The sequence below is a fragment of the Cupriavidus sp. TMH.W2 genome (assembly GCF_050847365.1).
Lineage (GTDB): Bacteria > Pseudomonadota > Gammaproteobacteria > Burkholderiales > Burkholderiaceae > Cupriavidus.
Window position 1 is genome coordinate 2,440,770 of record NZ_CP193793.1, and the last position, 222,863, is coordinate 2,663,632.

Below are 222,863 nucleotides of genomic sequence, written 5' to 3' on the forward strand. Positions count from 1 at the left end.
TGCTTGGGCACGGTGGCCGTGATCTACCTGCTCTACCTGTGGATCATCCTGCCGGTGCTGCGGTTGCAGGATGGCCTGCGGCGCATGGCTGCGCGCGAGTTCTCGCTGCGCCTGCCGGTGGAAAGCCGCGACGAGTTCGGCACGCTCAGCGAAGGCTTCAACCGCATGGCCGGCGAGCTGCAGGGTCTGTACCACGACCTCGAGACCCGCGTGGCGCAGAAGACCGCCGAGCTGGAGCGCCACAACCGTGACCTGGAAACCCTGTATGAGATGGCCGCCTTCCTGAATCAGGCCGTCGATGCCGAAGCCATGGCGCAAGGCTTCCTGGCGCGCGTGACGCGCCAGTTCGACGCGGATGGCGGCAGCGTGCGGGGGCTGGACAGCCGGCACGGCAGGATGCGCCTGCTGGCGGCGGCGGGGCTGCCCGCCGAGCTGGCCGAAGCCGACGCCTGCGCCTCGGCCAGCGCCTGCCATTGCGGCGACGCCACGCGCGAGGCCGTAATCGCCATCGCCGACCTGCGCGCGGCGCAGCGCGCCGGCCCCAGCGCGCATGAGGAAACGCCATGCGGCCGCGAAGGCTTCCGGTCGCTGGCGGCATTCCGCATCGAAAGCCAGCGCGGCGCCACCGGCATGTTCGCGCTGCATTTCCGCGCGCCGCGCAGGCTGCCGCCGTCGGACCGGCAATTGCTGCAGACGCTGGCGCAGCACCTGGGCACCGCGCTGGAACACCTGCGGCTGTCCGCCACGGCGCGCCAGCTGGCCGTGGTGGAAGAGCGCAATCTGGTGGCGCAGGGCCTGCACGACAGCATTGCGCAGGGCCTGAACTACCTGAACCTGCAGGTGCAGCTGCTGGACGACGCAGTGGCGCGCGACGACCTGGACGAGACCCGCGAGCTGGTGCCGATGCTGCGCCATGGCGTGGAAGAGAGCTACCAGGACGTGCGCGAGCTGCTCAACAACTTCCGCTCGCGGCTCGGCACCGGCGAGTTGCGCCCGGCGGTGGAAGAGACCGTTGGACGCTTTCGCCGGCAATGCCGCACCGAGGCCACGCTGGCCATCGATGAAAACGGCCGCGCGTGGCCTTTGTCGCCGGAGCAGCAGCTGCAGGTGTTGTTCATCCTGCAGGAGGCGCTCTCCAACGTGCGCAAGCACGCCATGGCGGCGCACGTGACGGTGGCGCTCAGCCATGGCCGCGCCTTCCGGCTGGTGGTGCAGGACGACGGCGAGGGCTTCGATCCGGACGAGCTCGCCACGCGCGCCGACGCCCATATCGGCCTGAACATCATGCGCGAGCGCGCCGCGCGCCTGGGCGCGCAACTGCATGTGCGGGCCTGCCCCGGCAGCGGCGTGCGCATCGAGCTGGTGCTGCCGGCCGGCAAGCAGGCCGCCACGATCCCGGAACGCTCCACCAGCCCCCCCAGCACAACCGAGACCCAGCCATGACCATCCGCATCCTGCTGATCGACGACCACACCCTGTTCCGCTCGGGCATCCGCGCGCTGCTGCAGCGGCAGGCCGACTTCGAGATCGTCGACGAGGCCGCCGACGGCGTGGAAGGCATCAAGCGCGCCAAGCGGCACCGCCCCGACGTGATCCTGCTGGACCTGAACATGCCCGGGCTGTCCGGGCTGGAGGCCTTGCAGCTGCTGGTGGAAGACCTGCCGCAGACGGCCGTGATCGTGCTGACGGTGTCCGAGGAAGCCGAGGAACTGGCCGCCGCGCTGCGCGGCGGCGCACGTGGCTACCTGATCAAGAATATCGAGACCGAGGCGCTGATCGCCGGCATCCGCCGCGCCGCCGCCGGCGAGCCGGTGATCTCCGACAGCATGACGGCCAAGCTGGTGGCGCAGTTCCGGGCGCCCGCGCCGGCCGCCGCGCCACGCCAGGATGAAACGCCGCGGCTGACCGCGCGCGAGCGCGAGATCGTGCAGGGCCTGGCGCGCGGCGCAAGCAACAAGGAGATCGCACGCGACCTGGGCGTGGCCGAAAGCACGGTCAAGATCCACGTGCAGAACATCCTGAAGAAACTCAACCTGGCCAGCCGGGTGCAGGTAGCGGTCTATGCCGTCGAACACGGGCTGAACGCCACAGGCTGAGCGCGGCTTCGCAGTGCTGCCGCAGAGCCGCCGGTACGGGTAGCGCCGGCACCACCGCGGTCATGCGGCGCGGCACGCCACCCCTGATGCGCCAGGCGTCGTCCGATTCCTACACCGATATCAGCCCCTGCCCGGGAGGATGCCCGCGCCCCTTGATCTACGCTGAATTCAGGCGGATGGCTCCCCGGAGCCGCCTCGGTCCGGAAGCCTTGCGGCTTCCCCGATCCACGAACAAGGAGCACGCCATGGGAATCGGCACCATCCTTCTGATCATTCTTGTCTTGCTGCTGCTCGGCGCACTGCCGGCCTGGCCGTACAGTACCGGCTGGGGCTACTGGCCCAGCGGCGGCCTGGGCCTGATCGTCCTGATCGTGCTGCTGCTGGTGGTGCTGGGCCGGATATAGCGCCCGGCGCGCAGCGGGCGATGCACGCCGGCCGGCGGGCCGCGCTGGCACAGGAGGCTGCGCGCGCCGCTACCGCTTGTAGCGGCCGCGCCTGGGACCTATAACAAAGCGCGGGCGTGCACCGCTGCATCGCCCGGTCCTGTCCACTCTTCGCAAGGAGACTCAGATGCCAGCAAAATCCAAGGCGCAACAACAGGCCGCCGGAGCGGCGCTCTCCGCAAAGCGCGGCGAAAAGAAGGCCGGATCGCTGAAGGGACCTTCACGCTCGATGGTCAAGTCGATGAGCGACAAGGAACTCGACAAGATGGCTTCGACCAAGACCAAGGGCATGGCGAAGCACAAGTCGGACAGCTGATCCACAGGCGCCGGACTCTTGCGGGAGGCCGGGAGACCCTGACACAGGGTAGTTGAAAACACAGGGCAGGCGCACGCCTGCCCTGTGCCTATCCGGCGCCGGCCTTCCTGCCCTTCCCGACCTTGGCCGCCTTCGCGGCCTTCTCCACCCTTCCTGCCACCGCCCCCCCGCAATAGCCCGGCAAGCGCCGGGCCCCGGCGCTGCGCGCCAGCTTGATCGACTCGGCCAACGCCAGCCCGAAGCCCGCGATACTGCCCAGTTCCTGCTCCACGCGGTCGCGCAGGAAACCGGCCCAGCAAAAGTCGCCATACGCGCTGCCGGGCTTGCGGTACGCACCCGCTTCCCGCGTGAAGGCAGCCAGGCTGCGATAGGGATCATCGCGCATGCCGCGTACCGTCGACGGCAAGGCTTTGGGGCCGAGCCGCTTGCCGCGCTCGTCGTAGGGGTGGACATGGCCGAGACGGCGCATCCGCTTCCAGAACGCCGCCGCGCCCAGGCGGCTGAAATCCTGCAGCACGAGCACCGGCGCCCACTGGTAGCCAAGGTCCAGCCAGGCGCGCGCCCAGTGGTGGTGGTCGACGATGTAAAGCTCCCCGCCCGGCCCGGCCACGGTCTTGATGCGATGGCCACGCATGAAGCGCCGCAGCGCCTCGAGATCTTTCAGACACGCATGGCGCTGCGTGACTTCCATCTTGTGGCAGACGTGGATGTAGCCCAGTGTCAGCTGGGTCGGGCGCAGCCGCGCCAGTTCGGCGATGGCCTTGCTGCGCGGCAAGGCGAGGGGCGTGCCCGCTTCGCTCTGGTCGCCCGGCCCGGCGCGACGGTCAGTCGTGCTCGACACGTTTCTGATTGACGAAGTGCTCCAGCTCGCTGCCCGGGTCTTCGTTGCCGGTGCTCTCTTCGGCAACCGCCTCGCTGGCCAGCGGGCGCGGCCAGAACTCGCCCTCGCCATCATGCACGGGCTCGCCACGCCAGGCGGGATCGAAGTCCGTCCACTGCCCGCATTCCCAGTGCGCTTGCGCGCGCTCCAGCCTGCTGGCGCCGGCCTCGCGCAGCACGTCCACCGCCACCGAACCCAGCCCGTTGTTGACGCACGCAGCCAGCATGACGTTGTCGGCCGGCTTGTCCGCGGCCATGTGGCTGGCACCGTCCTGCGGCACCGACATGATGGATACGTCCCATATGGAGAATCCGCGCGCGAACAGGGTCCGCGCCGCGTCCTCGGCACTGGCAAGCGTTTCGAAACGTCCCGCTACGATCGATGACATGATGGCTTCCTGAAAACTTCGATTGGTTGTGCCTGCTGCCATCCGTCTTGCAAAAGCCACGCCTGCACTGCGGAATGGCGGCCAGTGCCCACGAAGCGCATGCCGCGCAACGAAAGCCGCCGGCGCATGCAATATTTGCAAAGGCGGCCCCGGAACTACATGCGCCCCCACCCGCGCCGGCCCGGCGCGTCAGCCGCTGACGACCTCGCCGCCGTTGATGTGCAGGATCTGCCCGGTGATATAGCTGGCCGCGTCCGACGCCAGAAACACAAACCCCCCCGCCACCTCGAACGGCTGGCCGGGGCGGCCCATGGGCGTCTGCCTGCCGAACTGCCCGACTTCCTCCGCGGTGAAGGTCGACGGGATCAGCGGGGTCCAGATCGGCCCCGGGGCAACGCCGTTGACGCGGATGCCGCGCTCAACCACCTGCAGCGCCAGCGAGCGCGTGAAGGACACGATCGCACCCTTGGTGGCAGAGTAATCGACCAGGTGCTCGCTGCCGCGATAAGCGGTCACCGAGGCGGTGTTCAGGATCGACGCGCCGGCTTTCAGGTGCGGCAGCACGGCACGCGTCAAGTGGAACATCGCAAAGACGTTCGTGCGGAAGGTGGCCTCCAGCTGGCTGGCATCGACCTCTTCCAGCGAAGCCTTGGGGTGCTGCTCTGCAGCGTTGTTGACCAGGATGTCGAGCTTGCCGTACTGCTGCAGCGTCTGCCGCGCCACCGCTTCGGCATGGGTGTGGTCGCCCAGGTCGCCGGCAATCGCCAGGCATTTGCGCCCGGCCGCCTCGACCAGTCCGACGGTTTCACGCGCGTCGGCATGCTCGTTGAGATAGGCAATGGCGACGTCGGCGCCTTCACGCGCAAAGGCCACCGCAATGGCGCGGCCGATGCCGCTGTCGCCGCCGGTAACCAGCGCTACCCGTCCGTTGAGGCGCCCGCTGCCCACGTAGTCGTCCGCGCCGCTGTCCGGCTGCGGCTGCATCGCGGATTCCAGGCCGGGCTGGCGTGACTGATGCTGGGGCGGGACGCTGTTAAGCGTGGACATGGCGGTCTCCTGGCTGCAAGGCCGCGCGTCGCGGCCCATACAAAGTTGCCCGGGTGGCGCGCAAGTTCCATGCCGCACGCCGCGAGGCTGCAGCCCGCAGCGCCGCCATGGCTTGCGGTGGCAAGACTGCCGTGCTGCCCGTAACCCTTACATCGCCCGGCAATCCTTACAGCGCGCCATCCGGCCAGGCTGAGCGGCTCCGCCACCGCGCCGGGGCACGGATTTTGCGGCCATTGGAAGGCATCAACGTCAACGGCCTCCGGCGCGCGGCGCACTTGCCTGGCAAGCAGTGCCCTGACCCCGGGGGCCCCACAGCCAGGAGGCAGATATGTTCAACTTCCGCAATGACCGCGGCAGCCGCAGCCGCCCCGAAGCGCAGCGGCGCGAACGCAGCCAGGCGCAACGCTTGCGCGACGAGAGCCGGGGCAGCGGCTCGGAGGACTGGGGACAGGAATGGGGCGAGGACTGGCGCGGCGAGAGCGGCGGCGAGCGCCGCAGCCACTATGGCGGCTATGAAAGCCGCAGTGAGCAGCGAGGTAACGAACAGGGACGCGGCAGCGAGTCCGCGCGCCACGGCGGCCCCTGGCCCCAGCAGGACACGCCCGCGGGCCAGCAGCGTGGCAGCTGGGGCGAGCGCGGCTACGGCGCTGCCGACATCGGCGGCACCGGCCACCCATACAGCGGCGGCTATGGCGGCTACCGCAACGAGGAACGCGAATCGGGCTACGGCTATGGCGACGAAGACCGCTTCGGCCCGCGCGGACGCCGCAGCGGACTCAGTGAACGCGACGAAGACTGGGGCGAACGCGGCGGACGCGCCATGCACTGGCGCGAAGGCAGCGAGCACGACCGCGCGCAGCGCGGCGGACAGCCCAGCTATGGCGGCGGCTATTTTGGCGACGCCGCCAGCGGCGGCCAGTCCTACAGCGGCGGCCAGCGCGTCTATCCGGACGATCCAGGCTACCGCCGCCGCACGCCCTACGCGGCGCAGGCGGGCGCAAGCGGGCCGCAAGGCGGCCTGCATGCCGGGCGCCGCGCGGTCGGCCCCAAGGGCTATCGCCGCTCTGACGAGCGCGTGCGCGAGGATGTGTGCGAGCGCCTGGCCATGAACCCGTATGTCGACGTGGGCGAGGTCAGCGTGGAAGTTGCCGACGGCGTGGTGACGCTGGACGGCACCGTGCGCGAGCGCCGCGAGAAATACGTGGTCGAGGAGATCGCCGATGCGGTATTCGGCGTGGCCGAGGTGGACAACCACCTGCGCGTGCAGCGCCAGCCCGGCACCGCATGGGCCGCGGGTTCCGAAGTGGGCGGCGATGAGTCGGCTGGCGCTTCGGGCACCGCCTCGGCCAGCGGTACGTTGCCGGACCGTGTGCTGAACAAGAGTTGAGCCCGACGATGCCATCCGCCCAGGCGCGAGCGCGGGCCGCGCGCTCCGGCATGCGCCGCGCGCCGCGCAAGCTCGCGCCAGACAGCAAGCTGATGGTGCCGCTGGAGGCGCTGCACCCGACGCAGATCACGGTAGGCGGCTACCACGTCGCGCAGAAGGTCCATGTCACGCGGCGCGTGCCGCCCGAGTACCGCGCTGCCTTCCTGGACCGGCACCGCGTGCACGTGGTGATCGGTCCGGAACAAACGCTGTACGTGGTCGACCACCATCACTGGGTGCGCGCCTGGCATGACCTGGGGCTGACGCAGGTGCCAGCCATCGTGCGGGCCGACCTGAGCGACATGGACGTGCCCGCATTCTGGCGCCATATGGTGGCCAACCATATGGTCCATCCCTACGACGAGCAGGGCCGCCGGCGCCCGCTGACCGAATTGCCCGAGGCCATCCACGACATGCGCGACGACCCGTATCGCAGCCTGGAGGCCTTCGTGCAGCTCGCTGGCGGCTATCGCAAGGTCAAGACGGCATATCTGGACTTCCGCTGGGCCGACTTCTTCCGGCGCCACGTGCCCGGCCCCTTTGACACGCCGCATCACTTCGCGTTCGCGCTGGTGTGCGCCTTCCGGCTGGCCCACTCGGCGCAGGCGCGGGATCTGCCGGGGTATATCGGCGCGTTGCGGTGCTGATGGCGGGGTGAGCGGGGGTCACCCGTTCCCGCCGCCCTTGCCGTTGCTGATGGCGTGCGGCCCGGATCCCAGCAGTTGCAGCAGCCGCGCCTCGTCCGCGCGCAGGCGCGTCGCGCATGGCGCGCGCCCGCCCGCTTGCAGCGCGCCGGCAAGGTAGGCATCGATGACATCGGGGTGCACGTAGCACTTGCGGCAGATCGCAATGGTATTGCGCAGCTGTCCCGCCACCTCGCGGATAGCGTCAGTCACTGCCTTGCGCCGTGCGGTCTCGCTGGCAGGCGCGGGCAACTTGCGCAGGATCGCCAGCGCATGCACGCTGCCGGCCCAGGTGCGGAAATCCTTGGCGGTGAAGCCTCCGCCGGTGACTTCCTGCAGGTAGGCGTTGACGTCCGCCGAGCCGATCTCGCGGATTTCGCCATCGGTGTCGCGATATTTGAACAGGCACTGGCCGGGCAGGTCGGCGCAATTGCGCACGATGCGCGCGAGCCGCGGGTCATTGACCGAGACGTCGTGGCTGATGCCGCTCTTGCCGGTGAACTGGAAGCGCAGCCGGCTGCCGCGCACCGTCACGTGGCGGCGGCGCAGCGTGGTCAGGCCGTAGGTGTGGTTATGCCGTGCGTAACGCGGCGAGCCCACGCGCACCAGCGTGGCATCGAGCAGCAGCACCACCGCGGCCACCACTTTCTCGCGCGGCATGCCGTTGCGGCGCAGGTCGCGCGTCACGCGCGCGCGCAGGCGCGGCAGCGCGGCGCCGAAGGCCGCCAGCCGCGCATACTTGTCCGTGTCGCGCAGCGTGGCCCATTGCGGGTGGTAGACATACTGCTTGCGTGCGCGCGCATCGCGCCCGGTGGCCTGCAGGTGGCCGCGCGGGTCCGGGCAGATCCAGACCGATTCGTAGGCGGGCGGAATCGCCAGCGCGGCGATGCGCGCCAGCGTGGCAGCGTCGCGCACACGCTTGCCGTCCGGGCCGGCATAGCTGAAGCCGCTGCCGTGCCGCCGGCGCGTAATGCCCGGGCTGCAGTCGTCGACATAGCGCAGCCCCGCGTCGCGCAGCACCGTGTCGAGGGTGGCAGTGGCTTCGGTGCCCGGCGGCGTGCTGTCCATGCGCGGGCGATGCTAGGACGCGCCCGGGGCGCTGGCCGGCTCTGGCTGCGGCGTCTCCAGCCCGGCATCGGGTTCGGGCGGCGCTGGCTTTGGCGGCGCCGGCGCTGCCGCGGCCTCGGCGGTAACCGGGCCGGCACGGGCCGCGGTGACCATTTCACGCAGCCAGTTGACCAGCAGCGCGTCGAAGCCCCCGCGCACTACGGTCAGCCTGGAGCCGCCATAAACCTGTTGCCCGCGGTTGTGGGCGGTCAGCCACTGGGTGCCGCAGTAGCAGGCCTGCAAGCCGGCCAGCGCCAGCTTGCCCACGCTGTAGGTCTGCGGCGCGTCCAGGTCGCGCTCCACCACCAGGCCGTGGCTTTCCACCCTCTCAGGCGTCAGTGCGGCCAGCGCCTCGTCCAGCGCGTGTTCGCTGTCGACCACCCACTGGCCCAACCCGCCGGCGCCGCGCGTGTCCTTCAGCCGGACTGGCCCCAGCGCCAGCAGGCGCAGTGCCGCGATGCGCGCATCGCTGAGCGCGAAGGCGGCAAAGCCTGGCAGCGTAGCCCCCACCACGCGCTGCACAAAGGCGTCGGACCAGCCGGGCGGAGCCGCGGCGCCGGGCGCCACCAGGCCATGCGTGATCGCCTTGGTGGCCACGAACGCATGTGGCACCAGCCCGCCGAAGAGATCGCCTTCGCACTGCACGCCCAGGGCATCGGCCAGCTCGCGCCCCACCAGGGTGTGCGCCGGCACGAGGTACGGCACGGGCTGTCTGGCATCCGGCATGGTGTAAGAGCCGGCAAAGGGCAGGCCCGCAATTTCCGCGACCTTGCGGGCAATATTGGCGAGGGTCGTGCCGTGGTGGCAGTCAGCCTGGGACAGGGTCTCGCAGCCATAGGCCATCACCGGCCGACGGCTCGACGGCGCTGGGGCCACGCTCGCCGCCGTCGGCGGCGGTTTTCGCTTTATCGCCTTGCTTGATCCGGTCACGGCCGGCTCCTATATGCTGGGCGTCGCTCAGGCGTCTTTGGAAGGAGGCCCTCTGCCGACACTAGGACCCTGCCACCGTGGCAGTAGCCGGACTGCTGCCGGCAGTCCGCGCCTCGTCCAGCGAATGGCTCGACTTGATGCCGGCTTCCTTGTCGGCCAGTTCGGCCAGGTGGCGATAGAAATTCACAAGCTGGCGCAGCTCTTCCTCGTCCAGTTCCTCGATCGACCCCAGCACGTGGCTGGCATCACGGTGCGAGGCGAGCAGCTCATTGAGCTTCAGGCGGACGGCGACCGCGGCCTTGGGCAGAGGAATCACAAGTCCTGAACGGCGCGCCGAAAAAGCGAAACGCCGGACCTGCCTCCGGCGCCTCGCTCCCCCGGCTTCAGGTCAATGGCTCAGCCCCATGGGTCATACCGGTCCGCCTCCCAATATGGCGAAACCCCGTAGTACTGGTGGATGCTGGTCGCCCACTGCGAATCCGCCATGGTGGGCCAGTGGTCCTTGTCAAACCCCGGCGCTGCCTTGAGCCGGTCCCGCTCGACGCCGAGCACGAAGCACTTGCGCCGCGTATCCAGCGTCAGCGCGGACCACGGCAACGCAAAGAGCTTCTCGCCGATGCCGAGGAAGCCGCCCATCGCCAGCACGGCGTAGGCGACGCGCCCTCCCAGCACGTCGATCATGATGTGGTCGATGGTGCCGATATCGTCGCCGGCAGGGTCAACCACTTTGTTGCCTTCGAGCGTATCGGCTGCCATCACAAACGGGCCGGGGCCCGGGGAATCGCGGTCAATGCCGCCGACGATGGATGCGCCGTGCGGCTGTTCGCCGTGGGATTCTGGTTGGACTGGGTTCATGGATGCCTCCTTTTGGCGTTTCCTTTGCGGGCAGGGTGGAGAAGCTGCGAAGCGGCCGGCGATGACGCGCGCTTCAGCGCTTGGACGGCTTGGCCGATGCGCCCTTGCGCTGGGCGGCCGGCTTGGCCCCCGCGGGCTGGTGCTCGCTGCCTCGCCTGAGCTTCCAGTCGACGTCATCGCGCGCGGTCTGCGTCTTCTTCTCGGCATGCATGGCTGCGCTCGGCGAGATCGGATCGCTGGCCGGGAATGTCATCTCCAGCGAATCGTCCACGGCGGCCTGATAGGTCCTGGCTTCCTTGCTGCGCTGCCTGCCGCCGGCGGCTGGCTTGCTGCCCGCGCTGGCCTTGCCCGCAGACGGACCGCTCATGCGGGCGGCCTGCGACTTGTCAGGCTTCGCGGATGCCATGGCCTTGGTTGACTTTGCGGCCTTGGCGGACTTCGCGGCTTTCGCCCCGGACGGCTTGTGAGCAGCCTGCCCGTCCCGGGCGGACTTGCGGCTGGCTTTGGGCATGGTTGTTCCCTCCTTGGTTGGGTCACTCATCCATGCAAGGGGCGGGCCAGACAGACGCGGGCCATGCGGGAGGCCACCGGCCGGTGTGCCGTCAACGCGATGCATGGCGTGAGCGGCCGCCCTGTCGGGCAAGCGGTACGCGTAGCGATGGCGCCACGCAGGTAAAAACTACACCGGTGTGCGCCGCGTCAGGCGCGGCGCATGTGGCGCGGGAACCTGACGGCAATGCAGACGCTGATCTTGTCGCTGTCGCAGCCGTCGGTCTCCGCGCTCACCGCAGCCCCGTGCATCTCCACCATGCGGCGCGTCAGCAGCAAGGCGCTGCTTTGCCGGGACGGGGGCGCGCCGCCCTGCGCCGGCCGGCGGCCGAAGAAATCCGTCAGCGCTGCCAGCCGGCTCGCACTGCGCTGCGGGTCCAGCGGCGGGCTTTCGGTAATGCGCAGCTTGACGCATTCGGCCTCGCTGGACAGGTGCACGCTGACCGCGCCGCCGGCCGGGGCGCGCCAGATGCAGTGCATCAGCAGATGCCGCAGCAGCGGGGCCAGGCGCACGGGGTCGCCGTCGATCCCAAAGGCGCTTGCCAACAAGCCTGGCGCTTGCGGCGCATCCTGCGATTGCTGCGCATTGCAAGATGGGGGCGATCCTGCAGCAGCGCCGTCCGTGGTCAGCGCAGACAGCAGCACGCCGCGCGCGTCGGCCGCGGCGCGGCGGTCGGCAATGGCCTGGGCGACCAGCGCCAGCAGGTCAATGTGCTGCCAGCCCGGCGTGCTCTCGTCGGCCAGCAGCCGCACCGCTTCCTCCATTTCCTCGATCAGCGCCAGCTGCTGCTGCATGCCGGAGCGGATGCCGTCCAGCGCGCGCTGTGCCGGCGCCGGCGCGGCATCGAAGGCGCGGTCCAGTACATAGGCCCAACTCTGGATGGCGTTCAGCGACGAGCGCAGATCGTGCGCGGACTGCTCGATCAGCGCGCTGACCTCCTGCACGGTGCGCACGGCCTCGGCGCTGCCAATACCGGGGGCTTGCGCGTCGAGCGCGTCGGCTTTGACTGGATCCGCATTGATTGGATTCGCGATGCGCGAAGCCTCGGCAGACGGGTCAGTAGCGTCCGGCAGCCCGGACTGCGGGGATTGCTGCGTCATGTGCATGTCGGCCGCATCGGCCGGTGGGCATAACAGGCCGGATTGGCCGGGGTTGCTGCAATGCGAAGCAAGAAACGTGCTGCGCGAGCCGCAGCCGGCGCCAGGCTTGTACCCCCGAAACCCGCCATCCCCATAGCCACAAGCCCTCGCGCTCGCCGTCACCCGGTTGCCGACGAGCCCGTGTCGTTGCGCGAGGCGCGCAGCCACTCCGGCAATTCTCCACGGGCGGCATAATCTTCCAGCCGGTTGTACAAAGTCTTCAGGCTGATCCCCAGGATCTCCGCTGCATGCTTTTTCACGCCGGCGCACTGTTCGAGCGTGGCAAAGATCAGCTGGCGGTCGGCGTCGGCCAGCGACATGCCCACCGGCACCGACACTACCGCCGCGCCCGGTGCCTGCGTGGACGCGACCTGCAGCGGCACCTGCACTTCGGTGATGAGGTCGTCATCGGCCATGATGAAGGCGCGCTGCACAAAGTTGCGCAACTCACGCACATTGCCGGGCCAGGCGTGCAGACGCAGGCCGTCCAGCACCTTGGGCGCAAAGCGGCGTTGCGTGCCCTGCTCGGCGTTAAGCTGCTCCAGCATCATGTTGGCGATCTGGATCACGTCGTCGCCGCGCGCGCGCAGCGGCGGCAGTTCCACCGGGAACACATTGAGGCGGTGGAACAGGTCGGCGCGCAGCTTGCCGTCGGCCACCGCCTCCTCGGGGTTGCGGTTGGTGGCGGCCAGCACGCGCACCTCGGCATGGCATTCGCGGTTGGTCCCCACGCGCATGAAGGTGCCGGTCTCCAGCACCCGCAGCAGCTTGACCTGCAACTCGGCCGGCATCTCGGTGATCTCGTCCAGGAACAGGGTGCCGCCGTCGGCGCGCTCGAAATAGCCCTTGTGCTGGCGGTCCGCGCCGGTAAAGCTGCCGCGCTCGTGCCCGAACATCTCGCTTTCGATCAGCGTGGGCGAGATCGCGCCGCAATTGACCGCCAGGAACGGCTGGCGCCGGCGCGAAGACAGCTCGTGCACGGTCTGGGCGGCCAGCTCCTTGCCGGTGCCGCTTTCGCCGATCAGCAGCACGGTGGCTTCGGTGGGCGCCACGCGCGCGAGCTGGTCGTAGACCACCTGCATCACCTCGGAACTGCCCATGAGCCGGCCAAAGCGGCCATAGCGGCGCAGTTCGCCGCGCAGCGAATGGATCTCCGCGCGCAGCTCGCCCGTGGTGGCCAGGCGCTTGAGCACAGTCTGCAGGCGCGCCACGTTGATGGGCTTGACCAGGTAATCGGTCGCGCCGGCGCGCAGCGCTTCCACCGCGCTTTCCACGCTCGCGTAGCCGGTGGTCAGGATGACCTCGACACCAGCGGCGCCGACTTCTTCGAACAGTTCCATGCCGTTGCCGTCCGGCAGGCGCAGGTCAGCCACGATCGCCTCTGGCATGCGCCAGCCGATCTGCAGCCGCGCTTCGCGCAAGGTGCCGGCGGTGGCCGAGGTGAAGCCTTCCATGGCCACGATTTCAGCCAGCGCGGCGCATGCGTTTTCGTCGTCATCGACAATCAGGATGTGGGGCATACGATCCGTCAGTGAGACCTAATCGAAACTTGGCCAAAGCCGATGGGGCACCTGCTTCCGGAGGGGACGTCCGTCGGCACGCTCCATGCGTGGCGGGCACGACGGCACAGGGCGCGGCCCGGCTTTGGCTGCGGACTCTGGTCCACACGGCTGGTCCACACTGCGTACTGCAAGTCTAAGCCCGGGCAGGCACGGTCGTTTGCCGGTGTCCGTCTGACAAAGGGGTCGGAACTCTCCGCGCGGGTCCGCGCAACTATGGCAACCCCTCCCGGCAAGAGCTAGCATAGGAACTTCTCCCGACAACCGCACCCGAACCGAGTCTCCATCGCGAGCATCGGCCGCCAGCGCGCCAGTGACAGCCAGCACACCGCGGCGCAGCAATGCCGCTCCCGCTTCAAGCCAGCCTGCCGGCACGGCTGCGCCGGCAGGCGACACCGCGCCCCGCCGGGCCATGCCGTCGCAGGTGTCGCTGCTGCGGGAAAGCACATCGCCCGCGATGCAGCGCGTGCTGGCCCAGGTCGAGCGCGTGGCGCCCACCGACGTCACCATGCTGGCGGTAGGGGAAAGCGGCTCGGGCAAGGAAGTGGTAGCGCGCGCCGTCCATGAGCGCAGCGCCCGCCACAACGGCCCCTTTGTCGCTGTCAACTGCGGCGCCATCCCGCCCACCCTGATCGAGTCCGAATTATTCGGCCATGAGAAAGGCGGCTTTACCGGCGCGATCGAGCAGAAGGCCGGCTACTTCGAGCAGGCGCAGGGCGGCACGCTGTTTCTCGATGAAGTCACCGAAATGCCGCTCGAGATGCAGATCAAGCTGTTGCGCGTGCTGGAGGGCCGCACCTTCCACCGTGTCGGTGGCGATACGCCGATCACCACCGACGTGCGCATCCTGGCAGCCACCAACCGCGACCCGGTCGAGGCGGTGCGCGGCGGCCAGCTGCGTGAAGACCTGCTGTACCGGCTGGCCGTGTTTCCGCTGCATATCCCGCCGCTGCGCGAGCGGCCCGAGGACATCCTGCCGCTGGCACGCCACTTCCTGGCCGAATACAACGCCATGGAGCGCACCGACAAATCCTTCTCGGCAGGCTCGCTCGACCGGCTGGTCCGCTACGACTGGCCCGGCAATGTGCGCGAGCTGAAGAACGCGGTCTACCGCGCCTTCATCCTGGCCGACAAGGTCGTGGAGATCGGCAATCCCAACCTGGTCTCGCAGCCGCCGCGGCCCACCACGGTCGACGGCGTGGTCAACGTGCGCGTCGGCACCACGCTGGCCGACACCCAGCGCGAAATCATCATGGCCACGCTGGCGCGCTTTGACGGCGACAAGCGCCAGGCCGCGCGTGCCCTGGGCATCAGCCTGAAGACGCTGTACAACCGCCTGGACGCCTACCGTTCCCTGTGAGGCGGCGACCTGGGGCTTGCCGGCAGCGGCGTGGCCAGCGCGCGCGACAGCGCATCGATCGCCAGTGGCTTGGTCAGGTGCGCATGGAAGCCGGCCAGCTTGCTGCGGCGCTGGTCCTCGGCGCTGCCGCGCCCGGTCAGCGCCAGGAACTGGACCGCGCGGCCGCCGCAAGCCTTGCGCAACGCCTGCAGGACTTCATAGCCCGACATGTCGGGCATATGCAGGTCCAGCAGCACGCAGTCCGGTCGGAATTCGGAGGCCACGGCCAGCGCCTGCTGGCCGCCGTGGGCGGCGCGCGCCTCGTGGCCGAGCATGGTCAGCAGTTCCGCCATGCTGTCGGCCGAATCGGCATTGTCGTCCACTACCAGCACGCGCCGGCGCGGCATCTTCCCGGGTGGCAGCGTGCCGGCCTCGGGCGGGCGCGCCGTGGCGCGCGGCAGAATCACCGTGAAGGTGCTGCCCTTGCCCGCACCGGCGCTGTCGGCCTGGATCGCGCCGCCGTGCGCTTCCACCATGGCCTTGGCCAGGGCCAGCCCGATGCCCAGCCCGCTGGGGCTGCCGGTGTCGTTCTCCTGCGCAAACAGATTGAAGATGCGATCCAGCGCGGCGGGCTCCAGTCCGCGGCCGGTGTCCGAAACCGCCGTGACCACGCGCGCCGGCTCCACGCTCACACGCACGCTGACGGTACCGCCGCGCGGCGTGTACTTGGCGGCGTTGCTGAGCAGGTTCAGCAACACCTGCCCCAGCCGCGCGGCATCGGCGCGCACGTAGGGCGAAGTTTGCGGCAGCGACACCACCAGTTGCAGGCCGGCCGCCTCCAGCATGGGGCGGATCGCCTCGATGCTGGTGATCACCACGTCGTTGTATGAGGTCCGGGTCAGCTCTATCTTCATCTTGCCGGCGGTCACGCGGCCCACGTCGAGCAGGTCGTTCACCAGCCGCTCCAGCTGGCGCAGCTGGCGTTCGATGATCTCCGCGCAGCGGCGCACGCGCGGCGCCGTGTCCGGGGTCAGCGCGATCACTTCTACGGCATTGCGCACCGGCGCCAGCGGATTGCGCAGTTCGTGCGCCAGGATGGCCAGGAAGGACTGCAGCCGGCGGTTGCCGGCTTCGAGCGTTTCCAGCCGCAGCGCATCGCTGAGATCGCGCGCGGTCCACAGCAGCCCGGTCGGGCAGCCTGCCGCGTCGCGCACCAGCACCATGCGCGTATGGCAGCGCACCACCGAGCCGTCCTGGCGTGCCAGGCGCTCGTCGCCGGCCCATTGCCCGCAAGCGCGCGCGGCGTCCAGCGCGGCCCGGTCGCGTCCCGCGGCGGCATCCTGGCGCGTGTAGAGGCATGCCAGCGGCTGGCCCAGCGCCTGCGCCGCGGCGTAACCGGCAAGTGCCTGCGCGCCGACGTTCCAGCTGCGGATGGTGCCGTCGAGGTCAAGCTCGCATACCGCCGTGCCGGGAAGGTTTTCGGCCAGCAGCCGCAACCGGTCGTCTGCGAGCCGCGCATGCTCGGAGGCGGCCAGCTGCACCGTGGTATCGCGGCAAGACACGATAAAGCCTGCTCCGGCCACGCCTTCTGCCGTTGCGCCGCCATTGCCGCACGCGGTGCCCGCCGCATCGGCCATGCCGATGCGGCGCATGACGCAACTTGCGCTCAGCAGGCTGCCGCCGCGCCGCACGCGCCAGCCCTCGTCGCGCGCGCTGCCGGCCTGCGCGGCCGCATCCAGCCATTGCTGCGGCAGGCCGGCGGCAACGTCCTCGGGGCGGTGCAGGGAAGAAAGATGACGGCCGGCGATCTCCGCGGCGCTGTAGCCGAACACGCGCCGCGCCGGCTCCGGCCACGCCACGATGCACCCGCGCGCATCGATCTCGAACACCGCGCAGTCCTCCACCGCATCCAGCAGGCGCCGGTACTGTTGCGCCAGCTGGCCGCCAGCGTCCGGCGGCGGGCCCCCGGGTTCGGCCGTGAGTGTTGTGCGAACATCGTTTGCCGCTTGCGGCTCGGACATAAGCGCACCTTCGGTATGGTTGGCATGGGGACAGGCCGCGCGCAGGCCCAGATGCCCGCGAGCGCAGGCATCCGAGTCCATGATAGCCGTTGGCGGCCCATGCGCCATGCACCACCCGTTGCGCGCGACGCGGTCACGACGCGCCCGGTTGTCGTGCGGGCAGGCTAGCGCCTGCGCAACTGAACCATCGCAGCGACCGCGGCCGAAGCGCCAACCACCAGCGCCGTGGCCAGCATGGGATACCGCGCCGTGGCAGTGTAGGGACACGATTGCAGCGCGGCACGGGTGCCGGTGCGTTCCTGCAGTCCGCTGCCGCTGCCATACAGCGCATTGTCCTCGATCGGACCGGCCGGATGGCGCGTCTGCTGCGCGCGGCCCATGAAGCGGCGCATGAAGCGGTCGAAGGTGTGCGGCGCATGGTACGCGGCGGCCGAGAACGCCTTGGCGGCCGCGCCCACAAACAGTTCGCGGCGCGGATTCTCGGCGGCGAACAGGATGGCGTCGGCCGCCAGCGCCGGGTCATACAGCGGCGGCGGCAGGCGCGGCTCGACATCGAGGAAATTCTTGGCGTGCATGGCCAGCGGCGTCTCCAGCCCCGCCGGCTTGATCAGTGTCACGCTGACCTGCGCCTGCTCCTGCTCCAGTTCCAGCCGCAGCGAATCTGTGAATCCCTTGATCGCATGCTGCGAGGCCGCATAGGCGCTCTGCAGCGGCATGGGGCCATCGGCCGCCTCGCTGCCCATGTTGATGATGGTGCCGCCGTGCTCGCGCAAGTGCGCTGCCGCCGCCAGCGAGCCATGGACGGTGCCCCAGTAGTTGGTGTCGAACAGGCGCCGCTGGTCTTCCAGCGGCACATCGCAATGGCGCCCGAAAATCGTGACGCCCGCGTTGTTGATCCAGGTATCGAACCCACCGAAGCGTTCGATGGCGGCCTGCGCCACCCTGGCAACCTCTTCATGCTTGCCGACATCGGCCACGACGGTGATGACTTCGCTACCCTGCTCGCGCAGCTCTTCGGCCAGCTGATGCAGGGATCCCTCGCTGCGCGCCACCAGCACCAGGCGCGCGCCCTGCTGCGCCGCCTTGCGCGCAGTGACCAGGCCCACGCCGCTGCTGGCGCCGGTCAGGACCATGACCTGCGAGCCAATTTTCTTCAGGGTCGGTTTCATCTGCCGCCTCCTCGGGGAGGCCCGGCACCGCGCCGGGCGTGCCGGTTGGGATTCGCAAGGAGCGTTCCCGTCGCGCCCCGGCTGTGACGGCGGCAGGCCGGCGTCACAGCCACGGCAGATTTACAACAGCCGGTAAGAAGCACATGCCCGCCCGCTGTAGGACGGGCGCCGATTTCAGCCGCGGCATGTGCTGCCTAAGCTGGATGTATTCACGCAACCGGCGACAGTCATGGCCAAGACAACGCGACAGGACCCGGGCGGACGGCGCGCCGCGGCAAAAGACAGGGCCAGGCCCGCCGCCAAGACTGGCAGCAAACCCTCGGGCAAATCCGCAGCAAAATCCCCCGGCAAGCGCGCCGGCACCGCCCGCCCGGCGGCACGCGGCACGGCGGCGCTCGACCAATACCGCCGCATGCGCGACTTCAGCGCCACGCCCGAACCCGGCGGCGCCGCTCCCACCCGCGCCACGCCGCGCAAGCGTGCCGCCGCGCTGTCTTTCGTGATCCAGAAGCACGCGGCGCGGCGGCTGCACTATGACTTCCGGCTAGAACTTGGCGGCACGCTGAAAAGCTGGGCCGTGCCCAAGGGGCCGAGTCTGGATCCCGCCGACAAGCGCATGGCGGTCCATGTCGAGGACCATCCGATGGACTACGCCGGCTTCGAGGGCGTGGTCCCCGCCGGCCACTACGGCGCCGGCACGGTCATCGTCTGGGACCGCGGCACCTGGGTCCCGGCGGGCGATCCCGAAGCGGGCTACCGCAGCGGCAAGCTCAAGTTCGAGCTGCGCGGCGAGAAACTGCACGGCCACTGGACCCTGGTGCGCATGCGCGGCAGCCGGCAAAAGGAGCAGGACGCGTGGCTGCTGATCAAGGAGCGCGACCAGGCCGCCGTGCCCGCGTCGCAGTTCGATGTGGTCGAAGCCCTGCCGGACAGCGTGCTGGGCGGCACACAACGCAAGCCTTCGGCAAAGCGCGCCGGCAAGGCACCAGCGCCCGAAGCAGCCCCGCCGGAGACCGGCAGCGGGATCAAGGCGCTGAAGCCGCCACGCGGCGCGCCACGCGCGGCGTTGCCGCTGGCGCTGGCGCCGCAGCTGGCCACGCTGGTCGAAAAGCCGCCGCCCGATTCCGGCGCCTGGCGCTACGAGATCAAGTTCGACGGCTACCGGTTGCTGGCGCGCGTCGACGGCAAGGATGTGCGGCTGTTCACCCGGCAGGGCCATGACTGGACCAGCAAGCTGCGCGCGCTGGCGCGCGATGTCGGCGCGCTGGGCCTGGGCGAGGGCTGGCTCGACGGCGAGATCGTGGTGCTCGGCAAGCACGGCGAGACCGATTTCCAGGCGCTGCAGAACGCCTTCGATACCGCGCGCGTCGAGGGCATCCGGTACTTCGCGTTCGACCTGCCCTGGTTCGCCGGCCATGACCTGCGCAAGGTGCCGCTGGCACAGCGCCGCGCGCTGCTGCGCCGCATCTTCGAGCACAACACCTCGCCGCGCCTGCTGTTCAGCGAGGACTTCGAGGCCAGCGCGGGCGATATGCTCGATGCGGCCTGCCGCATGAAGCTCGAAGGCGTGATCGGCAAGCGCGCCGATTCCGTCTATGTCAGTGCGCGCAGCAATACGTGGATCAAGCTCAAGTGCACCCTGCGCCAGGAATTCGTGGTGGCGGGCTTCACCGACCCCAGGGGCAGCCGCGCCGGCATCGGCTCGCTGCTGCTCGGCGTGCACGATGCCGGCGGGCGCCTGCGCTATGCGGGCAATGTCGGCACGGGCTTCGACACCCGCACACTGGATGCGCTGCGCGCGCGGCTGGACGCGCTGCGCGCTGATTCAGCGCCCTTCGAAACCGTGCCGGCGGGGGTGCGCGGGCACTGGGTCAAGCCCAGACTGGTGGCCGAAATCTCGTTCGGCAGCTGGACCCGCGAAGGCCGCGTGCGCCATGCGGTCTTCCACGGCCTGCGCACCGACAAGCCCGCGGGCGCGGTCTCGGTGGAGCGGCCGGCGGCGCCCGCGGGCAAGACCAAGACCGGGGCCAGGCGCCCCACCGCCGTCGGCGGCAAGGTCTCGATCAGTCATGCCGGGCGCGTGATCGACGCCGAATCAGGTCTGAGCAAGGGCGATCTGGTGCGCTACTACGAGCGCGCCGCGCCGCTGATGCTGCCCCACCTGTGCGGGCGCCCGATCGCCATGGTGCGCGCGCCTTCGGGGGTGGCCGGCGAGCAGTTCTTCCAGCGGCACAGCGACACACTGCGCGTAGACGGCCTCAATGTGCTCGACCGCGACCTGTGGCCAGGGCATCCCGCGCTGCTGGAGATCGCTTCGGCCGAGGCGCTGGTGGCCGCGGCGCAGCTCAATGTCGTGGAGTTCCATACTTGGAATGCCAGCAAGCGCAGCATCGACCGCCCCAACCGGATCATCTTCGACCTGGACCCGGGCGACGGCGTGCCGTGGACGCATATGCAGGAAGCGGCTGCGCTGATGAAGGCGCTGCTCGATGAACTCGGCCTGGCCAGCTTCCTGAAAACCAGTGGCGGCAAGGGGCTGCATGTGGTGGTGCCGGTGACGCCGCGCGCGGGCTGGGACGAGATCAAGGACTTTGCGCACGGCGTGGTGCTGCATGTCGCCGCGACGCTGCCGCAGCGCTTTGTCGCCAAGAGCGGCGCACGCAACCGCGTCGGCAAGATTTTCATCGACTACCTGCGCAACGGCATGGGCGCCACCACCGTGGCGGCGTTCTCGGCGCGCGCGCGGCCAGGCCTGGGGGTGTCGATCCCGGTGTCATGGGAGGAACTGGACACGCTGACCAGCGCCGCGCAATGGACGGTGGCAAACGTCGGCCCCCGGCTCGATGCCCTGGAAGCCGACGACCCGTGGGCGGACTATGCCGGCAGCCGGCAGGCGATCACTCGGGCCGCGGCCCGTCTCGCGCGCGTCCGGTAGCCATTGCCCCATCGACTGACGGCACATTTCTTGCCCTTGGACAGTCATGGCCATGCCGCAATCCCACGGAGAAACGATGATGAGCGAACTCAGGATCCGAGGAGCCATCCGGGCCGCCGGCACTACCGGCGCGGCACCGCGCAATCGCCGCGGGCTGCGGCACCTGCTGATCTCGTGCGCCATGCTTTCCTTCACCGCCGGGCCGGCGCAGGCGCGGCTGCCCGCACCGACGCCCGAGCAGCAGCAGGCCGCCGAGGCCAAGAAGGCCAAGGAAGCGGAGGCGGCCAAGCAGCAAGCCGACGCACTCACACAAGTGCAGGACAAGATCGCCGCCCGCTTTGGCAAGGGCGCGACGCCCACTGCCGCCACCGAGCCCGGCAAGATCTCGCAGAAGGCGGTCGAAGCGCCGGGCACTGCCGGTCCGCAAGGTGGCACGTCCCCAAGCGCCGAGGCGCACAGCGGCGAGGCAGTCCGACGTTGAGGCCCGGCAGCGCCGGCACATCGACGCAGTGGCAGGCGCCCTCGGGCCGCTTGTCCGGCACGCCTCTTGCCACAGCGAAGCGGAACGCCTCTGCAAATACCGCAGCCATGTAGATGCACAAGGGGGATGGCGATGGATGCGTTGGACAGATATGCAAGAAATACAAGGACCTGGCGCTTCCGCCTGGTAATCTTTACACCCCGCACACGAGGACCTGCGCAGTTTTGCACCACGTCCGGGCGGGCACCGGGGCGCCCGCTGCGCCAACACTTCGGGCCGGCGCATACGCGCCCGTCAGCGTGAAGCCATGAAGCAGCAAGCCAACCGCGCGCCGCTGGTCCTCAATGTCGAGGACCGCGAGGGCCCGCGCTATGTCAAGAGCCGCATCCTGCATCGCGGCGGGTTTTCGGTGATCGAGGCCGTCACGGGCCATTCAGCGCTGTCGCTGGTGCGCCAGCATGCGCCGGCACTGGTGCTGCTGTCGGCCCGGCTGCCCGACATCAGCGGGCTGGAGGTGTGCCGCCTGCTCAAGGACGATCCGCAAACTGCGCGCACGCTGGTGCTGCTGACCTCGCCAGGGCTGGCCCAGTCGCGCGAGCGCGTCGAGGCGCTCAATTGCGGCGCCGACGGTTACCTGGTGGAACCCGCCGAGCCCGAAGAACTGCTGTCGAGCATCCAGGCGCTGCTGCGCCTGCGCGGCGCCGAGGACGCGTATCGCCGTACCTCGCGGGCCTTGCATGAACACGAGGACATGTTCCGCCAGCTGGCCGAATCGCTCGCCGACGTGGTGTGGATCCTCGACCCTGCCACGCAGCGGCTGCTGTTTGCCAGCTCGTCGTTTGCGGCGCTGTGCGGCCACCCGGCCGAGCAACTCATGGACGATCCGCGCCGCTGCCTGGACCGCGTGGCGCCGGCCGACCGCGCGCGCGTGGAAGCAGCCGTCGCCAGCATGCTGCGCGACGGCTTCATGGACATCGAGTTCCAGATCACCCTGGCCAGCGGTGAACCGCGCGAGATCCGCGCGCAGGCCTTTCCGGTGCGCAGCAGCGACAGCGCGCAAGCGGCGCCGGCCGGTGACGGCACCCCGCCATTGCGCATCGCCGGCACCTGCCAGGATGTCACGCTGCAGAACCGCGCCGGGCGCACGCTGCGCGATGAAGAACGGCGCACGGATCAGTTCCTCGCCATGCTGGCGCATGAACTGCGCAATCCGCTGGCACCGCTGCGCAGCGCGGCGGATCTGTTGCAGCAGCTGGCCCCGACACGCGCAGACATGTTCCGCGCGCGCGACATCATCGGCCGGCAGGTGCATCACCTGACCCGGCTGGTGGATGAACTGCTCGACATCTCGCGCTTCAACCAGGGCCGCATCACGCTGCGCCAGGACCTGGTGGAATTGCGCACCGCGCTCAATACCGCGGTTGAAGCCGTGCGCCCGGTGCTGGACGCCTACCGGCACACGCTGCGCCTGTCGCTGCCCGAACAGCCGCTGCCGGTGCGCGGCGACCTGGTGCGACTGACGCAGATCTTCAGCAACCTGCTGCAGAACGCCGCCGCGTACACGCCAGCGGGCGGAGAGATCGTCGTGGAAGCCGGCTTTGACGACAGCGCGCCCGGCGCGGCCCCCGACGCCGTCTCCGGCGGCCACGTCATGGTGCGTGTGCGCGACAACGGCGCCGGCATGTCCGAGGCGCTGCAGCGGCAACTGTTCGATCCGCTTGCGCGCCAGAACGGGGGCGAGGGCACCTGCCCGGAGCCGCCTCACAGCGCGTTCCCGCATGACGGCCCGGGCATCGGCCTGACCCTGGTGCAGAAGCTGGTGCGCTTGCATGGCGGCACCATCCGCGCCTACAGCGCCGGCCCGGGACAGGGCAGCACCTTCACCGTGATGCTGCCGGTGGAGCCGTGGCAGAACTGGCATCCGGGCTCAGGCAAGGCCGCCCCCCGCCGCGGCGTGCCGCGCCGGGTCATGGTGGTGGACGACAACGCCGACGCGCTGGAGGCGATGACGATGACGCTGCAGACCCTGGGCCATACGGTAGTGACCGCCCCGGACGGCCCGAGCGCGCTGGCGCGCGCCACCGATGCGCGCCCGGAGGTGGTGCTGCTGGACCTGGGCATGCCCGCCATGGACGGCTTCGAGACTGCCCGCCGCCTGCGCGCGCTGCCCGAGATGCGTGGTGCGACGCTGGTCGCGCTGACTGGCTTCGGCAAGCCGGAGGACCGCCGCCGCGCGCTTGAAGCGGGCTTTGACAAACACCTGGTCAAGCCCGCCGACCTGGACGCACTGACGCGGCTGCTGGACGAACTGGACGCAGGCCAGGCCTAGCGCCAGGCCGTGCCAGCGCCAGCCGCCGCAATCCCCCATCCCTGATCAAAAGGAGCTTTTCGTGCATACGACGCCTGACCCCGACATCCCTCCGCGCGCGCCCGAAGTCCCGCCGCAGGAGCCACCGCCGGGCCCGCCTCAACCCGTGGTCGACCCGCCTCCGGGCGACATGCCGCCACCGCCGCCGCAACGCGCCGGCGCTAGCGGCAAAGGAGCGATCAAGTGTCCCGCATCATCTGGAAAGGCGCCATTGCCTTTGGCCTCGTCAACATCCCGGTCGTCCTGCGGCCCGCGTCGCGCAATCAGACACTGGACCTGGACCTGCTAGACGTGCGCGACATGGCCCCGGTGGGCTACCAGCGCATCAACAAGAGCACCGGCAAGCCCGTCGACAAGGAGCATATCGTCAAGGGCTACCAGTACGCCAAGGACGAGTACGTGCTGCTCAACGAGGAGGACTTCCGGCAGGCCAATGTCGAGGCCACGCAGACCGTGGACATCGTCAGCTTTGTCGATGCCGAAAGCATTCCGCCGTACTACTTCGATACCCCCTACTACCTCGAACCCGACAAGCGCGGCGAGCGCGGCTACGCGCTGCTGCATGAGACCATGCGCCGCACCGGCAAGGCCGCGCTGGCGCTGGTGGTGCTGCGCGCGCGCCAGCACCTGGCGGCGATGCTGGTGCACGACGATGCGCTGGTGCTCAACACCATGCGCTTTGCCGACGAGGTGCTGCCCATCTCAGAGCTGCACCTGCCCAGGGCTGCCACCGGCAAGCCCACCGGCGCGCACGCGCGTGAAGTCGAGATGGCAGCCAGGCTGGTCGAGGACATGAGCGAGGACTGGGCGCCGGAGCAATACCGCGACACCTACCGCGACGACCTGATGGCGCGCATCGAGGAACGGATCGAATCCGGCAAGACCCATCAGCTGACCCCGCCGGCGCAAGCGGAAGAAGCGCCGCGCCAGGGTGCCAGGGTCATCGACATGGTGGCGCTGCTGCGCCAGAGCCTGGGCAAGCGTGGCAAGGAAGCCAGCGACGAGGAAGAGGCCGGGCCCGCGCGGCGCAAGGCCCCCACGCGGCACGCCGCGGCGCGCAAGCAGCCGCCCGCAAAGCGGGCCAGCTCAACGGCTGCAAAGCGTACGGGCAGCACCACCCGCACCGGCACTGCAACCGCCAGGCGCGAGTCGCATGCGCCGGCCGCGCGCAAGAGCCCGGGCACTACGGGAAGGAAGCGCGCGGCCTGAACGAGCACTGCGGTCCGCCAGGGCAGCCCTCAGCGCGACGTCGCCTTCAGATTGTCATTGACCGAGGTCACGCCCTCGATGCTGCGGATGGCATCCAGCGCCATGTCGTGCTGCTGTTGGCTTGGCACGGTGCCGCTCACGTCCACCATGCCTTGCTTCGTCTTCACATGGATGCCGGTGGACTTGAGGTCCTTGGTCGCCAGGAGCTTGGTCTTGATCCTGGTGGTGATCGCGCCGTCCTCGACGGCCTGCTTGGCCTTGTCTACGCTGGCCTCCGTGCTGGCGCCACGGTCCGGGTCGGCGCGCCCGGGCATGCCTGGCGCAGAATTGACCGGCGCCGCCGGCGCATTGTCCGCCGCGGCAAAAATCGGGCCGCTCTTGTCGAGCGCCAGCGCGCTGCCGGCAGCCGCTGCCAGCGCCGCGGCAGCGCAGGCCATCCGCGTGATGCGCGCGGTGGTTCGGATAAATCGCATGGCTGTCTCCTGTACGGGTCCCGGCGCGTCCCCCATGCCCAGCCCGGCAAACGGAACCACCGGCAAGGCATATCCCAGCAATCTCCATACCCGCCAGGCCGGCCTGCCATGCGCATGCCACCCGGTGGCGCCGGGTGTGTAAAACAGGCCACCCGTTGTAAAAGCGCCGCGCCGCAGCAGGTGCTGCATCGCGCGCACGGCACCGGCGCTGGCGGCGCTGCGGCGCTGTCGTTCCTGGCATGGCGATTGCGGAGCAGGGAATGCGGCAGTTCGCCGCGCCAAGGAGCTAGTAATGGGACAGCAGCAACAGCCGGGTCAATCGCAGTCGGGCCAGAAGCAGCAAGAACAATCGCAGACTGGCCAACGCGGCAGCCAGCAGCAACCGGGACAACAAGGCGGCGGTCAGATGGGTGACAAGGACCGCAAGCAGGATCAACAGCAACAGCAGGATCGCGGCAGCTCGCAACCGGGCCAGCAAAGCGGTCAACGCAGCGGCCAGCAAGGCGGACAGGGCGGGCAACACGGTGGTCAGCAAAGCGGACACGGCGGACAACGCCAGCAATAATCCTCGCTAGCCACGACAACAAGCAGCTATCCGGGTATGTGCGGCGGCAACATGCGGTGCTGCCGCAGGGGCATACGCCGGAGATTGGCAGGCCGGAACTCCCGTCGGGGGCTCCGGCCCTTTTTGCGCCCGCTCGCAAGGCAAGGTCCTGCGCGCGTCGTTCCGCCATCCCGTGTATGCTGGCCCTGACTTCACCCTCCAGCCTCCACCGGTCTTGTCCAGCCTTACCGACCCCGCCACCGGCCGCACCCCGCAGCAAGGCCGCGGACCGCTGAACCATCTCTGCGCCAGGCTGCGCGAGCGCGCCGGCGCACAGGTGCGCGCGCTGACCCGCAGCAACTCCGGCCTGAGCCTCGATTACGACCATCCGCCCGGCGATCCCGGCCTGTTCGGCCCGGATGCGGTCTGCTGGCGCGTGCATGCGGACTTTCCGGCAATGCTGGCAGGCGGCGTCAGCGCGCTGTTGCTGCAGACGCTGCATCCGCTGGCACTGGCCGGGGTGTGGGACCACTCGAGCTTTCGCACCGACATGCAAGGCCGCCTGGGGCGCACCGCGCAGTTCATCGCCGGCACCACCTACGGCAGCCATGCCGATGCCATGGCGCTGATCGAGCGCGTGCGGCGCATCCATGCCGGCGTGGTCGGCACCGCGCCGGACGGGCGGCACTATGCGGCCTCGGATCCGGCGCTGCTGACCTGGGTGCACGTGGCCGAGGTCTCGAGCTTCCTGGCGGGCTACCTGCGCTATGTCGGGCCGCTGGGGGACGCCGAGCAGGATCGCTACTACGAAGAAGTCGCGCGCATCGCACAGATGCTGGGCGCGGCCGACGTGCCGCGCTCGCGCGCCGAAGTGACCGCCTACCTTGAGGCCATGCGGCCCGCGCTGCTGGCCAGCGAACGCACCCGTGAAGTGGTGCGGCTGGTGAGAAAGATGCCGGTGGCCAACCCGCTGCTGCTGCCCGCGGTGCGCATCATGGCGGACGCTGGCATTGCGCTGCTGCCGCCATGGGCGCGGCACCAGCTCGACCTGGACGGACCTTCGCTCCGGCGCCCGGCAGCGCTGGCCGGCATGCGGGTGCTGGCTCCGGCACTGCGCTGGGCATTGGGCCCGGGTCTGGCCGCGCGCGCCCGGCGGCGCGTGGCCCGCGGCGCACCCGCCCCGGCCGGCTGAGGCTCTCGCCACCGTCCGCTGCGCGCTTGCGGCAGGGCCCTGCGGCGGCCCATGCGGGTTATCGGCGGTAAGCGACCATTTCTTGACGGGAAATGGGAAATAGCGGCAAAACCCACCGCATTTCGGAGAATTGCCTGCCCCGGAAGTGCCGTTAAATCTGCATCGGCATTCCGAACGGCCGGTCGGTCTTTTCAACCGCACCGGCCACAGCGCCACAGAGCGCGATTCAAACGACGCGGACAAAAAAAAAGCCCACGCGCGGGGTGCTCGTAGGCTTTCCAGGACTGCTCGAGCCAAGAAGCTCTTGTGGTGAATATAAACGCGCTTACATGAGGTGTAAATCCCGCTTCTATCAGGGGATTCCCCTAGGAAGTCGTGAGCTCGTTTACGCACTTTTAGTGTTTCTATCCCTGACGTCACTTTCAGGGCATTTTTCGCACGGGCTGGCATTTCCCTGCCAGCCCAGTCTCCACCCCGCCTGGCGGGCTGTTCCATGCGCACTGCGCGCGAGCTGGCGCGCATGCGGCTACAATAGCGCAGCAGCGAGAGCAACATTTTTGGTAGACCAAAGCCTCTAGACCTTGGGCGGCGTGCCGTTCGTCAATGCTTGTAAAGCTTTGTTACTCTCGGCTCTGAAGTACTCCCCTCCTCTTCTGGCAGCGCCAACCGTCGGCACCTGCGCGAAATCCCGGGGCCCGTGCGCCGGGCCTAGCGATGCCGCGGATCCGGCGGCCACCTCCGACGCCGTTACCGAGAGCGGATGTTTCTCCTGCCGCCCTGGCCGCGCCGCACCTCCGGCTGCCGGCCAACGGACTGTTATCAGCCGCCAGAACCCTTGCGGGCTCTTCCGGAGTCGTTGTGAAGAAGAAGGAAATCCGGCCCAAGCCACGCAGCCGAAAGCAATTGCAGCATCAGCAATATGCGGCATACAGCACCAGCCAGACCCCGGTGATCGTGCACCTGTCCAACGGCGCCCGGCTGCACGGGATGGTGCTGGCCTCCGACGACTACCTGCTGCTGCTCGGCCGGCAGCCGGACGACAGCCGGCCCACGGTGATCTACAAGCGGGCCATCTGCCTGGTCACGCCGGCCGATGCGCCGGAAGCGCTGGTGGTGGCGCCGGATCCGGCCAACGCGCCGGACTTTGTGCCTATCTATATCCCGCGCACCCGCAAGCGCCGCTAGGCCAACGCCGGCCCTGCACGCCCTTGCGCGCCCGCGCGGCGCTTCTGTCTGCCCTGCCGGGACCCCGCAAAACTATCGCGGAGATCACTCTAAACCTTTCCGGAGCCTGGTCGATAACCTTTGCAACGGAGGCACTACAGCACTGCAACGCAGTCGGCCAACGTTACGGCACCCGCCGGACTGTGTAAATCACTGCATATAGGAGTCGCAACCATGGCGTCCATTATCAATACCAACTCGTTGTCTCTGATGACTCAGAACAACCTGAGCGCGTCGCAATCGTCGCTGAACACCGCGATCCAGCGCCTGTCGTCGGGCCTGCGCATCAACAGCGCCAAGGACGATGCCGCTGGCCTGGCCATTGCCAACCGTTTCACCTCGAACATCAACGGCCTGACGCAAGCCCAGCGCAACGCCAACGACGGCATCTCGCTGGCGCAGACGACTGAAGGCGCACTGACCGAAGTCACCAACAACCTGCAGCGTATCCGTACGCTGTCGGTGCAGGCTGCTAACGGCTCGAACTCGTCCTCGGACCTGAAGTCGATCCAGGACGAAATCAGCCAGCGCATGTCGGAAATCGACCGCCTGTCGCAACAGACCGACTTCAACGGCGTCAAGGTGCTGTCTGCATCGGCCAAGCCGATCAACATCCAGGTCGGCGCCGCCGACGGCCAGACCATTGCTGTCAACCTGCAGCAAATCGACAGCAACAAGCTTGGCCTGACCGCCTTCAATGTGAACGGCCCGCAGGCGACCGGTACCTCGACCTTCAACGGTACTGCCCTTTCCGTTGCCGCTGACTCGGTAACGGCCGGCAATAGCACCGCCGCAATCAAGGCAGCGTATGGCCAGACCACCAGCATCACTGGCTCGACGGTAGGCGAACTGGCTGCGAACACGCTGGCAACGAAACTCGGCGTCGCCAACACCAGCGTGGCTGTCACCAACAACGCGGTGGTGGACGCCAAGGGCAATTGGTACGCAGAAATCAAACTCACTGCTGGCAGCGCAGCGGAAGCCTCCGCGCTGAACAATCAGGGTTTCAGCAACTTTACCAACGCCTCGTCCCAAGTCTTCTATGTTGGTATTGATCCGCAATCGGCCACGTTCTCCGGCGGCCCTCCCCCGACCAGCGCTGACTTCAAGATCGACACGTCGAAGATCGGCGTTTCGGACCTGACCAAGGGGGCCACGGCGAACCAGCTGTCCACCATTGACAGCGCCCTGCAGAAGGTAGACAGCCTGAAGAGCTCGCTGGGTTCGATCCAGAACCGCCTGGATTCCACCATCGCCAACCTGGGCACGACGATCACCAACCTGTCGTCGTCGCGTTCGCGTATCCAGGATGCCGACTACGCAACGGAAGTGTCGAACATGACCCGCGCCAACATCCTGCAACAAGCCGGCACCTCGGTCCTGGCCCAGGCCAACCAGACCACGCAAGGCGTGCTGTCGCTGCTGCGTTAATCGACTGACGCGTAGCACCGGTGCCGGGCCTCGTGCCCGGCGCTGTTGTGGAATGTTTCCCCAGGGCTTCGGTCCTGGGAAAACATTTCAAGAGACCACTGAGTCGAGACGATCATGGCTACTGCCGCTACCACTTCGTCCGCGCTGCCTCCTGCGCTGGCGACCCAGCTCACCGAGTGGCCGGACCGCCGCGTGACCGGTATGCCCGGTGAACGAGCCGCCGGCACGCCCGGCGCCCCTGCCAAAGACGGCAAGCGGCCATCGCCCTCGCTCGATGCAGCGCTAGAGCGCCTGACCGACGCACTGCGCACCGCCTCGGTCAGTGTCCAGTTTGAAATCGACAGCACCAGCCACCGCGTCATCACCAAGGTGATGGACAAGACCAGCGGCGAGGTGATCCGGCAGATCCCGACTGAAGAGCTGGTGCGCATCTCCGATGCAATGACCCAGCTGCAGGGCCTGTTCGTGAACCAGACCGCCTGAGCCGTCCCCCGGGCCTGGATTTGAAGTAGCACTCTGGAGTAGTAGACATGGCAACAATCTCTAACCTCGGCGTTGGTTCGGGGCTCGACCTGGGCTCGCTGCTCGACCAGCTCACCACCGCCGAGCAGGCACCGCTGACTGTCCTCAAGCAGCAGCAGTCCAGCTACCAGACCAAGCTGTCGGCCTATGGCCAGCTGCAGAGCATGCTTGCCGCATTCCAGGGAACGGCCAACCAGCTGTCCAAGCCGAGCTTCTTCAACGCAGCGACCGCCACATCCAGCAACACCAACGTCATGACTGCCACTGGCAGCAACACCGCCGCTGCCGGCAACTATGCGGTCAACGTCACCGCGCTGGCCCAGGCCCAGTCGCTGGTGAGCACAGGCCAGGTCAAGCAGGATGCGGCCATCGGCACCGGCACGATCCATATCGATTTCGGCGCGATTACCGGCGGCTCGCTCGACACCAATGCCGCCAGCCCCACATATGGCAAGTACACCGGGGCGAGCTTCACCGCCAACACAGGCTCGACCGGCTTCGACATCAAGATCGACAGCAGCAACAATACGCTGCAAGGCGTGCGCGACGCCATCAACAAGGCCAATGCCGGCGTCACCGCCAGCATCATCAATGACGGCTCAGGCGCACCCTATCGCCTGGTCCTGAACTCGAACAGTACCGGGGCCACCAACAGCATGCGCATCTCGGTCACTTCGAGCGACGGGACCAACGCGCTGTCCAATGTGGTTGCCAACGATCCGGCCGGCACGCAGAACATGCAGCAGACGGTCACCGCCCAGAATGCGGCGCTGACCGTCAACAATATCGCGATCCAGAGCGCCAGCAATCAGGTCTCTGGCGCCGTGCAGGGCGTGACGCTGTCGCTGGCACAGACCGGCACCAGCAATATCGTGGTCCAGCGCGACACCGCGTCGATCCAGAATGGCGTGCAGGCCTTCGTCACGGCTTACAACAACCTGCAGAATGCAGCCACCAGCCTGTCGGCCTATGATCCCGGCACGAAAACCGCCTCCCCCCTCACGGGAGACGGCGTGCTGCGCGTGATCCAGAGCCAGATCCGTGGCGTGCTCAACACACCGCAGCCGGGCAGCGGTGCCAGCGCCATCACCACGCTGACGCAAGTGGGCGTGACGTTCCAGCTCGACGGCACGCTGGCATTGGATTCGACCAAGCTGGCCAAGGCCCTGAAAGACAACCCGGCCGGCGTGGCCGCCGTGTTCGGCAATGACGACGGCAAAAGCGGCTACGGCAACCAGCTGAGCACGACCATCACGGCGCTGACCAGCAGCAAGGGGGCGCTGACGGCCGCCACCGATGGCATCAACCGCAGCCTGAAGGACCTGAGCAACCAGTACAGTGCGACCCAGGACCGCATCAACGCCACCGTAGCCAACTACCGCAAGCAGTTCACCCAGCTGGACGTGATCATGGCGCAGATGAAGAACACCAGCACCTACCTGACGCAGCAGTTCAACGCCCTGAACAGCTCATCGGGCAAGTAAGTCTTAACCGGGATCCGAACATCATGCACGCGCGCAACGCCATCAACGCCTACGCCCAGGTCAGCGTCCAGACCGGCGCCATGAGCGCCAGCCCGCACAAGCTGATCGCCATGCTGTACGACGGCGCGCGCGCGGCGATTGCGCGGGCCAAGTTCCACCTGGAAGGCGGCAACATTGCCGAACGCGGCAACGCCATCTCCAAAGCCATCGACATCATCGACAACGGCCTGCGCGCCGTGCTCGATCATGAGGCTGGCGGCGAGATCTCCGCCAACCTCGAGGCCCTGTATGAGTACATGGTGCGCCGCCTGATGCTGGCCAACCTGCGCCGCGACGCGGCCCTGCTGGCCGAGGTCGACACGCTGCTCGAAGGCCTGGCGTCGGCCTGGGCGCAGATCGACGACTCGGCCACGGCTGCCGAGCAGCAACCCGCCTTACAGGACAATTGACATGGCCTCCCTTCCCGAGTTTTCCCCGATCGTGGCCTGTTACGAGGAAGTCCTCGCACTTTCCGCGCGCATGCTCGAAGCCGCCCAGGCCGCTGACTGGGACACGGTCACCGCGCTGCAGCAGGGCTACCTGGCCCAGGTGGAGCGCCTGCGCCTGATGGACCATGAAGCACCGTTCTCCGATGCGGAGCGCATGCGCCGCTACCAGTTGCTGGACCGCATCCTGACGTATGACGCCCGCATCCGCGACCTGGCCGTGCCGCAGCTGAAACGGCTCGGCGAAAGGCTGGCCAGCTCGCGCCGCCAGTTTGAACTTTCCGCCGCCTACGGCGCCACGGCCTGACGCAGCCTGAGCGCTGCAGCGGGCGACACGCTCCTCTCATTCGGCTGCGGCTCGTCGTTCCCGCGCAGGCGGGAACCCAGTGACTATATAAGACGCTGGATTCCCGCCTGCGCGGGAATGACAGTCGTGCCTGAAGCCCTGAACCGTATTGCCGCCGCCTCCATTCTTTCGACCCGTATGACCGGCATCCATCTGCCTCCAGGCCTGGCACCCGGTCAGGCCCCAGACCCGCAATCCCTGCGCACTGCGATCGCCATCGACAAGCTCGCGGCGCTGCAACCCGTGCCCGAGGCCACGGAGGCGAATGTCCAGAACTCCACCGGCCAGGCGATCCGCCACAGCCAGAACGCCACCGGCCCCGGCGTTGCCGCGGGCCAGGCCACCTTGCTGCCGGGCACCTCGACGCAGGAATCACTGAGCGCGGCAGCGCGAGCCATCCTGGCAGTGATGGACGGTACCGAGGCGCAGCCGGTGCGCGGCGCCGGCCCGCTGCTGGCCGCAGCGCCCACGGCAGCTTCCGCGCAGGCCGCCGCGGCGGCTCTTGCCGATACACTCGGGCAGAGTGGATTGTTTTATGAATCGCATCTGGCGCAATGGGTTGCCGGCGCGCGCGAGTTGTCCGGCATCCGCCAGGAGCCGCAAGCGCAGGTCCCGGCACCGGCGCGAGCGACTCCGGGTGGCGCCGCGCAGGCCGCAACAACGCCACCATCCTTGCTACTGACCTATGACGGCGGCGCAGCAGCGGCAGAGCCCGCGCGGCCCTCGGCGCCGCCGCTGATTCCGGCCTCGCAGGTGCTGGCCGAGGCGCTGGCCGCGGCCGGCAATCCGCGCGTGGCCCACAGCCATGCGGCGGCGGAGCAGGCGCTGCGGCAAGGCACCGCCACCACGGCGGCCTACAGCCGCCAAGCCGAACCCGGCGCCCAGCGCCAGTCCGCAGCCGCGCTCGCCACGCAGGCCTACCAGACCACTGCGGAGGCTGGCGCCCGCACTGCTGCGCTGGACGCCCTCACCGCCCACGCGGCGCGCGCCCCGGCAAGCCTGCCGGACACCGGCTCGGTGGATGCCAGCCGGCAGGCCGCGGCAGCCGGCCCGGCCATTCATCCGGCAACCGAAAGCGTGGTCCGCCAGCAGCTGGAATTGCTCGCCACCCATCAGTTCCGCTTCTCGGGCGAGGCCTGGCCCGGCGTGCCGATGGAGTGGGAGCTATTGCGCGCGGATGCGGACAACCCGGCGCAGGCCCGTGGCGAAGCCGCCCGGCCGTGGTCAAGCCGCCTGCGGCTGCAGTTGCCGAGCCTGGGCATCGTCGAAGCCGTCCTGAGCCTGGGTCCCGCCGGGCTTGACGCCCGCGTGGCAACCCCCGAAACCGATGTCGCGGCACGTTTCATCGCGGCACGGCCGCTGCTGCGCAACCAACTGGAGGCGCAGGGCATCGTGCTGCAGCGCCTGAGCGTGCAGACTCAGGACAGCCTCGCCCAGGGAGAGACGCAATGAGCGAAGCGGCGGATGACCGCGGCACGGCGATCGCGCTGTCGTACCAGCACAGCGACAAGGCGCCGCGCGTGGTCGCCAAGGGCTATGGCGTGGTGGCCGAAGCCATCATCGCGCGCGCGCGCGAAGCGGGCGTCTATATCCACGATTCACCCACGCTGGTGAACCTGCTGATGCAGGTCGACCTGGACAGCCACGTGCCGCCGCAGCTCTATGTGGCCGTGGCAGAGCTGCTGGCATGGATCTACCAGCTTGAAGCGGGCCTGGACGCGGGCGCTGAAGCGCACGCCTGACCCGCCCCCCTTACGACAAAAGCCCCCGGCCGCTTGCGCGCGCCCGGGGGCTTTTCATTCAGGCAGCGGCGCACCCTTACACCGGCATATTCATCATCTCCTGATAAGCCGCCACCAGCCGGTTCCGCACCTGCACCCCGGTCTGGAACGACACGTTGGCCTTCTGCAGGTCGATCATCACGTCATTGAGCGCCACGCCCGGCTTGCCCAGTTCGAACGCCTCGGCCTGGCCGTAGGCGCGCTCCTGGGCGGCGTTGATGCGGCCCAGCGAGCGCTGCAGTTCGCCGGCAAAGCCGCCGCCGACCGGCGCGGCGGACTGGCTGGAGGGGTTGCCCGAGGCTGCCTGGGACATCCCGCGCAGTTGCTGCAGCATGCCCTCGATGGAAGAGATAGTGGTCATTTGGCTCGTCGGTGGCTTGTCGTATGCCGGCGTGCCGGCTCGGTTCGTCTTGTGGCGCGTCCCTTGCATCGCATGCCTGCCGGCAGGCAGGCAGGCCTCAGGCGGTTCGCACCCAGTTTCAGCCCCCGCAGAGTACCCCCCGCCCGCGCCGGCCCATGGGCCGAAATCGGACAAAAAACCGGGTCTATTCGCCCGATTGTCAGGCTCAGGTCTGGCCGATCATTGCCACCGTGCCGGAAGAGCGCGGGGCATCGCCCTGCGCAAGTGCCGGCAATCACCAGACAACCATCGATTCGGGAGTACGCGTGTTTTCTCTCCAGCGCAATGTGAGCCGTGCCGTGAGCCGAGCCGACGACCAAGGCGGTCAACATCGCCCATGCCGTCGCGAGCGTCGCGGCGACGGATCCGGAGCACGCGCATGACCGCGGCGGTGGCACTGCCCGGGCGCCCGGCCGAAATGCTGGAGCGCCTGAAGGCCAACCCTAAGCTGCCGCTGATGCTGGCCGGCGCGGCGCTGGCCGCCGCCATCGCGGTGGGCCTGCTGTGGTCGCGCAGCCCGGATTACAAGGTGCTGTACAGCAACCTGTCCGAGCGCGACGGCGGCGCGGTGCTGCAGTCGCTGCAGCAGATGAACGTGCCGTACAAGTTCGCCGAAGGCGGCGGCGCGGTCATGGTGCCGGCGGAGAAAGTGCATGAGACGCGCCTGCGCCTGGCTTCGCAGGGCCTGCCCAAGAGCGGCACGGCCGGCATGGAGCTGATGGACAACCAGAAGTTCGGCATCAGCCAGTTTGCCGAGCAGGTCAACTACCAGCGCGGGCTGGAAGGCGAGCTGGCGCGCTCGATCGAATCGATCGCGGCGGTGCAGTCCGCCCGCGTGCACCTGGCCATCCCCAAGCCGACGCTGTTCGTGCGCGAGCGCCAGAAGCCGACCGCATCGATCGTGTTGCAGCTGTACCCGGGGCGCGCCATCGATGAAGGCCAGGTCGCTGCAATCGGCCACCTGGTGTCGTCGAGCGTGCCGGAACTGACACCCAAGTCGATCTCGATCGTCGACCAGCACGGCAACCTGTTGTCGAACACCGGCAACGAGCGCATGCTCGACGCCACCCAGCTCAAGTACGTGCAGGCGCTGGAGCAGAACTACCTGAAGCGCATCGAAGCGATCCTGACGCCGATCGTCGGCAAGGACAACGTGCGCGCGCAGGTGACCGCCGACGTGGATTTCTCCGTCGTCGAGCACACTGACGAGAGCTACAAGCCCAACCAGGACCCGACCCGCACGGCGATTCGCAGCCAGCAGACCAGCGAATCGACCCAGCAGGGCGCGACGCCTCCGGGCGGCGTGCCCGGCGCACTGTCGAACCAGCCGCCCGCCGCCGCCGCCGCGCCCGTGACCACGCCGCAGACGCCGCGCGCGGGCCAGGCGCCCGGACAGGCCGGCGCCCCCGCCGCGGGCCAGCCCGGCCAGCCAGGCCAGGCGGCGCAGGGCGCCACTGCCGCCGCTTCCAGCGGCCCGAGCAGCAACCGCCGCGACTCCACCGTCAACTATGAGCTGGACCGCTCCGTGCGCCACGTGCAGCAGGCACCGGGCGGCGTGCGCCGGCTGTCGGTGGCGGTGGTGGTCAACTACCGCCAGCAGGCCGATGCCAAGGGCAAGCTCGTGGCCGAACCGCTGCCGCCGGGGCTGCTGGCGCAGATCCAGAACCTGACCAAGGAAGCGATGGGGTTCTCGGCCGACCGTGGCGACTCCATCAACGTGGTCAACAGCCCGTTCACCGCCGAGCGCGAAAAGGCCGAGCCCGAACTGCCGCTGTGGAAGCAACCCGACATGATTGAACTGGGCAAGACCCTCGCGGGCTACCTGCTGCTGGCACTGCTGGCCTTGTTTGCGTGGTTCAAGGTGGCGCGCCCGATCCTGCGCCGCTACACCACGCCGCCGCTGCCGGCGCCGGAGCCCAGGGACGAGACCGAGGCGGTGCTGCTGCCGCCGGAGGAGCCGGCCAGTCCGGAAATCCTGCGGCTTGCCGCCAAGTATGAAAGCGACCTCGCGCTGGTGCGCGACGCCGCACAGCGCGACCCGCGCCTGGTCGCCAGCGTGATCAAGAACTGGATTGCAGATGACAACCGCTAAGGGCATCTCTAAAGAGGTCCAGGCCAGCGGCCTGCAGAAGAGCGCCGTCCTGATGATGGCGATCGGCGAAGATGCCGCGGCCGAGGTGTTCAAGCACCTGTCGCAGCGCGAAGTGCAGGAGCTGGGGTCGGCCATGGCCACGCTCAGCTCGGTCACCCGCGAGGAAATGGCCGGGGTGCTGGGCGAGTTCCGCACCGAGACCGAGCAGTACCTGGCACTGAATGTCGACTCCGGCGCCTTTATCCGCAGCGTGCTGAACAAGGCGCTGGGCGAGGAACGCGCACAGTCGGTGATCGAAGACATCCTGGAATCGCGCGATCCGGGCGGTGGCATCGACTCGCTGAACTGGATGGACGCGACCGCGATCGCCGAGCTGATCCGCGACGAGCACCCGCAGATCATCGCCACCATCCTGATCCACCTGGACCGCCAGAAATCGTCCGAAGTGCTGGGCCTGTTCACCGACCGCCTGCGCAACGACGTGATCCTGCGCATCGCCACCTTCGGCGGGGTGCAGCCGGGCGCGCTGCAGGAACTGACCGACGTGCTGACCAAGCTGCTGGCGGGCCAGAGCCTGAAGCGCAGCCGCATGGGCGGCGTGCGCACCGCGGCCGAGATCATCAACCTGATGAGCACCGCGCACGAGGAAGCCGTCATCGACGGCGTGCGCCTGCACGACGGCGACCTGGCGCAGAAGATCATCGACGAGATGTTCCTGTTCGAGAACCTGATGGAGGTCGACGACCGCGGCATCCAGCGCGTGCTCAAGGAAATCGCCACCGAGTCGCTCATCGTCGCGCTCAAGGGCGCGCCGCAGGAACTGCGCGACAAGTTCATCCGCAATATGTCCACCCGCGCCGGCGAGATGCTGCGCGAGGATCTGGACGCGCTGGGCCCGGTGCGCGTGTCGCAGGTCGAGGCCGAGCAGAAGGCCATCCTGCAGGTGGTAAGACGCCTGGCGGATGCGGGCGAAGTGCAGATCGGCGGAGGCGACGATGCCTATGTCTGAGGCAAACCCCGAGCGCGGCCAGGCCGCACGCCGCGCGCAGCGCGGCGACCCGCTCTCCTCCCTTGCCGGCAACGGCGCAGCCGCCGACAGCGGTACCCCGGGCGGCTTTGCGCCGTTCGAGCCCCCGCGCCGCGCGCGTGGCGGCGCTGCCGGCTGGCAGCGCTGGCAGATGGGCTCGCTAGATCCCCGGGATACCGAGCTGCCAGAGGCCCTTGCCGCCATGCCCGCTGAGCCCGCGCCGCCGCCGATCGACTTCGAGGCCCTCGACGCGATGCGCGAAGGCGCGCGCAAGGAAGGCTATGCCCAGGGCTACACCCAGGGCCAGACGCAGGGCTACGGCGACGGCCACCGCGAAGGCTATGCGCGCGGCCTGGAAGCCGCCCGCAACGAGGCCGCGCAGCTGCAGGCGCTGGCCGGCAATTTCCGCAGCGCGCTTGGCGGCGTGGATGACCAGGTCTCGCGCGCACTGGTGTCGCTGGCGCTGGACGTGGCGCGCCAGCTGGTGCGCTCGGCGCTGGCGCAAGACCCCTCGGTCTTGCTGCCGGCGGTGCGCGAGCTGCTGACCAGCGAGCCCGCGCTGGCCGGAGCGCCCAGCCTGCTGCTGCACCCCGACGACGTGGCGCTGGTGGAAGCCCACCTGCACGGCGAACTGGCCGCCGCCGGCTGGACCGTGCGCGCCGATCCGTCGGTGGCGCGCGGCGGCTGCATCGCCAGTGCCGCCAGCGGCGAACGCGACGCCACGCTGCCCACACGCTGGACCCGCGTGGTCAAGGCGTTGGGCCGCGACGATCCGTGGGAGCCGCCGCATGCCTGACACCACCGCGCAAGCCACGCCCACGCCGATTGCAGACGCGGCGCTGGCCCACACGCAACGCTGGGTCGGCGCGCTGAACAGCGCCGCGGCCGGCATTGCCGGGCTCGACAGCAAGCGCAGCTGCGGCCGCCTGACGCGCGCCGCCGGGCTGGTGCTGGAAGCCGTAGGGCTGCGCCTGCCGGTAGGCAGCGACTGCCTGATCGAACTGCCCGCGGGACAATTCACCACTGACAGCAACGCCCCGCGCACCGCTGAAGCGGAAGTGGTCGGCTTTGGCGCCGACCGCCTCTACCTGATGCCGCAGTCAGACGTGGTGGGGCTGTTGCCGGGCGCGCGCGTCTACCCGCTGGAGCCGTCGCCGCAACCGGCCGGCACCACCACGCCGCGCGAGCCGGGCTCCAAGCGCCTGCCGGTCGGCGCCGGGCTGCTGGGCCGCGTGCTGGATGCCGCGGGCCGTCCGCTCGACGGGCTGGGCCCGCTCACCGCCGCCATGGAAGTGCCGCTGGCCGGCGAGCAGATCAACCCGCTGATGCGCGCCCCGATCGAGACCGTGCTCGACACCGGCGTGCGCGCCATCAACGGCATGCTGACCGTCGGCCGCGGCCAGCGCATGGGCCTGTTCGCGGGCTCGGGCGTGGGCAAGAGCGTGCTGCTCGGCATGATGGCGCGCTATACCAGCGCCGATGTGATCGTGGTCGGCCTGATCGGCGAACGCGGCCGTGAGGTAAAGGAATTCATCGAGAACATCCTCGGTCCCGAGGGCCGCGCGCGTTCGGTGGTGGTGGCAGCGCCCGCGGACACCTCGCCGCTGCTGCGCATGCAGGGCGCGGCCTATGCGACGCGGCTGGCCGAGTATTTCCGCGACCAGGGCCAGCACGTGCTGCTGATCATGGACTCGCTCACGCGCTACGCCATGGCCCAGCGCGAGATCGCGCTGGCCATCGGCGAACCGCCCGCCACCAAGGGCTATCCGCCCTCGGTCTTTGCCAGGCTGCCGACGCTGGTCGAGCGCACCGGCAACGGCCCCGAAGGCGGCGGCTCGATCACCGCGTTCTACACGGTGCTGACCGAAGGCGACGACCAGCAGGACCCGATCGCCGATTCGGCGCGCGCCATCCTGGACGGCCATATCGTGCTGTCGCGCAGCCTGGCCGAAGCGGGCCACTACCCTGCCATCGACGTCGAAGCATCGATCAGCCGTGCCATGACCGCGCTGATCCCGAACGAGCAGTTCGGCTCGGTGCGCCGCTTCAAGCAGCTGATGTCGCGCTACCAGCGCAACCGCGACCTGATCAGCGTAGGTGCCTACATGCCGGGCAACGACCCGGAACTGGATCTGGCGATCCAGCTGCACCCGCGCATGGAAGCCTTTTTGCAGCAGGATATCCACGAGCGCGCCGGCTACCACGACGCCATCGCCCAGCTTCACCGCCTCTTCGACAGGAGTGAACATGCTCAAGCATTCACCGCTTAACACGCTGGCTGACCTGGCCCAGACCGATACCGACACTGCCGCGCGCGAGCTGGGGCGGCTGCAGGGCTTGCGCACGCAGGCGGAGCTGCAGCTCAACCAGCTCACGCAGTATCGCCAGGAGTATCGCGAGCGCATGCAGGTAGTGGCCGCACAAGGCATGACCTCCAGCCGCTGGCAGGACTTCTCGCGCTTCCTGGATTCGCTCGACCAGGCCATCCGCCAGCAAGGCGCTGCGGTGGCCAAGGCCGAAGCGGACCTGCTCGCCGGCCGCAACCGCTGGCAGCACCAGAAGCGCCGCCTGAATTCATTCGACACGCTGATCGCGCGCGCCGAAGCGACGGAAGACCAGGTCGCCGCGCGCCGCGAGCAACGCGCCAACGACGAATACGCCGCCCGCCTGGCCCGCACCACGGCCAGCCGCCTGAGCGAAGCCTGAGCACCATCGGCCAGGCCAGACCCCGTAGCGAACCCCCATGATCGATATCAGCCAGATTGTCAGCAGCGCCGCCAATGCGGTAGCAGGCGCCAGGCGCGCCACCACCGAAGCGGCCGCGAGCGGCTTCGGCGGCGCGCTGTCGCGTGCCAGCGAAAACAACAAGGCTGCCACGCCGGCGCCCGCGGCTAAGGAGACGGCTGCGTGCGACCAGCCCGCATCGCGCCCGGCCGCGGCGCAAGCCGATGCCGGCAAGCCGCAGCAGGCCGCCGCAACCGGCAGGAAGCCCGCAGTCGGCCAGAAGGATAAGGACAAGGATCAGGAAGACACCACGGCGGCAACGCCGTCAGATGCTGCTGCTGCCGCCGCTGCAGCGGCCGCACTGGCGCAGATGCTTCCCGCCACCGCGCCGGCCAGCCCCTCCGCCACGCCAGCCGGCACGGCAGGCACCGCCGTTGCCGCCGTTACCGATGGCGGCGGCGCCGCGGCACTGCAGGCGGCGCTGGCAGCTGCCACGCAAACCCCTGCGGCGGATGCCCGGGCTGAAGCCAGCCCGGCTGCTGCCGTGCTCCCGCCGGACACGCTGCACGTGGCGACCACCGAAGCCCGGCCCGCGCAGCCTTCGGTAGCCGACACGCTGGCCACCATCGCCTCGCAGCGCGCCACGATGCAGGCCGGCGCCACCGCAGGCACCGACGGCAAGGCCGGCACCACGCAGGCCGTCGCGGGCCACATGCCCGCCGCCCCGCCACAGGACACCTCGGGTCAGAACGCCGCCGGTTCGGGCAACCGCCCTGACAGCGGCCTTGGCCAGCACCGCGCCGATCCGCTTGCCGCCAGCACCGGCGCGCCGGATGCCAAACCCGCGGCAATGCCGTTCGCCGCTGCGCCGGCTGCCGCCCGTACCGGCGAAACTACCGCGGCCAGCCCCGACAACACACAAGCGCTGGCCGCCGCGCTGGCCGGCCAGCCAACCCCGTCGGCAGCCGCCGCCGCGGCCGCTGCCGTCAGCCGCCCCGTGGTCGCCCCGCCGCTGTACGACAGCCAGTGGCCGCAGGCCCTCGGGCAGCAGATGATCCGCCTGGGCACGCAAGGCCAGCAAAGCGCCGAGCTGCAGCTGAACCCGCCCGACCTGGGACCGCTGAAGGTGGTGCTCAACGTGGTCAACGACCAGGCCCAGGCCCAGTTCGTCTCGCCCCACCAGGCCGTGCGCGCCGCGGTGGAGGCAGCGCTGCCGCACCTGCGCACCGCGCTGTCGGAGAATGGCATCCAGCTTGGACAGACTTCGGTGGGCGCAGACGGATTTGCCGGCCAGGCGGGAAATGGGAACGGACAGCAACAGCAGGCGCCGGGAAATGGGCGGGGGCAGTTCAGCCTGGGCACCGGTAACCTCGCATCTGCTGAGCCGGCACCAGCGGCCATCGCTGCGGCTCGGCCCATGCGAGTGCTTGGGCGTGGTGAAATCGATACGTTTGCCTGAGCACACGCTGCGCAGCGTGTGCAAGTAGGCCGCCTGACAGGCGGCCTTTTTCATGTCGAAGACCGGCACGCTACATTGCGCACCCGTTCCGGGAATCGTGCATTTCCTCACAATCCTGCAACCAGAGTTAACAGATTGCTGCTAGAATCAGTAAACATTTTTGCTTACCCTTGATCTCCCCTGAGGTGCAGGAGAATCCGGGTGAAGCAGAGCGAATTCCGGCGATGGCTCGCCGGCCAGGGCGCGACCTGCAGTGAAGGCGCGAAGCATGTGAGGGTGTATCTCAATGGCAGGCAGTCCACGCTGCCACGGCATCCCAGCCATGAGATCCGGGTTGCGCAAGGCGATTCTCAAGCAACTCGGCCTGTCATGAATCTCCAGTCTCACGCCCAGACGTGCCCTTGTCGTTACAGGAGTCCCAAAGTGCTGCGTTTCCCCGCCAACATCGTCCCGGATGGCAATGGCTTTGTCGTGTCGTTTCCCGATATTCCGGAAGCCCTGACCAGCGGCGACACCATCGAGCAAGCCCGCGAGATGGCCGCCGATGCGCTCGCCACGGCCATGGAGTTCTATTTCGAAGATGGCCGACCGGTGCCGCTGCCGTCGAAGGCAAAGCGCGGCCAGCATCTGGTTGAACTGCCGGCCAGCGTGTCCGCGAAGGTGCTGCTGCTCAACGAGATGATCGCGCAGGGCGTGACGCAGGCCGAACTGGCGCGCCGGCTGCATACACGCAAGCAAGAGGTACAGCGTATCGTCAACCTGGACCATGCGACCAAAATCGATACGATCGAGGCCGCCTTCCGGGCGCTGGGGAAGCGGCTGGAACTGACGGTCGCCTGACCGCCCCTGGGCGCCCGCAATCTCTCACTCCATGACTTTCGACCTGTTCGACGACCTGCCACCGAGCGGCCCTGCCACTCCCGCCGTCGAGCCCCTCGCCGACGGGGCGGCAGTCCTGCGCGGCGCGGCCCGGCCCGATGCCGAAGTGCTGCTGGCCGACGTCCAGGCAATCATTGCCATGGCTCCCTGGCGGCACATGGTCACTCCCGGCGGCCTGAAGATGTCAGTGGCGATGACCAACTGCGGCGCTGTCGGCTGGGTCTCCGACGCGCGCGGCTACCGCTATGACCCGATCGATCCGCTGAGCGCAAACCCGTGGCCGGAGATGCCGGCGAGTTTCCGGCAACTGGCCGCCACCGCCGCGGCGCAAGCGGGATTTGCCGGTTTCGAGCCGGATGCCTGCCTGATCAACCGCTATGCGCCCGGCACCCGGCTCTCGCTGCACCAGGACCGCGACGAGCGGGATTATGGCGCGCCCATCGTCTCGGTCTCGCTGGGGCTGCCCGCGGTGTTTCTGTTCGGTGGCATGCGCCGCGCGGACAAGCCGCAGCGGATACGGCTGGCGCATGGGGACGTGGTGGTGTGGGGCGGGCCGTCGCGGCTGGCCTTCCACGGCGTGGCGCCACTGGCCGATGGCGATCATCCGTTGCTGGGACGGCTGCGCATCAACCTGACGTTCCGCAAGGCGCTGTAGCCAGCATCGCCTTGGCACTTTGCCGGGTGTTTTCTACAGTCAATGGACTGTCCTGAACGCCACCGAGCAAAGGCCCACATCATGCATCTCGACGGTTCCTGCCATTGCGGCGCGATCCACTTCTCGCTCGAGTCCGATTCACCCTATCCCTATATGCACTGCCATTGCTCGATCTGCCGCAAGACAGCGGGGGGCGGCGGCTATGCGATCAACCTCGGCGGCGACGCCGCCACGCTGCGCGTGCGCGGGCGCAAGCACCTGGGCGTCTATCACGCGGTGCTGCGCGAGCCCGGCCAGCGCGCGCGGCGCTCGCCGGCGCAGCGGCACTTCTGCGTGAAGTGCGGCAGCGCGCTGTGGCTGTGGGACCCGCGCTGGCCCCATCTGGTGCATCCGCATGCATCGGCCATCGACACGCCGCTGCCGCGCCCGCCGGAGGTGGTGGAGGCTGCGCTGGATTCTGCCGCACCGTGGGTGGATGTGCCCAGGGGCAAAGGCCATGTGCACTGCGACACGTGGCCGGATGAATCGCTGGCGGACTGGCACAAGCGGCACGGCTTGTTGTCGCGCAGAACGGCTTGCGTTCGCGATATGAACGTTTTCATCGAGAGATCTTAGTCTTTCTTCCTGACGCGGCAGATGCAACGGTTTGCGCGCCGCACGCATTGCCTCGCGCGGCGCGCACCAGTATCTTCTGGCAACGACCACAAAGAACAAGCCAGGGAGAGCCATGCCGCAAGGCGCCGACGGGGCAGCCAGGGAGCGCCGCATCCAATCCGCACGCTGGGCCGGCATCGCCGCGCTGCTGGCTGCCGTGCTGTGGTGCATGCCGGTGGCCGCCCTGGCGTGGGTGGCCGGCAACGGCGGTGAAGCCACGGCTACCACCAGCGTGGTGCCGGCCAGCAGTACCTCGACGGGGCCCTACCGCGGCTACGTCGGGCCGCCGGCGCAGCCTGACAGCGGCGAACCCGCCAGCGCTGCCCCACGCCAATGGGACCGCGCGCTGCCGTTCTTTGCCCAGCGCGTGATCGACAAGGGTTATGACCTGCCCAATCCCTACGACATCGGCTATTCGTATTTCGACGGGCAACAACGTTATCAGCTCAGCGGACTGAGCGTATCTGCGGGCAGCGCGCCGCTGCGCGGTGCGGACTTTGTGCGCTTCGACCAGTCGCGCATTCGCAATACCTCGAACCAGGTCCAGGTGGGCGCGTGGCTGTTTCCGTTCATGAACATCTATGGAATGCTCGGCACGGTGCGGGGCAGCGGCGATATCGGCATCAGCTTTTCTTCGCTGACCGACCTGGAACGCTTCTTCGGCATCGATATCGGTTGCGGCGGGCGCCGGCCGCGCCCGGATTGCGGCAAGGCGGTCCGGCTGCCGACACAGCATGCCAGCTACAGCGGGCACTCGTACGGCGCCGGCTTCACGCTGGTGGGCAGCTATGGCGATCTTTTCTTCTCGCTGCCGGTGACGTTCACCGTGTCCGACATCTCCATGTCCGAAACGCCGGTCAAGTCGTTCAATATCGGCCCTCGCGTGGGCTGGAACTTCCGCCTGGGCCGCTTCGGCGTGCTGACGCCTTACGTCGGCGCGACATGGTTCCAGACCCATGCCAGCATCACCGGGCATTTCGACGTGCCGGTGCCGGGCACCGACCAGACGCAGCGGCTGAACTACAAGATCGATGAGAAGGTGGTGGGCACCTGGAGCGGTTCGGTCGGCATGAACTGGACCGTCAACAAGTACGTGGGGCTGCTGGTGGAAGTCGGCTACGGCTACAACCGCAACAACGTGATCGCTACCGGATTCCTCCGCTTCTGACGCAGGCAACACCATGTCCTACACCCTCCGCTGCCTTGCCGCCACCCTCGCCCTGCTCTGCGCCTGCGCCCCGGCGCACGCGGACGAGCCGGGCTGGATGGACCGGCTGCTGACCAGGCTTGGCGCGTCCAAACAGGTGGACCTGAGCCACGGCATGGACTGGGGCGTGCTGCCCGGGCCGTTCTACAACCCGGAGATGGGGCTTGGCATCGGCATGGCGGCGATCGGGCTGTACAAGCCGGCCAATGCGGCATCCGACACGCAGATTTCCACCCTGAACCTGCACGGCTTTGTCACCACCCGCGGCGCCATCGGGCTGGGCGTGGACAACACCACCTTCTTTGCCGACGACAGCTACCGCTTCGTGATCACCGGCGCGGTGGTCAATATGCCAACCTCCTATTGGGGAGTCGGCTATGACCGCGCCGTCAACGATGCCAACAAAGAAGGCTACACCCGGCGCGAGTTCTTCCTGCAGCCGCGCATGCTGATGCGCGTGCGTCCCAACACCTACATCGGCGCCGGCATCTCGGTGCAGAATGACGACGCCAACAGCCTGCAGCGCGGCGCCGCCAGCGCGCTCGCCACCGACCCCAACGGGCCGCACGTGTTCAGCTCGGGCGTGACCGCGCATTTCTCGTACGACACGCGCGACTTCCTGCCCAACCCCTATTCCGGCCAGGCGCTGATCGCCAATGCCGCGGTGTACCGGCGCGGGCTGGGCAGCAATACCGATTTCGAGACCCTGGAGTGGTCCTACGACCGCTACTACCGGATGCGCGAGCGCGATGTGCTGGCCTTCGACATCTATGGCCGCTTCAGCTGGGGCGACGTGCCGTGGAACATGCTGTCGCAGCTGGGCGACAACAAGCGCATGCGCGGCTACTTCCTGGGGCAGTACCGCGATCGCAATGTGATCGAGGCACAGGTGGAATACCGGCTGCATATCGCCGGCCGGCAAGGGATGGTGTTCTGGGCCGGCACCGGGGCGATCGCGCCCAAGCCGGGCGACCTGGCCTCGGCGCACTGGCTGCCCAATGCGGGCATCGGCTACCGCTTCGAGTTCAAGCCGCGCGTCAATGTGCGGCTCGATGCCGGCTTCGGGCGGCAGACACGCGGGGTCTACTTCCAGATCAATGAAGCGTTCTGACCAGAGCCTGTTGCCCATCAAATCCTGACTGTCGTTCCCGCGAAGGCGGGAACCCAGTGACTTCTTCCCCAAAGGGGATGTGACAGACGCTGGATTCCCGCCTTCGCGGGAATGACGGTCAATTATCGCAAGGGATCGATCAGGCCGGCAGGAACCCTTCGACCGTCAGGTAGCGCTCGCCGGTGTCGTAGTTAAAGCCAAGCACGCGCGCGTTGGCGGGCAGCTCGGGCAGCTTCTGCGCGATCGCGGCCAGCGTGGCGCCGGACGAGATGCCGACCAGGATGCCCTCCTCGCGCGCGCAGCGGCGCGCCATCTCGCGCGCGGGCTCGGCATCGACCTGGATCACGCCGTCGAGCAAAGACGTATCAAGGTTCTTCGGGATAAAGCCCGCGCCGATGCCCTGGATCGGGTGCGGCGCCGGCGCGCCGCCGGAGATCACGGGCGAGGCCACCGGCTCGACGCCAAACACCTTCAGCTGCGGCCACTTGTCCTTGAGCACCCTGGCGCAGCCCGTCAGGTGGCCGCCGGTGCCGACGCCGGTGATCAGCACATCCAGCCCCTCGGGGAAATCGTTCAGGATTTCCTGCGCGGTGGTGCGCACGTGCACATCGACATTGGCCGGGTTCTCGAACTGCTGCGGCATCCATGCGCCCGGGGTGGCGGCGACCAGTTCCTCGGCGCGCGCGATCGCGCCCTTCATGCCCTTCTCGCGCGGGGTCAGGTCAAAGGTGGCGCCATAGGCCAGCATCAGGCGGCGGCGCTCCACCGACATGCTGTCCGGCATCACCAGCACCAGCTTGTAGCCCTTGACCGCGGCCACCATGGCCAGGCCGATGCCGGTGTTGCCCGAGGTCGGCTCGATGAGGGTGCCACCCGGCCTGAGCACGCCGCGGCGCTCGGCGTCTTCCACCATCGACAGCGCGATGCGGTCCTTGATCGAGGCGCCGGGATTGCTGCGCTCGGACTTGATCCACACCTCGTGCCCGCTGCCAAACAGGCGGTTGATGCGGATATGCGGGGTATTGCCGATCGTCTGCAGGATGTTCTGGACCTTCATCGTGTTCTCCGGGGCGGGCGCGGTGCGGCCAGCCGGGAGGGCAGCGGCACCGCAGGATCGAATGACCGGGCGATTTTAGTGCAAAGCGCCCACCGGGCTGCTTGCAGCTTACTTGCGGAACACCAGGCTGAAGTTGTTGGCCGGCATCGGCACAGGCTCGTCGCAACGCATGCCCTGCGCCTCGCCCAGCGCGATCACGGCCTCCATGTCGCGCACGCCCCAGTCGGCATCGGTGGCGCGCAGCTGCGCGTCGAAGGCCGCGTTGCTGGGCGCGGTGTGCGCGCCGCCGCGGCGATAGGGACCGTACAGGAACAGCACGCCGCCCAGGCCCAGCAGCTTGCCGGCGCCCTCGAACAGCGCCTCGGCAGCGGCCCACGGGGCGATATGGATCATGTTGATGCACACCACCGCATCCGCGGCATCAATGCCCCACGGCTGGCGGCAGACATCCAGCGCCAGCGGCGCGCGCACATTGGCCAGGCCCGCATGCGCGGTCCACGCGGCGATCGACGCGCGCGCGGCGGCTTCCGGATCGCTAGGCTGCCAGCTCAGCCCCGGCAGCGCCGCCGCGAAGTGCACGGCGTGCTGGCCGGTGCCGCTGGCAATTTCCAGCACCGTGCCGCCCGCGGGCAGGACGTTGCGCAATACCGCAAGGATAGGCTCGCGGTTGCGCTCGGTGGCGGGCGCCATGCGGCGTGCGTCGGGATCGTGGGTCGAGCCGGTCATGATGGCATGCTCAGCGGGGGAAAGCGGCTAGCGTAGCAGATTCGGCGCGCGGGCGGCGGCGCCCGCCGGGATGCGATAGATCAGGCGCTCATACTTGCGCGTCGTGGCTTGCCCCACGACCACGCCACCCAGCGATTCGGCAATGCGGCGGCTGGGCCAGTTCTGCTCAGCGACGGGATAGACCAGATGCGATGGCGCCAGGTTAGCCAGCGCCCAGTGCGCCACTGCAGTCACGGCCTCCCTGCCGTAGGCATGGCCGTGGCAGTCCTCTCTGATCCAGATGCCCAGTTCCGGCGCAGTCGTGTCGGCATGATGGAGGCCGGCCAGCCCCAGGAACAGGCTGTCATCGGCACGGCGGATGGTGAAGACGAACTCCGAGCCGCCAGCCATGTTGGCCAGCCATCCTTGCCAGACCGCTTCGAATGCCCGCAGCGATGGCGCCGGCTCCCAGTCCATGAACCGGGCGAGGGTCGGGGTGATGCAGGGGAATGCCTCGATCGCGTCGTCGCCACGAAAGGGCAGCAGGGTGAGGCGCGCGGAGCGGATATTCGGATGCTGATCAGGCATGACTGGCAGCGAGGTCGGCATGATGCCGGAACTGCCATGTTAAACGATCGCGCCGCAATGAGAACGGCGGGCCGAAGCCCGCCGCCGTCATCCGCGCACTAACCGCGGCGCGTATCAGGCCTTGGCCAGCTTGACGCCGGTCGGATCGGCCGTCAGGTAGCCCACGGCAGCACCGAAGCGGTCCTTGTACCTGGCGCGCACCAGCGGGTCCAGCTGCGCCTTCACCTTGTCGTGCAGCGGCGTCTCCCAGTCACCGGCGTGCTGGAAGTTGCTCATCACATAGGTCCAGCCGTTGATCTCGTCCACCGCATGCAGGCCCGTGGATTCGGCGCCGACCGGGCACGACAGCACGCGGCTGAGCACCTTGGTGTCGACGTTGTAGGCCCACAGGAAGTTGTTGACGTGGGTGTTGCTGTCCTCGCCCACAAACAGCGTGCGCAGCTTCTCCGAGAACTTCAGGTTGTCCGGCGTGGCGATCTTGTCGGGGTTGGCAAAGTTGCCCAGCGCGTCCTGCTGCTTCATCTTGCCGCCGCCAAGGTCTTCGCTGATCAGCGCGGGCACGGCGGCCATGTCGGCCGGCACCCATTCGCTGCTGATGGCCGTGCCGGTCTTGTCGGCCTGGCCGCCCTTCAGGTTCAGCTCATAGACCGCGCCGGAGTAGGGGCCTTCCACCTGGATATCGCCGGCGTTGGCGGCATTGCCCTTGAGCATGCTCGACTCGATGCGGGACATCGCCGAATAGGCCTTTTTGTCCTTGATGTTGACGGTGGTGCCTTCCATCTTGGTGAAGCCCAGGCTGCCGCCAACCAGCGCGGCGTAGCGGTGGGTTTCCAGGAATGCCGCGGCCTTTTCCATGCCCGGCATCAGCTTCACCCAGTTCGGCTTGCCGTTGTAGAGGATGCGGGTGTAGCTGGCGTCGGCCGGGTCGGCGGTCTTGACGTCCATGATGTTGGCCAGCTTGATGCCGCCGTCGACCAGGGCGCGGATTTCGGCGCTGGTGGCGCTGCCCAGCCTGATCCACGACAGCGTGGCGCTGCCCGGGCCCACGCCCGAGGTCTGGTTCCACTTGGCCACGTACAGCGTGCCGGAGGACAGGTCGCGGGCGCGGTCGGCGATAAACAGGAACAGGCCGCCGTTGGTGGCATCGTCGCCCATCAGCACGGTGCGCTCGTCGGGCATGACCTGCACCAGCTCGTGCGAGATGCGGCCCAGGCAGTAGTGCTTCTTGATGGAGCCGGTGCCGTCCGGGTTGACCGTGACTTCGGGCAGGTGGCCGTAGTTGTAGGCGTTGGCGCGGGCCGGATCGCCGTACAGGTTCTGGCTGTAGCCCTGCAGCTGCTTGACCGCGTTGGCGTCCATCATGTCGGTCTCGTACTCTTCGCTCGACAGATGGGTGTTCCACGGCGACAGGCTGGCGCCGCAGGTGATCCACAGGCCGTTGACGCCCGAGGTGTCGACGTTGTGGTACTTGACCGGAGTCAGCTTGCCGGTGGCCGGGTCCTGGTCCAGCGTCACCACCGCGATCGGCGACGGCAGCAGGCCGTACATGCTGGCATTGCCCTGGTTGCGCGTGGTGTATTCGAACTGCACCACCGCGAACACCGTCTTGCCCTTGACGCCCGGGACGGTCGGGTTGGCCAGCGTCAGCAGCGAGCTGCCGTCCGGTGCATCGGAGAAGAACTGGCGTTCCTTGCCGGCCACGGAGGTGTCGATGATCGGCTTGTTGTTGATGTCGTAGTAGCCGCCGGCCAGGATGGCGCCGCCCTTGCCGTCCGGCACGGTGTCGCCGGTGATGAAGAACGGCTGGAAGGCCAGCTTGTAGGTCTGGCTGCTGCCGTCGCTGAACGACACCTTGAGGCTGGAGCCCACCGTGGTGGACGCCATGGCGTCCGGCGTGGCCAGCGTCGGCGCGCTCATGCCAACGAATTCGGCGGTGGTAAACGTGGCGGCCCGGGCCGGCGGAACGGGCGCGGCGACAGCGTCTTCGCCACCGCCGCAGCCTGCCACCAGGCCGACGGAGGTCAGGCCAAGCGGCAGCATCGGCGCGCCGGCCAGGATCTTCAGGGCCTTGCGGCGGCCAACTTTGGGTTGTTCAAGCATGGTCTCGATCCGGGAAGAGGAAGGGATATGTTGTTCACTGCGTATTTGCGCCGCTCCCGCAGGCGGGACCGGGCACCTGTTGGCACAGGCGGGCGGCGGGCGGCATTGCGCACAACCGGAGCGGATCGTAGGCCCCTTTTGTGACAGCATGTTGACTACATAAGACATTTACCCGGAGATGCCTGGGCCGCCGGGCCCGCTGCGGTACACTCCCCGTTTGCTTTGCCGCGGCCTGACAGGCGCGGATCCCTGCCCCAGCTTTCAGCCTCTTCGCTTGCCCACCTACACGCTAGCCGCCCCCGTTCACGCCGAGATCGAGATCCGCAAGAGCCGCTTCCTGGCGCTGGCGCGGCCCGTTGCCGACCGCGACGCCGCCATGGCGGCGCTGCAGGCGCTGCGGGCCGAACACCCGACCGCCACCCACGTCTGCTGGGCGCTGCTGGCCGGCGGCGCCTCGGGCATGTCCGACGATGGCGAACCCTCTGGCACGGCGGGACGGCCAATCCTGGAAGTGCTGCGCCACCATGACCTTGACGGCGTGCTGGCGGCCGTGGTGCGCTATTACGGTGGCGTCAAACTGGGGGCTGGCGGGTTGGTGCGCGCTTACACCGACGCCATAGCGGCAGCGCTGAAAACCGCCGAGCGCGTGGAACGCATCGCCTACGGCACCCTGACGGTGGCCGTGGACTATGCCGATGAACCGCGCGTGCGCCGCTGGCTGGACTATGAGGCGCAACCGGGCTGCACCCTGGCCGACACCGCCTACGGCGCGCTGGCCACGCTGGTCCTGCGCATGCCCGCGACACAACTGGACGCCGCGCGCGACGCACTGCGGGATGCGACCCATGGGCGCGCTCAGTTTCCGGAAGCGGAGGATGAGACGCATGGCTGAGCACGCTCCGACCCTGCCGGACGACAGCACCGAATTCACGGCGCACGTGCTGCCGGGAGACACCCGCTTCGCCGCGCCGGCCGGGCTGAGCCTGCTGGAAGCCGCACTGCTTGAAGGCGTGCCGCTGCCCAACTCCTGCCGCAACGGCACCTGCCGCGCCTGCGCCAGCCGGTTGCATGCGGGGACGATCCGCTACCGGATCGAATGGCCGGGGTTGAGTCTGGATGAGAAGGAAGAGGGGCTGATCCTGCCTTGTGTGGCTTGTCCGGCCAGTGATGTCGTGTTTGAGCCGGTAAGTCTCGGGTAGGCGTGATCAGATAAGGCGAACAGGCCCGGGGTACTGGGCAACGAGCTGGTCTGACGTCAGCAGCGTAATGCCTTCGACGGTCGCCTGAGCCACCAGGAGCCGGTCAAAAGGATCCTTGTGAATCGGGGGGAGGCAATCAATCGCCACCGCGTGTTCGCTGCCGATCGGGAGTTCACTGTAGCCGTTGTCAAGCAAGCCTCTGCGCAACACTCGGGCATCGACCTGAAAATCCGCGCGGCCAAGCCCTTGCTTGATCGCGACCTCCCATAGACTGGCCGCGCTGAAAAAAAGCTCTGTGTCCTCGTTACCTAGTATCGCCTGCGCGTCGGGCGACAAGCGCGCAGGGATCAAGGCCGCCCATAGCAAGAGGTGGGTATCGAGCAAGACTTTCATGACTCGCCGCCGAACATGGCTTCAATCTCACGCTGGCCCATGCGATCAAAGTCATCGGGCACCTGACCCTGGCCGGCCATGAACCCCAGCCGCTTGACCTGGTTAGCTTCCGGCGCATTCAAGGCAACGACCTTCACGAGCGGCTTGCCTGCCTTGGCAATCACAAATGGCTCCCCCTTGGCTGCCTGGTCAACCAGCCGGGAGAGATGTGTCTTCGCGTCGTGGATATTGACGGTTTGCATAGCGTCACCCGTTAAACTAAGTTTACTTAGTCTAGTCCGTCTGCATTCTCAAGGCAATAGCCGTTTATCTAAACTCCAACCGCCAGAAAAAACCGCAACGCCAGCTTCAATCCATCCGGCCCCGCCGGATCCGAAAACGCCTGCCCGCCGGCCCCGCCGCTCCACGCGTGGCCCAGTCCTTCCATCCGCACCAGGCGCAGGTAGGGCGACTTGCCCTCGGTCCAGTCGAACACATCCATGGCACGGCGCATGCCGCGCTGGATACGCCGTGCCGGCACCGCGGACAGCGGGTGCGCATCTTCCGGCTGCAGGTGCATCCACATGCCCGCCGCGGCGGTGGCGTTGCTGAAGTCGACCACGTGGTCGGCATCGCCATGCAGCAGCAGTAACGGCGGCGGGCGGCGCCCGGCCAGCCCGGACCGCAGCGCCTGCATGGCCTTGGCATCGGGTCCGCGCTGCCCGCGCATGGCGCGCGCAGCCTGGGCGGCATTGTTGGCGCTCCAGGGCGCCGCGCCAGAGTGCGAGCCGACCGCGGCAAAGCGCCCCGGATAGCGCAGCCCCAGCATCAGCGCCATCGCGCCGCCCGCGGACAGCCCCAGCACGCTGATGCGGTCCGCGGCAACCGGATGGCGGCGGCAGGCCTGGTCGATCAGTGCCATCAGCAGCCCGGCCTCGATGCCACCCTGCGCGGCGGGCCGGAACCAGTTCCAGCAGCGCTGGGCATTGGCCTGCGAGGCCTGCTCGGGCAACAACACCACCCAACCCGATTCCCGCGCCACCGCGGCCGCGCGCGTGACCGCGGCAAAGCTGGCGGCGTCCTGGCCGCACCCGTGCAGCAGCACCAGCAGCGGGGCGCGCCGCGACGCGGTGACGCCAGCCGGCACGAAGATGCGGTAGCGGCGCGGCGCCAGCGGGGTGCCCCAGGCACCCTCTTCCCAGCGGCCGTTGCCACGGCTTTGCGGCGCCTGCACCGGCGATACCACGCCCGACAGCGCGCGCTGCGTGGCGGCCGTGACCGCAGCCGATTGCTTCACCGCGTTGCGCACGATGGCCTCGGTCATCGGCCCGGTCAGGTTCTTGTTGACGGCGCGCTGCACCTGGCGCGCATTGCGGGCCGCGACCTGGTTCAGCGTGGACCAGAGTTTCGCGCCGGGTGAGCGGGGCATGCGGCATCCTGTCGGCTGGGGTAACCGCTACATCATATGCCGTGCGGCAGGCGCACCTTGCATGCAACGCGCGCCGGATGACTGCCTACAATGCAAGGGCTGTGTCGCGCCGAGACACGGACAGGAGGCAAGCATGAGCCATGAGACAAGCGAGTTCAGGCCCCTGGATCCGGGCCGCATCAACCTGATGGATCCGCTTGAAGTGCAGTACTGGTGCCGGGAGCTGGGCTGCAGCACCAGCGACCTGGAAATCGCCGTCGATGAAGCAGGCGACCATATCTCCGCAGTGCGCGCGCAACTGGAATCGAAACAGGCCGGCGCGCGGCCTGGCTGAAATCCCGAGACTAACGGTGGCAGGCAGACATCCCCGCCTGGGTGGGGATGTCTGTGGCGCCCTGCGCCCCCGGCTTGCCACGTGAGATGTCCACCCTGCGTCCGTTCCATGACGGCATGCGCAGCACGCATCAATCGTGAGCGTGCATGCAGCCCGTACTCCTGTTAAACGCAGTGCAGACCGGAGTTCAGCAATACCTTATTCGCTGGACGGCAGTTTTGCTGCATGATTTCCGGCCCGGGCAACGACCCGGCACTCAAGACTGGGACAGCTTGATAACACCATGTCGGAAAACAAGGGGTTGCCAACACTAGGACGCATCGAGAATGAACAACAGGCTGCCGATTTTCACGCTTTGCGCCACCTTGCTTGCACCTGCCGCGTGGGCCGGCAATGACCCGCACTGGAGCTACACGGGACCAACCGGCACCAGCCACTGGGCCGAGCTGGACCAGGACTACCAGACCTGCGCACTGGGCAAGCACCAGTCGCCCATCGATATCCGCACCGGCAAGGCCCGGCCCGCGGACCTGAAGCCGATCGGCTTTGGCTACGCCGCGGCGCCCGGCACCGTGGTCAACAACGGCCATACCGTGCAGGTCAACCTGCCCGCCGCTGGACAGATCGAGCTGGACGGCGTGCCCTACAAGCTGCTGCAGTTCCACTTCCACACGCCCAGCGAAGAGAAGATCAACGGCAAGACTTATCCGCTGGTCGCGCACCTGGTACACCAGAATGCCGAAGGCAAGCTGGCGGTGGTGGCCGTGCTGTTCAAGTCCGGCCGCGAGAACGCGGCGCTGCAGCCGGTCTTTGCCGGCCTGCCGGCCAAGGCCGGCGAGTCGCGCGAACTGGCCGCGCCGCTGGATGTGGCAACCCTGCTGCCGGCAAGCCAGGCGTACTGGGCCTTCACCGGTTCGCTGACAACGCCGCCGTGCAGCGAGGACGTGCGCTGGCAGGTGCTAAGGACCCCGGTTGAAGTGTCGCCGGCGCAATTGGCGGCGTTCCGCGCGCTGTATCCGATGAACGCGCGCCCGGTGCAGCCGCTGAACGGGCGCACGGTTCGGGTCAGTCGCTAAAAACTGCGCCCTGTTTGCGCCCTCTTTGCACGCGGAAGAGGGCGCAACCCCGCTGCGTGCTCAGGACAACCCCCGCATCGCCAGCTCCCCGCCCAGCACCAGCAGCCCGCAGAAGAACAGCTTGCGAAAGCGTTCGGCGCTGATCCGGTGGCGCAGCCACTGGCCCAGGAACATGCCGCCAAGCGCGGGCACCAGTGCCAGCGCCGATGCACCCAGCACCGGCATGTGCAGCAGCGACCCGCCCATGGCCAGGCTCACCGCCAGCGCGATGGTCGACACCGTGAACGACAGGCCCAGCGCCTGCACCAGGCTTTCCTTGTCCAGCCCGAGTCCCTGCAGGTAGGGCACGGCCGGGATCACGAACACGCCGGTCACTGCGGTGATGCCGCCCGTGACCAGCCCGACCAGCGGGCCGAGCCACCACTCCGCCCGAGCCGGCACCGTCAGCCTGACCGCCGCCAGCCCGACCACCGCGTACAGCACCAGCGCAACGCCCAGCGCGGCGGTCGCATGCGTCATCATGCCGGCGGGCACCAGCGCCGCGCACAGCCAGGTACCGGCGCAGATCGCCACCAGCATCGGCCACAGCCGCTGCACCAGCAGGCCGAAGCGCGGGCCGCTGAACAGTTGCACCACGTTGGTCACCATCGACGGCGCCACCAGCAGCGCGGCCGCCTGCGCGGGCGGCATCACCAGCCCCAGCATGCCCACCGCGACCGTGGGCAAGCCCAGGCCCACCACGCCTTTGACAAACCCCGCCAGCAGGAACGTCATGCCGATAAAGGCGGCCTGAGTGCCGATCGATGCCATCGTCATCGCCCCCTTTCTCAGCCTGCCTTGTGGTCGTGCACCGCGCGGCTGTCCGCCGGCGCCTCGCCGCGCTCGTCGAGCCCGTAGTCGCGCAGCACCTGCGCCACGCGCAGCCGGTAGCCGGCAAACACGCCGCCGCGCCCGGCCGCCTGCGCCTGGCGATGCGCCAGCGTATTGCGCCAGGCGATCACCGCGGCCTCGTCGCGGAAGAACGACAGCGACAGCAGCTTGTTGGGATTGATCAGGCTCTGGAAACGCTCCACCGAGATAAAGCCGTCGATGGCTTCCAGCTGCGGGCGCAGGTGCGCGGCGATGTCGAGATAGTTGTCCTGCCGGCCCGGCGCGGGCTCGACTTCGAAGATGACGGCGATCATGTTTGTCTCCCGGGTGATCAAAGGAAATGCGGAATGCGCGCGTTCAGCGACGGACGATAGCGGAATGCCCGCGCCAGCGCGACCGGATCGACGCCCCGCGCGCGCAGCGCCGCTACCGTGGCGGCAGCCAGCGCCTGCGCCAGCCGGTCGCCGGGACAGGCATGGCGGCCGTGGCCGAAGGTCCATGCCCGCTCACCGTCGGCAGGGCCGCTGCATGACGCCGCGGCCAGCAACACCAGCACCGCATCGCCCGCCTTGACGGCGTGGCCGCACAGTTGCGCATCGGCAGCCAGGAAGCGGCGCGTGTTCTGCACCGGCGGATCGTCCCGCGCAACCCGCGCCACCACGACGTCCAGCGGCGCCTCCCACTGCGGCTCGCCGCGGCCCAGCCGCAGCAATGTGCTGCCCGCCAGCGCGGCGGTCGCTTCGCAAGCCTGCACCAGCAAGCCGATGATGTTGGCGGCGACAGCCTGCGGGGCGATCCCGGCGCCGTGGGCGGCTTCCCGCAGCGCGGGCAGCGGACCGTCGCCGGGCGCTGCGTCGGCAAGCCACTGGCCCAGCCATTGCGCGGCCTGCGCGCCGGCTGCCACCGCCTGCCCATCGGCTAATGGCGACTGTGCCGCGGCAAACGCCGCGACACGCTGCGCGACTTCGACCGCCTTGCCACCGTCACCCGCAACAGGCAGCCCCAGCAGGTCAGCAACCGTCACGACGGGGAGCGTGAAAAGCCAGCGGTTGATGTCCTTGCCGGACATCGCGTTGCGGGCGGCCTCACCGGCATCCAGCATCCGCGCCAGCGCCACGGACCGCTGCGCCGCGCTGTCCGGGTCGATGCCCGCGAGCATCGGCATCAGCAGGGCCTTGAGCGGCGCATGCGCGGCACCATCGTTCATGCGCACCAACTGGCCGAACAATTCGCCCGCGGCAGTGCCCGCCAGCGACGGCGGCACCGGCTGCGCGGACGGGCGCACGCAGCAGTCGGGGTGGGCCAGCACGGCCGCGACTTCACGCCGTCCGGCGGCCACCCACAGGCCAAGGCCCTTATCGCGGAAAAACGGGAGGCTGGCAGCCAGTTCCCGATAGTAGGGATAAGGGTCGGGATGGGTGACGGCGCTGAGCGGGTCGATCTCGGCAATGCCGGCAACGGGGGCGGTCTGGGTCATGGAGGCGCGAGTGAAATGTCTGGGCAGTGTGACGATGTCAGCGCCGCAACGTCGGGCGCACATTCGCATCATGCCCCCGGGAGCCGAACCAAAGATTCATGGCGGCGTGAACTATCGAATGCGGCCGCCGGCGCTGCGTGCCGGCAAATGGTTGTATGCTTTGAGCACGGCGTGCCGGACGCCATGTGCGGCCACGCTGGCACTTGGCCTTCCCTACGTTGCCAGTCACGCCAGACCAAGTACGGCGGTGACGACATGAAGCGTGTTCACGCACTGTTTGTGACCGGCATCATGTTGGCGGCATGCGTATCAACGGGCGTCGACGTGAAGCCCGAGCAATTGTCAAACTTCCTGCCCGGCTTCTCCACCCTTGACGAAGTCACCGCACAGCTTGGGACGCCTTCGTCCCGTGCGACGCTGCGCAACGGGACGATGATTCTGGTCTATTCGTTCGCGACTTCCAAGCCCCACCCCGAGAGCTTTATTCCGTTTATCGGGCCGCTGTTTGCCGGCGGCGAGATCCGGTCCTCCACCGTCCTGTTCGAGTTCGACGAGAACGGTGTCCTGAGGAGCCAGCGCAGGACTACGTCGAGCGGGGCCTCGGGATGGAGCGTCCTGCCCCCCGGTGCTCAGCAATGAACGCCGACGGGGGTCTTCAGGCATCCATTCGCGCCAGCTCCGCTTCCGCGCTCACCGCTTGCGCCGCCGGCTCATCGTTCCTGTGCGCCAGCCGGTACAACACCGGCAACACCAGCAAGGTCAGCGCCGTCGACGACAGGATGCCGCCGATCACCACCGTCGCCAGCGGCCGCTGCACCTCGGCACCCGTGCCGGTAGCCAGCGCCATCGGCACGAAGCCGAGCGATGCCACCAGCGCCGTCATCAGCACGGGGCGCAGGCGCGTCAGCGCGCCATTGCGGATGGCATCGTCAAGCCCATGGCCTTCCTCGCGCAGTGAACGGATGAACGACAGCATCACCAGCCCGTTGAGCACCGCAACGCCGCAGAGCGCGATAAAGCCCACCGCCGCCGAGATCGACAACGGGATGCCGCGCAGCCACAGCGCCAGGATGCCGCCGGTCAGCGCGAACGGGATGCCAGTGAAGACCAGCAGCCCGTCCTTGACGTTGCCGAACATGGCGAACAGCAGCACGAACACCAGGCCCAGCGCCAGCGGCACCACCACGCGCAGCCGCGCGGTGGCGGACTGCAGCTGCTCGAAGGTGCCGCCCCAGCTGGTCCAGTAGCCCGCCGGGATCGGCACGCGCGCGCGGATCGCCGCCTCGGCCTCGGGCACGAAGCTGCCGATATCGCGCCCGCGCACGTTGGCGCTGACGACGATGCGGCGCTTGCCGTTCTCGCGCGAGACCTGGTTGGGACCCGGCGCGATCTCCACGCTGGCGACTTCGCTCAGGGGGATATAGCTGGTGCGCGCGGCAGCCTCCTTCGGCAGCGGGACCGGAAGGCGCCGCAGTGCATCCACGTCCTCGCGCACGGCCTCCGGCAGCCGTACCAGGATATCGAAGCGCCGGTCGCCGCTGAAGAAGGTGCCCGACACCTTGCCGCCGATGCCGATCGCGACCGCATCCTGGATATCGCTGAGGTTCAGCCCGTAGCGCGCCGCCTTGTTGCGGTCGATCTGCACCGTCAGCATGGGCAGGCCGGTGGTCTGCTCGACCTTCACCTCGGCCGCGCCGGGGATGTCCTGCAGCACCGCCGCGATGCGGTTGGCGGTCTGCTCCAGCACGGTGTTGTCGTCGCCGAACACCTTGACCGCCACGTCCGAACGCACGCCCGAGATCAGCTCGTTGAAGCGCAGCTGGATCGGTTGCGAGAACTCATAGTTGTTGCCCGGCAGCTTGCCGACCTCGTCCTGGATCGCAGCGATCAGCGCGTCGCGCGTGCGGCGGGGCTCGGGCCACTCGGACATCGGCTTGAGCATGATGTAGCCGTCGGAGACATTCGGCGGCATCGGGTCGGAGGCGATCTCCGCGGTGCCGGTGCGCGCAAAGACGCGCTCGATCTGCGGGAACCTGGCCTTCAGCGCGGTTTCCACCTGCTGCTGCATCGCCACCGACTGGGTCAGGCTGGTGCCGGGGATGCGCAGGGCCTGGATCGCCAGGTCGCCTTCATTGAGGCTGGGCACGAATTCACTGCCAAGGCGTGTGGCGATCGCCAGGCACAACGCCACCGCCACGCCGGCAAAGGTCAGCACCACCGGCGTCGCCGCCAGCGAGCGTTCCAGCAGCACCGCGTAGCGGCGGCGCGCCCAGGCCATCAGCCGGTTCTCGCGCTCGGCCACGCGGTTGCCGATGAACAGCGCCACCGCCGCCGGCACAAAGGTCACCGACAGCACCATCGCGCCCAGCAGCGCCAGCACCACGGTGAAGGCCATCGGGTGGAACATCTTGCCCTCCACGCCGGTCAGCGCAAAGATCGGCAGGTACACCACCATGATGATCAGCTGCCCATACAGCAGGGGCCGGCGCGCCTCGCGCGCCGCGGCAAAGACTTCATGCAGGCGCTCGCTGCGCGTGAGGGGCCGGCCGTGGCGTTCCTGCGCATGCGCCAGCCGGCGCACGCAGTTCTCGACGATCACCACGGCGCCGTCGACGATGATGCCGAAGTCCAGCGCCCCCAGGCTCATCAGGTTGGCACTGATGCGGTAATGCACCATGCCCGTGAACGTGAACAGCATCGACAGCGGGATCACCAGCGCGGTGATCAGCGCCGCGCGCAGGTTGCCCAGGAACAGGAACAGGATGGCGATCACCAGCACCGCGCCTTCCAGCAGGTTCTTCTTGACCGTGGCGATGGCCTTGTCGACCAGCGTGGTGCGGTCATACACCGTGACGGCCTTCACCCCCGCCGGCAGCGTGCGGTTGATCTCCGCCATCTTGCGGTCCACCGCCTGCGACACCGTGCGGCTGTTCTCGCCGATCAGCATGAACACGGTGCCCAGCACCACCTCGCGGCCGTTCTCGGTGGCCGCGCCGGTGCGCAGCTCGCCGCCGGTCTGCACGGTGGCCACGTCGCGCACGCGGATCGGCTGGCCCTGTGCGGTGCCGACGATCACGTCGCGGATATCGTCCAGCGACCGCACCTGCCCCGGTACCCGCACCAGGTACTGCTCGCCGCGGCGCTCGATATAGCCGGCGCCGACGTTGTCGTTGTTCTTCTCCAGCGCTCCGACCACATCGGCCAGCGACAGTCCATACGACGCCATGCGCTCCAGGCTGGGCGCGACCACGTAGGCGCGCGCGTGCCCGCCGATGACATTGACCTCGGTCACCCCGGGCACGTTGCGCAGCTGCGGGCGGATCACCCAGTCCTGGATCTCGCGCAGGTCCGACAGCGCATAGGGCGTGCCGTCCGGCTTGCGCGCGCCGGGATCGGCCTCGACCGTCCACAGGTAGATCTCGCCCAGCCCGGTTGATATTGGCCCCATGGCGGGCGTGATGCCGGCGGGCAGCTTGTCGCGCGCTTCCTGGATGCGCTGGTTGACCAGCTGGCGCGCAAAGTGGATATCGGTGCCGTCGCGGAAGATCACCGTCACCTGCGACAGCCCGTAGCGCGACAGCGAACGGGTCTGCTCCAGGCCGGGCAGGCCCGCCATCACGGTCTCGACCGGATACGTGATGCGCTGCTCGGTCTCCAGCGGCGAATAGCCCGGCGCGGCGGTGTTGATCTGCACCTGCACGTTGGTGATATCGGGCACCGCGTCGATCGGCAGCCGGGTGTAGCTGTACAGGCCCAGCGCGGCCATGCCCAGCACCGCCAGCAGGACCAGCCAGCGTTGCTCGATGGCAAAGCGGATCAGGCGTTCGAACATGCGCGCCTCCCGCTCAGTGCTCATGCCCGGCGCTGGCTTTACCCAGCTCGGACTTGAGGATGAAACTGTTGGCGGTGGCGTAGCGCGCGCCGGCCTGCAGGCCTTCGGTCACCTCCACCAGCTTGCCGCCGGTGCGTCTGGTCTTGACCGGCTGCACTGCAAACCCGCCCGGCACCGCCACGAACACCACGCTCTGGCCGTCGACCTGCTGCACCGCGTCGGCCGCCACCGTCACCGGCACCTGCGCGGGCGCGCCCAGCACGCTGACCGTGACGAACAGCCCCGGGCGCCAGGCCATGCCGGGATTGGCCAGCGTCACGCGCGCCTTGGCCGTGCGCGTCTGTTCGCCCAGCAGCGCACCGACGTAGGACACCTTGCCCTCGGCCTGCGTGTCCGAGGCGGTCGAGCGCACCGTGACCGCTTCGCCCACACGGACCTGGTCGAGGTCGCGGGCTGCAACCACAAACTCCGCCCACACTGAGCTCAGGTCGGACACGGTGAAGACGCTGGCGTCTTCCTTGACCGCTTCGCCCAGGGCCAGGTGCTTCTCGACCACGATGCCGTCAAACGGGGCACGCAATGCGAACTGGTTCAGGCTGCCGCCCTTGGCCGCATCGTTGTCCGTGGCGCCGATCGCGGTCAGCTTCTGCCGCGCGTTCTGCACCGCGATCTGCGCCTCCTCCAGCGCCGTGCGCGCCTGCTGGTAATCCTGCTCGGCGGAGATCTTCTCCTGCCACAGCGTCTTCTCGCGCGCATAGGTGGCACGCGCCAGCGCCTCGCGCTTCTGCGCCGACAGCAGTTCGCTGCGCTGCTCGGCCAGCGTCGTGCTGGCGATCAGCGCCAGCACTTCGCCCTTGCGCACCTGCTGGCCCAGGTTGGCCGGCACCGCCTGCGCCACGCCTGCCACGCGCGGCACCACGTGGGCGGTGCGGTCCTCGTTGAAGCGGATCTCGCCGGGGAAGTCGACGCTGCTGCGCAGCGGCGCCGCGGCAGCGGTGGCGACGCCGATACCGGCCTGCTCGATCTGCGCGGGCGTCAGCGCGATCAGATGCGGCTTGTCTTCGGCTTCCGGCTGCGCGGCAGGGGCGCTGGCGTCCGCATGTGCGGCGGCCCTCTCGCCTTCCTTGCCGTGTTCGGACTCGTCGCCTTGCCCGGCATGCCCGTGCCCGGCCTCGCCGCTGGCGTTGCCGCCCTTGCCGGTGAACAGGATCGCCGCGCCGCCCAGCAGCCCCGCGACCAGGATGGCCGCCACGGCGGCCCGTTGTTGCTTGCTCATTGCCATGTCTGCAGCTTCCGTATCAGTGTCCGAGGATGCGGTCGATGCTGGCCGCCGCGTCATAGGTGCGGGCCAGCACGTCCAGGTAGCGGATGCGCGCCTGGAACAGCGTGCGCTGGGCGTCCAGCACATCGAGGAAATTGAATTTGCCGGCCTCGAACCCGCGCGAGGCGGCGGCATAGGCCTGCTCCGCCGCGGGCAGCACCGAGGCCTGCAGCGTCTGCGCCGCGGCGCGCGCTACCGACAGCTGCGTCGAGGCCTGCTGCAGTTCGCCCTCCAGGCGGATGCGGGTGGCGGCATGCACATCCTGCGCGCGGTCGGCGCGGCGCAGGGCGGCGTACAGGTTGCCCTGGTTGCGGTCAAACAGCGGCAGCGGAATCGCCACGCCCAGCACGGCCATATTGCGGTTGGCCTCGTTGTCGCGCTTGGCACCCAGGCTCACGGTCACGTCGGGGTACTGGCGGCTGCGCGCCACGGCAACTTCAGCGCGGCTGCGCTCGGCCGACAGGCGGCTTGCCGCCAGCAGCGGCGAGTCTTCCAGCGCCGCTTGCAATGCCGCCGGCGCGGGCCGCGACGGCAGCGCATCGAGATCTCCCCGCGCCTGCGCGAATCGCGGCGCGGTATTGCCCCACAGCGCCGCCAGCGACTGGCGCGCGGACTGCAGCGCGCCGGTGGCCTCGGCCAGCTCCAGTTCGGCGTTGGCCTGCTCGACCCGGGCGCGCGTTGCTTCCAGCGGCGCGACCTTGCCGGCGGCCACGCGCCGCCCGGCTGCGGCGGCCGCCTTGCTGGCGATGCCGACCGAGCCTTCGGCCAGCTTGACGCGCTCCTGCGCCACCAGCACGCCGAAGAAGCGCGCGATCACGGCGGCGCGCAGTTCGGCCCGCGCGCTGCCCAGTTCCGCCTGCGCCAGCTCGCGCCCGCGTTCGGCCACGCCGATGCGGGCGGCACGCTTGCCGCCCAGTTCGATCGGCAGGTTGATCTGGCCGGTGGTGGAGCGCGAGGCCTTGCGCGTGTCTTCCATCAACACCGCCAGCTCGGGATTGGGCAGCACGCGCGCCTGCGTGACTTCGCCCTCGGTGGCGTCAAGCTCCTTGCCGGCGGCGGACAGCATGAAGCTGCCGGCTTCGGCCAGCGCCAGCGCGGCGTCCAGCGTCAGCGTGCCGGCAGGCTCTTGCCCGAGGGCGGGCGGGGATGCCGATGGCAGCGCCATGGCAGGGGGCAGCGTCTGCGCGACGCCGTGGATCGGGCTGGATAGAACGGCCGCCAGCCCGAGCGGCAGCAAAAGTCTTCGCATCGAATTGCACCAGGAAAGAAACCGGGGGAATTCGGCGAGACGCCTGACGTCAGGAACTCAGGGGGATCAGGAAGGAGTCGTCTCGCCGGCTAAGCGAGACGCGGCCACTGCGGACGGTCGGGCGCCCGCGCGCTGTGCGAAGAGAAGCCTGGCTGCGGCGCCGGTGGCGCCAGCTCCACGCGCCGCATGGTCTGCACGTCGGGCGCGTCGGCCCGCGCGAACGGCAGCGAGGCGATATGGCAGACGCCGCAGTCAGGATCCGGCACGCCCAGCTTGGCGTTGTCCTCGGCTTGCCCCGCGGCCTTGTCCTGCTTGCCGCCGTTAGCCTTGTGCTGGTGCTCATGGTGCCCGAGATGGGCCTTGGCCGAACCCGCCACCTCATGCCGGCAATACGCGGCCGCTCCCGCCCAGGCGAACTGGAGCGGCAGGACGAGCGCAAGAAGAATGAGGATAAGCCGTTGCATGAATGGGAGAGCCTGCGCTGCCTTGGCGCCCGGCATCACGACGGGGGGACAGCAGCGAGCCGCAAGTGTAACCGAGCCGCGCCGGCCATTCCGGCGACGGGGTCATTACATTTGCGTCATGCCACGGGCCGTATCCACCCCATCATCTAAATTCAATATTTTTGAACAAGTTATCCGGCAACTGGCCTGTTTCCGCCCCGGATGGGCTCCTATAGTTCTGTACATGAACGGCACGCACACAACGCAACGCCTTCTGACAAATTCAATAAACTCAAGGAGAACCATCATGACCAAGACCACCCGCCTCGCTACCGCCCTGCTCCTGTCGCTGGCCGCCCTGGGCGCCGCGCAAGCCGCCACCGCCGCCGAGCAGTTGCCCGGCGACAAGTATGGCTACAGCTTGCGCAGCACCGTGCCGGGCGACAAGTATGGTTATGATTTCCGCAGCCATGATGTGTTCACCGACGGCGCCCGCGCCGGCAAGTTCGATCCGTTCGTTGACGGCGCCCGCAAGGTGGCCGGGCTGGACCGCAGCGGCGTGTCGGCCGCCCCGGCGCGCAGCTTCGACACCTTTACCGAAGGCAGCCGTGCCGGCAAGTTCGATCCCTACGGGGAAGGCGCCCGCGCCTGAGCGATGTCCGCACCCCACCAGCAAAAAGGCCAGCGCAAGCGCTGGCCTTTTGTCATTCGTCGCGCCCCAGCCGGCGCACTAGCCACAGGCCACTGGGGCGCCGCCCTATTCCTGGTTCTCCAGTAACGAAAAATACCGTCCGATATCCCCCTCCTCGCGCAGGATCTCCTGCATCAGGTCTGCCAGCGGCATCTGCCCCCAACGCACCGCGCGCCGCAGCAGGTAAGGCGTAGGACTGTGCGGCTCCTGGCGCGCCAGGTAGTCGGCCACGTCCCGGATCAACCGGTAGGCGTGCGCGCGGTCCTCGATGCGGCCGCGCCCCAGCATGGCGGTCTGCTCCGGCAGCGCGGCGGGCAAGACCGGCATCGGCCGAGGCTCGTCCGCGGCGCCATGGCTGCCGGCCGCCGCCGGCATGGCGACGGGCCCGCCGCCGTGAGCGTAGCCGCTGGCCGTTTCGTTCCCGCGCAGCACCGCCACCGCCCGCACCAGCCGCGCGAGGCTGTCCGTCACGCGCGCCAGGCTTGGCGCCTGCGCGCCCAGCAGCGCGTCGATGCGCCGGTCAAACGCCGCCCATTCGGCGCTGGCGTCATGCAGGTCGCGCCACAATGTGTCCAACCCACGGCGGTCGGGCGCCTGCTGCGCGCGCTGCAGCAGCGGCACATGGCCGGGGCGCCGGCGTCAGGTCCGGCGCGGCGCTGCCCAGCGGGAAGTCAAAGCGCAGCAGTTGCGCCGCGTTGTCGGCACGCTCGCCCGGATCCGCGATGCGGTGGCGCGCAATGAACGACAGCAGCGACCACGGGTCGGCAAAGCGCCAGGTCAGGGTCTTGCCGTCGGTAGCCAATGTGCGCTGCTCGGCATCGGGCAACGCGACCATCGGCGAATCCTTGGCAAAGCGCAGTGTCAGCGTGACAGGATTGCCGTAGTCCCAGTGCAGCGAGCGCGGTGCATCGCGCATCGACAGGCTCTGCGCGCCGATCGCCAGGGTCCAGTCGATGATCTGGTTGCCGGCCAGTTCCGCGCCACGGTTGACGCGGAACTCCGCGCTCACGTCATAGCCCGCGGGCGCGCCCTCCTCGGCCGGATACAGCGGCGCAAGCAGCGTCCTGACCTGGTCGAAACTTCGGATTGCTGCAGCATCTCGTCCACGGCGCGCAGCCGTGCCAGCGCATCGCGCGAGACCAGCACATCAAGGTCATCCACGCGCGACATGGCATGCATGTCGCTCAGCATGGCCTTGATGCGCGCGATGCGGCCCAGCGCCGCCTCGAAGCCCGCACTGCCGCCGTCGGCCGGCAGCGGCGCCAGGATGGCCGCGGCCGCGACCTGGTCCGTCACCAGCCGCGCAAACTGCTGGTCGACGTTCTGCGCGATCGCATCGCGCCATGCGCCGGGCAGGCCCGCAAGGCCCTCGTCCAGGAAGCGCTTGCGCATATCCCCCAGTGCAATGGCCTGGTCCAGCTGCTGGCGGTCCCACAGCACCGCCGATCCCGCTGGCACCCTCGGCAGCGCCAGGTCGCGCGGCGGCGCCATGAACGGCTGGTTCAGCAGCGCGGCGAGCCGGCCGCGCAGCGCCAGCCGCTCGGGCGTGACCACGTAGCGGCCGTCCTTGTCCTGCCAGGCGATGCCGCTGTCGGGCCCGCTGAAGCGCTGTGCCAGCTCGCCGGTGAGGGCCTGGAAACCGCTTTCCGCGCGTGCGCGCGCACGTGCCGCTGCGTCCTCGCCAAGCAGGCGATTCTGCGCGGCAAGCGCAAGCGTGCGCTCGTAGACGGTGCCCGCCGCGAACTGCGGCTGCCTGATCCAGCCGCCCTTGCCGGCCGCCAGCAGTTCCTGCTGCGTGCCGATCGCCCCGACGATGCCGCGGTAGTCGGCAAGCACCCGGCTGAAGCCGCCGCCGCAAAGCCGCTGCTCAGCGCGCGCGAGACCGAGATCCTGGTCTTCATCAACAAGGGCTCGACCAACCGCGAGATCGCCGACGCACTGTCGCTGTCGCGGCTGACCATCGCGTCGCACGTGAAGAATATCTACAAGAAGCTGGCGGTCAAGACGCGCACGCAGGCCATCTTCGAAGCACGCGCCTATGGCGTGCTGACCTGAGGCGGGGCGCCGCCCCGCCGCTTCCGCCATTGCGCTGCACTCGGCGGGATCCCTTGCCGTGCAGCGAAGAATCCCCGCCCACCGTCATTCCCGCGCAGGCGGGAATCCAGCGTCTTCACGTCCCCTTCGGGGATAAAGCCACCAGGTCCCCGCCTGCGCGGAGACACCGGTTAGCTAACGCTGCCGTGAGTTCTCGAAACATCAGTAATTCGTGGGATTTTGTGATCAGCGGATCGGCGCCGCGGTGGAGGATTGTCAATCATCGCGCCCCAGCCTGCGCATAGCCTCGCGCAGGGTCCGCATCTGGGCGCTGAAGCTGGTGCAGGCGTCGCAGATCGCCAGGTGGGCGCGCATGCGCAGCCGCTCCCCCCATGACAGCGGCCGGTCCAGGCCCTTCATGGTGAGATGGTGCACCTCCTCACAGTTCGGCAGCAGGCGGCGCGCGGAGCGGGAAGGGCGGGAATCTGGCATGTTGGTCAGTGGCTTATCCGTTGCGTGTGCGGAAACAGGCTCAGCCGGCCTTGCCCGGCCGGCCGCGCTGGCCGAACCAGTGCAGTTCCAGGCATTCGCGCAGGCGCATGCGGGCGCGGTAGAGCATCGCCCAGGCATTGGTCGCGCTGATCTGCAAATGCTGACAGATTTCTTCGGTGTCCAGCTCCAGCCACTCGCGCATCATGAAGATCCGGCCGGTGCGCTCGGGCAGGCGGTCCACGCATAGCTGCAGGATCTCGAAGAACTCGCGGCGCTCGAACGCGCGCTCCGGGTCGCCCCAGTCGGACGGGGGGTCCTGGTAGTGGCCGTTGCGCGTGAACAGCGCGTCGAAGGCGTCGTCGTCGGACTGCGGCTGGCCCTCGGCATCGGTGGCCAGCGCCAGCCTGACCTCGCGCTTGCCGCTGCGCAGGGCGTCGATGATCTTGTGCTTGAGGATGCCGACCAGGTAGGTGCGCAGCGCGGACTGGCCGGCGAAGCGCTCAGGGTGCTCCAGCACGGCCAGCAGCGTGTCCGAGACGGCATCCTCGGCCACCGCGTCGTCGCGCAGCTGCAGGCGGGCAAAACGCAGCAGGTAGGGGCGTATGGCCTGGAGTTCGGCAGGATCAAGGCTCATCGGAAATCGGGGCGCGGTTGCCTGGGCGATGCGCCATGATACCCGCGCCGCGCCTTATCCCTCACCCGGCACGTGCAAGCGTGAGCTGGCCGATGTGGCCTGCTGGCGGCACGCTGCTTATACGGCCAGACACAAGTACTTGATCACAACGTAGTCGTCGATGCCGTAGTGGGAGCCCTCGCGGCCCAGCCCCGACTGCTTCACGCCGCCGAACGGCGCAACCTCGTTTGAGATCAGGCCGGTGTTGATGCCCACCATGCCGTATTCAAGCGCCTCCGCGACGCGCCACACGCGCCCGATGTCGCGGCTGTAGAAGTACGCCGCCAGGCCGGACTCGGTGTCATTCGCGTACTGGATTACCTCTTCGTCTGATGAGAACCTGAACAGCGGCGAGAGCGGGCCAAAGGTCTCTTCCCTGGCCACCTTCATGGCCTGCGTCACGCCCGTCAAGACGGTTGGCTCGAAGAAGCCGCCCCCCAGCGCGTGCCGCTTGCCGCCCGTCAACAGCCGGGCTCCCTTGGCCAGCGCGTCCTGGAGATGCGCCTCGACCTTCTGCACTGCAGCCTCGTTGATCAGCGGCCCGAGCACCACCCCCGGCTCGGTGCCGTGGCCCACCTTCAGCTTCCCGACCGCGGCGCCCAGCTTCTGCGCGAAGGCGTCATACACGCGCTCGTGCACGTAGAAGCGATTCGTGCATACGCAAGTCTGGCCGCTGTTGCGGTACTTCGACGCGATCGCACCTTCCACGGCCGCATCGAGGTCCGCATCGTCGAACACGATAAAAGGTGCGTTGCCGCCCAGCTCAAGCGACACCTTCTTCACGGTCGGCGCGCATTGCGCCATCAGCAGCCGGCCGACCGGCGTCGAACCGGTAAACGACAGCTTGCGCACGGTCGGGTTGCCGGTCAGCTCGCCGCCGATCGCCTTCGGATCGCCCGTCACGACACTGAACACGCCGGCCGGCACGCCCGCGCGTTCGGCCAGCACCGCCATCGCCAGCGCGGAAAACGGCGTCGCCTCGGCCGGCTTCACCACGATAGGACAGCCCGCCGCAAGCGCCGGCCCGACCTTGCGCGTGATCATCGCCGCCGGGAAGTTCCACGGCGTGATCGCGGCGCACACCCCGATCGGCTCCTTCGTGACGACAATGCGCTTGCCGGCGGCGGGCGTCGGCATGGTGTCGCCGTATACACGCTTACCCTCTTCCGCGAACCATTCGATAAACGACGCCGCGTAGGCGATCTCGCCTTTCGCCTCGGCCAGCGGCTTGCCTTGCTCAGTGGTCAGGATCAGCGCCAGGTCGTCCGCGTGCGCAAGCATCAGGTCGTGCCACTTGCGCAGGATCGCCGCGCGCTCCCTGGCCGTGCGCTGGCGCCATGCCGGCCACGCCGCGTTGGCCGCGTCGATCGCGCGGCGGGTCTCGGCCGCGCCCAGCGCGGGAACCGTGCCGATCAGCGCCCCGGTCGCCGGGTTGCGGACTTCAAACGTCTCGCCGCTGGCAGCGGCTTGCCATTCGCCATTGATATAGGCCTGCTGGCGGAACAGCGCGGGCTCGCTCAGTGCAAGCGTTTCTTGAATAGTGCTCATGATGGGTGTCCGATGAAGGGTGGGCGCGTTCGGCGCCGTACTGGCAGGCAAGGTTCAGGCTGGCACGCCCGCCGTTTCCTGCAGCACCTCATCCAGAATGCCGATGGCTTCGTCGAACACGGCGTCGGGAATCGTCAGCGGAAACAGGAAGCGAATGACGTTCGCATACACACCGCACACCAGCAGCAACAGGCCGCGCTCCAGCGCGCGCGCCTGCACGCGTTTCGTCATTTCGGCATCCGGCTCGTGCGTGCCCGCCTTGCAGAACTCCACCGCGACCATCGCGCCAGGGCCGCGCACGTCGGCGATCTGGGGTACGTCATCCTTCAGCGCGACGAGCTTCGCCTTGAGCTTGTCGCCGAGCACCGTTGCGCGTTCGCACAGCGCCTCTTCATCAATGATGTCCAGCACCGCATGCGCCGCCGCCACCGCGAGCGGGTTGCCGGCGTAGGTGCCGCCCAGGCCGCCGGGCGCCGCCGCGTCCATCACCTCGGCGCGGCCGACCACGCCTGACAGCGGCATGCCGCCTGCCATGCTCTTCGCCATCGTGGTCAGGTCGGGCACTACGTCATGGTGCTGCATTGCAAACAGCTTGCCGGTACGCGCAAAGCCCGTCTGCACTTCGTCGGCAATCAGCAGAATGCCGTGCTCGTTGCACAGCTTGCGCAGCCCGCGCACGAAATCGGCAGGTGCCGCGTAGAAGCCGCCTTCGCCCTGCACCGGCTCGAAAATCATCGCGGCGACGCGCTTCGGATCGATGTCGGCCTTGAACAGCGCGTCGACCGCGCGCAGCGAATCCGCCGTCGTCACGCCGTGCAGCGGATTCGGATACGGCGCGTGGAATACTTCGCCCGGAAACGGGCCGAAGCCAATCTTGTAAGGCGCCACTTTCCCGGTCAGCGCCATGCCCATCATGGTACGGCCATGAAAGCCGCCGGAGAAGGCGATCACGCCCGGTCGGCCGGTGAATGCACGGGCGATCTTGATGGCGTTCTCGACAGCCTCCGCGCCAGTGGTGAAGAAGGCGGTCTTCTTCGCGAAGTCGCCCGGCGCGCGCGCATTGATCTTCTCGGACAACTCCACGTAGGACGCATAGGGCACGATCTGGTAGGCGGTGTGGGTGAACCGCTCCAACTGGTCCGCCACCGCCTTCACCAACCTGGGATGGCGATGGCCGGTGTTCACCACCGCGATGCCTGCGGCGAAATCAATGAAACGGCGGCCTTCGACGTCCCACAGTTCAGCGTTCTCCGCGCGCTCGGCGTAGAAATCGCACATGACGCCAACGCCGCGCGGGGTAGCGGCGTTCTTGCGAGCTTGCAGATCAGCATTGTTCACGGTCATCGTTCTTCCGTCAGTTCGGTCAGAGGTTGTTCGGATCCATCGGCCGGGTGCCTGCCCGGCTCCCGCTGACGGAGACTATAATCAAACATGGCCCTAAAGATCAGAGCCATTTCCGTATTTTTATAGGAGCCAATTTTGCGCACGACCGTGTTGCCCGACTGGCTGGCGCAGCGCCTCGTTCGCGGCGGCGACGCGCAGCCGGTCTACCGGCAACTGCACCGGCTGGTCCAGCAGGCAATCCTGACCCGTGAGCTGCCGGCCGGCACGCGCATGCCGTCGTCACGGCTGCTTGCCGCCGAGCTCGGCATCGCGCGCAACACCGTGACGCAGGTGTACGAGCAGCTCACGCTGGAAGGCTATGTCACCTCGGCAACCGGCCGCGGGACCTTCGTCACTGACAGCGCGCCGGATGAAATCGTCGGCGCGCGCGACGCGGCCCGCCCATCGCATGGAACACCCGCTGCCCCGCAAGCCGCCGCGCGGCGTTTGTCCGCGCGCGGCTCGCGCCTGGTGGCGCAAGCAGGCGTATCAAAGCGGCAAAGCGGCGCCTTCATGCCGGGCGTGCCCGACGTGTCGCGCTTTCCGACGCGTGTGTGGACGCGCCTGCACAACAAGTACTGGCGGCGGCCGCGTCCCGACCTGCTGACCTACGCGCCGGGCGGCGGCCTGCCGTCGCTGCGCGTGGCGCTCGCCGACTACCTGCGCACATCGCGTTCGGTCCGCTGCGCCCCCGAGCAGATCATCATCACCACCGGAATCCACCAGTCCGTCGATCTCGCGGTGCGCCTGCTGACCGATCCGGGCGACGTCATCTGGACCGAAGATCCGTGCTACTGGGGCGTGCGCAGCGTGCTGCAGGTATCCGGCCTGACGACCAGGCCGGTCCCTGTCGATGCCGAAGGCATGGCGCCGACAGCGGAGGATCTCGCCACACCGCCCAAGCTGATGCTGGTCACACCGTCGCACCAGTATCCACTGGGGATGGTGATGAGCCTGGCACGGCGCCGGATGCTGCTTGAGTACGCGCGCCAGCACGGCGCATGGATCATCGAGGACGATTACGACAGCGAGTTCCGCTATGGCAGCCGGCCCCTTGCCTCCCTGCAAGGGCTGGATACGGCAGGGCAAGTGATCTACGTCGGCAGCTTTGGCAAGACCCTGTTTCCGGGCTTGCGCGTCGGCTACCTTGTCGTGCCCGAGGCTCTGGCCGAAAGTTTCGCAACCGCCAGCGCAGAGCTGTACCGCGAAGGCCAGTTGCTGCAGCAGGCGGTGCTCGCCGAGTTCATTGCGCAAGGGCACTTCGTCTCCCACATCCGGAAGATGCGTGCGCTGTACGGCCAGCGGCGCCAGACACTGCTGGATGCCATGGCGCATCGGTACGGCGACGCCCTGCCCGCCATCGGCGGCGATGCAGGCCTGCATCTGGTGATGCCGCTGCCAGAGGGGACGGACGATCGCGCGGTCACGCAAGCCGCGCTCGAGCGCGATATCGTCGTGCGCGCGCTGTCCGGCTACTACACAGATCCGGAACGCGCCAGGCAGGGACTGTTGCTTGGCTACGCCTGCGTGCCCGAGGAAGAGATCGGGCCGGCCTTCGACACGCTCGCGAACGCGATCGACGACGTGGCGTTCGCGCGGGCCGCCGTGGCTGCGGGTCCGCGTTCGAAACGGCCAGGCCGCTTTGCGGCCTGAACCGCCTATACTCCGCATGACACATTTCATCCGGAGCCGAACCATGGATTACACCCCCGGCATCAGCCAGCTCGCCGGCCTGCTCGCCGATCCCGGCCGCGCGGCCATGCTGTGGGCGCTGATGGATGGCAGTGCTCGGCCCGCCGGCGAGCTGGCGCTGATTGCCGGGCTGTCGGCTTCTTCCACCAGCGGACACCTGGCGCGGCTGGCCGAAGGCGGCCTGCTGGTGGCCGAGACGCGCGGGCGCAACCGCTACTACCGTCTGGCGGCGCCGGAAATCGGCGTGGCGATCGAGGCGCTGGCATCGGCATCGCTGGCCAGCCAGCCGCCGCGGCTGCGCGACGTGCCGGTGTCGCGCACGGCGCCGCCGGCGCTGCGCCAGGCCCGCACCTGCTATGACCACCTTGCGGGCGAGCTGGCCGTGGGACTGTTCGAGCGGATGACACATTCAGGCTGGCTGATGCTGGACGGACCGCGCGTGGATCTGAGCGGCGACGGCGCGCAGGCGCTGGTGGGACTGGGCGTGGACGTGGAGGCCGCCCGGCGCAAGCGGCGGCAGTTCGCCTGCACCTGCCCGGACTGGAGCGAGCGCAAGCCGCACCTGGGCGGCGCGCTGGGCGCGGCGCTCTTGGGCAGCCTGCTGGCGCGCGGCTGGGTCGAGCCCACGCGCACCTCGCGCGCGTTGCGCGTGACACCGTCGGGCCAACGCGAGATCATGCGCATCGCGGCATAGCGGACCACAGCAACAGGAGAAATCAAGATGGCCAAACCCCTGGACGACGACACGCAGGACGCGATTGCGCGTTTCTTCGCCCTGATCAACCTTGGCGACAGCGCACAGACCTCGGCGCAGCTGTCGATGTTTGAAGATGCCCTGCTCGATGCCGAGGACGATGACACCGATGGCCAGGAACTGCTATGGGTGATCCGCGAGGTCATCGACTGGCAGTCCGGGTTTTTTGTCGACTGGAAGGATGCCCAGTCCCTGATCGGCTGCCTGAACCAGCTGTGCGAACGGATGGACCTGGAGATCGACTGGGGCAGCGACGACCCCGAGGACGAGGCCTTCCTGGACAGCACCAGCGTGCCGGAGCTGATGGAGCTGGCGCACAACCAGCTGCGCGTGGCCGGCTATACGCTGTGGAACTGGGACACGGGCGGCGATGCCTACGGCGGCTGGATCACGCGCAGCGAAGACGACGAGGAGATGCTGGATCTGGCCGAGGTCCTGCACTTTGACGTGCGGCCGGCCGGGCAGCCTTACTGACCAATGCCCGGGAGCGGACGGCGCAAGGGCTAAGCGCTCTCGCGCCGCTTGCCGGCGGGGCGCCGCGCCTCCGGCACCCCCAGCGTCTGCTCCAGCACGTCCAGCAGCACCCGCACGCTGGCCGGCATATGCTTGCGCGCCGGCATCAGCACGTAGACCTTCAGCGGCGACGAGGCATAGCCCGGCAGCACGCGCACCAGTTGCCCCTGCCCGACCGCATCCTGAACGAAGCGCGGCGACAGCCGCGTCACGCCCAGCCCGTCCAGCGCCGCCTTGAGCCGCAGCTCGGCGTTATGGGTGCCGATGCGCGGCTCGACATCCAGGCGCGCGATCTCCATGCCATCGCGCAGGAACTCCCAGTGCCGGTCGTCGGCGTTGCCCAGCGTGGGCCAGCCCTGCAGGTCCTGCGGCGCGCGCGGCAGCCCGCGTGCCTTGATCAGTGCCGGCGCGGCATAGAAGGCGCGTTCGATCAGCACCACGCGCTTGCTGGCGAACGAGGTGTCGTGCAGCGCGGTATCGGTCATCACGAACGCCAGGTCGTAGCCGTGGCGGATCAGGTCGGGCTGGTCCCAGCTGACATCGACCTGCACGCGCAGGCCCGGGTGGGCGCGCAGCACGCGCGTCAGGCTCTCGGACAGATGCATGGAGCCGACTTCATACGGGGTGGAGATGCGCAGCAGGCCGCTGACTTCGGCGCTGTCCGAAGCGGCCTCGGCGCTGATTTCATGGAGCTCGGCAAACAGCGGCGCCACGCGCTCGTACAAGCGCTGGCCGCGTTCGGTCACGCGCACGCGGCGCGTGGTGCGCTCGAACAGGCGCACGCCGAGCTGGCTTTCCAGCCGCGCCACCGCGGCGCTGGCAGAAGACTTGGGCACCTCGGCCAGTTCGGCCCCCTGGGTAAAGCCGCCGCCTTCCACCACGCGGCAGAAAATCTCCCAGTCCTTCCATTCGATTGTCTTCATGCGGCGCCTCGTGGTTGCGGTGCGCCGCGATTGTCCCACAGGGCGAACAATGGCGCACCGCCCCGGATGCGCATCTAGCCGAACATGATCACCGAGCGCGCCAGCTCGCCACGGCGCAGTTCGTCGAAGGCATCGTTGATGCGCTCCAGCGGCAGGCGCTGCGCGATCAGTTCATCCAGGTGCAGGCGGCCGGCCATGTAGAAATCGACCAGGTGCGGCATGTCAACCGGGAAGCGGTTGGAGCCCATCAGCGAGCCCTGGATGCGCTTCTCGCCAAGGAAGTCGCTGCCGTACAGCTCGATCTTGACCCCCGGTGCGATCATGCCGATGATCGTGGCGGTGCCGCCCCGGCGCAGCATGGCAAAGGCCTGCTCGGTGGTCTCCTTCAGGCCGATGGCTTCGAAGGCATGGTGCACGCCGCCCTCGACCAGCGTGCGCACTGCCTCCAGCACATTGGCATGGCCCGCGTCGATCACGTCGGTGGCGCCGAACTTGCGCGCCAGTTCCAGCTTGGCCGGGACCCGGTCGATGGCAATGATGCGCCCGGCACCGGCGATGGCAGCGCTGTTGACCGTGGCCAGGCCGATGCCGCCGCAGCCGATCACGGCAACGGTCTCGCCCGGCTGCACCTTTGCGGTATGGATCACCGCGCCCATGCCGGTGGTCACCGCGCAGCCGATCAGCGCGGCGCGGTCCAGCGGCATGTCACGCCGGATCGCCACCAGCGCGTGCTCATGGATCAGCATCTGTTCAGCGAATGCCGACAGGTTCAGGAACTGGTGCATGGTCTTGCCATGGCTCGTCATCAGACGCGGCTCCTCGTCCTGGCGCCGACGGGTATCGGGCTCTGCGCACAATGACAGGTGGCCGGTCAGGCAATGCTCGCAATGGCCGCAATAAGCCGACAGGCAGCTAATCACATGGTCGCCGGGCTTGACCGTGCGCACCTCGGCGCCGACCTGCTCGACCACGCCCGCGGCCTCGTGGCCGAGGACGGCCGGCGTCCGGTGGGGGTAGGTGCCGTCGAGGAAATGCAGGTCCGTGTGGCACACGCCCACGGCGGCGGTGCGCACCAGCACCTCATGCGGGCCGGGCTTGCCGATGGCAACGTCTTCGATCACCAGCGGGGCCTTGGGTTGATGCAGGACAGCGGCTTTCATGGGCGTCCTCTGAGGCAGGCAACGATGCTGAAGACCTTACCCCCAAAAGGGGGGCAGGGAAAGCCGCAGGGCCACGCTGCGGACCCGTTTACAGCTCTTCCTTGATCGGTAGCGCACGCAACACGCCGATGCCCAGATGCTGCAGCGGGCCCATGCCGGGTTCGCTGTCGTAGACCATGAGCTGGCCTTTCTCGCGCGTGGTCCAGGTCAGGCGCCGGTTGCCGCCGTCGCCGTCGGTCTGCATGCCGACGCGGTAGGCCATGTCTAGCAGCACGTCTTCGGTGGTCTTGATCATGCGTTCGGCCAGCGCCGGGCTGTCCAGCACGATGCCCATCTCGGTATTGAGCCGGGCCGAGCGCGGGTCCATGTTGAGCGAGCCGATGAATAGCAGGCGCCGGTCGACGATGTAGTTCTTGGCATGCAGGCTGGCGCGGCTGGACGACAGCCACGAGCGCGAGCGCGAACCGCGCGCGGCCTTGCCGCGGTTTGCCAGTTCGGCGTAGGCGCTGGGCTTGAGCTCGTACAGCTCGACGCCCGCGGCCACCAGCGCCAGCCGGTGCGGCGCATAGCCCGCATGCACCGCGCTGACATCGGTGGCGGCAAACGAGTTGGTCAGGATGCGCACGCGGATGCCGCGCTTTGCCAGGGCGATCAGCCAGGCCTCGCCGTCGTCGTCCGGCACGAAGTACGGCGAGATCAGCAACACTTCCTTCTGTGCGCCGCCGATCATCTTCTCGAGCCGGGCGGTGGCGTCCCCGGGATCGTCGTCGGTCTGGTGCGTGATCTTGGCAGCCTTGTCGGACACCACCACGGCCTTGCCGCTATAGGCGGGCATATGGCCGCTCTCGATGGCCTTGGCCAGGCCCGACCCCAGCAGCTCCTGCACATAGGGGCTGGCTACCGCCTGGTCGCCGAGCGCTTCCAGGCCCTTGCGCAGGCTGCGCATCTCCACCGGCGCTTCTTTGCCTGCGGGGATCAGCGCCACCACCGGATACGACGACGGATCGTTCCAGTACTCGTCGAACACGGCCGACACCTGCGGCACGGCGGGTCCGGCTATCAACACATCGAGGTCGCTGAAATCCACGTCGGTGCGCGCGGAGAAGTACGCATCGCCGATGTTGCGCCCGCCCACCAGCGACATCTGGTTGTCCACCGTCATCGACTTGTTGTGCATGCGCCGGTCCAGCCGCTTGAAACCGGCCAGCATTTCCGGCCAGCGCACGCTGCGGCTGGCAAACGGATTGAACAGGCGCACCTCGATGTTGGGATGCGAATCGATGGCCGACAGGATCTTGTCCATGCCGTCCGTGTGCATGTCGTCCAGCAGCAACCGCACGCGCACGCCGCGGTCCGCGGCATCGAGAATGTCGCCCAGCACGGCGGCGCCGGTGCCGGTGGTTTCAAAGATATAGGTCTGCAGGTCCAGGCTGCGCTGCGCGGCGCGCGCCATGGCCAGCCGCGCGACCAGTGCATCGGGCCCGGACGACAGCGGGTAGAACAGCGACTCGCCGGGGCGCTGCGCCAGGCGCAGCGCCAGCACCTTGCCCAGCGGGGTGTCACTGGTGTTGACCAGGGCGGTCGAGGGCGCGCGCTGCGCCGACGCCGGCAGGCTCGCGCACCCTGCCAGCAGCGCAGCCGCCAGCGCAGGCCCCATCAGGACCGCCGCGAACCAACGCCGGCCACGGCTCGGACCGGCGCCGCGCGACCGGGTATCGAACGGATCTTGGCGGAGCGTCTGGAACATCCGTGGAGCCTCCCTGCGCCGGGATGGGATGGGGCCTGCTACTTCGCACGATATACCGCGCGCGCTGGCCCCGGCAGCGGTGTCATTCCTGTTCCGCGCCGGGTGTTTGTCCTACACCGGGGCACCAGGAAAGGACGCTGGGCTCGCTCGAAGCCGGCAAGTGGGCCGACTTCATCCTCGTCGACCAGGACCTGCTCAACGTCAAGCCGGCGGACTGGAGCGCTCGCTACAAGGCCAACTCGCTGTGCGACCCAAGCCGGACAAGTGGCAGTGTCCAGGGGTCTGGCTTCCGATCGATCAGCAAAAGGTCTGGCCGAACATGGCAATCCCGGAAATCCTTCCACTGGCCGCCAAGCGCATGGTCGCGAAGCTTGTCCGGCAGCGACACGTCGCTCGCCAGTGCAGTCAGGATCGCAAGCCAGTCACCAGCCGGGCTTTGCAGCAATGCTTTGAACGGCCCTTTGAGTTCGCGCTTGTAATCGCGCTTGAATTGGGTCGTCCGTTCAATCGTCCTCATCGTTGAGATCCGCCATCAGGTCGCTCACCGACCCGAACTTGCGGAGGCCGCCGGCCACCTATGTGGCGCCTTGACGCCCTATCCCATCCTAGGCATCATTCAGTTTTTTCCTAAATGCGAATTATTCGCATTTGTATCTACATTTACATACAGGCCCGCCTGTCTCCTGCTGTCCGTTCATGAGCCGTCAAGTCATCCACGCCGCGTGCCTGCGCGCACCCAAACGCCGCCCTCTCGCCGTGCTGGCGCAACTGTCCGTCCTGGCCGGCTTTCCGGCAACGGCCGCGCTGGCGCAGCAAGCCGCGGCGCCAGCGGATGCGCAGTCGCTCCCCGCGGTGACCGTCAGTGCCGCGGCAGTCGACGATTCCGGCCTGCAGCTTGAGAAAAAGGCGAGCACCGGCGCGCTGGGCTCGCGCACGCAGCTCGACACCCCGTACTCCACCACCATCGTTACCGGCGAAGACCTGGCCGACCGCCAGGTGGCCAAGCTGGGCGATGTGTTCACGATGGATGCGTCGGTCACCGACAACGGCAACAGCTACAACAGCTGGTCCAGCTACCTGAGCGTGCGCGGCCTGCAGATCGACTGGCAGAACGGCTTCAAGATCAATGGGCTGCCGTTCGTGGCCTACGGCATCACGCTGCCGTACGAGCACATGGAGCAGGTGGAACTGCTCAAGGGGCTGCCGGGGTTCATGTATGGCTTTGCCACGCCGGGCGGCATCGTCAACTATGTCACCAGGAAGCCGACGGACACCTTCACCGCCGCGTTCGAACTGGGCTACCGCGCCGCCAATGTCTGGAGCGAGCACGTCGACCTGGGCAGGCGCGCCGGCCCGGACAATATGTTCGGCTACCGCCTGAACGTGACGCATGAGGAAGGCACGCCCTACAACGCGCGCAACATCCGGCGCGACAGCGTGTCGCTGGGCCTGGACGCACGCCTGACGAAGGACCTGACCTGGACCTTCGACTCGGTCTACCAGGACCGCCGCGCCACCGGCCAGATGCCGTCGTTCAGCCTGTGGAACTACGGCGGTGCGGCGCTGCCGGGCCCGGTGTCCGGGCGCATCGCCAACTTCGCCGGCACCGACCAGCACCTGAACACCAACCTCCAGCTGTACAGCACCGGCATGCGCTACCAGGTCAACCCGGACTGGGCGGTCAGCACCAACTACAGCTTCACCAAGGTCGGCCGCAGCCGCAATGAAAGCACCTACAGCCTGCTGAACCAGGCCGGCGACTACAACGACCAGCGCTACGACACCGCGCAGGACCAGCAAGTGGGTCAATGGCAGGCGATGCTCGAAGGCAAGTTCCGGACCGGCCCGTTCGGCCACCAGCTGGTGGCGGGCCTGTCGTGGCAGAAGCAAATCGACCGCTATGACAACAACGGCTTCGGCGCCGTCATCGGCACTGGCAATATCTTCGAGCCCAACACCAACACGTACTACAGCGCGACCGCCTTCACCAAGGTGCGCAACAGCGACATCACGCAGAAGTCGGTGTTCGCCAGCGACACCCTGCAGCTCACCGAGCGCTGGTCCGTGCTGGCCGGCTTGCGCGTGACCAACTTCGAGCAGAACGGCTACGTGCCGGTGAGCTCCAGCTACAGCAAGAACGGCGTGATCACGCCCACGCTGGCGCTGATGTTCAAGCCCGTGCCCACCGCCACGGTCTATGCCAGCTACGTGGAAGCGCTCGAGCCCGGTTCGATCGTGCCGGACGGATACACCAACGCACGCCAGCTCCTGAGCCCGATCCGCAGCAAGCAGTATGAAATCGGCGTCAAGGCCGACCAGGCTGCCTGGAGCGCCACCGCGGCCGCCTTCCGCATCGAGCGCGGCGCCGAGTACGACAGCGTCAGCGGCGGCGTGCCGACGCGCCAGCAGGATGGCACCTCGATCTACCAGGGCCTGGAGTTGGCCGGCGTGTACCGCCTGGGCTCGCAATGGGAGTTCGGCGCCAGCGCGATGTACCTGGACTCGTATTACGACAAGGGCCTGGCCAACAGCGGCAAGCGCGTCGCCGGGGCGCCTGACCTGGTGCTGGCGGGACGCATCAGCTACCGCGTGCCGTTCGTGCCGGGCCTGCGCCTTGGCGTCGATGGCAAGTACACCGGCAACACCAGGCTGAACGCCGGCAATACGCTGGAAGCCGGCGGCTACACAGTGTTCAATCTCGGCGCGAGCTACAACACCCGCGTCGCCGGCAAGGACCTGACACTGCGCGCCGCGCTGAACAACGTGACCAACAAGCGCTACTGGGGCTTCCAGTATGAGAACTACATCCAGCCCGCGGATCCGCGCAGCGTGAGCCTGACCGCGAGGATTGCTTATTGAGATTCACCTGAGCGTGCCCGACGGCATCGCGCCGGACTCTTGCAACATCTTCAGCATCACCGCCCCCGCACCGGGCTGGCGCCGCAGGTAGCGGACCTGCAGCGGGGCCTGGCGCTTTGGCCCGAAGTCAGAGGCCCAGGATCTCGATGCTGTCGACGCGGTCCGGATAAAAGGCCACGTGCAGGGCGATCGCCGCCATCGCAGGGTAAGGCGCCTCGTAGCTCCACACCGCATTGCGCGACCGTTCGCCGCCGGCGGGGATGTCAAAGTAGCTGCAGTCGCCCTTGTACGGGCAGTACGTCGCGTGCGCGGTGCGCTCAAGCTGCGCCATGTCGACATGCTCGCGCGGAATGTATTGCACTGGCGGGTAGCTCGCCTCGGCCAGGGTCAGCGCGGCGTCGCTGTCGGCAATCGTAACGCCTGCCACCTTGACCACGACCCTGCCGGCTGTCGGCGTGATGGTGATCGGGTGGTCGGGACCGGGGATCTTGACGGGCTTGTCGGTCATGGGACGTCCTCCTGCAGGGCATCGCCACGGGGGCGATGCTGGCATTCTAGGCGCTCGCCGCCCGGCCTGCAGGCCGGGCCCGATGCTCCAGCCAGCCCACCGCTATTCGACCTTGACGTTGGCCCGCTTCACCAGCGCGGCGTAGCGCGTGGCCTCGCTGCGGAAGAAGCTGGCGGCAGCCTCTGGCGTGCCAGGGTCGATCACGGTGCCCTGCTGCTTCATGGCTTCCAGCACTTCGGGCGAGGTGAAGGCCCTGGCGAAGGCGTCATGCACGCGCTTCACCTCGGCCGGCGGCATGCCGGCGGGGCCCACCACGGCAAACCAGCCGGCCACGTTGTAGCGGGGCAAGCCTTGTTCGGCGATGGTGGGAAGGTCCGGCGCGGCGGCCGAGCGCTTGTCGCCGCACAGGCCGATGGCGCGCAGCGTGCCTGCCTTCAGGTGCGGCGCCACCGCGTTGAGCGCGACCACGCCCATTTCCACTTGTCCGGCGATCAGGTCGTTCATCATCGGCCCGGTGCCCTTGTACGGCACGTGGCGCGCGCTCGCGCCCGCCTCTTCCAGGAACATCTCGGCGGCCAGCTGGATGATGGTGCCATTGCCTGACGATGCGTAGTTGTAGCCGTCGGGCTTCGCCTTGAGCAGCGCCACCAGTTCCTTCACGTTCTTCGCCGGCACCTTGGGATTGACCACCAGCACCAGCGGCGTAGCGCCGAGCACGCTGATCGGGGTGATGTCCTTGATCGCGTCGAACGGCATCGTGCGGAAGACGCTGGGGTTGATGACGTGGTTGTTCGAGACCAGTCCCAGCGTGCTGCCGTCGGGCGACGCCTTGACCACGGCCGCGGCGCCGGTGATGCCGCCGGCGCCGGGCAGGTTCTCGATCACCACCGGCTGGCCAAAGGCCTTGCCCAGCGCCGGCCCTGCCGCGCGCGCGATGGCGTCCACGCCGGAGCCGGCGCTGATCGGCAGGATCAGGCGCACCGGCTTGCCGGCGCCACCCTGCGCGAGCGCGCCGACGCCGGGTGCCGCCAGCGCGGCGGCCACGGTGGCGGCCAGCGCCAGCCCAGACTTGAGAAGGATGCGACGGGGGTGCATGGGGTTGTCTCCGTATGGTTATCGCAGGATCTTTGCTGGCTGCCGCTGTGCCGCGGCATGCCGGTTGCAGCGCGGCTCAGCCGGTGCGGCCATGGCCGAGCTGCGACAGGATTTCCTCATTGTGCTCGCCTGCCCTGGGCAGCGGCCGGCGCACGCCCGGGCGGCGCCCGCCCATCAGCAGCGGCAGCAGCACCGTGGGCGCGGTCGAGCCGTCGTCGGCCTGCATCGGCACCAGCCCGCCGCTGGCAAGCAGGTGCGGATCGTCGAGCAACTGGTCCGGGCGCACGATCGGCGCGTACGGGATGCCGGCGGCTTCGAGCTTCGGCGCCAGTTCGTCGGAGCGATGGTGGCGCAGGATCGCGCCCAGCTCATCGAGCAGTCGCGGGCGCACCGCCACGCGCGAGGCATTGGTTGCGTACTCGGGCTTGCCGGGAAGCTCCGGATGCGCCAGCACGTGGCACAGCGTGACGAACTGCTTGTCGCTGACCGCGCCGATAAACAGCTGCTCGTCGCCGGCCAGCGTGAAGACGTCATACACACTCCACGCCGACACGCGCGACGGCATCGGCGGCGGCGCCTCGCCGGTCATCGCAAACTGCTGCATATGCTGCGAGGCCAGGAACACGCAGTTCTCGAACAGCGCGCTCTGGATCTCCTGCCCGCGCCCGGTGCGGTCGCGCTCGCGCAGCGCGGCCAGCACGCCGATGGCGCCGAACATGCCGCCCATGATGTCGTTGACCGAGGTGCCGGCGCGCAGCGGCCGCCCGCTGGGTCCGGTCATGTAGGACAGCCCGCCCATCATCTGCACCACCTCGTCCAGCGCCAGCCGGTTCTCGTACGGGCCGGGCAGGAAGCCCTTGTGCGAGACATAGATCAGGTGCGGGTAGTCGCGCGACAGCGTGGCGTAGTCCAGCCCCAGCTTCTGCATCAGCCCAGGCCGGAAGTTCTCCAGCAGCACGTCGCTCTGGCCCGCGAGCTCGGCCGCGGCGGCACGCCCTTCCTCGGTGGTGATATCGAGCACCACGCTCTTCTTGTTGCGGTTGAAGGCGCGAAAGAAACCGATGCCCAGGCCCGGCAGGTTGCGCGTCTTGTCGCCGCCGGGCGGCTCGACCTTGACCACCTCGGCGCCCAGGTCGGCCAGGATCATGCCGCAGGTGGGGCCCATCACCATATGCGTAAATTCGACCACGCGGATGCCGGCGAGCGGCAGGGGGGTGCTGTTGCTGTCTTGGGTCATCTTGCGTCTCAGGCAGCGGCGCCAGCGGGCTGGACCGGGAACGTCCTGGGCAGGCCGGCGCGCCACAGCGTGCCGTGCAGGGTTTCATCGTTGAGCCAGGCCGCCACATCTTCGCGCAGCGCGAGCAGGCGGCCGATATCGATGCCGGTGCCGATGCCCATGCTGCCGAGCATGTAGGCCAGGTCTTCGGTGGTGACATTGCCGCTGGCGCCGGGCGCATGCGGACAGCCGCCGATGCCGGCCAGGCAGGCGTCGAAGCGCGTCACGCCGACTTCCAGCGCGGCACAGACGTTGGCCAGGCCGAGCCCGCGCGTATCGTGGAAATGGCCGCACCAGAAGCGCTCGCCGGCGAGTTCGATGGCGCGCGCAAAGAGTTCGCGCACCATGCGCGGATCGGCGTAGCCGACGGTATCGGCCAGGCTGACGCGGTCGGCGCCGGCATCGAGCAGCGCCTGCATCAGGCGCAGCACTTCATCGGGATCGACATGGCCCTGCAGCGTGCAGCCAAAGGCGGTGCCGACACCGCCTTCGATCAGCGTCTTCGCGCCGCTGACATCGCGCGCGGCGCGGATGCGCGCCACTTCCGCCACCACCTCGTCCGGCGTCTTGCGCAGGTTGGCCAGGCTGTGCGCATGGCTGGCCGACAGCGGCACGATCATCAGGTCGGCACCGCTGGCCAGCGCATCCTGCGCGCCGCGCAGGTTGGGCACCAGCACCGACACAAACAAACCCGGCAGGGTGCGGGCGAACGCGACCAGTTGCGCGGTATCGGCCAGTTGCGGCAGCAGGTGCGCCGGCACGAACGAGCCCACCTCAAGCTCGCGCAAGCCGGCCGCGTAGGCGCCGCGGATCCACGCTTGCTTGCTGGCCGTAGTCAGGATGGTGCGGATGCTTTGCAGGCCATCGCGCAACCCGACTTCGCGGATGACTGCGTGGCGGGGAAAGGGAACAGACATGATTCATGGGCTTCCGGTTGCGCCCCGCCTTGGGGGCGACGGGATAACTCTATGAGTTTCTGTTCGAGATCTGAAGCGGTGATTTGTGCACGATAGCGTTCCAGACTGGAATGTCTGTTTGACGACTCATGACACTACCAAGGATTTCCCGGATGCATGATTGCGGGTAGCAAAACACGCTTACCATTCCATTCTGGAAATGCAATCCCCTTACGGCGCCCCCATGCGAGACCTCGACCTCACCACCCTGCGCCTGTTCGTCGCCGTCTGCGAAACCCGCAACATGGCGCGCGCGGGCGAGCAGGAGCACATCGTGGCGTCGGCCATCAGCAAGCGGCTGGCGCAACTGGAAGAAACGGTCGGCGCGACGCTGCTGGAGCGCCGCCGCCGCGGCGTGATCCCCACGCCCGCGGGCGAGATGGTGCTGGCGCATGCGCGCGCCATGCTGGCGGCGGCGGACCGCGTAGCGCGCGACATGGCCGACTACGGGGCGGGCGTCCGCGGGCAGGTGCGGCTGCTGGCCACGGTCTCGTCGATGGCGGAATCGTTGCCGGACGATATCGCCGCCTTCCTGCAGCAGCCGGCCAACCGCGACGTGCGCGTGACCATCGAGGAAAGCCTGAGCAGCGACCTGGTGCGCGCATTGCGCGAGGGCTCGGCGCCGCTGGGCATCTGCTGGGACGCGGCCGACCTGGAAGGCTTCCAGACCCGCCCCTACCGCACCGACCACCTCGCGGCGGTGGTACATGCCTCGCATCCGCTGGCGCAGGGCGCCGAATGCCGGTTCGAGGACACGCTGGACTACGACCATATCGGCATGCCGGCCCAGACCGCGGTGCAGACCATGCTGACGCGCTATGCGGCCATCCTCGGGCGCGGCATCACCTACCGCGCGGTGGTGTCGACCTTCGACGCCGCGTTGCGCTGCGTGCGCGCCAGCCTCGGCATCACCATCATCCCGGCGGAGATCGCCGCGCCGATCGCGTCCGCCTTCGGCCTGCGCGTGATCCCGCTGCGCAACGACTGGGCGCGGCGCCGCTTTGCGATCTGCTTCCGCGACCTGGAACTGCTGTCGCCGGCGGCGCGGCTGCTGGTGGCCTTCCTTGAACAGACCGCGGCGGCGGAAGCGGCGGCCGTCCCTGCGGACACCGCACCAGTGCGCAAGCCGCGGCGTGGTCGGCAATAGGGCCGGCCCGGCGCGACAGGTCAGCAACCGCTCGGAGCCGCGCTCCAGCCGGCGCGGGGCGAGCAAGCTCGACGGCCCTGCCACCGCCGCATTCCGACCCCGCCGGGGTGCCACCTACCGGCGCTGGGGCGGGGCCGCATGCACAGGTGCCTGCGGCTCGCGGACAGCAAAAATCCGGCCAGGCAACACAAAGCCCCGCAGCGCCAGCATCTCCAGCGGACCCTGGCCAATCGCGGTGCGCATCTGGTAGCGGATGGGATAGGTCATGTCCGCTGCAGCAGGCAGCTTCGCGATGCGTACCGTCAGGCTGTCCGGGTCCGTTGCGCCTTGGTCGGGTTTCGACGTCACCGTGTCCGGGACGGCCTGCCACGTCAGCTGATAGGTCGCACTGCTCAGCGGCTCGATATGCGCGCGCTCCAGCATCCGCACGAGTCCCCAACGGCCACCGAATTCATAGCTCTTGTTGACCCCGGCTTTCTCGGTGTGCCATTGCAGACGGGTCCCCAGGTCGTGCGGGGAATTACCCGGCCAGGTCATCGACTGCCAGGTCTCGCGCTGGTTGTAGTAGTGCAGCTTCTGCCCGTCGACGGTCAGGAGCGTATCGGTCAGGCCCGGCGTCGGGACAGGCTGGAACTCGAAGCGGTATTCAGGCTGGCCTTGCGCCAGCAGGTGCGCCGCGATGCGCTGCAGGATGTTGACCGCCTTGAGGAAGGCGGGATCGAAGGCCAGTGCCTGGCCGCTGGTAGCAACTGGCACCCATTGATCGCCCTGCAATTCCAGCACCCCGGCCAGTTGCGTGCCAAGGAAGGCGCCGATCAGCCCGCTCTGCGGGCGCAGGAAGCGCGCCAGTTCGGGTAGCGAAGCATCGTCGGTGTTGTCCGCGAACGGATAGCGTCCCGCAAATGCATGGTCCCACGTCATTGCGATGCTCTGCCGCCACGCCTCGTTCAGGCTCGCCTGCGCGGGCTGCAGCACGGTCTGCGTCGCCTGAGCGATCGGGCGCACGAACAGCGTCTCGCCCATGCCTGCCCATTGGCCGCCAAGACTGGCGGCCATCAGCTGCGCGTAGGCTTGCGTGTCGGCCAGCTCCGAGCCCTTTCCCTGGAATAGCGCCTGCGCCATCTGGCGGGCTTGCGCATCGGCATCGGCACTGTTGCTGACCTGCTGCAGGCGCAAGCGCAACGCCGTCGCCCGGTCGAGGAAGCGTTGCAGGCTCAGGTCACCGTTGCCGCCGGGATTGACGGATTGGCTCTGGCCCATCAGGCGCAGTACCGGTCCGAAGGCAGCGCCAAGCGGCCCCGCCGCATCCGGCTTGATCACGCCGGTTTCCGCCGACTTGCCCAGCAGGCTCTGTGCCTTCTCGACCAAGGTGTCGGAAATCGTTTCCTTGCGAGCTCCGGCGCCGCCCTGGTATTCCAGTGCCTTCATCAGCGCAATCACCGGCGACTGGCGCGCATCCGCCATCAGCTTGAGCTGATCGATGGCGCTCGGCAGCGTGGGCGCGGGCTCCCACTGCAAACTGTTCATGAAACCCTGCCAGCGGTCCGCGTAGTCGGCGAAGTACTGTTCGGTCAGGGCCGCCTGCAAGGCCTCGGCGGTGCGACGTGTTGTCGGTTGCGCCTGCGGCTCGCCATCGGCCAGCACCCAGTCGCTGGCAATTTCGCTGCGCTTGGCAGCGGTTTCGATCGCGGGGGCGACATAGCCCTCGTAAGCCTGACGCGTGAACACGGCGGGCACGATGGCGGCGCTGCGCAGCAGTCCTCGCGGATCGGTACCCGCGGTCAGCGATGCCAGGCTTTGATCGGGATACTTGCTACCGCCATGCTCTCCGAACGCGGTGAGGATGCCCTGGTAGACGGTCTCCTCGGCGTTGCGTTGCCCGATGACCGCCAGCAGAGTCTGGCGCGCGCCGGCCACCAGTTCAGGGCTGGGCCGGATATGCCAGGCCGGGTTGGCCTTCAGGTGATTGGCATAGAAGTTGAGCAAGCGTTCGGCAAGGTCCTGCCGCTCGCCGGGCGTGATCCGCGCCTCCGTGGACCAGTGCTGCGCCAGTTGCGGGGCCAGGAACGCTGCATCGGCGCGCTCGGGATTGGAGAGCATCAGGTAGGTCTTGAGTTCCTGGTGGCCACCCAACGCCCAGCGGCTGGTTTGCTCATCCAGCGAATCGGTCCGCATCTGCGCGAGGTCCGCCAGCGACGCCTCCAGCGCCTCCTGGATCGGCATGACCAGCAACCGGCGACTGGCTTGCGCGTATGGCTTCCACAGGGCGGCCAGCACCTCCGGGTCGCGATTCAACCCGAAGCGGGTCAGCAACGGCGCGTGATACTGCGTTCGGTACTCGAAGCGCTCGATCTGTTGCTGCAGCGCGAGCAGTGCCCTGAGGCGCTCGGCAGGATTGGAGGCCACCTGCATGTCCTGAATCGATTGCCGCACAGCGTGCAGGTCTTGCGTATTGCGCAGGCCGGATACCAGCATGCCGGCACCCCAAAGAACGACCGATGCCAGCGCAAGTACAGTGAGGACCGTAAGCGGATGTATCCCGATCCGGCGGGCACGATAGCTTGCGGCACGCCCGCCAATCTCTCGCCAGGTCGCGACTAGCGTAGCCGGTTGCAAGCCGGTCCCCTCCGGCGCGTGGATTGCGGCGGCCAGGCTGGCTACTTCGGTCGAAGCATCCTCTGCGGGCACGGGTACCGGCATCGAAGGCGTGGCGAACACCGGAGCGAACATGACGCCAGCCAGCGGTGCACGCCGCCAGGCCGATGCCTGCCATGCCGCCCACCGCTTCACGACGCCAGCCCGGTGCTCGCCGATGTAGGCCGAGATTCTTGCGATGAAGGGTGAATGTCTGGGTTCGGCACACCATTGCACGCCAAGCACAGCGGTACGAGCCTCCAGCGATACCAGCAAGTCATGCACGGTGCCGGCCGCGTCGTCACGTGTGCGATGCCTTGTCTCATCCAGGAATGCGCCAATGGCCGTAAATTCCCCCGGGTGCGCGCCCTGCATCTTCACGGCGTGGACGAACATCACCGGCGCAGCCCAGCCCAGTTCACCCTGGATCGCCGCCAGGGCACGCAGCGCCGGTGTTTCCTGTGCATCCGCATTGCTCCCGGATACCACTTGCACCATGGCATCGACCGGACAACGGTGGCGCAGCCTCCGAAGTTGCCTGAGCCATGTGGCCGCCTCGATGCCGGTAGGTGAGGCATGGACGAGAACGGCTGCCTCCGAGCGCCACACACCCGCCTGCTTCAGGCCGGGGGCGAGTTCGTCTATTGACGCATCATCGCCGCAAAGCATCAGCCACGGCATGCGCGAACGCCAGCGCCAGCCCAACACGCTGCGCAACTCATGGCGCAGGTCTTCCAGGCGGGCGTCGCGCCGGGGCTTTCTTCCCGATGGAGCGCGTGCCTCACCCGCCTCGCGGACAAATAGCCGCGCCGTGACCCGATCGGCACCGAGCAGGACGGCAACCAGGTACACGAGGACCGCGAAGACAACCACAATGGGAATCCACAGCAGCACGGTAATCCTGGCATCGCGCGAAATCAGGCCGAAGAACTCGCCATGGAACCACACAACGAGGGCCGCCAACGCTCCCGTTCCTGCCAGGACCAGGGGACCACCCCACAGGGACATGGTTCTGGAATGCTTCGAGGTAGCTATCTCGGCCTTCGGATCAGTGCTCGGATTCGTCATGCGGTGGTGTCAGGACGTGAAGGACCGCTGCCTGGGTACGGTCAAGGATGAGATGCGAGCCGGCATCGCGGGATTCGATGGCAGCCACAACGGAAAGCCACGGATCGGCCGCGCCGACATTACCGATGATGCGATCCACGTGGCATTGGGCTTCCATCTCGTCGAGTTGCGGCATCGATGCCGCATTCAGCGCGGCAAGCAGCGCGATGTCATGCTGGCTGCCCAGCCCGGTCATCCATGCCCGCTGCAACGCCGCGGGTTCGGCTTTCCCCCACCGGATCGCGTTGGCAACAAGATCGCCCAATGCGCCGGCTTCGTCTGCATAAGGGCGATGGAGTAAGCCGAGTACCTTCACCGATTCGGGCAACTGAAAACAGCCTGGATTGAGCAATACGGCAACACACCCTTCCGCGCTGTTGACCGGAGGACTGGCATCGTGCCATTCAGCGGCAATCACCAGCAGCGGCCGCCATTCGCGCAGGTCGAGCCATGCATCGGCAACCATCAGTGCGTCGGACGGCGGTACTGTCCGGCAGTCGAGATGCGCCAAGCCAATGCGGCCCAGCGCATCCTGCACTTGGCTCAGACGGATCGTCTTCATTTCGGCCTGAGCCAACACACGCACCGCCGGGGCATGACGAGGCCCATACTGGGACAACACCTGCAGGTGCTCCGCGAGCGGAACCAACGCATCGACCATTTTCAGGACAAGAGTGGAGACCGTCTCGAAGGTTTGCTGCACAGGCTCGTCCGGTTGGTCCCCGGCCGGTGAGTCGCCTTCCAGTGAAAGGACGGACAGCGAATCCTCATTGAACCGGTTATGGGCGATCAGTCCTCCAGTCGTGCGCGAGGCCCGCTGATCTACCAGAGGCTTTGCCGCATTCAACGCGCTTGAGAGATCCCGGTGTCCCTGAAGTGGCAGGCTATAGCTGACCCCCAGTACCTGCAACGGGCGCTGTGCTTCGCGCACACGCGCGTCGATCCATTCCTGCCTGTGGTCATTCCAATGACGGGCGCGATGCCACTGCACTTCGTATCCGACGCGCACGATGCCTAGCAGGATTAGAAAGACGCCATTCGGTATGCCAGCAATGCGCCACCAGAACTGGGCACCGCGTGCCGGCGCTCCTGCGGGCCACAGCAACAAGGCGATGGCCGCACCTACAACAACGCACAAGGCCCAGACACCGAGCCACGGCCAGAAGCGCAGACCGTGCGCCGGGTACGGAATCGCCTCACCACCCCGGGACAAATCGATCGGCATATTCAGGCGATATGGACATTGGGGAGCGACGAAATCAGGCGGCAGCCACACGCGCAGCGGTGGAGGTGCATGGCAACCGGTCGACCGTCCTGGTCGGAAAAGCCGTCATGGCCCTCGGCAATCGTCGTCGCACCGTGGCGGGCGCAATGCGCGGCATCACCCTTGCGCGCGACTGGCCGGTTCATGAATTTCATGGTCGGGGAGGCGGTGGTGACTTGGCCGCCGTTTTCGAGGGAGTCACCTAATCTGATCGGAGACCGCATCGTGGCTTCTCACTTTTTCAAGAAAAGATCTGCGCAGGATTTTTCATCGGCTTTCACCCTCCTATTTCGCTGTATATCCCAAACACCCGGATAGGCCGCATCACTGCAATCAACCACCCCATTTGGCGCAACATACTTTCCATCCACAGAAATGATGGAGGCACCCGCATGGCCGATACTAGAAAAACCATACTTCCTTAATCTCGATGGCTCTACTCTTCCCTTGTATGAACCATTTAATGAAATGAGATTTCTACTTGCACCAAGCCGTGCGACAGTCGCCAAGTATCGAAGCGGAGGTGACGCAATTAAGTCCAACGAAACATATATTCCACTTTCAATATTTACATCGGACAGGAAGCCGACTCCAGCAGGGATTAACTCAATATGCACCACGGAGTCTGCGCAGCCATATAATTGACGCCTCTGAACATAGCCTCGCTCCGATATGATTACCGCCGACGCGTCATAGCTCTCAACGGCATAAAGAGGACGCACATCAAGCGTACACGTATTGGGACTATTTCCATCCATCATAGTAATTAGATTACCGTCTATCTCGTATAGCCTTTCCGCCGAAGCACTATTTATCCCTCGAAAAATAATTATGACAAAAAGAAACAGGTGGAGAACATTTACCCCTATAAATATGCTTCGTTGTGCACGTCTATTGCTCACCACATCCGTCATAAAACGCTCACCGCAGAAGCGGGATTGTAAAAAATACTGCGCCAACACAAAACTCACCAACCTTGGCATCTATCGTCAAGTGAAAATCAATCTACATTTACTAACGACTAAGGTGCATAGGTAACGTCCCCGATGATACTCATCGCACTTACACGCTCAGACCTCGTCAATCTGAAATTCGGTGCCACCTCGATAGAATAACAAGTCAATCCATTTCTATTTGGACATGAAAAATATAGGTCTGGTATTGACATCACTTCACCATCACCGAAAATACTATTGACATAAGCAACCGTTCCACTAAAGCCACCCCCCTGATATTTTCGCTGCCAGGTAACCCTTCTGTAATATCTGCCTCCGGCATCCTCGGAAGCGATTACCTCTTTTGCTGTCATCTTTTGAATACCTGGCGTAGCGGCAAGTCCGTCAGACGCAACTGGAAAACTCGGTTTGCGACACCCGAATTCTAGGGTTGCCGGCACTTTCCTGTGTTGCCCATCGATAAGCAAATGAAAACGTATGGTGATTGAAATCTCGTTTTCTTCTACATTCGCGCGTGCCACCCTGAGGGTGGCGAAATTTCCTAATGTGTAACCACAGAATTCATGTAGGCGAGAGTATGCCCCTGATAAATCTATGACTTGCCGCGCATTAGTCGCAGATGACGTAAGACAGAGCAAGAAGAGGATAACAAGCCTCTGCATCAGACAAGCCTCCGCTCATAATCTTCGGGATATTGTTTAATCGAACCATCCGGGCACGGAAATGTACAAACGTCCCACAGCACCATTGCCGCATTCACAAATGCCACGGATCTATCGACCAGCCCATTCATATTGGGTGGTGATTGACCCGTAGTAGCCGGGAAATTCACGGACGCCGCACAATTTGTGAAATGTTGATTGTAGTACCACGTTTTGATCCCGGCGTTTGTCCAAATTGTTTCGCGGCGATTTCCATGGAGTATTTCATTCGCATCAGCATATTTGTTTGCACTATCGACTTGCAGTCGATCAGGGTGATCTTTTGATGGGACGGACTTGTTTGGCCATACCCAGTAGGCGCCAGCGCTCTGACTGGCATGGAATGGATTTATGCCAACCTCATCTCGCCACGCAATCTCCTGCTCACCAGGAGGAAGTAGCGGAGAACGCCCAAGATATTTGAAATATTTGTAATAATTGTTGTCTCCGTTCGCCATTTCTCCGTTGGCACTTGTTAGTTGCAGGAATCCGCGACCGTACCATCCACGGTGAAGCGTTGGATTGGCACCCCGCTGCTCTCTCAAGTCACCGAACCATAGTGTTTCCTGCGCAGAATTCCCGATAAAACAAGCCATTCTCGTCGGCGTATTAATTCCATACTTTTGCAAGGCGACGTTCAGCGCCGTTCGATTCCTTTTAATAAACGCTGTAGAAATATATGCCGATTCAAAATATGCGGATTTCGAGGAATTATGTGAGCCAGGCTTTCTAATAACTTTACACGGCACCAGTTGAGCCATCTCATTTTCACTTAGCCAGCTACATCGCCTGAGATGTCGAATAAAAGCAAGCGGATGAAAGAACCAAAACTTCCTCCCACCTCCTAGCGAAGTCTTCTCCAGAAACTGAAACTGCTCCAGGAACTTGACGAAATTGTCATACCCATTTGGATCAAATTCCTTGCGCTTCCCGAAGAAGCCATCTGGGTCCTTCAGCCTCCTGTAGCGCGCCTCGTTGCCGCTCGCGTCCCACTCGCTTGGCGCATGGCAAACGAAGCCCCGGAACCTCTCCCGCACCTCTGGATGGTTTGCTATGTACGCGGCCAGCTCGGCTTCCTGTTCATGGGCGGGGCGCATTCTCTCGGCAGGTGTCTCAGCGTCCTCAACCACAGCAACAATCTTGCGTAGCTCGTCGTAGTCACAAATGCCGTCCTCGCTGAATGGCGTATTGCCTTCTTCGATCTTCTGCCAGCCCAAAAAGAACGGGAAGTCTGCGTCGGATAACTTCTGGATTGCCGGCTGGCTGATGTCGATATAGCCCTGCTTGCCCGTCTCGAAGGGCACCGCCACCCAGGTCTTTTGGGCAGCGGCCGGCAGTATTGGGTGGTCGTTCAAGGTCCGGCCGAAGCGGAGCAGCTCGTAGCCATCGCTCGGGCATTGCGGATAGAGCGCGGTAGCGCGCTCGTACATCTTGTACTCGTAGTCGGCGCAGGCGTCCCGTACGGGCGCGGGAGTCAGGGGCGTGAGAGCGCCGTCCTTTTCAACCCAGGAACGCGTGTAGCGTTGTCCCTTGTGGAAATAGGCTTCAACGTACAGCTTGCTGCTGGTATCCAGCGTGCCCGACTGTAGTGACGGGAAATAAGCTGCTGCAGCGCCTGTCGCAAGGGGTGGCGTACTGACGAATGTCTGTCCACCCGGAACAACAAAGTAGCTATGCCCCCAAAAGTCCGTTGACGCCGGCGTAGTGGGATTCCTGTTTCCGAGTTGCACGGCATGGCCGGACTGTTCGAACCACGCCGTGAAGTCGTCCTCGGTCATGAAGATCTCGAAATGCAGATGCCGATGAGCGTGGCGCACACCTGCGTAGCCCAGTATGTCCTTGCGATAGACCTTAAGATTCCTGGGTACTTGCACGCCATCGGTCGAACAGGACAGCCATTTCGGCAGGACAGTGGGCGTTCCTGTGTCAGGTGGATTGCTCGACAATGGCCCGAGTGCATCTCGAATGCCGTCAAGGTCCCGTAGCTGCATGTACAGCGAATAGAAGGTGATGGTCCGGCCTTCTCCTGTGTCGGTGGAGTGCCTGAGCAGAACAAAGCCGGTGTTCGAGTTCAGGCTGTCGCTGCCGTCGCTGTTCTTTTTCCCATCACCAATGGGTCTCTGGCTGACACGATAGGCAACGACTTCCCCGTCGGCAATCGCGCGCACGGGTTCGTCTTGAAATGACGGTGCGAGATGCACTCCACAATGCCAACGCCGGTCAATTGCAATCGGGTAGACGCCATGATGGCCAAGTTCATACTGGTCGACGAAATCCATCATCGGATCGGTCCTGGCCGGATCCTTGGATGTCAGGCCTTTGGCCGGCAGGAAGGGAGGGCTGATGATCATGATTCAGTGGGACGATGGATACTGGTCGCTGCCCTGAAGGTGGCTGTCCGGCAGGTTCGGCAATGCGTAGCGTTGCCCGTCCGGGCCTTCGAATGTGAATGACGCGGCTTTCACCTTGAAGGCTCCGGCGCAATGGAATGTGGCACTGTGCTTGTCGAAAACCAGATGAGCCCCGCTGCTGCCGATCACGACCTTCCTGGCGGCGTTAATGACCACGTCTTCGCTCGCGCTTGCGATATGCACCTGCTTGTCGGCAAATAAATCGAGCGCCCCGTTCTGCGCCTGGATTTCCACCTTGCCCTTCGCCGCGAAGAGCTTGATGCCCAGCCTCGAGGCAAATAGCGACAGCGCGTCACCGGCGGCGATGGCGATCTTGGCGAGCGCGCTGACGTGGAAGCCGGCCTTCGTTGCGACATTGACGTCCCGTCCCGCAACGACCGATACGCGGTCCGGGGTGGCAAGAGCAATGCCATGAGGTGCGGTGAGCATCATGACGGCCTGCTTCAGCTCATTCACGCTGCTGCGCAGCCATGCGTTCTCGGCCTTCAGGTCAGCGATTTCGGCCTTGGACTGGCTGGCCGCGTTCGCCAGCGCCTGCGTCTGGGAGAGCACCGCGCGCATCTCTTGCATGGCCACAGTCATGTCGAGTTGCTGTCCGTTGGCTCGCTGTTGCGTCCACGCGGTAATCAGCAAGCCTCGGCCTGCCCGTACGGCACCCTGCGCATCGGTGCGCAGTTCGAAGCCTTCGCCGCGCTTCTCGTACTTGCCGTTGACCATATGGCCCAAGGTCAGCTGGCTCTTGCCCGAATGTTCGGTGGACAGACTGACGTGCTCCTGGCCCTTCCAGTCTTCCAGCTCAAACTCGTTGTCGCTCTGCGTGCGAATCACGTTGCGCGACAGCCAGCGGTCCTGATTGGTGATCAGGTCCCTGTGCTGGCTGTTGTGCTGCACATGGGCGATGTACGGCTTGTTCGGATTACCGTCGCGGAACGCGACGTCCACGTAGGTGCCGTCGATCAATGGGAAATGGAAGCCCGTTTGCAGCGCCCCGGCAAACGGCTTGGCAAGCGCCAGCGGCACGCTCTCGCCGCCGTTCGGCCATTCATCGAAGTCCAGGTCGAAGCGGACGACGTAACGGCCCTCCTGCGTCAGATAGGCATACTTGTATTGACCGGGCGACGTGATGCGCGCACTCAGGGTGCCTTGGATGCGGGGCCATTTGTCCTCCTCCAGCGGCAGCCGGTAGCGCCGGTCGGAGGGTATTGCCTTGTAGTGATTGCGGTAAGCCTGATCACGCCCGCCGCTGTGGCTGACCTCGATGACGACCTGGCCGTTGGGGGCGTCCGGAAGGGCTTCGTCCATGCGCAGGATACGCGCGGGGCGCAACGCCAGGACATTGCTCTCGCCCTCAAAGAGACATTGGCTGGCCAGCGCCGCTTCATGGCGCAACTGCGCCTCCCATTTCGCGCCGGCCTCGTCCAGATGGTGAGTACCGAAGACATAAGGCTGGCCATAGGTCGTGCTGTCCTTGCGGGCGACGTTGGCCTCCTGCTTAAGACGCTCCCACGCCAGATCCGGGTTGTAGTCCGCGACGCAGAAGGACTGCGGCACGGTTTTCGCATGAACGCGGATGTCGAATACGGCTTCGACGCCCGCCTCCAGCCCGGCGGTCTCTCGATACGGCACGCGCAGTTCAGGCTGGTAGATGTAGTGATCGATGTCGTCGCCGAATACGATCATCTCGCCGAACTTGCCGGGGATGAAATAGCAGTACAGGCCCTCCTGCCGCATCAGCAGCCGGACATAGTCCCAGTCCGTCATCTGATACTGAAGGCGGAACTTGTGCTCCGGGTAACGCCGGCGCGTCCTGAAGGCGAACTGATGGCCTTCGAGACCATGCCGGCGCAGGATCGCCTCGATGATCTGCGGAGCGGTCTTTTGCTGGTAGACCCGGCTTGCCTGGGTGAGTTCGAGCCGCGCCACGAGCGGCCTGAGGACGATTTCGTAGGCGATGAAATCACGGCTGCGCCGGATACGCGAAAACTCTGAAATCCAGCCGGCGAATTGGCGCGGTGCGCTGCCGTCGCCCGCGTCAATTGCGAAGGTGCCGTTCCGGTTGAGGTACTCGGCACGTTCCAGCGCTAGCGGGTGAGTAAGCTGAATGGTGACTCGATAGGGCTCACCCAGCCGCTCGACCGCATTGAATGACACGACCGACAGCCCCGGCGCGCTGGCCGCACCAGGGACGATCAGATGATATGCCTGGCGCCCAGGCACCCTGGCGCCGTATCCGTTGAATTCGTCGGGAGCGTCCATGTCTTCGCCGTTGTAGCCAACGGCCGATCATAGAAGTGGCCTTGGCGGAGACTCAATCGGACAATGCTTAAATTGGGGCGAAGAAATGCAGCGGCCGGTCTCCGCATGCCGCGGGCGGCGGTGGGTCCCCTCAGTAGACGTCGCGCCGGTAACAGCCCTCGTCGGCAAGCCGACGCAGCGCGTCTTCGCCGAGGATTTCAACGAGGGCGTCATGGACGCCGCCGGCCATGCGCTGCAGGCTGCCGCAGACGTAAATGGCCGCGCCGTCGGCCACCCACTGGCGCACCGTCTCGCCCTGGGCGCGCAGGGCGTCCTGGACGTAGCGCGGCGCTCCGCCGTCGCGCGACCAGGCGTGGTCCACGCGCTGCAGCGTGCCGTCGGCCTGCCATGCGGCCAGTTCGTCGGCAAAGAAGGCGTCATGCTGCGCCGAGCGTTCCCCGAACAGCAGCCAGTTGCGGCGCCGCCCGGCCGCGGCGCGGGCCTTGAGCTGCGCGCGCAGCCCGGCCAGCCCGGTGCCGTTGCCGACCAGGATCAGGGGCCGGTCGTCAGGGGGGTGGAAGCTGCGGTTGGCGCGGATGCGCAGCGCGATGCGCGCACCCACGGCCGCGTGTTCGGTCAGCCAGCCGGAAGCCAGGCCGAGGCGGCCGTCGTCATGGCGGGTCTGCCGCACCAGCAGTTCAAGCTGCCCATCCTGCGGCAGCGAGGCGATCGAATACTCGCGGTGCGGCAGCGGCGACAGCGCATCGACCAGTTGCTGCGGCGGCAGGCCTTGCATCGCGGCAAAGTGCGGTTCGGGCAGCGGCATGCGCGTGGCCATGGCCGCGGCCAGGGTGGTGTCATGGCCATCGCAGCGCACGGGCGTATTGCCATCCAGGCCAAGCCGCGCCAGCAGCCGGTCGACGTCGGCCGGCGCGTGGCACGGACCGATCTCGGCGATGTCGCCGGCTTGCCAGTCCATTGCCTCGCCGTCCTGCGGCACCATCATCAGGCGGAATGCCGGCGCGCCCTGGCTGCCCGGATTCAGGTGGTGGCGTTGCACCAGCCGCCAGTTGCCATAGCGCGGGCGTTCCCAGTCGGCGATCTCGGCGCCGCCGCTTAGCGCCGACAGATGGTTCTGCCAGTGGCGCAGCGCGCCGGCGTCGCCATTGTCGACTTCGATCAGGTCAAAGAGCGGCTGGGCGCGGTGGCGTCGCAGCCAGCGTTCAAGGGTATGGCCGAAGGCGCAGAAGCGCGCGTAGCTGCTGTCGCCAAGCGCGAGGATGCCGTAGCGCAACTGTTGCAGACCTTCGGCGCCCGCCGGCAGGCGGCGCGCAAAGCCGGACGCGCTGTCGGGGGCGTCGCCCTCGCCGGTGGTGCTGACCACGAACAGTGCCTGGCGGCACGCCCTCAGGCGCCGCGCGTCGACATCGGCCAGCGACAGCAGCTGCACCGGCATGCCCGCACCCTGCAGCGCGGTGGCGGTCTGCAGCGCCAGTTGTTCGGCAAACCCGGTCTGGGAGGCATAGGCAATCAGCGTCGCGCCGTCCTCCGTGCCAGCCAGTGCCGCCACGCTTGCGCGCCGCTGGCGGTGGTGGGCAACCACCGCGCTGCAGAAGCCCGCATAGGCGGCCACCAAGCCAGCCGCCATGGCCATGCGCGACGGCCCCAGCACGGACAGCGCGACGCCGCCGGCCACGGCGAGCCAGCTTGCGCCGGTGATGGCGGACGGCATGGCCTTCGCGCTCATGCCAGCATCGCGGCAAAAGCCGGGGAAAGATGTTCGTCGAAACCGCCCGGCGTGCGCACCAGGAAGCGCGCGGCGATGCCATGGCGGCGCGCGTGCGCCATGCCGGCCTCGGGGCCCAGCACGGTCAGCGCGGTAGAGAGCGCATCGGCCAGCATGCACTGCGCATGGATGACCGTGACCGAGGCCAGCGCGTGGCTGGCCGGATAACCCGTGCGCGGATCGATGGTGTGGGCGTAGCGGCGGCCGTCGCTGTCGAAATAGCGGCGGTAGTCGCCGGAGGTGGCGACGGACAGGCCGTGCAGCGCCACCAGCGTCTGCCCCGCGGCATCGCTGTCCAGCCCAGGGGGCGCTTCCAGCGCGACCCACCATGGCATGCCGTCGGGCTTGACGCCGTGGCCGCGCAGTTCGCCGCCGATCTCGGTCAGGTGGTGGTCCAGGCCCTGTTGGCACAGGTACCGCGCCACCGCGTCGACGGCAAAGCCTTTGGCGATGGCGCATAAGTCCAGCGACAAGCCGCCTGGCTGCCAGGCGCGCCGGCCCGCGGCATCGACTTCGATGCGGTCCCAGCCGCAGCGGCTGCGCGCAGCCTGCACCATGTCGGGAGACGGCGGCGCACTGCGCGCCGGGGCGGGACCGAAGCCCCACAGGTCGACCAGCGGGCCGGCGGTCGGATCATAGGCGCCGCCGCTGTCGCGCGCCACCTGCTGCGCGCATTGCAGCACCGCGAAGCAGTCTTCAGGCAGCGTGTGCCAGCTGCCCGGCGCCGCGCGGTTGAAGCGGCTGAGGTCCGAATCCGCTTCCCAGTTGCTCATCTGCGCGACCACGCCATCGAGCACGGCCAGGATGCCGGCGGCGATGGCGTCGGCATCCGCGGCCGGCGGCAGCAGCGCCGCCACCGACCAGGTCGTGCCCATGGTCGCGCCAGCCCAGCGCTGCAGCCGCGTATCGGCGGCCGGCGGCCGCGGGGGCGCGGTCAGCGCAACGGGTACCAGGACGCGGTTCAAACCCGGCAACCGGCTTATTGCGGCAGCACTTCCACCGTCACCGCATAGACGGCGCGGCGCGACCTGGCCTGCTTGAAGGTGGTCTTGTCGTCCTTTACCTCGGCCTCCATCCAGTACATGCCTGGGGCCGGCCACTTGACGCTGAACTTGCCGTCGGCGTCGGTGGTGGCGCTGAACTCCTGCAGCTGGTCGCGGTAGCGGGTGCCGCCCGGCACCACCGAGACCTTCAGGTTGCCGGCGGGCTTGCCGTCGAGCAGCAGGCGGAAGCTGGCGGTGTCGCCCGCGACCAGGTCGTTGGGGTGCGTGATCGGCGCCAGCTCCAGGCCGCGGCCGACGGTGCGCAGGCCCTTGTCGCTGGGCTTGCCGGCGGTGACGAAGGATTCGATGCGGCCTTCGGCCTGGGTGACCTGCAGGTCCTGCGCATTGGGCGGGACTTCGCTGGCGAAGTTCTCGGCGGTGCCGCGCCAGCGCCTGGTCTGGCCGTCGACCTTGTAGCTGGCGAAAAGACCGCTGTTGACCACCGCCACGCGGTACGTGCCCGGCTGGGTCAGGTGCAGGTCGAAGGTGCTGCGGTACTTGCCGGTGGCCGCGTTCTCGGCCTTGACGGCGCTGCCGTCGGGCGCGGTCACCTGCAGGTTGTCGAGCCGCATCGGCACATGCTCGAAATAGAACAGGTCGTTGGAGACGGCGGCGTCCACGGTCACCCACGGATCGCTGCCGGACAGCACGGTGGCCGACGGCAGCAGCCACTGGCGGTGCGCGTGCGCGGCCAGCGGCGCCAGGGCGGCCAGGGCAAGCACGGCGACGCGGGTGGCCATGCGGGAAGAGGCGGTGGACATCAGGGAGGGCTTCATCGTCTGGCTCTGGAAGAAATTACGGCTTCAGTTCGACGGTCACGCCGCCGAGTTCGTGTTCGCCCCTGGCGCGGGCGGTCTGTGCGGCTTGCGGCGGCCACGTGAACGGCACGCGCAGCAGCTCGCGCCCGCCCACTTCACGCGCGGCCTCCACCACCAGCTGGTAGTTGCCCGCGGGCAGCTTGCCCAGCGGCGCCTTGCCGTCGCTGAAGCTCACGCTGTGCTCGCCCGGCGCGCGCGTGGCGCCCGAGATGCCGTCGGCCGGCATGTGCAGGTCGCGCCCGGCCTTGCGCCACCACTGGCGCATGTCCTTGAGCCACTTGGTGCCCTCGCCGTCCTTGTGCTTGCCGTCGTACCAGACCGCCAGGGTCTGCACCGGGCTCTGGTCGGCGCGCTCGACCCACATCGACACATAGGGGCGGTGGTACTCGGCCACGGTCAGGCGCGGGAGTTCGACCTTGACGTTCAGGTCCGTGGCCAGCGCGGGGCCGGCCAGCGGAACCGCGGCCATGCCGGTCAGGGTGACGGAAAGCAGTCGGCGCATATCGGGAGAACCTTGTCAGTGAGATGCAGGGAAGAAAACGGTCGGAACGGTTGACTCAGTGGATAAACAGGATCGCCAGCAGCACCGGCACCACCAGCCCCAGCCCGACCAGCGGCCACGTCGCCACGCGCCCGGCCGCATGCAGCTTGAGCAGGAACAGGCCGGTCACGCTGAAGATCAGGCATGCCAGCGCGAACACATCCAGGAACAGGCTCCACGCGTGGCCCGTATTGCGGCCCTTGTGCAGGTCGTTCAGGTAAGAGATGGCGCCGCGCGTGGTCTTCTCGTACTGGGCTTCGCCGCTGTCGAGTTCGATGCTGATCCAGGCGTCGCCGCCCGGGCGCGGCAGCGCCACGTAGATCTCGTCGGCGGACCATTCGGCCTCGCGCCCGCGGGCGTCGATGTCCAGCGCCTGCGCCAGCCAGTCGGCCAGCGCCGCCGGCACCGGCGCCTTCTTCTCGCGCGCCGGGGCATCGCCGGCCGGCGCCTCGGCCCGCACCTGGTCGAGCACACGCGTGGGCATGGTGGCGCGGCGCGTCTCGACCGCGGGCCTGGCCTCGATCTGCGCGGCGTGGTTGAGCGTGAAGCCGGTGACGGCAAACAGCAGCATCCCGATCAGGCAGATCGCGGCGCTGATCCAGTGCCACTGATGGAGATGCTTGAGCCAGAAGGCACGGCGCTGCTGGCCGGAGGCCGGCTGGGTTTCGGTCATTGCGGTTGGTAGGTGTGCCGCCCCGAGTGGAGGGCTGGCCCTGGAGTCCCTTGTTGCAGAAGCGCCGTCTCGGACACTTCAATGGACTGAGGTTGTGCCATTGCCTGCACAATAGTCGATGAAAAGAGAAGGATAATCGTTCGCATTTGAATGCGCAAATGCCACGCTTCCCGCGCGGGTTACAGTGCATTACAAGTCTGGAGGCGGCGGCGGCAGGCGTTGAGACTGAAGCCAAGTCCGGCGGCCGTTGCCCGGGCTTGTGCTGACATGTGAGCGCTAATTGGCATCAGCGGTTGGCGCTTGCTCGTTCAGGCAACCAGTCCAGCCACCCATCCCGCCACGCCGCTGACCACCACCACCAGCCACGGCGGCAGCTTCCAAACCATCAGCGCCACCAGCGCCAGGGCCACCAGCACGATATCCAGCGGGCCGCGCACCGCGCTGGTCCACACAGGATTCCACAGCGCCGCAAGCAGCAGCCCGACCACGCCGGCATTGACGCCCGCCAGCGCCGCCTGCGCGCGCCGGTTGCGGCGCAGGCTTTCCCAGAACGGCAGTGCGCCGATCACCAGCAGCGCGCCGGGCAGGAAGATCGCCAGCGCGCATAGGAGCCCGCCAGCCAGGCCGGTTGGCGGCATTTGCATCGACGCCCCCAGGAAGGCGGCAAACGTGAACAACGGACCCGGCATGGCCTGCGCCGCGCCATAACCGGCCAGGAAGGTTCCCTTGCCGACCCAGCCCGGGGCTACTACCGCGGCGTCCAGCAGCGGCAGCACCACGTGGCCGCCGCCGAAGACCAGCGCGCCGGCGCGGTAGAAGGCATCGAACACGCGCAGGGCAGGATCGGCGGCCAGCTGGGCCAGCATCGGCAGGCCGGCCAGCAGCGTGGCAAACAGCACCAGGGCCAGCACGCCGGCGCGATGGGTGACCGGCAGGCCCAGCGGTTCATGGGCGCCGGCAAGGGCCGGCCGGACCAGTGCGATGCCGGCGGCCGCGGCGGCGGCCATCACGGCCACCTGTATCCACGGACCCGGCAGCGCCAGCACGGTGCCGGCAGCAATCAGCGTGATGGCGATGCGTGCAGGGCCAATGCACAGGCTGCGCGCCATGCCCCAGACCGCCTGCGCCACCACCGCCACCAGCTTCAGCCCGTGCAGCACACCGGGCGCCGCGGCCATGCCGTAATGTGTCACGCCCAGCGCAAACAAGATCATGAGCAGCGCCGAAGGCAGCGTGAAACCCACCCAGGCTGCCAGCGCGCCGCCGTAGCCGGCACGCGCCAGCCCCAGCGCAATGCCGGTCTGGCTGCTGGCCGGGCCGGGCAGGCACTGGCACAGCGCCACCACGTCGGCATAGGCGGCCTCGCTCATCCAGCGGCGTCGGCGCACCAGTTCCTCGCGGAAATACGCCAGGTGGGCAACCGGTCCGCCAAAGGACGTCAGCCCCAGCCGCAGGAAAACCAGGAAGACGGCAAACGGCCCGTGGTGGCTGCGGCTGTCTTCGGACTGGCTGGGCAAGGTGGCCATATCGTGTGCGGAAGCGGTTGGATTGCGTCATGAGGCAGGCGCCGATTCTGCCGGATTTACGCGCGCGTTGCGCCATCCGAAGGGCAACGGCATGGGCCGGATCTGCCGGCGCAAACAAAAGAGCCGCATAAATCACAATTATAGCGGCGTGATGAAGCCGCTCCACCCTGCCGCACCCATCGCCGGAATTACCCCAATCAAGTTACCCGCCGCCCGCGCCGTTATGTCGCAGACCCACACGCATGCGCCACCGCGAGGCGCAGCGGCAAGGGTCACCGATGAGCAATGCGCAGAGCGCGGAACAAGGAGGAGTAAAAAGCAATGCTGGACAACCTGAGCCTGAAGAAGAAACTGCTGTTACCGCTGGTGCTGAGCTGGATCTGCCTGCTCGGCGTCACGCTGTGGAACGCATGGCAGATCCGCACGCTGCGCCTGGAAGAGCGGCGCCTGGACCTGGTCCATGTCACCGACGCCGCATTCTCGGTGGTGGCCGAGTACGAGGCGCTGGCCAGGGCCGGCAAGCTGACGCAGGACGAGGCCAGGCAGCAGGCCATCGAGCGCGTGCGCGCGATGCGCTACGGCAGCGATGGCTATTTCACGCTGATGCGCTCGGACACCGTGGTGCTGATGCACCCGTTCAAGCCGGAGATGAACGGCAAGGCCATGGAAGGCAGCAAGGACCCCAATGGCGTCTACCTGTTCCGCGAGATCGCCGCGATCGGCAAAGGGTCCGGCAAGGGCTTTATCGAATACCTGTGGCCCAAGCCCGGCGCCGAGGCGCCGCAGCCCAAGCTGAGCTACGTGGCCAACTTCCGCCCGTGGGACTGGAACTTCATCGCGGGCCTGTACCTGGATGACATCGAGGCGGCGTTCCGCGCCGAGCTGATGAAGGCGTTCGGCATCCTGCTGGGGGTCGGGGTGCTGATGTCGCTGGTGATGGTGCGCGTGGCCGCCAGCCTGCAGCGCCAGCTGGGCGGCGAGCCCGCCACCACGGCGCACATCGCCGGGCGCATTGCCGAAGGCGACCTGGGCAGCCATGTCGAGGTGCGCGCTGGCGACGAGCACAGCGTCCTATATGCGGTGCATCGCATGCAATCGCGCCTGACCGGGGCGATCGGCAGCATCCGCGGCTCCGCCGATTCGATCGCGGGCGCGGCCAAGCAGATCGCTGCGGGCAACGCCGACCTGTCGCGCCGCAGCGAGGAGCAGGCCGCGTCGCTGGAGGAGACCGCCGCCAGCATGGAGCAGCTCACCAGCACCGTGCGCCAGAGCGCCGAGAATGCGCGCCAGGCCAGCCACCTGGCCGAAGGCGCCTCGGACATCGCCGTGCGCGGCGGCACCATCGTCAGCCAGGTGGTGGACACCATGGGCGAGATCAAGAACGCCTCGGGCAAGGTGGTCGACATCATCGGCGTGATCGAGGGCATTGCCTTCCAGACCAACATCCTGGCGCTCAACGCGGCGGTAGAGGCGGCGCGTGCCGGCGACCAGGGCCGCGGCTTCGCCGTGGTGGCCGGCGAGGTGCGCACGCTGGCGCAGCGCAGCGCCACCGCGGCCAAGGAGATCAAGGCCCTGATCGGCAACTCGGCGCAACGCGTGGACGACGGCGCGGTGCTGGTCGAGAGCGCCGGCAAGGCAATGGGCGAGATCGTCGACGCGGTCAAGCGCGTGACCGACCTGATGGGCGAGATGCGTGCGGCCACCGAAGAGCAGACCGGCGGCATCGAGCAGGTCAACCAGGCCGTGTCGCAGATGGACCAGATGGCGCAGCAGAATGCCGCGCTGGTGGAAGAGGCCGCGGCTGCCGCCGCATCGCTGGAAGGCCAGGCCGAGGCGCTGCACCGCGCCGTCGGCCAGTTCCGGCTGGCGGGGGCCTGACGGACGGGGCCTTTGCGTGTCACATGAGCGTCATGCGGCTGCAATGCCTGCGTGTATGATGAAGCGCAGCCGGCCGCACAGGCGGCCGGCTCGGCATCGGATTCCTGTCGCGGACCACCACCGGGAGCGCACCATGACGGCATTCATTGGCACCGTGTTCGTTGGCCTTATCGTCGGACTCATCGCCCGGGCAGTAAAGCCCGGCGACGACAAGATGGGTTGGATCATGACCATCGTCCTGGGGATCCTCGGCTCGATCGTGGCAGGCTATGTCGGCCGCGCGCTGGGCTGGTACCAGCCAGGGCAGCCCGCAGGATGGATCGCGTCGGTGGTCGGCGCGATCGTGCTGCTGGTGATCTACGGCATGGTTCGCCGCAAGGGCTGACCGGCGGGGCGCACGCCGGTGGCGTCCTGCGCGTCGGCCAGCGCCGGCGTGTCCGGCGCGCGCGCGGGGCCGGCAGGGCTGGCCGGCGCGGGCGACACCCTGGGCACAACCTGAGCCTGGGCCTGCGGTGCGCCGGGCACGGACTCGGTCAGCGTCGGCACGCGCGGGGCGCGCAGCCCCGGCGACGTATCGCGGCAACGCAGCAGCGCGCGGTCGCCGCCCGGCGCCATCGCCGAGATCTGCGGCGCGATCGCGCGCAGCACCCTGACCGCCAGCGCGCTGGTATAGCTGTAGCGCGCCGCGTAAGGTTCCCTGGCATTGACCACCACCGTGCCGAAGAAGCGGTCACCGAGCGTGAACACGAAGGTCGCAGAGCGGTTGACCGAGCGCGATGCAATCAGCCGCCCGCCCGGCCCGTAGACCTGGAAGCGCTGGTCGCCGGTGCCGGTCTTGCCCGCCACCGTCAGCGTGGCGCCATGGCGGCCCGGCATGGTGAATGCACCCTGGATCGACCTGGCGGTGCCGCCTTCCACCACATCGAGCATGGAGCGCCGCACCACCATGGTCAGCTCTTCCGACAGCAGGCGCTTGCCCGGCGCCGGCTGCAGCACGTAGCGCGTGGCGTAGGGCGTGCCATCGGCAAAGGCGAGGCTGTACACCGCGGCGTTCTGCGAGGCCATCCCGCCTGACAGCAGGATGCCCGCCAGTTCCGCCAGCGCCGCCGGGCGGTCGCCCGAGGCGCCGATGGCGCTGGCATAGGACGGCGTCAGCGAGTCGAACGGATAGCCCAGCCGCTGCCAGCGCCGGGCAATGCGCGCGAAGGCGTCCTGCTCCAGCAGCGTGCGGATGCGGTTGTCCTGGCCCGCCTTGCTGTGCGTCTTGAACAGCCACTTGTACACTTCCTGGCGCTCGGCGGTGCTGGCGCGCAGGATCTCCGATAAGGTGGCGCCAGGGTGCTGGTCCAGGTACTCCACCATCCACAGTTCCAGCGGATGCACCCGCGACAGGTAGCCGCGGTCGTTCAGGTTGAACTTGTCCTTGCCGTACTTGCGGTACAGCGCCGGCAGGTCTACCTTGGCCAGCTGCTTGTCGCCCAGGCGCGCGCGCATGATGCGGACATAGCTTTCCTCATCCAGGTCCGGCCGCGCGCTCAGCAGCGTCACCGACATGCGCACCGCGTTCAGGTGCGGCAGGGTCATGCGCACCCGGCCCAGCAGCGTGTCCAGGCGCTGCGCCGAATCCTTGCCGCGGTAGCGCTGGTAGAAGCCGGTCATGTAGGCGCTGCCTTCCTGGTCGGCGAAGCGCTCCAGGTACTCGCGCCGGCCGGGCGCGTTGCGGTCCTCGAACAGGTCGCCCATGTCAGGCTTGGCATGGAACATCTCATAGCGCACGATGTCGCGCATCATGCGGATGAACACCAGGTTGACCGAGTGCTGGAAGCCCATGCGCACGGTCATGATGCGCTCACCCTCCCAGCGCTCGAAATTGCTGAAGCTCTGCAGGCCGCCGCCGGTGTAGAAGCCTTCGCCGGCACTGCCGGAGTACTTGCGCTCCATGGCGGCCTCGAGCATCGGCATCAGTTCGCGCTCTTCCGGCGTGCGCGTCTTCATCAGGTAGTCCACCGCCCAGCGGCTGAGCGCGTCCTGGCGCGCCAGGTGCACTCCAGCCAGCTCGGCGCGGCTCATGCCGGCGTAGCGCGCGTGCAGTTCGCTGATGATCTCCAGGTAGGACACCAGCGTGCGCAGCTTGGCCGTGGAACCCAGGTTCAGGCGCGCGCCGCTGTTGATATCGAAGGGCTGGTCGATATTGTCGGCCTGCACGCGCACCACGCTGGCGTTGCCCACGCGCTCGTACAACGTGAAGCTGGTCATCAGCTTGGACGGGTCGTCGTTGTCGCGCAGCAGGTTGTGGCCGTACAGGCCCATGGCGCGCGCGTCGTCCTTGTTGTTCACGCGCTGCAGCGTCTCGGTGATGAGGCGCTGCGCTTCGCGGTTGATGGTGCTGTCCACGGTCAGGTCGAGCCGGTCCATGTCGTAGCGGCTCTGCACCCCGGTCAGCCGGCTGATATCGGTGCGCACGCGGTTGACGGCCTTGCGCGTGACAAAGGGCTCCTGCGGCGGGTGCCGCGGCGGCGCGGCCTTGTCCAGCGGCTGCGCCAGCGCGGCGTCGCGCAGCTCGGGCGTGATGATGTTGTTGGCCGCCAGCAGGCGCAGGTAGCTGCCGGTCAGCGCATCCAGGTTGGTGTCGTCGCGGCGCAGGTGGTAGGACGGGCGGCGCTGCGAGATGATCAGCGACAGCGCGCGCTTGAAGGCTTGCGCCTGGCGCGGTTCCGGGGCGCGCACGTCCATTTCCTTCAGCAGCCGGTTGACCTCGCCGAAATCCTCGCCGTACCAGACCCACAGCGCATCGCCGATGCCGTTGATCTCGCCAAAGCCCTCGCGCGCCGACAGTGGCACGGTGTTCAGGTAGTCCACCACGATGCGCTCGCGCGCGCGCTGGGTGTCGGGCCCGTCCAGGTAGGCGCGCAGCGACGCCGATGCCATCTGCCGGAATTTTTCCGGGATCGACGCCGTGCGCCCTTCGGGCGAGTGCCGGTATTTCTCGATCTGCGTGGCCAGCGTGCTGCCGCCGGGCGCGTCATGCGACTTGTCGGCCAGCCGGATCACCTGGTCCAGCACCGCGCGCGACAGCCGGCGCCAGTCCAGCGCGGGGTTCATATTGGGGTATTCGGGGTTCAGCAGGCCCTGGTTCTCGACATACAGCAACGCGCTCACCAGCACCGTCGGCACCGCGCCGAAGTCGGGGTACTGGCGCTGCGGATAGCGTTCGAACGCCAGCGTCAGGCCATTGCAGTCGCGCAGCAGCAGGCCCGCCTGGTTCTTTTCCCGGTAGGGCGTGAACAGGCCTTCGTCGATCATCCGCACCATGTCGGGCGACATGCGCGCCTGTTCGGCGGGCACGTAGCCGCGCTGCTCCAGCCGGTGCGCAAAGCGCGGCAGCTGGCCGTAGCCCATGCGGGCGTCGTAAGGTCCGGAATGCGGAAACCGGATGCTGTCGCTGGCCCCCGGCTGGATCTCGAACGTCAGCCGCTGCCCCAGGCTGCCGATCAGCCGTGCCTGCAAGTGCGAGTTGCGCACTTCGCCTGCGACCAAGCTATACACGACATAGGCGCCCCCGCCAAGGGCGACCGCCAAGCCAGCGAAGATCCAGCCACGACGCGACACGTTTGGGCTTCCCTGTTGGGCCGATGCAGCGCGCAAAGGTCTTCGTGCACCGGCTCGAAGCGCAATGTTCTCGCGGCGCGCGCATTGCGCGCGCCGCCTGTATTGATATTAGTAGGAGTCGCGCCAGGGTGCATCAAGCGCGCGCGCGGTCTGTGTGCCGTTGCAAACGAGCGTCACCGCAGGCAACGCCCGCGCCACATTGGCCCGTCCGAAAGGTGACGCCGGATTATCGGACAGCCGGCGCGCGCACTACCGGCCTGCCGCCAAACGGGTAGCCGGGATCGTTGTAGCCGTGCGTCGAGGCATGCCCCGGCGACACCAGCGCATCGATCATCGATTCCTCCTCGGGCGTGATCGCAACGCCGAGCGCGCCGAAGTAGTCCTCGAACTGCGCCAGCGTGCGCGGCCCCGCGATGACCGACGAGATAATCGGATTGGCCAGCACCCAGGCGGTGGCGAACTGGCCCGGTGTCAGCCCGCGCGCCTCGGCATGGGCCTTGAGCCGTTGGGCGATGACCAGCGATTCTTCGCGGAACTCGGTTTCCATGATGCGGCGGTCGGCACGGCCCGCGCGCGTGCCCTCGCCCGGCGCCTGCCCCGGCGCGTACTTGCCGGTGAGCACGCCGCGCGCCACCGGGCTGTAGGGCACCACCCCCAGGCCATAGTGCTCGCACGCGGGCAGGATCTCTACTTCCGGCATCCGGTTCAGCAGGTTGTAGTACGGCTGGCACGCCACCGGGCGGGGCACCCCCAGTTCGCCGCACAGCCGTGCGATTTCGGCGATGCGCCAGCCGCGGAAGTTCGATACCGCCCAGTAGCGGATCTTGCCGCTGCGGACCAGGTCGCCCATCGCCCGCACCGGCTCTTCGAGGTTCTCGCCGGGATAGTCGCGGTGCAGGTAGAGGATGTCGATGTAGTCCGTCGCCAGCCGGTGCAGGCTGTCCTCGACGGCGCGCGTGATCCACACCCGGGAGTAATGCCCGTGGTTGGGCGCAGCCTGCATGGCGTTGCCGAGCTTGGTGGCGAGCACCCAGTCGTGGCGGTTTGCGGTCAGCAGGCGCCCGACCATCTGCTCGGACGCGCCCTTGGTGTACACGTCGGCGGTATCGATGAAGTTGACGCCGTGGTCGCGCGCGCTGGCAACGATGCTGGCCGCCCCGGCCTCATCGGTCTGGTCGGCGAACATCATGGTGCCCAGGCACAGCGCCGAGACGCGCAGGTTGCTGGCGCCGAGGCGGCGGTAGGGCATGGAGGTATCTGGCATGGTGGCTCCCTTGGGTGGCGTACCCCACATTCTGCCGGCTCCTGGCCTGGCTTGCAGAATGCGCCGGCGCGCGCGCCCGCGACCTCAGGTACGCGTGGAGTTACCGGGGAGCCGGCGCGCCTGGCTGCGCTTGCGGTACTCCTCCCGTCCCACATATGCCGCCGCGGCGGCCACCATGATGGCCAGGCCGTACCAGGTAAGCGCGTAGCCCAGGTGGTTATTGGCGAAGACCGTCACCGTCAGCCCGCCCACCGGCCAGGCCTTCGGGTCGGCGCCGGCCGGCGGCGGCACCGCCTCGGCATCGATGAAATACGGCGCAACCTGGCCCAGGCCGCGGCGCGCGGCAATCGCCGCCACATCGCGCGAGAACCACTGGTCATGGGCAGCGTCATTGTGGCGCAGGAAACCGGTGCCAGGTTCGCTCATGCGCAGCAGGCCGACCACCTCGCCGGTGCCGCCCCCGGCAGGCGCCACCCGCCCGCGGAACGGCTCGGCCACGAAGCCGCGGTTGACCAGCACGGTACTGCCGTCGGCCATGCGCAGCGGCGTCACCACCCAGTAGCCGCCCCCCTGTTCAGTCACCGCCTGGACCAGGGTCTGCTTGTCGTCGAGGAAGGTGCCGCTGGCGCGGATACGCCGGTACTCGCCGGCGGCCTTGCTCAGCGCTGGCCATGCGGCGGGCGCGGGCGCCGCCACCGGCGGCGCGTGGACGCGTTCCGCCACCTGGCCTATCAGGCCGAGCTTCCAGGCGCGCCGCTCGATCTGCCAGTTGCCCAGGGCAACCAGGCCGGCAATGGCCGCCGCGGCAAAGATCGCCAGCGCGGCCAGCCATGCCGGCGAGAGGGGCCTGGATGATTCAGGGCGCGTCGTTTCGACCGGCGCGGCGCGGTCTTGAGTGGAACCGGTCAAGGCAAGTTCTTTGTGGTCTGCATGCCCGGCATCATATTGGAATTCAGGTGGAACATCACCCAGAGCGTGCCGGTCAGCGCGATCACTACCAGCACCAGCGTGAAGATCAGCGCCAGCATGTTCCAGCCGCCTTCTGACTTGGCGTTCAGGTGCAGGAAGTAGATCATGTGCACCACGATCTGCACGGCGCCGAGCGCCAGCAGCACCATGGCGGTGGTGCTGGACTTGTCGAACACCTTGCCCATCACCAGCCAGAACGGGATCGCGGTCAGGATCACCGACAGCACAAAACCGGTCATGTAACCGCTCAGCGAGATATGGATCTCGCTCTCACCGTGGCCATGGCCGTGCCCGTGGGCGTCCAGCGAGTTGTCGTGCGCGCTCATGGCAGCACTCCCATCAGGTAGACGAAGGTAAAGACGCCGATCCAGACCACGTCCAGGAAGTGCCAGAACATGGACAGGCACATCAGGCGGCGCTTGTTTTCCGGAATCAGGCCGTGGCGGCCCACCTGTGTCATCAGCGTGATCAGCCACACGATGCCGAAGGTCACATGCAGGCCGTGGGTGCTGACCAGCGCGAAGAACGATGTCAGGAAGCCGCTGCGCTGCGGCCCGGCGCCCTCGCCCACCAGGTGCACGAACTCGTAGATCTCCACGCTGAGGAAGGCGGCCCCCAACACCCCGGTGACGGCCATCCAGCCCAGCGTCGCCCCGATCCGGCCGCGCTGCGTCTCCAGCATGGCAAAGCCGTAGGTGATCGACGACAGCAGCAGGAACGAGGTGTTCAGCGCCACCAGGGGCAGTTCGAACAGCTCGGCGCCGGAAGGGCCGCCCGCGTAGTTGCGGCCCAGCACGCCGTAGGCGGCAAACAGGCAGGCAAAGATGAGGCAGTCGCTCATCAGATACAGCCAGAAGCCGAGCAGCGTGCCGTTGGGCACGTGGTATTCCTCGGCCATGTAGAAGCGCATCTCGGCGGGCTGCACCGGTTCGCGCGGCGGCAGGGTGTCCTGCGCGCGCGCGCCACCGCCGGCGGGGAAGGGGGCGACGGTATCAGCCATGGCTCGCCAGCAGCGCGGTGCGCTCTGCCTCCGTGCGGTTGACCGCGTCGGCCGGAATATAGAAATCGCGCTTGTAGTTGAAGGTATGGCCGATGGCGGTAAGGATCGTCGCCGCGAAGGCCAGCACCACCAGCCACCAGATATGCCAGATCAGCGCGAACCCGCACAGCGTGCTGAGGCCGGCCAGGATGATGCCGGCGCCAGTGTTCTTCGGCATGTGGATCGGGATGAAGCCCTGCGCGGGGCGCTGGTAGTGATGCATCTTCATCTGCCACCAGGCGTCGCTGTCATGCACCACCGGCGTAAAAGCAAAGTTATAGGACGGCGGCGGCGACGACGTCGACCATTCCAGCGTGCGGCCGTTCCAGGGGTCGCCGGTGGCATCGCGCAGGGATTCGCGGCGCATGAAGCTCACCACCAGCTGGATCAGGAAGCAGCCGATGCCCAGCGCGATCAGCAGCGCGCCCAGGCCCGCCAGCTGGAACCAGATCTGCAGCGAGTGGTCCTCGAAATGGCTCATGCGCCGGGTCACGCCCAGCAGCCCGAGCACATAGAGCGGCATGAACGCCAGGTAGAAGCCGACCAGCCAGAACCAGAACGAGCACTTGCCCCAGAACGGATCCAGCTTGTAGCCAAAGGCCTTGGGGAACCAGTAGGTGATGCCGGCCATCAGCCCGAACAGCACGCCGCCGATGATCACGTTATGGAAATGCGCGACCAGGAACAGGCTGCCGTGCAGCGAGAAATCCGCCGGCGGCACCGCCAGCAGCACGCCGGTCATGCCGCCGATCACGAAGGTGACCATGAAGCCCACCGTCCACAGCATCGGCACCTCGAAGCGGATGCGCCCGTGGTACATGGTGAAGAGCCAGTTGAACAGCTTCGCCCCGGTCGGGATCGAAATGATCATGGTGGTGATGCCGAAGAACGAATTGACGCTGGCCCCCGAGCCCATGGTGAAGAAGTGGTGCAGCCAGACCAGGTACGACAGCACCGTGATCACCACCGTGGCATACACCATCGAGGCATAGCCGAACAGTCGCTTGCTGCAGAAGGTGGCCACCACCTCGGAGAACACGCCGAACACCGGCAGGACCAGGATATACACCTCGGGGTGGCCCCAGATCCAGATCAGGTTCACATACATCATGGCGCTGCCGCCCAGGTCGCTGGTGAAGAAGTTCATCCCCAGGTAGCGGTCGACCGCCAGCATCGCCAGCGCAGCCGTCAGCACCGGAAAGGCGGCAATGATCAGCACGTTGGTGCACAGCGCGGTCCAGGTGAAGATCGGCATGCGCATCAGGTTCATGCCGGGCGCGCGCATCTTGACAATGGTCACCAGCAGGTTGATGCCGGACAACACGGTTCCGATGCCCGCCACCTGCAACGACCACAGGTAGTAGTCCACCCCCACATCCGGACTCTGCAGGATGCCGGACAAGGGCGGATACGCCAGCCACCCGGTGCGCGCGAACTCGCCAACGAACAGCGACATCATCACCAGAATGGCCCCGCCCGTGGTCATCCAGAAGCTGAAGTTGTTCAGGAACGGAAACGCGACGTCGCGCGCGCCGATCTGCAGCGGCACCACGAAGTTCATCAGGCCGGTGACCAGCGGCATGGCCACGAAGAAGATCATGATCACGCCGTGCGCCGTGAAGATCTGGTCATAGTGGTGCGGCGGCAGGTAGCCCAGGTTGTCGCCGAAGGCAATGGCCTGCTGGATGCGCATCATGACGGCATCGGCAAACCCGCGCAGCAGCATCACGATGCCCAGGATCACGTACATGATGCCGATCTTCTTGTGGTCGATGCTGGTGAACCACTCGCGCCAGAGATAGCCCCAGGCCTTGAAGTACGTCACCGCCCCGGCCAGCGCCAGACCGCCGATCACCACGGCGATGAAGGTAGCCAGCAGGATGGGCTCGTGCAGCGGAATCGCCTCCCAGGTCAGGCGGCCGAAGAGCTGCGTGGCGAGTTCGGATCGCTCCGGCATGTGAGTCTCCAGGACAACAACGGCGTTCTACAAAGGCATCCTCTGGTGGCTGCCGGCCGGCTAGCGCAGCAGCCTTTCGGCGCCGGCCACGGTGACGCCGACCGGCTCGCCAGGCGTGTTGCTGGCCGTGCACACGGCTCCCGTCAGGCCCCGGGCACGGCGCGAATCGAGGGCCATCAAGTCTTTCTGGCAGACCTGCCCGGCCTGCACGCAGCGGTTCAGGATGGCGTCGAACAGATCCGTGGCCACACTGGCATAGCGCCGCACCGGCTCGCGTTCGCTGGGCTGCTCCAGTTGCGTGTAGGTGGCGCGCGACAGCGCTGTGCCTTCGGCCTTGACCTTCTGCACCCAGCGGCTGAATTCCTCATTGCTCAGGCCGTGGAACCGGAACCGCATGTGCGAGAAGCCTGCGCCGCTGTAGTTGGCCGAGAAGCCCTCATAGACGCCGGGCTCGTTGATGACCGCATGCAGCCGGGTCTCCATGCCCGGCATGGCATAGACCTGGCCCGCAAGGGCGGGGATGAAGAAGGAGTTCATCACGCTGGAGGCCGTGATCTTGAAGCGGATGGGCCGGTCGACGGGCGCGGCAAGCTCATTGACCGTGGCAATGCCTTGCTCCGGATAGAGAAAGAGCCACTTCCAGTCCAGTGCCACGACCTCGACGGTCAGCGGCTGAACATCCACCGGCAGCGAGCGGTTTTCGTCCAGCCGGCTCAGCGGCTGGTAGGGGTCCAACTTGTGCGTGCTGACCCAGGTCACGGCGCCCAGTGCAATGATGATGAGCAGCGGGGCGGACCAGATCAGCAGTTCGAGCACGGTGGAATGATCCCAGTCCGGGTTGTAGGGCGCGTCCTGGTTGGAGGCCCGGTACCGCCACGCGAACAGCAGGGTCAGCACGATCACCGGAACGATGATCAGCAGCATCAGACAGGTGGATATGATGATCAGATCACGTTGCCGGACAGCAAGGTCACCGGCCGGCGCCAGCAGCACGGCGTTGCAGCCGCTCAGTGCCAGCATGACTGGCAGCAGCAACAACCAGCGGATCGGGCGGCGCAATGTCATTGTCGGACCGGGAGATCGCATAGCCTTGGAAGTCCGCATCATTTGTACGCCGGCGCATACGTGACTTAGACTGTTCTGAGCAACTATGGCAGTTTAGGCGCTCAGGTGCCATTCTTCATGGGGCAATTTGCAGTGCCATCCTCACAAAGGAAGGGAGGTATGCCGATGACCAGCGTGACCCGCCAGCACCGGGCGTCTCCCTCGGCACCTCCGGCGCCCGGCGCCGCACACGTCGCACCGGCGGAAATCGCCACCGGCGTGGTGATCGGCCGCGCTTCGGAGTATTTCGATTTCTTCGTCTACGGCATCGCGTCGGTGCTGGTCTTCCCGACCGTCTACTTTCCATTCACCGGGCGGCTGGAAGGGATCCTCGATGCGTTTGCGATTTTTGCGCTGGCGTTTATCGGACGGCCATTCGGCACCGCGCTGTTCATGCGCATCCAGCGCCGGTGGGGCCGCAGCATCAAGCTGACCGCGTCGTTGTTCCTGCTCGGCACCGCGACCGTGGGCATTGCCTTCCTGCCCGGCTATGCCACGCTCGGGCAAACCTCGATCATCCTGCTGGCGGTATTCCGGACGCTGCAGGGCATCGCCTTTGGCGGCTCATGGGATGGGCTGCCGTCGCTGCTGGCGCTCAATGCGCCACCGCAGCGCCGCGGCTGGTACGCGATGATGGGACAGCTCGGCGCGCCCACCGGCTTTATCGTGGCCGGCTCGCTGTTTCTGTTCCTGATCGCCAGCCTGGAGGTCCATGAGTTCCTGGAGTGGGGCTGGCGCTATCCCTTCTACGTCGCCTTCGCGATCAACGTCGTGGCGCTGTTTGCGCGCCTGCGCCTGGTGGTGACGAACGAATACACGCAACTGCTGGACGAGGACGAGCTTGAGCCCATCAGCACCACGGAAATCGTGAAGAAGCAGGGGTACAACCTGCTGCTCGGCGCATTTGCCGCGCTGGCCAGCTATGCATTGTTCCACCTCGTGACCGTGTTTCCGTTGTCGTGGGTGGCGCTGCATGGCACGCAGCCGATCACAGATGTGCTGGCCATCCAGATCGCGGGCGCGGTGATCGGCATTGTCGGCACCATTGCATCTGGCTGGATCGCGGACCGCATCGGCCGGCGCACGACGCTTGGCCTGATGGCGATCCTGATCGGCATCTTCAGCCTGTTCGCGCCCTGGCTGATGGGTGGCGGCCCGGCGCGGCAGGACCTGTTCATCCTGATCGGCTTCGGCCTGCTCGGCTTGTCGTACGGGCAGGCGGCGGGGGCCGTCACGTCGAACTTCGAGCGCCGGTATCGCTACACCGGTGCGGCACTGACCACCGATATGGCCTGGCTGTTCGGCGCCGCGTTCGCGCCGCTGGTTGCGCTCGGCCTGTCCGTGGAGTTCGGGCTGATTGCGGTCAGCGGCTATCTGCTTTCGGGGGTTGCCTGCACCTTGCTTGCCCTGCGGATCAACCGCGCACTGGGGACGCAGGACTGATCGGCGCGCGCGCCGTCAGCCTGCGTTCGGGGATTTGCACCGGCCATTTGGCTAAAGAATCGGTGAAAATCACCGATATATATTGTCGTGCCGGCAATATCGACGGCAGTCAGCCATATTCCCCTGGCTTGCGCGGGCGCGGTGTCAAGCAGACGACGCGAGGAATAATTTCTGAAATTTCCGAACAGTTGCGAACATGGCTGCGCCGGCGCCCCCCAATCGAGGGGCATCCGCGGCTGGCTGCGGCTTTACGGGCAATCGGCGTGGCGAGGTAACGCGCTTCGGGCCACAGCCAGATAAGCATTTTCGCCACAGTAGCAACATTTTTGACATTCTCACCGCGGCGATCTGAGTAAAATGACGCCCGCAAAAATCCCAACTTTTCACCGTTGATATTTCCAGCCGGAATCATGAATCGCCACGCCTGCCTGTTCGCTTGCCAACGCCTGCACGGCGGGGCGGCGTTCGGGCGCGCGGCCAGCGCGAAAGGCCGGCAGGCATGACGGCTGGCATCGGCAAGGAGAACGGCGGCGTGGCGCTGGCCTTCGGCATTCGTGCCTGGTCGGCCTGGGCCGATGGCCTGCAGGCGCAGCACGACTGGCGGGCCTGGAGCGCCGAGCCGCACCTGCCGGCGCCGGTGGCGCAAGCCCCGGCCTTGCCGGCAATGGCCGCCATGCTGCGCCGGCGCCTGCCCCTGCTGGGCCGGGTGGCGCTGGCCTCGGCCTATGCCTGCGCAGTGGGCGAGGCCGAGCATGCGGAAGTCCCCGCGGTCTTTGCCTCGCGCCACGGCGATACCAGCCGGCTGGTGGCCATGCTGACGGAGTTGGCGGCCGCCGAGCCGCTGTCGCCGACCGCGTTCGGGCTGGCGGTCCACAACGCGACCGGCGCGGTACGCTCGATCGACCTCGCCGACATGAACAACCTGCAGTCGCTGTCCGCGGGGCGCGACACCGTGGAAACGGCCGTGCTGGAGGCCTGCAGCCTGCTGGCCGACGGCGCGCCCGAGGTCCTGCTGGTCAACTATGACGCGCCGGTGGCCGCGCCCTATGCCGCGTTCGAGGACGAACCCGGCTCCCTGTACAGCTGGTGCTGGCGCCTCGGCGCCCCGCGCGCGGGCGAGCCCTGGTACACGCTGACCCTGTCCGACGAGCCCGCCGGGGCGCCGGCGCCGCAGCTTCCCCATGGCCTGGACGTGCTGCGCTTCGTGGTGGCCGGCGACACCCGGCTGCGCTATCGGGGCGAGCGCGCCACGTGGCAGTGGCAGCGCCATGGTTGAGCGGCTCGATCGTGTCTGGCGCGTGTGCGCCACCGGCCTTTGCTTTTCCGGGTTCGGGCTGGGCGGGCTGGTGCTGCGGGTGCTGGTGTTCCCCATGCTGGCGCTGGCGCCATGGAGCGCGGTGCAGCGGCAGCGCGTGTGCAAGGATGTGATCCGCCGCGCGTTCCGGCTGTTCCTGTGGCTGATGCGCACGGTGGGCGTGATCGGCTATGAGGTGCGCAACGCGCAGCGGCTGCGCCGCCAGGGGCTGCTGATCGTCGCCAATCATCCGTCGCTGATCGACGTGATCTTCCTGATTGCGCTCGCGCGCCGCGCCGACTGCGTGGTCAAGGCCGGCCTGGCGCGCAACCCGTTCACGCGCGGGCCAGTGCTGGCCACCGGCTATGTCCGGAACGATTCCGGAGCCGCGATGGTGCAGGACTGCATTGCCTCGCTGCGCGCGGGCAACAACCTGGTGATCTTTCCGGAGGGCACGCGCACCCCGGCCGACGGCAGCCTGCGGCTGCAGCGCGGCGCCGCCAACATCGCGGTGCGCGGCGGCTTTGCGCTGACGCCGGTGATCATCCGCTGCGAGCCGCCCACCCTGCGCAAGGGCGACAAGTGGTACCGCGTGCCGGTGCGCCGGCCGCGCTATGTGATCGATGTGCGCGAGGACATCGACACCAGGCAGCTGGCCGACGCCGGTGCCGACGACACCATCGCCGTGCGCGCGGTCACGCTGGCATTGACCGATTATTTTTTCAGGGAGATACGCCGTGAAGGCGCTTGAACAAGAAATCAAAGAACTGATCGTCTCGTCGCTATCGCTCGAGGACGTGGCGCCCGACGATATCGACACCGATGCGCCGTTGTTCGTCGAGGGCCTCGGCCTGGATTCGATCGATGCGCTGGAGCTCGGGCTGGCGCTGCAGAAGCGCTTCGGCATCTCAATGAGCGGCGACAAGGACGTGGTGCGCAGCCACTTTGCCAGCGTTGCGGCGCTGGCGGCCTTCGTGACCGCGCAGCGCGCCGAGCAGGCCGCGGCCTGAAGCGTCCGACCTGATCCCATCGAGTACCCTGACCCCTTCAAGCTGGTAGGCATGGCCATGACCCACGACGACATCTTTGCGCGAGTTTCGGCAGTCCTGCAGGACTCCTTTGAAATCGAAGCGGACCGCATCCGGCCGGAAGCCCGGCTCTACGAGGACCTGGACATCGACAGCATCGACGCGGTGGACCTGCTGGTCAAGCTCAAGCCGATGCTGGACAAACCCCTCAAGCCCGAACAGTTCAAGTCCGTGCGCACCATTCAGGATGTGGTGCAGGCACTGGCACTGCTGATCGACTCCGATTCCGCCGCGACCGCCTGATGTTCTGGCGCACCTGGACCCTGGGCGCGCTCACGCTGTGCTACCCGGTCGCGGTCTTCGTCGGCCTGCAGCACTGGCCGCCCCGCATGGTGGCGCTGCTGCTGGTCGCGCTGCTGGGGCTGCGGCTGGCCGCCGCGCGGCACGCCGGCTGGCGCCTGCTGGCGCTGGCCGCGGCCGCGCTCGCGCTGGTGGTGTTCGCCTCGGGCGAGGCGATGCCGCTCAAGCTGTACCCTGCGCTGGTCAATGCGGTGCTGCTGGCCGTCTTCGGCTGGAGCCTGTGGCGCGGACCCAGCGTGGTGGAGCGCATCGCGCGCCTGCGCGAACCCGCGCTGCCGCCGTCGGGCGTGGCCTACACGCGCAAGGTCACCGCCGCGTGGTGCCTGTTTTTCGGCGTCAACGGCACGCTGGCCATCGGCACGGCGCTGCTTGCCAGTGACCGGGTCTGGGCGCTGTACAACGGCGCCATTGCCTACGTGCTGATCGGCGCCATGTTCGCCGGCGAGTGGCTGGTGCGCCGGCAGGTCATGGCAGGAGGGCGGCATGGCTGAGACCCTGCCGCACGCCGTGTGGATCGAAAGCAGCGGGCACGCCGCCGCGGCCATGCTCGATGTCCGCGCGCACTTGGCCATCTTCGACGGGCACTTCCCCGGCTCGCCGGTCGTGCCCGGCGTGGCGCAGGTCGACTGGGCCATGGCGCTGGCCCCCCAGCGCCTGCCGGTGCCGCCGCGCGAACGCTTCCTGCGCCTGGACGTGCTCAAGTTCCAGGGCATCATCCGCCCCGGCAGCCGGGTGCGGCTGGATCTCGAATGGCTACCGGACAGGCTGGCGCTGGCGTTCCGCCTGAGTTCAGCATCGGGCCCGCACGCCAGCGGCCGCATCGTCTTCAGGAGCGAGCATGGCTGACGCCGACTTCCGGCCCGTGGTGCTGGTGCCGGTCTACAACCACGAGCGCGCCATCGGCGCCATGGTCGATGCGATCCTGGCCCACCCGGTGCCGTGCCTGCTGGTCGACGACGGCAGCAACGCCGCATGCGCGGCAGTCTTGCGCGGCCTCGCGGCACGCCAGGACGGCCGCATCACCCTGGTCCGCCTGGAACAGAACCAGGGCAAGGGCGCGGCCGTGACCGCCGGCTTCGAGGCCGCCTGGCGCGCCGGCTATACACACGCGCTGCAGATCGACGCGGACGGCCAGCATGATGCCGGCTGCATTCCCGCCTTTCTCGACATGGCGCGCCGCCACCCGGCGGCCATGGTGTGCGGCAACCCGGTCTACGACGCCTCGGTGCCCCGCGGGCGCCTGATCGGCCGCTACCTGACCCATGTCTGGGTCTGGGTCCATACCCTGTCCTTCTCAGTCCGTGATTCGATGTGCGGGCTGCGGGTCTACCCGCTGGGCGACGTGGTGCCGCTGACACGCGCGGCGCGGATCGGACCGCGCATGGAATTCGATATCGAGATCCTGGTGCGGCTGGTCTGGCGCGGGGTGCGCATCATCAATATCCCCACGCCGGTGACCTACCCCAGCGACGGCGTCTCGCACTTCCGGGTCTGGCGCGACAACCTGCGCATCTCCTGGATGCACACGCGCCTGTTTTTCGGCATGCTGCGCCGCCTGCCGGTGCTGATGGGACGCAAGCTGGCATGAGCGCGACCGCACCCGGCGCGGCGCCCGCCGCGCGCCACTGGAGCCGCATCGGCGAAGCCACCTGCGTGTGGGGCGTCTGGTGCCTGTACGCAGTCCATCGCCTGTTCGGGCGCCTGGCCTTCCGCGCGGTGCTGTACCCGGTGGTCACCTACTACTGGCTCGCGCACGGCGCCGCGCGCCGTGCCTCGCTCGACTACCTGCGCCGCGTGCACCACGTGAGCGGCGCGGTGGGCCCTGCCCCCGGCGCGCGCCACACGCTGCGCCACCTGTATGCGTTTGCGGACACGCTGCTCGACAAGCTGCTGGCGATCGGCGGGCGCTATGCCTTCGGCAATGTCACGCGCGAAGGCGCGGAGGTGATGCTGCGCCAGATCGAAAGCGGCCAGGGCGGCATCGTCGTCACCGCCCATATGGGCTGCCTGGAGCTGTGCCGTGTGCTGGCGCGCCATCGCCGCGGCCTGCGCCTGACGGTGCTGGTGCATACCGCGCATGCGCAGCGCTTCAACCGCATCCTGTCGCGCATTGATCCCGGCGCCACGCTGCAGTTGTACCAGGTCGACGAGATCTCGCCGGCCACCGCGCAGGAACTGGCCGACAAGGTCCGCGCCGGCGAATTTGTCGCCATTGCCGGCGACCGCGCCCCGGCCCATGGCGGACGCGCCGTCAGCGTGCCGTTCCTGGGCGCGCCGGCGCGCTTCCCGGTCGGCCCGTACGTGCTGGCCGCGCTGATGGACTGCCCGCTGTTCGCGATGGGCTGCATCCGCCACGGCGACGGCCACCTGCTGCGCTTTACCGAACTGGCGCGCAGCGCGCGCCTGCCGCGCACGGGCCGCGCCGAGGCGCTGGCCGGCTACGCCGGCGCCTATGCCGACTGGCTGGCCGAACTGCTGGTGCTGTCGCCCTATGACTGGTTCAACTTCTACGATTTCTGGGCCGACCCCGACGCCACCGCCGGACGCGCGCCCTGAGCTGCGTCGTACCGCGCCATCGACTGCCATCCACCGTGCCATGACCCCAGACCTCAGCCACGACATCACCCTGAGCCCCGCCTTCCACGACCTCGACCCGATGGACGTGGTGTGGCACGGCAACTATGTGCACTACCTGGAGCAGGCGCGCTGCGCGCTGCTGGCGCGCTTTGGCTACGACTATCCCGCCATGCGCGATTCCGGCTATGCCTGGCCGGTGGTCGACCTGCGCCTGCGCTACGTGCGCCCGCTGGTCTACGGCCAGGCCGTGACCGTGCGCGCCACCATCGTCGAGTGGGAGAACCGGCTCAAGATCGATTACCTGCTGCGCGACGCGGCCACCGGCGCACGCCTGACCAAGGGCTATTCGGTGCAGGTAGCGGTGGACATGCGCAACGGCGAGATGTGCTACGAGTGCCCGCCGGTGCTGTGGCAGCGACTGGGGGTGCACCCATGAGGCGCCGCACCTTGCTGGCCGCGGCCACACTGGCCGCCTGCCTGGCCGGGCCGGCGGCCCAGGCCGCTCAGTCCGCCAATGCGCTGGACGCAATCTCCGCACGCCTGGCCGATGCGCCAATCATCCACGGCCGCTTCGAGCAGCAGCGCCAGCTGGCCGGCTTCACCAATGCGCTGGTATCACGCGGCGACTTCGTGCTGGCGCGCGACCGCGGCCTGGCGTGGACCACGCGCGAGCCAATCTTGTCGAGCCTGCTGGTCACGCCCACGCAGCTGGTGGTGCGCGGTGCCGATGGCCAGGTGCAGCAGCGCGTGGCCGCCGACGCCCAGCCAGCCATGCGCGTGGTCGGCGAATCGATGATCGCGGTGCTGCGCGGCGACCTGTCGGCGCTGTCGGCGCGCTTTGCCATCGACGCGCGGCTGGCCGGCAAGGACGGCTGGGCGTTGACGCTGACGCCGACCGACAGCGGCATACGCCGCGCCTTCGCGCGCATCGAGCTCGCCGGCGACCGCTTCGTGCGCAGCATCCGGCTGGAAGAGGCCGGCGGCGATGCCACCCGGATCCGTCTGATCGAGCCCGCGGCCGCGCCGCGCCTGTCCGCCGCGGAGGTCCAGCGCTTTGAGTGATTCGGCCAACCGCGCGAGCACCGGGGCACGCGCCGCCACGGGCATGGCATCGCTTGCGCGCGTGCTGGCGCTTGCCTGGCTGGCCATCGTCCTTGGCCTGGCCCTGCACCAGGCCAGCTTCTGGCGCAGCGCCCGCGTCGATACCGACGTCATGGCGCTGTTGCCCGGCAGCGAGCGCACCGCCACCGCCGACCGCGTGCTGCGCCAGCTGGCTGATGGCGTCTCGCGCGAGATCATCGTGCTGGTCGGCGCGCCCGACTGGCAGCGGGCCAGGGCGGCCGCGCAGCGCTTCGGCCAGGCCGCCGGCGCGCATCCCGGGCTGCTGCGTCCGGTCGACAAGATCGCCGCATTCGACTTCGATGCCGCGCTGGCGTTCTACCGGCCGTGGCGCGACCACCTGCTGACCGACAGCCAGCGCGCCACGCTTGGCCGCGCCGATGCGGACACGCTGGCGCAGCAGGCGCTGGCGCGGCTGTACCAGTTCTCGGCCGGCGCCAGCCTGTCGGGCTGGTCCGCCGACCCGCTCGGGCTGTGGCAGGACTGGTGGCTGTCACGCGCCGACCTGACCCGCGTGCGCGAGCGCGACGGCTTGCCGGCCTTCTGCGCCGAAGGCCTGCACTGGGTGCTGCTGACCTATCGCATCAGCAAGCCCGCGTTCTCGGTCAGCGGCGCTACCGACTATGGCGACCTGCTGGCGCGCGCCGACATCAGCGCGCGCGCCGGGCAGGACACGGTGCGCGTGGTGATGGCCGGCATTCCGCTGCATGCCGAAGCCGCGGCGGCGCAGGCCAGCATCGAGATGAACGTGATCGGACTGGGCTCGCTGGCCGCGGTGCTGCTGCTGGTATGGCTGGCCTTCCGCTCGCTGCGCCCGATCGTGCTGGTGGCGCTGTCGCTGCTGATCGGCACCGCCGCGGCGATCTCGGTAACCGCCGCCGTGTTCGAGCGCGTGCACCTGATCACGCTGGTGTTCGGCGCCAGCCTGGTGGGCGTGGCCGAGGACTACGGCATCCACTACTTCGTGACCCGCCAGGCCGATGGGCGGCGCACGCCGGCAGGGGTGATGCGCCGGCTGCTGCCCGGCATGACGCTGGCGCTGTCCACCAGCGTGGTTGCCTACCTGGCGCTGGGCATCGCGCCGTTCCCGGGGCTGCGGCAGATGGCGCTGTTCTCCGCCGCGGGCCTGCTGGCGGCGTTCCTGACCGTGGTACTGTGGTTCCCGCTGCTCGACCGCGGCAGCCTGCGGCCAACGCGGCTGTCGGCGTGGCTGGCCCGGAGCCTGGCACGCTGGCCGCGCGTGCGCGCCGACCGCCGCACGCTGCTGCTGGCGGCGGCGCTGGCAGCCTTTATCGTGCCGGGCCTGTTGCAGGTGAAGGTAGTCGACGACTTGCGCCAGCTGCAAAGCTCGCCGCCCGCGCTGATCGAAGCGCAACGCACCGCCGGGCGCCTGCTCGGCAGCCCCAGCCCCGCGCAGTTCCTGCTGGTGCGCGGCGCGTCCGCCGACCAGGTGCTGCAGCGCGAAGAAGCCGCCAAGGCGGCGCTGGCGGGAATCGTGGCGCAGGGCGGGCTGGGCGGCTTTGTCGCCCTGTCCGACTGGGTGCCCTCCGCGGCACGCCAGCGGGCCGATGCGGCGCTGGCCGCGCCGCTGGAGGCACAGGTGCGCGAGCGCATTGCGCAGCTGACGGGCTCGTCCACCGCCCCTGCCGCGCGCGGCATGGCCGCCCCGCAAGCGGTGCTGACCCTGCAGGCGTGGCTCGCGCATCCGGTCTCGGAGGCCTTGCGCCACCTCTGGCTGGGCCGTGAAGACAAGGACAGCAAGGACGGCGGTTTCGCCAGCGTGATGCTGCTGCGCGGCCTGGACGACCCCAGGACCATGCCGAAGGTGGAGGCCGCCGTGGCCGGCGTGCCGGGGGTCGAATGGGTCGACCGGGTGGCGGACCTGTCCGGCTTGCTGCACCATTACCGCGTGCTGATGACCTGGCTGCTGCTGGCCGGCGCCGTCGCCGTCAGCGTGCTGCTGGCGTGGCGCTACGGCCGCGCCGCGTGGCGCGCGCTGGTCCCGACCTTGCTCGCGGCGCTTTTCAGCGTGGCGCTGCTGGGCTGGATGCAGGTGCCGCTGCAGTTGTTCCCGGTGCTGGCGCTGGCCTTGCTGCTGGGCGTCGGCGTCGACTATGGCATCTTCTTGCTGGAACACCCCGGCGATGGCGTATCGTGGACCGCCATCGTGCTGGGGGCGGCCAGCACCCTGCTGGCATTCGGCCTGCTGGCGCTGTCGTCCACGCCCGCGCTGCATGCGTTCGGCGTCACCATGCTGGCCGGCGTCGGCGCGGTCTGGGTGCTGTCACCGTGGTTCCGGCCGCCGGCGCCGGCGGGCGACGCGCATGACAGGCCCTGACAGCCGCAAGGATTCGCGCCCCCAAAACCTGCAATCCCACGAATCGGAATTTGAAGCCTATGAAAACGGAAACCACGGATGTCGTCATCATCGGCGCAGGGCCAGCGGGCTCGGTCGCTGCCGGCTTGCTGCGCAAGCACGGGATTCCGGTGCTGGTGATCGAGAAAGAGACCTTCCCGCGCTTTTCGATCGGCGAAAGCCTGCTGCCGCAGAGCATGGCCTATATCGAAGAAGCGGGCATGCTGCGCGCGGTGGTGGAAGCGGGCTTCCAGTACAAGAACGGCGCCGCCTTCTCGCGCGGCACGCAGCAGACCGCGTTCGACTTCCGCGAGAAATTCTCGCCCGGCTGGGGCACCACCTACCAGGTGCAGCGCGCGCGCTTTGACGACGTGCTGATCGGGGAGGCCGCGCACCAGGGCGCCGAGGTGCGCTTCTCGCACCTGGTGGAGAACGTCGACGTCAGCGGCGCGCAGCCGGAAGTCACCGTGCGCGCGCCCGACGGCAGCCAGTACAAGGTACGCGCCAGGTTCCTGCTCGACGCCTCGGGCTTCGGCCGCATCCTGCCGCGCCTGCTGCAGCTGGAAACGCCGTCGGGCTTCCCGGTGCGCAGCGCGATCTTCACGCACGTGGAAGACCGCATCCCGACCGGCACCTTCGACCGCAACAAGATCCTGATCAGCGTGCATCCGCAGCACCAGGACGTCTGGTACTGGACCATCCCGTTCTCCGACGGCCGCTGCTCGCAGGGCGTGGTGGCGGAGAAGGCGTTCCTGGACCGCTACACCGGCAGCGACACCGAGCGGCTGCAGGCACTGGTGGCCGAAGAGCCGGGCCTGGCGAAGCTGCTCGGCAACGCGCAGTGGGACACCCCCGCGCGCCAGATCGCGGGCTATTCGGCCAATGTGAAGTCGCTGTGGGGCAACGGCTACGCGCTGCTCGGCAACGCCGGCGAGTTCCTGGACCCCGTGTTCTCGTCCGGCGTCACCATCGCCTTCAAGTCGGCCAGCCTGGCGGCGCAATGCCTGGTGCGCCAGTTCGCCGGCGAGACCGTGGACTGGGAGCAGGACTTCGCGCGGCCGCTCAAGGCCGGCGTGGACTGCTTCCGCGTCTTTGTCGAAGCCTGGTACGAGGGCCGCTTCCAGAAGCTGATCTTCCATCCCAACGCCACCCCGGAAATCCGCAACATGATCTCGGCGATCCTGGCCGGCTATGCCTGGGACCGCGACAATCCCTTCGTTGCCGAACCGCGCCGCCGGCTGGCGGTGCTGGAAGAATTCTGCAACGTCCGATGAACCGCGCCACCTTGTCCGCGCTGGCGTTGGCCACTGCCCTGGCAGCGGGCTGCGCGTCGCCTGGCTCGGTTCCCGAAGCCAGGGCTTCAGCCGCCGGCGCCACGGCGCTGCTGCGCCTGCCGCCGGCCTCGCTGCAGCGCGAACTGAAGCTGCAGCAGCACATCACCGTCGAGTTCACCCTGCAGGGCCGCACCGAGCGCCGTGAACTGCTGGCGCAGCTCGAAGCCGATGCCGCCCACACGCGGCTGGCCGCCGTCGGCGGCGGGCAGGTGCTGGCGCGGCTGGACTGGGACGGCGCCACGCTGCAGGTATCGCGCGCGCCCTGGGCGCCGGCCGAGCTGCAGCCCGAACGCATCCTGAGCGACCTGCAGCTCGCGCTGTGGCCGGCCGCGGCCATCCGCGCCGCCTTGCCAGCGGGCTGGAGCTTCGACGCGGCGCCCGCGCTGCGCCAGTTGCGCCAGGGCAGCGAAATCGTGGCGGAGATCCGCTTCCCCGATGCCGCCACCACGCTGTTCGTGCAGCACCGCGACGGCTATCGGCTCACGATCCGCAACCTGCCCGCGGCGGCAAACAACTCGGGCGGTGCGGCATGACGGCATATTTGAACACCGTCGGCATCCGCTGCGCGCTCGGGCGCGGGCAGAACGCCGTGCGCGCGGCCATGTGGCAAGCCGGCGCGCCAGCGGCCGGCGAAGTCACCGACCGTTACAGCCCTGGCCGCCCGTTGTTGCTGGGCACGGTCAGCGATCTTGCCGACGATGCCGTGCCCGCGCATGCCGAAGCGCGCCATCGCAGCCGCAACAACGCCCTGCTGCTCGACGCGCTGCACCAGATTCGCCCGGCCGTGGACGAGTCCATCGCCCGCATCGGCCCCGCCCGCGTGGCGGTGGTGCTCGGCACCAGCACCTCCGGCATGCGTGAAGCCGAACTGGCGCTGCAGGCGCTGGCAGCGGACGGCACATTGCCCCCGGCCTATCACTATGGCCAGCAGGAGCTGGGCTCGCCCGCCGGCTTTCTCGCCGCCACACTGGGCACGACCGGGCCGGCGTACACGATCTCGACCGCCTGCTCGTCCAGCGCGAAAGCGCTGGCAGCCGGTGCGCGGCTGCTGCGCCACGGCCTGGCGGACGTGGTGCTGGCCGGCGGCGTCGATACCCTGTGCGCATTTACGGTGGCCGGCTTTTCCTCGCTGGAGTCGGTCAGCGCGGCGCGCTGCAATCCGCTCTCGGCCAACCGCAATGGCATCAATATCGGCGAAGGCGCGGCGCTGTTCCTGATGTCGCGCGACGCCGGGCCGGTGCGCCTGGCCGGCTGGGGTGAATCGTCCGACGCTTACCACATGTCAGCGCCCGACCCGCAGGGCAAGGGTGCGCAACTGGCCATGCAACAGGCGCTGGCGCGCGCCGGCGTCGGCGCGCAGGCAATCGACTACGTCAACCTGCATGGCACCGCGACGCCGGCCAACGACGTGATGGAGGCCCACGCCGTGGCTGCGGTGCTGGGCCGCGAAGTGCCGGTCAGCTCTACCAAGCCGCTGACCGGGCACACGCTGGGCGCGGCCGGCGCCATCGAAGCCGCCCTGATGTGGCTCACGCTCGCCGGCAACCCGCGCGGCCAGCTGCCGCCGCACTGGTGGGACGGCGTGGCCGATGCGGCGCTGCCCCCGCTGCACGTGGCCGGGCCGGGCAGCGCGCTCGGGCGCGCGCCGCGCCATGTGATGAGCCTGTCGTTTGCTTTTGGCGGCAGCAACGGCGTGCTGGTGCTGGGGGAAGGATGAGCATGCAAGACCTGGACACTCTGCCACCCGTCGCCGAAGTGGTGCCCCACGGCGGGGCCATGCTGCTGCTCGACGCCCTGCTGCATGCCGACGACGAAGGCTGCACGGTGCGCGCCACGGTACGGCCGGGGCAGCTCTTCACCGATGCGGCCGGCATGCCCGGCTGGGTCGGCATCGAATACATGGCGCAGGCCATCGCCGCCTGGGCGGGCATGCGCAACCGGCGCGCCGGCCGCGCGCCCGGCATCGGCTTCCTGCTGGGCTCGCGCCGCTATGAGTGCGACGTGCCGGCCTTCCCCATTGGCAGCAAGCTGACCATCAGCGTGCACGCCGAACTGACCGGCGACAATGGACTCGGCCAGTTTGCCTGCCGCCTGGCGCTGGATGGCCGCGAGGTCGCCCGCGCCAATGTCTCCGTGTTCCAGCCTGCCGATGCGCAGGCCTTTCTGCAAGGACAACAGCCATGAGTAATCCGACCGTGCTGGTCACGGGTTCGTCGCGCGGCATCGGCCGCGCCATTGCCCTGCGGCTGGCCCGCGACGGCTATGACGTGGTGGTGCACTGCCGCTCGCGCCGCGACGAGGCCGACTCCGTCGCCGACGCGGTGCGCGCATGCGGGCGCAAGTCCCGCGTGCTGTGCTTCGACGTGGCCCGCCGCGAAGATGCCGCCAGCGCGCTGCTGGCCGATATTGCCGCGCATGGCTGCTACTACGGCGTGGTGTGCAACGCGGGCCTGGCGCGCGATGCGGCCTTCCCGGCCATGACCGGCGCCGAATGGGACGAGGTGGTGCATACCAACCTCGATGCCTTCTACAACGTGCTCAACCCGGTGGTGATGCCGATGGTGCAGCGCCGCCAGCCGGGCCGCATCGTCACGCTGTCATCGGTGTCGGGGCTGGTGGGCAACCGCGGCCAGGCCAACTACAGCGCGGCCAAGGCCGGCATCATCGGCGCCACCAAGGCGCTGGCGATCGAACTGGCCAAGCGCGCGATCACCGTCAACTGCGTGGCGCCCGGGCTGATCGACACCGACATGGTCGAGCCCCATGTGCGCGACGAAGCGCTGCGCATGATCCCGGCGCGGCGCATGGGCACGCCCGATGAAGTCGCCGCCACCGTGGCCTTTCTGATGTCGCCCGATGCGGGCTACATCACGCGCCAGGTGATTTCGGTCAACGGGGGGATGTTCGGGTGAAACGCGTCGTCATCACCGGAACCGGCGCGGTCTGCGCGCTGGGCAATGACTGGGCGTCCGCGCGCGGCTTCCTGTCTTCGGGGCGCAGCGCCGTCGTGCGCATGCCGGAGTGGGAAGGCATCAAGGGCCTGAACACGATGCTGGGCGCGCCCGTGCCGCCGCTGACGCTGCCCCCGCACTACACGCGCAAGCTGACCCGCTCGATGGGCAAGGTGGCGCTGATGTCGGTGCTGGCCAGCGAGGCCGCCTTGCAGGACGCGGGCCTTCTCGGTGATCCGCTGCTGGCCAGCGGCAGGCTTGGCATCGCCTATGGCTCTTCCACCGGCACGCCCGAGGCGGTCGCCGACTTCGGCCGCATGCGCAGCGAGCGCACCACCGAGGACATCAGCGCGACCACCTATATCCGCATGATGCCCCACACCACGGCGGTCAATATCGGCGTGTTCTTCGGCATCACCGGGCGCATCGTGACCACCTCCAGCGCCTGCACCTCGGGCAGCCAGGGCATCGGCTATGCCTACGAGGCCATCCGCGGCGGCCGCCAGGTGGCGATGCTGGCGGGCGGCGCGGAAGAACTCGACGCCACCGAGGCGGCCGTGTTCGACACGCTCTTTGCCACCAGCACCTGCAACGACACCCCGCAGGCCACGCCGCGCCCGTTCGACCGCGCGCGCGACGGCCTGGTGCTGGGCGAGGGCGCGGGCACGCTGGTGCTGGAGGAACTGGCACACGCCCAGGCGCGCGGCGCGCGCATCGTGGCCGAGATCGTGGGCTTCGGCACCAACAGCGACGGCGCGCACGTGACCCAGCCCAAGGCCGAGACCATGGCCGTGGCGATGCGGCTGGCGCTGGAAGACGCGGGCCTTGAACCCGCGCGCATCGGCTACGTCAACGCGCACGGCACCGCCACCGACCACGGCGACGTGGCCGAGTCGCACGCCACGCATGCTGTGTTCGGCCCTGCCATGCCGGTCAGCTCGCTCAAGAGCTACATGGGCCATACCCTGGGTGCGTGCGGCGCGCTCGAAGCCTGGATGACCATCGAGATGATGCGCGACGGCTGGTTTGCACCCACGCTGAACCTGAGCAGCCCCGACCCGCGCTGCGCCCCCCTCGACTACATCATGCAGACCCCGCGCGAGCTGGCGGTGGACTACGTGATGAGCAACAACTTCGCTTTCGGCGGCATCAACACCTCACTGGTGTTCCGCCGTTGGGAAGACTGAAGTGCTTTTTAGATTGGCAACCGCATACCAACCAGAAGAAGGAAGATCCATGAAGCCCGTTCTCCGCGCCGTCGCCCTGACGATCTGCGCCAGCGCCCTGCTCGCCTCCCCCGCGATGGCCCGCGACACCAAGTACATGCTGCCGCTGCAGGAAGTGCTCAACATGCCGGAAGCCAAGGAAAAGCTTGACGACTCCTTCCGCTTCTACCTGGCCGGGCAGAAGACGCCGAAGGTGCTGGAGCGCCTGGAATCGGGCATCTCCAACCGCAAGACCAACGGCGTGGGCAAGAGCGACGAGGACGGCTGCCGCTGGGCCGCGCTGTCGGCGCTGATCGCGCTGCAGGACACGGCCAAGTCCCAGGGCGCCAACGCCGTCATCGACATCGTCAGCTATTACAAGAAGAACGAGGTCACGAGCGCGACCGACTATGAATGCCACGCCGGTGCCGTGGTGGTAGGCGTGGCGCTGAAAGGCACCTACGCCAGGATCGCGCAGTAATGCCAGCCTGGCTGCGCCTGGGATGCGTGACTGCGCTGGCCGCGCAGGCACCCGAAGCGCAGTCGTGGATGTCTGCAGGCGAGCGCGCGCGCCTGGCGGCGATGCCGGCAACGCGGCGGCGCGGGCAGTTCGTCGCGGGCCGATGGCTGGCCCGCACGCTGCTCGCGCAGGCCTTCGGCGGCAGCTGGCAGGACTGGTCGCTGACGGACGGCGAGGATGCGCCGCCCCAGGCCCGCGGCCCGGCGCCGGCCAGCCTGTCGATCTCGCACAGCGGCGACCGGATCGCCTGCGCGGTGGGCACCAACGCCCTTGGCCTCGATCTCGAGTTCGTGCGGCCACGCAAGGGCCTCGACGCGCTTTATGGTGCGGTCACCACCGAGGCCGAGCGCGCCACGCTTGCCAGCCACGTGGCGCCAGGGGATATCGCGCACCGGTTTGCGCATGCGTGGACGCTCAAGGAGGCCGGCCTCAAGCTCCACGGCGGCGGCCTGTTCGCCACCATGCTGGGCCATGCGCTGACGCTGGAGGCGTCGTGCGCACAGGGCGCCAACGCTTGTACCTGGCTGCATGACGGCCATGTGCTGGCACTCTGCGCCCCTGACATTGGTACCCTGACCACGCTGGTGATGCCCGCCGCCCCGCGTTACTGGCGGCTGGTGCCGACCGGCTCCACTGCCATCAACCATGCCTGAATCGATGTCTGTAAATGTTGCGCTTGTTGGCGCATGCACCGCCAGGACCGCCCAATGAACGCGGTCAGCATTTTCTTCCTGCAGGCGATGCTGGTGGTCGCGCTGCCCTACCTCCTGTGGCGTGGTGCCGGCCTGCAGTCGGTGTTTCCGCTGGTGGGCGTGCAGGTGCTGGCGGGCATCGTGCTGGGTCCGTCCGTGTTCGGTGCGCTGGCGCCGCAGGGCTGGACCGCACTGTTCGGGCCTGAGCGTCTGCCGATGCTGTCCGGCCTGCAGTGGCTGGCCGTGACACTGTTTTGCTTCCTGACCGGCCTGCACCTGCGCGAAGGCGGCGCGCCCGCGCACTGGCGCGCGACCCTGCAGATCTCGCTGGGCAGCATCGCGGCGCCGTTCGCGCTCGGGGCCGCTGCCGGCTGGTGGATGACCACGGCCGGCTGGCCGGTCGCCGGCGAACTGGCCGACCCTTATTGGTTCGCCTGCGCCATGGGCATCTGCACCGCCGTCACGGCGCTGCCGGTGTTGGGTGCGCTGCTGCGCGAGATGCGCCTGACCGGCACGCACCTGGGCCAGCTGGCGCTGCGCTGCGCCGCCGTCAACGATGCCTGGATATGGCTGTTCCTGACGCTGGTGCTGCTTCAGCATGGCGGCCAGGAAGGCGCGAGCGCCCTTACCGTCGCGGCCCGCGCCGGTGCCTACCTGGCGTTCATGTTCCTGGCGGTGCGCCCGGCCCTGGCCTGGCTGCTGCGCCGCCGCGCGCCGGAGACGGAGTTGCTGCTGGCGATAGCTCTGTTCCTGGTGCTGGCCTCGGCATTCCTGGGCGAACTGGCCGGGCTGCACCATGTGATGGGCGGCTTCATCGCCGGACTGGTGTGGCCCGCGCGCGCAGCCCAGCGCGTGCGCCAGCAGCTCGAACCGGTCACGGTGGTGGTGCTGCTGCCCTTCTTCTTCCTCGCCGCCGGGCTGCGCACGGAGATCTCGCTGGACAATCCGATGACGCTGTGGATCGCGGTGCTGTCGCTGGCCGTCGCGATCACTGGCAAGATGGCCGGCGTCGCACTGCCCGCGCGCCGCGCGGGCATGGGCTGGCGCGAATCGCTGGCACTGGGCACGCTGCTGCAGACTAAGGGCCTGGTCGAAGTGGTAGTGCTGACTGTGCTGCTGGACGCGCGCATCATCAGTACCGCGGCGTTCTCCGGCCTGCTGCTGATGGCGCTGGCCAGCACGCTGCTGGCGCGGCCGTTGACGATGCTGGTGGCGCGGGGCCGGTTGCCTTGAGCACCTGCCGGCCGCTCACACCGGCGTGAACCCCGGCAATCCCGCAATCTCCTGCGCCAGGTAGTCCAGCAACACCCGCACCCGCGCCGGCTGGTAACGCCGCGACGGATAGACCAGGAACGCCTCCTGCGCCGGGCCGCTCCAGCGCGGCAGCACCCGCTGCAAGGCGCCGCTGTCGAGCAGGTCCTGCACCAGCCACGCCGGCGTCATGCCAAAGCCGGCGCTGGCCAGGAAGCACTCTCGCATCGCCAGCGAGTTGTTGACGCGGTAGCGGCAGGGCGCGCTGACCAGTGCCTGTCCACCGGGGCCGTCGAGCAAGATATCGTCGCCGGCCGCAAGCCAGGTAATGCGCAGGATCTGGTGCCGCGCCAGGTCGGCCGGCTGCCGGATTCGCGGATGTCGATGCGGTGCGGCCCGACCTTGCCCGTCAGTCCCGCTCCGGCGCCCCCGGCGGGAAGAGCGGGCGATAGGGCCGTGCCTCGTCCACCGCGCGCGCAAACGACGGCCGCGCCAGCAGCCGGTTGCGATAGGCGCGCACGTTGCCGCACGCAGCCGGGACCGGCTGCACCCAGTCCGCATAGAACAGCGACGGCGCGGCGGCGCAGTCGGCCAGCGTAAAGGCGCCGCCCGCGGCCCATTCCCGGCCGGCCAGCGTTGAATCCAGCCAGGCATAGGCCGAATCGAGCAGCTTGCGCGCCTCGGCCACGCCAAAGGCATCGCGGTGCTCCGCCGGGCGCAGGTAGTCGGCCACGATGCGCTGCATCGGCGTCATCACGTACTGGTCAAAGAAGCGGTCGAGCAGGCGCACCTGCAGCGCGGCGTCGGGCGACTCCGGCAGCCAGCGCACGGCCCCGCGGTAATGCTGGTCCAGGTATTCGACGATGATGCTGGACTCGAACACCGGGCGGCTGCCGTCGACCAGCACCGGCATGCGCCTGAGCGGCCACAGCCTGGCGAGTTCGTCCATGTTCTCACCGTGTTCGGGCGACAGCATCCGGAACTCGAAAGGGATGGCGTTCTCGTACAACGCAACGAGAACCTTCTGGCAATAGGACGAAAACGGGTGGGCGTACAACTCCATCGTGATCTCCGGTAGTGATCTTCGGCGGTGGTCGGCGCGCAGCTACGGCTGCGCCGCAAAGCGATCTGTCGCGGCAATCAGCTGATCCATGATGCCCGGCTCGGTCCACGCATGGCCGGCGCCCTCGATCAGGTGGAACTCGGCCGTGGGCCAGGCCTGGTGCAGCGCATAGGCATAGCGCACCGGGCACGGCATGTCATAGCGGCCATGCACGATCACGCCGGGGATGGCGGCCAGCTTGCGCGCGTCGCGCAGCAGCTGCCCGTCTTCCAGCCAGCAGCGGTGCGTGAAGTAGTGGTTCTCCAGCCGCGCGAACGCCAGCGCGAAGTGCCCGTCGTCGTGCCTGGCGCTGTTGCCGGCATCGGGCAGCAGCGTGATGGTCTCGCCTTCCCAGACGCTCCATGCGCGCGCCGCTTCCACCTGCTTGTCCTGGTCGTCACCGGTCAGCAGCTTGCGGTACGCGGCCATCATGTTGCCGCGCTCGGCCTCGGGCACCGGCGCCTGGAAGCGCGCCCACTTGTCGGGGAACATCTCGGACACGCCGTACTGGTAGTACCAGTCCAGCTCAGCCTGCGACACCGTGTAGATGCCGCGCAGCACCAGCTCGCTGACGCGCTGCGGGTGCGCCTGCGCATAGGCCAGCGCCAGCGTCGAGCCCCATGAGCCGCCGAACACCAGCCAGCGCTCCACGCCGGCCAGATCGCGCAGGCGCTCGATATCGTCGACCAGGTGCCACGTGGTGTTGGCCTCCAGCCCCGCATGGGGCGTCGAGCGCCCGCAGCCGCGCTGGTCGAACAGCAGCACGTCATAGCGCGCCGGATCGAACAAGCGCCGATGGTCGGCGGAAATCCCGCCGCCCGGCCCGCCGTGCAGGAACACCGCCGGCTTGGCACCAGGCGTGCCCACGCGTTCGTAGTAGATGACATGCCCGTCGCCGACATCCAGCGTGCCGGTTTCATAGGGCTCGATTTCAGGATAGAGGGTGCGCGGGGCGGGCATGGATGCGGGTCTCCGGAGGTCGGGATCCACAGTTTACCCGGGAGACGATCGCTGTGCCGCAGCGAGCCGGCGCTGGACGTATTCGGGCACGTGATACGTCCATGGCCGATTACACCCTGCCGCTGGAACCCATCGCCATCATTGGAATCTCGGATTCAGCGCGATGCATCAGTTACCCGGGCCGGCATCGGCCTTGCGCTGCAGCCACGGATAGCGCTCCGTGTCGTCGTCACCGTAGTCCGGATCCAGATACACGTAGCAGCGCTGGATACGGAAGTCCCGGATTTCGAAGACATCGCACCACAGGCCGGCGTGGGTCACGCCAGCCCGCCAGGTACGGCCTGACTTGGTGGTCCCGCTCGAGGTACCCTCCACCACGACCAGATCGCCCTGCTGGATGATGTTGGCATGCGCGATATCGTGGCTGACCGATTCCAGGATGCCCATCAGGTCCCGGAACAGTGATTCGATCTGCGCGCGCCCCCGCGCCATCCCCCACTTCGGGAAGTAGAACGCCGCATGTTCGTCGAACAGCTCCGCGACGCTTTCGCCGCGGTCCATGCGCCGGAAGTACTCCAGCGCGATTGCCTTGCGCTGCTCGTCGGTCATCGGTCTGGTTTCCATGTTTCTGCGTCTCCTGTTTGGAAAGGGCACGCCGGCCGGCAGCCGGCCGGCGTGCGCCGCTTTACTTGGCGATGGATTCCAGCGCGCTGTAGGTCATGTCGCTTTCCTTGATCTTCGCTTCGTTGAGCTTATAGCCGCGGAAGAGATAGACGGAGGCGTGGCGCGCCTTGAAGTCGATGATATCGCCCTGGACCGATGAGGAGTACTTCGTGCCATCCTCGCCCGTCGACGGCGTCATGTGGAAGTTGATGAACTTCCAGAACTCGCCCTTCTTGTCATAGGCCTCGCCCATGTATATGCGGGGATAGTTCACGTCCATATAGACGACCTTCTTGCCATAGGGGTGCTCGTTCGGCGGCGTGCCCTCGATCACCCAGACCTCGCGAGGCTGCCACGTCTGTAGCGGATTCCAGTGCGGGGGGTTGCTGAGGTCTACCGTCTTCCATTCCTCCGGCGTGCCCTTCTTAGACGGGTTGTAGCCAAGCTTCGCATCCGAGATCGCCAGGATCCAGCGGCGGCTCACCAGCTTGACCTTGGGGTACCACGAAGGCCGCGCATTCCACACATAGATGTCATCGTTCAGCACGTCGAGGCCGCCTACCGGGTCCATCCATGCGCCGCCTGACAGGCGACGGGTGCGGCGCGCCGATTTGATATAGGCCCAGCTGTCCTCTAGCTTCGGGCTATCGTAGCGGATGGTAAAGGTGCCTACCCCCTTGATGTCTTCCGGCGCCGTCGCCACGAACAGGGTCTTGCTGAGGGTGCCGCCATCGCCCAGCACCGGCTTGTCGCCGCTGATCCGGCCTTTCATGTAGTACCGCTGGAACAGCCAGTCCTGTGTCGACTCCAGGCCCTTGTCGCCGCTGATCATCAGGAAGGTAGCCTTGTTGTTGATGACGTCGCCTTCCGGGGAGGCGTAGTAGAAGTTCCAGATCAGCTTGTCGCCTGCGAAGGGATCGTTCTGGCTGACTTCAGGGAACGGAATGCCAGCCACCCAGCCGGTCACTTCGCGGGTTTTCTCATCGAACTGCGCCTTGCCGGCGTTCTTCTTCGTGGCCTCGAGGTACTTGGGGTCGAGCTGCACAGGCTTGGCATGGCCGAGCGGAATCTTCAGGCCGGTGTTTCGGATCTGCCACTCGAGCTTCTCGGTCAGCAGGCTAGCAATGCTGTGGCCATCGAACGTGTCGCTCTTGACCTTGTCGATGTTGGCCTTGTCGATCACGGTGCCGGCGGGTAGCTCCGCGGCCAGCGTTGCCGCCGGGCCGGCGCTGAATGCCGCGAGCATGCACAGCGCGAGCGTCTTCTGGATGCGATTCATGGTGTGTCTCCTACTTAGAACTGTCGTGTCAGACGAACAAGGAACTGGTCATTGCCGGCAAACGATCCGAACAGACCGGTCGAGTTTTCGATCTGGCCCGGTTGCCGCTTGTGCTTCGAGAAAAAGAGATCGGCCTCCAGGACCAGTCTCCAGTGGTCCCCATAAACGAACTCCACGCTTGGGATCAGGAAGGCGCCGCCGCCCTGCAGCGATGCGCCGGCCGCCAGCTGGGGATTGATCTTGTCGTTCTTGTAGTTCAGGCCAAGGATGACGGTGGCGATGGTCGAATGCTGGCTCGCCGCCCTGCCGTACCCCACCATGTTGACGATGTCATCCGAGCGCTTGTAGTTCTGGATCCACTTGTCGAACACCTGCACCGAGAAGAACGACGGCCGGCTGGTGCCCAGCAGCCTGGTCAGGTTCAGGTTCTTGTCCATCCGGACCATGGCGGTGACCAGATCCTTCTTGATGATGCCGCCAAATCCCGGCAGGGCGCCGCCAAAGAAGTTGGTGCCTACGTTGTAGGGCGCATTGCGCGTGTAGACCAGTTCCGTGCTGAGCACCGAATCGATGGCCGGGACGTAGCCGCTGACGGTAGCGCCGAACAGGTCGATCTTCGGAAAGATGAAGTCGCCGAGCGCGCCGGTTGGCGCCTGGCCCGACGGCGCGAAGGCCGAGTTCACCACCGGGTCGTTGCTGAACGTCTTCAGGTAGGCCAGCGAGTAGTTCACCGGCCCGGCGATGCCTTCCCAGCGGACGCCACCGGTCTTGTCGCTGACATTGGCGCCCGGCTGGCGATAGTTGTAGTTCAGCGCGCCGGGAGCGAGGAAGTCCACCCCCTTGTATGGCTGGCCGGCCCAGCGGCCGCCATACAGATCGTAGCTGTTGCCCACGTCGCGGTTCCGGTCGATGCCAGGGCGGAACAGCAGCTGCAGGCTGCCATCCGCCTCCGGGACATTCACCTTGGCCTTGAGGAGGAACAGCGGCTTGCGCAGTTCATCGCCCTCGCGCTCCAGGAAGGAGCGCCAGCGGTAATCGAAGCCGTTGACCAGGTCGAGCGCGCGGAAGAAGTCGGTCTCTCCCCAGACCACCTGCTGCTTGCCGATGCGGAGATTCACGCGGTCTACGGGCGAGAAATCCATGTAGTACTCGCGCAGATCGGCCTGGTCATACTGGTCCATCAGGTGGCTGCCCGGGCCCCCGGGGGAATTGGTCCGGTTCAGCTGTTCCAGGTCCTTCAGGTACCGCGTCTTGTATTCCCCGTCGGCGCGCCCGACGACTTTCCAGGAGACCGGACCGGTCTTTGCGTCGGCATCCAGCAGCAGCGAACCACGCAGCATGGATGGCGAGAATCTGTCGTTGCGGCTGGTCTCCGGCGGATTCTGCAGATTGAAAGACGCCCAGGTGCGGGCGTATCCGCCCAGGTGGAAGCTGTAGTCCTCCGAGCCGCCATCGCGCTCCGCCGGCCGGTCCGCGCTGACCGCGGCCGGCTCCTCCGGCTCCGCCGCGACGGCACCTGACGAGGGCGCCAGGAATGCCAGCGCCAGCCCTGCCGCTCCGGCCTTCATGCCAAGTTCATACCAAGCGTTCACTCTCATTCTCTCCTCCATTGATGTTTTACTTCTTGTTCTCTTCCCCGCAAGAACGGGTTCTAGACTTCGTGCGCCGCGCCCATGGCCACGCCGGGGTGCTGCGACGCCTGGCTCTCCTCCGTCTTGACGATGAATGCGGGCCGGAATACCAGCACCATGGCCGGCATGATGAACAGGGCGCTCAGTGCCGATACGAACAGCCAGATCGCCATCAGCACGCCCATATCCGCCTGGAAGCGCAGCGAGGACGCGCACCAGAGCACCACGCTGGCAGTCAGCGTGAGCGCGGTCACCACCACGCCGCGGCCGGCGCCGTACAACGACGCAACGGTGGCCGCGGGCAGGTCCTTGCCCTCGCCGAGCTTTTCCTTGATGCCGTCAACGATGTAGAAGGCGTAGTCCACCCCGAGGCCGATACCCAGCGCCGCCACCGGCAGCGTGCTCAGGTTCATGCCGATGCCCTTCCACGCCATGTAGCTGAAGGTGATGGTGTTGGAGAGGATCACCGGCACCATGAAGAAGATGCCGGCCGTCATCGAGCGGTAGGCCACCGCGCAGCAGATCACCAGCACCAGCAAGGCGAGCGCGATGCTCTCGATCTGCCCGGCAAGAATGACCTCGTTGACCGCCGCCAGCACGCCAACCAGGCCGCCCGCCAGGCGGTATGTGCCTTCGGCGAGCGGGTGGGCATCGACGTAGGCCTTGAGCCGCGCCATGGCGGTGCGGATGCTTTCGCCCTGGTGGTCGCGGAAGTTGAACGTCACCGAGGCGTCTTGCGCCTGGACATCGGTGAAGCGCGCCATGTCGCCCGGATCGGAGCCCGAGACGAACATATACATCAGCTCGCCGTTCTCCTGTGCCGTGCTGCCCAGTTCCTGGTAGCGCGGATTGTTCTCGTTCAGGACGCGCCGGACCATCGGGATGACGTCGGCGATCGAGAGGCTGCCGCCGATCTCCGGCTGGGCTGCCATGTAGCGCTGCAGCCCAATCATGCTCGCGAGCACATTGGGTTCCTTCACCGCATTGGGCTTGTGGCCAGAGAACACCGCGTACAGCCGGTCGGCGCCCTGGAACTGCCGGTTGATCGCCGCCGCATCGCGGTTGTATGCAGAGTCTTGCCAGAGAATGGGCGAGCCGGGTTGCGCGTCCCCTACCTGAATGCGGGTGGCATACCAGGCGGAGACACCAAACACGGCAACCGCGCCGGCAAGCACGCCATAGCGCCAGCGCGTGGTGGCGCTGCGCACGCAGACACGCAGGATGCGATCGAGCAGGGGCCCGAGGTCGAGGCGATGGGCATGTCCGCGCGGGTAGCGCACCCAGGAAAGCAGGACCGGCGTCATCACGCAGGCGCTCAGCGCGATCGTCAGCACCCACACCGTGCCGATGATGGAGACCTTGTGCATCAGAGGAATCGGCGTCAGCACCACGACCACCATGCAGCCCGCGTCGGCGATCACGCCCAGCATGCCCGGCTTGAACAGTTGCAGCATGCTTGCCCTGGCCGCCGCGTGGGTGGTCTGCGCGCCTGCGGCAATTTCTTCATCGAAGCGCGACACCAGCTGCACGGAATGCGAGATGGCCCTGGCCGTGATCAGAAAGGCGATCACGATCACCAGCGGATCCAGATTGAAGCCCAGCAGGCGTGCCGCGCCCAGCGCCCAGATGGCGCTGCTCAGTCCCGCCAGCAGAGGCAGCAGCGTGCCGCGCCAGGTACGGGCAATGATGAACAGCAGCAGGACCAGGCAGCCGATCGTGAACAGGAAGATGTGCAGGGTCTCCGGCAGGAAGTGGTTGACCCAGCCGTAGAGGATGGGCTCGCCGGTCACGCGCACCCGCACGCCGTCGCCGCGCGCCGCATCGGCGATGGCCATCACCTGCGGGAAAATCTTGTTGTAGTCGGCTGCGTTCTCATAGAAATCCACCGTGACCAGGGCAGCCTTGAGGTCTTTCGAAACATAGACGCCATAGGCCAGCGGATTGTTCAGGACCGCCTGCTTGAGGGCATCCAGCCCCGCCTGGTCGTGCGGGACATCGGGCCACATCAGCGGCCTTGAATCGATGGCCTCGGTCGAACCGCGGATCTCCTTGAGCTTGCGCGATGCCAGCGAAACAATCTGGAACTGATTCGCGCCGTCGACCTGCTGCAACGCGGACGTGACCGTCTTGATCTTGGTGAGGAAGGCGGTGTTGAAGATGTCCCCTTTCTCGGACTCAAGCACGATGCTGACCACGTTCGAGCCGCCGAACGCCTGCTTGTACTTCTCATGGACCTGGATATATGGGTGGCTGCCCGGCAGCAGGTCTTCGAAGACGGTTCTGACCTCCACCCTCAGGGCGGCTGCCAGCATCGCTGCCGTCACCAGAAGGAAGATGCCGGTTACGTAAGCCCGCCGGCGTATGCAGGCCTCGACGAAGCGTTCGAGCCTGCCCTGTTCCATCGTATTCATGTTCTCCTCCAGATTCCTGTTGACCGGCGTTACAAGGCGGCCATCTCTTCCATGGCAAGGCGCGATCCGGCGACGTAGTACTTGCCGCCTCGTGGCTGCACCCTGGTGTACCAGCCACGGTCCTGCGGGGCGAAGCGGGTCTGCCGCCAGTTGCCGGCATCGTCGCCGGCCACCAGGACGATCCCCTTGTCGCCCACCGCGATCCATTGCCTGCCATCCCAGGCAACATCGAAGAGGTCCTCCTGTGTCGCCCTGGCGGCCTGTTTCCAACTGGTGCCGCCGTCATGGCTGACCAGTACCGTGCCGCCCAGGCCGACGGCTACGGCGTCGCTGGCGCCCCGGAACCTGACCGACATCAGGCTTTGCTTGACCGGGCTGGCGACGCCGGTCCAGCGCTCGCCGCCGTCGCTGGAAATGCGGATCTGGCCGAACTCGCCCACCAGGCATCCAAGTTGCCCGTCAAAGGCAATGCCATTCCACGCGGTGTCCTCGCCCTGCGCCGCAGATTGCCAGGTCTTGCCATAGTCACGGGAACGCAGCAACGCCCCGCCACTGCCGACCGCCCAGGCGCCGCCGTCCTGGCTCACTTGCACCCGCATCAGCTTGTTGCTGATCGCCGACTTCGGGGCTTGTGCCGGCGCCCAGGTATGCCCGGCGTCGTCCGTGGTCAGGACCACGCCTTCATTGCCGACTGCAACGGCCCGGCGCCCATCCCAGGCGGCGACATCCTGCAAGGTCTCGTGGCTGGCCGTGCCCTGCCTGCTCCATTTCTGCCCGGCATCGTCGCTGTGCAGGATCTTGCCGTTGGTGCCCACCGCCCACATCTGGCCACCGGGCAGGACGGCGATGCCGTAGAAGGCGTCGCCGCGCTCGACAAGGGGCTGCTCGACCGGCTTGCCTACCGGCCTGGGCTTGACGAACAAGCCGGCATAGAGGAGCCCGCCAATGATGGCCAGGGGCAAGCCCGACAGGATGATGCGTTTGATACGTTCCATGATTCGCGTCTTCTTCTGAAAAGTCTTGCAAGGCTGCAGGCGTGCCCAGGTGGGACACGCGGGCCTGCGACGGGGCGCACGCCTCCCCGCAGGGTTTTACTGCACTGCATTGCTGAATCTGATAAGCAGGCGCCCAGTGGCCCAGGCGGGGGCTAGGCGGCGCCGGACCTCATTGGTGTCCGCACCGGGTAAGTGAAGTCGATTGGCATGGTGTCTCCTTGCCCGTGGATGGCAGCGGATGCGCCCAGGCGCTCCGCCGTCTCATACCGTCCTGGTCTTGTGGTTCGGTCTGGTGTGCAGCGTTCGGATGAACGCCGCGCCGGATACTTCAGTTCGCGCAGGCACTGGCGCTTTGCAGCGCCCGCTCCAGCTCCTCATGCAGGATGCGCGGATTCTCATGGGGAGCGAACTGGATGAAGCGTTCGATCTCCACGCGTTCGAACAATCCCTCCTTGTAGTACGGATCTTCCGCGAGCAGCGATTCCGCCTGTTCCCTGTCAACGCAATTGATCGCCAGGAACAGGCCTTGCGGGCTCCGGTCCTCCCCGCACAAGGCACCGGCGCAGACGATGTCCTGCAAGCGGGAGATGACGTGGCGGATGTGCGCAGGCCGAAGCCTGAGGCGCTTCTGTTCCACTTCCTGCCGAAAGTAGCCGCGGATGATGTATGGCATGGCAAATTCCTCTACTGCGGCGCTCAGGCATCGGACCCTGCGCACAAGGGATAAGACTGCTGTCAATGTCGCCGCAAGCGCGTCGTCGTGCCTGCGACCGCGAATCAGGCCGGGTCGGCCCCTTCATACGCGCGCTGCAAAAGTTCGCGGATCGGCCCTCGTTCGATCGGACGCGGATTGGGATAGGGTGTCGCGACCACCAAGTCGGCGGCGCGATCGAGACCATGCTCCGGCATGCCGATCTCGCGCAGGGAACGAGGCACGCCGAGGCGGGCGCCGAGTTCGCGCAGCCCGGCGGGAGCAAGCTCCGTCCCCAGCGCTCGGGCAATGCGTGCCATCGCTTGCGGCGCTGCCGCGGCGTTATAGGCGAGCGCGTAGGGCAGCACGACCGTATGCACCTCCGCATGCGGCAGGTTGAAGCTGCCGCCCAGCGTATGGCACAGCTTGTGGTGGACGCCCATCTGCAGGTTGCCCAGCACCGTGCCGCACAGCCAGGCGCCGTACAGCGCATCGCTGCGGGCCTCGGCGTCCGCGGCATCCAGCCCCAGGCGCGGCAGCGCACTCGCCAGCGCGCGAATGCCTTCTTCCGCCATCAGGCTGTAGACCGGATTGCCATCGCCGGCATACAGGCCCTCGGCCGCATGGGCGATGGCATTCATTCCGCTGGTCATGCTGAGGCCCTGTGGCAGGGTCAGCGTCAGCTCAGGATCGTAGATCACGCTGCGCGGCGCCACGCGCCAGTCCCGGCCGGTCTTCTTGATGCCCGCGTCGGTGATCCCGTACAACGGAGTCATCTCGGAACCGGCGTAGGTCGTCGGCAAGGCGATGATCGGAAGATCCGATTCGAGCGCGATCGCCTTGGCCAGGCCGATGGTCGAGCCGCCGCCGACGGCGACACAGCCGTCGCCGCCCACGCGCCTCACGGCATCGACGGCGGCGCGCGCGACGTCGGCGGGCACATGCATCACGGCATTGCCGTAGACGCCGACGCATCTGTCCCCCAGGATGTCGGCGATCTGCCGGCCCAGGGCAACCTGCTCGGGCGTGGTCAGCACGAGCACGCGCCTCAGGCCGAGCTGGTCCATTTCCCGCGGCAGGGACTGGCGCGCCCCGCTGCCGAAGACGACGCGGGCGGCGCGGGTTTCATGTACGAATGACTGCATGCTCACTGCTCCTGGCGGACGATCAACAGGTTGCTGGCGTGCAACGGGCCAGTATGGTGTCGGCATAGGCGATTTCGGCATCGCGAATACCATGCTCGAGGCCGGATTCCACCTTGATGGTCACCTCGGCGCCGGCGGCCCTGAACAATGCGGCCGACTCGCGCACGCTGTCTGCGGGCACGTGCGGGTCGTCGTCCCAGGTGGAAAGCAGCACCGGCACCCCCTCCAGCTGGCGCTGCGAGCAATCGCGGGGCATGCCGGGCGGGCCGATCAGTCCACCCGTGAACGCGATCAGTGCCGCGTACTTGCGCTGCTGGCGCCAGAGAAACTCGCTGCACAGGCAGGCGCCCTGCGAGAACCCGACCAGCACCTGCGATGCAAACGGGAAGCCCATCGCCCGCAGCGCCTGCGACAAGGCCTCAATGCGCTCCAGCGCCTGCGAGAGCCGCGGTTCATTGGCTTCGAGCGGCGCGATGAAGCGCTCCGGATACCAGGAGTTGTCCGCCGCCAGGGGCGCAAACCATGCGATATCCGACCGCCCGATGCGGCTGACCAGCAGGTCGTGCATCAGCGCGGGCGACTGGCCGCGGCCATGCACAAGAATCGCCGCGAGCTTCGCGTTGCCGGCGGGAGCGTCGAACACGCTCAGCGGCGTCTGCAGATGGGGGTTGGTGTCAGGCATAGTCTTCCCGCACGGGCCGTGCGCCGGATTTCAGTACTTCAGGTTTTCCAGCGATTGCAGGATGCTCGCACGCTGGCTTTCGAACTGAGGGGCGATCTTGAGTTCTGAACCGAGCGTTTCGTACGGCTCGTCGATGAGGAAAGCTTCAGGCTTGGATACGGTCGCCTCGAACAGTGCGCCGCCCGGCGACCGTACGTAGATCGACTCGAAGTAGCCGCGGTCCTTGCGCTCGGACGTATCGGTGAAACCCATGCCCTCAAGCCTGGCCTTGACCAGGTCCTGCACCACACGGTCCGCCACCTGGAATGCGCAGTGATGCACGGTACCCTCGCCATAGGTCCAGCTCGCCTGGGGCATGCTCGGCTCCAGGGCAAAGTCGACGAACTTGCCGGAGCCGCCCTCCCCGAAGGCATAGCGCGCGTATTTGCCGTCACGCGCCACTTCCCGGGCCGACCAGCCGATGTGCATGAATTCCTGCGAAGGCTCCATCTCGCGCACGTTCACGGCGATGGTATGCAGGCCCCGGATGGCAAATTCGGCCGGCACCTCTCCGTTGGTGTACGGCTTGCGAGCATCGTCGGCAATGCCGACCAGCTCGTACTCGATGCCGCAAGGATGCGCGAACGTCAGCACGTGCTCGCCAAAGCGCTCGGAGCGGACCACCTCGAAGCCATGGTCGGCCAGGCGCTTTTCCCAGAACGGGATGGCCGACACCGGCACCGACAGCGCCAGGTTGCCGATCTGGCCAGTGCCGCGCCGCCCCTTGCGCCCGAAATGCGCGACCGGGAAGCAGGTGATCAGCGTGCTCTCTTCGCCGAGGTCATTACCATAGTACAGGTGGTAGAACGGCGTGCCACCGTCGTAAATCAGGGTCTTCTTGACGCTCTTCAGCGAGAGTACCTTGGTGTGGAAATCGTAGTCTTCCTGGGCCGTGCCCACATTCAAGGTGATGTGGTGATGGCGCTGAATGGAATGGTCTGCTTGGGTCATGTCTATCTCCTCCTACAGTTTGCTGATGGGATGGCACGGGAGAACCGGGCAAGCGGTCCCGCGCCGTTCCAGGATGATCAGTCCGCCGGATGCTCAGGCGTCATCACGCCGTCGACCAGATCCCAGATGAAGCGGCCCGAAGGCTCGCGCTGCTCTTCCGCAATATGGGCGATCAGCCCGGCGGCGCGGCCAAGCACGGCGAAGCCGCGCATGAGCCTGGCAGGGATGCCGATGTCGCCGAGGACGGCGGCGATCGCGCCGGTGGCATTGATGGTGATGTGGCGTCCGGCGGCGGCATCCACCTCGGCGGCCAACTGCGCCAGGGCCTCACAGCGTGATCCGTAGGTGCCGACTTCGCGCGCCAGCGCCAGCAAGGCAATCGCGCGCGGATCGTCCGGCCGGTGCAGGTGATGGCCAAATCCCGGCATCGCTTCACGTCTGGCGCGGTAATCCGTGGCGATACGCCGTGCTTCGTTGGCCCCGTCTGCGCCTGCGGCGACGATATGATCGAGCAGCCCGGCGGCGGGCTCCATCGTGCCGATGAAACGGCTGGCGACGGCGAGCAGGCCGGCGGCGACACCGGCCTGGAGATTCTCCGGCGAGCTCGCGTAGATCATGCGCGTGGCGATCGCACTGGGCGTCATGCCGTGCTCCATCAGCGTCACCAGCACGGCTTCGACGATCCGCCGCTGGGCCGCCGTCGGCACGTGGCCGAAGGTCTGCTTCATAAAGACATCGACAAAGCTGGCCCGGCCAATCAGGTCGCGCACCAGGTCATCGTCACCATAGTAGACCGCTTGCGTCGTGTAGTGGCAGAGCTTTGTGCGGGGCGCAACGGTCTCTTTCGGATGGCTCATTGTCAGCTCCGGTTACCCATGATGCGTTCGCGAACGGCCGGCTTCAGCACCTTGCCTACGGCGCTGCGGGGCAGCGCGTCAAACAGGTGTACATGCTTCGGGGTCTTGACCGAGCCGAGCTCGCGCTTGACCAGGGCAATCAGCTCGCTGGCGTCGACGCTCATGCCCGGGCGCAGCTGCACGGCGGCGTGGACGGCCTCGCCCCACTTCGCGTCGGGGATGCCAACCACCGAACAGTCCGCAACGGCGGGGTGCGCCGACAGCACCACCTCGACATCGCTCGGGTAGACGTTGAAGCCGCCGGTGATAATCACATCGCGGATGCGGTCGCGCAGGAACAGGTAGCCGCGCTCATCGAAGACCCCGGCATCACCGGTGCGAAGCCAGCCGTCGACCAGCGTCTTGCGGGTCTCTTCGTCGGCCTTCAGGTAGCCGCTCATCACCAGGTCGCCGCGCACCGCGATTTCGCCTTCCTCCCCGGCCTTCAGCGGGGTGCCGTCCTTGCCAACGATGGCCACCCGGGTCAGCAGCGACGGCTTGCCGACGGAGGCCAGGTATTCGCCCGTCATGTCGGCGGGAGGCAGGAAGGTGATGATCTGGGGCGCCTCGGTCTGGCCGAACGAGGTGCAGAGGACGGGGCCAAAGGCTGCCTGGGCCTCGCGAATCTGCTCCGGGCGCATCGGCGCGCCACCGTAGACGAGATAGCGCAAGGAACGCAACGGACGGGGATTGCGGCGCTGCTCTTCGACCAGCGACAGGATCAGCGTCGGAGGCGCGAAGAACAGCGTTGCGCCATGGGTATCCGCGGCGTCCAGCAGCGCCGGCACCTTGCTGTATTCCGGGAAGATCAGAGCGCCGCCGGCGCCCAGCAGCGGCAGCATGTAGGTTGACGTGCCGTGCGTGATCGGCGCGGCGACCAGGTAGCGGTCGTCCGGCGTCAGGCCAAGTTCGTGAATCTGCGTGGCGATGTTCGTGTTCCAGGCACGCATGGGCTGGATCACGCCCTTCGGGAAACCCGTCGAGCCGCCGGTGAACTTGATTGCCTGCGCCTCATCGACGGCGACACCGCCCCGCGAGTGCGGCCCCATCATGACGGCGGAGATGTCGCCGGTGTGGCGCTCCAGGTCCACCAGGGAGCGCAGAGGTGCGGAAGTGCCGGCCAGCCGTGCCGCCATTTCGCCATCAGCCAGCACGAGGGACGGCTCGACGAAATCGACGATGCGGTGCAGTTCCGGGTCGCCATTGCGCGGGTTGAGCGGTATCCAGACCTTGCCGGCGGCCAGGATGGCGAGAATGGCAACCAGGTGATCGACGGTGTTCGCTGCCCCCACGCACACCCGGCTGCGGGGCGCCGGGTCGATGGCCGTCAGCGCGGCAGCCCGCTGCAGCACCAGGTCCGCCAGTTCGCGGAAGGAAAGCTCGCCAGCGGGGCTGACGATGGCTACCCGGTTCGGATGGCGGTGAGCGGCGCGCCACAGGAAGTCGATGGGGTACATGCTTGCGAATCTCCGGAAAACGAGTGGATGAGATGCGCGCTGAATTGGCCCGCGATCGCATCGATGGAACGAACTATAGAACTTTGTTCGAACATTCGAATATTAGGAGAAACCCTGTTGTGCATGATAGGATTTCAGGAAATCATGGCTGGCAACCAGACCGCTCCAGCCACACGAATCCGACGCCACATCGAAGAACGGGATGCAAGACGAAACCGACGCCTATACGGCCGCCCTGGCCGCCACGCCGCCGCGCCACCTGGACCTGGCACGAACGCTGATGCAGGAGATCCTGAACGGCAATCCCGCGGTCGGCGAGCTGCTGCCCACGGAGGCTGAGTTGTGCGACAAGTGGAACTTGAGCCGCTACGCCGTGCGCCAGGCGGTGCAGAAATTGTCCAGCCTGGGCCTGGTTACCCGACAGGCCGGGGTCGGCACGCGGGTTGTCTCCGACCGCCCCCAGAGCCGCTTCATGCAGGTCATGGACTCACCCGCGGACCTTGCAAGCTACGCAAAAGGCACGGTACTGCGGACCTCGGTCTATGAGCAGATCAAGGCCAACGAGACGCAGGCAGCCCTGCTGCGCAGCCCGCCTCGGACAGGCTGGCTGCACATTGCCGGCACACGATATGGCGCCGCGCCCGCCAACGAGCCGATCGGGCTGGTTGACATCTACGTCGACGCGGCGTTCAGTGAACTGCCCCGGCCAGGGGAAACACTGGATGTTCCCGTCTATACGATGGTCGAAAGGCAATATGGCATCAAGATCACGCGGGTCGAGCAGGAAGTCCAGGGACTGCTGATCGAAGGCCCGCAAGCCGATGCCCTGCAAGTGCCCGAGGGATCGGCCGGATTGCGCATCGTCCGGACCTATTTCCTGCGCGACAGGATCGTTGTCGTAACGACCGGTGTTCACCCGGCAAGCCGCTTCAGTTACTCGACGACGTATCAGTTGACGCAGGCTGTCGCCTGAACGGTGCGCTTCAAGCGTGCAGAGGATAGGGCTTCTCTGGGTCGAGGCCATACTTCTGCAGCGCCTGCTGCACGACGGCACTGTCGATTGCGCCATCGTCCACCAACGCCTTCAGCGCGGTCACAGTGACCCAGTAGCGGTCCACTTCGAAGAAGTGCCGCAGCTGTTCGCGCGTGTCGGAACGGCCATAGCCGTCGGTGCCCAGCACGGCGTACCGGCGCGGCACGAATGGCCGGATCTGCTCGGCCAGCGCGCGCACGTAGTCGGTCGCGGCGATCACCGGTCCCCGCATCGGCGCCAGGCATTGCTCCACGTGCGCGCGCCGCGGCGTCTCGCCCGGATGCAGCAGGTTCCAGCGCACCGCCGCATTACCCTCGCGCGCCAGCTCGGTGAAGCTCGGGCAACCCCACAGGTCGGCCTGCACGCCCCAGTCCTCGTCGAGCAGCCGCGCCGCGGCGATGACCTCGCGGAAGATAGTGCCGGCACCCAGCAACTGCACGCGAGGCTGCCCGGCGGTGCCCTCCTTGCCGCGCCGGAACAGGTACATCCCCTTCAGGATGTCCTCTTGCGCGCCCTCCGGCATGGCCGGATGCTCGTAGTTCTCGTTCATCACGGTGATGTAGTAATACACATCCTCCTGCTCCTGCACCATGCGGCGCAGGCCGTCCTGGATGATCACCGCCAGTTCGTAGGCGAAGGTCGGGTCATAGCTGATGCAGTTGGGGATGGTGCCGCCCCACACCAGGCTGTGCCCGTCTTCATGCTGCAGGCCTTCGCCGTTGAGCGTGGTGCGACCCGCCGTGCCGCCCAGCAGGAAGCCGCGCGCGCGCTGGTCGCCGGCGGCCCAGGCCAGGTCGCCGAAGCGCTGGAAGCCGAACATCGAATAGAAAATGAAGAACGGGATCATCGGCTCGCCATGCGTCGAGTATGACGTGGCGGCGGCGATCCAGTCGGCCATGGCACCGGCCTCGTTGATCCCTTCCTGCAGGATCTGGCCGTCCTTCGATTCCTTGTAAAAGCTCAGCTGCGAGGCATCCTGCGGCGTGTAGATCTGCCCTTGCTGCGACCAGATGCCGATCTGCCGGAACAGTCCTTCCATGCCGAAGGTGCGCGATTCGTCCGACACGATCGGCACGATGCGCCGGCCCAGCGCCTTGTCGCGCAGCAGCGTGTTGAGGACGCGCACGAAGCTCATCGCGGTGGAGAATTCGCGGCCCTCGCCGCTGGCCTTGAGCTGGGCCTCGAACGCCGACAGCGGCGGCACCGGCAGCGACGGCCCGCGCCGGCGGCGCGCCGGCACGTAGCCGCCCAGCGCCTGGCGCCGCTCGTGCAGGTAGGCATGCTCGCGCGAGCCTTCCTCGAAGCTGAGGTAGGGCAGTTCATCGAGCTGCTGGTCAGTGAGCGGCAGCCGGAAGCGGTCGCGGAAATGCATCAGCGCCTCCACCCGCATGCTCTTCTGCTGGTGGGTGATGTTCTGTGCCTCGCCGGCCTCGCCCATGCCATAGCCCTTGATGGTCTTGGCCAGGATTACGGTCGGCTGGCCCGGGTGCTCGCTGGCGGCCTTGTAGGCGGCGTAAACCTTGTGCGGATCGTGGCCGCCGCGGTTCAGTGCCCAGATGTCATCGTCGGACCAGTCCGCCACCAGCGCCTTGAGTTCGGGCGTGTTGAAGAAGTGCTCGCGCACATAGGCGCCGTCCTTCGACTTGAAGGTCTGGTAGTCGCCGTCGACGCATTCCATCATGCGCCGGGCCAGGATGCCGGCCTTGTCGCGCGCCAGCAGCGCGTCCCACTTGCTGCCCCACACCACCTTGATCACGTTCCAGCCGGCGCCGCGGAATTCCGACTCCAGCTCCTGGATGATCTTGCCGTTGCCGCGCACCGGGCCGTCCAGGCGCTGCAGGTTGCAGTTGATGACGAAGACCAGGTTATCCAGCTTTTCGCGCCCGGCCATGCCCAGCGCGCCACGCGACTCGGGTTCGTCCATCTCGCCGTCGCCGCAGAACACCCACACCTTGCGGCCGCCGTGCTGGCCAAAGCCGCGGTCCTCCAGGTACTTCATGAAGCGGGCCTGGTAGATGCCCATGATCGGCGCCAAGCCCATCGACACGGTCGGGAACTGCCAGAAATCCGGCATCAGCCACGGGTGCGGGTATGACGAAATGCCCTGGCCGCGCACCTCCTGGCGGAAGTTGTCCATCTGTTCCGCGGTCAACCGCCCCTCGAGGAAGGCGCGCGCATAAAAGCCCGGTGCCGAATGACCCTGGAAGAACACCAGGTCGCCGCCGTGTCCGTCCGATGGCGCATGCCAGAAGTGATTGAAGCCAACCTCATATAGCGTGGCCGCCGAGGCAAAGCTGGCAATGTGGCCGCCGACATTGGTATCGCGCGCCGCGCGCAACACCAGCGCAATCGCGTTCCAGCGGATATAGGAGCGGATGCGATGCTCGATGTCCTGGTCGCCAGGGCTGCGTGCCTGGGCGTCAAGCGCGATGGTGTTCAGGTAAGCCGTGTTGGCACTGAACGGCAGGTAGATGCCGGCATGGTGCGCGCGCTCGATCAGCTTTTCGATCAGGTAGTGGGCACGCTGCGCGCCTTCATACGCGATGACCGAGTCAAGCGCGTCCAGCCATTCCGTGGTTTCCTGCGCGTCGATATCGTCATTGCGGGCATTGTCTGGCTGAGCTTGCGCCATGGTGGAACTCCTGTGGGCATGGATTGGGCAAAGTCCTGCCGCGGCCGCTTTTCCGGCTGCGGGGAGAGACGCCGAACGGAACACCAAGGCTAGCATCCGAGGGGCGTGGCGATAAGGCAAGGTTTGACAAACTCGGTGTTTCCGCTCAGGAAACACCGTCGCCGTGCTGGCCAGGGGCTTGCGTCAGAAGCGATAGCGCACGTAGCCCATGCTGAAGTTCGTGCCGGGATTGGGCTCCTTGATGCCGGCATTCGACAAGTGCTGGAAGCGGTAGCCCACGGCAAAGCGCCGGCCCTTGCCGAACGCCACGCCCACGCCCACCATGTCCGCGAACTGGAACGCCGAGCCCATGCGGTGGCCAGCGGCGATCTCGGTGTGGCTCAGCACATGAAAGCCCACGGACGCCTCGAGATACGGCGTCGCGTATTCGCCTTCATAGTTCAGCCTGAAGATCGGCGAGACGCCGAACTCCATCAGCTGGCTGGATGGCCTGGGCGACAGCGCGCGCCAGTTGGCGACGTTGAACTCGCCGTCCATGGCAAGCGAAAAGCGCTCCGACAGCTGCCATTGCAGGATGTCCTCCCAACGCGCGGCGATCTCGTACTTCTCGACGCCATGGCCGTTGTCGCGCGCGTATCCGCCCTGCATGGAAAACGTTGCGGCGCCTGCCGTGGCAGGCAGAGCAAACAGGCATGCCGCAAGGGGAAATGCGGCTGCGGCATGCGTCAGGCCGCGTGGTCGTGTGGTTTGTTTTTTTGGCATTTGCTACGGCCGGCGGCGCGTTGCGCACAGCGTTCCGACGCCACCGTGGGTTCTCGATTCACAGCGAATGAGAATAGCAGCGGCACAATTTTGCCAAAAGCCCGTCTGGCGCAAACACTGCGTTCCAGCACCGGAACGATCTGCAAATTTTGCGGTGGCGGTGCACACTGCCCGGACGCAGATGTTTCAGGTAGCCAGTTCAGTTGCCACGGCTGGCCTGCGTGCCGGGACTGCCTTTGCCTGCTGCTGATGCAGGTATTTGAGCACGAGGTCAGTTGTCGCCTGGAAATGATCCGCGAGCAGCCGGCACGCCTCACGCGCATTGCGCGCGACGATGGCGTTGACAATCGCCTCATGCTCCGCCGCCACGTCACGCGTGCGAGCCGCCTTGGGTACGGCGAGCGAGAGAAAGCGATAGCGTGCGGTCTGGTCCCGCAACACGATGGAAAACCGCCGCAGCCAGGCCGAGCGGCAGCCGGACACCAGCACCTCATGAAACGCGGCATGGGCCTCTTCCCATTCCGGATTGAGCGCGCCATCCTTGCCGCGCAGCACCATCGGGATGCGGGTCAGCCGGTGATGGGCCGCTACCACTTCCGCCTCCCAGCCGATATCGCCGGCCTCGATCGCGTCGCGCAGCGCGCTGGTGTCGATCTGCTGGCGCACGCGCGTGATATCCAGCAACTCCTCCGCGGACAGCGGCGCCACGCGAAAGCCCTTCTGGTCGATGGCGAGCACAAAGCCGGTGGTGCACAGCCGCGACAGCGCCTCGCGCAGGGGAATCACACCAGCCTGGTAACGCTCGGCGAGATCCTTCAGGCGCAGCTTGCTACCCGCCGGCAGCTCGCCGTTGATGATGTCCTCCCGCACGGCTTGTTCGAGCACGGACGCCCATGTGCGCCCGCCCAGGTCCGGCGCATCCGGCGTATCCGGCGTATCCGGCGCATGGGCCGCGCCCGCCTTGCCGGTGGCGGTGTTTGCCGACTTGGTTCTCGCCACGGTGTGGTCTCGCAAGATGATAGATAGTGTTGATTATTATATATTTTGCGGGACCGCCTTTCATTCCTCCGCCATGCCTGCGAAGGCATTTGCCAGATAATCCACCAGCGATCTGACCGAGGGCAATAACCCGCGGCGCGACGGAAAGACTGCGTGCAGGATTTCGGTGCGCGGCGCCCATTGCGGCAGCAGGCGCACCAGCGAGCCGGCGGCCAGTTCCCTTGCCACCATCATCTCCGGCAATTGCACAACGCCCACCCCGGCTTGCGCGGCAGTGCGCAAGGCGACCATGTCGCCAGTGACATAGCGCGGCTGATGATGGACGTCGGCTACCGCGCCATCGGGGCCGAACAGCTTCCAGACATGGTCGGACTGCGGCATGCCCAGGCCAAGGCTGGGCCAGGAACCAAGCTCGGCCGGCACGCGCGGCGCGGTCAGCGCCTTGACCAGGTGCGGACTCGCGATCAGGCATTGCTTGCGTTCGGCAAGCACGCGGATAACGAGATCACTGTCCTGCAGCGGAGGCGGCCGCACGCGAATGGCAACGTCAATCGCCTCGGCAACCGGGTCCACCTTGCGATTCGTCGCCTCCAGATGGATCGTCACGTGCGGGTGAAGGTCCATGAACCCGGCCAGCATTGCGCCGACATGCACCTGCAGCAGCGCAACCGGGCACGTGACGCGCACCACCCCGCGCGGCTCCGCCCGGCTCAGTTCGATGGCTTCCTGTGCCGCCTCGGCTTCCACCAGCATCGCCTTGCAGTGCTCATAGTAAGTGCGCCCGATTTCGGTCACCGTGAACTGGCGCGTGGAGCGGTGGATCAGCCGCACACCAAGGCGCTCTTCCAGCATGGCCAGCCGTCGGCTGAGCTTGGACTTGGGCATGCCCAGCGCCCGGCCGGCCGGGGCAAATCCGCCATGCTCCACCACTTGCACGTAGTAGTAGAGCTCGTTCAGGTCTTGCATGACCCAACCCTCATCGTTCGTAAAACAGGACTATGAGGTGTGACTTTAGCATCTACAACTCATGGCGCCCGAATACTAAGCTTCTATCCACCGATCCGGCGTTGCCGGTCAATTGGAGAGGCAAATGAAAAGAGTTCTGGGCGTTTACAGCGCGCCACGCCCCCACTGGGTGGGTGATGGCTTTCCGGTCCGCTCGATGTTCTCGTACCAGAGCCATGGCACGCAGCTCAGCCCATTCCTGCTGCTGGATTATGCCGGGCCGGCCGATTTCGGACCCACGGACACGCCCCGCGGCGTGGGCATGCATCCGCACCGGGGGTTCGAGACCGTCACCATCGTCTACAAGGGGGAAGTCGCCCACTGCGACTCCACTGGCCAGGGCGGCGTGATCGGTCCGGGCGACGTGCAATGGATGACGGCCGGCGCCGGCATCCTGCACGAGGAGTTCCACTCCGAGGCCTTTTCGGGCACGGGCGGCGCCCTGGAGATGGTCCAGCTCTGGGTGAACCTGCCTGCCAGGGACAAAATGACCCGCCCAGGTTACCAGGCGATTCTCGATCGCCAGATTCCTGCGGTTGCACTCCCTGGCGAAGCCGGAACCGTCCGTGTGATCGCCGGTGAATATGCCGGCCACGCGGGCCCTGCGCGAACGTTCACGCCGATGCATGTGTGGGACCTGCGGCTGCGCCAGGGCGGTCTCACTGAACTGCCGGTGCCCGGCGGCTGGAATGCCGCGCTGATTGTCCTGCGCGGCACCGTGCGGGTCAATGAAGCGGCGGTGGTCGGCGAAGCCCAGATGGTCGTGCTTGACAGCGCCGGCGCTGGCATGTGCATCGAAGCCAGCACCGATGCCGTGGCCATCCTGCTCGCGGGCGAGCCGATTGACGAACCAATCGTCGGCTATGGCCCCTTTGTGATGAACAGCGAGCAGGAAATCGCCCAGGCCCTGACCGACTTCAACAACGGCCGATTCGGGCAAATCGCCAACTGATTACGACCTTCCGCCCGCCGCCCGATCCCGTGGCGGGCTTTCCCAGCCGGTGCCAAGGCACCCATCGATGCAAGGAGTAACACCATGAGCAGCCCAGCAAATTTCAATGGCAAGCGGCCCGTGATCGATCCGGCCGATACGGCAATGCTCTTGATCGACCACCAGAGCGGCCTGTTCCAGACTGTGGGCGACATGCCGATGCCGGAACTGCGGCAACGCGCCGCGGCACTGGCAAAAATGGCTACGCTGTCCAAGCTGCCGGTGATCACCACCGCCTCCGTGCCGCAAGGCCCGAACGGTCCGCTGATCCCCGAAATCCACGAGAACGCCCCTCACGCCAAGTATGTCGCCCGCAAAGGCGAGATCAACGCATGGGACAACCCGGACTTCGTCGCGGCCGTGGAAGCCACCGGGCGCAAGACGCTGATCATCGCCGGCACCATCACCAGCGTCTGCATGGCCTTCCCGGCCATCAGCGCTGTGGCTGACGGCTACAAGGTCTTCGCCGTGGTCGATGCGTCGGGCACTTATTCGAAGATGGCGCAGGAAATCACGCTGGCCCGGGTGGTGCAGGCAGGCGTGGTGCCCATGGACACGGCAGCGGTCGCATCCGAGCTGCAGCACACCTGGCACCGCGACGACGCGCTGCAGTGGGCTGAGATCTACACCAAGATCTTCCCCGCTTACCAGCTGCTGATCGAAAGCTACATGAAGGCGCAGGACGTGCAGAAGAACGGCGAGGTCCTCGACTCGGCTCGCTGATCGGATAAGCGCCGACATCAAAAGCAAGTCCGGACCGGAGCCTCGCCGTGCATTGCAGAATATGCGGCCAAAGCTCCGATCCGGCACTATAGTTGAGCGCAGGGAACGGTCACGGCTTGCCATCAGCCGGAATCGGCACGCAAGCCCGCCAGCTATCGCCAACACTGAGCCGCGCTGCGCGCGCGTCGACAAGAATGAAGAAGATTCCGCGAGGCCCATGGGCAGCAAGGCGATTGCCGGCGGGTCCGGCAGTCGGCCTGGCGCTCGCCGCCGTTTCATGCAGCGCGCTTGCCCAATCGTTGCCGGCACCGGCCGCTGCAACGCCTGCCTATAAGTTTCTTCGCTATGACGAAGACTATCGTTACCTGCAGGACCCCGCACGACGCGGCGACCCGTGGGACCCGGTCAAGTACATCCCGCTCGGTACGCACGGCGCATTCCTGAGCCTGGGCGGCGAGCTGCGCGAGCGCTTCGAGGATTACTCCGCCGCGAACTTCGGCGTGCCGGGCAGGACCGCCGACAGTTACCTGCTGCACCGCATCCTGCTCCACGCCGACCTGCGCGCGGGCGAACGTCTGCGCGGCTTTGTCCAGCTGGGCAACCACCTGGCGCTCGGGAAGGATGCCGCAGTCCCGCCGTATGAAGACCGCCTCGACCTCCAGCAGGGCTTCGTCGACTGGCGCGTGCCGCTGAGCGAGGATGCGCGGTCCGACCCGAACTTGCGCGTGGGTCGCCAGGAAATGGCGTTCGGATCGCAACGGCTGGTGTCGGTCCGCGACGCGCCGAACGTCCGGCGCGCCTTTGACGGCGTCCGTCTTGGCGGCGCCGCCAGCGACGTGCGGATCGATGCCTTTGCCACCCGCCCGGTTTTGCTGAAGGCGGGAAACTTCGACGACCAACCCAATCATGCACAGGGCTTCTGGGGTGTCTACGCGACGTTTCCCCGGACCTTCATCCCCGCGTCCGGCGCCGACCTCTACTACCTTGGCTTCGAGAACAGCCACGCCCTGTACAGCATCGGCGCCGGCGTGGAGCGGCGTCATTCAGTAGGCGCGCGCGTCTTTGGCACTGGCGGAAAATGGGACTGGGACTGGGAAGCCCTGGCGCAATTTGGCAGCTTCGGCCAGCAGACAGTGCGGGCGTGGGGCGTCTCCACCGACACCGGCTACACGTTCGATCTCTCCGACTGGAAATTGCGCACTGGCATCAAAGCCACCGCAGGCAGCGGCGACCATGATCCCCGCGACGGGAAGCTCGGCACGTACGGCGGGCTGTTCCCCAAGCTGGCCTATTTCAACCAGGCCGGCCTGCTGGGGGCCTCGAACGTGATCGACCTGCAGCCATCGGTCACGCTGAAGCCCACGGCGCAGCTCAGGTTTACCATCTCGTGGGACCTGATCTGGCGCGAAACCACCAACGATGCGGTGTACACCGCAGTGGCCATTCCCATTGCAGGGACGGCCGGACGCGCGGGGCGGTACACGGGCAGCCAGCTTGCCTTCGACGTCTTCTGGCAGTTGGATCGCCATATCGCGATCAATGCCGGGCTGGTGCATGTCGACGTTGCCAAGGTACTGAGCGCGGTCGGTGGGCACAACACCAATTTCACGTACATCTCCGCGGCCTATATGTTCTGACTACGCCGGGGCCGCGGCATTGGCACTCGGCCCGTGTGGCTCGGCTCAGGCGCGGACCTCGTCCTCAACCCGGTTGCGCAAAGTGGCGATGCCCTCGATGCTCACCTCGCAGACGTCGCCGTCGCGCATGATGAGCTTGGGGTCGCGCGCCCAGCCGATTCCCGAAGGCGTGCCCGCAACAATGACGTCGCCCGGCTCGAGGGTGATCGCCTCGCTGGTCATGGCGATCAGCGACGCCACATCGTAGAGCATGTCCGAAGTGCTCGCCGACTGAACAACCTGCCCGTTCAGCCGCGTCTGCAGAAGCAGCCCAGCGGCGCCTGGCGGCAGCTCATCCGCAGTCACCAGCACGGGACCGAAGGCCCCGGTCGAATCAAAGTTCTTGCCAACCGTCCATTGCGGCGACTTGAACTGATACTCGCGGACGGAGCCGTCGTTGAAGACGGAATAGCCAAACACATGTTCGAGGGCATTGTCGCGCGCAATATGCTTGCCGCCCTTGCCCAGCACAACGGCGAGTTCGCCCTCGAAATCGAGCGTGTCGCTGGCCAAGGGCCGCACGATGGGACCTCCGTGGCCAACCAGGCTGGTGGCCACGCGGAAGAACAGCGTCGGATAGTCCGGCTGCTCGTACGGCGACTCCTTGGTATGGTCCGCATAGTTCAGGCCAACACAGATGATCTTGGGGGGCCTCCCTACCGGGGGCAGGTATTGAATGGTATCGTCGTCCGGCACAACCGTTGCCTGCCCGAGCAGCGGTTCGATCTGCGCGGGGGACAGCCCCGCCTGAATCAGGGCGCCGGCATCGCCGCCATATGTCTGCGGCAAGAGTGCAATGCCGCGGTCGGTCAGGACGCCAACGCGTTGCTTGCCTTCGAACAGTATCGTGGCTAGTTTCATTTCTTGCTCCAACAATCGAATCGGCCAGAAGCCGGGAAAGGAATCTACTAAACCAAGCCGCGCCATGACTGGCGCCGCGCATTGCCGGAGCAATCAGGCTTCGGTGTTTCGAATGAAATAGTCCGGAAGATCCGGGCCCCACTGATACAGGGAGTCCTCCGGATCGAAGTCGCCCGCGGGCCAGTTGGTCCCGGCAGCGATGAAATCGATATCCGCCGAGTACTCGCAGAACGATCCCCACGGGTCCCGCACGTAGAAGAAGTAGTTGGACCCCAATACATGGCGCCCGGTGCCCCATCCGTGCGGATAGCCTGCCTTGGCCATCTGGCTTGCGCCCTGGCCTACCTCGTTCACATCCCGCACATCCCAGGACGCGTGATGCCAGCCCTTCGCCGAACTCTTGACGAAGGCAATCAGATGGTGATCGCCGCCATGCGGCGCATGGGTGAATGCAATGATGTCCGCGGACCGGTCGGAAAGCCGAAGGCCGAGCGCTCCCTCATAGAACGTCAGCGCACGCTGCACATCCGGTGTGAAAAGCAAAACATGTGACAGGCGACGCGGACGAACCCTGGCAACCTTGCTCCGGACCGACGCGCCCCGCACGCCGGCAGGCGTGCTTTCCAGCGTCGCATCCTGCTTCGAATCCGGGGTGGTTTTCGGTCCAACCTTCACCTGCAGAAGGTTGCCATCGGGATCCAGAAACCATGTTCCCACTTCGTCAATGAAGGGCGACGCATCGGCAGGGCGCGCACCGCTCGCCAGCAACTGCTGCCGGATGCCTTCAAGATCCTCCGCGAAGCAATTGAAGGACAGATAGGCGAGGCGCTTTCGTTCGCCGGCAAAGATCCGGGCCCAGCAATGATCGTCCTGCGCATAGACTTCGAGGCAGTTTTCACCACGCACGACACGCAGGCCGAAGGCATCCAGGAAATTGGCGGCGATGTCCCGATCGGGCACCAGCAGCGCATAGTGGTCGATCGAATGCACCGCCGGCGTGCCACGTGCAGCAGCCGTGGCCGCCGGCCTGTCGGCATCCAGGTTCATGGTTGTCTCCCGCTTGATCGCGCCGCGCCGCAATGCTGACGCTGCCATGGGTGGTTCAACGGGCGTTGACGGTCAGTCCCCCGTCGATGGCCAGTTTGGCGCCGTTGATATAGCGCGCCTTGTCCGAGGCGATGAAGGCAGCCAGATCGCCGATCTCCTCAACGTTGCCCCAGCGGCCCGACAGGATGCCCTTGCTGCGGCAGAAATCGCTCAGCCACTCCGCCTTGGCCTTGCCGGCCTGCTCCGCCGCAGCCGCGGCCCAGTCCTCGCGCCACTCCGTTCCGACCAGGCCCGGCACAATGGCGTTCACGGTAATCTTGTCGTTCGCAAGATCGGCCGCCAGGTAGCCCGTGACGTGTATCAGCGCGGCATTGTTCAGGCCATAGGTCAACGCAGGCATCCAGGCCATGGTCCCGGACGCACCGGCGATGTTGATGATGCGGCCGCTGCCGTCGCGCGGCACCAATGGCAGGAACTCGCGGATCATGCGCAGCGCGCCGACCGACTTGATCTGCACCTGGTTGAGCCAGTCGCTGTCGTCCCACATGATTTCGCGGTCCTGCCGGCGGATGGCGGCGCCCGCGTTATTGACGAGGATATGCGCCTTGCCGAAATGCCCGCGGACGGCCTCGGCAGCCTTGCGCATGGATGCGGTGTCAGTCACATCGGCTTCCACCGGCAGGACCTTCACGCCAAATGTATTCGCGATTTCGTCAGCTGCCTCTGCCAGCGCTTCGCGGCCGCGCGCAATGAGGGCGATGTCCACCCCCTCTGCCGCCATGGCGCGCGCCACGCCCTTGCCCACGCCTTTGCTTGCGCCGGTAATCACCGCAACGCGGCCCTTAAGACTCAGATCCATGATGCTTGCTCCAAACGCCGGATGATCCAGCTTTCCACAAAAGCTACATTTCACGAAAATATATATAACTTGTTTTTGTGTATATGTAGGTGAAAACCCGAGGTCAGTGGTTTGCCAACTGAGGGCGGCATTGCCGGGTTGGCGTGGATGCGCGGCGGCTGTTCTCGCGCCGCTGCACAATATCAAGGATGCCGAGGTGGCCATGCGCGAAACACGCGCGGTGGCGACACCAGGCTGACGGCATCGCCCGCGCTAGCGCTGCGCGCGATCCCTGCGCCAGCTGGCCGGCGCCATCCCGAACTGCGCCGAAAACCACCGCGTAAACGAACTGGCCGACCCATAACCCAGCAACTGCGACACGCGCAGCAGCGAATAGCGCGGATTCTCCACGTAACGCCGCGCCAGTTCGCGCCGCACATCGTTCAGGATATCGGTGAAGGTTTCGCCCGCGTCGTCAAGCTGGCGCTGCATGGTGCGCAGGCTCAGGCCCAGACCTTCCGCCACGGCCTCGCAGGTGGCGCGGCCCATCGGCAGCATCAGATAGATGGCGCCGCGCACTTCATGTCCGATGGACTGCGGGTTGGCGCGGGGCAGCGTGTCGATGAACTGCTGCGCATAACGCGCCATGACCGGATCCGCCGACGGGTTCGGTGCATCGAGGTCGGCCGCGCGGCAGATGATGCCGTTGCAGTCCGCGTTGAACTCCAGCGGGCAGCCGAACAGGCGGCGATGGATGCCCAGGTCGGCCGGCGCCGCATGCGTGAAGCTCACGCCGATCGGCTGCCAGCGCGGGCCAAGCAGCAGCGCGCACATGCGGAAGACGACGCCGATGGCCAGCTCGGTGGCTTGCCGCGAGGGCGCGTCGCTGAGCACTTCCTGCCGGATGACCACGGCGTTGCCGGCATCTTCGAGCAACAGCGCCACCGAGTCATTGACCAGGTGCCGGTAGCGGATGGTGGTGGCAAGCGCGGCGCGCAGCGTGGGCTGCTGGCTGATCAGCAGGCTCATCACGCCAAAGTCCGACAGCTGGCGCGACTCCGCCATGCGCAGCCCGAAGGTCGGACACGCCGAGGCCAGCGCGGCGGCTTCCAGCAGCGCCACGCAGGCGCTGACCGGGATGCGCTGGTCGGGATCGTCGAGCCAGGCCCGCCGCAGCCGTGCCTGGCGCAGCAACGGCTGCGGGTCCAGGCCCAGGTCGCGCGAAACCTCGAGGAAGTTGGTCAGTGCGGCAGCACGTATCAGGGATTCCAAACCGGCGTTGCCTTGCGGTGCGATGTGGTTGGCGCCGGCCACGCTGCCCGGCGCAGCAGCGATCATAGGGCGGCCTGGCATGAAATGCAAAGTGGTCGGTAGCCAATGCAAAGCCCGCCGGGCCGGCAAGTACTACAGTTTCCTGCATGTGCAGCGCACTCTGCAGCAACGAAACTCCAGGAGACAAGACGATGGCAAATGTTGTCCGCATGTACGAGACCGGCGGCCCGGAAGTGCTGCGCTATGAGCACATGGAAGTGGGCGAGCCGGGTCCGGGCGAGGTCCGCATCCGCCACGTGGCGGTCGGGCTGAACTACGCCGACACCTATTTCCGCAATGGCACCTATCCCGTGCCGTTGCCTAGCGGCATGGGCGTGGAAGCCGCCGGCGTGGTGGTTTCCGTCGGCCCTGGCGTGACCAACGTCGCGGCGGGAGACCGCGTCACCTACACCGGCTTCGTCAACACGCTGGGCGCATACAGCACCGAGCGCCTGGTGCCGGCCGCGCCGCTGATCCGCCTGCCGGAGAGCATTGCGTTTGAAACCGCCGCGGCCATGACCATGCGCGGGCTGACCTCGGCCTACCTGATGCGCCGCATCTATCCGTTCAGCCAGGGCGACGCCATCCTGCTGCACGCCGCGGCGGGCGGAGTCGGGCTGATTGTGTCGCAGTGGGCCAAGCTGCTGGGCCTGACCGTGATCGGCACGGTGTCCACCGAGGCCAAGGCCGAGGTGGCGCTTGCGCACGGCTGCGACCACATCATCTATTACACCCGCGAGGACGTGGCCAGGCGCGTGCGTGAGCTGACCGACGGCGTGGGCGTCTCGGTGGTGTTCGACAGCGTCGGCAAGACCACCTTCATGGCGTCGCTGGATTCGCTCAAGCGCCGCGGCACCATGGTGTGCGTGGGCACCGCGTCGGGCCCGATTCCGCCGTTCGACCCCGCGCTGCTGGCGAAGAAGGGCTCGCTGTTCCTGACGCGACCGGCGCTGGCCGATTACATCGCCGACCCCGCGGAGAAGCAAGCGCTGGCGGGCGAACTGTTCGACCACGTCGGCGCGGGCCGCATCCGCATCGGCATCAATCAGCGCTATGCGCTGGAAGACGCGGTCCAGGCGCACCAGGACCTGGAAGCGCGCCGCACCACCGGCTCGTCGATCTTCGTCATCTGAGAACAACAACAGAGGAGACAACACCATGCAAGCAGAACCGCTTACCTGCACCATCGGCGCTGAACTGAGCGGCGTCAGCCTGGCCGATGCGTCACGCGACGCCGGCCTCTTCGCCGAGATCAAGGCGCTTTTGCTGCAGCACAAGGTGCTGTTCCTGCGCGACCAGGACATCACCCGCGCCGAACACGTTGCCTTTGCCCGCCGTTTCGGCGAACTGGAAGACCACCCGGTAGTGGGCAGCGACCCGAATCACCCGGGCCTGGTGCAGATCTACAAGTCGCCCGACAGCAAGGTCGAGCACTACGAAAACTCCTTCCATTGCGATGCCACCTGGCGGCAGGCGCCGCCGATGGGCTGCGTGCTGCGCTGCGTGGAAACGCCGGCAGTGGGCGGCGACACCATCTGGGTGAACATGGGCGAGGCGTACCGGCGCCTGCCGCAGGACATCAAGGCCCGCATCGAGGGCCTGCGCGCCAAGCACAGCATCGAACACACCTTCGGCGCCAATATGCCGCCGGAGAAGCGCGCCGCGCTGGCCGCGCAGTTCCCGATGGTGGAGCATCCGGTGGTGCGCACCCACCCGGAGACGGGCGAGAAGGTCCTGTTCGTCAATGCCTTCACCTCGCACTTTGCCAACTACCACCGCGACGACGTGGTCCGCTTCGGCAAGGACTTCATGCCCGGCGCGGGCGACCTGCTGCACTACCTGTGCGCGCAGGCCGAGATCCCGGAGTACCAGGTGCGCTGGCGCTGGAAGAAGAACAGCGTGGCGATCTGGGACAACCGCTGCACGCAGCATTACGCGGTGCAGGACTACGCGCCCACGGTGCGCAAGATGGAGCGCGCCGGCATCATCGGCGACGTGCCGTTCTGACGGAGGCAGGCATGCAACCACACCTTGTGCCTGCGGCGCCGCAGGCCTACGCCTATCCCTTGCTCGTCAGGCAACTGCTGCTCAATTCGCTGTCGCTGTACGGCGACCAGCAGATCACGTACCGCGGACAGCGGCGCCATAGTTATCGCGAATTCCGCCAGCGTGTCAGCCGGCTGGCTTGGGCGCTGGCCGCGCAGGGGGTAGCGCACGGCACCACCGTGGCCGTGATGGACTGGGACAGCCACCGCTACCTGGAATGCTATTTCGGCGTGCCGATGATGGGCGCGACGCTGTTCACGGTCAACGTGCGGCTATCGGCGCAGCAGATCCTGTACACGCTGAACGATTCTGGCGCCGAGGTGGTGCTGCTCCATCCGGACTTTCTGCCGGTGATGGAAGAGATCCGCGGCCAGCTGACCGGGGTGCGCAGCTTTGTCCTGCTGGCCGACGGCCAGGACGTGCCGCCGACCTCGCTGCCGTTCTGCGGCGAGTACGAGGCCCTGCTGAGCGCGGCCTCGCCCGATTTCGACTTCCCCGAGTTCGACGAGAACACCCGCGCCGCCACCTTCTACACCACCGGCACCACCGGCGATCCCAAGGGCGTGTGCTACAGCCATCGCGACATCGTGCTGCACGCGCTGGCCTCCGCCACCAGCCTGTGCGCGCCGCGCGAAGGACAGCGCCTGCACCGGGAAGACGTCTACATGCCGATCACGCCGATGTTCCACGTACTCGCCTGGGGTATCCCGTATGTCGCGGTCATGCTGGGGCTGCGCATCGTGCTGCCGGGGCGCTATGCGCCGGACCTCCTGCTGCAGCTGCGCGAGACCGAGGGCGTCACGTTCTCGCACTGCGTGCCGACCTTGCTGCAGATGCTGCTGCAGGCGGCGCAGGCAAGCGGGCAGGACTTGTCGGGGTGGAAGCTCATCATCGGCGGCTCGGCGCTGCCGCCGGCATTGTGCGAAGCCGCCCTGGCGCGCGGCATGGATGTGTTTGCCGGCTATGGCATGTCGGAGACCGGCCCCATCGTCGCGCTGGCCCAGTTGCCGCCAGGCCACGCGCAGCGCGACCGCGAGACCGAAGTGCGCATGCGCTGCTCGACGGGCCGGCCGGTGGCGATGGTGGACTTCCGCCTGGTGGACGAATCGATGCACGACGTGCCGCGCGACGGCCGGGCGCGCGGCGAGATCGTGCTGCGCGCACCGTTCCTGACCCGGGCCTACCACGGCAAGCCCGAGGCATCGGCCGAATTGTGGGCGGGTGGCTACCTGCATACGCAGGACATCGCGGTGATGGGCGCCGACGGCTTCGTGCAGATCGTCGACCGGATCAAGGACGTGATCAAGACCGGCGGCGAATGGGTCTCGTCGATCGAGGTCGAGAGCCTGGTCACGCAGGTGCCGGGCGTGCACGAGTGCGCGGTCATCGGCGTGCCCGACGCCAGGTGGGGTGAGCGGCCGATGGCATTCGTGGTGCGCCAGCCAGGCGCAACGGTGACCGCGGAGGCGATTCGCGCGGCGCTGCTGGCGCGCGTCGAGGCCAACCGGCTCAGCAAGTATGCGGTGCCGGAAGCCGGGCGGATCCTGTTTGTCGACGAGATCCCGAAGACCAGCGTCGGCAAGACCGACAAGAAGCGCTTGCGCAACAGCGGCGCCTGAGCCGTCAGCGGGAAGAAGAAAGGGCAGCCTCGGCTGAGGCGGTAATGCCGTTCAGTTAACCACCGTCGTTCCCGCGCAGGCGGGAACCCAGTGACTTCATCCCCAAAGGGGACGTGAAAGACGCTGGATTCCCGCCTGCGCGGGAATGACAGTAGCGTTTGATACCTTAACTGAGCAGCATTACGGATGAGGCTGCCCTTTTTGCGTTGCAGGGTGTGCGGACTCAGGGCTGGATATTGAACGCCTTGACGATGCCGGCATTGCGCTCGAATTCCGCGCGCACCGACTCGCTCAGTTGCGGCAAGGGCTGCGCCGGCAGCGGCTCGTAGCCAAGCGCCTCCATCCGGTCGCGCACCTTGGCCGAAGCCGCGGCCTTGTAGGCAGCCGCGTGGATCTTCTCGGCCAGTTCGGGCGACAGCTTTGACGACGCAATCACGCCCACCCAGTTGCTGAAATCCATGTCGGGGTAGCCCAGTTCCGCAAAGGTCGGCACCTGCGGCAGCAGCGCCGAGCGGCTCTTCGACGCCACGGCATAGACCTGCACCTTGCCGGCGCGGATCATCGGCAGCGACGTCACCATGCCGTCGTACATTACCGCGATCTGGTTGCCCATCACCTGTACCAGGGCCGGCGCGGAGCCGGCAAAGGGCACATGCTGCAGATCAAGCCCTGCCTTCTGGTTCATGATCATGCCGGCGTAGTGCGACGCGGTGCCGGCGCTGTACGAGGCAAAGCTGAGCTTGCCCGGATTGGCCCGGGCGTAGCTGACCAGGCTCTTCAGGTCCTTGGCCGGCAGGCCAGGCGCGCCGATCATCACCATGCGCGAACGCGCCACGGCGGCGATGGGCCTGACGTCTTTCAGTGGGTCGAACGACTGCTTGAGCACATGCGGGATCTCGGTCAGCACATTGCTGGCGGTGACCATGATGGTCTGGCCATCGGCCGGCGCGGCCAGCATGGTGTTGATGGCAATGCCGCCGCCGGCGCCCGGCTTGTTGTCGACCACCACGGGGTGGCCAAGGTCCGCCGACAACTGGTCAGCCAGCAGGCGGGCGAGCACGTCCATGGTGCCGCCCGCGGGGGCCGGCACCAGCATCCGGACTGGTTTGCCGCCCCAGGCCATGGCGGCGGGGGCGGCCAGCGCCAGGCTGGCCGCGACGGCGGCGACGCGCAGCAGAAAGGAAGGGTGGGTGGGCATGTTGTCTCCGTTATGTCGTATGGATCTTCTGTCCAGCATCGCCCGGCATGGCGTCACCGGGCGGTGATCGCAATGCCAGGCGGGGGTGGCGAAGCGGGAGACGCGCGGGCCAGCGCCCGAAGCATTGCCTCCAGCAAGGCACGCGGCGGCCTCGCGCCGGCGATTGGCGGCGCACCGTTGATCACAAAGCGCGGCACGCCCAGGCCGGAACCGGTCAGCGGCATATCCGGGCCATGCAGCGCCGGCAGCCACGCCAGGTCTTGCGCCATGGCCGGCGGCATCGGCATGTCACAGGCGATCGCTGCCGCGTGCAGCACGCGCGGATCGCCCAGGTCCTCGCCGCGCAGGAAATAGGCTTCAAACAGGCGGTCGATCAGCGCGGAAGCGCCCGCGTCGCCGCCAGCCTCGCGCGCGTACCGGATCAGGCAGTGCGCGAGCACGGTGTTGGGCAACACCTCGATGCGGCCGGGCTCCAGCGTGATGCCGGCCTCGCGCGCCGCGGCGCATACCTGCGCCTGCCGCAACGCCACGGCTTCGGCGCTGCCGAGCCGCGCCAGGCTGAACTTGCGATACGGGATGCCGGCCGGCGGCAGCGTCGGAAACAGAGGGCTGCTGCGCCATTCGACGGTGACGGCCACATCGGGCCGTGCCTGGGCCAGCTGCGCCAGCGCCGTTTCAAGATGGCGCTTGCCGATCATGCACCAGGGGCAGACCAGGTCAAACCCGACCTGGATGAAGAGGGAGGCAGGCTGGTTCATGGCAGAACGCCCGTGGCGGCGCGCTGCCCGCGGCGGGCCGGCGCTGCCGCCAGCACCTGGGCGCGTTCGGCATCGCTCATCTGCGCCCAGCGGCCGATTTCCTGCCGCGTCCTGGCGCAGCCCTGGCAATAGCGGTTGGCAAGGTCCATGCGGCAGATGTTGATGCAGGGATTGGCGAGAGCGTCAGGGTGATGCATCACGGACTCCTGTGGTACCTGGAGAGGGCCGGCCGGCATGCCGGCCCTGCGGCCAATGTCAGGCCGCTGCGCGCAGCGGCAGGTTCTTCTGCCCCGACTTGCGGTTGGGCGCCATGCCATTGGCTTCGAGCGTGGCATCGGCGCTGTCATACCAGGTGCCGATGCGGTAGATCTCGCGGGCTTCCTTGCCGGACGCGATCTCGCGGCCCAGTTCATGCGCCACGCGCACGCACTGCTCGATCTGCTGCACCGAGGTCATGCGGTTGCCGTGCTGGTCGATGATGGTGTCTTCGATGCCGCAGCGCGGGTGCAGGCCCATCGACATCGCCATCATGTTGAACGGCAGCACGTTCTTCAGCAGCGACTCGGCGGTCAGCGTGCAGCCGTCCGGGGCGCGGTGCACGAAGTTGAAGAAATTGAACGGGTTGGGACCGTCGAAGCCGCCGCCGATGCCGATCCAGGTCAGGTTCAGCGGACCGGTGTAGACGCCGGCGCGCACCAGGCGCTCCAGCGTTTCCAGCGCATGGATGCCGGTCAGCTGGAAATGCGGCTGGATGCCCGAGGCCTGCAGCCGGCGCAGGTGCTCTTCCACCCAGCCCGGACCGGCCGGCACGGTCATTTCGCGGTAGGCGGCCTGGTAGGCCGGGTGTTCCAGCGAGGTGCCCTTCAGGTACTCCGGATAAAGGAGTTCCATGATGTTCATCTGCGTGGTGTTGATCGCCACGGTCACCTGGTCGGGCCTGGGCTCCAGTTCCGCCAGCATATGGCGGGTGTCGTCGGACAGCCACTTGGCTTCCTGGCCGTCGTCTTCCGGCGCAAACGAGATCGAGCCACCCACCTGGATGATCATGTCAGGCACCGCGGCGCGCACGCCGGCGATCAGCTCGTTGAACTTGGACAGGCGCTTGGAGCCCTTGCCGTCCAGCTCGCGCACATGCAGGTGCAGCACGGTGGCGCCGGCGTTGTAGCAATCCACGGCTTTCTGGACCTGCTCTTCCATGGTGACGGGGATGTCCTCGGGGAAGTCCTGCGGCATCCACTCCGGCCCATAGGGCGCCACGGTGATCACCACCTTGTCCATGTTTTCGGGGTGCAGGGAATCGTCAAGGAATTGCATGGATGGCTCCGGTTGGTTAGTGCCTGGAGTATCGGCGAACGACCGGCCTTGATTTGACGAACCGGGACATCCGATTTACATTTCGGGACACTCAGGGAAAGCACGGAATCCGCCCCATGTCCTACTATTTGCGCAGCGCCAGCCTGACCAATTACGTGGAAGTCGCGCGCTCGCTGGACCTGGATCCCTATCAGCAACTGCGGGCGGCGAAGATCAACCGCTCGGTCTTGCTCGACCCCGATATCCGCATCCCCGCCGCGTCGGTCGGCCGCTTGCTGGATGCGTCGGCGCGCGCCGCCGAGGCCGACGATTTCGGCCTGCGCATGGCCGAGCTGCGCGAATTCTCCAACCTGGGCCCGCTCGCCTTCGTGGTGCGCGAGGAACCCACGCTGCGCCGCGCGCTGGAGTCGATGGTCCGCTATATGGGCCTGCAGAATGAGTCGTTGTCGATGCGCATCGAAGACAGCGATGATCTGGTGATGATCCGGCTGCAGATCCTCAGCGAAGCGCCGGGCACCTTGCGGCAGGCCACCGACCTGGCGGTAGGCGTGATGTTCCGCATGCTGAAGCTGTTCCTTGGGCCATCATGGCGGCCGCGCAGCCTCTGCTTCACGCACCCCGCCCCGGCCAGCGCGGCCACGTTTGCGCGCGTGTTCGGCATGCCTGGCACGTTCAATCAGGATTTCGACGGCATCGTCTGCCTGGCCTCGGACCTGGAAGCGCCGCTGCCGTCATATGACCCGGTGATGGCGCAGCAGGTGAAGCACTATCTCGGCACGCTGCTGGCGCAATCGACCGCGGCGACCATGTCGGACATGGTGCGCAAGCTGGTCTACGCGCTGTTGCCAACCGGCGTGTGCTCGGTCGAACGCGTGGCCCAGCACCTGAGCGTCGACCGGCGCACCGTGCATCGGCGGCTGGAGCAAGAACATACAACGTACTCGGCCATCCTTGCCGAGGCCCGTGCCGACCTGGTGATCCGCTACCTTGAGAACCAAGAGCGCCCGCTGTCGGAAGTGGCTGCGTTGTTGGGGTTTTCGTCGCTGAGTGCGTTCTCGCGGTGGTTCAGTGCGCGATTTGGGCGCAGCGTGTCGGCATGGCGTGTGCAGGCGGGGCAATGAAGGTTTCTCGCGGATTTGGGGGGCTTACCCCCCGAACGCCACACCAGCATGCGCTGCCTGGCCTTTGCGGCCGGATTCTCTAATCGAGCCGCGAGCGCGGCGTGGTCACGATGCGTGCGCGACCATGGCGCCCAGCTCCGCCAGCAATTCATGGCCACGCGGCCACGGGCCGTAGCCCGCAGCAGGGTTGAGGTGGCCGACATTGCCCAGGTCCACCAGCCGGCTGCCCCAGGCAGCCGCCATCTCCGTGACGCGCGCATGGCTGGCCAGCGGATCGTTGCCGCTCGCGGCGACCAGGCTGGGGAAGGGCAGCGGCGCGAGCGGTGTCGGCAACCAGCCCGCCTGCGCCAGCGCGTCCTGCGCCGGATAGCCGGGCGGCAGCGGCTGCGTGAAATCCGGCGGCGTCACCAGCAGCGCGCCCTGGATCTGGCGCCGGTGCCGTGCCGCCCAGTGCACGGTGATCATCACGCCGGCGCTGTGCGCGACCAGCACGACCGGTTTGTCGATGGCCGCCAGCGCCGCATCAAGCGCGGCGACGCGGGCTGCGCAGCTGAGCTTGTCGTGCTCCAGCGGGGGCACGCAGCGGGCGTCGTGCCCCTGCGCCTGCAGTTCGGCTTGCAGCAGCGTTTGCCAGTGCTCGGCGACGTGGTCGCGCAGGCCCGGCACCATCAGGACGGTGTGGGTAGGTGTAGCAGTCATAGACGGATGGGAAGAGGTCAGGCGGAAGCGGCGGCATCAGCACGGCGTGCGGGATGGTCAGGGCTTTCCAGGCGCCGCAGGTCCGCGGCGTAGTAGCGGCGGCCGATGCAGAACAGCAGCGCGGCGCCGGCACTGGCTAGCGGAATCCATTGCAGGGCGCCGGCCAACCCGATACGGTCGGCCAGCACGCCGGTCAGAAAGGGGCCGGGCGCCAGCCCCAGCAGGTTGTTGATCAGCGTCAGCGTGGCGAAGGCGGTCGCGTGGATGGCAGGCCGCGCCAGGTTGGCCACCATGGCGCTGGCGGGGCCGGCGGTGCCGCCGGCCACCAGCATGCCGGCACCGATCAGGGCCAGTTGGGCCGGCCCTGTGTGCAGCCGGAACCCGGTCATCAGAAGCAGGCAGCAGACCACGCTGTACGCAATCGCCATCTGCCATTTGCGCGCGGGCGCGTGGCGCGCCACACGGTCGGTCAGCGCGCCGCACATCACCATGCCCACGCCCGCGATCATCACCAGCAGCGCGGCGGCCACACCGGCGTTACCGGTTGCCATGCCATAGTCGCGCGACAGAAAGCTTGGCAGCCAGGCCTGCAGCGACGCCAGCACCAGCAGCTGCAGCGCGCTGCCCACGCAGGCGCACAGCACGGAGGGAACCATCAGCAGTTCGCGCACGAGCCGGCGCGCCGCAATCGGCCGGGCCGGGGCCGCGCTGCCACTGGCCGCGCCCATGCGTTCCTGTAGCCCGCGCAGGCGCTCCTCGCTGATCGTCAGGTAGTAGCAAGCCACCAGCACCAGCCCGAAGGCCGCGATCCCCGCAAAGGCGACACGCCAGCCGAAGTGCGCGGAAAGGACGCCGCCCAGTCCCATGCCAAGCACGGAGCCAAAGGCACCGCCGGCCATGAACGCAGCGCTGAGGCTGGCGCGCAGATGGCGCGGGAACACCGACACCACCACGGCAATGCCCACGCTGCCATACGCCGCCTCGCCGATGCCGACGCAGAGCCGCGCCAGGAACATCTGGCCGAAGCTGTCCGCCACCGCGCAACCCAGCGTGGCCAGGCTCCAGAGCGCCGCCATCAGGATCAGGCTGCGCACACGCCCCCAGCGATCGGCCAGCAGCGACAGCGGCAGCGCAAGCACGCCCACCATCAGCGCCACCACGCCGCCAAGCGCGCCCAGCTCCGTATCGCCGAGCTGCCATTCGGCCTTCAGCAGCGGGAACACCGCGTTGAGCACCTGGCGCGACATGTAGTCCGACAGCAGCAGCCCGAACGTCAGGGCAAAGACAAGCCACGCATAGCGCGGTCCGGGGGCCGGCACGGCCGGAACGACCGGCACGACCGGCTCCGCGGCAACGGCAAGATGGGATCTGGACATGGGCGGGCGTCTCCGGAAGCAAGCCGGCGGTCTTCGCGCCGCCGGGCATTCACTGCGCGCACCCGGAGGGGTGGCGAGCCCAGCCAGTATCTGGCGATCGGGACGCCCTGGTTTGATATTCCGGGACGTACACTTGACATTCCGGGACAGGTGGGGAAAACGCCGAGACAAAAAAAAACGGCACCTTAAGGTGTAATGCCGTTCAGTTAAGGTATCAAACGCTACCGTCATTCCCGCGCAGGCGGGAATCCAGCGTCTTTCACGTCCCCTTTGGGGATGAAGTCACTGGGTCCCCGCTTTCGCGGGCACGACGGTGGTTAACTGAACGGCATTACACCCGAAGGTGCCGGTTTCTGGCTGCCACGCCGTCAGGCAAGGCGCAGCGAAGCTCAGTCTTCCAGCTTCGGCAGCGAGGCGCTGACCTTGGCCGACAGCAGGCCGCTCTTGGCGTACGTCTGCAGCTTCTCGCGCGTGTCGACGATATCCAGCGTGCGCATGGTCAGCTGGCCGATGCGGTCCAGCGGCGTGAACATCGACTCGCCCTTCTCCATGGTCAGCCGTTCCGGCTTGTAGGTCAGGTTGGCCGAGGTGGTGTTCAGGATCGAGTAGTCGTTGCCGCGGCGCAGTTCGATGGTGACTTCGCCGGTGATGGCGCCCGCCACCCAGCGCTGGGCGGTTTCGCGCAGCATGATGGCTTGCGGGTCGAACCAGCGGCCCTGGTACAGCAGGCGGCCCAGGCGGCGGCCGTTGTCGCGGTACTGCTCGATGGTGTCTTCGTTATGGATGCCGGTGATCAGGCGCTCGTAGGCGATGAACAGCAGCGCCAGGCCCGGAGCTTCATAGATGCCGCGGCTCTTGGCTTCGATGATGCGGTTCTCGATCTGGTCGCTCATGCCCAGGCCATGGCGCCCGCCGATGCGGTTGGCTTCCATGAACAGGTCGACGGCGTTGGCGAAGGTCTGGCCATTCAGTGCAACCGGCTGGCCTTCCTCGAAGCGCACGGTGACTTCCTCGCGCTTGACTTCCACGTCATCGCGCCAGAACTGCACGCCCATGATCGGCTGCACGATGCGGATGCCCGAATCCAGGTGCTCCAGGTCCTTGGCCTCGTGGGTGGCGCCCAGCATGTTGGAATCGGTCGAGTATGCCTTTTCGGCCGACATCTTGTAGTCGAAGCCGTTCTGGCGCATGAACTCGGACATCTCGGCGCGGCCGCCCAGTTCGTCGATGAACTGCTGGTCCAGCCACGGCTTGTAGATCTGCAGGCCGGGGTTGGTCAGGAGGCCGTAGCGGTAGAAGCGCTCAATGTCATTGCCCTTGAACGTGCTGCCATCGCCCCAGATGTTGACGCCATCTTCCTTCATCGCGGCCACCAGCATGGTGCCGGTGACGGCACGGCCGATCGGGGTGGTGTTGAAGTAGGTAATGCCGGCGGTGGAGATATGGAAGGCACCGCACTGCAGGGCGGCGATGCCTTCGGCCACCAGTTGCGTACGGCAGTCGACCAGGCGGGCTTCCTCGGCGCCGTAGGCCTTGGCGCGGCGCGGGATGTCGTCGTAGTCGGGCTCGTCGGGCTGGCCCAGGTTGGCCGTGTAGGCGTAGGGGATGGCGCCCTTCTGGCGCATCCAGAGGAGTGCCGCGCTGGTGTCAAGGCCGCCGGAGAAGGCGATTCCGACGCGCTGGCCGGAAGGAATGTGCTGCAGGATGGTAGTCATCGCCAGAAAATCTAAGTGAATTTGTCGGCTCTTGGGCGGGCTTCCCGGCCTCCAATGCGCGCGCGCCGGGGCGGCGGGAAGCACGGCGACGCGGCCGGCCGAGTCACGTGCCGAGTCAGTGCCAAACGCGAATTGTGACACGGCAGCGCCCACGCGCCAAACGCCGGGGCTGGCGGGGGCGTCGGCGCCACCTGGCTCCGGGCCTGCCGGACCCTCCCCGGACCATTCAAAACCCGCGAACACGCCTTTCAAAACTCTCGACTGGTTCGCCTCGGGACCCCCTCCCTATACTCCGCCGCACTGTTGCCTGAAAGCGGAGTCGTCATGCTGCATCGCGCCCTGGAAGGAGTCCGGGTACTGGACATGTCGCGCATCCTGGCTGGTCCCTGGTGTACCCAGAACCTGGCCGACCTGGGCGCCGAGGTGACCAAGGTCGAGCACCCGGAGCGCGGCGACGATACCCGCGGCTGGGGCCCGCCCTACCTGGAAGCGCCCGAGGGCAACGCAGACAGCCAGCGCCTGTCCGGGTACTTCATCTGTTGCAACCGCGGCAAGCGCTCGGTCGCGATCGACTACGGCACGCCCGAAGGCGCGGCGCAGGTGCGCGAACTGGTGCGCGAGGCCGACGTGCTGGTCGAGAACTACAAGGTCGGCACGCTGCGCCGTTACGGGCTGGACTATGACACGCTCAAGGCGATCAACCCGCGCCTGGTCTACCTGTCGATCACCGGCTTCGGCCAGAGCGGGCCGATGGCGGACAAACCCGGCTACGACTATGTGTTCCAGGGCATGGGCGGGCTGATGAGCTACACCGGCCAGCCCGATGGCACGCCCGGCGCCGGCCCGCTGCGCACCGGTGTCGCCGTGGTGGACCTGAGCACTGGCATGTATGCCACCTCCGCAGTACTGGCCGCGTTGTACCAGCGCCAGGCAACCGGTCTGGGCACGCATCTGGATATTGCGCTGCTCGATGTCGCGGTAGCCATGAACGCCAACCAGGCCGCCAACTTCCTGGTGTCGGGCCAGAACCCGCAGCGCAGCGGCAATGCCCATCCCAACTGCGCGCCCTATGAAGTGTTCCGCTGCGCCGACGGCCACCTGATCCTGGCCATCGGCAATGACAGCCAGTTCGCGCGTTTCTGCGCCGTGGCCGGCATGCCAGAGTTTGCGCAGGACCCGCGCTATGCCACCAACTCCGCGCGCATCGAACACCTGCCCGCGCTGCGCGCCCTGCTGACCGATCTCTTCCCCACGCGCACCCGTACTGCGTGGACCGATGCCTTCGATGCGGCCGGCGTGCCCTGGGGGCCGATCCACACCATGGAGGAGGTCTTCGCCCACCCGCAGGTGCGGCACCGCGGCCTGATGCAGGTAGCCGAGCACCCCGTGATGGGCCGCGTGCCGATGGTGCGCAATCCGATGCTGGCCGGGCACGACCTGCCCCTGGCACCGCCGCCGCTGCTGGGCGAGCACACCCCGGCAGGCTGAACGGCGCGAAGCCCCCCCAAAAAAGACCAATAACCCTGACCGGAGACACCGATGAAACCCATCTTCACTGCCATGGCCCTGCTGGCCGCATGCGCAAGCGTTGCCGCGCATGCGGCGGCTTACCCCGACCGGCCCGTCAAGCTGATCGTCCCCTACGCCGCTGGCGGCACCACCGACATCATCGCGCGCATCGTCGGCACGCGCCTGGGCCCGGTGCTGGGACAACCGGTGGTGGTCGAGAACCGCCCCGGCGCCGGCGGCGCGGTCGGCAGCGCCTACGCGGCCAAGCAGCCGGCCGACGGCTACACGCTGGTGATGGAGGTGGAGAGCTCGCACGCGGTCAACCCCAACGTCTACCTGAAGACCGCCTACGACCCGGTCAGGGATTACGCGCCGGTCAGCAACCTGGCCGACGTGCCCAACGTGCTGGTGGTCAACCCGGCGTTCCCGGCCGCGGACCTGCAGTCATTCATCAGGCAGCTGAAGTCCAACCCGGGCAAGTACTCGTTCGGCTCGTCCGGCAACGGCGGCCTGAGCCATATGAACGGCGAGCTGTTCATGAACGCCACCGGCACGCGCATGCTGCACGTGCCGTACAAGGGCCTGGGCCCGGCGCTCAACGACGCGGTGGCGGGCCAGATCCAGGTGGTGTTCGACAATATCCCGTCATCGTCGGCCCTGATCCAGGGCGGGCGCCTCAGGCCGCTGGCAGTCGCCGCGAAGCAACGCCTGAAGGTGCTGCCCGATGTGCCGACCTATGCCGAGGCCGGCCTGCCGGCGATGAACAACCCGTCGTGGTTCGGCCTGGGCGCGCCGGCGGGTACCCCCGCCGCCATCCTCGACAAGCTCAACGACGCCGTGCGCCAGGTATTGGCCGAGCCCGAGGTGATCGCCGCCATCGAGAAACAAGGCGCGATCCCGGCACCGACTTCGCGCAAGGCGTTCGGCGACCTGATCCGTGGGCAGAATGCCCACTGGAAGCAAGTCGTCGAGGACATCCACTTCACCAAGCTCCAGTAAGCCACAGGGACCGACATGAGCGCACTTCAGCAAGAAGCGCACGCCGGCGTCGAGATCGACGCGCGCGGCATCGCCACCGTCACCATCCGCGAGGCGGGCTCGCTCAATATCCTCAGCACGCCGGTGATCGCATCGCTCACGCGCGCCATCGAAGCGCTGGCCGGCAATGACGCGGTCCGCGTGCTGGTGCTGCGCGGCGCGGGCGAGAAGGGCTTTGTCGGCGGCGCCGACATCAAGGAAATGGCCGCGCTGGACCGCGCCAGCGCCGAGATCTTCATCAGCGGCCTGCGCCGCCTGTGCGACGCGGTGCGCCACCTGCCGGTGCCGGTGATCGCGCGCATGCCGGGCTGGTGCCTGGGCGGCGGGCTGGAGCTGGCGCTGGCGTGCGATATCCGCATCGCCGCCGACAACGCGCAGCTGGGCATGCCGGAAGTGAAGGTCGGGATCCCGTCAGTGATCCACGCCGCGCTGATGCCGCGCCTGATCGGGAATGCGCGCACTGCATGGATGCTGCTGACGGGCGAGATCTCCGACGCAGCCGAGGCGCTGCAGTGGGGCCTGGTCAGCCGCGTGGTGCCGCTGGCGGAACTGGACCTGGAAGTCGAGCGCGTGGCCGCGCTGCTGGCCGGCTTCGGCCCGGTCGCGGTGCGCCAGCAGAAGCGCCTGCTGCGCGAGTGGGAGGATGCGCCGCTGGAAGTCTCGATCAACCACAGCGTGACCGAGTTCGGCAGCGCCTTCGACACCGGCGAGCCGCAGCAGCACATGGCCACCTTCCTGAACCGCAAGCGCTGAAGCGCGGCAGGGCTCAGGGCGCCGTGGCCAGCACGGCGCCGCCTTCGCGCGTGGCCACGACGCGCGGATCGTTGAACAGGAACTGCGCGAACGCCTCGGCAAACGCCGGCAGCTTGCCGTCGGCGCGCACGACCAGGTTCAGTTCGCGCAATGCCCACGGCTCGGCCAGCCGCACCCCCACCACGCGCGCCTCGCGCAGGGCCTGCGCCGCCACGCTGCGCGGCACCAGCGCCACGCCCACGCCGGCCTCTGCCAGCGACAACACCGCATCGAAGCTGTGCGCATGCAGCCGCACGTTGGGTCCCTTGCCCGCGCGCTGCGCCATGTCGCGCAGGAACAGGAAGTTGCTGCTGGCGCGGCTCATGCAGACAAAGTCGAAAGCCAGCGCCGCACCGAAGCGCACTTCGGGCTCACGCGCCAGCGGGTGGTCCGCGGCCACCGCAAGAATCAGTTCGTCGCGCGCGTAGCGCACCGAGCGCACGCCGGTGGCTTCGCCGCGGCTCTGGAAATCTCCGGCCAGGATGCCGACGTCGGCCTCGTGCGCCGCCACCGCCGCCAGGATCGACTGGCTCGCGCGTTCCTCCAGGTCGATGTTCACATCCGGATTGGCCAGCAGGAAGCGGCTCACGCTCGGGATGATGAAGCCGTTGAGCGAGCTGCTGTTGGCCAGCAGCCGGATATTGCCCTTCAGCCCGGCGGAAAAGCGCCCCACCTCGCCATGCATGCGCTCCACGCCAAGCAGCAGTTCGCGCACATGGACCAGCAGGGTCTCGCCGGCCGGCGTCAGCCCCATGCCGCGCGCGGTGCGCACGAACAGTGGCGTGCCCATCGCATGCTCCAGGTTCTTCAATCGGTAGCTCGCCGCCGAAGCGGTGATGTGCGTGGCCGAAGCGCCACCTGACAGGCTTTGCGCATCGGCAATGGCCTGGAACAGGCGCAGGTCGGTCAGTTCGTAACGCAAGGCAACTCCGTTTGGGCCGGGCAGGTCGAAAGGTTTGGCGATTGGCAAGGTCGCGGCCATTCTAGTGCAGTACCGTGGGCATCGCGCCCGCACTCCCGCCCCGGCCACGGTCCTCTCGATTGATGTGGACATCGTCCATTTTCTTTGCTAAGGTATTGTGGACGGCGTACACAAGAGCGTCCGCCAGTTGCCAGCGCGCCACCTGATGCGCGCGCCATGCCGATATCCACGGGCCGCCCAGGCGGCGGCTCACTTACAGGAGTTGTCATGCAAGTCCAGCCCTATCTGTTCTTCGAAGGCCGTTGTGATGAAGCGGTCGAGTTCTACAAGAAGACCCTCGGCGCCAAGGTCAACATGCGGATGACGTTCAAGGAAAACCCGGAAGCCGACAAGGCCAGCCCGGGTTGCCAGCCCGGCGCCGGCACGGAAGACAAGGTCATGCACCTGGAATTCCAGATCGGCGACAGCATCATCATGGCCTCTGACGGCCGCTGCTCGAACCAGCCCAACTTCCAGGGCTTCGGCCTGTCGATCAACTACCCCGACAAGGCCGCAGTAGAAAAGGCCTTTAACGCCCTGAAGGAAGGCGGCCAGGTAGTGATGCCCCTGGACAAGACCTTCTTTGCCGAACAGTTCGGCATGGTCACCGACCGCTTCGGCATCATGTGGATGCTGCTGACGGCACCGAAGTAAGCAAGACCTGACGCGGGTTTCCCGGCAGCGGCGCGCCCCTTGAGCGTATGGGCTTACAATGCGCCGCCTGCCGGAGAAACCTAGCCATGGACGATCGCATCAACGAACTCGAAATCAAGCTCGCCTTCCAGGAAGACCTGCTTGATACCCTGAACAGCACCGTGGCCCGCCAGCAGCAGCAGATCGACCTGCTGCAGGAGCAGTTCCGCGCGCTGTACCAGCAGGTGCGCAGCGCCACCACCACCGCGGCCGAAGCCGACCCCCAACAGGAAATCCCGCCGCACTACTGACCGGCACGGCCAGCGCCATGCGGCGCCGTTGCCGATGTGACGGAACGCGGCCCGTCCAGCGCGGTCTGACAGGCTGACTCCATCCAAGGCGCCGCCTACAGGCGCGCCCGATCCGCCACATGCGTCTGAACCCCTCCCTGCTGTTTGCCGCTGCCTGCATCACCGCTGGCGCGTCCTCGGCATTTGCCGGCTACAACCTCTGGACCGGCGAATACTCCCTGAGCCGGCAGGAACTGCAGACAGCGCTGGACAAGCGTTTTCCCGCCACGCTACGCTACGCCGAAGTCGTCAGCGTGCAGCTCAGCCACCCCCGGCTGGTACTGGACGAAGCCAACAACCGCATCACCACCCACGTCGACGCACGCCTGACCAACGCCCTGCTGCCCTCGCCGCCGGTGGACGGCAAACTGGCACTGAACAGCGGCGTACGCTACGACCCGGCCAAGCGCGCGGTGCTGCTCGACAACCCGACGGTGCAGCAGGTGGAAGTCGCCGGCATGGGGCAATACCGCGAACAGCTCAACGCCATCGGCGCCGTGGTCGCGCAGCAGTTGCTGAAGGACTATCCGGTCTATACGTTCAAGCCCGAGGAACTGCGCTTCGGGGGCAAGGACGTGGAGCCCGGGGCGATCACCGTGGGCAAGGATGAGGTACGGGTGGAGGTGAAGCAGCGGTAGGCATAGCCCGGGGCACGTCGTCCGGGTACTGACCTACATCAAAGTCTGCTGTCGGCGGGTACAGAAGAATGTGAACTTCTTCCATTTGGCCCCTGGGACAAAGCCGGAGTCGATTATTGGGGGTAATCGCTTGTAGCCGTTCTCGGCCACATTGCATTGCATCCATTTTCGAAGCAGTTCGCCCTAACGCCGAACAGCGCCGCGCAAGTCCGGCTGAGGCAATCAATGATGCATGTCGGATCGCAAAGGCCGCCCGAGGCTGCCATGCCGGAAGAGCTGTTGACAATTCCGGATCTCCATCGGCTGGTAGCCCTGCTGGGCTGTCCATACGACATTGATGCTCACTACGACCAGCAAGGATTCTGGGCCATAAGTTTTACAATCGGTGGCCGCTGCTACGGGCTTAGTACTGTGCGTCGAACACGTCGTAGATGGCGCCAACTTGAGCCGGTCCTTGCGTTCTTGCATGAGCAATGTCGCGACTATCGCTCGGTCCGATTGCACACTCCTTCATGGACCTTCTGCGGAACCGCTTGTGGCGGAAACGTGTGTGGGACTCTGCCGAGAGCGGGCAACCAAGAGCAGTCCAACAATCGCAGCGACGCTTCCACTGGTCACGAATACCAAGGGGATCCCTAGCCGCTGGGCCATTGACGCGCCGAGAAGCGGGCCGAGCACAAGAGCCGCCAACTGCACGCTTCTTGCAGCAGCACTGATATTGCCAATGTACTCCTGAGGACACTGCTGCTGAACTGCGACGCCAAAGCTCATTGCACTCAATCCATAGAAGCAGCCATTTAGTGCCCAAAGTACAAGCAGAAGCGAAGCCGGAATAGCTACGTCCTGGCTTGCGAGTATGCCCGGCAACAAGACTGTGAGCCCGAAACCGGCCAGGCCTGTGGCGGCCAAGCGTTGCCCATGGCGGACGTAGACCCTTCGGAATATCAACGCCCCGCAGAGTCCCCCTCCAGCTGTGCAGCTGACTATCAGGCCGAAGGTAGATGCCGGCATGACTTGTCCCCTCAAGAACAAGGTCAGCAGCGGATCGTAGAGCCCCAGAACCGCGCTGAGAAGCACAACAGAGAAGAACGCAAACCGAAATTGGATGTTCTCGCGCAATAGGGCCAATAGAGCGCCGAATTGACCTGCCTTACCCGCGGCGCGGCGCGTCGCATCAACCTTGTGCGAGCAAGGCAGTAGCCAACACAGGCATCCGATTCCAAAGAATGCGAGAATTGTCGACAACCACAATCCCGATTCCGGTCGAAACAAGCCTGTCATGGTCGCCGCAACCAGCGGAGCCGAAATCTTGGTGAGTTGATCGACTGCTGACATGATGCCCGCATTCTCCACGGCCTGCTCTCTGCTAAGCATGCTACGGATAAGCACTTGCTCTGCAGGCATGGCGCCAACATTGGCCAAGCCCTTGAGGAGCACCAGGACAACAAAGATGTGAACGTTCGGGGCAAAAATAAGCAGCCCTGAAGTGATGGCGCGGGCCAGATAGCTGCCGATTAGCATGTGAACTGGGTTGCTTCGGTCTGCCAATGACCCGAGGTATGGCCCCACAATCAGTCCGGGAAGACCATACAGCGCAGATGCCAATCCGACGACCATGGCCTCGGCACGCCATTGAAAGGAAAGCAGAGAGAAGATCAGCGTGAAATCCAGCCAAAGAACAATGGCGCTGATCGCGCGTGCTGCGACAAGGGGCCTGTACCCCGCCACCGAAGTAAGGTTGCGCTTGTTCATCCGTCAACTCACATCCGGTCTGAATCCCGTCTAAAGAACGTGCCATCAATGACAAAGCCATCCAGGCCAGTCTCTGACGCATAGGCGACAAGGTCAGAAGTTCTATTGATAAAGCCGGCGCCGTTGAAATTCAGCGAGGTGTTGCACAGTACGCCGACTCCGGTTACCGCCTTGAAGGAGGAAAGGAGCCGGTGCAGGCTGGGGTTCTGCCTCGCATTGACTGTTTGCACTCGAGCCGAACCATCAACATGCGTCGTCGCATCCAAGTACGGTGATCTCACTCTTGCAAAATGCAGCATATAGGGGCTCGGATATGGCAAGTCGAAGTGCGCTCGCATATCCTCTTCAAGACAAACTGGAGCAATCGGCCTGAAGGACTCTCGCTTCTTTATTGCGTTCAATCGATCCAGCATCGACCGTTGGAACGGTGCAGCCACGATAGACCGATTTCCCAGAGCCCGCGGCCCCATCTCCGCTCCTCAGGTCCGGGCTCTACCGTATCTTCATATGCTGCCAAGGCCATCAGCTTCCCCGCGTCGCCCAGACGGACGTGCCCCGGGCCCAACGAAAATGACGGATCCGCAACTGCATACGTAAAGGCATAGCGAATGCCGGGCGCCACCATGGTCTCAGCAAGGTGGGTAATCCCCATGCTTCCATCAATCTCATAGAAGGACCCTATGCGCCCTTCCCAGATTAACGCGTAGCACGGCTGCCCTTGAGGATACGGTGCGAGTGCATACGCGCATAGCAGATGAGAGCGCTCATGCGAAGAGGTGACAAGTCGGATTCGATGCCCTAGCAGCGAGACATGCGAACTCTGAGGATCTTCGAGCCCAAAGTATCCCCCTCCCACGGAGCGGCCCGCGAAATCCGAGTCTGTCGCCCATCCACTGATAACCAACGCATCGGGAACTCCACAGACATACTCCAGTGCATGCACAATGCTTGAAGAATCCAAAGGCGCATAGCGCCTGCCTGAGTCCTTCTCTGCCTCGACCGAGAATGCCAATCGCCCATCGACAACGTATGCCAGGCTGCCGTCATGCCCCGGTTTTGCCGCTAGCAAGCGCATCAATGCTCCTTCGCGGACAAGCAGCGTACAGCTTGCAGGGCCTCACGCGCCACCGGACCATAGCCATTACCGGCACCCAGAAAGAACATGGCAGATCCCCGATCCGTGTCTAGTTCAAGAAGCTTATTTACCTCGTGATCGATGAAATAGCCGGTTAGCCATGACTGAATCTCGCGTGCAGTGCAGACAAGTTGGAACGTTTGCGCGAGGCAGCCTATATCCAGCAAAGCGACACGATAAGCACGAGAGTGCGGGTACTTCCACCACATCTTGTCGAAGCGGGATGTCACGAAGATCCCATAGGACAAGTCGCTGGCAAATGTTTGGGCGCACAGCAGCCTCCCAAGCATGCTCCTCTGGAAGCTGTCGTGTATGAGACTTAACTCGTGCTTGTGAGAACGGTAGTGATAGATGCCAGGTTCGATTCCGTCGACGTTCATCGCCACGAGGTAAGCCTCGCTGGGGTGTAGCGACCCACCAGACGGAGACGTCCTGCGATAGCCGATTGGCATCAGGCCAAGCTCTTCCAGATCGCCCCGGGTGTCCCCGTGGACGGTACCGAAAGTTGCCCAGAGCGCCATAGCAACCTCGGACACATGGAGCGGGGATCCGTCGAAATCCCTACAAGTTTTCCGATTGCGCAGCACGTTTTGCAAAGTGGCCTCACCGATGCGGCTCAAGTCTGTCCGCGGCAAAGCAATAACGTGACCGTCCCTCTCAACCTTCAACTCTGGAATCTTGCTTACGATGGAAGCGCAGTATTCAACGTAGCCGCGATAAGCGTCCTCTTCCGGGAGCGCCTCATCGCACCGCAAGCCGATCTGCGTTCCGACGTGGAACATACGAGAAAGGCAATCCCATCCCCAGCTCCCGGGATCGGCCCACTGCGTACAGCCGGCGGCCTGCAACGCTAAATCAATGGCGTCATCACGCGCTGCCTCTCCTTTTGATAACTGTAGCAGCCTGGTCAGGTGCTGTAGATCAATCTCGAACTGCTCATGACTTACGTAGTTCCACAGCACCAGCTTGCCGTCTATCACGCGAAGAAAGACAGAAGGCGTCATTTTCCACCTCCAAAACAGATGATTATGGACAGTCGGCCCCAGCGGGGCTACTCCAACGCCGGGGCCAATGCGTCAGATCTGGCGAGGCATCATCGGCGCGGAGTAGACGTTGTTGTAAGCATCGTTCGACTGAAATGACAGGCTGGGTTCAAGCGAAATCTTCTTCATGACAACTCCTTGTAAGCGCAGCAAGATCACTGCCCAACCAGCTTATTAATCAGGCACACAATTAACAATAAAATAATTCAAAATTATATCCAATATCCACAAAAATTTATTAATTAATTACTATGATTTAAAATGCTCTGCAGATTTTGATTTTTCAATATGTTTTTTATTTAAAAAAACAAAATACATAATCTGCAATTTGCTTCACGATTTGATGAGCGAATCTTCACACCGCGCTCTGATAACCATGTCCGGTGCAATCACAGAACGGCTCCGCAGGCGCAGAACTGCGCCACGCCCTGGGCTGGCCGGGATACGACGCGACTCTCTTATGGCGTTCAGTCGCCACCCCGAAACACCACCCCCAACCCCGCCAGCACCGCCCCCATCCCCGCCATCGCCAGCGGCGCCATGCCGTTGCCCAGCAGCAAGTAGTCAAGCACCGCCGTGCCCGCCGGCACCAGGTAAAACAGGCTGGTGACGTTGACCAGGTTGCCCGCCCTGATCAGTCGGTAGAACAGCAGCGTCGCGCCGATCGAGATGACCAGCGCCAGCCACAGCAGGGGCGCAGCGAAAGCCAGCGAGGCATCGAAGGCGAAGGGCTGGAACGGCAGGCACAGCAGGCAGGCCGCCAGGCTCGCGCCGTACTGCAGCGGCAGCACTTCGGCGGGCGCGCGCGTGATGCGCTTCTGCAGGATCGCGCCGACGGTCATGCTGGCGAGGGATGCCAGCGCGCACAGCACGCCCGCGAGCGACAGCCTGGCCAGCAGCAGGCTGTCCGCCACCACCATGGTCAGCCCTGCGAGCGCAAGGGCGAGGCCCCCCAAACGAACGGCGCTGAAGCGCCGCTCGGTCAGCAGCAGCGTCAGCATCGGCTGGGCGCCGAGCACGGTGGCGAGTACGCCGGGTGTCATGCCGTGGTCCAGCGCGAGAAAGTAGAAGGCGGAATAGCCGCCGATCAGCAGCAGGCCGGTCAGGGCCGTGTGCAGCCGCTCGCCGCGCGGCGGCAGCAGGCGGTGCCTGGCCAGGCCGATCGCGCCCAGCACGGCGCAGACCAGTGCGAAGCGCAGCGTCAGCAGGGCGAAGGGCGTGGCGTGGTCGAGCGCCAGCCGGGCGGCGATGGCGCCGCTGCTCCACAGCAGCACGAAGAGGGGCGTGGCCCAGGCGGAGGTGGTGGCGGTGCGCGTGCCGGTGGCGGCGTCGAATTGCGCCGCGCAGTCTTTGTCGGTCGTCATGGATGTCATCTGTCGTCAGCTTGGCAGGCTCCGGCGATGCGCATCGGCATGCGGCCAGGCACGGTGGCAGGCGCGCACAGGCGTGCGGCCGCCGTGCGCGCAGGCACACGGATGCGGAACTACCGGAGTTAAGTGAGGCTGGAGGGCGTGCCCGTCAGCCGCGCGGCGGCGGCGGGTGCGCACCGCCAATGACCGGCGGCGGCGCGACAGATGTGAACGCAGGCTGGCGACGCACACATGGCAACCCGCGGCCCGGGGGCGCGGCATTGACGGGGCGTTGGCGGTCTGCGGTCATGGTGGGAAGCGGAGACTTCGAAGAAGCAATCTGGCGATGCTATGCCTGTGCGGCGGTCGCGTTAACGGGGTTCTGATGCGCCCCGCTCCAGCCGTGACACCAGCGCATGCAACGTCGGTGCGCAGCCGGCCTCCACCTTCAGCGCGAGCATCGCATCGGCCCGCGTGGTGCCCAGGTTGAGCGCAGCCACGGGCTTGCCCATCTGGCCGGCCCAGACGCAGAAGCGGTAGCCGGAATAGACCATCAGCGACGAACCGACCACCAGCATGGCGTCCGCGGCTTCCAGCGCCGCGCGCGCGGCATCGACGCGCGGGCGCGGCACGGATTCGCCGAAGAACACTACGTCGGGCTTGAGGATGCCGCCGCAGCGCCCGCACTCGGGCACGCGGAACTGGGCGAACAGCGGCGATTCGAAATGCACGTCGCCGTCGGCGGCGGGCTCGGCGATCACGTCGCGCAGCGCGGCGTTCTGCGCGAGCAGCCAGTCCTGCAGGCCGGCGCGGTCATGGCGTGCGCCGCAGTCCAGGCAGATGGCGTTGGCCAGGCTGCCGTGCAGTTCGATCACGCCCTCGCTGCCGGCGCGCTGATGCAGGCCGTCGACGTTCTGCGTGACCAGCGCCGTTAGCCGGCCGTGCGCACCCATCCGCGCCAGCGCATGGTGCGCATCATTGGGCCGCGCCTGCCACGCCACCGGCCAGCCGAGCATGCTGCGCGCCCAGTAGCGCTGGCGCCCAGCGTGCGAGCCCAGGAAGGCCTGCAGCGTGATGGGCTGCGAGCGTTGCCACTGGCCGCGTGAATCGCGGTAGCCGGGAATGCCGGAATCGGTGCTGATGCCGGCACCGGTCAGCACGAACAGGCGCGGGTGGCGCTGTACGAAATCAAACAGCGCGGATGCCGCAGGGAACGGTTGCTGCGGCGCGCTCAACTTGCCGGATCCTCCGCGTGGCGCGCTTCCTGGCGCGCTTCCCACGCGCGCAGTTCTTCGCGGTAGCGGTCCATCTCCTGGTAGTAGTAATCGAAGATGCAGGGATCGCAGCCGGAACCGCAGCATTCATCGTCGCCGGGCCGCTCTGGCGGCACGGGGCGGGGATCGTCGGGGGAAGAACCGGGGGGCACTTGAGACACTTGCTGAGCGCGCAGACAGCGCAATGGCGGACCAGCCACCAGTATATTCTGGCCCGCGCGCCGATGCCGGCACCGCCCCGGATGGGGGTGGCGCCCCTCAGTGCCTGAGCAGCACGTCGCCGACCGGGATCACCAGCGCCGTGCCGGACAGGCAGGCGATGTCATCCTCGGCCAGCCAGCGCGACACCAGGCTGGCCAGGCGGGCGCCGATGCGGGCCAGTTCGGGCGCATCGGCCAGGTAGACGGCATCGATCACGCTCTGCTCGAACAAGAGCGCCGCGCTCACGCGGCAGCGGCCGGGCGAGCCGGCCGGCTCGGCCTGCCAGCTGACTTCCACCTGGCTGTCGCCGTCGGGGCTGAAGCCGCGGCGGTATTCGGCCGACATCGGAAACAGCCGGCAGGTATGCTCGCGCGTCCACTCGACCAGGGCAGTCATGGCGATTCCCCCTCTGGCGGGGCAGCCTGCCCGCCGGTGCGCCGCGTCAGCGGCTCAGTACATGGTAGAGCCAGTCGTGCGCGCGCGCTGGCACGCCCAGCGCACTGGCATCGATGCACCGCCCCTGCACGCGCAATGCGCCACCGTGCAGGGCATCCACCGCCGACTGGGCATCGGGGTATCGCCCCATCACGCCATTGCCCAGCATCAGCATCCAGTCCTTCTCGCGGGGAATCAGCGTGAGCTGCCCCGCGGCGGTCTGGCAAAAGAAATAACCGTACATGCAGTCCCCAACCGCCTTGCCTCTGTCCATCCTAGTGTACGGCGCAGCAGGGCGGCGCGCCGATCTGAATGCTTCCGAGGCGCGTGATGAATTGTTTTTGCCGGATGGCAGGCACAGGACCGGCGCGCCACGTTTTGCCCGAAGATAGCCGGACCTCCCGCCGCGGCAGTCCACCCTTGCCGGACTGCAAACCCGACCGAGCCATGAAGGCTGCCCCCTCCCATCGCTTGCGCGACCTGTTCGTCCTTGCGGCCCTGGCCCTGGCTGGCGGCATGGTGATGGCTGCAGACCCCGCCCCTGCAGGGCCGGCGGTCTCCCCTGCCATCGACCACGCGGCGTCCGCCACTGCGCTGCCTGCCGCAGGCGCTCGCCCGCGCATCTGCCTGGTGCTGTCGGGCGGCGGCGCGCGCGGCGCGGCCCATATCGGCGTGCTGAAGGTGCTGGAGGCGATGCGCATCCCAGTCGACTGCATCGCCGGCACCAGCATGGGTTCGCTGGTGGGGGGCGCCTATGCCACCGGCATGGGACCGGCCGAGATGGAGCGGCTGGTCAGCGGCCTGAGCACCGACAAGCTCTTCAAGGAACGGCCGCCGCGCCAGGACCTGACCATTCGCCGCAAGCAGGACGACTTCACCAACCTGCTCACGCCGGAGATCGGCGTGCAGTCCAGCGGCCTGCTGCTGCCCAAGGGCGCGGTCTCCGGCGTGCAGCTTGAGACCGTGCTGCGCCAGTTGGCCAACGCCCCCGGCTTCCGGGATTTCGACCAGTTGCCGATTCCCTACCGCGCGGTGGCGACGGACCTGGTGGCGGGCACGCCGGTGGTGTTCAGCCAGGGCGAGATGGCCAATGTAATGCGCGCCAGCATGTCGGTGCCGGGCGCGGTGGCGCCGGCCGAGTACAAGGGCCGGCTGCTGGTCGACGGCGGGCTCACCGACAACCTGCCAGTGGACGTGGCGCGCAACATGGGCGCCGATATCGTGATCGCCGTGAACCTGGGCACGCCGCTGATGAAGCGCGAAGAGCTGACCTCGATCATCGGCGTCACCGGCCAGATGCTCAACATCCTGACCGAGCAGAATGTGCGCGCGTCGCTGGCGTCGCTGCTGCCCACGGACGTGCTGATCGAACCCGCGCTGGGCGACTTCTCAGCGACCGACTTCGACCACCTGCCGGCCACCATCCCCATCGGCGAGGCCGCCGCGCGCAAGGTCGCCGACCGCCTCGCACCGCTGGCGCTGCCGCCGGCGCAATACGCAGCACTGCGCGCCCGGCAGCAGGCGGTGCCGCCGCCCGACACCCGCCCGGTGGATGAGATCCGGCTGGCGACGCTGCATCGCGTCAACCCGGACTACGCCACCGCGATGATGCGGACCAGGCCCGGGCAGCCGGTCGACCAGGCCACGCTGGACCAGGACATGCGCCGCCTGTTCGGCACCGGCGACTTCGAGCATGTCAATTACAGCATCCTCGAAGAGCCCGGCAAGCGTGTGCTGGCGGTCAACGCGGTGGAGAAATCGTACGGCCCCGACTACCTGCGCTTCGGGCTGGGGCTAAGCTCGGACTTCCGCGGCGATGCGTACTTCAACCTGGTGGGCAGCTACCGGCGCACCTGGCTCAATGCGCTCGGCGGCGAATGGCGCACCGATGTGCAGGTGGGCCAGACCTCGGCCCTGACCAGCGAGTTCTACCAGCCGCTGGATACGCGCCAGTACTTCTTCATCGCGCCGCGCATCGAAATCGAGCGGCGCCCGGTCAATATCTTCCAGGGCAGCACGCGCATCGCCACCTATGACCTGCGCCGCTTTGACATCGCACTGGACGCCGGCAGCCAGTTCACCAAGTACGGCGAGCTGCGCATGGGCGTGCAGACCGGCACGGAGAATGCCAGCCTGAGCACGGGCCCCGAGGCGCTGTCGCCGGGCCCGGGCAATATCCGGCGCGGGGCCATCACCGGGCGGCTCTTTTTCGACCAGCTCGACAGCGTGGACTTCCCGCGCTCCGGCTATTCCGCCGGGATGCGGATCTACGCCTCGCAGCCAGGGCTGGGGGCCGACCAGGCCTATGTCAAGGCGCAGGCCGACGGCATCTATGCCCACTCGTTCGGCGACCACACCTTGTCGTTCGGCTTCAGGGTCGGCGGCAATCTCGGCGGCAAGGAGCTGCCGCGCTATGACCTGTTCCAGTGGGGCGGCTTCCTGCAGCAGTCGGGCTATTCCACCGGCCAGCTGCTGGGCGGCAACATGCAGTTTGCGCGGCTGGTGTACTACAACAAGCTGGTGCGGCAGACCCTGCTGCAAGGCGTCTACGCCGGCTTTTCGCTGGAGGCGGGCCGCGTGGGCGACCCGCTGGTGCCGGGAAGCCCGACCGGGCTGCTCAAGTCCGGCTCCCTCTTCCTGGCGCTGGACAGCCCGCTGGGCCCGCTCTACCTGGCCTATGGGCGCGCGGCGGCGGGCACCTACAGCTTCTATCTGTACCTGGGCAAACCGTTCTGAACCGGCCAGCATAAGCACCCACCAAATGTACACCAACCGTACCCCACCAACGTTGTATGTAATGTCTTAATTCAAAGGTCTATACTTTGCCTGTCACCAAGACCCCTCTTGAATGACGACCTTCCCCGGTCGCCGCTCCCCAGCGGCGACTTTTTTTTGGGCGCCGGTTTCGCAACGGCGCGCCTAAAATCCGAGCCTCGGGCTTAATGCCGTTCCGTTAGCGACTGTCGTTCCCGCGCAGGCGGCAACCCAGTGACTTCATCCCCTAAGGGGACGCGAAAGACGCTGGATTCCCGCCTGCGCGGGAATGACGGTAGGGCTTGAGACCTTAACTGAACGGCATTAGAGCCTCGGGCTGCGCTTGCGGCCGCTGTGCTGGCGGGCATGGCGCTGTTCGAAATCGCCGAGCGGGCGACCCAGCGGCGGCGGGACTGATGCAGCGCAGCATGAAACCAATGCTGGCCCTCTGCCCCCAGCCGGTTTAACATTGCGCGATTATCGAACATCACGCACAGACCACTCCGCTTCCAATGGATGCCCTCCGCCCCCTCGGTCTTGGCCACGCCCAGGCCGACACCGTCCGCGTTGCCCGGCCCCAGGCCGACCTGCTCGCCAGCTTTGCCGGCGATCCCAATTTCATGCTGTCGCTGGCGCGCGGGCTGACCGTGCTGGAAGCCTTCTCGGAACGCAAGCGCCCGCTGACGATCTCGCAGGTGGCGCAACGCACGCAGCTGTCGCGCGCCTCGGTGCGGCGCTGCCTCTATACGCTGGAGCAACTCGGCTACGTCAGCCAGCAGGACGGGCAGTTCGCGCTGCGCCCGCGCGTGCTGCACCTGGGGCACGCATATTTCTCGTCGACCTCGCTGGTCTCGCTGGCGCAGCCGATCCTGGACAACCTGAGCGCGCGCATCCACGAGACCTGCACGCTGGCAATCCTGGACGGCACCGACATCCTGTACCTGGTGCGCTCCGAAGTGCAGCGAGTGCTGAACTACTCGCTGGGCATGGGCAGCCGCCTGCCGGCCTACTGCACCTCCAATGGCCGGCTGCTGCTGGCGCATCAGCCCGCCACGGTGCTGGATGGCTTTTTCGAGCATGCCGAACTGCGCCCGCGCACGCTGCAGACCAAGGTCTCGCGGCAGGAACTGGAAGCGTGTTTCGAGCGCGCCCGCGAAGTGGACTACGTCATCGTCGATGAAGAACTGGAGCCCGGCCTGCGCGCCATGGCCGTGCCGGTGCGCTCGGCCTCGGGCATCGTGCTGGCGGGGCTGAGCGTGAGCGTGCGCGCCGCGCGTGTCTCCGAAGCCGACATGATCACGCGGCTGCTGGCGCCGATGCGCGAAGCCGCGGCGGCGATCGGCCGGATGGTCGGTTCCTGATACCGCCGCAGCGCGCACGGGCCGCAGGTTCCCGCGGCATCAACGCCGGCGCATCAGCCCCGGTGCGCCAGTTCCAGCGTGAACACCAGGCGCTGCAGGAAGTTCTCCATGCGCCCGTCCGGATTGACGAAGGCACAGCCAAAGTGGTGGATGGCGCTGTCGTCATGGCCCACCAGCCAGTGCCCGACTACCTGCATGTCCAGCTCCAGCTTGCCCAGCTCGCGGAAGTCCAGCCGGCACTTGGCGACCGTGGCGCCAACCGGCAGATGCTCGGACGTGACCGTCTTCGAGCGCAGTCCCACGCCCGACAGCGACAGGTCGGCGATATCGAGGCCCAGCACGGTCTTGTCCGGCATCTGCATCTCGCAGCGGTAGCCCTTGGTCACCAGCGTGCGCGCGCGGAAATGGCGGCGGCGCTGGAAGTGGTAGAGCTTCTGCGGAAACTCGACCACAAAGGCAGCGCCTTCCTCGTAACGCGTGGCGGCCGGCTGGCCCACCACGAAGTTGACGGGCACCCCGCGCAAGAGTCCCGAGAACGCGTTCTCTTCGGAGGTCATCAGCGACATCCGCTCGGGCTCCGCATTGCACCAGTCGAACACGAAGGTGCGGTTGACCGGGTCGACATGCAGGATCGAGGTGACGAACTGGTGCGCGGTGCGGGTGCGCACGCTCAGCATGCACTTCTGCCACGACAGGTCGCGCAGCACCGTGCCGATCTGCGAGTTGTGCGTCAGGCGATAGCGCTCATCCAACGGCTCAATGTCGGATTCGGCACCGGGTTCGGCTGGCCCGGAGGCGTCGTGCTGATTCATGGATTCACGCAACATCTGCAATGGCTGGGATGACCGGCTATGGGAGCAATCGGGGGCAATCGGGTGTGTCGGCCTGCTGGCCGCGCGCCGCATGTTAAGCGCCTGCCCAATACCGGGCAAGACTCATGACCTCACTTCGGCAAATCTGTGGCGGAACTTGAGCACAGACTTCCGAGGGGTAGCGCGCGCGCCGCTTTCAGGCCTCGAGGGACGCTGGCGGCAGCCCGCCAAGCGTCGCCTGCGCCTCTTCACGCAACCATGCCAGCAGCACCAGCCGGCGCGTGTCGTGCTCAAACGGCGCGGGCGACAACAGGTGATAGGCCGAGCCATCGGCCACAAAACCGAACGGCGCCGCCAGCCGGCCGTCGGCAATCTCGTCGGCGGCCATCAGTTGTGAGGCCATGGCCCAGCCCAAGCCCGCTGCCGCAGCCTGCAGGCTGAGATAGAAGTGCTCGTACCAGGCGTCGCCGTCGAACGGCACCGCCCCGGCAGCATCGGCACGCACGGCCTGCCAGCGCTGCCACGCCTCGGGCCGCGTGCGCGTATGCAACCGCGCCGGCACCACGGGCGCGCCCTTGGCAAGCTGGGGCCGGCACACCGGCCCCACCCGTTCCTGCGCCACCTCGCGCGCATGCCAGCGTGCATCGAAGGCAAAGTCATTGCGCCGCAGCGCCAGATCCGCGCCGCTGCGCGGGAAATCGATCGGACCGCCGGCAGCCATCAGGTGCAGCGGGATGTCCGGGTGCCGCGCGGCAAAGCGCGGCAGCCGGGGGATCAGCCAGCGCATGGCGATGGTCGGCTCGCACGACAGCACCAGCGCCCGCCCCGGCGGCTGCGTGCGGATGCGCGCCGCGGCGCCGGCGAGCACCTCCATCGACTGCGTGGCGGCCGCAAACAGCGTGCGCCCCGCCTCGGTCAGGAAGACGCCGCGGTTGCGCCGCTCGAACAGCGCCACGCCCAGCGTGTCCTCCAGCTGCCGGATCTGCCGGCTGACCGCGCCATGGGTCAGGTGCAGCTCCTGCGCCGCCCGGACAAAGCTCTCGTGGCGCGCCGCGGCCTCAAAGAATCGGATCCAGCCCAGCCAGTGCATCAGTCAGTTTTTCTCACGGAATTGCGCGAGTATATATCGGTTGTGGCGGCGCTTTTTGGCACGCAGAATTGGGTACGCTTTGATCGCCAGAGGTGGCGATCTCCGGATAATTGCAACATAAACTGACAGAAAATGCCCCCAATCGCCGAATCCCTCGCAGTCGCCGCCGTGACCGTGCTGGCCGTCGTCAGTCCCGGTCCGGACTTCGCCATGGTCACTCGCAACAGCTACCTGTATGGCCGGCGCGCCGGCCTGCTCAGCGCGCTCGGGATCGCGCTGGGGGTGCAGGTGCACGTGCTCTATACGATGTTCGGGGTAGCGCTGCTGATGGCGCACGCGCACAGCGTGCTGACGGTGGTGAAGATGCTGGGGGCGGCCTACCTGGTGTGGATCGGCGTCCAGACGCTGCGCAAGCGGGACGCCCTGGCGGTGGACCTCCAAGGAACCGGCACGCTGAAACCGCTGGCGGCGCTGCGCATGGGCTTTCTGACCAATGCGCTGAACCCGAAAACAACGCTGTTCGTGGTCAGCACCTACACCCAGGTCGTCGATGCGCACACGCCGGTGCCGGTGCAGTGGGCCTATGGCGGATTCATGTCAGTGGCGCACCTGGCTTGGTTCAGCCTGGTGGCCTGCGTCTTCACCGCACCGGCGCTGCGCGCGGCGATGCTGCGGCGCCAGCGGCTGCTGGACCGCGCCATCGGCTCGGCCCTGTGCGGGTTGGGCGTGGCGCTGGGGCTCAGCAACCTGGCATAGGGCCGGCCTGCGTCAGCGGCCATGCCTGACGCACCAGATGCTGCGGGCCTTGCGGGCCGAGCCGGCTTTCGAACAGCACCAGCCGCGCGACGCGCCACGGCACGCTGGCCAGCGTGCCGTGCATATCGAGCCAGGCGCGCAGGACGCTTTCCGGCACGGACGGCTTGCAGCGCGCCAGCGTCAGGTGGGGATGAAAGCGCCGCCGCTCCGGCGTGATGCCGGCGCTGTCCGCCAGCGCGTGGCCGACATCGGCATGCAAGGCGCGCAGCGCATCCAGGCCAGGGCCGGGCGCCAGGCCTGCCCACAGCACCGAACCCTGGCCGCTGCGAAAGCGCCCGGTACCGAATGCACAGAGTTCGAAGGCAGGCGCGCCGATGCTGCCGAGCGCGGCTTCGAGTTGTTCGCCTGGCGTGTGACACTCACCCAGGAAGTGCAAGGTCAGGTGGACCTGCGCTGGCGCGGCGGCCCGCACGCCGTGCGCGGCGGGAAGGGTCGACAGCAGCCATGCCGCCTGTGCGGGCGGCACTTCCACGGCGATGAACAGGCGGGCCATGGCAGCGCAGCAAGGCCGTCAGCCTGGTGCGGCGCCGATGCCCTCGCGCTGCAGCAGGGCGCGTTTGCGATCGATCCCGCCGGCGTAGCCGGTCAGCGCGCCGGCACTGCCGAGCACGCGATGGCAGGGCACGATCACCGACAGCGGGTTGCGCCCCACCGCGCCGCCCACCGCGCGCGCATGCGTAGGCGGCAGGCCCAGCATGCGGGCCAGCTCTCCGTACGATGCGGTCTCGCCGCACGGGATGTCCAGCAGCGCCTGCCATACGCGCTGCTGGAACGGGCTGCCGGCAAAGCGCACCGGCACGGTGAAGGTGTCGCGGCGGCCGGCGAAATACTCGGCCAGTTCCACCTGTGCGCGATCGAGCACCGCGGCATCGGCCGGGGGCACGTCGCGGCTGTCGGCAATGCCCGTGGGGTGGTATTTCTGCCCCGAGAAGTAAAGGCCGGTCAGGTGCCCCGCCTGCGCGCGCAGCCATACGGTCCCGAGCGGGCTGTCGATATGGCGATAGCTGGTCATGCGATCGTCTCCGGTTCGGCCACCGCGGGGGCGGCGTCCTTCATCGCTTCATAGCGATGCCACAGGTGGATGGCGGCATAGGCCCGCCACGGCGCCCATTGCGCCGTGCGTGCCTGCATCGCGCGCACGGTACTGACGCCCAGCACCTTGCGCAGCGCATAGTCGGTGCCGGGGAAGGCATCGGGCCAGCCCAGCGCGCGCATGGCGACATACTGCGCGGTCCAGTCGCCGATGCCGTCGATCTCGCGCAGCGCCGCCACGGCCTGCTCCGGCACCGCGTGCGCGTCGAGCGCCAGCGTGCCGTCGGCCATGCGCCGCGCCAGTGCCTGCAGCGTGCGCGCCTTGCCCGCCGATACGCCGGCATCGCGCAAGGTTTGCTCTGGCAGTGCGGCGATGGCGGCGGCGGTCGGGAAGGTATGGCGCAGGCCGTCAGGCGGCGTGCCGTCCAGCGCCTGCCCTGCCCGCTGCCCCAGCGCGGCCAGGATGCGTCGTGCCTGCACCACCGGGATCACCTGCCCCACCACCGCGCGCACCGCGATCTCGAAGCCGTCGACGCTGCCCGGCAGGCGCACGCCCGGCATCGCCTCGGCCAGTTCGCCCAGGTGCCGGTCCACCACGTCTGGCCGGCAGCCCAGGTCGCACAGCCGGCGCACCTTGCCCAGCGCCTGCGGAATCACGCGCGCCAGCGAAGCCGACAGCGTCACACGCAGCACCAGCCTGCGCGGCACGTGTTCAATGCGCACCCAGCCAATGTGCGTGCTGCCGCCGGCTTCCACCAGAAGCGTGCGCAGGTAGGCGCCGTCCGCGATGGCTTCGATGCCGTCCACCGCGCGCGTGGCCAGGAAGCGCAGCCATGCGTCCCAGGCGAAGGGCGGGCGGTAGCCAAGGTCGAACACCAGCCGGTCGGCCACGCCGTCGGCGGCGCGCCGGCGCAGCGCCAGCGGCGTCAGGCCGTAGCGGGTCTTGAGCACATCGTTGAAGCGGCGCACGCTGCCGAAGCCCGCCGCCAGCGCCACTTCGGTCACCGGCAGCGCGGTGTCGGCCAGCAGCCGCTTGGCCAGCAGGAGCCGCTGGGTCTGCGCATACTCCAGCACCGACACGCCGAACTGCGCGTCGAACAGGCGCCGCAAGTGCCGCTCGGTCACGCCGATGCGCGCGGCCAGTGTGGCAACGCTGCCTTCGGCCATGAAGCCCTCGTCGATCAGCGTGGCCGCGGCCTGCGCCAGCCGGCCGGCCGGAAATATCGGCCAGTCCATGCCCGGGCGCCAGTTCGGGACGGCAGCGCAGGCAGGGGCGGAAGCCGTGCTTCTCGGCCGCGGCGGCGCTCTCATAGAACGTGCAGTTCTCGCGCCTGGGGGTGCGTACCGCGCACACTGGCCGGCAGTACACGCCCGTCGACGACACGCCCACGAAGAAGCGCCCGTCGAAGCGGCGGTCGTGCGAGGCCACGGCCTTGTAGCAGGTATCGGGATCGAGGTGCATGACGGCATGCTACCGCTACATGCCGCCGCATACCCGCTGGATTCGGACATTTCCCTCTGGCGCGCAGGCGTGGGCTGCGGCACAGTGGCTGACAGGGACGGCGGCTAGAATGCGCTGCTTGCCTCACCCGCGAACTCACTGCCAGCCTCACCACCACCGCCCGACCGGAGACCCCATGCGCCGTACTGCCCTGCACCTGTCCCTGCTTGCTTCGCTTGCCTGCACGCCGGCGCTGGCGCAGCCGGTGCAGACCGCGCCCGCGGCGACATCCGCCAGGGCCACGCAGGTGGCGTCGGTCGAAGGCATCACCGAGTACCGCCTGCCCAACGGCCTGCGCATCGTGCTGGCACCGGACGCGGCCAAGGCCAGCACCACCGTCAATATCACCTACCTGGTCGGCAGCCGCCACGAGAACTACGGCGAGACCGGCATGGCCCACCTGCTCGAGCACCTGCTGTTCAAGGGCACGCCGTCGCTGCCGGGCAAGACCATCCCGACCGAATTCGCGCGGCGCGGCATGAGCGTGAACGGCACCACCGCGCAGGACCGCACCAACTACTTCGAGACCTTCACCGCCAGCGACGACAACCTGGACTGGGCGCTGCGCATGGAGGCCGACCGCATGGTCAACAGCGTGATCGCGCGCACCGACCTGGACAGCGAGATGACGGTGGTGCGCAACGAGATGGAAATGGGCGAGAACAGCCCCGGGCGCATGCTGATGCAGCAGACCATGGCCGCCGCCTATCGCTGGCACAACTATGGCAAGGCCCCGATCGGCGCGCGCAGCGATGTGGAGCAAGTCAGCATCGACAACCTGCGCGCCTTTTATCGCCGCTACTACCAGCCCGACAACGCGGTGCTGGTGGTGGCGGGCAAGTTCGATCCCGCCGCCACGCTGGCGCGCATCGAGCGTGACTTCGGCCCGATTCCGCGCCCGCAGCGCGTGCTGCCGCCCGAGCATACCGTCGAGCCCGCGCAGGAAGGCGCGCGCGAGCTGGTGGTGATGCGCCCGGGCGACACCCGCCTGGTGGCCGCGCAATACCACATCAGCCCGGGCGCACACCCGGACGCCACCGCGCTGTCGCTGCTGACCATCATCCTCGCCGACACGCCGGGCGGGAGGCTGTACAAGGCGCTGGTCGAACGCGGCCAGGCGGCCTCGGTCGGCAGCGCGCTCTATGCGATGAAGGACCCCGGCGTACTGCTGTTCATGGCGCAGACTTCGAAAGACCAGCCGCTCGCCGCCGCGCGCGCGGGGCTGATCACGCAGATCGAGGGCTTTGCCGAAGCGCCCGTGACCGAAGCCGAGCTGGAACGCGCGCGCGTGCGCATGCGCAATGGGTATGAGCAATACATGAACGATCCCGGCGCGCTGGGCATTGCGCTGTCCGAGGCCATCGCCAAGGGCGACTGGCGCCTGTTCTTCCTGGCGCGCGACCGCATCGAGACCACCACGCTCGCCGACGTGCAGCGCGTGGCGCAGAACTACTTCCAGGCATCGAACCGCACCTTGGGCGTGTTCCTGCCCGCCGAGCAGCCGCAGCGCACGCAGGTGCCGCCGGCACCGGACGTCGCCGCGATGGTCAGCGGCTACCAGGGCAGGCAGGCGCCGGCCGCGGTGGCGGCATTCGACCCCAGCCCCGCCAATATCGAATCCCATACCACGCGCCAGACCCTCGCCAACGGCATGCAGCTGGCGCTGCTGCCCAAGCCCGCGCGCGGTGAAGTGGTGCAAGGCGTGCTGGTGCTGCGCACGGGGGATGTGCAGAGCCTGCAGGGGCTGACCACGGTGGGCGCGCTGACCGCCGCCATGCTCCGGCGCGGCACCGCCGGCATGGACCGCCAGCAGATCGCCGACCGCATCGAGGCGCTGCGCGCGCGCGTCGGGATCTCCGGCAGCCCGGAGCAGGTGACGGTCAGCTTCGAGACGCGCCGCGCGTACCTGCCGGAAGTGCTGGCGCTGCTGCGCGACCTGCTGCGCGCGCCGACCTTCCCCGAAGCCGAGTTCGAGACGCTGCGCAAGACCAGCATCGCCGATATCGAAAGCATGCAGCGCGAACCCGGCGTGCTGGCATCCAATGCCCTGGGCCAGCACGGCGACCCCTACCCCGTGGGCGATCCGCGCCATGCCCGCACCATCGCCGAGAGCATTGCCGACCTGCAGACCGCCACCCTGGCGCAGGTACGCGACTTCCACGCCCGCTTCTACGGCGCAGGCCATGCGCAACTGAGCCTGGTGGGCGACTTCGATGCCGCGGCGGCCAGCGCGCAGGCCGCGCAGTTGTTTGGCGACTGGACCGCGCCGCAGCCCTATGCGCGCGTCGACCGTCCCTTCGTGCCGATCCCGCCGGCCGAGTTCACGCTGCCCGCGCCGGGCAAGGCCAATGCCGTCTACCTGGCCGTCAGCCCGATCGACCTGACCAGCGACGCCTCCGACTATGCGCTGATGATGATTGCCAACCGCGTGCTGGGCGGTGCCAGCCTGCGCAGCCGCCTGGCTGACCGGCTGCGCCAGCAGGAAGGCCTGAGCTACGGCGCGAGCAGCTGGGTGCAGGCCGGCGCGCTCGACCGCGCCGGCCGCTTCGGCGTGCGCGCGCAGTATGCGCCGCAGAACCTGCCGCGCGTGCAGCGCGCCGTGACCGAGGAACTGGAACGCTTCGTGCGCGACGGCATTACCGCCGAGGAACTGGCCGAGGCGGTCAGCGGCCTGCTGCAGCAGGGCATGGTCAGCCGCAGCAGCGACGCCGCGCTGGCCGGCACGCTGGCCAGCCAGCTCTACCTGGGCCGCACCATGGCCTTTACCGAGGAGTTCGAGCAACGGCTGCGCAGCGCCACGCCGCAGACGGTCAACGCCGCCATTCGGCGCTACATGCAACCCGGCGCCCTGTCACGCGCCTATGCGGGCGACTTTGCCGGCGCACCGGCGCAAGCGGGCTCAGCCGGCACGGCAACGGGCACGGCAACCGGCAACAGCGCCGGCAATAACGGGGGCAGTCCCGAGCCGCCGGCGCGCTTCTGACATGCCTCTGACATACATTGAAAACAATACTCGACTGGACTGGCGCAGGCCGGGGGGCGCGGCCGGCGCAACATCTCGGCGCCGTGGCCGGGAACAGTCGACCGCTGTCCGCTGCAAGGGCCTTGCCGCGACTCCGGGTTGACTGTATATTCGTACAGTATAAGTCGATATAAGAGGTGTGGATGTCAATCGTGCGAGCTGGCAGCAAGGCAGAAGCGCTCAGGCTTCTGGCCTCGGAAGGCGTGCTGGCGCTTGAGCTGGACTACGAGACGGGATGGCAGGACGCCGTCGAACTCGGCAGGCTCGGAGAAAAGCGCGGTATCAAGGTGCAGTATCGCGGACAAGAGAGCATCGCCGTCCGTTCCCGCGAAGCCCTGATCGAAGGGCTGGCCAAACCCAAGGGCACATTCCGTCAACGCAATCTCTATTGCCAGTTCGATCTTGGCGCGCTGGCGGACCATGAACTGCTCGACCTCGAGGCCAAGGCCACGCGGCTCGGGGACTATATTCTCGCCGGCCACCTGCTGCGCGATGTCGATGGGGTATGGCCGCAGCAATAAGCGGCTATACCGCGAGCAAGCCTGCAACAGCGTTCGGACACGTCCGGGCGCCGACAAGGAAAAAGCCGCCTTGCGGGCGGCTCAAGTCACATTGCGCTGATCGCACGCATCGCGCCAGGCGCATTCATCACGTGTCCGGTGCCGCGGTCAATGCCACACGCGGGTAGCGTGGGCCCAGCGCGCCGCACATGACTGCGCCACGGACGCATCGATCGTATCGGTGGCGGCATCCGTTGCCGGTGCCGCCGCGGCGGACTCCAGCGCCGTGCGCCACAGCACCGCCGACACCAGCGTCTTGCATTCCCGGCGCTCGCCATGCGCAAGCGCCAGCAGGCGCTCGTAGCCGTCCAGCACGATCAGCCGGTCACCGCGACGCGGATGCAGCGACAGCGCATACAGATGGTCAAACTCGCATTGCAGGCTGCCGCCGCTGACCGCGACCACGATCGCACCGGGCAACGCAATGCCGCTGGCCTGGACCTCGCCGCGCAAGCGCGCCAGGTGCGCATGCGCGCGTGGATCGCCCTTGGCGCCCACATTGCCCGCCATCTCCGCCGGCGGCGCGCTGAGCACCATCAGCTCGGCTGGCGACACCGCCAGCGTATAGGCCTGCAGCGTGGGGCGATAGGTCGCCACCACGGCGCGCAGCCGGTGCGGCGCGTCGCCATCATGCCCTGCCTGCGGCGGGCTGTGCGGCCCGCGGAACTGCATCGTGTTCATCAGACTTGCTCCGAGAAACCTCGCCCTTCAGGGCGGGGAGTGGAAGGAGTGCTGTCGGCAGCAAGCAATCCCCATTTAGAATGACCGGCATGCTTGTCGTCTATCGCTACCGGGTGAAGTCGCTGAACGGCCTGCTCAATCAGCAGAGCCGCGCGGTGAACTACGTCTGGAATTTCTGCAATGACACGCAGAAGCACGCACTTAAGTGGGGCAAGGAATGGCCCACGGGTTTCGATCTGAACGGGCTGACCACCGGCAGCAGCAAGGAACTCCGTATCCATTCCGGCACCGTCAACGCAGTTTGCGAGCAGTACGCCAAGTCGCGTAGCCAGCGCCGCCGGCCCTATTTGCGCTATCGCGGCCGCAGGTCCCTCGGCTGGGTGCCGCTCAAGGGGCGGGATCTCAAGCGCTCGGGCGAGGCATTCCGCTTTGCCGGCAACACGTTTCGCGTGTTCAATTCCAGGCCCGTTCCCGAAGGCAAGATCAAGGACGGGACGAATTTCTCTCGCGACGCCCGGGGCAACTGGTTCCTGAACATCGTGATTGAAGTTGCGGACACCCAGGCCCGCTCCCCGGAACGCGGTGTCGGCATTGATCTCGGCTTGAAGGACCTTGCAACGCTCTCCACCGGTGAGAAGATCGGGAATCCGCGCCATCTTGGCCGACTCGAGCAAGCGCTGGCCAAAGCGCAGCGAGCGCGCAAGCGGCGACTGGCAATGAACCTCCACGCGCGCATCGCCAATGCTCGGCGTGACTTCCTGCACAAGCTCTCGCATCGCATCGTGCGGGACTTTGACTACATTGCGGTGGGTAACGTGAATGCCGCCGGCCTCGCCAGGACCAGCATGGCGAAGTCCGTCCTCGATGCGGGCTGGTCGTCCTTCCGCACAATGCTCGCGTACAAGGCGATTGCGCATGGCGCGTGGTATGAGGAAGTCGACGAACGTTTCACCACCCAGGTTTGTTCTTCGTGCGATGCAATGCCGCCGGAGAGGCCGAAAGGTATCGCAGACCTTGGAGTAAGGCAGTGGGTATGCAGTCAATGCGGTGCTCTACATGATCGCGATGTGAACGCTGCATTAAATATCCTTGCCCGATCGGGACATCGATCGCCTGCAGAGGGAATCCCCTCTCTTTAGGGAGGGGCGGATGTCAAGTCGACTCCTGCCGCGCCGGGCCGTTGCGTGGTCAGTCGCGCAGCAATTGCTTGGCGATAATCAGCTGCTGGATCTGCGTGGTGCCTTCGTACAGGCGCAGCAGGCGCACGTCGCGGTAGAAACGCTCGGCCTTGTATTCGGCGATATAGCCGGCGCCGCCATGGATCTGCACCGCGCGGTCGGCCACGCGGCCCACCATCTCGGTACAGAACATCTTGGTGCAGGAGGCCAGCATGCTGACTTCCGGATCGCTCTTGCCGGCGGGCTTGGCGTCGTAGCGCTGGGCGCAGTCGCGCACCATCGACAGGCCCGCGTACAGCTCGGCCTGGCTGTCGGCCAGCATGGCCTGGATCAGCTGGAAGTCGCCGATGGGCTTGCCGAACTGCTTGCGTTCCTTGGCATAGGCCACCGCGTCGGTGATCAGGCGATGCGCCATGCCGCAGGCCAGCGCCGAGATATGCAGGCGGCCGCGGTCCAGCACCTTCATCGCGGTCTTGAAGCCCACGCCCGGCACACCGCCAATAATGTTGGCGGCCGGCACGCGCACGTTCTCCAGCACCACGTCGCAGGTCTTGGTGCCGCGCTGGCCCATCTTCTTGTCCGGCTTGCCCAGCGAGATGCCCGGGGTGTCGGCCGGCACGATGAAGGACGAGATCCCCGAAGCGCCCGCACCGCCCGTGCGCGCCATCAGCGTGAAAGCGCCGGCGCGCGGCGCGTTGGTGATAAAGCGCTTGGTGCCGTTGATGACATAGTGGTCGCCGTCGAGCTCGGCCCTGGTCTGCAGCGAGGCGGCATCGGAGCCGGCATTCGGCTCGGTCAGCGCGAACGAGATAATCAGGTCGCCGCTGGCGATGCGCGGCAGGTACTGCTGCTTCTGCTCCTCGGTGCCATCCATCAGGATGCCCTGCGAGCCGATGCCCACGTTGGTGCCAAACACCGAACGGAAGGCAAACGCGGTGTGGCCCAGGTCGTAGACCACATCGCATTCCTGCGACATCGACAGGCCGATGCCGCCGTAGGCCTCGGGGATGGAGATGCCGAACAGGCCCATCTCCTTCATGTCCGCGACGATCTCGGCGGGCACGTCGTCGGTTTCCTCCAGCGTGTCTTCGGCGGGCTTCAGGCGTTCGTCGATGAAGCGCTGCACTGAAGCGCGCAGCAGAGCAAAGGATTCGTGGTCAAGGGCCATGGTGATTCTCCGGGTCAAGCCAGTGCGTCAGTCTGGCCGCCTATGGTACGCCGCTCGCACGATTTGACAATCCACTGGATCTTGGACAGAAGCGTCAATAGAATTTGACAATCGCTGCCGGACAAACGTCGCTCAAGCCCCGGTGACGGACAACAAGCCCGCCACGCCGATGGCCAGCGCCGCCAGCGCATCGCCGGCGATCAGGCCTCCGCCCAGCAGCGACGCCGTGCTCATGTCCTGCGGCAAGCCCTGCCGGGGTGTTGCCGGCCTGGCCACGGCAGCGGCCACGCTCGCCACCACGCCGCCCGCGGCCATCCATCCAGCCGCCGCCAGGTTGACGAAGCCGCCGAACGACGATGCATAGGGCGACGGCAGGATCACTGCATCGAGCACAAAGCCCGCGGCCCGGCCGCTCCGGCTGGCCTGCGCAAAGCGCTGCCACGCCGGCCGGCCGAGGATGGCGCGGCGCAGCAGTGCCGTCGCCAGTCCGATCGCCAGCCCCGTCCCCACCGCCACGTACTGGTCGGCACGGCTGCGCGACAGGCCATGCAGCACGCCCACGATCTTGTACGTCATGGCAGAGGTCCAGCGCGCCGGCTGCTGGTCGGCCCGCAGGTTGGTCTGGTCCAGCGCCAGCACCGGATAGGCTTGCAGGAACAACCGGGCCATCGCCACGGCAACCAGCGCGCCCACGACAATGCCCGCCACCTGGTAGCCAAACTGCACCATGCGGTCACTGCCCAGCCGCCAGCCGGTGGAGCGGTCCTGCTGCATGTCGCTGGCCTCGGCCGTGGCCACCAGCAGGACCGTGGCGGCAATCAGCCCGACATGCGGCGCGCGCAGGCCGGCGGCAGCCATCAGGATCACCGACAGCACGAAGGCCGACGAGATCGGGTTCTGGTCGACCATGCCGACCGAGATGCCGTTGACCAGTGCAAACACCAGCACCAGCAGCACCGCCATCAGCTGGAAGCCCAGCGGCTGCCCGAACCACGCCACGCCCGCCGCCACCGTGGCAGCGCCCCACAGCAGCGCCCAGGCCGCCACCCAGCCCATGCCCGGCCCGCGCCGCGGCGCAGGCCGCCGGGGCGCGCGCCACTGGCGCCACGCCTGCACCAGCAGCAGCCCCACATCGACCAGGGCCGCCCCCATGATCATGCCCAGTGCAATCAGAAAGGTGGCCTTGCGGTACGGCTCGCCCGGCGCCAGCCAGCCCGCGGCGACAAACCACGGCGTCATGGCCCAGCCGGCCAGCCCGCCCACCAGCGCGGCAACGCCCACGCGCGCGCCGACAATCATGCCGGCGCCGAAGGTTGCCGCCGACAGGTCCAGCGCTGCCAGCCACGGCACGCGCGCCGCGCCCAGCCCGCTGGCCAGGCCCAGTGCCATGCCGCCGCCCAGCCGCGCCACTGAACGCCGCAGCAGCGCCGGATCGGTCACCGCGCGCAGGATATTGGCCACCGCCAGCCCCGACGGGAACGTGAGCTGCATCCGGTCCACCAGCAATGGCGTGTACAGCATGCCCACGCCCACGCCGAGCATGCCGATGCACAGCATGTAGAGCACCAGTTGCCACAGCGGCGGCTGCGCCATGCCCAGCCACGCCATCGCCTGCAGCACCACGGCCATGCCACCCATGCCGGCCACCGACGCCGCCGCGGTCTGGATGTAGTTGGCGCCGTGGCGCCCGGACGCCCCATAGCCAGCCGTCACCACCGAGCCAAGGATGCCCGCCAGCACCTGCCCGCCGACAAAGAAGCCCAGCGAGAAATTCATGTACGCGGCCGCGATGCCGCCCAGCGGCCCCAGCACCAGCATGCCAGCCGCGCCCAGCAGCACGTGGTACTGCCAGCTTCCCGGCGGCGGCAGCCAGGTGGCGCGGGGGGCAGCATCGGTCGGGAGCATGGGCATGGTGCAGCGAGTGGGCTGAGGCAGTGTGCCTCTGGCGAAGCATAGGCCAAGGCAGCGCTGCGGCGATGGGCAACAAGCCTGCCCGAGCGTCTGGTCGCCCACGCCGGCCTGCAGGATGAAGAAGGCGCCAGGGACGCCGGCGCCGGATGCTTCAGCGGCGCAGGTTATCCACGTGCGCGCGCGCGCCATCGCGGCGCGCGGCGTCAGCCACTTCGTTGCTGACCACGGTCTGGCCGATCGGCGCCAGCGCAATGCCGGCGAGCTTCAGGTGCTGGATCGCAAACGGGATGCCGATGATGGTCACGAAATTGGCGACCGCCGCCATCACATGGCCGATCGCCAGCCACACGCCGGCAAAGACAAACCACAGCACATTGCCCACCAGCCCCAGCGCGCCGGTGCCGACATCGTCGCGCCCGGTCAGCTCGCGCCGGCTGATGGCCTGCTTGCCGAACGGGAAGAAGGTAAAGCTGCCGATCACGAAGCAGGCCTTGCCCCAGGGAATCCCGATGATCGAGATAAAGGCCAGCAGTCCGGCCAGCCACCAGGCCAGGCCCATCACCACGCCGCCAAGAATGAACCAGAGGAAGTTGCCGATTGCGCGCATGCTGTTGTTTCGCGAGTGAGGAAGAGAACACGCATGATACGCAATGGTGTTGTGCCGGCATGCCTGGGAGGCGGTCGCGGCACCAAAGCGTACCCGTTTCTGCGTGCGTTGCGGGGACGGGCAGAACGGCGCCGCGGGCCGTCTGAAAAACGCGTTCGCCCCTTGCTTATAGGCATATGCCGCGACAGAGGACCGGCCATGAACGCGTCCGCGGGAGGCAAAGCGTACCCGTTTCTGCGTGGTCGCCGCGTGCGCTGTCGCCCTCGGCAAGCCCGGCGCCACGGCGCTAGAATGTGACGTCTGCCAGCTACCCGCACGCCGGCTGCCTGCGGCAGCCGCCACGCTGCCACCCTTCTCCGACTGCACCGCCTGCCCCGCTGTCCCCGCCATGAAGCCCACACTGCTGATCCTCACCCAGGTAGCTGCTCACCACCGCGATGCCATCACCGAACGATTCGAGATCCTCTACGCGCCGGATGCCGAAAGCCGCGCCGCGCAGATCGCCACGCAGGGCGAGCGCATCCGCGTGGTACTGACCATTGGTTCCGCCGGCCTGACCGCGGCGGAGATCGACGCCATGCCGGCGCTGGAACTGGTGTGCGCGCTGGGCGCGGGCTTCGAGAACATTGCCGTGGCCTACGCCCGCGCGCGCGGCATCGCCGTCGCCAATGGCGCCGGTACCAACGACAGCTGCGCGGCCGACCACGCCTTTGCGCTGCTGCTGGCGACCGTGCGCGCCGTGCCGCAGCTGGACGCGGCCACGCGCGCCGGCACCTGGCGCACCGCGCTGCCGCTGCGGCCCAATGTCTCGGGCAAGCGGCTGGGCATTGTCGGGCTCGGCACCATCGGCCGGCGCATCGCCCGGCGTGGCGTGGGCTTCGACCTGGAGATCGGCTACCACAACCGCAAGGCGCGCGAGGACGCGGCGGAGTACCGGTACTTCGACAGCATCGGTGCGCTGGCCGCATGGGCGGACTACCTCGTGATCGCCACGCCGGGCGGGGCGGGTACGCGGCACCTGGTCGATGCGAGCGTGCTGGCGGCGCTGGGGCCGTCCGGGTTCCTTGTCAATATCGCGCGCGGCAGCGTGGTGGATACCAAGGCGCTGGCATCAGCGCTGCGCGACGGCAAGCTGGGTGGCGCGGGGCTGGATGTCTACGAGAGCGAGCCGGCGCCGCCGGCGGTCTTGTTCGACTGCCCGAACGTTGTGCTGACCCCGCATGTGGCTGGCTGGTCGCCGGAAGCCATCACGGCGTCCGTGACGCAGTTCCTGGAGAATGCGCGGCGGCATTTTGCCGGGGAGGGGGTGTTGACGCCGGTGGGGTGAAGTGTCGCTCGGCGGATCCCCCCCACCGCTACCCTTGAGTTGCCTGCATCGATTCAATCTGCATCCCGCATCGGAAACTGACACCGAGTAGCGGGGCAATTCCACTCCCTTTTCAGACTTAGTCCCTAGTTCTGAACCGTCGATCCCCCGAGCATGGCTTGGGCGCGACGAATCGGAGAACGGGATGGATGTGCGACTGCGGGAGCTCCACGGGAGCCGGGACCGTGGCTTTGCACCAGGTTGCCGACGGGCCAACCACTAAAGAACATCGGAACGAAGGAAGCGCGCGCGGCGGCACTGGCCGGGCGCATCACGTTGCATGACGGAATACCGGGATCAAAACGCCAGAATGTGCTGCTCATCGATGACCGGTACGACACCGGCGCTTCGTTGGAGGAAGCCTGCCGGGTCCTGAGAGGTTATGCGAAGGTCGCAAACATCTACGTAGCGACAGTGACATGGTGAGGTGCAACGGATGAGCAAGATCTTTGTAGCCGGCTCGATCAGTATCAAGCAGCTCGATCCCCAGGTCAAAGCGCGCATCGATCGCATTGTCGAGGGCGACCGCACCGTGATCGTAGGCGACGCGGACGGCGCCGACAGCTCCGTCCAAACCTACCTTTGCGGTAAAGGTGTGGCGGAGGCCATCGTCTACTGCAGCGGGCTCGAGCCTCGAAACAACGTGGGCAGCTGGCCCGTGGTTTGTGTCAACGTCAAGCACGCAGAGCCAGGTTCCCGCGCCTTCTTTACTGCGAAGGATGTCGAGATGGCGAAGGCGGCTGACTTCGGGCTGATGATCTGGGATGCCCGAAGCACCGGCACGCTGCGCAACGTCATGGAGATGCTACGGCGCCGGAAGGCTACCGTCGTCTTTGTCGACAAGACCAAATCATTCCTAACCGTACGAGACGTGGAGCAACTCGAGCACCTGCTCTCGTTCATGGCGGAGCCGGCATTGCGCAAGGCTGAAGGGAAGCTCCATTTACTCAGCAGCATCCGCCAGTTGCGGCACGAGCAAGCGGAAATGTTTGGCTGAACTCAGCTAAGCCGGAAACACCACCCTAACCAGCACCCCCGGCCCCGCATCCTCCGGCGCCACCCGCGCGAGGCTCAGGTGGCACTCGGCTGCGGGCCTCTCGCCGCACAGCGATGCTTAATGCGAATCTCGGATTTCCCAACCCAGAACCGGGAAGAATCGTAGACTCAGAGACGAATTCACGCCCCCCAGCTCGTCAATCTACGTGTTAAAAATTATGAACCAATCCATAACTCACGGAGGTTATCGAATTGGACATTAGGAAGCTATACAAGGCCGAACCGCTTGAATCGATATTAAACAAAGCTCTTTTCCGTGGGTCTAGCTATGGCACTGCATTGGCCGTACTATTTGTCATCTTCCATACTGAAATAGAAATCCAAAGGCAATGGCTACCCGTATTAGATAGTGCCTTTGCGCTCAGTGCGTCAATTTTCTTTGCTTATTTTACTCACCTTATATCGACCACTCACCGGGTGATTGATGAGAATCCAGAATATCTCGATGGAAGAACCATTGTCGGACGTCCCAAGAAAATCATTGGATTCCTCTCCTTGCTCGGAATCTTCTTCGGCGGCCTCTATTTCATTGACCTCGCCAACCGATCACGCGACACAGGAATGGCCGCGACGGTCATTGGATTCCTCATGCTTGGATCAAGCCTTGTTCTCTTAATTAATTCAATGCGTGGAATTTCGAAGGAGTAATTTTCGTCCAGCAAAGTACGGTCTCGCCCAACCAACCGGCTTGCCACACGTCTCCCTGACGACCATGTGGCGGGCCATTTTGGGGTCTGCACCTCCCTTGGCAAGCGCTCGAATGCATGGCGGACGGCACCGTTAATCAACCCCAAACACCACCCTGACCCGCAACCCGGGCCCCGCATCCTCCAGTACCACCCGCGCCCCATGCGACTGCGCGATCTCGGCCACGATGGCCAGCCCCAGCCCGCTGCCACCCGTGGGCGCATCGGCCACCCGATAGAAGCGGTCAAACACGCGGGCGCGCTCTTCAGCGGGAATCCCCGGCCCGTTGTCGCTGACCACCAGTTCAACGGTGCGGCCATCGCCGCTGCGGTCCACCTGCACATCGATGCGGCCGCCAGACGGGATATAAGCCAGCGCGTTGTCCAGCAGGTTGGTCAGCAGGATGCGCAACGCATCCGCGTCGCCACGCACCACCGCCGGCGATGCGTCCTCACTGCTGTCCAGCCCGAGGTCGATATTGCGATCCAGCGCGGCCTGCGCCATGTCCGCGACCACGCTTGCTGCCAGTTCGTGCAGCTCCACCGGTTCGTGCGGGGGAATGGCCGCGCCCGGCTCCTGCCGCGCCAGCGTCAGCAGCTGGGCGACGAGATGGGTCAGCCGCTCCAGCCCCTGGCGCAGCTTGCCGATCGCTTCATCACGCGCCGCGCCGTTCCCGGCCCGCTCCACCAGCTGGGCCTGCAGCTGCAGCGCGGCCAGCGGCGTGCGCAGGGCGTGCGCGGCATCGGCGACGAAGGCGCGCTGGGTGTCGATGGCGTGCGAGAGGCGCGCCAGCAGCTGGTTCAGCGCGGCACTGAGCGGCGCGATCTCGTCCGGCATCTGGCGCACGGCCAGCGGCGCCAGCGTGTTGGCGTCGCGCGCACGCACCTCGGTGGCGATCTCGCGCAGCGGGCGCAGGCCGCGCCCCACTGCCATCCACACCAGCCAGCCCAGCAGCGGCAACAACAGCAGCAGCGGCGCCACGGTGCGCAGCGCCATGCGCGCAGCCAGCGTGCGGCGCGCGCTCATCGGCTGCGCGATCTGCACCACGGTGGGCCCCAGCTGCACGCTGTACAGGCGCCATTCGCCCTGCTGGGTGGTCACGTTGGAAAAGCCCAGCTCGGCGCGCGCCGGCAGCGCCGGGTGCGAATGCGACAGGTACAGGCTGCGGCCGGAGCCGTCCCAGATGTGGATGACCACGTCCTCGTCGGCATGCGCGAGGTCGCCGGGCGCGCCCAGGAAGGGCGCCGCCACCGGGTCGGCAAACTGGCTGGGCAGCGCCGCGGCCATCTGCTTCATCTGGTAGTCGAACAGCGCATTGGCCTCCTGCCGCGCCTGTCCGTAGATCAGCGCGGTGGCGATGGCAATGCCGGCAAGCAGGCCCGCGGCCAGCCACCACAGCAGGGTTCGCTGGATGGAGCGCATCAGGGGGTGTCTCCTTCGCCTGCGGACGCCGCATCCCCGTCCAGGCGCGGCACCACATAGCCCACGCCGCGGATATTGCGGATCAGCGCCGCGCCGAACTTCTTGCGCAGCGCGTGGATATAGACCTCGACGGTATTGCTGCCGACTTCGTCGTCCCAGCCATACAGCCGCTCTTGCAACTGCGCCACCGACCACACCTTGCCAGGGCGCGCCATCAGCGCGGACAGCAGCGCGAACTCGCGTGCCGACAGCCGCACCGGCTCGCCGCGACGGGTGGCTTCACGCGTGGCGGGATTGAGCGCGATGTCGCCGTAGGTGACCAGTGGTTCGGCGCGCCCGGCCGCGCGGCGTGCCAGCGCGTGCATGCGCGCGGCCAGTTCCTGCAGGTCGAACGGCTTGACCAGATAGTCGTCAGCGCCGGCGTTCAGCCCCGCGACACGGTCCGCGACGGCGTCGCGCGCGGTCAGGATCAGCACGGGGGTTGGCACGCCGCGCGCGCGCAGGGTGCGCAGCACGTCGAGGCCCGGGCGCCGCGGCAGCCCCAGGTCGAGCAGGACCAGGTCGTAGCACGGCTGCCCTTCCTGCATGGTGCTGGCCGCGGCCAGGCCCGCGTCGCCATCGCGCACCCAGTCGACGGTAAAGCCCTCCTGGCGCAGCGCCAGCTTGACGCTGTCGCCGATCATGGCGTCGTCTTCCACCAGCAGCACGCGCATGGCTAGCCGTTCCGGACTGCGCCGCCGAGACGCTCGGCCAGCGCTTGCGCCAGCCCCGGCAGCGCCGGATGGCTGGCGATGATGACATGGACCGGCACGGCCTCGAGCCAGCCGCGCATGCGGCCCTTGGCGATGAAGCGTTCGGCGAACACCGAGGCCTGCAGTGCGGGCACGAAGCGCGGCAGGATGCCGCCGCCCAGGTAGACCCCGCCGCGCGCACCGAGCACCAGCGCGATGTCGGCGGCAACCGAGCCGAGCAAGCCGAAGAATACGGCCATGGCGCGCTGGCACAGCGGGTCGTTGCGCTCGAAGGCACCCGTGGTGACCTGCGCCGGCAACAGCGGCGCGAGCAAAAGCGTACCCGTTTCTGCGGCCAGTGCGGCATGGATGTGCGACAGGCCGCTGCCGCTCAGGAGCCGCTCGGCCGAGACCCGGCCGACGTTGCGATGCGCCGCGCGCCACGCCACCCATTCGTCGTCAGTATCCGGCATCAGCTCGATATGGCCGCCTTCTCCGGCCAGCGCCACGGCCTGCCCGCCCGGCGCCGGCACCAGGCCGGAGACGCCCAGCCCGGTGCCGGGCCCGACCAGCGCCAGCGGCGCGGTGCGCACGGCGGCGCCGGCACGCACCTGCGCCAGCCCGGCGGCAGGCAGGTGCGGCAGCGCCAGCGCCAGCGCGGTGAAGTCGTTGATGGCCACCAGCGTCTGCAGCCCGAGCGCGCGCCGCATGCCGTCGATCGAGAACGACCAGTTGTGGTTGGTAAGACGGACCTGGTCGCCGGTCACCGGGTTGGCCAGGCCGATCGCCGCGTGGCGCGGCGCGGGCCGTCCCGAGGCGGCGAGGCCGTCGAGGAACTGGCCCAACGCGGCTTCCAGCGACGGAAAATCGGCCACCTTCAGCGCAGACACCGGCCCGATCTGCATGGGCGCGGTTTCCAGGGCAAAACGCACGTTGGTGCCGCCGATATCGCCGAGCAGGCGGGGAAAGTCAGCAAGGGAGGATGCAGTGGTGGCCATGGCGTCGGGTATCGCTCCTCTTGGGATTCAGCGCGGTCAGGTCCTGAACACGTCTAACCCGTGCCGGTGCCGCGACAGCACCAGGCTGACCGGCAAGGCCGGCGTCGGGCCCTGCAGGGCGCGTTCGAACACCTCGGCCTTGGCCGCGCCGGACACCGACAGGAACACGCGCTCGGCGGCCAGCAGCGCCGCCAGGTTCAGCGTGATGCGGGCATGCGGCGCGACCGACGGGTGCGTGATCCCGTAGCCCGGCTGGGGCTCGCTCAGCGCGCTCTGCAGTTCAGGCGCATCCGGGAACAGCGAGGCGGTATGGCCGTCCTCGCCCATGCCCAGCACGACCACGTCGGGCTGGCGAAAGGCGCTGTTGGCGCGCGCCACCGCCTGCGCGGGAGCGGCAACGTCCTGCGCATCGGCAATCAGCGGCACGAAGGCGGCACTCGCGGCGGCTTCGCGCAGCAGGTGCGCGCGCACCAGGGCGGCGTTGCTGTCCGCGTGGTCGGGCGGCACCACGCGCTCGTCGACCAGCGTGATGGTCACCGCTTCCCAGCGCACGTGCCGATGGCGCAGCCGCTCGAACATTGCCACGGGCGAGCGTCCGCCCGAGACGGCCAGCACCGCCCAGCCCTTGACGCGGATGGCGAGCTCCAGCGCATTGCCGATGGAGATGGCCAGCGCTTCGGCCTGGTCCATGGCGGTGGGATGTTCAAACAGGCGCATGATGGTTTCCTTGGCGATTCTGCGTGCGCATGGCTCAGGCTTCCTCGTGCCACAGCCCGCCGTCGCGCGACATCAGCGCCGACGACGCGGCCGGCCCCCAGGTGCCGGCGGTATAGGGCTTGGGCGGCACGGTGCTGGCTTCCCAGGTATCGATGATGGGTTCGACCCAGCGCCAGGCCTGCACCTGCTCGTCGCGGCGCACGAACAGGCCCAGCCGGCCGCGGATCACGTCCAGCAGCAGCCGTTCGTAGGCGCCGGCGCGGCGCACCTTGAACGAGTTGGCGAAGTCCAGGTCGAGCGAGGTCGGCGTCAGTTCCAGCGTGTCGCCGGGCTGCTTGACCAGGCAGTACAGGCGGATGCTTTCCTCGGGCTGCAGCTGGATCACCAGCCGGTTCTGCGGCGACAGCGTCAGCGGCCGCGGGAAGATCGCGTGCGGCACGTCGCGGAAATGGATCACGATCTCGGCCACGCGCGACTGCATGCGCTTGCCGGTGCGCAGGTAGAACGGCACGCCTTCCCAGCGCCAGTTGGCAATCTCGGCCTTGATCGCGACAAAGGTCTCGGTGCGGCTGTCGGCCGCAATGCCCGCTTCGTCGAGGTAGCCCGGCACCGGCTTGCCGCCGATGGCGCCCGACTTGTACTGGCCGCGCACGGTCTTTTCGGCCACGTCCTGCGGCGTGATCGGCCTGAGCGCCTTCAGGATCTTGATCTTCTCGTCGCGGATGGCGTCTTCGCTGAGGCTGGCCGGCGGCTCCATCGCCACCATGCACAGGAGCTGCAGCAGGTGGTTCTGCACCATGTCGCGCAGCGCGCCGGTGCGGTCGTAGAAGTCGCCGCGCGTTTCCACGCCCAGTTCTTCGGCGATGGTGATCTGCACGTCCTGCACCCACTCGCGCCGCCACAGCGGCTCGAACAGCGCGTTGCCGAAGCGGATCGCCATCAGGTTCTGCACCGACTCCTTGCCCAGGTAGTGGTCGATGCGGTAGATCTGCTCTTCGGCGAAGAACTTCGCCACCGCCGAGTTGATGGCCTCGTTCGATTCGAGGTCATGCCCCAGCGGCTTTTCCAGCACGATGCGGACGTTGGGCGCCTGGCGCGTATTCAGGCCGGTGCGTGCCAGCTGCTCGCAGATTGACACGAACAGGTGCGGCGCCGTGGCCAGATAGCACACCACCACTTCTGGCTTGCGTGCGAGCACCTGCCCGGCCAGTGCATCGAAATGCGCCGGCACGCGTGCATCAGCCTGCACGTAGACGATACGCGCGCAGAACCGGTCCCATGACTCCGGCGGCGCATGGGCCAGCGCGGGACGCACGGTCTGCTCCAGCGAGGCGAGGTAGTCCGCGGTAGAGAGCGGCTGGCTGCCGGTGGCGAGGATGCGCGCGGCCGGATGCAGCAGGCCCGCGTGGTGCGCATCGAACAGGGAAGGCAGCAGCTTGCGCCGCGCCAGGTCGCCGGTGCCGCCGAACAGCACCATGTCGAAATCAGGCATGCTCACCCTGAACTCCTTTAGCGTGGAAGACCCGCCATGGAAGGCGCGCGTTGTGGCCAGTTTACGTGACTCGCCAGCACTTGGCGAGGCGCAGGCCGCGGCACATGCCATGGCATGTGCATGACCGAAGCGCGAAGCGTACCCGTTTCTGCGTGCGTCGCGCAGGGGTCGTGCGGTGCGCGGCAAAGTGCGCTAGGCTGAAAGCTCCCCCGCAGGAGAACCCCATGCCACGTCATCCAGTGCTCGAGCGGGTCACCGCCCGCATCGTCTCCCGCAGCGCCGCCTCGCGCCAGGCGTATCTTGAGCGCACCCGCGCCATGGCCGGACAGAAGGTCGAACGCGCGCAGCTTTCCTGTACCAACCTGGCCCACGCGGTGGCCGCCATGCCGGACGCCGCCAAGATCCGGCTCAAGGCCGACGAGCGGCCCAACCTGGCGATCGTCTCGGCCTACAACGACATGCTGTCGGCGCACCAGCCGCTGGCGGCCTTCCCGCAGTGGCTCAAGGAAGCGGCGCTCGAGGCCGGCGGCACCGCGCAGTTTGCCGGCGGCACGCCCGCGATGTGCGACGGCGTCACGCAGGGTCAGGACGGCATGGACCTGTCGCTGTTCTCGCGCGACGTGATCGCGCTGGCCGCGGCCGTGGCGCTGTCGCACCAGATGTTCGATGCCGCGCTGTACCTGGGCGTGTGCGACAAGATCGTGCCCGGCCTGGTGATGGGCGCGCTGTCCTTCGGCCACCTGCCGGCGGTGTTCGTGCCGGGCGGGCCGATGACCACCGGCATCAGCAACGACGAGAAGGCGCAGACGCGCCAGCGCTACGCCGAAGGCAAGATCGGCCGCAAGGAACTGCTCGAGGCCGAGACCCGCTCCTATCACGGCCCCGGCACCTGCACCTTCTACGGCACCGCCAATTCCAACCAGATGCTGATGGAAATGATGGGCCTGCACCTGCCGGGAACGGCCTTCGTCAACCCCAACACGCCGCTGCGCGAAGCGCTGACGCGAGAGGCCGCGCGCCAGGCGCTGAAGCTGGTGCACGGCGGCGAACGCTATACGCCGGTGGCCGAGGTGCTGGACGAGCGCGCCTTCGTCAACGGCATCGTCGGGCTGCTGGCCACGGGCGGCTCCACCAACCACACCCTGCACCTGATCGCGATGGCGCGCGTGGCCGGCATCGTGCTGAGCTGGGATGACTTCGACGAGCTCTCGGCCGTGGTGCCGCTGCTGGCGCGCGTGTACCCGAACGGCAAGGCCGACGTGAACCAGTTCCAGGCAGCCGGCGGCCTGCCGGTGGTGATCCGCGGGCTGCTGGCGCTCGGCCTCGTGCACGACGACGTGACCACCATCGTCGGCCACGGGTTGCAGGACTACACGCGCGAACCCGTGCTGCGCGACGGCAAGCTGACATGGATCGACGGCCCGGCCGCGCCGCTCGACGACAGCATCGTGCGCGGTGCCGACGCGCCCTTCGCCCCGGACGGCGGCATCAAGCTGCTGGACGGCAAACTGGGCCGCGCGGTGATCAAGACCTCGGCGGTCAAGGCCGAGCACCAGGTGGTCGAGGCACCGGCAATCGTGTTCGCGCATCAGGACGATGTGCTGCACGCGTTCAAGCGCGGCGAGCTGGAACGCGACTTCGTCGCGGTGCTGCCGTGGCAGGGCCCGGCCTCGTGCGGCATGCCCGAGCTGCACAAGCTCACGCCCACGCTGACGGTGCTGCAGGACCGCGGCTTCCATGTGGCGCTGGTGACCGACGGGCGCATGTCGGGCGCGTCGGGCAAGGTGCCGGCGGCCATCCATGTCTGCCCCGAGGCGCTGCACGGGGGGGCGATCGGACGCGTGCGCAGCGGCGACATGATGCGCGTCGATGCGCCCGCGGGCGTGCTCGACGTGCTGGTGCCGGATGACGAATGGCAGGCGCGCGCGCCGGCCCGCCCGGACTTGAGCGCCAATCGGCATGGCGTGGGCCGCGACCTGTTCGCCACCTTCCGCCGCCATGTCAGCACCGCGGAGAGCGGTGCCTGCACGCTGTTTTCGGACGAGAGCGAGGGTGACAATGCGGCCGCCGGGGCCAACGAGGCCACCAAAGGCCACGCACCGGTGGAGGGCTAGCCCAGGTGCTGCACCGGCTGGCGCGGAGCCGCGCCAGCCGGGCGCGAGGCACCGGTCGATGGCGTGCTGTCGGCCACCTTCACCGCTTCAGGTACAGAGGCGGCGCCCGGCACATGCAGTTCCTGGATCGGCACCGCCAGCTTGCTGCCTGCCTGTTCCAGCACGTGCTTGATGCGCTCGTAGAACGCGAAGCGTACGTTCCAGTAGTCGCCGTTCGAGGTCCAGTAGCGCACGTTGAGCGTGATGCCCTGCTGCGTGTAATTGACCACCATGGTCTCGGGCCTGGGCTCGGCCAGCAGGCGCGGCTCGCGCGCCAGCATCGCGCGCAGCGCTTCCAGGCTGCGCTGCACGTCGCTGTCGAAGGTCACGGTGAACTCGATGTCCGCGCGCCGCGTGGCGTTCTCGCTGTAGTTGGTGATGGCGCTGCCCCACAGCTTGCCGTTGGGCACGCGCAGGCAAACGCCGTCGAAGGTGGTCAGCTCGGTCATGAAGAGCCCGGTTTCGCGAACCGTGCCGGCCACGCCTTGCGCATCGATATACTGGCCCACGCGGAACGGACGCAGCAGCACCAGCATGATGCCGGCGGCAATGTTCTGCAGCGTGCCCTGCAGCGCCAGCCCGATGGCCAGGCCCGCTGCGCCGAGCATGGCGATGATGCTGGCGGTCTGCACGCCAAATTGCGACAGCACCAGCACGATGGTCAGCACGCGCACCGTCCACTGCAGCGCGTTGGACAGCAGCGGGCGCATGGTGGCATCGACATGGGTGCCGCTGAGCGCGCGCCGCGCCGCAGTGGCGACGCGGGCCGACAGCCACCAGCCGGCAATCAGGATCAGCAGCGCCGCCAGGCAGTTCATGCCCTGGTTGATGGCGAACTGGACCAGGTAGGTCCAGCCCGCCTCGACTTTGTTGGCATCGATGAATTTGAGGTCCATGGGAGCGGCTCCGCTTGCGGTTGTTGTCGGGGTTCTTGACGGTGCTGGCAATGCGTACCCGTTTCTGCGTGCTGCAGCGGGTGTTCGGCGGCGTCTTCCGGCCACCATGCACGAACATCAAGTTGACAAATTAATGAATGTTGAATGCGTGATGTCAGACGATCACTGACAAAGAGAAAAAACGCCACAGAGAAGGGGACAAGCGGAGCGGGATTTGGTTTCCCGGGATTTCAGGGCGGGTCCCGCGGTATCGGCGCCAGGCCTTGCGCCGTAACGGCTGGCGCCGGATCAGCCGATGCTGGCAGCGTGGGACGCGCCCGCGCGCCAGACGCCTGGCGTCACGCCGAACGTGGCGCGAAAGCGATGGCTCAGGTGGCTGGCCGAGGCAAACCCGGCGCGGGCGGCCACCTCATGCAGCGGTTGGCGTGGGTTGGCCAGCAGGCGCTGGGCCCGCTCCAGCCGCGCGCGCAGGATCCAGGCATGGGGCGGCATGCCGATCGAGACCCGGAACATGCGCGCGAAATGGAACTCGGACAGCCCGGCCAGGGCGGCCAGTTCGCCCAGTGTGGGGTTGTCGCCGGGGTGGCTCTCGATCCAGTCGAGCACGGTGCGCCGGGCCTGCGCCGACAGGCCGCCACGCCAGTCCGCCGGCGCGGCGCGCCCGGCGTGGGTCAGCACCAGGTGGCTGACCGCCTCGTGCGCCAGCGCATTGCCGGCCATGCGGGCGTCGGGCTGGCCCCAGTCCAGCGCGGCAAGCCGCTGGCTCAGGCCGAACAGGTAGGGATCGTCGGCAAAGGTCAGGTCGCGCAAGGCCACCGCGCGCGGCTCGCGGTCGAGCAGGCGCACGCAGTGCCAGGCCAGGAATTCGGGGCGGAAGTACAGGTGCAGGAAGCGCTGCGCGCCGCCCACGTGCCAGCGCGACTCATGGTCGGCGGGCAGCAGGCACAGCCGGCCCGGCGCGCCCTTGTTGCCGGGCTGGTCGCGCCGGTAAGTGGCGTGCCCGCCTTCCAGGTAGACCGACATGGTGTGGTGGCCGGGCTGCGCATAGCCGGTGCTGTCGTACCGGTTGCGCCACAGCGCCACGCCCAGGCCATCGCCCAGCGCGGCGGCGCGCTCCAGCGACGCGCGCGAGCCGCTGAGCGCGGCGAATACCGCGTGGCGCTGGAGCGGATCGGTCGGCATGGACATGGGTTACGGGCGTTGGAAGGGGTGCGGCCGGGGTCGGCGTGCGCCACTTTCAGCGACGAAAGTTGGCGCGCGAGCCTCGACTATACCGCCCGCAGCCCCCAATCCGCGCACGCAGAAACGGGTACGCTTTGCGTGGTTCGCGGTCCGTTTGCGCGCCGCTCAGGCCGAGTGGTCGTGCAGCTTGTCGCGCGACGCCAGCGCGGGGAACAGGCGCATCCACACCGCCACCACCAGCAGCGTGCCGACGCCGCCCAGGATCACCGCTCCCACCGGGCCGAAGAGCGCCGCGGTGACGCCGGACTCGAACTCGCCCAACTGGTTGGACGCGCCGATGAAGACCGAGTTGACGGCGCCGACGCGCCCGCGCATGTCGTCCGGCGTATCGAGCTGGACCAGCGTGGAGCGCACCACCACGCTGATCATGTCCGAGGCCCCAAGCACCACCAGCGCCGCCATCGACAGCGGCAGCCAGGTCGACACGCCGAACACCACCGTGGCGACCCCGAACACCGCCACCGCGGCGAACATGATGCGCCCGGCGCGCCGGTTCAGCGGATGGCGCGCCAGCCACAGCGCCATGGCGAGCGCGCCGATGGCCGGCGACGAGCGCAGCAGCCCCAGGCCCCAGGGCCCGGTATGCAGGATGTCGCGCGCGTAGATCGGCAACAGCGCCGCGGCGCCGCCCAGCAGCACCGCGACCATGTCCAGCGAGATCGCCCCCAGCAACACCGGGCGGCCGCGGATATAGGCAAAGCCGGCAAAGACAGTGCGCACGCTGACCGGCGCGGTCAGCCGCTGCGCGGCCTGGCGCAGCGTGATGCCGCTCACCAGCACGGCCGCGATCGCAAACAGGGTCGCGCTCAGCGTGTACACCATGCCCGGGCCTGCCACATAGGCAAAGCCGCCGATGGCCGGGCCGATGATGATGGCGGTCTGACCGGCCGAGCTTGCCAGCGCCACGGCGCGCGGCAGCAGGCGCGGCGTCACCACGCTGGGCAGCAGCGCCTGCAGCGTGGGATTCTCGAACGCGCGCGTGGCCCCGATCAGCGCGACGAAAACAAAGATGAAGTGGCTGTCGATCCAGCCGTTCAGGCTGGCTGCCGCCATCCCCGCGGCCAGCAGTGCCTCGATCGACTGGCAGGTGCGCACGATCCGGCGCCGGTCGAAGCGGTCGGCCACATGGCCCGACATCAGGATCAGCCCCACCGACGGCAGGAACTGCACCAGCCCGACCATGCCCAGCATCAGCGGGTCGCGCGTCAGGTCGTACATCTGCCAGCCCACTGCCACGGTAAAGATCTGGTAGCCAATGGTGGTACACAGGCGCGCGAACCAGTAGCGGCGGAAAACGGCGTCGCGGAATACGCTGTCCGGCTCGGCGGCCGGGACGGTGGCAGGAGAAGACATGGGTGCGAGAGCGAGGCGGGGATTGTTGCGCACCGCCCCGGGCCACGGTGCCACTGTGGACGCGCGACCAGGGTTTGCGGTGCACAAAGGGGAGATTCTAAAGCGCATGCTTAATACCTGCATACAGATGGGCACAAACGCACACCAAAAAGCGGTGAGATATCCGAGTCGCCGTGCCCTTTCGGATTCGGGCGCCCAGTAGCGGGGTGCCAGCACCCGGCAAGCAAAACGGCTCGCAATGGCGAGCCGTTTTGCTTTGCATGCGCAGCGCGATCAAACGATCTCGCGCGTCTCCAGGAATTGCAGCTCCGGGAACCGCTCCTGCGTCAGGCGCAGGTTCACCATGCTCGGCGCCAGGTAAACATGGTCGCCGGCCCCATCCAGCGCCACGTTATGTCCCGCCTTGGCGATCAGCTTCTCGATCTCCGCGGGGGTGCCCTTGAGCCAGCGCGCGGTCGCGCATTCATGCGATTCGAAGATGGCGTCGACACCGTACTCGTGCTCGAGGCGGTGCGCGACCACATCGAACTGCAGGATGCCCACGGCACCCAGCACCAGGTCGTTGGAGGCAAGCGGGCGGAACATCTGCGTGGCGCCCTCCTCCGCCAGCTGCTGCAAGCCCTTTTGCAGCTGCTTGACCTTGAGCGGGTTGTTCAGGCGCGCGCGGCGGAAGAATTCCGGCGCGAACGACGGGATGCCGGTGAACTTGAGCGGCTCGCCCTCGGTGAAGACATCGCCCAGGCGGATGGTGCCGTGGTTGGGCACGCCGATGATGTCGCCGGCATAGGCCTCTTCCGTGGTATTGCGGTCCTGCGCCATGAAGGTGATGGCGTTGTTGATCGCCACGGTCTTGCCCGCCGACACGTGCAGCAGCTTCATGCCGCGCTCGAAGCGGCCCGAGCACACGCGCACGAAGGCGATGCGGTCGCGGTGGCGCGGGTCCATATTGGCCTGAATCTTGAAGACGAAGCCGGTAAACCTGGGCTCCTGCGGCTCGACCACGCGCGAATCCGTATTGCGCGCCAGCGGCGGCGGCGACAGTTCGCACAGCGCGTCCAGCAGCGACTGCACGCCGAAGTTATTGATGGCCGAGCCAAAGTAGACCGGGGTCTGCTTGCCGTTGAGGAAAGCTTCCTTGTCGAAGGTATGCGAGGCGCCGCGCACCAGTTCGATCTCGATGCGCAGCTCTTCGGCCTGGCTGCCCAGGATGCGGTCCAGTTCCGGATTGTCCAGCCCGTCCAGGATCGCGGCCGTGCCCTTGTCGCCATGCGGGTCGAACAGCTGCACCTTGTCGTCGATCAGGTGGTAGACGCCGCGGAAAGCCTTGCCCATGCCGATCGGCCAGGTCATCGGCGCGCACTGGATCTGCAGCACGTCCTCGATCTCGTCGAGCAGCTCGATCGGCGAGCGGCCCTCGCGGTCAAGCTTGTTGATGAAGGTCAGGATGGGCGTGTCGCGCAGGCGGCAGACGTTGAGCAGCTTGATGGTCTGCGCTTCCACGCCGTTGACGGAGTCGATCACCATCACCGCGGAGTCCACCGCGGTCAGCGTGCGGTAGGTGTCTTCGGAGAAGTCCTCGTGCCCCGGCGTGTCGAGCAGGTTGACGATGTTCTCCTGCGCCTTGCCGTCCCGGGTGTCACGGCGGTAGGGGAACTGCATCACCGAGGAGGTCACCGAGATGCCGCGCTGCTTTTCCAGCTCCATCCAGTCGGAGGTGGCATGGCGGTCGGCCTTGCGCGCGCGCACCTCGCCCGCGACCTGGATGGCGCCGCCGAACCACAGCAGCTTTTCGGTCAGGGTGGTCTTGCCCGCGTCCGGGTGGGAGATGATGGCGAAGGTGCGTCGACGCGCAATTTCAGAAACGAGCGAGCTCACGGCAGCGGAGTTTGACTGGGAAATATTGGATGGCCCGGCGGGTGGCCGGGACCAGGACCGGCAGCGCCGCAGGCGGCGACGGGGCCGGGCACTGCGGGCACGCGAAGGGAATGGGGCGTTATTTTACCGGTTTGGGCGCCGCTACGGGATTTGCGCTGTCCCGAGGGCCTGTTCAGGCCCCCGCCTATTCGGCCAGCTTGTCCGCCGGCTTGCCGCGCAGGCTGCCGAACTGCAGCGCGTACTGGCGCGTCAGTTCGGCGCCGAAAAAGAAAATCTGTGCCGAATAATACACCCACAGCATCAGCGCCACCACCGAGCCCGCAGCGCCGTACGACGAAGCCACGGCGCTATTGCCCAGGTACAGGCCGATCAGCCGCTTGCCGGCTGAGAACAGCAGCGCGGTGATGACCGCACCCATGGTCACGTCGCGCCAGGCGATGCGTGCATTGGGCAGCATCTTGAAGATCACGGCGAACAGCGCGGTCACCACGGCAAAGGAAAACAGCGTGGAAATCACATCGGCCACCGGCGCAAACCACGACTGCGTCCATAACTGGCCCCAGAGCCGCTCGATCACCGCCAGCGCGGCATTGACGATCAGGGACACCAGCAGCATGAAGGCCAGCACCAGCACCAGGCTGAACGACAGCAGGCGCGTGCGCAGCAGTTGCTGCCAGCCGGCCGTTGCGGGCACCGGCACATGCCAGATGTCATCCAGGCTGCTCTTGAGTTCGGCAAAGGCACTGGTGGCGCCCACGAACAGGATGCCTGTCGCGATCAGTGCCGCCATGCCGCTGCCGCCGGCGCGGTGCGTGGCGGCGAGTATTTCCTGGATGGCGGCGGCGCCCTGGTCGCCCACCAGGTCTT

The 222,863-nt window shown here is 67.3% G+C and carries 210 protein-coding genes and 1 pseudogene (2 of these 211 cut by a window edge); 90 read left to right on the plus strand and 121 right to left on the minus strand.

What is annotated here, in order from left to right:
• From ACREYQ_RS28450 to ACREYQ_RS28465, 4 genes are all read left to right on the plus strand, one after another.
• Positions 1-1,443, plus strand: the 3' portion of a protein-coding gene (locus ACREYQ_RS28450; RefSeq protein WP_432261300.1) for a type IV pili methyl-accepting chemotaxis transducer N-terminal domain-containing protein. Its footprint begins 585 nt before the window's first position; 1,443 of the gene's 2,028 nt are visible here — the last part of the coding sequence; the start codon falls outside the window, past its left edge; its stop codon occupies positions 1,441-1,443.
• A complete protein-coding gene (locus ACREYQ_RS28455) occupies positions 1,440-2,096 on the plus strand; it encodes a response regulator (protein WP_432261301.1) in 657 nt (218 codons plus the stop codon). Before ACREYQ_RS28450 ends, ACREYQ_RS28455 begins: the two co-directional genes overlap by 4 nt.
• Before the next feature lie 245 nt (positions 2,097-2,341).
• Positions 2,342-2,500: a DUF3309 family protein gene (locus tag ACREYQ_RS28460; protein ID WP_432261302.1), complete on the plus strand. Its 159-nt coding sequence runs from the start codon at positions 2,342-2,344 to the stop codon at positions 2,498-2,500.
• 166 nt (positions 2,501-2,666) lie between these two features.
• Positions 2,667-2,855 carry a DUF3008 family protein gene (locus tag ACREYQ_RS28465; RefSeq protein WP_432261303.1) on the plus strand — a complete coding sequence of 63 codons (189 nt, stop codon included), beginning with the start codon at positions 2,667-2,669 and terminating at the stop codon, positions 2,853-2,855.
• A gap of 88 nt (positions 2,856-2,943) precedes the next feature.
• Here ACREYQ_RS28465 and ACREYQ_RS28470 read toward each other — a convergent pair whose 3' ends face one another.
• The 3 genes from ACREYQ_RS28470 to ACREYQ_RS28480 all read right to left on the minus strand — a co-directional run bounded on the left by ACREYQ_RS28470 (position 2,944) and on the right by ACREYQ_RS28480 (position 5,170).
• Positions 2,944-3,696 (minus strand): ParB-like protein, encoded by a 753-nt coding sequence (locus ACREYQ_RS28470; protein ID WP_432261304.1) that lies wholly within the window; start codon positions 3,694-3,696, stop codon positions 2,944-2,946.
• Positions 3,680-4,123 carry a hypothetical protein gene (locus ACREYQ_RS28475; protein WP_432261305.1) on the minus strand — a complete coding sequence of 148 codons (444 nt, stop codon included), beginning with the start codon at positions 4,121-4,123 and terminating at the stop codon, positions 3,680-3,682. The genes ACREYQ_RS28470 and ACREYQ_RS28475 overlap by 17 nt, the downstream gene beginning before the upstream one ends.
• 189 nt (positions 4,124-4,312) lie before the next feature.
• Positions 4,313-5,170 carry an SDR family oxidoreductase gene (locus ACREYQ_RS28480; RefSeq protein ID WP_432261306.1) on the minus strand — a complete coding sequence of 286 codons (858 nt, stop codon included), beginning with the start codon at positions 5,168-5,170 and terminating at the stop codon, positions 4,313-4,315.
• Positions 5,171-5,498: 328 nt separating this feature from the next.
• On the opposite strand from ACREYQ_RS28480, the gene ACREYQ_RS28485 reads away from it, so the two are divergent.
• Complete coding sequence (locus tag ACREYQ_RS28485) at positions 5,499-6,557, plus strand: BON domain-containing protein (RefSeq protein WP_432261307.1); 1,059 nt, start codon at positions 5,499-5,501, stop codon at positions 6,555-6,557.
• 50 nt (positions 6,558-6,607) lie between these two features.
• The gene (locus ACREYQ_RS28490) at positions 6,608-7,243 is read left to right on the plus strand and encodes a ParB-like protein (protein WP_432262679.1); all 636 of its coding nucleotides are present in this window, start codon (positions 6,608-6,610) and stop codon (positions 7,241-7,243) included.
• An 18-nt stretch (positions 7,244-7,261) separates the two neighbouring features.
• On the opposite strand, the gene ACREYQ_RS28495 is transcribed toward ACREYQ_RS28490, so the two are convergent.
• The 7 genes from ACREYQ_RS28495 to ACREYQ_RS28525 form a co-directional block, all read right to left on the minus strand.
• Positions 7,262-8,347, minus strand: a complete 1,086-nt coding sequence (locus ACREYQ_RS28495) for a DNA topoisomerase IB (RefSeq protein WP_432261308.1) — start codon at positions 8,345-8,347, stop codon at positions 7,262-7,264.
• A gap of 12 nt (positions 8,348-8,359) precedes the next feature.
• On the minus strand, positions 8,360-9,316 hold the full coding sequence (locus tag ACREYQ_RS28500) for a DUF3182 family protein (RefSeq protein ID WP_432261309.1): 957 nt from the start codon (positions 9,314-9,316) through the stop codon (positions 8,360-8,362).
• A 61-nt stretch (positions 9,317-9,377) separates the two neighbouring features.
• Entirely contained in the window at positions 9,378-9,632 is a 255-nt protein-coding gene (locus ACREYQ_RS28505) for a low affinity iron permease family protein (protein ID WP_432261310.1), read from the minus strand.
• 80 nt (positions 9,633-9,712) lie between these two features.
• Positions 9,713-10,171 (minus strand): PRC-barrel domain-containing protein, encoded by a 459-nt coding sequence (locus tag ACREYQ_RS28510; RefSeq protein ID WP_432261311.1) that lies wholly within the window; start codon positions 10,169-10,171, stop codon positions 9,713-9,715.
• Between the two features lie 73 nt (positions 10,172-10,244).
• Positions 10,245-10,682, minus strand: coding sequence for a hypothetical protein (locus ACREYQ_RS28515; protein ID WP_432261312.1), 438 nt, complete (start codon positions 10,680-10,682; stop codon positions 10,245-10,247).
• A gap of 188 nt (positions 10,683-10,870) precedes the next feature.
• A complete protein-coding gene (locus ACREYQ_RS28520; protein WP_432261313.1) occupies positions 10,871-11,821 on the minus strand; it encodes a sensor histidine kinase in 951 nt (316 codons plus the stop codon).
• A 158-nt stretch (positions 11,822-11,979) separates the two neighbouring features.
• The gene (locus ACREYQ_RS28525; RefSeq protein WP_432261314.1) at positions 11,980-13,380 is read right to left on the minus strand and encodes a sigma-54-dependent transcriptional regulator; all 1,401 of its coding nucleotides are present in this window, start codon (positions 13,378-13,380) and stop codon (positions 11,980-11,982) included.
• Between the two features lie 352 nt (positions 13,381-13,732).
• Between ACREYQ_RS28525 and ACREYQ_RS28530 the strand changes: the two genes are divergently transcribed.
• A complete protein-coding gene (locus ACREYQ_RS28530; RefSeq protein WP_432261315.1) occupies positions 13,733-14,779 on the plus strand; it encodes a sigma-54 interaction domain-containing protein in 1,047 nt (348 codons plus the stop codon).
• Here ACREYQ_RS28530 and ACREYQ_RS28535 read toward each other — a convergent pair.
• The gene (locus ACREYQ_RS28535) at positions 14,764-16,779 is read right to left on the minus strand and encodes a hybrid sensor histidine kinase/response regulator (RefSeq protein ID WP_432261316.1); all 2,016 of its coding nucleotides are present in this window, start codon (positions 16,777-16,779) and stop codon (positions 14,764-14,766) included. The two genes, ACREYQ_RS28530 and ACREYQ_RS28535, sit on opposite strands and share 16 nt — an antisense overlap.
• Before the next feature lie 164 nt (positions 16,780-16,943).
• Positions 16,944-17,948, minus strand: a complete 1,005-nt coding sequence (locus ACREYQ_RS28540; protein WP_432261317.1) for an SDR family oxidoreductase — start codon at positions 17,946-17,948, stop codon at positions 16,944-16,946.
• A gap of 229 nt (positions 17,949-18,177) precedes the next feature.
• On the opposite strand from ACREYQ_RS28540, the gene ligD reads away from it, so the two are divergent.
• From ligD to ACREYQ_RS28560, 4 genes are all read left to right on the plus strand, one after another.
• Entirely contained in the window at positions 18,178-20,883 is a 2,706-nt protein-coding gene (ligD, locus tag ACREYQ_RS28545; protein WP_432261318.1) for a DNA ligase D, read from the plus strand.
• A 76-nt stretch (positions 20,884-20,959) separates the two neighbouring features.
• Positions 20,960-21,364, plus strand: a complete 405-nt coding sequence (locus ACREYQ_RS28550; RefSeq protein ID WP_432261319.1) for a hypothetical protein — start codon at positions 20,960-20,962, stop codon at positions 21,362-21,364.
• A 307-nt stretch (positions 21,365-21,671) separates the two neighbouring features.
• A complete protein-coding gene (locus ACREYQ_RS28555; protein WP_432261320.1) occupies positions 21,672-23,693 on the plus strand; it encodes a response regulator in 2,022 nt (673 codons plus the stop codon).
• A gap of 222 nt (positions 23,694-23,915) precedes the next feature.
• Positions 23,916-24,941 (plus strand): Ku protein, encoded by a 1,026-nt coding sequence (locus tag ACREYQ_RS28560; RefSeq protein WP_432261321.1) that lies wholly within the window; start codon positions 23,916-23,918, stop codon positions 24,939-24,941.
• A gap of 29 nt (positions 24,942-24,970) precedes the next feature.
• Here ACREYQ_RS28560 and ACREYQ_RS28565 read toward each other — a convergent pair whose 3' ends face one another.
• Both ACREYQ_RS28565 and ACREYQ_RS28570 read right to left on the minus strand, forming a co-directional pair.
• A complete protein-coding gene (locus tag ACREYQ_RS28565; RefSeq protein WP_432261322.1) occupies positions 24,971-25,414 on the minus strand; it encodes a BON domain-containing protein in 444 nt (147 codons plus the stop codon).
• 286 nt (positions 25,415-25,700) lie between these two features.
• Positions 25,701-25,958, minus strand: coding sequence for a hypothetical protein (locus ACREYQ_RS28570; protein WP_432261323.1), 258 nt, complete (start codon positions 25,956-25,958; stop codon positions 25,701-25,703).
• A gap of 235 nt (positions 25,959-26,193) precedes the next feature.
• On the opposite strand from ACREYQ_RS28570, the gene ACREYQ_RS28575 reads away from it, so the two are divergent.
• From ACREYQ_RS28575 to ACREYQ_RS28615, 9 genes are all read left to right on the plus strand, one after another.
• On the plus strand, positions 26,194-27,150 hold the full coding sequence (locus ACREYQ_RS28575; protein ID WP_432261324.1) for an oxygenase MpaB family protein: 957 nt from the start codon (positions 26,194-26,196) through the stop codon (positions 27,148-27,150).
• A gap of 858 nt (positions 27,151-28,008) precedes the next feature.
• The gene (locus ACREYQ_RS28580) at positions 28,009-28,335 is read left to right on the plus strand and encodes an RNA chaperone Hfq (RefSeq protein WP_432261325.1); all 327 of its coding nucleotides are present in this window, start codon (positions 28,009-28,011) and stop codon (positions 28,333-28,335) included.
• A gap of 213 nt (positions 28,336-28,548) precedes the next feature.
• A complete protein-coding gene (locus ACREYQ_RS28585; protein WP_432261326.1) occupies positions 28,549-29,805 on the plus strand; it encodes a FliC/FljB family flagellin in 1,257 nt (418 codons plus the stop codon).
• Between the two features lie 114 nt (positions 29,806-29,919).
• The gene (locus ACREYQ_RS28590) at positions 29,920-30,288 is read left to right on the plus strand and encodes a flagellar protein FlaG (RefSeq protein WP_432261327.1); all 369 of its coding nucleotides are present in this window, start codon (positions 29,920-29,922) and stop codon (positions 30,286-30,288) included.
• A 47-nt stretch (positions 30,289-30,335) separates the two neighbouring features.
• Positions 30,336-31,811, plus strand: a complete 1,476-nt coding sequence (gene fliD / locus ACREYQ_RS28595; RefSeq protein WP_432261328.1) for a flagellar filament capping protein FliD — start codon at positions 30,336-30,338, stop codon at positions 31,809-31,811.
• A gap of 23 nt (positions 31,812-31,834) precedes the next feature.
• A complete protein-coding gene (gene fliS / locus ACREYQ_RS28600) occupies positions 31,835-32,260 on the plus strand; it encodes a flagellar export chaperone FliS (RefSeq protein WP_432261329.1) in 426 nt (141 codons plus the stop codon).
• A gap of 1 nt (position 32,261) precedes the next feature.
• Complete coding sequence (locus ACREYQ_RS28605) at positions 32,262-32,603, plus strand: flagellar protein FliT (RefSeq protein WP_432261330.1); 342 nt, start codon at positions 32,262-32,264, stop codon at positions 32,601-32,603.
• A 177-nt stretch (positions 32,604-32,780) separates the two neighbouring features.
• Entirely contained in the window at positions 32,781-34,094 is a 1,314-nt protein-coding gene (locus ACREYQ_RS28610; RefSeq protein ID WP_432262680.1) for a flagellar hook-length control protein FliK, read from the plus strand.
• Positions 34,091-34,384 (plus strand): EscU/YscU/HrcU family type III secretion system export apparatus switch protein, encoded by a 294-nt coding sequence (locus tag ACREYQ_RS28615; protein WP_432261331.1) that lies wholly within the window; start codon positions 34,091-34,093, stop codon positions 34,382-34,384. The genes ACREYQ_RS28610 and ACREYQ_RS28615 overlap by 4 nt, the downstream gene beginning before the upstream one ends.
• A gap of 76 nt (positions 34,385-34,460) precedes the next feature.
• Here ACREYQ_RS28615 and fliE read toward each other — a convergent pair whose 3' ends face one another.
• The gene (gene fliE, locus ACREYQ_RS28620) at positions 34,461-34,784 is read right to left on the minus strand and encodes a flagellar hook-basal body complex protein FliE (RefSeq protein WP_432261332.1); all 324 of its coding nucleotides are present in this window, start codon (positions 34,782-34,784) and stop codon (positions 34,461-34,463) included.
• 418 nt (positions 34,785-35,202) lie between these two features.
• Here fliE and fliF point away from each other — a divergent pair, with 418 nt between their 5' ends.
• The 11 genes from fliF to ACREYQ_RS28675 all read left to right on the plus strand — a co-directional run bounded on the left by fliF (position 35,203) and on the right by ACREYQ_RS28675 (position 46,631).
• Complete coding sequence (gene fliF / locus ACREYQ_RS28625; protein ID WP_432261333.1) at positions 35,203-36,915, plus strand: flagellar basal-body MS-ring/collar protein FliF; 1,713 nt, start codon at positions 35,203-35,205, stop codon at positions 36,913-36,915.
• Positions 36,902-37,924, plus strand: a complete 1,023-nt coding sequence (gene fliG, locus ACREYQ_RS28630; RefSeq protein WP_432261334.1) for a flagellar motor switch protein FliG — start codon at positions 36,902-36,904, stop codon at positions 37,922-37,924. The genes fliF and fliG overlap by 14 nt, the downstream gene beginning before the upstream one ends.
• Positions 37,911-38,738 carry a flagellar assembly protein FliH gene (gene fliH / locus ACREYQ_RS28635; protein WP_432261335.1) on the plus strand — a complete coding sequence of 276 codons (828 nt, stop codon included), beginning with the start codon at positions 37,911-37,913 and terminating at the stop codon, positions 38,736-38,738. Before fliG ends, fliH begins: the two co-directional genes overlap by 14 nt.
• Complete coding sequence (gene fliI, locus ACREYQ_RS28640; protein ID WP_432261336.1) at positions 38,731-40,212, plus strand: flagellar protein export ATPase FliI; 1,482 nt, start codon at positions 38,731-38,733, stop codon at positions 40,210-40,212. The genes fliH and fliI overlap by 8 nt, the downstream gene beginning before the upstream one ends.
• Positions 40,190-40,648 carry a flagellar export protein FliJ gene (gene fliJ, locus ACREYQ_RS28645; protein WP_432261337.1) on the plus strand — a complete coding sequence of 153 codons (459 nt, stop codon included), beginning with the start codon at positions 40,190-40,192 and terminating at the stop codon, positions 40,646-40,648. Before fliI ends, fliJ begins: the two co-directional genes overlap by 23 nt.
• A gap of 37 nt (positions 40,649-40,685) precedes the next feature.
• The gene (locus ACREYQ_RS28650) at positions 40,686-42,125 is read left to right on the plus strand and encodes a flagellar hook-length control protein FliK (protein WP_432261338.1); all 1,440 of its coding nucleotides are present in this window, start codon (positions 40,686-40,688) and stop codon (positions 42,123-42,125) included.
• Positions 42,126-42,548: 423 nt separating this feature from the next.
• A complete protein-coding gene (locus ACREYQ_RS28655) occupies positions 42,549-42,965 on the plus strand; it encodes a type II toxin-antitoxin system HicB family antitoxin (protein WP_432262681.1) in 417 nt (138 codons plus the stop codon).
• 31 nt (positions 42,966-42,996) lie between these two features.
• On the plus strand, positions 42,997-43,659 hold the full coding sequence (gene alkB / locus ACREYQ_RS28660; RefSeq protein ID WP_432261339.1) for a DNA oxidative demethylase AlkB: 663 nt from the start codon (positions 42,997-42,999) through the stop codon (positions 43,657-43,659).
• 81 nt (positions 43,660-43,740) lie between these two features.
• The gene (locus tag ACREYQ_RS28665) at positions 43,741-44,274 is read left to right on the plus strand and encodes a GFA family protein (protein WP_432261340.1); all 534 of its coding nucleotides are present in this window, start codon (positions 43,741-43,743) and stop codon (positions 44,272-44,274) included.
• 112 nt (positions 44,275-44,386) lie between these two features.
• Positions 44,387-45,481, plus strand: a complete 1,095-nt coding sequence (locus ACREYQ_RS28670) for a hypothetical protein (RefSeq protein WP_432261341.1) — start codon at positions 44,387-44,389, stop codon at positions 45,479-45,481.
• 13 nt (positions 45,482-45,494) lie between these two features.
• On the plus strand, positions 45,495-46,631 hold the full coding sequence (locus tag ACREYQ_RS28675; RefSeq protein ID WP_432261342.1) for a BamA/TamA family outer membrane protein: 1,137 nt from the start codon (positions 45,495-45,497) through the stop codon (positions 46,629-46,631).
• A gap of 139 nt (positions 46,632-46,770) precedes the next feature.
• Here the strand turns inward: ACREYQ_RS28675 and cysK are convergent, their stop codons facing one another.
• The 4 genes from cysK to ACREYQ_RS28695 form a co-directional block, all read right to left on the minus strand.
• Positions 46,771-47,688 carry a cysteine synthase A gene (gene cysK / locus ACREYQ_RS28680; protein WP_432261343.1) on the minus strand — a complete coding sequence of 306 codons (918 nt, stop codon included), beginning with the start codon at positions 47,686-47,688 and terminating at the stop codon, positions 46,771-46,773.
• Between the two features lie 108 nt (positions 47,689-47,796).
• Complete coding sequence (locus tag ACREYQ_RS28685; RefSeq protein WP_432261344.1) at positions 47,797-48,414, minus strand: DUF938 domain-containing protein; 618 nt, start codon at positions 48,412-48,414, stop codon at positions 47,797-47,799.
• Positions 48,415-48,441: 27 nt separating this feature from the next.
• On the minus strand, positions 48,442-49,002 hold the full coding sequence (locus tag ACREYQ_RS28690; protein ID WP_432261345.1) for a GNAT family N-acetyltransferase: 561 nt from the start codon (positions 49,000-49,002) through the stop codon (positions 48,442-48,444).
• A gap of 93 nt (positions 49,003-49,095) precedes the next feature.
• Positions 49,096-51,081, minus strand: coding sequence for a PhoX family protein (locus ACREYQ_RS28695; RefSeq protein WP_432261346.1), 1,986 nt, complete (start codon positions 51,079-51,081; stop codon positions 49,096-49,098).
• Positions 51,082-51,355: 274 nt separating this feature from the next.
• Between ACREYQ_RS28695 and ACREYQ_RS28700 the strand changes: the two genes are divergently transcribed.
• Positions 51,356-51,973 (plus strand): IMPACT family protein, encoded by a 618-nt coding sequence (locus ACREYQ_RS28700; RefSeq protein ID WP_432261347.1) that lies wholly within the window; start codon positions 51,356-51,358, stop codon positions 51,971-51,973.
• Positions 51,966-52,280 carry a 2Fe-2S iron-sulfur cluster-binding protein gene (locus ACREYQ_RS28705; protein ID WP_432261348.1) on the plus strand — a complete coding sequence of 105 codons (315 nt, stop codon included), beginning with the start codon at positions 51,966-51,968 and terminating at the stop codon, positions 52,278-52,280. Before ACREYQ_RS28700 ends, ACREYQ_RS28705 begins: the two co-directional genes overlap by 8 nt.
• Positions 52,281-52,286: 6 nt before the next feature.
• Here the strand turns inward: ACREYQ_RS28705 and ACREYQ_RS28710 are convergent, their stop codons facing one another.
• The 3 genes from ACREYQ_RS28710 to ACREYQ_RS28720 all read right to left on the minus strand — a co-directional run bounded on the left by ACREYQ_RS28710 (position 52,287) and on the right by ACREYQ_RS28720 (position 54,081).
• On the minus strand, positions 52,287-52,673 hold the full coding sequence (locus tag ACREYQ_RS28710; RefSeq protein WP_432261349.1) for a type II toxin-antitoxin system VapC family toxin: 387 nt from the start codon (positions 52,671-52,673) through the stop codon (positions 52,287-52,289).
• Complete coding sequence (locus ACREYQ_RS28715; protein ID WP_432261350.1) at positions 52,670-52,915, minus strand: type II toxin-antitoxin system Phd/YefM family antitoxin; 246 nt, start codon at positions 52,913-52,915, stop codon at positions 52,670-52,672. The genes ACREYQ_RS28710 and ACREYQ_RS28715 overlap by 4 nt, the downstream gene beginning before the upstream one ends.
• 68 nt (positions 52,916-52,983) lie before the next feature.
• Positions 52,984-54,081, minus strand: a complete 1,098-nt coding sequence (locus tag ACREYQ_RS28720) for an extracellular catalytic domain type 1 short-chain-length polyhydroxyalkanoate depolymerase (RefSeq protein WP_432261351.1) — start codon at positions 54,079-54,081, stop codon at positions 52,984-52,986.
• A 133-nt stretch (positions 54,082-54,214) separates the two neighbouring features.
• Here ACREYQ_RS28720 and ACREYQ_RS28725 point away from each other — a divergent pair, with 133 nt between their 5' ends.
• A complete protein-coding gene (locus ACREYQ_RS28725) occupies positions 54,215-54,415 on the plus strand; it encodes a DUF3606 domain-containing protein (RefSeq protein WP_432261352.1) in 201 nt (66 codons plus the stop codon).
• A 326-nt stretch (positions 54,416-54,741) separates the two neighbouring features.
• Positions 54,742-55,491: a carbonic anhydrase gene (locus ACREYQ_RS28730; protein WP_432261353.1), complete on the plus strand. Its 750-nt coding sequence runs from the start codon at positions 54,742-54,744 to the stop codon at positions 55,489-55,491.
• A gap of 60 nt (positions 55,492-55,551) precedes the next feature.
• Here ACREYQ_RS28730 and ACREYQ_RS28735 read toward each other — a convergent pair whose 3' ends face one another.
• From ACREYQ_RS28735 to ACREYQ_RS28745, 3 genes are read right to left on the minus strand one after another with little or no spacing between them, the layout of a single operon-like run.
• Positions 55,552-56,307 (minus strand): sulfite exporter TauE/SafE family protein, encoded by a 756-nt coding sequence (locus ACREYQ_RS28735; protein WP_432261354.1) that lies wholly within the window; start codon positions 56,305-56,307, stop codon positions 55,552-55,554.
• Positions 56,308-56,318: 11 nt separating this feature from the next.
• Positions 56,319-56,675 (minus strand): antibiotic biosynthesis monooxygenase family protein, encoded by a 357-nt coding sequence (locus tag ACREYQ_RS28740; protein ID WP_432261355.1) that lies wholly within the window; start codon positions 56,673-56,675, stop codon positions 56,319-56,321.
• A gap of 17 nt (positions 56,676-56,692) precedes the next feature.
• The gene (locus ACREYQ_RS28745; protein WP_432261356.1) at positions 56,693-57,838 is read right to left on the minus strand and encodes a cytochrome P450; all 1,146 of its coding nucleotides are present in this window, start codon (positions 57,836-57,838) and stop codon (positions 56,693-56,695) included.
• Positions 57,839-58,093: 255 nt separating this feature from the next.
• On the opposite strand from ACREYQ_RS28745, the gene ACREYQ_RS28750 reads away from it, so the two are divergent.
• Positions 58,094-58,477 (plus strand): hypothetical protein, encoded by a 384-nt coding sequence (locus ACREYQ_RS28750; RefSeq protein ID WP_432261357.1) that lies wholly within the window; start codon positions 58,094-58,096, stop codon positions 58,475-58,477.
• A 16-nt stretch (positions 58,478-58,493) separates the two neighbouring features.
• On the opposite strand, the gene ACREYQ_RS28755 is transcribed toward ACREYQ_RS28750, so the two are convergent.
• The 4 genes from ACREYQ_RS28755 to czcI form a co-directional block, all read right to left on the minus strand.
• The gene (locus tag ACREYQ_RS28755) at positions 58,494-61,670 is read right to left on the minus strand and encodes a CusA/CzcA family heavy metal efflux RND transporter (RefSeq protein WP_432261358.1); all 3,177 of its coding nucleotides are present in this window, start codon (positions 61,668-61,670) and stop codon (positions 58,494-58,496) included.
• Between the two features lie 13 nt (positions 61,671-61,683).
• Positions 61,684-62,952 carry an efflux RND transporter periplasmic adaptor subunit gene (locus ACREYQ_RS28760; RefSeq protein ID WP_432261359.1) on the minus strand — a complete coding sequence of 423 codons (1,269 nt, stop codon included), beginning with the start codon at positions 62,950-62,952 and terminating at the stop codon, positions 61,684-61,686.
• A 16-nt stretch (positions 62,953-62,968) separates the two neighbouring features.
• Complete coding sequence (locus ACREYQ_RS28765; protein WP_432261360.1) at positions 62,969-64,240, minus strand: TolC family protein; 1,272 nt, start codon at positions 64,238-64,240, stop codon at positions 62,969-62,971.
• 89 nt (positions 64,241-64,329) lie between these two features.
• Positions 64,330-64,704: a cation efflux protein, CzcI family gene (gene czcI, locus ACREYQ_RS28770; RefSeq protein ID WP_432261361.1), complete on the minus strand. Its 375-nt coding sequence runs from the start codon at positions 64,702-64,704 to the stop codon at positions 64,330-64,332.
• Between the two features lie 286 nt (positions 64,705-64,990).
• Here czcI and ACREYQ_RS28775 point away from each other — a divergent pair, with 286 nt between their 5' ends.
• Positions 64,991-65,335 (plus strand): hypothetical protein, encoded by a 345-nt coding sequence (locus ACREYQ_RS28775; protein ID WP_432261362.1) that lies wholly within the window; start codon positions 64,991-64,993, stop codon positions 65,333-65,335.
• A gap of 105 nt (positions 65,336-65,440) precedes the next feature.
• On the opposite strand, the gene ACREYQ_RS28780 is transcribed toward ACREYQ_RS28775, so the two are convergent.
• The 3 genes from ACREYQ_RS28780 to ACREYQ_RS28790 are packed head-to-tail and all read right to left on the minus strand — an operon-like array spanning position 65,441 to position 67,210.
• A complete protein-coding gene (locus ACREYQ_RS28780; RefSeq protein WP_432261363.1) occupies positions 65,441-65,950 on the minus strand; it encodes an ImpA family type VI secretion system protein in 510 nt (169 codons plus the stop codon).
• Entirely contained in the window at positions 65,922-66,383 is a 462-nt protein-coding gene (locus ACREYQ_RS28785; protein WP_432261364.1) for a hypothetical protein, read from the minus strand. Before ACREYQ_RS28785 ends, ACREYQ_RS28780 begins: the two co-directional genes overlap by 29 nt.
• Entirely contained in the window at positions 66,380-67,210 is an 831-nt protein-coding gene (locus ACREYQ_RS28790) for a hypothetical protein (protein WP_432262697.1), read from the minus strand. The genes ACREYQ_RS28785 and ACREYQ_RS28790 overlap by 4 nt, the downstream gene beginning before the upstream one ends.
• Positions 67,211-67,300: 90 nt before the next feature.
• On the opposite strand from ACREYQ_RS28790, the gene ACREYQ_RS28795 reads away from it, so the two are divergent.
• A complete protein-coding gene (locus ACREYQ_RS28795; protein WP_432262682.1) occupies positions 67,301-67,429 on the plus strand; it encodes a helix-turn-helix transcriptional regulator in 129 nt (42 codons plus the stop codon).
• 255 nt (positions 67,430-67,684) lie between these two features.
• Here the strand turns inward: ACREYQ_RS28795 and ACREYQ_RS28800 are convergent, their stop codons facing one another.
• The 4 genes from ACREYQ_RS28800 to ACREYQ_RS28815 all read right to left on the minus strand — a co-directional run bounded on the left by ACREYQ_RS28800 (position 67,685) and on the right by ACREYQ_RS28815 (position 71,465).
• On the minus strand, positions 67,685-67,900 hold the full coding sequence (locus ACREYQ_RS28800) for a zf-HC2 domain-containing protein (RefSeq protein WP_432261365.1): 216 nt from the start codon (positions 67,898-67,900) through the stop codon (positions 67,685-67,687).
• Positions 67,901-67,940: 40 nt separating this feature from the next.
• Positions 67,941-68,534 (minus strand): sigma-70 family RNA polymerase sigma factor, encoded by a 594-nt coding sequence (locus ACREYQ_RS28805; RefSeq protein ID WP_432261366.1) that lies wholly within the window; start codon positions 68,532-68,534, stop codon positions 67,941-67,943.
• Between the two features lie 117 nt (positions 68,535-68,651).
• Positions 68,652-70,121, minus strand: a complete 1,470-nt coding sequence (gabD, locus tag ACREYQ_RS28810) for an NADP-dependent succinate-semialdehyde dehydrogenase (protein ID WP_432261367.1) — start codon at positions 70,119-70,121, stop codon at positions 68,652-68,654.
• A 54-nt stretch (positions 70,122-70,175) separates the two neighbouring features.
• Positions 70,176-71,465 (minus strand): 4-aminobutyrate--2-oxoglutarate transaminase, encoded by a 1,290-nt coding sequence (locus ACREYQ_RS28815; protein WP_432261368.1) that lies wholly within the window; start codon positions 71,463-71,465, stop codon positions 70,176-70,178.
• A 135-nt stretch (positions 71,466-71,600) separates the two neighbouring features.
• On the opposite strand from ACREYQ_RS28815, the gene ACREYQ_RS28820 reads away from it, so the two are divergent.
• Genes ACREYQ_RS28820 through ACREYQ_RS28830 form a run of 3 tightly spaced genes read left to right on the plus strand, consistent with a single transcriptional unit; the run spans position 71,601 to position 74,424 of the window.
• Positions 71,601-73,157, plus strand: a complete 1,557-nt coding sequence (locus ACREYQ_RS28820; protein WP_432261369.1) for a PLP-dependent aminotransferase family protein — start codon at positions 71,601-71,603, stop codon at positions 73,155-73,157.
• Between the two features lie 43 nt (positions 73,158-73,200).
• Positions 73,201-73,890, plus strand: a complete 690-nt coding sequence (locus tag ACREYQ_RS28825) for an ArsR/SmtB family transcription factor (protein WP_432261370.1) — start codon at positions 73,201-73,203, stop codon at positions 73,888-73,890.
• Positions 73,891-73,917: 27 nt separating this feature from the next.
• The gene (locus ACREYQ_RS28830) at positions 73,918-74,424 is read left to right on the plus strand and encodes a DUF6630 family protein (protein WP_432261371.1); all 507 of its coding nucleotides are present in this window, start codon (positions 73,918-73,920) and stop codon (positions 74,422-74,424) included.
• 29 nt (positions 74,425-74,453) lie between these two features.
• On the opposite strand, the gene ACREYQ_RS28835 is transcribed toward ACREYQ_RS28830, so the two are convergent.
• The 4 genes from ACREYQ_RS28835 to ACREYQ_RS28850 all read right to left on the minus strand — a co-directional run bounded on the left by ACREYQ_RS28835 (position 74,454) and on the right by ACREYQ_RS28850 (position 78,810).
• The gene (locus ACREYQ_RS28835) at positions 74,454-75,386 is read right to left on the minus strand and encodes a LysR family transcriptional regulator (protein ID WP_432261372.1); all 933 of its coding nucleotides are present in this window, start codon (positions 75,384-75,386) and stop codon (positions 74,454-74,456) included.
• Between the two features lie 74 nt (positions 75,387-75,460).
• On the minus strand, positions 75,461-76,546 hold the full coding sequence (locus tag ACREYQ_RS28840) for a Zn-dependent alcohol dehydrogenase (RefSeq protein WP_432261373.1): 1,086 nt from the start codon (positions 76,544-76,546) through the stop codon (positions 75,461-75,463).
• Between the two features lie 88 nt (positions 76,547-76,634).
• A complete protein-coding gene (locus ACREYQ_RS28845; protein ID WP_432261374.1) occupies positions 76,635-78,293 on the minus strand; it encodes a phospholipase D family protein in 1,659 nt (552 codons plus the stop codon).
• Between the two features lie 226 nt (positions 78,294-78,519).
• Positions 78,520-78,810: a type II toxin-antitoxin system YafQ family toxin gene (locus ACREYQ_RS28850; protein WP_432261375.1), complete on the minus strand. Its 291-nt coding sequence runs from the start codon at positions 78,808-78,810 to the stop codon at positions 78,520-78,522.
• A gap of 179 nt (positions 78,811-78,989) precedes the next feature.
• On the opposite strand from ACREYQ_RS28850, the gene ACREYQ_RS28855 reads away from it, so the two are divergent.
• Complete coding sequence (locus tag ACREYQ_RS28855; protein ID WP_432261376.1) at positions 78,990-81,152, plus strand: TonB-dependent siderophore receptor; 2,163 nt, start codon at positions 78,990-78,992, stop codon at positions 81,150-81,152.
• Between the two features lie 127 nt (positions 81,153-81,279).
• Here the strand turns inward: ACREYQ_RS28855 and ACREYQ_RS28860 are convergent, their stop codons facing one another.
• From ACREYQ_RS28860 to ACREYQ_RS28875, 4 genes are all read right to left on the minus strand, one after another.
• Positions 81,280-81,660, minus strand: a complete 381-nt coding sequence (locus ACREYQ_RS28860; RefSeq protein WP_432261377.1) for a DUF427 domain-containing protein — start codon at positions 81,658-81,660, stop codon at positions 81,280-81,282.
• A gap of 102 nt (positions 81,661-81,762) precedes the next feature.
• Complete coding sequence (locus tag ACREYQ_RS28865; protein WP_432261378.1) at positions 81,763-82,755, minus strand: tripartite tricarboxylate transporter substrate binding protein; 993 nt, start codon at positions 82,753-82,755, stop codon at positions 81,763-81,765.
• Positions 82,756-82,831: 76 nt separating this feature from the next.
• Positions 82,832-83,992: a CaiB/BaiF CoA transferase family protein gene (locus ACREYQ_RS28870; protein WP_432261379.1), complete on the minus strand. Its 1,161-nt coding sequence runs from the start codon at positions 83,990-83,992 to the stop codon at positions 82,832-82,834.
• Between the two features lie 8 nt (positions 83,993-84,000).
• On the minus strand, positions 84,001-84,948 hold the full coding sequence (locus ACREYQ_RS28875; protein ID WP_432261380.1) for a hydroxymethylglutaryl-CoA lyase: 948 nt from the start codon (positions 84,946-84,948) through the stop codon (positions 84,001-84,003).
• A gap of 223 nt (positions 84,949-85,171) precedes the next feature.
• Between ACREYQ_RS28875 and ACREYQ_RS28880 the strand changes: the two genes are divergently transcribed.
• Positions 85,172-86,134, plus strand: coding sequence for a LysR family transcriptional regulator (locus ACREYQ_RS28880; protein ID WP_432261381.1), 963 nt, complete (start codon positions 85,172-85,174; stop codon positions 86,132-86,134).
• A gap of 114 nt (positions 86,135-86,248) precedes the next feature.
• Here the strand turns inward: ACREYQ_RS28880 and ACREYQ_RS28885 are convergent, their stop codons facing one another.
• The 12 genes from ACREYQ_RS28885 to chrA all read right to left on the minus strand — a co-directional run bounded on the left by ACREYQ_RS28885 (position 86,249) and on the right by chrA (position 103,829).
• Positions 86,249-89,836: an ImcF-related family protein gene (locus ACREYQ_RS28885; RefSeq protein ID WP_432261382.1), complete on the minus strand. Its 3,588-nt coding sequence runs from the start codon at positions 89,834-89,836 to the stop codon at positions 86,249-86,251.
• On the minus strand, positions 89,817-91,100 hold the full coding sequence (locus tag ACREYQ_RS28890; RefSeq protein WP_432261383.1) for a hypothetical protein: 1,284 nt from the start codon (positions 91,098-91,100) through the stop codon (positions 89,817-89,819). The genes ACREYQ_RS28885 and ACREYQ_RS28890 overlap by 20 nt, the downstream gene beginning before the upstream one ends.
• A 2-nt stretch (positions 91,101-91,102) precedes the next feature.
• Positions 91,103-91,294, minus strand: coding sequence for a PAAR domain-containing protein (locus tag ACREYQ_RS28895; protein WP_432261384.1), 192 nt, complete (start codon positions 91,292-91,294; stop codon positions 91,103-91,105).
• Between the two features lie 78 nt (positions 91,295-91,372).
• Positions 91,373-92,098 carry a hypothetical protein gene (locus ACREYQ_RS28900; protein ID WP_432261385.1) on the minus strand — a complete coding sequence of 242 codons (726 nt, stop codon included), beginning with the start codon at positions 92,096-92,098 and terminating at the stop codon, positions 91,373-91,375.
• 658 nt (positions 92,099-92,756) lie between these two features.
• Positions 92,757-95,147: a hypothetical protein gene (locus tag ACREYQ_RS28905; protein ID WP_432261386.1), complete on the minus strand. Its 2,391-nt coding sequence runs from the start codon at positions 95,145-95,147 to the stop codon at positions 92,757-92,759.
• Positions 95,148-95,150: 3 nt separating this feature from the next.
• Positions 95,151-97,463 (minus strand): type VI secretion system Vgr family protein, encoded by a 2,313-nt coding sequence (locus ACREYQ_RS28910; protein ID WP_432261387.1) that lies wholly within the window; start codon positions 97,461-97,463, stop codon positions 95,151-95,153.
• Positions 97,464-97,593: 130 nt separating this feature from the next.
• Positions 97,594-99,174, minus strand: a complete 1,581-nt coding sequence (locus tag ACREYQ_RS28915; RefSeq protein WP_432262683.1) for a sulfite reductase subunit alpha — start codon at positions 99,172-99,174, stop codon at positions 97,594-97,596.
• An 11-nt stretch (positions 99,175-99,185) separates the two neighbouring features.
• On the minus strand, positions 99,186-100,193 hold the full coding sequence (locus ACREYQ_RS28920) for an FAD:protein FMN transferase (protein ID WP_432261388.1): 1,008 nt from the start codon (positions 100,191-100,193) through the stop codon (positions 99,186-99,188).
• Between the two features lie 14 nt (positions 100,194-100,207).
• Positions 100,208-101,047 (minus strand): DUF4198 domain-containing protein, encoded by an 840-nt coding sequence (locus ACREYQ_RS28925; protein WP_432261389.1) that lies wholly within the window; start codon positions 101,045-101,047, stop codon positions 100,208-100,210.
• 19 nt (positions 101,048-101,066) lie between these two features.
• The gene (locus ACREYQ_RS28930; RefSeq protein ID WP_432261390.1) at positions 101,067-101,591 is read right to left on the minus strand and encodes a DUF2271 domain-containing protein; all 525 of its coding nucleotides are present in this window, start codon (positions 101,589-101,591) and stop codon (positions 101,067-101,069) included.
• Positions 101,592-101,646: 55 nt separating this feature from the next.
• Positions 101,647-102,303, minus strand: a complete 657-nt coding sequence (locus ACREYQ_RS28935; protein WP_432261391.1) for a PepSY-associated TM helix domain-containing protein — start codon at positions 102,301-102,303, stop codon at positions 101,647-101,649.
• A 308-nt stretch (positions 102,304-102,611) separates the two neighbouring features.
• Positions 102,612-103,829: a chromate efflux transporter gene (chrA, locus tag ACREYQ_RS28940; protein ID WP_432261392.1), complete on the minus strand. Its 1,218-nt coding sequence runs from the start codon at positions 103,827-103,829 to the stop codon at positions 102,612-102,614.
• Positions 103,830-104,150: 321 nt separating this feature from the next.
• On the opposite strand from chrA, the gene ACREYQ_RS28945 reads away from it, so the two are divergent.
• Together ACREYQ_RS28945 and ACREYQ_RS28950 are read left to right on the plus strand one after the other, a co-directional pair.
• Entirely contained in the window at positions 104,151-105,707 is a 1,557-nt protein-coding gene (locus ACREYQ_RS28945; protein WP_432261393.1) for a methyl-accepting chemotaxis protein, read from the plus strand.
• 133 nt (positions 105,708-105,840) lie between these two features.
• Positions 105,841-106,092 (plus strand): GlsB/YeaQ/YmgE family stress response membrane protein, encoded by a 252-nt coding sequence (locus ACREYQ_RS28950; protein ID WP_432261394.1) that lies wholly within the window; start codon positions 105,841-105,843, stop codon positions 106,090-106,092.
• Here the strand turns inward: ACREYQ_RS28950 and ACREYQ_RS28955 are convergent.
• The 7 genes from ACREYQ_RS28955 to cyoA all read right to left on the minus strand — a co-directional run bounded on the left by ACREYQ_RS28955 (position 106,065) and on the right by cyoA (position 115,610).
• Positions 106,065-109,316, minus strand: a complete 3,252-nt coding sequence (locus ACREYQ_RS28955; protein ID WP_432261395.1) for a transglycosylase domain-containing protein — start codon at positions 109,314-109,316, stop codon at positions 106,065-106,067. The genes ACREYQ_RS28950 and ACREYQ_RS28955 overlap by 28 nt on opposite strands.
• A gap of 226 nt (positions 109,317-109,542) precedes the next feature.
• Entirely contained in the window at positions 109,543-110,580 is a 1,038-nt protein-coding gene (locus ACREYQ_RS28960) for an aldo/keto reductase (protein ID WP_432261396.1), read from the minus strand.
• Positions 110,581-110,664: 84 nt separating this feature from the next.
• Positions 110,665-111,489: an SURF1 family protein gene (locus ACREYQ_RS28965; protein WP_432261397.1), complete on the minus strand. Its 825-nt coding sequence runs from the start codon at positions 111,487-111,489 to the stop codon at positions 110,665-110,667.
• A complete protein-coding gene (gene cyoD / locus ACREYQ_RS28970; RefSeq protein ID WP_432261398.1) occupies positions 111,486-111,875 on the minus strand; it encodes a cytochrome o ubiquinol oxidase subunit IV in 390 nt (129 codons plus the stop codon). Before cyoD ends, ACREYQ_RS28965 begins: the two co-directional genes overlap by 4 nt.
• The gene (gene cyoC, locus ACREYQ_RS28975; protein ID WP_432261399.1) at positions 111,872-112,549 is read right to left on the minus strand and encodes a cytochrome o ubiquinol oxidase subunit III; all 678 of its coding nucleotides are present in this window, start codon (positions 112,547-112,549) and stop codon (positions 111,872-111,874) included. Before cyoC ends, cyoD begins: the two co-directional genes overlap by 4 nt.
• Positions 112,542-114,545: a cytochrome o ubiquinol oxidase subunit I gene (cyoB, locus tag ACREYQ_RS28980; RefSeq protein ID WP_432261400.1), complete on the minus strand. Its 2,004-nt coding sequence runs from the start codon at positions 114,543-114,545 to the stop codon at positions 112,542-112,544. Before cyoB ends, cyoC begins: the two co-directional genes overlap by 8 nt.
• Positions 114,546-114,605: 60 nt before the next feature.
• The gene (gene cyoA, locus ACREYQ_RS28985; RefSeq protein ID WP_432261401.1) at positions 114,606-115,610 is read right to left on the minus strand and encodes a ubiquinol oxidase subunit II; all 1,005 of its coding nucleotides are present in this window, start codon (positions 115,608-115,610) and stop codon (positions 114,606-114,608) included.
• Between the two features lie 165 nt (positions 115,611-115,775).
• Here cyoA and ACREYQ_RS28990 point away from each other — a divergent pair, with 165 nt between their 5' ends.
• The gene (locus tag ACREYQ_RS28990; RefSeq protein WP_432262684.1) at positions 115,776-117,092 is read left to right on the plus strand and encodes an MFS transporter; all 1,317 of its coding nucleotides are present in this window, start codon (positions 115,776-115,778) and stop codon (positions 117,090-117,092) included.
• 109 nt (positions 117,093-117,201) lie between these two features.
• Here the strand turns inward: ACREYQ_RS28990 and ACREYQ_RS28995 are convergent, their stop codons facing one another.
• On the minus strand, positions 117,202-117,504 hold the full coding sequence (locus ACREYQ_RS28995; RefSeq protein WP_432261402.1) for a hypothetical protein: 303 nt from the start codon (positions 117,502-117,504) through the stop codon (positions 117,202-117,204).
• An 87-nt stretch (positions 117,505-117,591) separates the two neighbouring features.
• Here ACREYQ_RS28995 and ACREYQ_RS29000 point away from each other — a divergent pair, with 87 nt between their 5' ends.
• From ACREYQ_RS29000 to ACREYQ_RS29095, 20 genes are read left to right on the plus strand one after another with little or no spacing between them, the layout of a single operon-like run.
• Positions 117,592-118,368, plus strand: coding sequence for a beta-ketoacyl synthase chain length factor (locus tag ACREYQ_RS29000; protein ID WP_432261403.1), 777 nt, complete (start codon positions 117,592-117,594; stop codon positions 118,366-118,368).
• The gene (locus tag ACREYQ_RS29005) at positions 118,361-119,137 is read left to right on the plus strand and encodes a lysophospholipid acyltransferase family protein (RefSeq protein WP_432261404.1); all 777 of its coding nucleotides are present in this window, start codon (positions 118,361-118,363) and stop codon (positions 119,135-119,137) included. The genes ACREYQ_RS29000 and ACREYQ_RS29005 overlap by 8 nt, the downstream gene beginning before the upstream one ends.
• Entirely contained in the window at positions 119,124-119,396 is a 273-nt protein-coding gene (locus ACREYQ_RS29010; RefSeq protein ID WP_432261405.1) for a phosphopantetheine-binding protein, read from the plus strand. Before ACREYQ_RS29005 ends, ACREYQ_RS29010 begins: the two co-directional genes overlap by 14 nt.
• Positions 119,397-119,453: 57 nt before the next feature.
• Positions 119,454-119,717 (plus strand): acyl carrier protein, encoded by a 264-nt coding sequence (locus ACREYQ_RS29015; protein ID WP_432261406.1) that lies wholly within the window; start codon positions 119,454-119,456, stop codon positions 119,715-119,717.
• Positions 119,717-120,265 (plus strand): hypothetical protein, encoded by a 549-nt coding sequence (locus ACREYQ_RS29020; RefSeq protein ID WP_432261407.1) that lies wholly within the window; start codon positions 119,717-119,719, stop codon positions 120,263-120,265. The genes ACREYQ_RS29015 and ACREYQ_RS29020 overlap by 1 nt, the downstream gene beginning before the upstream one ends.
• Positions 120,258-120,620, plus strand: coding sequence for a hypothetical protein (locus ACREYQ_RS29025; protein ID WP_432261408.1), 363 nt, complete (start codon positions 120,258-120,260; stop codon positions 120,618-120,620). Before ACREYQ_RS29020 ends, ACREYQ_RS29025 begins: the two co-directional genes overlap by 8 nt.
• Entirely contained in the window at positions 120,613-121,362 is a 750-nt protein-coding gene (locus ACREYQ_RS29030; RefSeq protein ID WP_432261409.1) for a glycosyltransferase family 2 protein, read from the plus strand. The genes ACREYQ_RS29025 and ACREYQ_RS29030 overlap by 8 nt, the downstream gene beginning before the upstream one ends.
• Positions 121,359-122,330, plus strand: coding sequence for an acyltransferase (locus tag ACREYQ_RS29035; protein ID WP_432261410.1), 972 nt, complete (start codon positions 121,359-121,361; stop codon positions 122,328-122,330). Before ACREYQ_RS29030 ends, ACREYQ_RS29035 begins: the two co-directional genes overlap by 4 nt.
• Before the next feature lie 40 nt (positions 122,331-122,370).
• Positions 122,371-122,787 (plus strand): acyl-CoA thioesterase, encoded by a 417-nt coding sequence (locus tag ACREYQ_RS29040; protein ID WP_432261411.1) that lies wholly within the window; start codon positions 122,371-122,373, stop codon positions 122,785-122,787.
• The gene (locus tag ACREYQ_RS29045; RefSeq protein ID WP_432261412.1) at positions 122,784-123,413 is read left to right on the plus strand and encodes an outer membrane lipoprotein carrier protein LolA; all 630 of its coding nucleotides are present in this window, start codon (positions 122,784-122,786) and stop codon (positions 123,411-123,413) included. Before ACREYQ_RS29040 ends, ACREYQ_RS29045 begins: the two co-directional genes overlap by 4 nt.
• Positions 123,406-125,808 carry an MMPL family transporter gene (locus ACREYQ_RS29050; RefSeq protein WP_432261413.1) on the plus strand — a complete coding sequence of 801 codons (2,403 nt, stop codon included), beginning with the start codon at positions 123,406-123,408 and terminating at the stop codon, positions 125,806-125,808. The genes ACREYQ_RS29045 and ACREYQ_RS29050 overlap by 8 nt, the downstream gene beginning before the upstream one ends.
• Positions 125,809-125,867: 59 nt before the next feature.
• A complete protein-coding gene (locus tag ACREYQ_RS29055; protein WP_432261414.1) occupies positions 125,868-127,100 on the plus strand; it encodes an NAD(P)/FAD-dependent oxidoreductase in 1,233 nt (410 codons plus the stop codon).
• Positions 127,097-127,693 carry a DUF3261 domain-containing protein gene (locus ACREYQ_RS29060; protein WP_432261415.1) on the plus strand — a complete coding sequence of 199 codons (597 nt, stop codon included), beginning with the start codon at positions 127,097-127,099 and terminating at the stop codon, positions 127,691-127,693. The genes ACREYQ_RS29055 and ACREYQ_RS29060 overlap by 4 nt, the downstream gene beginning before the upstream one ends.
• Positions 127,690-128,877, plus strand: a complete 1,188-nt coding sequence (locus tag ACREYQ_RS29065) for a beta-ketoacyl-ACP synthase (RefSeq protein ID WP_432261416.1) — start codon at positions 127,690-127,692, stop codon at positions 128,875-128,877. Before ACREYQ_RS29060 ends, ACREYQ_RS29065 begins: the two co-directional genes overlap by 4 nt.
• A 2-nt stretch (positions 128,878-128,879) precedes the next feature.
• Positions 128,880-129,344, plus strand: coding sequence for a hypothetical protein (locus ACREYQ_RS29070; RefSeq protein ID WP_432261417.1), 465 nt, complete (start codon positions 128,880-128,882; stop codon positions 129,342-129,344).
• Positions 129,341-130,072, plus strand: a complete 732-nt coding sequence (fabG, locus tag ACREYQ_RS29075) for a 3-oxoacyl-ACP reductase FabG (RefSeq protein ID WP_432261418.1) — start codon at positions 129,341-129,343, stop codon at positions 130,070-130,072. The genes ACREYQ_RS29070 and fabG overlap by 4 nt, the downstream gene beginning before the upstream one ends.
• Positions 130,069-131,298, plus strand: a complete 1,230-nt coding sequence (locus ACREYQ_RS29080; protein ID WP_432261419.1) for a beta-ketoacyl-ACP synthase — start codon at positions 130,069-130,071, stop codon at positions 131,296-131,298. The genes fabG and ACREYQ_RS29080 overlap by 4 nt, the downstream gene beginning before the upstream one ends.
• 49 nt (positions 131,299-131,347) lie before the next feature.
• Complete coding sequence (locus ACREYQ_RS29085) at positions 131,348-131,797, plus strand: excinuclease ATPase subunit (RefSeq protein ID WP_432261420.1); 450 nt, start codon at positions 131,348-131,350, stop codon at positions 131,795-131,797.
• Complete coding sequence (locus ACREYQ_RS29090; RefSeq protein WP_432261421.1) at positions 131,797-132,489, plus strand: 4'-phosphopantetheinyl transferase family protein; 693 nt, start codon at positions 131,797-131,799, stop codon at positions 132,487-132,489. The genes ACREYQ_RS29085 and ACREYQ_RS29090 overlap by 1 nt, the downstream gene beginning before the upstream one ends.
• 54 nt (positions 132,490-132,543) lie before the next feature.
• On the plus strand, positions 132,544-133,761 hold the full coding sequence (locus tag ACREYQ_RS29095) for a cation:proton antiporter (protein ID WP_432261422.1): 1,218 nt from the start codon (positions 132,544-132,546) through the stop codon (positions 133,759-133,761).
• Between the two features lie 15 nt (positions 133,762-133,776).
• Here ACREYQ_RS29095 and ACREYQ_RS29100 read toward each other — a convergent pair whose 3' ends face one another.
• The 14 genes from ACREYQ_RS29100 to ACREYQ_RS29165 form a co-directional block, all read right to left on the minus strand.
• Positions 133,777-134,259 carry a LysR substrate-binding domain-containing protein gene (locus ACREYQ_RS29100; protein WP_432261423.1) on the minus strand — a complete coding sequence of 161 codons (483 nt, stop codon included), beginning with the start codon at positions 134,257-134,259 and terminating at the stop codon, positions 133,777-133,779.
• Complete coding sequence (locus ACREYQ_RS29105; RefSeq protein ID WP_432261424.1) at positions 134,189-134,842, minus strand: glutathione S-transferase family protein; 654 nt, start codon at positions 134,840-134,842, stop codon at positions 134,189-134,191. Before ACREYQ_RS29105 ends, ACREYQ_RS29100 begins: the two co-directional genes overlap by 71 nt.
• Before the next feature lie 42 nt (positions 134,843-134,884).
• The gene (gene pip / locus ACREYQ_RS29110) at positions 134,885-135,841 is read right to left on the minus strand and encodes a prolyl aminopeptidase (protein WP_432261425.1); all 957 of its coding nucleotides are present in this window, start codon (positions 135,839-135,841) and stop codon (positions 134,885-134,887) included.
• Between the two features lie 168 nt (positions 135,842-136,009).
• On the minus strand, positions 136,010-136,465 hold the full coding sequence (locus ACREYQ_RS29115; protein ID WP_432261426.1) for a nuclear transport factor 2 family protein: 456 nt from the start codon (positions 136,463-136,465) through the stop codon (positions 136,010-136,012).
• A gap of 61 nt (positions 136,466-136,526) precedes the next feature.
• Positions 136,527-137,783 (minus strand): DUF1329 domain-containing protein, encoded by a 1,257-nt coding sequence (locus ACREYQ_RS29120; RefSeq protein ID WP_432261427.1) that lies wholly within the window; start codon positions 137,781-137,783, stop codon positions 136,527-136,529.
• Between the two features lie 14 nt (positions 137,784-137,797).
• Positions 137,798-139,381 carry a DUF1302 family protein gene (locus ACREYQ_RS29125; protein WP_432261428.1) on the minus strand — a complete coding sequence of 528 codons (1,584 nt, stop codon included), beginning with the start codon at positions 139,379-139,381 and terminating at the stop codon, positions 137,798-137,800.
• A 53-nt stretch (positions 139,382-139,434) separates the two neighbouring features.
• Entirely contained in the window at positions 139,435-141,825 is a 2,391-nt protein-coding gene (locus tag ACREYQ_RS29130) for an efflux RND transporter permease subunit (protein WP_432261429.1), read from the minus strand.
• Between the two features lie 29 nt (positions 141,826-141,854).
• On the minus strand, positions 141,855-142,820 hold the full coding sequence (locus ACREYQ_RS29135; RefSeq protein ID WP_432261430.1) for a WD40/YVTN/BNR-like repeat-containing protein: 966 nt from the start codon (positions 142,818-142,820) through the stop codon (positions 141,855-141,857).
• Positions 142,821-143,148: 328 nt separating this feature from the next.
• Positions 143,149-143,493 carry a YciI family protein gene (locus ACREYQ_RS29140; protein WP_432261431.1) on the minus strand — a complete coding sequence of 115 codons (345 nt, stop codon included), beginning with the start codon at positions 143,491-143,493 and terminating at the stop codon, positions 143,149-143,151.
• Positions 143,494-143,597: 104 nt separating this feature from the next.
• The gene (locus ACREYQ_RS29145; RefSeq protein WP_432261432.1) at positions 143,598-144,656 is read right to left on the minus strand and encodes a maleylacetate reductase; all 1,059 of its coding nucleotides are present in this window, start codon (positions 144,654-144,656) and stop codon (positions 143,598-143,600) included.
• A 22-nt stretch (positions 144,657-144,678) separates the two neighbouring features.
• Positions 144,679-145,338 (minus strand): alpha/beta hydrolase, encoded by a 660-nt coding sequence (locus ACREYQ_RS29150; RefSeq protein WP_432261433.1) that lies wholly within the window; start codon positions 145,336-145,338, stop codon positions 144,679-144,681.
• A 30-nt stretch (positions 145,339-145,368) separates the two neighbouring features.
• Positions 145,369-146,328, minus strand: a complete 960-nt coding sequence (locus ACREYQ_RS29155; RefSeq protein WP_432261434.1) for a VOC family protein — start codon at positions 146,326-146,328, stop codon at positions 145,369-145,371.
• A 77-nt stretch (positions 146,329-146,405) separates the two neighbouring features.
• Positions 146,406-147,185: a citryl-CoA lyase gene (locus ACREYQ_RS29160; protein ID WP_432261435.1), complete on the minus strand. Its 780-nt coding sequence runs from the start codon at positions 147,183-147,185 to the stop codon at positions 146,406-146,408.
• 2 nt (positions 147,186-147,187) lie between these two features.
• The gene (locus tag ACREYQ_RS29165; protein ID WP_432261436.1) at positions 147,188-148,681 is read right to left on the minus strand and encodes a class I adenylate-forming enzyme family protein; all 1,494 of its coding nucleotides are present in this window, start codon (positions 148,679-148,681) and stop codon (positions 147,188-147,190) included.
• 202 nt (positions 148,682-148,883) lie between these two features.
• Here ACREYQ_RS29165 and ACREYQ_RS29170 point away from each other — a divergent pair, with 202 nt between their 5' ends.
• Positions 148,884-149,654, plus strand: a complete 771-nt coding sequence (locus ACREYQ_RS29170) for a GntR family transcriptional regulator (protein WP_432261437.1) — start codon at positions 148,884-148,886, stop codon at positions 149,652-149,654.
• Positions 149,655-149,664: 10 nt separating this feature from the next.
• Here the strand turns inward: ACREYQ_RS29170 and aceE are convergent, their stop codons facing one another.
• From aceE to ACREYQ_RS29190, 4 genes are all read right to left on the minus strand, one after another.
• On the minus strand, positions 149,665-152,346 hold the full coding sequence (gene aceE / locus ACREYQ_RS29175) for a pyruvate dehydrogenase (acetyl-transferring), homodimeric type (RefSeq protein ID WP_432261438.1): 2,682 nt from the start codon (positions 152,344-152,346) through the stop codon (positions 149,665-149,667).
• A gap of 183 nt (positions 152,347-152,529) precedes the next feature.
• Positions 152,530-152,994: an acyloxyacyl hydrolase gene (locus tag ACREYQ_RS29180; protein ID WP_432261439.1), complete on the minus strand. Its 465-nt coding sequence runs from the start codon at positions 152,992-152,994 to the stop codon at positions 152,530-152,532.
• Positions 152,995-153,294: 300 nt separating this feature from the next.
• Positions 153,295-154,107: a GntR family transcriptional regulator gene (locus tag ACREYQ_RS29185; protein ID WP_432261440.1), complete on the minus strand. Its 813-nt coding sequence runs from the start codon at positions 154,105-154,107 to the stop codon at positions 153,295-153,297.
• A 60-nt stretch (positions 154,108-154,167) separates the two neighbouring features.
• Entirely contained in the window at positions 154,168-155,073 is a 906-nt protein-coding gene (locus ACREYQ_RS29190; protein WP_432261441.1) for a LysR family transcriptional regulator, read from the minus strand.
• Between the two features lie 124 nt (positions 155,074-155,197).
• Between ACREYQ_RS29190 and ACREYQ_RS29195 the strand changes: the two genes are divergently transcribed.
• The 3 genes from ACREYQ_RS29195 (at position 155,198) to ACREYQ_RS29205 (ending at position 158,463) form a co-directional block, all read left to right on the plus strand.
• Entirely contained in the window at positions 155,198-156,064 is an 867-nt protein-coding gene (locus ACREYQ_RS29195) for a pirin family protein (RefSeq protein ID WP_432261442.1), read from the plus strand.
• 84 nt (positions 156,065-156,148) lie between these two features.
• Positions 156,149-156,826, plus strand: coding sequence for a hydrolase (locus ACREYQ_RS29200; protein ID WP_432261443.1), 678 nt, complete (start codon positions 156,149-156,151; stop codon positions 156,824-156,826).
• Between the two features lie 194 nt (positions 156,827-157,020).
• Positions 157,021-158,463 carry an alginate export family protein gene (locus ACREYQ_RS29205; RefSeq protein WP_432261444.1) on the plus strand — a complete coding sequence of 481 codons (1,443 nt, stop codon included), beginning with the start codon at positions 157,021-157,023 and terminating at the stop codon, positions 158,461-158,463.
• Between the two features lie 45 nt (positions 158,464-158,508).
• On the opposite strand, the gene ACREYQ_RS29210 is transcribed toward ACREYQ_RS29205, so the two are convergent.
• The 4 genes from ACREYQ_RS29210 to ACREYQ_RS29225 all read right to left on the minus strand — a co-directional run bounded on the left by ACREYQ_RS29210 (position 158,509) and on the right by ACREYQ_RS29225 (position 162,520).
• Positions 158,509-159,363: a fumarylacetoacetate hydrolase family protein gene (locus tag ACREYQ_RS29210; protein ID WP_432261445.1), complete on the minus strand. Its 855-nt coding sequence runs from the start codon at positions 159,361-159,363 to the stop codon at positions 158,509-158,511.
• A gap of 93 nt (positions 159,364-159,456) precedes the next feature.
• A complete protein-coding gene (locus tag ACREYQ_RS29215) occupies positions 159,457-160,410 on the minus strand; it encodes a VOC family protein (RefSeq protein ID WP_432261446.1) in 954 nt (317 codons plus the stop codon).
• A gap of 55 nt (positions 160,411-160,465) precedes the next feature.
• Positions 160,466-161,473 carry an SDR family NAD(P)-dependent oxidoreductase gene (locus ACREYQ_RS29220; protein ID WP_432261447.1) on the minus strand — a complete coding sequence of 336 codons (1,008 nt, stop codon included), beginning with the start codon at positions 161,471-161,473 and terminating at the stop codon, positions 160,466-160,468.
• Positions 161,474-161,521: 48 nt separating this feature from the next.
• Complete coding sequence (locus tag ACREYQ_RS29225) at positions 161,522-162,520, minus strand: AraC family transcriptional regulator (protein WP_432262685.1); 999 nt, start codon at positions 162,518-162,520, stop codon at positions 161,522-161,524.
• A 191-nt stretch (positions 162,521-162,711) separates the two neighbouring features.
• Here ACREYQ_RS29225 and ACREYQ_RS29230 point away from each other — a divergent pair, with 191 nt between their 5' ends.
• Genes ACREYQ_RS29230 through ACREYQ_RS29240 form a run of 3 tightly spaced genes read left to right on the plus strand, consistent with a single transcriptional unit; the run spans position 162,712 to position 166,224 of the window.
• Complete coding sequence (locus ACREYQ_RS29230; protein ID WP_432261448.1) at positions 162,712-163,692, plus strand: quinone oxidoreductase family protein; 981 nt, start codon at positions 162,712-162,714, stop codon at positions 163,690-163,692.
• Positions 163,693-163,717: 25 nt separating this feature from the next.
• Entirely contained in the window at positions 163,718-164,566 is an 849-nt protein-coding gene (locus ACREYQ_RS29235) for a TauD/TfdA dioxygenase family protein (RefSeq protein WP_432261449.1), read from the plus strand.
• A gap of 11 nt (positions 164,567-164,577) precedes the next feature.
• On the plus strand, positions 164,578-166,224 hold the full coding sequence (locus ACREYQ_RS29240; protein WP_432261450.1) for a fatty acid--CoA ligase: 1,647 nt from the start codon (positions 164,578-164,580) through the stop codon (positions 166,222-166,224).
• 223 nt (positions 166,225-166,447) lie between these two features.
• Here ACREYQ_RS29240 and ACREYQ_RS29245 read toward each other — a convergent pair whose 3' ends face one another.
• From ACREYQ_RS29245 to ACREYQ_RS29260, 4 genes are read right to left on the minus strand one after another with little or no spacing between them, the layout of a single operon-like run.
• Complete coding sequence (locus ACREYQ_RS29245) at positions 166,448-167,422, minus strand: tripartite tricarboxylate transporter substrate binding protein (RefSeq protein WP_432261451.1); 975 nt, start codon at positions 167,420-167,422, stop codon at positions 166,448-166,450.
• 53 nt (positions 167,423-167,475) lie between these two features.
• Positions 167,476-168,180, minus strand: a complete 705-nt coding sequence (locus tag ACREYQ_RS29250) for a DsbA family oxidoreductase (protein WP_432261452.1) — start codon at positions 168,178-168,180, stop codon at positions 167,476-167,478.
• Entirely contained in the window at positions 168,177-168,377 is a 201-nt protein-coding gene (locus tag ACREYQ_RS29255; protein ID WP_432261453.1) for a DUF1289 domain-containing protein, read from the minus strand. Before ACREYQ_RS29255 ends, ACREYQ_RS29250 begins: the two co-directional genes overlap by 4 nt.
• Positions 168,378-168,435: 58 nt before the next feature.
• A complete protein-coding gene (locus tag ACREYQ_RS29260) occupies positions 168,436-169,494 on the minus strand; it encodes a 3-keto-5-aminohexanoate cleavage protein (protein WP_432261454.1) in 1,059 nt (352 codons plus the stop codon).
• A 116-nt stretch (positions 169,495-169,610) separates the two neighbouring features.
• Between ACREYQ_RS29260 and ACREYQ_RS29265 the strand changes: the two genes are divergently transcribed.
• Positions 169,611-170,615, plus strand: a complete 1,005-nt coding sequence (locus ACREYQ_RS29265; RefSeq protein WP_432261455.1) for an AraC family transcriptional regulator — start codon at positions 169,611-169,613, stop codon at positions 170,613-170,615.
• A 105-nt stretch (positions 170,616-170,720) separates the two neighbouring features.
• Here the strand turns inward: ACREYQ_RS29265 and ACREYQ_RS29270 are convergent, their stop codons facing one another.
• From ACREYQ_RS29270 to argG, 3 genes are all read right to left on the minus strand, one after another.
• Complete coding sequence (locus ACREYQ_RS29270; protein WP_432261456.1) at positions 170,721-171,314, minus strand: RBBP9/YdeN family alpha/beta hydrolase; 594 nt, start codon at positions 171,312-171,314, stop codon at positions 170,721-170,723.
• Positions 171,315-171,331: 17 nt separating this feature from the next.
• Positions 171,332-172,690: an MFS transporter gene (locus ACREYQ_RS29275; protein WP_432261457.1), complete on the minus strand. Its 1,359-nt coding sequence runs from the start codon at positions 172,688-172,690 to the stop codon at positions 171,332-171,334.
• A 389-nt stretch (positions 172,691-173,079) separates the two neighbouring features.
• On the minus strand, positions 173,080-174,405 hold the full coding sequence (gene argG / locus ACREYQ_RS29280) for an argininosuccinate synthase (RefSeq protein ID WP_432261458.1): 1,326 nt from the start codon (positions 174,403-174,405) through the stop codon (positions 173,080-173,082).
• 324 nt (positions 174,406-174,729) lie between these two features.
• Between argG and ACREYQ_RS29285 the strand changes: the two genes are divergently transcribed.
• The 3 genes from ACREYQ_RS29285 to ACREYQ_RS29295 are packed head-to-tail and all read left to right on the plus strand — an operon-like array spanning position 174,730 to position 177,705.
• Positions 174,730-175,893, plus strand: a complete 1,164-nt coding sequence (locus ACREYQ_RS29285; RefSeq protein ID WP_432261459.1) for a CaiB/BaiF CoA transferase family protein — start codon at positions 174,730-174,732, stop codon at positions 175,891-175,893.
• A 51-nt stretch (positions 175,894-175,944) separates the two neighbouring features.
• Positions 175,945-176,913 carry a tripartite tricarboxylate transporter substrate binding protein gene (locus tag ACREYQ_RS29290; RefSeq protein WP_432261460.1) on the plus strand — a complete coding sequence of 323 codons (969 nt, stop codon included), beginning with the start codon at positions 175,945-175,947 and terminating at the stop codon, positions 176,911-176,913.
• Between the two features lie 15 nt (positions 176,914-176,928).
• Positions 176,929-177,705 (plus strand): enoyl-CoA hydratase, encoded by a 777-nt coding sequence (locus tag ACREYQ_RS29295; RefSeq protein WP_432261461.1) that lies wholly within the window; start codon positions 176,929-176,931, stop codon positions 177,703-177,705.
• Between the two features lie 13 nt (positions 177,706-177,718).
• On the opposite strand, the gene ACREYQ_RS29300 is transcribed toward ACREYQ_RS29295, so the two are convergent.
• Positions 177,719-178,666 (minus strand): LysR family transcriptional regulator, encoded by a 948-nt coding sequence (locus ACREYQ_RS29300; protein ID WP_432261462.1) that lies wholly within the window; start codon positions 178,664-178,666, stop codon positions 177,719-177,721.
• Between the two features lie 267 nt (positions 178,667-178,933).
• On the opposite strand from ACREYQ_RS29300, the gene ACREYQ_RS29305 reads away from it, so the two are divergent.
• The 3 genes from ACREYQ_RS29305 (at position 178,934) to ACREYQ_RS29315 (ending at position 180,326) form a co-directional block, all read left to right on the plus strand.
• A complete protein-coding gene (locus tag ACREYQ_RS29305; RefSeq protein ID WP_432261463.1) occupies positions 178,934-179,359 on the plus strand; it encodes a VOC family protein in 426 nt (141 codons plus the stop codon).
• An 86-nt stretch (positions 179,360-179,445) separates the two neighbouring features.
• A complete protein-coding gene (locus ACREYQ_RS29310) occupies positions 179,446-179,649 on the plus strand; it encodes a SlyX family protein (protein ID WP_432261464.1) in 204 nt (67 codons plus the stop codon).
• A 119-nt stretch (positions 179,650-179,768) separates the two neighbouring features.
• Complete coding sequence (locus ACREYQ_RS29315) at positions 179,769-180,326, plus strand: DUF1439 domain-containing protein (RefSeq protein WP_432261465.1); 558 nt, start codon at positions 179,769-179,771, stop codon at positions 180,324-180,326.
• Positions 180,327-180,836: 510 nt separating this feature from the next.
• Here ACREYQ_RS29315 and ACREYQ_RS29320 read toward each other — a convergent pair.
• The 8 genes from ACREYQ_RS29320 to ACREYQ_RS29355 all read right to left on the minus strand — a co-directional run bounded on the left by ACREYQ_RS29320 (position 180,837) and on the right by ACREYQ_RS29355 (position 187,759).
• Positions 180,837-182,078, minus strand: a complete 1,242-nt coding sequence (locus tag ACREYQ_RS29320) for an MFS transporter (RefSeq protein ID WP_432261466.1) — start codon at positions 182,076-182,078, stop codon at positions 180,837-180,839.
• Between the two features lie 8 nt (positions 182,079-182,086).
• Complete coding sequence (locus ACREYQ_RS29325; protein WP_432261467.1) at positions 182,087-182,515, minus strand: carbamoyltransferase C-terminal domain-containing protein; 429 nt, start codon at positions 182,513-182,515, stop codon at positions 182,087-182,089.
• 637 nt (positions 182,516-183,152) lie between these two features.
• A complete protein-coding gene (locus ACREYQ_RS29330; protein WP_432261468.1) occupies positions 183,153-184,217 on the minus strand; it encodes a SagB family peptide dehydrogenase in 1,065 nt (354 codons plus the stop codon).
• 506 nt (positions 184,218-184,723) lie between these two features.
• Positions 184,724-185,620, minus strand: a complete 897-nt coding sequence (locus ACREYQ_RS29335) for a DMT family transporter (protein WP_432261469.1) — start codon at positions 185,618-185,620, stop codon at positions 184,724-184,726.
• Between the two features lie 356 nt (positions 185,621-185,976).
• Positions 185,977-186,840, minus strand: coding sequence for an NAD-dependent protein deacetylase (locus ACREYQ_RS29340; protein WP_432261470.1), 864 nt, complete (start codon positions 186,838-186,840; stop codon positions 185,977-185,979).
• Complete coding sequence (locus tag ACREYQ_RS29345; protein ID WP_432261471.1) at positions 186,837-187,031, minus strand: oxidoreductase-like domain-containing protein; 195 nt, start codon at positions 187,029-187,031, stop codon at positions 186,837-186,839. The genes ACREYQ_RS29340 and ACREYQ_RS29345 overlap by 4 nt, the downstream gene beginning before the upstream one ends.
• A gap of 106 nt (positions 187,032-187,137) precedes the next feature.
• Positions 187,138-187,476: a hypothetical protein gene (locus ACREYQ_RS29350; protein ID WP_432261472.1), complete on the minus strand. Its 339-nt coding sequence runs from the start codon at positions 187,474-187,476 to the stop codon at positions 187,138-187,140.
• A 46-nt stretch (positions 187,477-187,522) separates the two neighbouring features.
• Complete coding sequence (locus ACREYQ_RS29355) at positions 187,523-187,759, minus strand: hypothetical protein (protein WP_432261473.1); 237 nt, start codon at positions 187,757-187,759, stop codon at positions 187,523-187,525.
• Positions 187,760-187,962: 203 nt separating this feature from the next.
• Here ACREYQ_RS29355 and ACREYQ_RS29360 point away from each other — a divergent pair, with 203 nt between their 5' ends.
• Positions 187,963-190,251 carry a patatin-like phospholipase family protein gene (locus ACREYQ_RS29360; RefSeq protein WP_432261474.1) on the plus strand — a complete coding sequence of 763 codons (2,289 nt, stop codon included), beginning with the start codon at positions 187,963-187,965 and terminating at the stop codon, positions 190,249-190,251.
• A 530-nt stretch (positions 190,252-190,781) separates the two neighbouring features.
• Positions 190,782-191,630 (plus strand): IclR family transcriptional regulator domain-containing protein, encoded by an 849-nt coding sequence (locus tag ACREYQ_RS29365; RefSeq protein ID WP_432261475.1) that lies wholly within the window; start codon positions 190,782-190,784, stop codon positions 191,628-191,630.
• Positions 191,631-191,683: 53 nt separating this feature from the next.
• Here the strand turns inward: ACREYQ_RS29365 and ACREYQ_RS29370 are convergent, their stop codons facing one another.
• Both ACREYQ_RS29370 and ACREYQ_RS29375 read right to left on the minus strand, forming a co-directional pair.
• Positions 191,684-192,457, minus strand: coding sequence for a flagellar brake protein (locus tag ACREYQ_RS29370; protein WP_432261476.1), 774 nt, complete (start codon positions 192,455-192,457; stop codon positions 191,684-191,686).
• A gap of 181 nt (positions 192,458-192,638) precedes the next feature.
• Positions 192,639-193,532, minus strand: coding sequence for a LysR substrate-binding domain-containing protein (locus ACREYQ_RS29375; RefSeq protein WP_432261477.1), 894 nt, complete (start codon positions 193,530-193,532; stop codon positions 192,639-192,641).
• Between the two features lie 132 nt (positions 193,533-193,664).
• Between ACREYQ_RS29375 and ACREYQ_RS29380 the strand changes: the two genes are divergently transcribed.
• On the plus strand, positions 193,665-194,288 hold the full coding sequence (locus ACREYQ_RS29380) for a LysE family transporter (protein ID WP_432261478.1): 624 nt from the start codon (positions 193,665-193,667) through the stop codon (positions 194,286-194,288).
• Here the strand turns inward: ACREYQ_RS29380 and thpR are convergent.
• The 3 genes and pseudogenes from thpR to ACREYQ_RS29395 form a co-directional block, all read right to left on the minus strand.
• Entirely contained in the window at positions 194,272-194,841 is a 570-nt protein-coding gene (gene thpR / locus ACREYQ_RS29385) for an RNA 2',3'-cyclic phosphodiesterase (protein ID WP_432261479.1), read from the minus strand. The two genes, ACREYQ_RS29380 and thpR, sit on opposite strands and share 17 nt — an antisense overlap.
• Positions 194,842-194,859: 18 nt before the next feature.
• Positions 194,860-195,360: a methylated-DNA--[protein]-cysteine S-methyltransferase gene (locus tag ACREYQ_RS29390; RefSeq protein WP_432261480.1), complete on the minus strand. Its 501-nt coding sequence runs from the start codon at positions 195,358-195,360 to the stop codon at positions 194,860-194,862.
• Positions 195,357-196,842 (minus strand): annotated as a pseudogene (locus ACREYQ_RS29395) (AlkA N-terminal domain-containing protein). The gene ACREYQ_RS29390 and the pseudogene ACREYQ_RS29395 overlap by 4 nt, the downstream one beginning before the upstream one ends.
• Before the next feature lie 175 nt (positions 196,843-197,017).
• Between ACREYQ_RS29395 and ACREYQ_RS29400 the strand changes: the two are divergent.
• Positions 197,018-199,864 (plus strand): M16 family metallopeptidase, encoded by a 2,847-nt coding sequence (locus ACREYQ_RS29400; RefSeq protein ID WP_432261481.1) that lies wholly within the window; start codon positions 197,018-197,020, stop codon positions 199,862-199,864.
• Positions 199,865-200,046: 182 nt separating this feature from the next.
• Positions 200,047-200,424 (plus strand): PHA-granule associated protein 4, encoded by a 378-nt coding sequence (locus ACREYQ_RS29405; RefSeq protein ID WP_432261482.1) that lies wholly within the window; start codon positions 200,047-200,049, stop codon positions 200,422-200,424.
• A 147-nt stretch (positions 200,425-200,571) separates the two neighbouring features.
• On the opposite strand, the gene ACREYQ_RS29410 is transcribed toward ACREYQ_RS29405, so the two are convergent.
• Positions 200,572-201,144, minus strand: a complete 573-nt coding sequence (locus ACREYQ_RS29410; RefSeq protein ID WP_432261483.1) for a hypothetical protein — start codon at positions 201,142-201,144, stop codon at positions 200,572-200,574.
• Between the two features lie 89 nt (positions 201,145-201,233).
• Here ACREYQ_RS29410 and ACREYQ_RS29415 point away from each other — a divergent pair, with 89 nt between their 5' ends.
• A complete protein-coding gene (locus ACREYQ_RS29415; RefSeq protein WP_432262686.1) occupies positions 201,234-202,283 on the plus strand; it encodes an RNA-guided endonuclease InsQ/TnpB family protein in 1,050 nt (349 codons plus the stop codon).
• 49 nt (positions 202,284-202,332) lie between these two features.
• Here ACREYQ_RS29415 and ACREYQ_RS29420 read toward each other — a convergent pair whose 3' ends face one another.
• The 3 genes from ACREYQ_RS29420 to ACREYQ_RS29430 all read right to left on the minus strand — a co-directional run bounded on the left by ACREYQ_RS29420 (position 202,333) and on the right by ACREYQ_RS29430 (position 206,008).
• Complete coding sequence (locus ACREYQ_RS29420) at positions 202,333-203,490, minus strand: acyl-CoA dehydrogenase family protein (protein ID WP_432261484.1); 1,158 nt, start codon at positions 203,488-203,490, stop codon at positions 202,333-202,335.
• 132 nt (positions 203,491-203,622) lie between these two features.
• Positions 203,623-205,401 (minus strand): OPT/YSL family transporter, encoded by a 1,779-nt coding sequence (locus ACREYQ_RS29425; protein WP_432261485.1) that lies wholly within the window; start codon positions 205,399-205,401, stop codon positions 203,623-203,625.
• A 151-nt stretch (positions 205,402-205,552) separates the two neighbouring features.
• The gene (locus tag ACREYQ_RS29430) at positions 205,553-206,008 is read right to left on the minus strand and encodes a YccF domain-containing protein (RefSeq protein WP_432261486.1); all 456 of its coding nucleotides are present in this window, start codon (positions 206,006-206,008) and stop codon (positions 205,553-205,555) included.
• A 388-nt stretch (positions 206,009-206,396) separates the two neighbouring features.
• Between ACREYQ_RS29430 and ACREYQ_RS29435 the strand changes: the two genes are divergently transcribed.
• The 3 genes from ACREYQ_RS29435 to ACREYQ_RS29445 all read left to right on the plus strand — a co-directional run bounded on the left by ACREYQ_RS29435 (position 206,397) and on the right by ACREYQ_RS29445 (position 209,078).
• Positions 206,397-207,335, plus strand: a complete 939-nt coding sequence (locus tag ACREYQ_RS29435; protein ID WP_432261487.1) for a 2-hydroxyacid dehydrogenase — start codon at positions 206,397-206,399, stop codon at positions 207,333-207,335.
• 475 nt (positions 207,336-207,810) lie between these two features.
• Complete coding sequence (locus tag ACREYQ_RS29440) at positions 207,811-208,371, plus strand: hypothetical protein (RefSeq protein ID WP_432261488.1); 561 nt, start codon at positions 207,811-207,813, stop codon at positions 208,369-208,371.
• 251 nt (positions 208,372-208,622) lie between these two features.
• A complete protein-coding gene (locus tag ACREYQ_RS29445; RefSeq protein WP_432261489.1) occupies positions 208,623-209,078 on the plus strand; it encodes a hypothetical protein in 456 nt (151 codons plus the stop codon).
• Positions 209,079-209,210: 132 nt separating this feature from the next.
• Here ACREYQ_RS29445 and ACREYQ_RS29450 read toward each other — a convergent pair whose 3' ends face one another.
• The 5 genes from ACREYQ_RS29450 to zwf are packed head-to-tail and all read right to left on the minus strand — an operon-like array spanning position 209,211 to position 214,477.
• Positions 209,211-210,539: a sensor histidine kinase gene (locus tag ACREYQ_RS29450; RefSeq protein ID WP_432261490.1), complete on the minus strand. Its 1,329-nt coding sequence runs from the start codon at positions 210,537-210,539 to the stop codon at positions 209,211-209,213.
• Positions 210,539-211,252 carry a response regulator transcription factor gene (locus tag ACREYQ_RS29455; RefSeq protein WP_432261491.1) on the minus strand — a complete coding sequence of 238 codons (714 nt, stop codon included), beginning with the start codon at positions 211,250-211,252 and terminating at the stop codon, positions 210,539-210,541. Before ACREYQ_RS29455 ends, ACREYQ_RS29450 begins: the two co-directional genes overlap by 1 nt.
• 2 nt (positions 211,253-211,254) lie before the next feature.
• On the minus strand, positions 211,255-212,268 hold the full coding sequence (gene glk, locus ACREYQ_RS29460) for a glucokinase (protein ID WP_432261492.1): 1,014 nt from the start codon (positions 212,266-212,268) through the stop codon (positions 211,255-211,257).
• A gap of 36 nt (positions 212,269-212,304) precedes the next feature.
• Positions 212,305-212,985 (minus strand): 6-phosphogluconolactonase, encoded by a 681-nt coding sequence (pgl, locus tag ACREYQ_RS29465; protein ID WP_432261493.1) that lies wholly within the window; start codon positions 212,983-212,985, stop codon positions 212,305-212,307.
• 34 nt (positions 212,986-213,019) lie between these two features.
• Positions 213,020-214,477 carry a glucose-6-phosphate dehydrogenase gene (gene zwf / locus ACREYQ_RS29470; RefSeq protein ID WP_432261494.1) on the minus strand — a complete coding sequence of 486 codons (1,458 nt, stop codon included), beginning with the start codon at positions 214,475-214,477 and terminating at the stop codon, positions 213,020-213,022.
• 224 nt (positions 214,478-214,701) lie between these two features.
• Between zwf and edd the strand changes: the two genes are divergently transcribed.
• Complete coding sequence (edd, locus tag ACREYQ_RS29475) at positions 214,702-216,591, plus strand: phosphogluconate dehydratase (protein ID WP_432261495.1); 1,890 nt, start codon at positions 214,702-214,704, stop codon at positions 216,589-216,591.
• On the opposite strand, the gene ACREYQ_RS29480 is transcribed toward edd, so the two are convergent.
• The 5 genes from ACREYQ_RS29480 to ACREYQ_RS29500 form a co-directional block, all read right to left on the minus strand.
• Positions 216,588-217,526: a mechanosensitive ion channel family protein gene (locus ACREYQ_RS29480; protein WP_432261496.1), complete on the minus strand. Its 939-nt coding sequence runs from the start codon at positions 217,524-217,526 to the stop codon at positions 216,588-216,590. The genes edd and ACREYQ_RS29480 overlap by 4 nt on opposite strands.
• A 288-nt stretch (positions 217,527-217,814) precedes the next feature.
• Positions 217,815-218,714 (minus strand): helix-turn-helix domain-containing protein, encoded by a 900-nt coding sequence (locus tag ACREYQ_RS29485; protein ID WP_432261497.1) that lies wholly within the window; start codon positions 218,712-218,714, stop codon positions 217,815-217,817.
• Positions 218,715-218,873: 159 nt separating this feature from the next.
• A complete protein-coding gene (locus ACREYQ_RS29490; protein WP_432261498.1) occupies positions 218,874-220,121 on the minus strand; it encodes an MFS transporter in 1,248 nt (415 codons plus the stop codon).
• 273 nt (positions 220,122-220,394) lie between these two features.
• Positions 220,395-221,996, minus strand: a complete 1,602-nt coding sequence (locus tag ACREYQ_RS29495; protein ID WP_432261499.1) for a peptide chain release factor 3 — start codon at positions 221,994-221,996, stop codon at positions 220,395-220,397.
• Between the two features lie 184 nt (positions 221,997-222,180).
• A protein-coding gene (locus tag ACREYQ_RS29500; RefSeq protein WP_432262687.1) for a YihY/virulence factor BrkB family protein crosses the window boundary here: on the minus strand, positions 222,181-222,863 show its 3' portion. It continues 241 nt past the right edge of the window; the window shows 683 of its 924 coding nt (coding positions 242-924); the start codon falls outside the window, past its right edge; it ends in the stop codon at positions 222,181-222,183.

What these genes read in the sequence shown, in the direction of transcription:
- ACREYQ_RS28455 (WP_432261301.1), top strand. Translation starts at nt 1,440, where the DNA reads ATGACCATCCGCATCCTGCTGATCGACGACCACACCCTGTTCCGCTCG.
- ACREYQ_RS28460 (WP_432261302.1), top strand. Translation starts at nt 2,342, where the DNA reads ATGGGAATCGGCACCATCCTTCTGATCATTCTTGTCTTGCTGCTGCTC.
- ACREYQ_RS28465 (WP_432261303.1), top strand. Translation starts at nt 2,667, where the DNA reads ATGCCAGCAAAATCCAAGGCGCAACAACAGGCCGCCGGAGCGGCGCTC.
- ACREYQ_RS28475 (WP_432261305.1), bottom strand. Translation starts at nt 4,123, where the DNA reads ATGTCATCGATCGTAGCGGGACGTTTCGAAACGCTTGCCAGTGCCGAG.
- ACREYQ_RS28480 (WP_432261306.1), bottom strand. Translation starts at nt 5,170, where the DNA reads ATGTCCACGCTTAACAGCGTCCCGCCCCAGCATCAGTCACGCCAGCCC.
- ACREYQ_RS28485 (WP_432261307.1), top strand. Translation starts at nt 5,499, where the DNA reads ATGTTCAACTTCCGCAATGACCGCGGCAGCCGCAGCCGCCCCGAAGCG.
- ACREYQ_RS28490 (WP_432262679.1), top strand. Translation starts at nt 6,608, where the DNA reads ATGCGCCGCGCGCCGCGCAAGCTCGCGCCAGACAGCAAGCTGATGGTG.
- ACREYQ_RS28495 (WP_432261308.1), bottom strand. Translation starts at nt 8,347, where the DNA reads ATGGACAGCACGCCGCCGGGCACCGAAGCCACTGCCACCCTCGACACG.
- ACREYQ_RS28510 (WP_432261311.1), bottom strand. Translation starts at nt 10,171, where the DNA reads ATGAACCCAGTCCAACCAGAATCCCACGGCGAACAGCCGCACGGCGCA.
- ACREYQ_RS28515 (WP_432261312.1), bottom strand. Translation starts at nt 10,682, where the DNA reads ATGCCCAAAGCCAGCCGCAAGTCCGCCCGGGACGGGCAGGCTGCTCAC.
- ACREYQ_RS28520 (WP_432261313.1), bottom strand. Translation starts at nt 11,821, where the DNA reads ATGACGCAGCAATCCCCGCAGTCCGGGCTGCCGGACGCTACTGACCCG.
- ACREYQ_RS28525 (WP_432261314.1), bottom strand. Translation starts at nt 13,380, where the DNA reads ATGCCCCACATCCTGATTGTCGATGACGACGAAAACGCATGCGCCGCG.
- ACREYQ_RS28535 (WP_432261316.1), bottom strand. Translation starts at nt 16,779, where the DNA reads ATGTCCGAGCCGCAAGCGGCAAACGATGTTCGCACAACACTCACGGCC.
- ACREYQ_RS28540 (WP_432261317.1), bottom strand. Translation starts at nt 17,948, where the DNA reads ATGAAACCGACCCTGAAGAAAATTGGCTCGCAGGTCATGGTCCTGACC.
- ligD (WP_432261318.1), top strand. Translation starts at nt 18,178, where the DNA reads ATGGCCAAGACAACGCGACAGGACCCGGGCGGACGGCGCGCCGCGGCA.
- ACREYQ_RS28550 (WP_432261319.1), top strand. Translation starts at nt 20,960, where the DNA reads ATGATGAGCGAACTCAGGATCCGAGGAGCCATCCGGGCCGCCGGCACT.
- ACREYQ_RS28555 (WP_432261320.1), top strand. Translation starts at nt 21,672, where the DNA reads ATGAAGCAGCAAGCCAACCGCGCGCCGCTGGTCCTCAATGTCGAGGAC.
- ACREYQ_RS28565 (WP_432261322.1), bottom strand. Translation starts at nt 25,414, where the DNA reads ATGCGATTTATCCGAACCACCGCGCGCATCACGCGGATGGCCTGCGCT.
- ACREYQ_RS28585 (WP_432261326.1), top strand. Translation starts at nt 28,549, where the DNA reads ATGGCGTCCATTATCAATACCAACTCGTTGTCTCTGATGACTCAGAAC.
- ACREYQ_RS28590 (WP_432261327.1), top strand. Translation starts at nt 29,920, where the DNA reads ATGGCTACTGCCGCTACCACTTCGTCCGCGCTGCCTCCTGCGCTGGCG.
- fliD (WP_432261328.1), top strand. Translation starts at nt 30,336, where the DNA reads ATGGCAACAATCTCTAACCTCGGCGTTGGTTCGGGGCTCGACCTGGGC.
- fliS (WP_432261329.1), top strand. Translation starts at nt 31,835, where the DNA reads ATGCACGCGCGCAACGCCATCAACGCCTACGCCCAGGTCAGCGTCCAG.
- ACREYQ_RS28605 (WP_432261330.1), top strand. Translation starts at nt 32,262, where the DNA reads ATGGCCTCCCTTCCCGAGTTTTCCCCGATCGTGGCCTGTTACGAGGAA.
- ACREYQ_RS28610 (WP_432262680.1), top strand. Translation starts at nt 32,781, where the DNA reads ATGACCGGCATCCATCTGCCTCCAGGCCTGGCACCCGGTCAGGCCCCA.
- ACREYQ_RS28615 (WP_432261331.1), top strand. Translation starts at nt 34,091, where the DNA reads ATGAGCGAAGCGGCGGATGACCGCGGCACGGCGATCGCGCTGTCGTAC.
- fliE (WP_432261332.1), bottom strand. Translation starts at nt 34,784, where the DNA reads ATGACCACTATCTCTTCCATCGAGGGCATGCTGCAGCAACTGCGCGGG.
- fliF (WP_432261333.1), top strand. Translation starts at nt 35,203, where the DNA reads ATGACCGCGGCGGTGGCACTGCCCGGGCGCCCGGCCGAAATGCTGGAG.
- fliG (WP_432261334.1), top strand. Translation starts at nt 36,902, where the DNA reads ATGACAACCGCTAAGGGCATCTCTAAAGAGGTCCAGGCCAGCGGCCTG.
- fliH (WP_432261335.1), top strand. Translation starts at nt 37,911, where the DNA reads ATGCCTATGTCTGAGGCAAACCCCGAGCGCGGCCAGGCCGCACGCCGC.
- fliI (WP_432261336.1), top strand. Translation starts at nt 38,731, where the DNA reads ATGCCTGACACCACCGCGCAAGCCACGCCCACGCCGATTGCAGACGCG.
- fliJ (WP_432261337.1), top strand. Translation starts at nt 40,190, where the DNA reads ATGCTCAAGCATTCACCGCTTAACACGCTGGCTGACCTGGCCCAGACC.
- ACREYQ_RS28650 (WP_432261338.1), top strand. Translation starts at nt 40,686, where the DNA reads ATGATCGATATCAGCCAGATTGTCAGCAGCGCCGCCAATGCGGTAGCA.
- alkB (WP_432261339.1), top strand. Translation starts at nt 42,997, where the DNA reads ATGACTTTCGACCTGTTCGACGACCTGCCACCGAGCGGCCCTGCCACT.
- ACREYQ_RS28665 (WP_432261340.1), top strand. Translation starts at nt 43,741, where the DNA reads ATGCATCTCGACGGTTCCTGCCATTGCGGCGCGATCCACTTCTCGCTC.
- ACREYQ_RS28670 (WP_432261341.1), top strand. Translation starts at nt 44,387, where the DNA reads ATGCCGCAAGGCGCCGACGGGGCAGCCAGGGAGCGCCGCATCCAATCC.
- ACREYQ_RS28675 (WP_432261342.1), top strand. Translation starts at nt 45,495, where the DNA reads ATGTCCTACACCCTCCGCTGCCTTGCCGCCACCCTCGCCCTGCTCTGC.
- cysK (WP_432261343.1), bottom strand. Translation starts at nt 47,688, where the DNA reads ATGAAGGTCCAGAACATCCTGCAGACGATCGGCAATACCCCGCATATC.
- ACREYQ_RS28685 (WP_432261344.1), bottom strand. Translation starts at nt 48,414, where the DNA reads ATGACCGGCTCGACCCACGATCCCGACGCACGCCGCATGGCGCCCGCC.
- ACREYQ_RS28690 (WP_432261345.1), bottom strand. Translation starts at nt 49,002, where the DNA reads ATGCCGACCTCGCTGCCAGTCATGCCTGATCAGCATCCGAATATCCGC.
- ACREYQ_RS28695 (WP_432261346.1), bottom strand. Translation starts at nt 51,081, where the DNA reads ATGCTTGAACAACCCAAAGTTGGCCGCCGCAAGGCCCTGAAGATCCTG.
- ACREYQ_RS28705 (WP_432261348.1), top strand. Translation starts at nt 51,966, where the DNA reads ATGGCTGAGCACGCTCCGACCCTGCCGGACGACAGCACCGAATTCACG.
- ACREYQ_RS28710 (WP_432261349.1), bottom strand. Translation starts at nt 52,673, where the DNA reads ATGAAAGTCTTGCTCGATACCCACCTCTTGCTATGGGCGGCCTTGATC.
- ACREYQ_RS28715 (WP_432261350.1), bottom strand. Translation starts at nt 52,915, where the DNA reads ATGCAAACCGTCAATATCCACGACGCGAAGACACATCTCTCCCGGCTG.
- ACREYQ_RS28720 (WP_432261351.1), bottom strand. Translation starts at nt 54,081, where the DNA reads ATGCCCCGCTCACCCGGCGCGAAACTCTGGTCCACGCTGAACCAGGTC.
- ACREYQ_RS28725 (WP_432261352.1), top strand. Translation starts at nt 54,215, where the DNA reads ATGAGCCATGAGACAAGCGAGTTCAGGCCCCTGGATCCGGGCCGCATC.
- ACREYQ_RS28730 (WP_432261353.1), top strand. Translation starts at nt 54,742, where the DNA reads ATGAACAACAGGCTGCCGATTTTCACGCTTTGCGCCACCTTGCTTGCA.
- ACREYQ_RS28735 (WP_432261354.1), bottom strand. Translation starts at nt 56,307, where the DNA reads ATGACGATGGCATCGATCGGCACTCAGGCCGCCTTTATCGGCATGACG.
- ACREYQ_RS28740 (WP_432261355.1), bottom strand. Translation starts at nt 56,675, where the DNA reads ATGATCGCCGTCATCTTCGAAGTCGAGCCCGCGCCGGGCCGGCAGGAC.
- ACREYQ_RS28745 (WP_432261356.1), bottom strand. Translation starts at nt 57,838, where the DNA reads ATGACCCAGACCGCCCCCGTTGCCGGCATTGCCGAGATCGACCCGCTC.
- ACREYQ_RS28750 (WP_432261357.1), top strand. Translation starts at nt 58,094, where the DNA reads ATGAAGCGTGTTCACGCACTGTTTGTGACCGGCATCATGTTGGCGGCA.
- ACREYQ_RS28755 (WP_432261358.1), bottom strand. Translation starts at nt 61,670, where the DNA reads ATGTTCGAACGCCTGATCCGCTTTGCCATCGAGCAACGCTGGCTGGTC.
- ACREYQ_RS28760 (WP_432261359.1), bottom strand. Translation starts at nt 62,952, where the DNA reads ATGGCAATGAGCAAGCAACAACGGGCCGCCGTGGCGGCCATCCTGGTC.
- ACREYQ_RS28765 (WP_432261360.1), bottom strand. Translation starts at nt 64,240, where the DNA reads ATGCGAAGACTTTTGCTGCCGCTCGGGCTGGCGGCCGTTCTATCCAGC.
- czcI (WP_432261361.1), bottom strand. Translation starts at nt 64,704, where the DNA reads ATGCAACGGCTTATCCTCATTCTTCTTGCGCTCGTCCTGCCGCTCCAG.
- ACREYQ_RS28775 (WP_432261362.1), top strand. Translation starts at nt 64,991, where the DNA reads ATGACCAAGACCACCCGCCTCGCTACCGCCCTGCTCCTGTCGCTGGCC.
- ACREYQ_RS28800 (WP_432261365.1), bottom strand. Translation starts at nt 67,900, where the DNA reads ATGCCAGATTCCCGCCCTTCCCGCTCCGCGCGCCGCCTGCTGCCGAAC.
- ACREYQ_RS28805 (WP_432261366.1), bottom strand. Translation starts at nt 68,534, where the DNA reads ATGAGCCTTGATCCTGCCGAACTCCAGGCCATACGCCCCTACCTGCTG.
- gabD (WP_432261367.1), bottom strand. Translation starts at nt 70,121, where the DNA reads ATGAGCACTATTCAAGAAACGCTTGCACTGAGCGAGCCCGCGCTGTTC.
- ACREYQ_RS28815 (WP_432261368.1), bottom strand. Translation starts at nt 71,465, where the DNA reads ATGACCGTGAACAATGCTGATCTGCAAGCTCGCAAGAACGCCGCTACC.
- ACREYQ_RS28825 (WP_432261370.1), top strand. Translation starts at nt 73,201, where the DNA reads ATGGATTACACCCCCGGCATCAGCCAGCTCGCCGGCCTGCTCGCCGAT.
- ACREYQ_RS28830 (WP_432261371.1), top strand. Translation starts at nt 73,918, where the DNA reads ATGGCCAAACCCCTGGACGACGACACGCAGGACGCGATTGCGCGTTTC.
- ACREYQ_RS28835 (WP_432261372.1), bottom strand. Translation starts at nt 75,386, where the DNA reads ATGAAGACAATCGAATGGAAGGACTGGGAGATTTTCTGCCGCGTGGTG.
- ACREYQ_RS28840 (WP_432261373.1), bottom strand. Translation starts at nt 76,546, where the DNA reads ATGAAAGCCGCTGTCCTGCATCAACCCAAGGCCCCGCTGGTGATCGAA.
- ACREYQ_RS28845 (WP_432261374.1), bottom strand. Translation starts at nt 78,293, where the DNA reads ATGTTCCAGACGCTCCGCCAAGATCCGTTCGATACCCGGTCGCGCGGC.
- ACREYQ_RS28850 (WP_432261375.1), bottom strand. Translation starts at nt 78,810, where the DNA reads ATGAGGACGATTGAACGGACGACCCAATTCAAGCGCGATTACAAGCGC.
- ACREYQ_RS28855 (WP_432261376.1), top strand. Translation starts at nt 78,990, where the DNA reads ATGAGCCGTCAAGTCATCCACGCCGCGTGCCTGCGCGCACCCAAACGC.
- ACREYQ_RS28860 (WP_432261377.1), bottom strand. Translation starts at nt 81,660, where the DNA reads ATGACCGACAAGCCCGTCAAGATCCCCGGTCCCGACCACCCGATCACC.
- ACREYQ_RS28865 (WP_432261378.1), bottom strand. Translation starts at nt 82,755, where the DNA reads ATGCACCCCCGTCGCATCCTTCTCAAGTCTGGGCTGGCGCTGGCCGCC.
- ACREYQ_RS28870 (WP_432261379.1), bottom strand. Translation starts at nt 83,992, where the DNA reads ATGACCCAAGACAGCAACAGCACCCCCCTGCCGCTCGCCGGCATCCGC.
- ACREYQ_RS28875 (WP_432261380.1), bottom strand. Translation starts at nt 84,948, where the DNA reads ATGTCTGTTCCCTTTCCCCGCCACGCAGTCATCCGCGAAGTCGGGTTG.
- ACREYQ_RS28880 (WP_432261381.1), top strand. Translation starts at nt 85,172, where the DNA reads ATGCGAGACCTCGACCTCACCACCCTGCGCCTGTTCGTCGCCGTCTGC.
- ACREYQ_RS28885 (WP_432261382.1), bottom strand. Translation starts at nt 89,836, where the DNA reads ATGACGAATCCGAGCACTGATCCGAAGGCCGAGATAGCTACCTCGAAG.
- ACREYQ_RS28890 (WP_432261383.1), bottom strand. Translation starts at nt 91,100, where the DNA reads ATGCCGATCGATTTGTCCCGGGGTGGTGAGGCGATTCCGTACCCGGCG.
- ACREYQ_RS28895 (WP_432261384.1), bottom strand. Translation starts at nt 91,294, where the DNA reads ATGAAATTCATGAACCGGCCAGTCGCGCGCAAGGGTGATGCCGCGCAT.
- ACREYQ_RS28905 (WP_432261386.1), bottom strand. Translation starts at nt 95,147, where the DNA reads ATGATCATCAGCCCTCCCTTCCTGCCGGCCAAAGGCCTGACATCCAAG.
- ACREYQ_RS28910 (WP_432261387.1), bottom strand. Translation starts at nt 97,463, where the DNA reads ATGGACGCTCCCGACGAATTCAACGGATACGGCGCCAGGGTGCCTGGG.
- ACREYQ_RS28915 (WP_432262683.1), bottom strand. Translation starts at nt 99,174, where the DNA reads ATGCCGTCCGCCATCACCGGCGCAAGCTGGCTCGCCGTGGCCGGCGGC.
- ACREYQ_RS28925 (WP_432261389.1), bottom strand. Translation starts at nt 101,047, where the DNA reads ATGAAGCCCTCCCTGATGTCCACCGCCTCTTCCCGCATGGCCACCCGC.
- ACREYQ_RS28930 (WP_432261390.1), bottom strand. Translation starts at nt 101,591, where the DNA reads ATGCGCCGACTGCTTTCCGTCACCCTGACCGGCATGGCCGCGGTTCCG.
- ACREYQ_RS28935 (WP_432261391.1), bottom strand. Translation starts at nt 102,303, where the DNA reads ATGACCGAAACCCAGCCGGCCTCCGGCCAGCAGCGCCGTGCCTTCTGG.
- chrA (WP_432261392.1), bottom strand. Translation starts at nt 103,829, where the DNA reads ATGGCCACCTTGCCCAGCCAGTCCGAAGACAGCCGCAGCCACCACGGG.
- ACREYQ_RS28945 (WP_432261393.1), top strand. Translation starts at nt 104,151, where the DNA reads ATGCTGGACAACCTGAGCCTGAAGAAGAAACTGCTGTTACCGCTGGTG.
- ACREYQ_RS28950 (WP_432261394.1), top strand. Translation starts at nt 105,841, where the DNA reads ATGACGGCATTCATTGGCACCGTGTTCGTTGGCCTTATCGTCGGACTC.
- ACREYQ_RS28960 (WP_432261396.1), bottom strand. Translation starts at nt 110,580, where the DNA reads ATGCCAGATACCTCCATGCCCTACCGCCGCCTCGGCGCCAGCAACCTG.
- cyoD (WP_432261398.1), bottom strand. Translation starts at nt 111,875, where the DNA reads ATGAGCGCGCACGACAACTCGCTGGACGCCCACGGGCACGGCCATGGC.
- cyoC (WP_432261399.1), bottom strand. Translation starts at nt 112,549, where the DNA reads ATGGCTGATACCGTCGCCCCCTTCCCCGCCGGCGGTGGCGCGCGCGCG.
- cyoB (WP_432261400.1), bottom strand. Translation starts at nt 114,545, where the DNA reads ATGCCGGAGCGATCCGAACTCGCCACGCAGCTCTTCGGCCGCCTGACC.
- cyoA (WP_432261401.1), bottom strand. Translation starts at nt 115,610, where the DNA reads ATGACATTGCGCCGCCCGATCCGCTGGTTGTTGCTGCTGCCAGTCATG.
- ACREYQ_RS28990 (WP_432262684.1), top strand. Translation starts at nt 115,776, where the DNA reads ATGACCAGCGTGACCCGCCAGCACCGGGCGTCTCCCTCGGCACCTCCG.
- ACREYQ_RS28995 (WP_432261402.1), bottom strand. Translation starts at nt 117,504, where the DNA reads ATGATTCCGGCTGGAAATATCAACGGTGAAAAGTTGGGATTTTTGCGG.
- ACREYQ_RS29000 (WP_432261403.1), top strand. Translation starts at nt 117,592, where the DNA reads ATGACGGCTGGCATCGGCAAGGAGAACGGCGGCGTGGCGCTGGCCTTC.
- ACREYQ_RS29005 (WP_432261404.1), top strand. Translation starts at nt 118,361, where the DNA reads ATGGTTGAGCGGCTCGATCGTGTCTGGCGCGTGTGCGCCACCGGCCTT.
- ACREYQ_RS29015 (WP_432261406.1), top strand. Translation starts at nt 119,454, where the DNA reads ATGACCCACGACGACATCTTTGCGCGAGTTTCGGCAGTCCTGCAGGAC.
- ACREYQ_RS29020 (WP_432261407.1), top strand. Translation starts at nt 119,717, where the DNA reads ATGTTCTGGCGCACCTGGACCCTGGGCGCGCTCACGCTGTGCTACCCG.
- ACREYQ_RS29025 (WP_432261408.1), top strand. Translation starts at nt 120,258, where the DNA reads ATGGCTGAGACCCTGCCGCACGCCGTGTGGATCGAAAGCAGCGGGCAC.
- ACREYQ_RS29030 (WP_432261409.1), top strand. Translation starts at nt 120,613, where the DNA reads ATGGCTGACGCCGACTTCCGGCCCGTGGTGCTGGTGCCGGTCTACAAC.
- ACREYQ_RS29035 (WP_432261410.1), top strand. Translation starts at nt 121,359, where the DNA reads ATGAGCGCGACCGCACCCGGCGCGGCGCCCGCCGCGCGCCACTGGAGC.
- ACREYQ_RS29040 (WP_432261411.1), top strand. Translation starts at nt 122,371, where the DNA reads ATGACCCCAGACCTCAGCCACGACATCACCCTGAGCCCCGCCTTCCAC.
- ACREYQ_RS29045 (WP_432261412.1), top strand. Translation starts at nt 122,784, where the DNA reads ATGAGGCGCCGCACCTTGCTGGCCGCGGCCACACTGGCCGCCTGCCTG.
- ACREYQ_RS29055 (WP_432261414.1), top strand. Translation starts at nt 125,868, where the DNA reads ATGAAAACGGAAACCACGGATGTCGTCATCATCGGCGCAGGGCCAGCG.
- ACREYQ_RS29060 (WP_432261415.1), top strand. Translation starts at nt 127,097, where the DNA reads ATGAACCGCGCCACCTTGTCCGCGCTGGCGTTGGCCACTGCCCTGGCA.
- ACREYQ_RS29065 (WP_432261416.1), top strand. Translation starts at nt 127,690, where the DNA reads ATGACGGCATATTTGAACACCGTCGGCATCCGCTGCGCGCTCGGGCGC.
- ACREYQ_RS29070 (WP_432261417.1), top strand. Translation starts at nt 128,880, where the DNA reads ATGCAAGACCTGGACACTCTGCCACCCGTCGCCGAAGTGGTGCCCCAC.
- fabG (WP_432261418.1), top strand. Translation starts at nt 129,341, where the DNA reads ATGAGTAATCCGACCGTGCTGGTCACGGGTTCGTCGCGCGGCATCGGC.
- ACREYQ_RS29085 (WP_432261420.1), top strand. Translation starts at nt 131,348, where the DNA reads ATGAAGCCCGTTCTCCGCGCCGTCGCCCTGACGATCTGCGCCAGCGCC.
- ACREYQ_RS29090 (WP_432261421.1), top strand. Translation starts at nt 131,797, where the DNA reads ATGCCAGCCTGGCTGCGCCTGGGATGCGTGACTGCGCTGGCCGCGCAG.
- ACREYQ_RS29095 (WP_432261422.1), top strand. Translation starts at nt 132,544, where the DNA reads ATGAACGCGGTCAGCATTTTCTTCCTGCAGGCGATGCTGGTGGTCGCG.
- ACREYQ_RS29105 (WP_432261424.1), bottom strand. Translation starts at nt 134,842, where the DNA reads ATGGAGTTGTACGCCCACCCGTTTTCGTCCTATTGCCAGAAGGTTCTC.
- pip (WP_432261425.1), bottom strand. Translation starts at nt 135,841, where the DNA reads ATGCCCGCCCCGCGCACCCTCTATCCTGAAATCGAGCCCTATGAAACC.
- ACREYQ_RS29115 (WP_432261426.1), bottom strand. Translation starts at nt 136,465, where the DNA reads ATGGAAACCAGACCGATGACCGACGAGCAGCGCAAGGCAATCGCGCTG.
- ACREYQ_RS29120 (WP_432261427.1), bottom strand. Translation starts at nt 137,783, where the DNA reads ATGAATCGCATCCAGAAGACGCTCGCGCTGTGCATGCTCGCGGCATTC.
- ACREYQ_RS29125 (WP_432261428.1), bottom strand. Translation starts at nt 139,381, where the DNA reads ATGAGAGTGAACGCTTGGTATGAACTTGGCATGAAGGCCGGAGCGGCA.
- ACREYQ_RS29130 (WP_432261429.1), bottom strand. Translation starts at nt 141,825, where the DNA reads ATGAATACGATGGAACAGGGCAGGCTCGAACGCTTCGTCGAGGCCTGC.
- ACREYQ_RS29135 (WP_432261430.1), bottom strand. Translation starts at nt 142,820, where the DNA reads ATGGAACGTATCAAACGCATCATCCTGTCGGGCTTGCCCCTGGCCATC.
- ACREYQ_RS29140 (WP_432261431.1), bottom strand. Translation starts at nt 143,493, where the DNA reads ATGCCATACATCATCCGCGGCTACTTTCGGCAGGAAGTGGAACAGAAG.
- ACREYQ_RS29145 (WP_432261432.1), bottom strand. Translation starts at nt 144,656, where the DNA reads ATGCAGTCATTCGTACATGAAACCCGCGCCGCCCGCGTCGTCTTCGGC.
- ACREYQ_RS29150 (WP_432261433.1), bottom strand. Translation starts at nt 145,338, where the DNA reads ATGCCTGACACCAACCCCCATCTGCAGACGCCGCTGAGCGTGTTCGAC.
- ACREYQ_RS29155 (WP_432261434.1), bottom strand. Translation starts at nt 146,328, where the DNA reads ATGACCCAAGCAGACCATTCCATTCAGCGCCATCACCACATCACCTTG.
- ACREYQ_RS29160 (WP_432261435.1), bottom strand. Translation starts at nt 147,185, where the DNA reads ATGAGCCATCCGAAAGAGACCGTTGCGCCCCGCACAAAGCTCTGCCAC.
- ACREYQ_RS29165 (WP_432261436.1), bottom strand. Translation starts at nt 148,681, where the DNA reads ATGTACCCCATCGACTTCCTGTGGCGCGCCGCTCACCGCCATCCGAAC.
- ACREYQ_RS29170 (WP_432261437.1), top strand. Translation starts at nt 148,884, where the DNA reads ATGCAAGACGAAACCGACGCCTATACGGCCGCCCTGGCCGCCACGCCG.
- aceE (WP_432261438.1), bottom strand. Translation starts at nt 152,346, where the DNA reads ATGGCGCAAGCTCAGCCAGACAATGCCCGCAATGACGATATCGACGCG.
- ACREYQ_RS29180 (WP_432261439.1), bottom strand. Translation starts at nt 152,994, where the DNA reads ATGCAGGGCGGATACGCGCGCGACAACGGCCATGGCGTCGAGAAGTAC.
- ACREYQ_RS29190 (WP_432261441.1), bottom strand. Translation starts at nt 155,073, where the DNA reads ATGCAAGACCTGAACGAGCTCTACTACTACGTGCAAGTGGTGGAGCAT.
- ACREYQ_RS29195 (WP_432261442.1), top strand. Translation starts at nt 155,198, where the DNA reads ATGAAAAGAGTTCTGGGCGTTTACAGCGCGCCACGCCCCCACTGGGTG.
- ACREYQ_RS29200 (WP_432261443.1), top strand. Translation starts at nt 156,149, where the DNA reads ATGAGCAGCCCAGCAAATTTCAATGGCAAGCGGCCCGTGATCGATCCG.
- ACREYQ_RS29205 (WP_432261444.1), top strand. Translation starts at nt 157,021, where the DNA reads ATGAAGAAGATTCCGCGAGGCCCATGGGCAGCAAGGCGATTGCCGGCG.
- ACREYQ_RS29210 (WP_432261445.1), bottom strand. Translation starts at nt 159,363, where the DNA reads ATGAAACTAGCCACGATACTGTTCGAAGGCAAGCAACGCGTTGGCGTC.
- ACREYQ_RS29215 (WP_432261446.1), bottom strand. Translation starts at nt 160,410, where the DNA reads ATGAACCTGGATGCCGACAGGCCGGCGGCCACGGCTGCTGCACGTGGC.
- ACREYQ_RS29220 (WP_432261447.1), bottom strand. Translation starts at nt 161,473, where the DNA reads ATGGCCACCTCGGCATCCTTGATATTGTGCAGCGGCGCGAGAACAGCC.
- ACREYQ_RS29230 (WP_432261448.1), top strand. Translation starts at nt 162,712, where the DNA reads ATGGCAAATGTTGTCCGCATGTACGAGACCGGCGGCCCGGAAGTGCTG.
- ACREYQ_RS29235 (WP_432261449.1), top strand. Translation starts at nt 163,718, where the DNA reads ATGCAAGCAGAACCGCTTACCTGCACCATCGGCGCTGAACTGAGCGGC.
- ACREYQ_RS29240 (WP_432261450.1), top strand. Translation starts at nt 164,578, where the DNA reads ATGCAACCACACCTTGTGCCTGCGGCGCCGCAGGCCTACGCCTATCCC.
- ACREYQ_RS29245 (WP_432261451.1), bottom strand. Translation starts at nt 167,422, where the DNA reads ATGCCCACCCACCCTTCCTTTCTGCTGCGCGTCGCCGCCGTCGCGGCC.
- ACREYQ_RS29250 (WP_432261452.1), bottom strand. Translation starts at nt 168,180, where the DNA reads ATGAACCAGCCTGCCTCCCTCTTCATCCAGGTCGGGTTTGACCTGGTC.
- ACREYQ_RS29255 (WP_432261453.1), bottom strand. Translation starts at nt 168,377, where the DNA reads ATGCATCACCCTGACGCTCTCGCCAATCCCTGCATCAACATCTGCCGC.
- ACREYQ_RS29260 (WP_432261454.1), bottom strand. Translation starts at nt 169,494, where the DNA reads ATGCAATTCCTTGACGATTCCCTGCACCCCGAAAACATGGACAAGGTG.
- ACREYQ_RS29265 (WP_432261455.1), top strand. Translation starts at nt 169,611, where the DNA reads ATGTCCTACTATTTGCGCAGCGCCAGCCTGACCAATTACGTGGAAGTC.
- ACREYQ_RS29270 (WP_432261456.1), bottom strand. Translation starts at nt 171,314, where the DNA reads ATGACTGCTACACCTACCCACACCGTCCTGATGGTGCCGGGCCTGCGC.
- ACREYQ_RS29275 (WP_432261457.1), bottom strand. Translation starts at nt 172,690, where the DNA reads ATGTCCAGATCCCATCTTGCCGTTGCCGCGGAGCCGGTCGTGCCGGTC.
- argG (WP_432261458.1), bottom strand. Translation starts at nt 174,405, where the DNA reads ATGACTACCATCCTGCAGCACATTCCTTCCGGCCAGCGCGTCGGAATC.
- ACREYQ_RS29285 (WP_432261459.1), top strand. Translation starts at nt 174,730, where the DNA reads ATGCTGCATCGCGCCCTGGAAGGAGTCCGGGTACTGGACATGTCGCGC.
- ACREYQ_RS29290 (WP_432261460.1), top strand. Translation starts at nt 175,945, where the DNA reads ATGAAACCCATCTTCACTGCCATGGCCCTGCTGGCCGCATGCGCAAGC.
- ACREYQ_RS29295 (WP_432261461.1), top strand. Translation starts at nt 176,929, where the DNA reads ATGAGCGCACTTCAGCAAGAAGCGCACGCCGGCGTCGAGATCGACGCG.
- ACREYQ_RS29305 (WP_432261463.1), top strand. Translation starts at nt 178,934, where the DNA reads ATGCAAGTCCAGCCCTATCTGTTCTTCGAAGGCCGTTGTGATGAAGCG.
- ACREYQ_RS29310 (WP_432261464.1), top strand. Translation starts at nt 179,446, where the DNA reads ATGGACGATCGCATCAACGAACTCGAAATCAAGCTCGCCTTCCAGGAA.
- ACREYQ_RS29315 (WP_432261465.1), top strand. Translation starts at nt 179,769, where the DNA reads ATGCGTCTGAACCCCTCCCTGCTGTTTGCCGCTGCCTGCATCACCGCT.
- ACREYQ_RS29320 (WP_432261466.1), bottom strand. Translation starts at nt 182,078, where the DNA reads ATGAACAAGCGCAACCTTACTTCGGTGGCGGGGTACAGGCCCCTTGTC.
- ACREYQ_RS29330 (WP_432261468.1), bottom strand. Translation starts at nt 184,217, where the DNA reads ATGACGCCTTCTGTCTTTCTTCGCGTGATAGACGGCAAGCTGGTGCTG.
- ACREYQ_RS29335 (WP_432261469.1), bottom strand. Translation starts at nt 185,620, where the DNA reads ATGACGACCGACAAAGACTGCGCGGCGCAATTCGACGCCGCCACCGGC.
- ACREYQ_RS29350 (WP_432261472.1), bottom strand. Translation starts at nt 187,476, where the DNA reads ATGACTGCCCTGGTCGAGTGGACGCGCGAGCATACCTGCCGGCTGTTT.
- ACREYQ_RS29355 (WP_432261473.1), bottom strand. Translation starts at nt 187,759, where the DNA reads ATGTACGGTTATTTCTTTTGCCAGACCGCCGCGGGGCAGCTCACGCTG.
- ACREYQ_RS29360 (WP_432261474.1), top strand. Translation starts at nt 187,963, where the DNA reads ATGAAGGCTGCCCCCTCCCATCGCTTGCGCGACCTGTTCGTCCTTGCG.
- ACREYQ_RS29365 (WP_432261475.1), top strand. Translation starts at nt 190,782, where the DNA reads ATGGATGCCCTCCGCCCCCTCGGTCTTGGCCACGCCCAGGCCGACACC.
- ACREYQ_RS29370 (WP_432261476.1), bottom strand. Translation starts at nt 192,457, where the DNA reads ATGTTGCGTGAATCCATGAATCAGCACGACGCCTCCGGGCCAGCCGAA.
- ACREYQ_RS29375 (WP_432261477.1), bottom strand. Translation starts at nt 193,532, where the DNA reads ATGCACTGGCTGGGCTGGATCCGATTCTTTGAGGCCGCGGCGCGCCAC.
- ACREYQ_RS29380 (WP_432261478.1), top strand. Translation starts at nt 193,665, where the DNA reads ATGCCCCCAATCGCCGAATCCCTCGCAGTCGCCGCCGTGACCGTGCTG.
- thpR (WP_432261479.1), bottom strand. Translation starts at nt 194,841, where the DNA reads ATGGCCCGCCTGTTCATCGCCGTGGAAGTGCCGCCCGCACAGGCGGCA.
- ACREYQ_RS29390 (WP_432261480.1), bottom strand. Translation starts at nt 195,360, where the DNA reads ATGACCAGCTATCGCCATATCGACAGCCCGCTCGGGACCGTATGGCTG.
- ACREYQ_RS29400 (WP_432261481.1), top strand. Translation starts at nt 197,018, where the DNA reads ATGCGCCGTACTGCCCTGCACCTGTCCCTGCTTGCTTCGCTTGCCTGC.
- ACREYQ_RS29405 (WP_432261482.1), top strand. Translation starts at nt 200,047, where the DNA reads ATGTCAATCGTGCGAGCTGGCAGCAAGGCAGAAGCGCTCAGGCTTCTG.
- ACREYQ_RS29410 (WP_432261483.1), bottom strand. Translation starts at nt 201,144, where the DNA reads ATGAACACGATGCAGTTCCGCGGGCCGCACAGCCCGCCGCAGGCAGGG.
- ACREYQ_RS29415 (WP_432262686.1), top strand. Translation starts at nt 201,234, where the DNA reads ATGCTTGTCGTCTATCGCTACCGGGTGAAGTCGCTGAACGGCCTGCTC.
- ACREYQ_RS29420 (WP_432261484.1), bottom strand. Translation starts at nt 203,490, where the DNA reads ATGGCCCTTGACCACGAATCCTTTGCTCTGCTGCGCGCTTCAGTGCAG.
- ACREYQ_RS29425 (WP_432261485.1), bottom strand. Translation starts at nt 205,401, where the DNA reads ATGCCCATGCTCCCGACCGATGCTGCCCCCCGCGCCACCTGGCTGCCG.
- ACREYQ_RS29430 (WP_432261486.1), bottom strand. Translation starts at nt 206,008, where the DNA reads ATGCGCGCAATCGGCAACTTCCTCTGGTTCATTCTTGGCGGCGTGGTG.
- ACREYQ_RS29435 (WP_432261487.1), top strand. Translation starts at nt 206,397, where the DNA reads ATGAAGCCCACACTGCTGATCCTCACCCAGGTAGCTGCTCACCACCGC.
- ACREYQ_RS29440 (WP_432261488.1), top strand. Translation starts at nt 207,811, where the DNA reads ATGAGCAAGATCTTTGTAGCCGGCTCGATCAGTATCAAGCAGCTCGAT.
- ACREYQ_RS29450 (WP_432261490.1), bottom strand. Translation starts at nt 210,539, where the DNA reads ATGCGCTCCATCCAGCGAACCCTGCTGTGGTGGCTGGCCGCGGGCCTG.
- ACREYQ_RS29455 (WP_432261491.1), bottom strand. Translation starts at nt 211,252, where the DNA reads ATGCGCGTGCTGCTGGTGGAAGACGACGCCATGATCGGCGACAGCGTC.
- glk (WP_432261492.1), bottom strand. Translation starts at nt 212,268, where the DNA reads ATGGCCACCACTGCATCCTCCCTTGCTGACTTTCCCCGCCTGCTCGGC.
- pgl (WP_432261493.1), bottom strand. Translation starts at nt 212,985, where the DNA reads ATGCGCCTGTTTGAACATCCCACCGCCATGGACCAGGCCGAAGCGCTG.
- zwf (WP_432261494.1), bottom strand. Translation starts at nt 214,477, where the DNA reads ATGCCTGATTTCGACATGGTGCTGTTCGGCGGCACCGGCGACCTGGCG.
- edd (WP_432261495.1), top strand. Translation starts at nt 214,702, where the DNA reads ATGCCACGTCATCCAGTGCTCGAGCGGGTCACCGCCCGCATCGTCTCC.
- ACREYQ_RS29480 (WP_432261496.1), bottom strand. Translation starts at nt 217,526, where the DNA reads ATGGACCTCAAATTCATCGATGCCAACAAAGTCGAGGCGGGCTGGACC.
- ACREYQ_RS29485 (WP_432261497.1), bottom strand. Translation starts at nt 218,714, where the DNA reads ATGTCCATGCCGACCGATCCGCTCCAGCGCCACGCGGTATTCGCCGCG.
- ACREYQ_RS29490 (WP_432261498.1), bottom strand. Translation starts at nt 220,121, where the DNA reads ATGTCTTCTCCTGCCACCGTCCCGGCCGCCGAGCCGGACAGCGTATTC.